The organism is Aliiroseovarius sp. M344 (genome assembly GCF_025140835.1).
Taxonomy (GTDB): domain Bacteria; phylum Pseudomonadota; class Alphaproteobacteria; order Rhodobacterales; family Rhodobacteraceae; genus Aliiroseovarius.
On the sequence record NZ_CP081153.1, the window covers coordinates 1,596,591 to 1,827,276 of the forward strand.

Sequence of the window (230,686 nt, forward strand, 5' to 3'; positions counted from 1 at the left end):
ATTTTGGGCACGTCAGGCGGTGGCATGAACACGCTCGATGAAAACTACCGCACAGTTTACGAGGACGGGAAAAACCGGGTGCATCCGTTCGTGGTGCCGAAACTGATGAACAACGCCGCCGCCAGCCATGTGTCGATGGAATGGAACTTGAAAGGGCCAAGTTTCACTGTGGCGACCGCCTGTTCCAGCTCGAACCACGCGATGGGGCAGGCGATGCAGATGATCCGCACCGGCATGGCGGATGTCATGATCACCGGCGGGTCCGAGGCGATGCTGTGTTTTGGCGGTATTAAGGCGTGGGAAGGGCTGCGGGTCATGTCCAAGGACGCCTGCCGCCCGTTTTCGGCCAATCGAAACGGCATGGTGCAAGGCGAAGGCGCTGCCGTCTTCGTATTCGAAGACTACGACCGTGCCCGAGCCCGGGGCGCAGAAATTCTGGCCGAGGTGGTCGGCTTTTCAATGACCTCTGACGCGGCGGACATCGTGATGCCGTCCAAACAGGGCGCGTCGCGCGCCATCACCGGTGCGATGCGTGATGCACGGCTGAACCCGGAAGATGTGACTTACGTGAATGCACATGGCACCGGGACCGCGGCCAATGACAAGACGGAATGTGCTGCGGTGGCAGATGCGTTCGGGCATCACGCGGATGACTTGATGATTTCGTCCACCAAGTCGATGCATGGCCATTTGATCGGTGGCACCGGCGCGGTCGAGCTTCTGTCCTGCATTATGGCGTTGCGCGACGGGGTGATTGCGCCAACCATAGGATATGAAGAGCCTGACCCAGAATGTGCGCTGGATGTGGTGCCGAATGTCGCGCGAGACGTGAAGGTTGATGCTGTGCTGTCAAATGCCTTTGCCTTCGGCGGGCTGAACGCGGTGCTTGCGCTGCGCGCTGTCTGACCACCGGGACCGACCGGAACGAATAACGCCGCCCCGAAGAGGCGGCGTTAAAAAAGCGTTTCAAATGAAACCTGAGACAGGGATCATTCGAAACGCCGCTCAACATTTCAGCCTATCGCACGTTTCGCCAAAACCGGTGTCGCAGGTTTTTGGCGAAACACTTTAGGTTCTAGATCAATCGGTTACTGCTGTGGTGCAGTCGGAACGATCAGCTCGTCATACGCGCCAGTGAAGCCGCTCAGCGACATGGTCAGGTTGACCTTTTGATCAGGGGCTGCGGCCGGTACGATCGTAACAGTGGCCGCTGCACCGCGTTTGAAGCCATCAACCTCGGCCTTGGTGAAGCCTATATTGGCAACACAACCGGGCTGCGCGCAGAACCGGAACGGGTAACGTTTTCCCTGTGCGCCGTCGACCGAAATGGTCAGCTGCTGGGTCAACAGTGTTTCAAGCGGCACGACAACCGTCGCCCCGGCAACAGCCTGACCACCATCTGGCAACCGTCCCAGCGACACTTCGGCGACCGCATTGCCTTTGTCATCTTTCAGTAGTTGATACATCTGGCACGGATCGTCGCCCTGACCCTCAGGCAGAGTAATACACTTGCGTTCCCAATCGCCGACGACCTTTTCAATATAGGTCTGTCCGGGCTGACGGGCGTCGCTTGCCGGTTCGCCCAAATCGACATTGGGTTGCGCAGGTTCTGCCGCTTCAGTTGCGGGCGCAGCTGCGTCGGGTGCCGCCTCGGTCGTGTCCTGTGCAAACACTGGGGTCGCCAGTGCCAAAAGCGCTGCAAGGGGCAGGGTTTTAATCAGCTCAGCCTTCATTTTCGATCCTCATAATATATCGGGTCTGTTTGAGCGTTGGATAACATGCCCGTGCAGGGCTGTCAGGCCCAAAACCCCTGAAAACCTGTGTGCATTCCGTTGACCAGCGGGGATGGGCAAGAGATTGCCGAATTGTGCGTGGCAATACCGGGCATTCTGGCTGGGTAAAGTGGGCTCGGCAAATTCGTCACGAGGCGCCAAACATCGAAAAGGGCCCGCAAAGCAGACCCTTTTCATTATTTTCTCTCCCTGCCGGACTGACCGGCTTATTGAGGCAGACGCTATGGCACTTGGTCGCAGGGGTCAAGAACTTTTGCGACGCAAAACTGGCCCGATATGTCGGTTTCTGAGGGCGGGAATGATACATTAGGTGAATGATGTAATTTGCTGATCATGTTAATAAAAATGCCTCGCCCGAAGGCGAGGCCAGTCTGACAGGGAGGATGTCAACCCCAAAGGCCATTGACCCCGGGGTGAATCCACTCTGGCACAAGTGGGTTAATTTAGTATTGTTCATCAAAGACGGTTTTTGGCCTTGGGAGGCGCATAGATGGACGGTACGATTTTTATAGGCGGTGGGGGCGAAGATTATGCCACCAAACAAGGGCTCTTGTTGAAATACGCCAACCGCCACGGGTTGGTTGCCGGGGCAACCGGTACCGGGAAAACCGTTACTTTGCAGATCATGGCCGAAAGTTTCGCCGCGCAAGGAGTTCCGGTCTTTATGTCGGATGTCAAAGGCGACCTTTCTGGGCTGGCGAAAGCCGGATCTGAAGGGTTCAAGCTGCACGAGGCCTTTACCAGCCGCGCCCAAAAAATCGGGTTTGATGATTATGCCTATGAGGCCTTTCCGGTCACATTCTGGGACTTGTTTGGTGATCAGGGTCACCCGATCCGCACCACGGTCACCGAAATGGGTCCACTTTTGCTGTCACGCCTGCTGGAGCTGACGGACGCACAGGAAGGGGTGTTAAACATCGCCTTTCGGGTCTCCGATGAACAAGGTCTGCCGCTTCTGGACCTAAAAGATCTGCAAGCCTTGCTGGTTTGGGTCGGCGAGAATGCAAAAGAACTGTCATTGCGCTATGGCAATGTGTCCACAAGTTCTGTTGGGGCAATCCAACGTGCGCTTTTGGTGCTGGAAAACCAGGGTGGCTATAAGCTGTTTGGTGAGCCCGCACTGGATCTGGCCGACATCATCCGCACTGATATTGACGGGCGTGGGCGCATTTCCATCCTGGCGTCTGACAAGCTGATGGGTGCGCCGCGCCTTTATGCAACCTTCCTTCTGTGGCTTTTGTCTGAACTGTTTGAAGAACTGCCCGAAGTCGGCGACCCGGACAAACCCAAACTGGTGTTCTTCTTTGACGAGGCGCATTTGCTGTTTGACGACGCTCCAAAGGCACTGGTCGACAAGGTAGAACAGGTTGCACGGCTGATCCGTTCCAAGGGGGTTGGGGTCTATTTCATTACCCAGAACCCGGCCGATGTGCCTGAAGATATTCTTGGGCAATTGGGCAACCGCATCCAACATGCGCTGCGCGCCTTTACTGGCAAGGACCGCAAAGAACTGAAACAAGCCGCCGAGACCTATCGCGACAATCCGCGGTTCTCGACCGAGGATGCGATCCGCGAAGTTGGCGTGGGCGAAGCTGTGACCTCGTTTCTGGGGGGCAAGGGTGCGCCCGGTGTGGTCGAGCGGACCTTGATCCGCCCGCCAAGCTCGCAGCTTGGGCCGATTGAACCGGGGGAGCGGAAAGCCTTGATTGATGCCTCACCGATAGCCGGGAAATATGAGACGCTGCAGGACCGCGATAGCGCCTATGAAATGCTGACCAAACGGGCCACTGACGCTGCAAAAGAAGCAGAAGAGGCGGAGCGTCGCGAAGCTGAGGCCGAAACACTGACCTTGCGCGAATTCAACTCCGGACGTCGATATACCGGCACCGAAGATGACAAGCCAACGTCACGCCAGCGGTCGCGCAAATCTACCGATGAAGGGTTCAGCGAAGCCGTCGTCAAGGTGGTGATCAAAGAACTCAAGGGCACGACCGGCAGACGCATCGTGCGTGGCATCTTCGGGTCACTGTTCAAGGGACGGTGACACCTGTCGGGCACCACATTTAGCGCAGCGTATAGGTGCGCTCGGTGCCGTCTTCGCTGGTCAGGGTCGCCTGATCGCCGTCGATCTGGACATCCAGACAGCCGCTTGACCGCATGGGTTCGGGCGTTGGTTCGGTCAGGGTGCGGCAATACTGTCCACCTTCGACCGACCACGTGCCGCCAAATTGCATCGCGTCACTGCCACCGGTGATGGTGCCATCTTCTTCCAGTTTGATCGCCAGCCCGGTTTTACCAACGAAAGACTTTCCGGCCAGCGCCTGAAAAAGCGGGTCCTGCGTGTCACCATCGGCCATCGCGGCCGGTGCGGTTGCGGCGAGGGCGCAGATCGCGGCTGTCAGTGTAAAGCGCGAATACGGGCGATGTGTCATGAAAATCTCCGATACCGGTTGGGTTTTTTCAGCTAGCCGTCATCTGGCGATTAAGCACAAGCCCCAAACCCAGCGACATACCCGCGCATTTCGCGCACTACAGGGGACGGATCTTCAGCGCGGCCACCCTGTTGCCATCGCGCTTCAACACTTCGAACCGGAACCCATGGAAGGAAAAGACTTGCCCTTCATTGGGGATCATCTGAGCTTCGTGGATCACCAGACCAGCGATGGTGTTGGCCTCGTCATCTGGCAGGTTCCAGTCGTTGGCGCGGTTGATGTCGCGGATTGTCATGGCCCCCTCGGCAACGTAGCTGCCGTCGGCGTGTCGCTTGATCTCGGGCTCTGCTTGAACGTCAAACTCGTCAGTGATTTCGCCCACGATTTCTTCCAGAATGTCCTCGAGCGTGATCAGACCTTCCAGCGACCCGTACTCATCCACTACAAGCGCAAAATGGGTGTGACGCCGCAAAAACTGCCGCATCTGGTCATCCAGCGTGGTGGTTTCAGGGATGAAATACGGCTTCATCGCCACTTGCAGAACATCAAACTCTTCGATCGGTTTGCCTTCGGATTGCGCCATATACATCGCGCGGCTCAGATCCTTGGCATGAATAACGCCGATGATGTTTTCAGGTTCATCCCGGAAGACGGGCAGGCGGGTGTGGCGCGAGGCAAGGATTTGTTCCAGCACCCCGATTGCCGGGGCCGAGGCGTCGATCATCTCGATCTGACTGCGGTGGAGCATGATTTCCTCAACGGCGCGGTCGCCAAGATCAAGCGCGCCCAGCAGGCGGTCGCGATCCTCTTTTTCAACGGCCCCCTCTGAATGGCCCAGCGCGATCGCGCCCATGATCTCTTCGCGGACGGCCAGAATGTGGCTGTCGGGGTCGGTCTTTACGCCAAACAGGCTGAGCAACCCGCGCGTGATGACGCGCACGGCCGACACGATCGGCGAGAATATCAAGATCACGATGGATATCGGGGCAGACGCCTTCGCAGCGGCATCTTCCGGCATTGTAATGGCATATGTCTTCGGCAGCACCTCAGCGAAAATCAGCACCAACAAGGTCATCACCAGTGTGGCCATCGCCACGCCGCTGTCGCCAAACAAGCGGGTAAACAGCGCCGTCGCAAGCGAGGTCGCAAGGATGTTCACGAGGTTGTTGCCCAATAGAACCGAGCCGATCAGACGTTCGTTGTCCTCGGTGATGTTCAGGGCGCGCTCGGACCCCCGGTCGCCGCGGTCTGCGCGGGATCGCAATTTGCCGCGAGACGCCGCCGTCAAAGCTGTTTCTGATCCCGAAAAGAAGGCGGACAGCACAAGTAGCGCCGCAATAGCTGCGCAGCTGATCCAAAAGCCTGTGTCCATGATGTTCCCGATTGCCTTTCGCTTTTTCAGTTAGTGTTATGTAGGTCAACGCGTATGCTTTCAAGGGACTGCCAACAAAGGGAGGACGCAGATGGGTCATGTGATGGACAAACTGGTGCGGTTTGGTGTCGCTCCGGTGATGGGCGATCAGGCACATGACGCACGCGAGATGATGGCGATGTCCTTGCTTGACTGGGCCACAGTGGCGATTGCCGGTCGGAATGAGCCAGTCGCGCGTATTGTCCGCGAAATGGCCGTGGACGACGGCGGCGATGGGCAGGCCAGCATTGTTGGGCGATCACGTAAGCTGCCGGTGCGCGCGGCGGCTATGGTCAATGGCGTGGCGTCGCATGCGCTGGACTATGACGACACGCATTTCGCCCATATCGGGCACCCCTCAGTTGCTGTGGTGCCGGCTGCCCTGGCCGTTTCCGAGTGGATCCGAGCGCCGGGATCGGAATTGCTGGACGCCGCTTTGGTGGGGGTCGAAGGGTCGATCCGGTTGGGGCGTTGGCTGGGGCGAAACCACTACCAGACGGGGTTTCATCAAACTGCGACCGCCGGGGCGTTTGGCGCAACTTTGGCCGCCGGGCGATTGTTGGCGCTAAGCTCGCATCAGATGGCCCATGCATTGGGGTTGTGCGCAACCCGCGCGTCGGGGCTGAAAAGCCAGTTCGGTACGATGGGCAAGCCCTATCATGCCGGTCTGGCCACCGAAACTGGCGTCGAGGTCGCACGCGCCGCCAAGGCCGGGTTCACCTCGGCCCGTGAAGGGATCGAAGGACCACAAGGCTTTGGACGCACCCATGCAGGTGAGGGTGATATGACTGCGTTTGACGGTTTGGGTCGCCAATGGGACAGCCTGACAATAAGTCACAAGTTTCATGCCTGCTGCCACGGTATCCACGCGATGCTTGAAGCCTTGTCGAAGATTGACTGCGCGGCAGGGGATGTGGCCGAAATTCAACTTTGGACCCATCCTCGCTGGATGAGTGTATGCAACATTCCACATCCCTCAACCGGGCTGGAAGTCAAATTTTCCTATGCGCATTGTGCCGCAATGATCCTCTCAGACGTAGACACGGCCGCGTTGGAGAGTTTTTCGGATCAGGTCGCGCGCGATCCTGCGCTGGTCGCACTGGCGTCGCGGGTGCATGTGGTGGCTGACGACAACATTTCCGAGACCGCCGCCCGGGTGGAGGTCACGAAAAACAACGGTGCCGTGTTGAGCCGCGACCATAATCTGAAGGCACCGGTACGACTTGCGGATCGCCGCCTGAAGCTAGAGGCCAAGTCGCGCGCGCTTTTGGGGGAGCGAGCAGACCAGTTGATCGAGGCTGTCGGCTCATTGCCCGACTTGCCCGCCTTGTGCACACTTCTGCGAACTTCTTGATCTGAAAAAGGCAAAAGGCGAGCATTTCCGCCCGCCTTTTCGATGTCCTTACCTGAGGCTGTGTTACGAGGTCATATCATAGGCGCGTTCGCCATGTGCTGACAGATCCAGCCCGTTGGTTTCCATTTCGGCATCCACGCGCAGTGGCATCACCAGCGCGACCAGCTTGATCAAAACCACGGTGACGAGGGCTGTGAACAGACCGACGATCACAAGCGCACCAATCTGGGCAATCCAGCTGCCCTGACCCAGGACCGCGATCATAAGGGTGCCGAAGATCCCGCCGACACCATGCACGGCGAACACGTCCAGCGTATCGTCGATCTGCAACTTGTTGCGCACGATGTTCACCGCTTCCTGACACAGAATGCCGGCGACAGCGCCGATAAACAGGGCGGCGATGGGACCAACGAAACCCGACGCCGGGGTGATCGACGCCAGCCCCGCAATGGTTCCGGTCACAATGCCGACAAGGCTGGCCTTGCCATATTTGATCCGCTCCCACACAGCCCATGACAGGGACGCTGTTGCCGCCGAGATATGCGTGACCGTGATCGCCATTGCGGCCCCACCATCTGCAGCCAGTTGCGAACCGCCGTTAAAGCCAAACCAGCCGACCCAAAGCATGCCCGCGCCCATGAACACCATCCAGGGGGCGTGCGGCGGTGTTGTGCGGTGTCTGCGCGGGCCAAGGAAAACCGCGACGATCAGCGCGGCAATCGCTGCGGTTTCATGAACCACAATACCGCCTGCAAAATCGCGTGTGCCGGTCTCGCCAAAAATACCGCCATCGGCCATTGCGCCGCCGCCCCAGATCCAGTGGACAACGGGCGCGTAACACAAAAGCATCCACAAGCCCGAGAAGGTCATCACAAAGCCAAACCCGACCCGTTCCACATAAGCGCCAACGATCAGCGCTGGTGTGATGATCGCGAAGGTCATTTGGAACGCAAAGAACAGAACCTCGGGCAGGGTGCCCGACAGGCTATCAGCGGTCACCCCCGACAGGAAAGCCTTGTCCAAGCTGCCAAACCAACCATGCGTCGCGTCCCCGAACGCGATGGTATAGCCGAAGGCCAGCCACAAAACGCTCATCAGACAGGCGATGGCATAGACATGCATGAAAACGCTCAGGACGTTTCTGGCCCGGACAAGCCCGCCGTAAAACAATGCCAATCCCGGCAATGACATGAAAAGCACGAGCGCGGTGGCCACGATGATCCAAGCAGTATCTGCCCCGTTCATATTCCCCTCCTAGGGTGAGTTTGGTGTTGCCGTGTTTTGTGGCGCAGCAAGGATGGGGACGGGATAGCCTTTGCGTGATTTATGGGCAAAAGCGGTGGGAAAACACAAAGCGCCCATAAATTGGGCTAAATAACTGGCGCATGGCTAGGAATCCAGCGCCCGGAAAACCGAAATTCAGCGTGCGCCTAAAGCCAAGGCAGCCTGCGATAAAAGCGTCAAAGCGTGATCGGCAGCGGCATAGCGCACCTTTGCGCGGCCCATTGCGCCGAATTCAATGGTTTCGGTTTGGCACCCCTCGCGCGTTGCCAGTCCAGAGCAAACGCGCCCTTCGGGTTTGTGTTCGGACCCGCCGGGGCCTGCGATACCGGTGATCGACACGGCAAGATCTGCCTGCGACCTAGCCAGGGCACCAACGGCCATTTCGTGCGCAATCTGTTCAGAGACGGCTCCGAATTCGTCCAGTGTGGCTTGGATAATGCCCAACATGTCGCGTTTGGCTGCGTTGGAGTAGGTGATGAAACCCCGGTCAAAAACATCAGAACTGCCCGGCACGTCGGTCAGCCACGCGCCAACCATGCCACCTGTACAGCTTTCGGCGGTGGCTATTTTCAAGCCTTTGGTGCGGCACAGGTCAATAAGGTCAGGCGCGTTCATGGGCTACATCAAAACCGCGTGGGCGGCATAGGCAGCGATGATGACGGTCACCGCGGCGGCCACACCCGCAAAGACATCATCCAGCATAACGCCCGCGGCGTCTCCGCGACGGTCAGCTTTGCCTATGGGGCCAAACTTGGTGATGTCAAAGAAGCGAAACGCCAAAAACCCGATGACCCAACCGGGATAGAGCGCCAGAAAATCCGCGCCCATCATCTTTGCGCCAAACGACACGGGAAACAGCGTGATCCACATGCCCACCACCTCGTCGATTACCACTTCGCCGGGGTCGTGGTTGTCCGATCCTGCGGTATAGGCTTCGGTCGCTTTCAGACCAACATAATAGGCAATAATGGTCGCGCCGGTCAGGGCAATCGGGCCACCGATCGTATGCAGCACCCAAGCCACGGGCAGCGCCGCCAGCGTGCCCCAAGTGCCGGGCGCGGGTTTCAGCAGCCCGGCATAGAAGAAGGTCGCAATCAGCTTGGCAGTCGATTTTTGCATAAGGTCAGTCCCTGATCAAAGTGGCCGAGGCCAGCGACGCTATGCCTTCGGATCGCCCGGTAAAACCAAGTCGCTCGGACGTCGTGGCTTTCACCGACACACGGTCCAGATCCAACCCCATAATTTCCGCCAGCGCTTCTCGCATTGCCAATGCGTGCGGTCCGATTTTCGGGTATTCGCACACCAACGTGACGTCCACATTGGCCAACCGGAAGCCCCGCTTGCCAGCCAAGGCCACCGCATGGCGCAGGAAGATGTCGCTGGCCGCGCCCTTCCATTGTGGGTCCGAGGGCGGAAAATGTTGTCCGATATCCCCTTCGGCCAGCGCGCCATAGATCGCATCGGTCAAGGCGTGCATCCCGACATCGGCATCCGAATGGCCCTTGAGCTTGCGGCTATGCGGGATGCGCACGCCGCATAGGATGACGTGGTCGCCATCCTCAAACGCATGCACGTCAAACCCGTTGCCCATACGAATATCCATCGCCTGTTCCTTCGCTCTGTCACGGATCAACCTTTCGGCGCGGGCGAAATCGTCCGGCCCGGTGATCTTCATATTGGTCTCATCGCCTAACGTGATGGCGACGTCCAGCCCTGCCATGCGAGCCACTTCAACGTCGTCGGCGGCACTGCCTTGAAGCCCTCGATGGGCGGCAAGGATCGGGTCGAAGTGAAAACCTTGCGGGGTCTGCGCGCGATAAAGCCCGGCGCGCGACTGGGTGCCGGTCACTTGCCCGTCCGCGCCATGCCATAGGGCGTCAGTGACGGGCAGGGCGGGCGCGGCACCGGACGAGGTCGCCAATGCATCAATCACGTTGTCGATGACATCGTGGCTGACCAAAGGGCGGGCGACGTCATGGATCAGCACATACTCGGGTGCGCGGGCGGCCAGTGCCTCCAGCCCGGCGCGCACACTGGCATCACGCGTTGCCCCACCATGGACAAGCTCGACCCCCGCGATCTCTGCGGCCTGCGCGTGGTCATCGGGATGTATCACCAACAGACACTGAGTGATGCGCGGATGGCCCTGAAGGGCCGCCACAGTGTGCTGGGCGACTGACGCGCCAGCGACCTCGCGCCACTGTTTGGGCAGGCCTGCCCCTGCGCGCGTGCCGCGACCGGCGGCGACAATGATGGCTGCGATTTCCATGGCTCATGTTTAGGCCGTGCCGAAATGAAGGACAATGGGGACGATTGAGGGCGAAATACCGCACAAAAAATAGGCAAAATGTGAATCCAGACCTCGCTTAATGGGCGGAAAGTTGATATTTCGCAGGGTGGCACGCAGGTTTAGACGTGTTGCACAAGGATTAGGCATGTCAGTCCGCGTCAAAGATATCACCCTCGACCCACCTGTGCTTCTGGCCCCGATGGCCGGGATCACGGACCTTCCGTTTCGCAATCTTGTCAGCAGTTTCGGTGCGGGGCTTGTCGTGTCGGAAATGGTCGCCAGTCAGGAAATGGTGCAGGCCAAGCCGGGGGTGCGCGAACGCGCTGAGCTTGGGTTTGGTCATGCCAACACCGCCGTGCAATTGGCGGCCCGCGATGTCTATTGGGCAGGCGAGGCGGCGCGGATGGTCGAACAGAACGGCGCCAGGATCATCGACATAAATATGGGATGTCCCGCCCGTAAGGTTGTGGGGGGGATGTCTGGATCGGCCCTGATGCGCGATCTGGATCACGCCTCGCGACTGATCGAGGCGATTGTCAGCGCTGTGTCCATCCCGGTGACGCTGAAAACCCGTCTGGGCTGGGATGATGACAGCCTGAATGCAGCCACGCTGGCGCAGATGGCCGAGGCTGCGGGCATCCAGATGATCACCGTTCACGGTCGCACACGGTGTCAGTTTTATAAGGGGTGCGCCAACTGGGCCGCGATCCGCACTGTGAAAGATGCCGTTTCAATCCCCGTCATTGCCAATGGCGATATCGTCGACACCGCAACCGCCCGCCAAGCCATGGCAGACAGCGGCGCGGACGGGGTGATGATTGGGCGCGGCAGTGGCGGGCAACCTTGGCTGTTGGCGCAGGTGGCGCATGAGATTTGGGGCACGCCTGCACCTGCCATCCCACACGGCGCGGCTTTGGCAGGTATGGTGCAAGACCATTATCGCGCCAGCCTTGAGTTCTACGGCCCAGAATTGGGCGCACGCGTTATTCGCAAGCACTTGGGCTGGTATATGGACCTGGTCGGCACAGACGCCGATCTGCGCCGCCGCATCCTGTCCAGCCGCGACACTGCTGAGGTGCACGCCATGCTGCCCGACGCCATTTTGGCAGAACGGAGGGCGGCATGACCGGCGACTCCAATTTATGGTCCGCCTTACCGGTCCCGGCCTTGGAACTGGATGGCAAAGGCTGTGTTGCGCGGTTGAACGGCGCTGGAGAGTCCTTTCTGAATACATCAGAGCGCAGTCTGATAGGACAAGGATTGAAAGCGAAATTTGCGTTGTCGATCGACATTGATGACGCGTTGCTCCGGGTGCAGACCACGCAAGGCCCGCTCTATGTCGATGGCGCGAAACTAACCCTGGCAGGCGGTGAAACGCGCGAGGTTAACCTGCAGATTGCCCCTTTGGTCACGGTGAACGGCGATCAAGGGCATGTTCTGATCCTACTACAACCACGCAATGGGGCAGAACATCTGGGTTGGGTGCAGGGATCACAGGTCGCGGCGCGTCAGGCGATCGGTATGGCCGAGATGCTGGCCCATGAGATCAAGAACCCATTGGCAGGGATCACGGGGGCCGCGCAGCTTCTGTCGATGTCGCTGTCGCCCGAGGATCAGGAAATGACGGACCTGATCGTGGCCGAAAGCCGTCGGGTGGTAGCCCTGCTTGAACAGGTTGAACAATTTGGTGACCTGCGCCCCCCGGCCTGCGCGCCGGTCAATATCCACGATATTCTTGATCGCGCCCGCGCTACGGCACAAATTGGTTTTGCACCGGGTATGGTGATTTCCGAAGCCTATGATCCGTCGTTGCCAGAGGTCTGGGTGGACGGTGATCAGATCCAACAGGTTTTTCTAAATCTTCTTAAGAATGCCGCGCAAGCCTTTGCTGGCCAAGGGAAAATCGAGATCAGAACGTTTTACGAGGCCGGGCTGCGGCTGCACTTGCCCGACGGCGGTCAGGCCAGCTTGCCGTTGCAGGTCGAGGTCATCGACAACGGCCCCGGCTTGCCTGCGGACATTGCGGACCACGTGTTTGATCCCTTCGTTTCTGGCCGCGAGAACGGCACCGGCCTTGGTCTGGCGCTGGTGTCCAAAATTCTCACCGACCACGGAGCATTGATATCCGTCGACAGCCGCCCCGGGCGCACCGTGTTTCGCATTTCTCTGCCGGTCGCCCCGGTGCCCAATCGCAAAGGAAACTGACCATGGATGGAACTGTTCTTGTTGCTGATGACGATCGCACGATCCGGACTGTGCTGACACAGGCGCTGACCCGGGCCGGGTGCCGGGTACATGCCACGGGGTCGATGGTGACCCTGATGCGTTGGGTGGAAGATGGGCGCGGAGATGCCGTGATCTCGGACGTTGTAATGCCCGATGGAAACGGGCTTGAGGCGTTGCCGCGGATTGCAAAACTTCGGCCAAACCTGCCGGTGATCGTTATTTCGGCGCAAAACACCATCATGACCGCCATTCAAGCCGCCGAGGCCGAGGCGTTCGATTACCTGCCCAAACCGTTTGATTTACCTGACTTGATGAAGCGCACCGCGCAAGCGCTGGAACGCAAACGGGTCCGCGTGCCGGATGCCGAAAACCGTGCGGCGCAAATCCCCAATACCGCAACAGATCTACCTTTGGTCGGGCGAACCCCCGCAATGCAAGAGCTTTATCGGCTGGTGGCACGGGTTTTGAATGTCGACCTGCCGGTGTTGATCACTGGCGAAAGCGGTACGGGCAAATCGTTGATTGCGCAGGCCCTGCATGATTTCTCGGACCGGCGCGACGCGCCTTTTACCATTGCGACGCCGGATGACCTGGCACCATCCGATGGGGCCAGCGAAGTGGTGCGCAGGGCGCGCGGCGGCACTATTTTGTTCGATGGGGTCGGCGATCTGGATGCAGATGCCCAAGCCCGGCTGTCGCGGTTGTTGGACAGTTTGGGGCAGGGTGGCCCACGTGTTCTGGCCATATCGCAGGGTGATCTGGCGAAGGCGGCGGCGCAGGGAGATTTCCGCGAAGACCTCTATTACCGCCTTGCTGGCGTCGTGATCCCGGTGCCCAGCCTTCGCGAACGGCTTGAGGATATTCCGGCGTTGTCCGAACATTTCCTTGCCCGCGGTGCGCGTGATGGTCTGTCAGACCGCCATTTCTCGAGCGAGGCGGCCCAGACGTTGCGGGCTTTTCCATGGCCGGGCAATGTGCGCGAACTTGAGAACCTGGTAAACCGCCTGATGGTCACCAGCGCCGAGGAAGAAATTTCCAATGCCGAGGTGGAAATGGCACTTGGCGGTCCGGTCTCAACCTCGTTCGTGGCATCGGATATCACCGATGAACGCTTGTCAGATTCGGTTGGACGACACCTGCAAAGGTTCTTTGATTTGCATGGCGGAACCTTGCCGCCTGCAGGGCTTTATCAGCGCATTTTGCGCGAAGTGGAGCTTCCTTTGATCGAAATTGCGTTGGATGCGACGGGCGGCAATCAAGCTAAATGTGCCGATTTATTGGGAATCAACCGCAATACCTTGCGTAAAAAGATCACCGAGCTCGAAATCGAGGTGACACGCCGCCGCAAATTGATGTAAAAGGGCAACAGAGCGTGGCAATTGGGCACAAGACCCGGGCCACACAGGCGGTCGCCGCGGCAACGCGGCCATGAGTAGTAGGGGCAAGCACAGTGGCGCGACGCGCGGTGCGGAAGTCGAGGCTGGACCAGTATCTGTCCATGCGCCGGTGGCGCCGGTTCAGATCGCTTGGCGCGTTTGGCATGGTCGTTTTGGGACCTGTGCTGGCGATTGTCACCTTCCTAACGCTCGGTCCCTTTGCCCAACGCGCTGATAGCAACACCCTGCGTCTGATCCTTCTGGCGGATGCCATCTATGTCATCATGGTTGCCGGGCTGGTTTTGGCCGGTGTCAGCCGCATGATCGTTGCGCGCCGACAGGAAAGCGCAGGGTCGCGCTTGCACCTGCGCTTGACCGTGGTGTTTGCGGTGATCGCGCTGAGCCCCACGATACTTGTAGCCATTTTTGCGATGCTGACGCTGAATATGGGGCTTGAGGGCTGGTTTTCAGATCGGGTCCGCACAGTTGTTGGCAACTCCCTGTCTGCTGCACAGGCCTATAAACAGGAAAGCCGCGATGGGTTGGTGCAGGACGGCGAAGCCATCGCGCTGTTTTTGGAGCGCGAGCGCCGGTCGCAACTTCTGTTCACAGATGCCGAGCTTGGATCTTTGCTGACACAGGGACAGGCGCGCATCCAGCGCGGCCTGCGCGAAGCCTATGCGATTGATTCCCATGGGGTCATTCGGGTACGTGGCGGTGGCTCGTACCTGTTTGATTATGAACAACCCAGCCAAGACGCCCTCGATCGCGCGCTGGCGGGCGAAACCGTGGTGATCGAGGATTGGCAGAACAACGAATTTCGCGTGCTGATCAAGCTCGACAATTTCTCGGATCACCTGATCCAGCTCACCCGCGACGTGAACGGTGACATCCTTGACCTTGTTGATGAAACACAGGAAGCCGCGCGCGTTTACAACCAGCTTGAATCACAACGTGGCCAGCGTTTGTTCCAGTTTGGCCTGATTTATCTGGGCTTTGCTGTGATCCTGATATTGGCTGCCATTTGGATGGGCATGTCGTTCGCCGAACGTTTGGCGCGCCCTGTCGGGCGTTTGGCAGGGGCCGCACAACGTGTGGGCGCAGGTGATCTGGACGTGCACGTTATCGAAGAAGAGGGCGACGACGAGATCGCAATGTTGGGGCGTTATTTCAACCAGATGACGACGCAACTCAAAGGCCAGCGCGAACGGCTTTTGGAAAACACCGAACAGATTGAACGCCGACGCCGGCTGTTTGACAGCGTCTTGGGGTCTGTGACCGGGGGCGTGATCGGCTTGAATGCTGACGGGCAGGTGACGTTTGTCAATCGCGCCGCCGAAGACGTTTTGGATGTCAGCGACGAAACCGGGCAAGAGCATGAGCTGTCGCTTGTGGTTCCCGAGTTCCAACCGCTTTTGGATGAGGTCGCGAAAGGCGGTCGTGAAACCGCCCAGACCGAGCTGCGTCTGACGCGCGGTGGCAAACAGGAAAACCTGCTGGTGCGCATCGCAACGCGCCGCTCTGATGATGGCGGTTTAGAAGGCTATGTGGTTGCCTTTGATGATGTAACGGACCTTGTGTCCGCCCAGCGCATGGCGGCTTGGGGCGATGTGGCGCGCCGCATCGCGCATGAAATCAAGAACCCGCTGACGCCAATCCAACTGTCTGCTGAACGTATCAAACGCAAGTTCAGCAAGGTCGAAGGCATCGATGTTGAAGCATTGGAGCAATATACTGACGTGATCGTGCGCCAGACCAACGATTTGCGCCGCATCGTCGACGAATTCTCTAAATTTGCCCGGATGCCCGAGCCGGAACGCCGCGCCACCGACATTGTTAAGCTGGTGCGTGATGCCGTCGTGTTGCAACAGGCGGGGCAAGAGGGTGTAACGATCGAAGCGAGTTTGCTGGATGGCCCGATTGATGTCGAGATTGACTCGACCATGATCGGCCAGGCCCTGACCAACTTGATAAAGAACGCGGGTGAAGCCATTGAAACTTTGCACGAAAAGGGCGCTCCTGTCGGGCATTCGCCTGAAATACGGGTGAGCATGCAATCTGTCGCAGGCGGGGTCGAAATCACCATCGCGGATAACGGCATAGGTCTGCCTGAAGATCGCGCGCGGCTGTTCGAGCCTTATGTGACAACTCGTGAAAAGGGCACGGGGCTTGGGTTGCCGATTGTTAAGAAAATTATCGAAGAGCATGGCGGGCGTTTGACCCTTGAGGATGCGCCCGCCTTTAACGAAGAGAGCGCCCATGTCGGCGCTATGGCACGTATTTTTCTGCCCTCGGACGATGGGCAGATTGAGCAGTCAAGATTGGGGGCAATATGAGCGATATTCTGATTGTCGATGATGAACGAGATATCCGCGAGCTAATTTCGGATATTTTGAAAGACGAAGGCTTTTCAACACGGCTTGCGGGAACCTCAGACGAGGCGGTGGCCGAGGTGAAGGCAGAATTGCCTTCGCTGATGATCTTGGACATTTGGCTAAAAGATTCAGCTATGGACGGGATCGACATCCTGAAGATGGTCAAACGCGAGCATCCTGAGGTGCCGGTTGTGATCATTTCGGGCCATGGCAATATCGAAATTGCGGTGGCTGCGATCAAGCAAGGGGCCTATGATTTCATCGAAAAGCCCTTCAACATCGACCAGCTTATGGTGGTGATCGGGCGCGCGATGGAAACAAGCCGTTTGCGCCGAGAGAACACCGAGTTGAAGCGTCGCGACACGCATCCAACCGAAATGATTGGATCAAGTGCGTCATTCAAATCATTGAAATCAAACCTAGATAAGGTCACGAAGTCTAACGGGCGGGTGCTTTTGACAGGTGCTGCCGGTGCCGGCAAGGAAATGGCCGCGCGCTATGTGCATGCGAATTCCGACCGGGCATCGGCGCCGTTTGTGGTTGTGAACTCTGCCTCGATCGATGCGGATCGGATGGAAGAGGTTCTTTTTGGTCGCGAAAGCGTGGAGCGCGGTGTCGAGCCGGGCCTTCTGGAAGAGGCCAATGGTGGCGTGCTGTATTTCGATGAAGTGGCGGAAATGCCCCTTGGCACGCAATCCAAGATCCTGCGTGTCCTCGTTGATCAACGGTTCCAACGGGTCGGTGGTAATGACAAAGTTTCGGTCGATTTGCGTGTTATCTCGTCAACGAACCGCGATTTACAGGCAGAGATCGATGCGGGCCGGTTCCGTGAAGAACTGTATCATCGGCTGAATGTCGTGCCGATTGCTGTGCCCCCGTTGGGCGAACGACGCGAAGACATACCCGAACTGTCACGCTATTTCCTTGAGCTGTTCAATCGCGATCAGGGCCTTCCCTTGCGTGATCTTGCGGAGGATGCAGAGGCGATGCTTCAGACCATGCAATGGCCGGGCAATGTGCGCCAGTTGAAGAACATGATCGAACGGGTGCTCATTCTGGGCGAGGGGACTGGACCGATACAGGCGACGGATCTTCCCGGTCAGGAAAGCGGCCGAGATGACGGTGGCGAACAGGGCGTGATCGTGTCAGGCGCGCTGGCGATGATGCCATTGCGCGAAGCGCGTGAGGCGTTTGAAAGGGAATATCTTCTGACGCAGATCAACCGGTTTGGCGGCAACATTTCCCGCACGGCGAATTTCGTCGGCATGGAACGTTCGGCTTTGCACCGGAAGCTAAAGTCCCTTGGTGTCGTCACCGGGTCGAAAGCTGGGGCACGCGTGGCCTATGTCGCGGGTGACGACGAGGATGCGGAGGCCGAAGCGGAGGCTTAAACCGACGCATCCTGACCTCGGTCAGCAATACAGCGGCGATGGTCGTGACGCTCAGGCATTGACCCCGCGCAGACCATCTGCCAAGGATTTTGACGTGACATCAGGGAGAACCGGATGAAGGTCATCATATGCGGTGCCGGCCAGGTTGGCTGGCAAATCGCACGTCATCTTTCCGGCGAAAGAAATGACGTGACCGTGGTGGACAACAACGCCGAGCTTGTGGCGCGGGCGACGGATACGCTTGATGTTCAAGGGGTCTCGGGGCATGCGTCCTATCCTGACGTTTTGGAGCGCGCAGGCGCGCGCGACGCGGACATGATCATCGCAGCCACCCATTCAGACGAGGTGAACATGGTCACCTGTCAGGTGGCGCATTCTGTGTTTGCCATTCCGCGTAAAATTGCCCGGCTGCGGGCGCAAAGTTATCTGGATGCCATCTATGCCGATCTGTATCGGCGTGATCACTTGCCGATTGATGTGGTGATCAGCCCTGAACGCGAAGTCGCCCAAGCGGTTCTGAAACGGCTGCAAGCGCCATCTGCGTTTGATATCGAAAGCTTCATGGATAGCCGCGTGCAACTTCTGGGGATCCAGATTGCCGACGACTGCCCTGTGGTGAACACCCCCCTGCGGCAACTGACAGATCTGTTTTCGACGCTCAGCGCCGTTGTTGTTGGTATCCGCCGTGACGGCTCGTTATTCGCGCCAGAGCCGAACGACCAACTTTTTAGCGGCGACCAAATCTATGTCTTTACCCGCACCGAAGATGTGAACCGCACACTTGAGGTGTTCGGAAAATCGGTCAAACGGCAAGAACGCGTTGTCATTCTTGGCGGCGGCAATGTCGGGCTTGCGGTCGCGCGCGAGCTGGAAAAGCGGGCCGACAGAGTGCGCGCAAAAGTCGTTGAACTGAATCGCGCCGTCGCCGAACTGGCTGCGGATGCGCTGGAGCGCACCGTTGTTTTGCATGGCGACGGGATGAATATCGAGTTGATGAAAGAAGCGGGTGTGCCGCGCGCTGACGCGATCCTGTCGGTGACGGATGATGACAAGGTCAACCTGCTGGCGTCAGTCAGAGCCAAGGCTGCGGGTTGTGCGATGTCTATTTGTCTGATCAACGATCCCACATTGGTCAACCTGATGGGGCCTTTGAAAATTGACGCCTATATCAATCCGCGCACGCAAACCGTCAGTTCGATCCTGCGCCACATTCGCCACGGCAAGGTGCGCGAGGTCTATTCGCTGGGTGACGCCGAGGCCGAAGTGATCGAAGCGCAGGTTTTGTCGACGTCACCGATTGCTGGTAAGGCCGTGCGAGATATCGATTTTCCCGAAGGCGTGCTGATCGGCGCGATCCTGAAAGGCGATGAAGTGGTTAAGCCAACAGGCTCAACGCGGGTCGATGAGGGTGACGTGGTGGCCCTGTTCTCGATGGCCGCTGACGTGCCCGAGGTTGAACGTCTGCTGCAGGTCACTATCGACTTCTTCTGATCCCGCCGTCCGCACAAGGTCAACGCAATGTTTGCCCAAATTGCCAAATTGCCGCTGCTTGTGATCCTTATGGGGATCAGCTCGCTGGCGATGCTTTTGCCAGCCGGCTATGGCTGGACGACCGGCGAATTTTTTGAAGCGCGGGTGTTCCTTTACGGGTCGTTGCTGTTTGGTTTTCTGACAACGTTTTTGGCCATTGCGATGATTGACCGGCCGCGCTCCACCCGCCACCGCCGCCACTTGTTGGCGCTTTTGGGCCTGTTTGTGCTGATGCCTTTGATGTTGGCAGTGCCTTTCCATCAGGCGGTGCGCACCACGACGTTTCTCAACTCCTATGTTGAAATGGTGTCGGCCCTGACCACCACTGGCGCGACCTTGTTTGAGGATACCGGCCGGATCGCGCGGTCGGTTCATCTGTGGCGGGCTTTGGTTGGCTGGTTGGGCGGCTTGTTCATCTGGGTCGGCGCGATTGCCATTCTTGCCCCGATGTCATTGGGAGGGTTTGAAGTCTATGCCCGGTTTGGCGGCCGCGGAAGCGCCGATTCTCGTGATACCCGTTTGGGGGCGGGCGTCAGTCAGATCACCCATGTCGCTGATTTTTCGGACCGTATCCGAACCTATGGCGTGCGCCTGTTACCGGTCTATGCTGGGCTGACGCTGGCCTTGTGGCTGGGGCTTATCCTTGCAGGTGACAACGCGTACATTGCCTTGTGCCACGCTATGTCGACCATCGCGACCAGTGGGATTTCGCCGGTAGGCGGACCAGCTGGCGGCAATGCAGGTTACGTTGGCGAGATCATGATTGCGGTGTTCTTTTTCTTCGCTATCTCGCGGGTGACGTTTGCCTCTGATATGCAGGGCAGCGAGAGGCGGCGCCGTTTACCGGAAGACCCGGAAATCCGCATGGCGCTGGCGATTGTTATCGTCCTGCCGCTTTTTTTGTTCCTGCGGCACTGGTTGGGCGCATTTGAAGTGGACGAAGAGCAGAACTGGATCGCCGGGCTTGCCTCGCTCTGGGGTAGTTTTTTCACCGTGTTGTCATTTCTGACCACCACCGGATTTGAAAGCACAGCTTGGGCGGTCAGCCGCGACTGGTCGGGCCTTCAGACGCCGGGTCTGATCCTGATGGCCCTTGCGTTGATCGGCGGGGGCGTGGCCACCTCCGCAGGTGGGGCAAAGCTCATGCGGGTCTATGCGCTTTATGTACACGGGTTGCGCGAGATGGATAAACTGGTCCACCCGTCGTCAGTCGGCGGCGCAGGCACCGAGGCGCGCCACATCCGGGGGCGGGGCGCTTACATGGCCTGGGTCTTTTTCATGCTCATGTCGATGTCTGTGGCGCTAGTGACGGCGTTGTTTTCGCTGATGGGGCAAGATTTCGAAAGCGCGATGACGCTGACAATCGCGGCCCTGACAACCACCGGACCTATCGCGCAAATAGCGGCGGCCGAGCCAATTTCCTACAGCGCGCTTTCGGATCCGGCCAAAATGGTTCTGGCAGGCGCAATGATCCTTGGCCGTCTTGAGATGCTGGCCATTATCGCCCTGTTTAGCCCCGAAATTTGGCGCCGCTAGCCGCTATTACACGCAAAGCGCAGGTTGGCGGTGTGATGCAGCATTGCGGCTCTTCCCTATGGCTGAGCGGTCATATCGTTGATGCCATGATGAAAAAGGGGGTGGAAAAGGGCAAATCCCCACGCCATAGTGCCCAACAAGCATTATTCTGTCGGGGAACCGGCAGCACGAGAGAAAAAAGGAAAAAAGCGATGGCTGCCGACAAACAGAACCTGCAGGATGCCTTTCTGAACCATGTTCGAAAATCCAAAGTTCCCGTTACGATCTTTTTGATCAATGGCGTGAAGCTTCAGGGGGTCATTTCCTGGTTCGATAATTTCTGTGTCCTTCTACGCCGTGATGGGCAATCGCAGCTTGTTTACAAGCACGCGATCTCGACTATCATGCCGAGCCAACCGATCAACCTTTATGATGGCGAAGAAAGCTGAACGAGCTCATTGACCGGGAAGAACAGCCCACACGGGCTTGGGTTTTTCACCCCGAACTGACATCTGACCGAAACCGGCGTGATGCCGCGCCAGCGCTTGAGGAAGCCGTATCCCTTGCGTCGGCTTTGCCACATCTGGAAGTGTTGGGGGCAGAGGTCGTGCGCCTGCCGACGCCGCATCCCGGCAAGCTTTTCGGCAAGGGTAAGTTGCAGGAACTTCGCGCCAAGCTGGACGCGGCCGAGGTTGATCTGGTGTTGATCGACGGGGCGGTGAGCCCGGTGCAGCAACGCAACCTTGAGAAGGAATGGAAGGTCAAAATCCTGGATCGCACCGGTTTGATCCTCGAGATTTTCTCGGACCGGGCGCGCACACGCGAAGGCGTGTTGCAGGTTGAAATGGCGGCACTTTCCTATCAGCGCACGCGGCTGGTGCGGGCGTGGACCCACCTTGAGCGTCAGCGCGGCGGGCTTGGATTTGTCGGCGGTCCCGGTGAAACCCAAATCGAAGCGGATCGGCGCGCCATTGACGATCACCTGAACCGGCTTCGCAAACAATTGTCGAAAGTCGTCAAAACCCGCGAGTTGCACCGGGCGGCCCGCGCCAAAGTGCCATATCCGATTGTCGCGCTTGTGGGCTATACCAACGCTGGGAAATCCACCCTGTTCAACCGGATGACCGGCGCGAATGTTCTGGCGAAGGACATGTTGTTCGCCACGCTGGATCCGACGATGCGTCAGATTGAACTGCCTGCCGTGGGCAAACAGCCCGCACAGGGCGGTGGCCGCAAGGTGATCCTGTCGGATACAGTTGGTTTCATTTCGGACCTGCCAACCCAACTTGTGGCGGCCTTCCGTGCGACGCTGGAAGAAGTATTGGCCGCCGACCTTATCTTGCATGTGCGCGACATCAGCCATGAAAGCACCGATGAACAGGCGCACGACGTCGAGTTGATCATGACCCAATTGGGGGTCAGCGAAGAGACTCCGCAGCTGGAGATCTGGAACAAGATCGACTTGCTGGATGAAGAAGCTCAAGACGGACGCCGCCGCGAGGCTGACCGGAATGATAAAGTTCTGGCGATCTCTGCGCTGACGGGCGAGGGGTTTGATGGTCTTGTTCAGGCCATTGATGCCGCTCTTGATGCACCGCGAAAGACTGAAACCCTGACGCTCATGTTTTCGGATGGGCGCAAACGGGCGTGGTTGTTTGACAAAGGCATCGTCGAAGCCGAAGAGCCCGGTGAGGACGGATGGCAGGTCACGGTCACCTGGACCGAACGGCAGGCTGCCGAATACGCCGCCTTTAAATAGGGTAGGGCCGCCGGGGGCGACGCACCCTTGCCTATTTCGGTAAAAGCTGTGTCACCCCAACCGAGGCCGCCCGCGCCAATGCCGGGTCAAGTGACATCGGGGTATATTCACCGCGCCGCCAAAGCTCGCCCAGATCATCGTAATGTCGCGACAGTGGGTGACCAGACTGTCCGGTCGCGATGACGAAAAGCGAACTGTTGGGGTCCGCAAAGTCATAAACGCCGCGAAACCCGGCGCCGTGCACATTTCGATACGGGTTCTGTCCGGTGCCAGCCGTGCGGCCGCGCAACAGCGTATTGTCGCCCCCGGATGTGGATTGACGAATGTTCACAAACCATTTCAGGAATGGAACGTCGCCCATCACAGGGTGTTTGTGTGTGACTTCATGATAGTCACCCCAGCGCAGGCTTTCCTGTTCGCCACCAGCGTTTTCTTGCAGCCACAAAAGGGCGTCATCCAGCGCGACACGGGCAATATCGGTGCAGGTTTCCTCTGGTGCCGACTGAATGACGTCACACCAGACACCGGCGCCTTCTACATCGCGAAAGACGCGCTCGATAAAGATCGGTTCCAGATGAGGAAATTCGGTTGCCAGCGGGCCAAGTTCGTCGCGGATCAGGCGGGTCTGAAGCGCGCGCAGCCATGCTGAATAGATCAGAGGCTCGGGCATATGCTCATTCATCTCGCCGTTCCAGTTGGCCAGAAGCTCCAGCGCGCGCTGACGCGCCCGTTCAGGCGTACCGTCAGGGGCCGCATCGCCAGTGAACCACAGATCAGCCCCAATAAGGGGCAGAAGGGTGCGCGCCGTGACAGATACAGGGTCAAGCTGCGCCTCGATAAAGCTGTCACGCGTGTGCACTTCGCGCGCTTGCATCAGGCGGCTCCAGCGTTGCACACGTTGGCTATCGCCCCATTCATAGCTCATGTGATTGGGAAACGGGCGGTCGACCAGCTTGTTGTTGGTGTTTCCAACGATGCCACCGGTTGGCCGCACAAATTCAGGGTTGGCGCTATAGCTGAACTGCCCCTGCCAGCGGTTCTCGGCAGCCCAGGCGGGGCTGGGAATACGGCCGCGTGTTTGGTGCGCTACATCCCGCTTTGGCATCGAACCGATGACCTTCATCGCAATGCTGTCGCGATCCGCCATGGTCAGAGTCAGGCTTGGTGCCACGTAATCCGCGCCGGCGGCGATCCCCTCCATCACGGTCTTTGACCGCATCAGCCGCACAGCCGCGCTCATCGATCGGTCGTCTTTGGTCAGCAATGTCCAGTTCAGGGACATGGCGTGCCCTTGCGGCGTGATCAGGCCAAGATCAAAAAGATGGCCGGGCAGAATTGGACCGTTGTCAGACCACTGAAGGTTAAACGTCACCGGCGACTCGTCCTTGATCTGGACGATCGATCCGCGTGTGATCAGCGGCTTGAACCCTTCGGGCGTTTTGACTTCGGCCGGATTGTCGGGGTTCAATTTCTCAACATGCAGATCCTGATCGTCAAGATAGGAGGACGTGACGCCCCAACCAAACTCATCGGATCGGCCGACCATCATCGCTGGCATGCCGGGGATCGTGCCGCCGATCACGCCACCTGTGGAAAGCTCCAGTCGCGCCAGATACCAGGTTGAGGGGGCAGTGAACCCTAGGTGAGGGTCATTGGCCAGCAATGTGCCGCCTGCGGCGGATCGTTTCGGGGCTGCGGCCCAAGCGTTGGACGCGCCCGCAAAACCACGGCGCGGTGCAGGCCAGAGATCCGGGCGGGTCTGACTTGCGGGTAGATTGGCAAATTGCGTGTCTGGAACGCCCAAAAGGGCAGCATAATCGGGCAGGGCGGCCACACCGGTTCCGGGTATGTCAGGCAGGATGTCTTTCACCCGATCTTCTGGCAGGGCAAGCGTCACCCGCGCGCGCAACAGCTCATCTTCCAGATGTCCGGCAAGCTGCACGCCCATCAGTTTCAGCACGGCAATACTGTCGGCGGGCTGCCACGGCGAAATGTCGTTGGAGAACATGAAAAACTCGGGCGCGCCCCGGCCCAGTGCCTCGGAATTGACGCGACTCAAATAGGCATTCACGCCCGAGCTATAGGCTTTCAGCGCGGCTTTGGTGTCATCGTCCTGAACCTCGACCGCGGCTTTGGCCAAGGCATAAAGGTCAAGCCTGCGCATTAGCTCGTCGACCTGAAGCGTGCGCCGCCCGAAAACTTCGGATAACCGGCCTTGTACGGTCCGGCGCATGACCATCATTTGCCACAAACGGTCCTGTGCATGGGCATACCCCAGCCCAAAGAAAACGTCGGCATCCGTTTCAGCGAAGATATGAGGGATGTTGGCATTGTTGCGCACGATCTCGACCGGTGCTGAAATACCGGCGGTTTTGCGCGTGACGCTGTAGTCGGGCAGCGATTGCGCCGCCAGATAATAGACAAGAACCATCGCGACCGCGGCAAGCCCCAGCAGGCCCGCCACGATCCGGATCATCCAAAGAACGACCTTGCCCATTAAACTCTATCCACCGTTCATCTCTGTTCTTTTCATGGTCGCCGTTGACCTTGCGTATTGCTGCGGTAACTACTGTGGTTCAAAGGGGAATTCAACGGAAGGGAACTGTCATGGCAAAATGCGCATTTTTAGGGTTGGGAGTCATGGGGTATCCGATGGCGGGCCACCTTGTTGCCAAAGGCCACGAGGTCACAGTTTACAACAGAACCGCCGCAAAAGCCGAAGCCTGGGCCAAGGAGTTTGCAGGCAATTGGGCGAAAACCCCGCGCGAAGCAGCGGATGGGGCTGATTTCGTGATGGCGTGTGTTGGCAATGACGACGATTTGCGGGCGGTGGTGCTGGGTGACGACGGGGCATTGGCTGGCATGGGGGCTGGTGCCATTTTTGTTGATCACACAACAGTATCGGCGGCTGTTACTCGCGAATTGTATGCGGCGGCGTCTGACAAAAGCATATCCTTTGTGGATGGTCCGGTTTCTGGCGGGCAAGCAGGAGCGGAAAATGGGGTTCTGTCGATCATGTGCGGCGGGGACGTAGCGGCGTTTGCGTCCGCCGAACCGATCATGAAGGCCTATGGCCGCACGGTGAAGCGGTTGGGCGACAGCGGAGCGGGTCAGCTGACCAAGATGGTCAACCAGATTTGTATCGCGGGGCTGGTGCAGGGTCTGTCAGAAGGGCTGCATTTCGCAGAAAAGGCCGGGCTTGATATCCGCGAGGTTGTGGACGTGATCCAAGGTGGCGCTGCCGGAAGCTGGCAGATGGTCAATCGGCACGCAACCATGGCGGATGATCACTTTGAACACGGCTTTGCCGTAGATTGGATGCGCAAAGATCTGGGGATTTGCCTGTCCACCGCCAATGAAAACGGGGCGTCGCTGCCCGTTACCGCTCTGATCGACCAATTCTATAAGGATGTGCAGAGCATGGGGGGTGGTCGCTGGGATACATCAAGCCTTATCAAGCGCTTAAGGAAAGACGTATAACAGTCGGAAATCACATAAAAAAGGGCGGCACATGCCGCCCCATTTTTCTTTATCCTGCCTGTCGGCAAGATCAGGGGATGATCCGGGTATATTTCGCCCCTTCGATCGAGGCTCCAGCAATCAACCCGGCTTGACCAAACACAACGGCAACCACCGGCGAAGACGCGGTAATCGTGTCAGCTGACAACCGATCACCTTCGGTTTGGAACGCGTATTTGATGTCGGCCGAGGCGACCCAACCGGCTGCCTGGCGGAAGTCCTGCAGCGACTTATCTGTCATAAAGAACAGAACATGGGCGTATTGTTGTGCACCGATTTGCAATCCGGCGCTGGCCTGTGTCAGCAGATAATAATCGACGGTCGCTTCGTTGATGCGCAGCGCGCCACGCCCGTAAGCCCCACCAAGCCCAAAGCCAGCTTCAGTGACCAGCGGCATAACCAATTGGCCGGTCGACTTCGATGCCAGTTCCCGCGTGCCGGGATAGCGGTTGTAAAGGTAATCCAAGGTGCTGTCGACGCGCGCATCGATACGATCACCATCACGCGACCCGACGCCGTTTGCGCAAGCGGCAAGCGAAACACTTGCACCCCCTGCGGCGATCATGAAACCTCTACGGGAAAGCCTGTTTTTTTGCATAATTTTGCCTCGTTGAAAGCGCCGCCGGCGCGATTGTGTGCTCGTTTGTGGTTCTTGGACCACTTAGCCACAAAATATAGCGCAAGCCGGGGAAGCTGTCACCCATTATGCATTAAAGGCGCGAAAAACGGCCTATAGGCGCACTGGTTTACGTGGTCTGAAGTAGGCGGGCCATCTGGGGTGCAAAATAGGTCAGAATGCCGTCGCAGCCAGCGCGCTTGAACGCCAGCAGGCTTTCAGCCATCACGTTGTCGCCGTCCAGCCAGCCATTTTGCGCTGCGGCCATCAACATCGCGTATTCGCCGGACACCTGATAAGCGAAGGTGGGCACGCCGAACGTGTCTTTCACCCGACGGCAGATATCAAGATACGGCATGCCCGGTTTGACCATGATCATGTCGGCGCCTTCCGCCAGATCGCGTTCGACCAGTCGCATCGCCTCGTCCGAGTTCGCGGGGTCCATCTGATAGGTCTTCTTATCGCCTTTGAGCGCACCGGATGCGCCCACCGCGTCGCGAAATGGTCCATAAAACCCGGACGCATATTTGGCGGTATAGCTCATGATCGTAACATTGCGGTGGCCAGCGGCCTCGAGCGCGCGCCGCATGGCACCGATCCGGCCGTCCATCATGTCGGACGGGCCCAGAATATCCGCCCCCGCCTCAGCCTGTGCCAGCGCCATCTTGACCAGCGCCTCGACCGTTTCGTCGTTCAGAATCTCGCCATTGCGTACAATGCCATCGTGCCCGTTTGAGTTATAGGGGTCGAGCGCGATGTCTGTCATGACGGCAATCTCAGGCACCGCCGCCTTAATCGCCCGAATGGCGCGGTTGGAGAGGTTGTCGGTGTTCCATGCCTCTTCACACGTCTCTGTTTTCAACGCCGGGTCAGTACTTGGAAAGATACAGAGCGCGGGAATGCCCAAATCGGCCGCGTCGCGCGCAGCGGCAACCAGACGGTCAATGGATTTCCGCGTGACGCCGGGCATGGAGGGGATGTCTTCTTCGTGATTGTCGCCATCGACCACAAAAACCGGCCAAATCAGATCGTCCACCGTCAAGGTATTTTCGCGCACCAGATCGCGAAGGGCAGCGCTGGACCGGGTGCGGCGCAAGCGCGTCATCGGAAAAGGGGCAACTGTGCTTGGATGTGGAACGCGGCTCATCTGGCTCTCCTCTGGCTTGGTCGGGCGCGAAGGACGCTGACCACTTTGGCTTGAATCTTCCTGCCATGTGCGTGCGCGCATCACAAGTGCGCAATCTAGGGCGAATTGGTGCAAAAGCGGGGTGGCGTTGCTGCGCCGCCGCGGCTAATCTATCGGTGTTCAAGACAGGCCCGAGCAGGCATATCTTCCGAACGCATTGTCGGACCGCCCAAATACGGCCCCAAAATCAAGGTGAAGTGCACGTGGACTGGTATGCCACCGTTTTCGAAATCATCGACATGCGGTCCTTTTCGAACTTGTGGTACTGGATTGCGCTTGCCGTGTCCTGGTCCACGGTTAGCCACTGGGTGGTCGGTGTGCCGTTTGACCTGATCCAGAAAGCCGCCCGGCTTGAAGGCGAGGCGCAGCATGATCTGGAGGATCTGGTGCGGATCAACTGCAACCGCTTGCTTTACGTCGCAGGCGTGTCCGGGCTTTGGATATTGGGCTTTGCGGCGGCCTTGTTTACTTCGCTGGCCATCCTTGGCTTCTGGTATTGGGTCGAATTCGCGCAGGCGGTCTTTTTGCTGCTTTTTCCAATTGCGCTGGCGGGCCTGATGTCGCTGAACACAGCCGCCGTCATCAAAGAGCGCGCGTTGGCAGGCGAAGATTTGCGAAAACGTTTGCATCGTCACCGCGTTCAGACCCAATTCCTTGGCATGGCTTCGATCTTCATCACCTCACTGTGGGGTATGTATCAGAACCTGTCGCTGGGTGTGCTGCGCTGACGGCGCGCCCTTGACACGAAATCACAGGCCGGTAACTCCCCCTCATGGACAAGCTGCTGCTCTCTGGCGCCCCCGAAGGCTTTGACGCCACGTTGTTGGTGAAGGAACTTGCCCGAGGGCAGGGACCGGTTGTGCATGTTACGCGCGACGACAAACGTTTGGCCGCGATGGAAGCCGCGCTTCAGTTCTTTGCCCCCGAGATTGCAGTGATCCGCTTTCCCGGTTGGGACTGCCTTCCTTTTGATCGCATGTCGCCCAATGCAGCCGTGTCGGCCACCCGTATGGCGACGCTGGCGGGGCTGGCGACAGGGCAGATAGCTGGCAAATATGTGTTGCTGACCACGCTGAACGCGGCCACGCAGCGGGTGCCAGAACGCGCCTTGTTGCAAGAAACCTCCTTCACCGCGCAGGTGTCACACCAGATCGATGTGGATGCGCTTCGGGCGTTTCTGGTGCGAATGGGGTTTTCGCAGGCGCCAACTGTGATGGAGCCGGGCGACTTCGCAATCCGGGGCGGTATCATCGACATATTCGCGCCCGGTCATGATGGACCGGTGCGGCTGGATTTGTTCGGCGACGTTCTGGACGGCATTCGTCGCTTCGATCCCGCCACGCAGCGCACGACGGATACTCTGAAACGCATCGAACTTGCCCCGGTGTCAGAGGTCATTCTGGACGAAGCCGCAATCACGCGGTTTCGGCAGAATTACCGCATCGAGTTTGGTGCCGCGGGGTCGGATGACCCTCTGTACGAGGCGATCTCGGCCGGGCGCAAACATCAGGGGAACGAGCATTGGCTGCCGTTTTTCCACGAACGGCTTGAGACGATATTTGACTATCTGCCGGGTGCGTCGGTGATGCTGGATGATCAGATGACGCCAGCACGGCTCAGCCGTTGGGACGCCATTGTCGACCAGTATGAAACCCGCAAAATTGCGATGACCGCCAAGAACCGGATGGACACCGTTTATAAGCCCTGTCCACCGGGACTTCTCTATCTGGATGATGCGGCGTGGGAGGGCGCGCTGGCCGAGACACGCGTCATCCAACTGGCGGCACTGCCACAGGCCACCGGTGCAGGTGTCGTTGACGGCGGAGGACGCATCGGGCGCAATTTCGCACCTGAGCGGCAGCAGGAAAATATAAACCTTTTCAAAGCACTTACAGATCATGTTGAGGCCGAAGACGATCACACAGTCATCATCGCGTCCTATTCCGAAGGCGCGCGTGAACGGTTGCAGGGCTTGTTGTCGGATGAAGGCCTTGTCGCCACAACGCGCATCGAAAGTTTTCGTGATGTGCCCGACGGTGTCGGTGGCGTCTATCTGACGGTCTGGCCGTTGGAGCACGGGTTCGAAGGCCCGGATCTTACTGTCATTTCGGAACAGGACGTGCTGGGTGATCGCCTGATCCGCGCACCAAAACGCAAACGCCGGGCCGAAAATTTCCTGACCGAGGCGCAGGGCCTGTCCGCTGGCGACCTGATCGTGCATGTCGATCACGGTGTCGGTAAGTTCACCGGGCTTGAAACCGTCACCGCAATGGGTGCGCCGCATGAATGTCTGGCGCTAGAATATGCTGGTGGGGACAGGCTGTTCCTGCCCGTAGAAAACATCGAGCTGTTGTCCAAATTCGGTCAGGACACCGGACTGCTGGACAAATTGGGCGGCGGCGCGTGGCAGGCCAAGAAAGCCAAGCTGAAAGAGCGTATTCGCGAGATTGCCGACAAGCTGATCCGGTTGGCTGCTGAACGCGAGTTGCGCAAAGCGCCCGTGCTGGAAGCCCCGCACCACGCGTGGGAAGAGTTCTCGGCCCGGTTCCCATACCAAGAGACCGAAGATCAGCTGAGCGCAATCGAAGACGTGCTGACCGATCTGTCTTCGGGTCGCCCGATGGATCGTCTGGTCTGCGGCGATGTGGGTTTTGGCAAGACCGAGGTTGCGATGCGTGCGGCATTCGTCGCGGCCTTGTCCGGCCAGCAGGTTGCGGTGATTGCCCCGACAACACTGCTGGCGCGGCAGCATTTCAAAAGCTTCGCCGAGCGGTTTCGCGGCTTCCCGATTCAGGTGGGCCAACTCAGCCGGTTCGTGGGGCAGAGTGAGGCGAAATTGACCCGCGAGGGTATGTCGCGCGGCACCATGGACATCGTGATCGGCACCCATGCTTTGCTGGCCAAGGATGTGCGGTTCAAAAACCTTGGCTTGCTGATTGTTGATGAAGAACAAAGGTTTGGCGTCGGGCACAAAGAACGCCTGAAGGAAATGCGGTCGGACGTACATGTGTTAACGCTGTCCGCCACGCCCATCCCGCGCACGCTTCAAATGTCATTGTCCGGGGTGCGGGATCTGTCGATCATTGGCACACCACCGGTCGACCGGTTGTCGATCCGCACCTATGTCTCGGAGTTTGACAGCGTCACCCTGCGCGAGGCGCTGCTGCGCGAACATTATCGCGGCGGCCAAAGTTTCTTTGTGGTGCCGCGCATCAAGGATCTGCCCGAGGTTGAGGCGTTTTTGACCGACCACGTCCCTGAAGTTTCGTTTGTTGTGGCGCACGGGCAGATGGCTGCGGGCGAGCTAGATCGACGCATGAATGCCTTTTACGATGGCAAATATGATGTGCTGCTGGCGACCACCATTGTGGAAAGTGGCATCGACATTCCGACGGCAAACACGATGGTTATCCACCGGGCCGACATGTTCGGTTTGGCGCAGCTTTACCAGATCCGGGGCCGGGTGGGGCGCTCGAAAACCCGTGCCTATGCCTATCTGACCACCAAGCCGCGTGTCCCCTTGACGCCAACGGCCGAGAAACGGCTGCGGGTGTTGGGGTCGCTGGATGCTTTGGGGGCAGGGTTCACGCTGGCCAGTCAGGATCTGGATATTCGCGGTGCGGGCAATCTGGTGGGCGAAGAACAATCCGGCCAGATGCGTGAAGTGGGTTATGAGCTTTACCAGCAGATGTTGGAAGAAGCGATCGCCAAGATCAAGGCGGGCGAGTTGGAAGGGCTTTCAGATGCGGACAGCACATGGGCACCACAGATCAACTTGGGCGTTCCTGTATTGATCCCGGATACTTACGTGCCTGATCTTGATGTGCGTCTGGGTCTGTATCGCCGCTTGTCTTCACTGGCCACGAAGGTGGAACTGGAAGGCTTTGCGGCAGAGCTGATTGACCGGTTCGGAGCATTGCCGAAAGAGGTGAACACCCTGCTTTTGGTAGTGCGCATCAAAGGCATGTGCAAACGCGCGGGCATTGCCCGGCTGGATGGGGGGCCGAAAGGCGCGACGATCCAGTTCCACAACGACAAGTTTGCCTCGCCTGAGGGGCTGGTCGAGTTTATTCACGCCCAGAACGGTCTGGCCAAAGTGCGCGACAACAAGATTGTCGTGCGGCGCGATTGGCGAAAAACTTCGGACAAGATCAAAGGGGCGTTTGCCATTGCGCAGGATCTTGCGATGAAGGTGAAAGACGCGCAGCCCAAAACCGCTAAGTCACAAGGCACCTCCACCTAGTTCATATTTCCACGGTCCAGTTGCATCAGTGCCCATGCAAGGGCAGAACAGATCGAAACGCCGATCAACAGCGGAAAAGGTGTGTTGTTGAAGGCCAGTCCCACCGGGGCAGCAATCGCGATGGCCGTAACTGTGGGCACGGCGCCTATGACGGCGGCGGCGGTGCCTGCCACATGGCCCAACGGCTGGATGGCCAAAGCGTTCAGATTTCCGAAGCTCAGACCGTTAAGAAAGAAAAGCGTCGTTGCCCAGGCGCAGAACAGCCACAGGGCAACGGCCCCCTCGGGCGCACACAACCACCAGACCAGCAGTGTGAGTGAGGCCAATATGGTTTGGGTGGCAAAGCCCGCCAAGGCCAGTCTGCGCATCCCCAACCGCATCACAAGTTGGGCATTAAGAAAGCCTGAGACCGCTGAGAAAATTGTGACCATCGCGAAGTAATAGGGGAAATTGGTGCCGACCCCCAGTACGTCAACATAGATTTGTTGGGCTGAGCTGATGAAGGCCATCAACTGTCCAAAGGCAAGCGTGATGATAGCCATGTAAATCAGTGTGACCCGCGTCCGCAAAACGACCTTGAACGCAGCAAGGGTTGGGCGCGGGGACAGCGCGCGCCGCCGTTCGGGGGGCAGGGTCTCGGGTTGGCGCACCAAAAACCACATCAGGATCACAACCGCCAAAAGGATATAGGCGGTGAACATTTGCCGCCAGCCAAAGCCCAAGACGATCCATTGTCCGATCATCGGGGCGACAGCGGGCACAAAGACAAAGAACCCGAACGCCATCGAATTCACCCGCGCCATTTGCCGCCCCTCGTACAGGTCACGGGTCATCGCCATGCCGCAAGTGCGCGGTCCGGCGGCCCCAAGGCCTTGCACGAAGCGCCAGAACAAGATGGCCTCAAGCGTCTGTGCCCACAGGGCAGCGAAGGCGGCGGCCATATAGAGCAGCATACCCATCGAGAGCGAAAAGCGGCGGCCCATACTGTCTGACAAAGGACCGAAAATCAGCTGACCAAGGCCTGCACCAATCACGAATGCACTGATCAGAAGTTGAGCGCGATTGATATCATCCGGCACGAGCTGCGCGCCGATTTCCGGCAAAGCCGGCAGGATCGAGTCGATGGAAAACGCGACCATCGAAAACAGAGCGGCTATCAGCAGCACATATTCACGCAAACGCAATGGTGTTTGCGGGGAAAAGTGCCGTGAGATCACGGCGCTGTGGTCTTTGCGTTTTGATCGGCCAATTGTGCGGTCAGATCATCAATCACCTGCATCCAAAGCTCGGTCGGTTGTGCGCCCGGGACCACATGCTGGTTGGCCACCAGGAATGTTGGCACAGACTGGACGCCTTTTTGACGTGCATCCAGATCGCGCGCCTGTATGTCGGCAACGTCCGCGTCCGTCTCCAGCAGGCGGCCGACAACATCGCCATCCATGCCAACTGAGCCCGCGATTTCAACAAGTTGCGTCGTGTTGCCGATGTCGATCCCGTCGATGAAATACGCGCGGAACAAGCGGTCCACGACCGCGTTTTGCTTCATTTCGATCCCGGCCCAGTGGATCAACCGATGGGCATTGAGCGTATTGGGCGTGCGCTTGATGGCCTCAAGATTGATGTCCAGACCGGACGCCTCGGCCTCGGTCGCGACCGGGAGATAGGCTTTGACCGCACCGTCCTGTCCACCAAACTTGGCTTCCAGATAGTCCCGCCGATCCATACCCTCAGCCGGCATATCCGGGTTCAGTTGAAACGGGTGCCATTGCACGGAAAACGGATGTTCCGGACGCGCTTCAAGGGCACGGTCCAATCGGGACTTGCCGATGTAACACCAAGGACAAATCGGGTCAGAGAAGATATCGAGGCGGATCATTTAGGTCTCCCTTGGGTGAAGCTCTATCTGGGATTGCAGGAAATGGGAAGTGATGCAGGTCACAAGTTGAGCGGAGTTTTGTCCTCAAAGCGGGTGCGCAAGACCGCGCGCAACAGCTTGTTGTTCGCGCCTCTGGGCAAGGTGTCGACGGCGACGAACTGGCGCGGACATTTGTAGTGGGCCAGATGGCGATGCGCGTGGGCGGACAGGTCAGCTTCGGGCACGCGATCGCCTTCGGGCGTGTAAAAGCAGGCAATAATCGTGGCTTCCTCATTTACCGCCACCTCGGCGCAGGCGGCTTCGTGAACGCCGGGGTGCTGCGCCATTGCGGCTTCGACCTCGATCGGGGACACGCGATATCCGCCAGCGTTCATGATGTCATCCGACCGCCCTTCAAAGGTAATCGCCCCGTCAGTCGCCATGCTGACAGTGTCGCCTGTTAAGAACCAATCACCCGAAAAGCGGTTCATTGTATCCTGTTCAGCACCAAGATAGCCCAGCATCAGCCCGGGATCGCTGCGATGCACCGCCATGATGCCGGGCGTGTCGCGGGGTGTGATCTGGCCATCTTCGCTCAGCACTGCGATGTGGCGACCCGGCTGCGGATAGCCCAACGTGCCTTTTGGAGCCGGGTGAGCCGGCGCGCCGGAGATGAAGGTCGAACATTCCGACATGCCATAGGCTTCGTGGATCGGAGTTTGTGTTGCCTCAATCCAATGTCTGCGCGTGGCAGCAGGCAGCTTTTCCCCGGCTGACAATCCATGCCGCAGCGTTGGCAAGGCGGGCACGGCAGTGCGCAGCATCTGCCGATAGACGCCGGGGGCCGCGGCAAAGATCGTCGCGCCTTCGCGCGCGAGCAAGAGGCCAAGCTCGGACGGCGGTGTTCCTGCGGCCGGGATCAGCGCGGTTGCCCCCACCGACCATGGGTCCATTAGGCCGGTGCCCAATGTATAGGTCCAGTTAAACGCGCCAGCGTGCATCACACGGTCCTCGCGGCTCAGCCCATACCAACCGTCCCACATCATCTGCCGCGCCCATATGGCACGATGTGCGTGGACCACGGCGCGGGCTTTGCCAGATGTGCCCGAGGTGAACACGATATAGCCGGGGCGTTCAGGATCGCCCATGTGAAACGGCGCAGGCGCGTGGTCGGCCAGTTGATGCAGCGCATCCACATCCATGATCGCGGCATCGCTGTGGGTGGGCAAGGCAATCCCATGATCTGCAATGATCAGTTTAGGTAGGATAAGGTCCGACATTTTGGTGATCTCGGCTTCGGTTAACTGCGACGAGGTCGGCACCGGCACCAACCCCGCGGCGTTGGCCCCCAAAAAGGCCAGAGGAAAGTCCACCGTATTGCCAAGCCGCAGCATCACCGTATCGCCGGGCACCAAGCCCTGAGCCAGCAATCCGCCGGCCAGCCCGCGCACCGCGCGGTCCAACTGGCCAAATGTCCAATGCGTCTCGCCGGAGCCGCCTGGCGTGACCACGGACAAGGCGGTTTTGTCGCCCATATCCCAGGCATGGGTCAGCACATAGCGGGCCATGTTAAACGCTTGTGGAGGGGCGGGCAGCGGGGCAGTGGGGCGAAACTCGGACAGCATGGACGTGATGTGCCAACCTCCGGGTAAACTTGCAAGAGCGTGCAGTTGCATCAGTACGGTTTCAGTGTATTGAAAGGGCATGAAAACGCCCGAACAACCCAGCCTGATCCGCTTGGCCCGTGAAAACGGCGAGGACCTGCCCGATCCCAGCCCGCTGGACCTTGGCGCGCGGGTGCGGGATCTGCGCAAATCGCGCGGCTGGACACTGGAACAGGCTGCAGGGCAGGCGGGGCTGGCCCGATCAACCTTGTCAAAGATCGAAAATGGTCAGATGTCGCCCACCTATGAGGCCCTGAAGAAACTGGCCGTCGGGTTGGAAATTTCGGTGCCGCAATTGTTTACAGCCCCCAAAGCCGCACAGGTATCAGGCCGCATGGCCGTGACCAAAACCGGCGAAGGCGCGGCGCACGCCACCACCACCTATGAACACGAGTTGCTGGCCGGCGCCCTGACCAAGAAAACGATGCTGCCCTATCGCGCACGGGTGCGGGCCCGGTCGTTTGACGAGTTTGACGGCTGGGTGCGCCATGATGGCGAGGAATTTCTCTATGTCCTGACCGGTGCGATCCGCCTGATCACCGAGTTCTATGAACCGGTCGAGATGAAACGCGGCGATAGCGCCTATTACGACGCGTCTATGGGGCATAACGTGGTGTCGACCAGCGCGGAGGATGCGACGATCCTTTGGGTGACTTCGCTGGTGTGATGGCGGGGTATTCAAGCTTGGCTTTTTACGCGCGGTAGGGGACCAAGTTGCTGAAATGCCTGTTCCTGGCAAATACAGAACTTTGGGAAATCAGTTTAACCAAATACCTCAGATCTGCGCCCGACTACGTACTGTCCTGAACGCATCTCGTTGAAAAAATGGCAGCCTATGGCTGCCATAAGTTTCTACAGGGAGTTGGTTCTTATCTTGTATTCGGCACGATCATTGTTGGTATCGACGACCGACGAAGCACTCGTTTTACGACCGTGCCGATAAAGGTATGACCGGTGCCGTGCTCGTGGGTGCTCATCACAATCAACTGGCAGTTAAGCTCTGATGCGCGTTGCAGGATGACTTCGGCTGGTTGCCCGTCAACCAACTCAACCGACCCGACTGCCGCGTAGGCATCTTTCTCATCTGCTGGCAGCGAATTCAGAAACGCCCGCTGGTTATCCTTGAGCATTCGCTTCACAGATTCATGCCGATCACCGATTGCCTTTTTTCGGGAGTCATCGTCTTGCAGAAACATCTGCAGGGTGACAATGGCGTCCTGTGACAAAGGCTCGGTCACGTGCAGAACGTGAATCTTTGCCCCGTATGCGCGCGCAATGGACAGGGCATGGCGCAGCGCGTGGTCAGAGTTCGGTGACATGTCTGTTGCGAACAGAATGTCTTTGACTTCAGGTAGCATTAGGAAATCCTTTCTGTTCCGACGGTCAGTAACCCATCACACGTGGAAGCCACAGCGCGATTTGCGGGAAGAACGCGATGATGAAAATCGCGACCGTGTTGATGAAGGCGAAAGGCAGAGCTGCCACTGATATCCTCTCGATCGAGATATTCGATATGCCCGATGCGATAAACAGGTTCTCTCCGAGAGGAGGGGTTTGGAACCCGATACCCAGCGTACACACCATGACAACACCGAAGTGGATCGGATCGATGCCCATGCTATAGGCCACAGGCAGCATCACCGGCACCAGGATCAGAATGGTAGCCAGCGTCTCCATGAACATGCCCACAAACAGCAGGAAGAAAATCACCAGCGTCCAGATCACGTAGATGTTGTCGGTGATCGACAGCATCCCATCGGCAATAACTGCGGGGATCTGGTTCTCCACCAGCAGACGGCCGAAAACGGTGGCGGTGAACATGATCAGCAAAACACGACCCGTAAGCCAAGTTGTGGTCTCAAGTGCGGTGAACAGTTTCTCCCACGAAAGTTCACGGTAAATGAACGCCCCAACGATCAAAGTGTAGAAGATCGCCACGATAGCTGCTTCCGTCGGTGTGAAGAAACCCGAGTAGATGCCGCCGAGGATCACCACAGGAGCCATAAGCGCCCAGAAACCTCTGTACATCTCGCACCAGATCATCCGCGCCGACCATCCTTCAGAAGAGCCTTTGTAACCTCTCTTCTTGGCCAGGATGTAATTCATGATCAACAAGCTGCCGGCGATCAGGAAGGCGGGCATAAACCCGGCGATAAATAGTTTCGGGATCGACACGGTTTGGAACTGCCCATGCTCAGCAACTGCTTCGGGTGGGGCAGGCATACCTAGTGCCGCAATGCCGAAGATGATCAGCGGAATTGAGGGTGGAATGACAATACCCAATCCGCCCGATGACGCTGTTATCGCTGAAGAATAGCTTTTGCTATAGCCACGGTCGATCATGGCCGGGATCATCAACATCCCGACAGCAGCAGTCGTCGCCGGGCCGGAGCCAGAGATCGCACCAAAGAACAGGCACGCGAAAACTGTGGCTGCCGACATTCCGCCGGTAAACGGGCCGGCAAAACTTTCAGCCACGTTGATAAGCCTTCGCGATAGCCCCGCAGCCTCCATCAAAGCCCCAGCCAGAATAAACGCGGGCAAAGCCATCAATGGGAACGAGCCCACGGAGGTGAAGGCGATTTGTACAAATTTGATCGGATTTTCATCCAGGTAAATAAAGGTGATCAAAGTTGACACACCAAGTGCAACTGTAATCGGAGCGCCGATAAACAGCAGCAGCAGGAAACCCCCAAAGAGGATGAGTACGATTTCGGATCCCATCAGTTCTTCTCCTGCTCTTGAGTTATTGTGTCCATATCGATTTCGACCGGCCCGGTTTCAGCACGGACCTCGTCAAGGTCGATAGCGTCAGGGTCACGCATATCTTCGTTCAGAATGATCTTTCTGTAATTCACCTGAAGGATGCGAATGGTCATAAGCGTGAACGCAATCGGCAACACGATGTAGACCCAGCTCAGGTGGAACCCGAGTGTCTGCGAGGACTGGAATCGGTTCATCTTGTTGAAGATGAAATCGATCGCCAAATAGATGAAGTAAACGTTGAAGAATATCCAAAAGAGATCTGCAAACGCTTCAATGTATCTGATTACGCGTGGCGGCAGAAATTTGAACTGGAAAGTCACGCGGTTATGCGCGTTCATCTTGGCAGCATAGCTGGCCCCGAAGAAGACAAACCAGACGAACATATAAACCGAAAGCTCTTCGACCCATGAGAATGAGAAATTGAAGAGGGTTCGCACGATGACTTGTAAGAACAGAAGGCACACAAATACGGCCAATAAAGTGCGGCATATGTAGCTTTCTATGTTATTGAGTATTCCCCAAAATTTGTTCATTTGCCCCTCGCTGTATTATGTGGAGAGCGCCATAAGGCGCTCTCTGTTGCGTTTGTTAGGGTCGTTTATTCCGAGACTGGATCGCGACCGATCGCAGCCAGAACTGCGTTCAGCTTTTCAATGCCACCGATGCTTTCGTAGAATTTCGGCCAAACGGCTGCAGTTGCCAGGTCGATGAACTCTTGCTCGTTGTTCTCTGGATCCGAGATTTCCATGCCCTGATCGATCAGAATCTGTTTGATCTCGGCTTCTTTCTCACGCAGGAACGTTGCCGACGCTTGGGTCGCGGCTTTGCCCGCTTCCAGAACGATGTTTTGATCTTCTTCTGACAGTTCTTGGAAGACCTGCTCGGAGATGATCAGAGGTTCAATCGAGAAGATGTAACGGATGTTTGTTACGTATTTCTGCACTTCGTAGAACTTCATCGCGTTGATTGTGGTGTAAGGGTTGTCCTGTCCATCCACAACTTTGGTTTGAAGGCCTGCGAATGTTTCTGACCATGCCATCGGTGTCGGGCTGATACCCCAAGACTTGTATGTGTCGATCATGATCTCGTTCTTTGGAACGCGGATCACCAGACCTTGAAGGTCGGCCACCGATTTGACAGGCTTTTTCGAGTTTGTCAGAACACGGAACCCAGTATAGGTCCAGGCAATGATGCGAACGCCCGCGTCATTGATGGTGTTTTCGGTCAGCTCTTGACCGATGGGACCTTGCGTCAGTGTTTCGGCATCTTCCAGGCTGAGGATCACATAGGGCAAGGTGAACACACCAACAGTCGGCGAGAACGGGGTGATGTTGTTGATTGCCAGCAGTGACATGTCGAGCGTACCAATGGCCGCTTCGTTAACTGTGTCTTGCTCGGACCCCAACTGACCGTTGAGGAAAAGCGTGGCTGTGTGCTTGCCGCCCGAAAGCTCTTCAAGCGCTTTGACAAAGCCCAGACCTGTCGCTTCTTGGCTGCTGCCGCCACTGTCGCCAACTGCGACTTTGAAGTTCTTGGCGAATGCCGGAGCAGCAAATGTCAGTGCTGCAACAGAAGCAACTGCCGCCGCTGTAGATAGTGTTTTGAACATTTTCATGACGTGACTCTCCCTTATTGTTTGACAACCTTAGCAGAAATGAACCGACATACGTCAACTGACCGATGAGGGTCCCTGTGCAGGTTATAGATTGCGTATTGCGCGCAGGTAATACAAAGATATTCACCTAAGCGTCGATAAATTGGAAACTTTGCCATGGCCAAGAAGCTTGCGATCAACCGGGTTACAGATGTGGATATCCGCCTGCTTGATATTTTCAAAACCGTCGTGGCATGTGGCGGCTTCACCGCTGCAGAGTTCGAACTGAACATAGGCCGATCGACAATTAGCAAGCATATCTCGGATCTTGAAACCCGCTTTGGTTTGAAGCTGTGTCACCGCGGCCCCGCGGGGTTTTCTGTGACATCGGATGGAGAGCATGTCCTAGGCGCTGCTGAAAATTTGTTCATAGCCATCGATGCGTTTCAGGAAGAATTAGACCAAGCCCACTCTGACCTGACAGGTAAACTGAAAATCGCGTGTCTGGATCACTCTGCAACGAACAGTGCTGCAAAAGTTGCCGATGCCATCCGCATGTTTCGCGATGCGGCGCCGGGCGTTACACTTGATGTCTCGATGGAGCCGCCCAATGTCATCGAAGAGGGCGTTATCAACGGCAAATTCAATATCGGAATTGTACCGCTGCACCGGACATCACCAATGTTGTCGTATTTTGATCTTTATACCGAAGATATGCGTCTCTACTGCGGCCGACACCACCAGTTGTTCGCAGCAGAAGATAACGTGCTGCAGCCAACCGAACTGAGTGACTATTCTTATGTAGGCCTCAGTTTCAATTCACCGAACATGGATGTTCACAAAAAGCTCAAGCTACGAAAATCTGCCTTCGTTCAGAACGAGGAAGCTCTTGCATTACTCATTCTCTCAGGAAGGTATCTTGGTTTCCTACCAACCCACACAGCCGAGCCATTTGTGCGTAAAAACCTTATGCGCGAGGTCAAAAACGACGTGGCGAACTATACGTCGACCATGTCAGCAATCGTCCGAAAGAGCGCCTCGTCAGGCCGCAGGTTGAGCGCTTTTCTGGATTGCCTGATTAAAGCACACCCTAAGGAATCTGATGGGGTGTCAACGGCGTAAGCGTTTTAATTGAATGGACTCGACAGCGTCAAAATGGTCGTGCGCGAGATGCTGCAGCATTCGTCAACATTGTTCCTAACCCGACATCAAACAAGTTAGAACGATCACTCTAACGCCCAATCAGTCGCACTAATTTCAAACTTACCCTGGAAACCAGTGCCGCGTACGGTTGGCGAAGGCGACGAGCGACAGCATCACGGGCACCTCGACCAGTACACCCACCACGGTTGCCAAAGCCGCACCCGAGTTCAGGCCGAAAAGCGAGATCGCGACCGCGACCGCCAGCTCAAAGAAGTTTGACGTGCCGATCATACAGGCAGGGGCCGCAATGTTATGGGGCAATTTCATCGCCCGGGCGGCACCATAGGCGATGGCGAAGATGCCGTAGGTCTGGATCAGCAGGGGGATGGCGATCAGCACGATGGCCAGTGGTTTGGCCAGAATGGTTTGCGCCTGAAAACCGAACAGAAGCACGACAGTGGCCAGCAGGCCGATCACAGACCACGGTTTCAGGCGGGCAAGGAACGCATTCACTTGCGCCTCGCCGGATTGCATCAGGCGGTGGCGCGTCCAGACCCCGGCGGCAAGGGGCAGGACCACGTAAAGCACGACGGACCAAAGCAGCGTTTGCCACGGCACTGTGACATCGCTGATCCCCAGCAGAAACGCGGCAATCGGGGCAAAGGCGAAAATCATGATCACGTCGTTCACGCTGACCTGCACCAGCGTATAGGCAGCGTCGCCCTTGGTCAGTTGGCTCCAGACAAACACCATCGCGGTGCAGGGAGCGACCCCCAACAAGATCATGCCCGCGATATATTCGCTGGCGGTTTCCGGGTCGACAAAATCTGCAAACAGGACGCGAAAGAATAGCCAGCCAAGGGCCGCCATGGTGAAGGGCTTGATCAGCCAGTTGATCACCAGCGTGAGCACAAGCCCTTTGGGTCGCTTGCCGATATCCTTGATCGACGCGAAATCGACCTGCACCATCATCGGATAGATCATGATCCAGATCAGCACCGCGACCACAAGATTGACCTTTGCGATCTCGATCCCTGCGATCAACGCAAACAGGTCGGGCGCGAGGTTGCCCAACACCACGCCCGCCAAAATGCAAAGCGCCACCCAAAGGGAGAGATAGCGTTCAAAAAGTCCCATGCGCTGATCCTCGAATCTGTGTCCCGCGAGGCCTAACCCCGCAATGTAACAGCGAAGTAACGGTCGGTCAGCGCAGGGGCAAGGCTATTCCTCGTACCACCAGATCTCGGGCTGGAAGCCAAGGTAGTCGCCATACATCGGCACGCGTTCTGGGTATTTCAGCTCTTTCACATGCGCGACATGCGACAGGTCCGTATAGCCCAGCGGGATGACATAACGCCCGGCGGTCAACACGCGATCCAGTGCCTTGGTGGCGGCGCGGAATTCGTCTTGCCCCTTGGCATTCAGCATCTTGTCGATCAAGCCATCAATGGCAGCGCTTTTGACGCCCATCCAGTTGCGCGTGCCTTCCTTGTCGGCACTTTCGGCCCCCCAATAGAGCTTTTGCTCGTTGCCGGGGCTGAGCGACAGACCGCGCCAGTAATAGGCCATATCGAAATCAAACGCGTTGGTGCGTTCTTTGTACTGGGCACTGTCAACCGACGTGATGGTAGGCGTGATGCCCATACGCTCGAGCGCAGCGGCGAACATGTCGATTTCCTGCCGATTTTCAGATGACCCGGTGTTTAACAGGATTTCGAAGGTAAACGGATCGCCGGCCTCGTTTTTCATGACGCCATCCTGAACCGTCCAACCGGCGGCCTCCATCAACTCCATTGCAGCGCGAAGGCCCTGTCGGTTGCGCGCCGAGCCATCCGAGACGGGCAGGGCGTAGCCATCCAGCGCACCGTCGGGCAGATCGCTGTATTCCATCAGCATCTCACGCACCAAACCTTCAGCCGGTTTGCCCGGCTCCATGCCAAGCACCGAGTTGTGGAAGTAAGACAGAATGCGCTTTTTTTCGCCCGCATTGATGCTTTGGTTGATGAACTCGAAATTGAAGGCGTGGATCATGGCATCGCGGACGCGAATGTCGCTGAAAGCACCGCGGCGGGTGTTCATCACATAGCCCATGATCCCGGTCGGGCGCTGGTGGGGGATGTCTGACAGCACGATATCGCCGGACTGAACCGCAGGGAAATCGAACTGGGTCGACCATTTCTGCAGATTGGTCTCGCGGTGGGTTGTTGCCTCGCCGGCTTTGAACGCCTCGAAGGTCACATCGCCGTCGCCATAGTAATCAAACCTGATCTCATCCAGATTGGCCTGGCCCCGCATGAAGGGCACATCCTTGCCCCAATAATCCGGGTTGCGGTTCAGGGTCAGATATCGACCGGGTTCAAAATCACCGATCACATAGGGCGACGACCCGATGGGGATCACATCAATGCCGGAAGCTTCGAAATCTTTTCCCTCCCACTGCGCTTTCTTCAAGATAGGCCGCATGCCCAAAATCAAAGGCAACTCGCGGTCTTCGGTGTTGAAGGTGAATTTGACCGATCGCGGACCGGTCTGCTCCATCGTTTCGACCTTGCCCCAGGCGCCCTGATAACGGGGATGCCCAAGAGTGCCGAGCATTTCGTAAGACCACATCACATCTTCGATGGTCAGCGGGCTACCATCCGAGAATTGTGTGCCTTCACGCAGTGTGTATTCGACCCAAGTGCGCGCATCATCTGTGTCGACCGATTCGGCCAGCAGGCCATACAGCGTAAATGGTTCGTCATAACTGCGCCCCATCAGGCTTTCGAACAACATGAACCTGAGCTGCCAAGGCGCGCTGCCCTTGCGGATCACCGGATGCAGCGAATCGTAACTTCCCGCTTCGGCAAACACGATCTTGCCACCCTTGGGCGCGTCTGCGTTCACATGGGGTAAGGACACAAAATCCGGTGGTAGGACAGGGTCGCCATACATAGCTATGCCATGTTTGGGTTCGGCCAAGCCGACCTGCGTGGTCATAAGCGAAAGCGAAACCGCCCCGGCCAGTGTGCGTAACTTGTGGATGACAGATGCTCTCATCAGCGCAATATTCCCTCACGTCCCTGTTTTGATTTAAGGAAACCTTAGACACGTAAAATAGTCTTTTCAAACTTTTAGCTTGGAACACGGCGCTTGACCGCTTATAAAGAGGGCACTGCTCGATAGGTTTCTTGCCTGTATGAAACCTGCCTCAATAACTTAACGCCCGCTTCGTGCGGGCGTTTTTTTTATGGTCGAAAGGCAACTTGCGCCTCTCTTGGTGTTGAGGAGAGAATCGGGGGCAACCGGCTGTCACAAAACCAACCTGAACTCTGCCAAACCCAAAGGTTTTGAAACCGCTGGCGTGTGGATGGCAATGGGCTATGCTGCATCGCAACATCTGTTTTCTGAGGAGAGACCCATAATGGCCATCACGACATCGCTGGACGGAAAAACGGCCGTCATCACCGGATCAAACTCGGGTATTGGCCTTGGGATCGCGCGCGAACTTGCGCGGGCAGGCGCGGATGTGGTGTTAAATTCGTTCACCGATACAGCGGACGATCACGCGTTGGCCGCAGGTATCGCCAAAGAGTTCGGGGTGACCGCACGTTATATTCAGGCGGATATGTCGAAAGCCGATCAATGCCGCGCCCTGATTGAAAAGGCCGGTCGATGCGACATCCTTGTGAACAACGCGGGCATCCAGCACGTCGCCCCGATCGAGGATTTCCCGACCGAGAAATGGGATGCCATCATCGCGATTAACCTGAATTCCGCCTTTCACACCATCGCCGCGGCACTTCCCATGATGCGCAGGGCCGGATGGGGACGCGTGATTAATATCGCTTCGGCGCATGGCCTGACCGCGTCGCCTTACAAGGCCGCATACATCGCAGCCAAGCACGGGATTGTTGGCCTGACCAAGACCATCGGGCTTGAAACCGCCGAAGAACAGATCACCTGCAACGCGATTTGTCCCGGTTATGTTCTGACGCCGCTGGTCGAATCCCAAATCCCCGATCAAATGAAGACGCATGGGATGGGCCGGGACGAGGTGGTGCGCGACGTGATGCTGGCCCGGCAACCGTCTAAAGAGTTCGCGACTGTCGAGCAGATGGGCGGCACCGCGGCCTTCTTGTGTTCGGATGCAGCAGCCCAGATCACCGGCACCACGATCTCGGTCGATGGCGGTTGGACGGCGCTGTAACCCGGAATGGAAAAGCCTAAGCGTATCAACCTGGCCCTTCAGGGCGGCGGGGCACATGGTGCCTTTACCTGGGGCGTGCTGGATCGTCTGCTTGAAGACGAGGGGATCGAGATTGCCGGGATTTCCGGCACATCCGCGGGCGCACTTAACGGCGCGGCCCTTAAGGCCGGTCTGGTGGCAGATGGCAAAGGGCAGGACCGTGATGGCGCGCGCGCCAGTCTGGACGCGCTGTGGCATAGTGTTGCTGGGGTGCATGATCTGCGCCTGACCTCATGGTTTGCGCAGTTTGCGCCGCATAACGAGTTGATCAATCAGGCATTTCAGGCGTCGCCGATGTTTGCTTGGGCTGACATGACCAGCCGCGCCGTCGGCCCTTATGCCTATGGTCCGTTTTATGCCAACCCCCTGCAATCTGTCGTTGAAACCTTCGACTTCGATCAGGTTTGCGCAGATACTGGCCCCCGCCTGTTTGTCTCGGCGACCAACGTTCGCACTGGCAAAATCCGCGTCTTTGACGGGGACGAGATCAATACGGATGCGATCCTTGCGTCGGCCTGTCTTCCGACGGTGTTTCAGGCGATCGAGATGACAGACCCCAAGACAGGCACAGTAGAGGCATTTTGGGATGGGGGTTATTCCGGCAATCCTGCGCTGTTCCCGCTTTTCGATCCGGCACTGCCGGCCGATGTTGTCGTGGTGAATATCAACCCGCTGTTTCGCCCAGACGTCCCGAAATCCGGGCCCGACATTCAGAACCGGATCAATGAAATCAGCTTTAATTCGTCGCTGCTGCGCGAACTTCGGGCGATCAACTTCGTCAAACGGCTGATTTCGTCAGGCCAATTGTCATCGGGGCAGATGCGCGACGTGCTGGTCCATATGATCGCAGATGACGCGCTGATGCGGGATTTGAGCACGGCCACCAAATTGGTGCCTTCTGTTGTGACATTGCAGCGTCTGAAAGCAGCCGGTCGTGCGGCGACAGATGCGTTTCTGAGTGCTCATCGTGATGACCTAAACACGCGTGGCTCGGTCGATCTGGAACAGATGTTCGGCTAACCGATTGAGCCTGACACCACGCCTTTGATCAGACCCGCCGCGATGGCCCACATGGTCAGCCCGATCACCACATCCAGCACCCGCCACGCACCTGGTTTTTGCATGATCGGCGCCAGCAGGCGCGCGCCATATCCAAGTGAGAAGAAAAAAACAAAGCTGGATGTCACAGCCCCTGTGCCAAAGGCAATGCGCTGTGCCCAATCTCCAAAAGAAGTTGAGATTGCGCCAATCAGGCCCAGCGTATCCAGATAGACATGCGGATTGGCCCATGTGAATGCAGCGGCGATGGCAATCACTGCGCCCAAAGACCGGGATTTGCCCGCAATCTCCATCGCGTAATCGCCTTTCAGGGCTGCCAAGAACCGCATTGCGCCATAGACAAGCAGGAAACCAGCCCCCGCCAGCGCCATAATCAGCGGCAGCCGGGGCCACGCCTCGACCAGCGCGCCGAAGCCAAGCACACCAGCGGCGATCAGAAGGGCGTCAGAGGTTGCACAAAACAGGCACAGCCAGAACACATGTTGGCGCAATAATCCCTGTCGCAACACAAAAGCGTTCTGTGCGCCGATGGCAAGGATAAGCGAAAACCCGGTTGCAAACCCGGTGATCGCTGGTGTGACCAGAAGGTTCATTCTATCTTGATTTCAGATATTAAATCAGGAGGTTGCGCAGGGTTCTTCGAGTTCGGATAGACGAGACCAGCCGAGATAACCAGCTTGGCGGCATCCTCGACCGACATATCAAGCGCGATCACCGAATGCCGCGGCACGAACAACAGGAAACCGGATGTCGGGTTCGGTGTGGTCGGCAGAAAGACCGAGATGATGTCTTCGTCCACCGGAATGCGCTTGTCGATTTCACCCTTCGCCTTGGTCGAGATGAAGGCAATCGCCCATATCCCTTTGCGTGGGTATTCGACCAGACACGCCTTGTCGAACTTTGTCTCGGTCGATTGGCTGAAGATGGTTTCAGCAATCTGCTTGATCCCGTTGTAAAGCGACCGCACAACCGGCATCCGGTCAACTAGGCTTTCGCCCCATGCCAGAAACGACCGCCCGATCAGCCCTTTGGCAATCCAGCCGACAAACACGGTGAACATAAGGAAAACGACGACGCCCAGACCACGCACATTGACGCGCACATCTTCGCCAAACAGCATTTTGAACCATTGGCTGTCACCAAAAAACGTGTCGATCAGGCTGTCGGGGTGATACCGGGCAGGCACAAAGGGCAAAACCCAACTGTCGATCCAGCCCACAAAGGTCCAGATCATCCACATGGTCACGGCGATCGGCACAACCACAACAAGTCCCGCAAGGAAGTTGTTGCGCAGCCCAGCAAATGGGCGCCGTTTGCGCCTTGTGTGGTCGTCGTGTTCGGTCATGAAAAGCCGTTCCCCGGTGTTACCCAGCGAAACTTAGGGATTCGTTTGGTAATCGGCAATAGGCTGCGATCTGAAAGCGTTGCTAATCCTGCCGAATTCAAGGGCTTGCAACTCATCCGGGAAGTTTTTGGGGGCCAACGGGCTGGACGGGCGGCGAGGCGCGGCCTATCAAAATGGAAACAGGTCTGGGGGAACCATGCGCGCGACAGCCGAAATTGACGTGGAACAGCTGACCGAGGATACGGCCCGCGCTGAGCTTGCGCGGCTGTCAGAGGTTCTGGCGGCAGCAAATCAGGCCTATCATACGGATGACGCGCCGGTCATCACTGATGCCGCCTATGACGCAGCCAAACGGCGCAATACCGCAATAGAAGCCCGCTTTCCGCACCTAAAACGCAGCGACAGCGCGACCGATCAGGTTGGTGCGCCCGTGTCCGATGGCTTCGGCAAAATCACCCACGACGTACGGATGCTGTCCTTGGGCAACGCTTTTTCAGATGAAGATGTGACCGAGTTCGATGGGCGCATTCGGTCTTTTCTGGGCATTGGGGCAGGTGAGGAGCTGGCTTTTACTGCCGAGCCGAAAATCGACGGGCTTTCCCTGTCGATCCGGTATGAACGGGGCCAATTGGTCCACGCTGCAACCCGTGGCGATGGCGCGGTGGGCGAAAACGTAACGGAAAATGCCCGAACCATTGCCGACATCCCCGACAGGCTTGAAGGCGCACCCGATGTGCTTGACGTGCGCGGCGAGGTCTATATGTCGCACGAGGATTTCGCAGCGCTGAACGAGCGACAGGCCGAACGTGGCGGCAAAACCTTCGCCAACCCGCGCAACGCGGCAGCGGGGTCTCTGCGCCAGTTGGATGCAAAGATCACCGCCGACCGCCCGCTGAGGTTCTTCGCCTATGCGTGGGGGGCGTTGTCCGAGCCTCTGGCCACAACCCAGATGGGCGCTGTGGACCGTCTTGGCGCGCTTGGATTTCAGACAAATCCGCTGACCCAGCGGTTCACCGATCTGACGGCGATGATCGCACATTACCACGCGATTGAAACGCAACGCGCCACGCTGGGCTATGACATTGACGGCGTGGTTTACAAGGTGGATGACCTGTCGTTGCAGGGGCGATTGGGTTTTCGATCCACCACACCCCGCTGGGCAATCGCACATAAATTTCCTGCAGAACGCGCCTGGACCCGGCTTGAAGCGATTGACATTCAGGTGGGTCGTACGGGCGCGCTGAGCCCAGTCGCACGGCTTATTCCGGTGACGGTGGGCGGCGTGGTGGTGTCCAACGCAACTCTGCACAACGAGGATTACATCGCTGGACGGGACAACAAGGGCGAGGTGATCCGGGGTGGCAAGGACATCCGCGTCGGCGATTGGGTCGAGGTCTATCGCGCCGGCGATGTGATCCCCAAGATTTCAGACGTGGATCTGACAAAACGCGAGGCTGGAACCGAGCCATATGATTTCCCGCAAACCTGCCCGGAATGTGGGTCAGATGCACTCCGCGAGGAAGGCGATGCGGTGCGGCGCTGCTCTGGCGGCATCATTTGCCCCGCACAAGCCGTTGAGAAACTAAAACATTTCGTCAGCCGCGGCGCATTTGACATCGAAGGTTTGGGGTCCAAGCAGGTCGAGATGTTCTATCACGACGAGGGTCTGCCGATCCGCGAACCTGCCGATATTTTCACACTCGCCGCTCGGGACAAAAACAGTCTTGCGCGTCTGAAAAACCGGGATGGTTGGGGCGAGAAAAGCGCGGAGAATCTGTTTTCTGCGATTGAAGAACGTCGTGTAATCCCCTTGAACAAATTAATTTTTGCACTTGGCATCCGTCATGTTGGTGAAAGTGCTGCCAACCTGCTGGCCCGCCACTATGGCGATTGGCCGGTCTTTGAAGAAGCAGTCACCGCAGGCCAGCCAGACACGCCCGAATGGGACGAACTTGTGTCGATTGACGGTGTCGGGTCGGTTATGGCCGGATCTCTGGTGGCCGCGTTTTCGCAAGACGCCGAACGCGCCTCGATCGACCGGCTGGTGGCGGAACTGGACGTGCAGGCGGTTGCTGCCCCTAAAACCGACGGCAGCCCGGTTGCAGGAAAAGTCGTTGTGTTCACCGGGTCGCTCGAAAAGATGACCCGCGCCGAGGCCAAAGCCCGCGCCGAGGCCTTGGGGGCCAAGGTCTCGGGGTCGGTGTCCAGCAAGACGGATTTGCTGGTGGCCGGGCCAGGCGCGGGGTCCAAGGCCAAGAAGGCCTCTGATCTGGGGATCGAGACCATCGACGAAGATGGCTGGCTTGAATTGATTGGGGACGCATGAACCATGGCAACCCGGCCCGAAATTCTGTTTCCCTTATTCGCCGAGCTTGAAACGCTGGGCGGCGTCGGAGAGAAGACTGCCAAGGCCTTGGGAACATTGGGAATAGAACTGCCGCGAGATCTGCTTTTCTGGTTGCCGCACGCAGGCATTGACCGCAAGTTTCGCGCCTCGATCACCGAAGTTCTGCCGGGCGACATGGCGACGGTCGAAGTTGACGTCGTGCAGCATCGACCGGGCCGTACCAAAACCGCACCATACCGGATCGAAGTTCGCGACACGCTCACGGCGTTCGAGCTTGTTTTTTTTCACGCAAACGGCCCGTGGCTTAGCAAGAAACTACCAGAAGGCAGTAAACGCGTCATTTCGGGTAAGGTGGAAAGTTTCGACGGGAAATTGCAGATCGTGCATCCTGATTACATCGTTTCGCCCAGTGAAGCGGCAGGTATACCGGATTATGAGCCCGTTTATCGCCTGACCGCCGGCATTACAGGGAAGTTAATTACCAAAGGCGTTGGCGAAGTTCTGACCCGGCTGCCGATCTTGAAAGAATGGATCGATCCAGAGCTTAAGTCGCGCGAACACTGGCCAGACTGGAACAAGGCGCTGATGGCAGCGCACGCGCCGGAAGGTGCAGATGATCTGTCGCCGCAATCGCCCGCACGCAGGCGGCTGGCCTATGACGAATTTTTCGCCCACCAACTGACACTTGCCTTGGCCCGCGCCAAAGTGCGACGTGGCAAAGGCCGGGTCAGCGTCGGCAATGGTGATTTGCAGTCCAAAGTGTTGGCGGCATTGCCGTATAAGCCCACCAATGCGCAGACCCGTGCGGTTGAAGAGATCGCCGCCGATCTTGCGTCGGGCAAACGGATGAACCGGCTCTTGCAGGGGGATGTGGGGTCCGGAAAAACGCTGGTCGCGCTGCTGTCGCTGTTGATTGCGGTCGAAGCGGGCGGGCAGGGTGTGATGATGGCCCCCACAGAAATACTGGCCCGGCAGCACCTTGAAGGCTTGCGCCCCTTGGCCGAAGCCGCCGGCGTCGTGGTTGAGATTCTGACCGGACGCGACAAAGGGTCCGAGCGCCGCGCCAAACTGGACGCGCTGGCCAAGGGCAACATCCACATTCTTGTTGGCACCCATGCCGTGTTTCAGAAAGACGTGGAATTTCATGACCTTCGTCTGGCGATTGTGGATGAGCAACACCGGTTTGGCGTATCGCAACGGATGGAGCTGGGGGCCAAAGGACAAGCGGCGGATGTGTTGGTGATGACGGCGACACCGATCCCGCGCAGTCTGGCGCTTGCGCAATATGGCGATATGGATGTGTCTGTGCTGGACCAGAAACCGCCGGGACGCAAACCGATCAAAACCGTGCTGGTGTCGGCGGGCCGGATCGAGGAAGTGGTGGAGCGGTTGCGCAAAGCGATTGCCGATGGTGCGCAGGCCTATTGGGTCTGTCCGCTGGTCGATGAAAGCGAGGTCATGGACCTGACCGCTGCCGAGGAACGGTTCAAACATCTGCGCGCGTCCTTGGGCGAAGCCGTCGTCGGCATGGTGCATGGACAGATGCCGCCCTCTGAAAAAGACGCAGCGATGGCCGATTTCGTTGCAGGCAAGATCAAATTGCTGGTCGCGACGACGGTGATTGAGGTGGGCGTTGATGTGCCCAATGCCTCGATCATGGTGATCGAACGGGCCGAGCATTTCGGTCTGGCGCAGTTGCATCAGCTGCGCGGTCGTGTGGGCCGCGGGCAGGCGGCGTCGACCTGTCTGTTGATGTATCAATCGCCCCTGACCGAAGGCGGCGAAAAGCGTCTTGCGGTGATGCGGGACACCGAAGATGGGTTCGTGATTTCCGAAGCCGATCTGGAAATGCGCGGCGCCGGGGATGTTCTGGGCACGGCGCAATCCGGTCTGCCGCGGTTCTGGGTCGGAGATCTGGAACATCAAGCCGGTCTGATGGCTGTGGCCCAGAAGGACGCCCGCTTGCTGCTGCAACAAGACCCGGACCTGACCACGGCACGCGGAAACGCGGCACGCGTTCTTTTATGGTTAATGCGGCAAGACGAAGCGATCCGTTTGATTTCAGTGGGTTAGCCATTTCGTTCGCAAAAGTTCACAAATGTTCTTAAAAAGTTCTTTACAATGCGTTCTGATTTATGCGAACAAAATAGCAACAAAGGTGAAAGCGACCATAAAGGCGCCACCAAGACAGAGAGCAGGAGAGTGACCATGTTGAAAGACGTGAAAGCCGTATTGACCCGTTCGTCCGCCACCCTATGGCAAGACGCAATCGGGGGAATGTCTCTGTTGGTTGTGCTGTTTGGCGCGCTTCATCTGCCCGGGGTGATCTGACCCCTAATCCAGTTTCTGCCTGCTCAGGGTCCGGACACTGCATCATGTCCCAACTTCGATGCGTCCAGACGGTTCACTGCCCGTCGCCTGTCCACGTTCCGGTGTTTTGCCTCATTCCTTCACCGGACCCGATTATCCCGAGCCGCAACTTGCCGCCGCCTCCCTGCCAGGAGCGCGGCGGTTTTTTTGTGATCAGGCGTCTTGCGCGGCGTCGATCGCGGCAAGGGTGGCGTCGAATGGCAACAGGATCGACGCGTGCCGGTTCTTGAACTCGCGAGCGGGTTGGATCACCTCATACCCCTCGAAAGGTGCCGACGGGACTGGGCCATGGTCTGCCAGCATCTGATGCAACTGATCGCGGCCGCGTTGCAGTGTTTCACGATCGAGCCCAGTAACAGTATTTCCAAGAATCGCGGCCGACGCCTGGCCAAGTGCGCACGCTTTCACATTCTGAGCAAAATCCGCGATCGCTCCGTCATCAAGGGTCACACCGACCGACACTGTTGATCCACATAGGGGGGACCGGGCTTTGGCTTCGCCATCAGGCTGGTCCAGCTTGCCAAGATGGGGGATAGCAGCGGCAAGGGCGAGTATCTGTTTTGAGTAGAGCTTGATCAGGTCGCTGTCGCTCATGCATCCCACCTTTCGCATCGGAGTTTCCCGGACTACATAGGATGCGCACAAGCAATTGGAAAGGATGGGCCATGAAATTCGACGTTTCGGCTTTGAAATACGATGACAAGGGTCTAATCCCGGCGATTGCGCAGGATGCAGAGACCGGCGAGGTGCTGATGATGGCCTGGATGAATGCCGAGGCTGTGCAGCGCACGCTGGACAGCGGCCGGGTTACCTATTGGTCCCGCTCACGTCAGAGCTTTTGGGTGAAGGGCGAAAGCTCGGGCCATGTGCAGGCGCTTGTTGAGTTTCGCTTCGATTGTGACCGCGATTGCGTGTTGGTTCAGGTCAGGCAAACCGGTCCGGCTTGTCATACCAATCGGCGCAGTTGTTTTTACACGGCGGTGCGGGACGGGTATGAAGCCGAATTGATGGCGCCCATGATCTAATGGACCGCCGGGGGTTTTGCACCCCCGGACCCCCGCAGGATATTTCTGGCCAGAAGAAGCCCGCTCGGTCAAAGCCCAACCAACTTTCGGATATCTTCAGGCGATTTGCCTTCGGCGCGGTAGGTTGAGATGGCGCGGGCATCGTCGCGTTTGGCCAGTCGCTTGCCATCGTCATCCCGGATCAGCCGGTGATGGTGGTAGACTGGCGTTGGGAGGTTGAGCAACGCTTGTAACAGCACCTGCAGGTATGTGATCTGATAAAGATCCTCGCCCCGGATGATATGGGTCATGCTTTGAGCGGCGTCGTCGATGACAGCGGCCAACACGTAGGAAACCGTTTCGATCTCCTTACGGCCCAGAACGGCGTCTCCGATTTCGCGGGTCAAAAATTTTGGATCAACTTCGTGGGTGCCACGATGCGCTGCCCCCGTTTCCGCAAAAGTGAGAAGACCGACCTGGTCTAGAGCTTTCGTCAAATCCAAGCGCAGCGCATCGCCCGGTTTTCGGTCTGACATTGGGCGATGGCGACAGGTTCCGGGATACACATCGGGCGGCGTCACGCCTTCTTGCGGCGCAGAAAGGGCGGCGCGAATGTCGCTGCGCGAGCAGGAACAGGGATAGACCAGTCCACGATCCGCGAGCGACATCAAATGGTTCTGATAGGCGGACAGATGTTCAGACTGGCGGAGCACCCTGGGTTCCCATGTCAGGCCCAGCCAGTGCATATCCTCATAGATCAACGCCTCCCATTCGGGGCGGCAGCGGTCAATGTCCGTGTCTTCAATACGAAGGTGAAACTGACCATCGGCTGCTTTCGCCATATCATAGGCCAACATTGCCGAATAGGCATGGCCCAGATGCAAAGGGCCGGTTGGGCTGGGCGCAAATCGTGTAATAAACTTAGACATTTGCGCGCTGACCATTATGCAAAATTCGCAAGCCAACCGGTCCATTCGAGTTTAGCGCGATCGGTATAGGCCTTGTAGCGATCCTTACGCCCGCGACGCCCTGCTTTCAGCCCATCTACGGGTTGGAACAGGCCGAAATTCACATTCATTGGCTGGAAGGTTTTCGCCTCGGCGCCGCCGGTGATGTGGTGGATCAGAGCCCCCATGGCGGTGTTTTGAGGCGCTGTTGGTACGTCGCGGCCAAGGATTTCTGCCGCAGCGAGACGACCGGCCAGCAACCCCATCGCTGCACTCTCCACATATCCTTCAACGCCAGTGACCTGACCTGCAAACCGCAGGTTGGGGCGCGATTTCAGGCGCATTTGGTCGTCCAGAAGCGTCGGAGAATTCATGAATGTGTTGCGATGGATACCGCCCAGCCGGGCAAATGAGGCATTCTCTAATCCGGGAATTGATTTGAAAACATCGGCTTGTGCGCCGTATCTCATCTTGGTTTGGAAGCCGACAATGTTGAACAGCGTGCCCAGTGCATTGTCGCGACGCAATTGGACTACGGCATAAGGTTTATCTTCAGGCTTATGCGCGTTCGTCAGACCAACGGGTTTCATTGGACCAAAGCGCAGCGTTTCACGGCCGCGTTCCGCCATGACCTCGATCGGAAGGCATCCATCGAAATAAGTGGCCGTTTCACCGTCGTGGAACTCGGTCTTGTCGGCAGCCAGTAGCGCGTCGATGAACGCTTCGTACTGAACTTTGGTCATGGGGCAATTGAGATAAGCCTTTTGCTCTTCCTCGGTCTCGCCTTTGTCATAGCGTGACTGCGCCCAGACCACATCCATGTCGATGCTGTCGGCGTAAACGATGGGGGCGATGGCGTCAAAGAATGCGAGGCGATCGGTGCCGGTCTCACGCGCAATCGCTTCACCAAGGGCGGGTGAGGTCAGGGGCCCGGTGGCAAAGACCCAGGTGCCGTCCGTTGGCAGCTCGGTGACTTCGCCATATTCGACACTGATATTCGGCAGAGCGCGCAGTCTTGCGGTGACGTGTTGGGCGAAGGCCTCGCGGTCCACAGCCAATGCGCCACCGGCGGGCAAACGGTGTTTATCCGCACTCGACATGATCAAGCCGCCGGCCTGTCGCATTTCCCAATGCAGAAGGCCCACCGCGTTTTGCTCGTCATCATCCGAACGAAACGAGTTTGAGCACACCATTTCTGCAAAATCGCCGGATTGGTGGGCGAATGTTTCAACGGCAGGGCGCATTTCATGCAGCACAACGTCAACGCCCATATGCGCCGCTTGCCATGCGGCTTCTGAACCGGCCATGCCGCCGCCAACGATATGTAAAGTCTTGTCAGTCATGGGCCGCAGATAGGGTATCGGGCGCGAAAAGGGAAGGGGCGTCAGGTCGGGTTTTTGTGTTCAATCAGATCCCACGGATTGCCGTGCAAATCCTCGAAAACCGCGACCACTCCATAGGCTTCGTGACGGGGTGCTTCGCGGAAATGAACGCCGTGGGAAAGCATATGCGCGTGCATGTCGGCGAAGTTATCGGTGACCAAGAAATGACCGACACGACCACCGGCCTGATTGCCGATAGCTTGCGCCTGAGCACCTACCGCGCGCGCGATCAGAATGGCCGTTTCAGCGTCTTTATGGGGAGCCATGCGCACCCAACGCTTGTCACTGTCCATGTCTGTGTCTTCGAGCAGAACAAAGCGCAGGACATCGCGAAACCACGTAATGGCGCGGTCGTAGTCATCGGTCAGAAAGGCAACGAGGGCGAGCCTATTTGGCATTCTTACTTTCGAGAGCAGCGGCAATTCGCTCTTGGGCATTTGTCTGTCGGATCGAAAGTTCTATCAGCTCTTGCTGCCCCTTGTGAATCTCATCCGTCTTCGCGACATGCTTTTCCAAATAATTTCGATAAGCATTCTGCTGGTATCTGGTCAGCAAAAACATCGCACCTATTATGGCGCCACCAAACAGAAAAAGGGTCAGCGGTTGGCTCATTCGCTTACCTCGCCGTTATCCTCATCTTCCGAACTTTCCACGATCCGTGCGACCGAGACGACTTCTTCGCCCTTGCCGGTGTTGAACACCTTTACGCCGCCAGCGCTGCGTGACCGGAAGCTGATCCCCTCAACCGGGCAGCGGATCGATTGGCCTTTTGATGTGGCAAGCATGATCTGATCTTCCAGTTCAACCGGGAAGCAAGCCACGATGTCGCCGCCCTTCATGGCACCAACACCCTGACCGCCGCGCCCACTGACACGATAGTCATGGCTGGATGTCAGATTGCCGATCCCTGGCTTGTTGATCGTGACAAGCAGATCGTTGGCCTCGAGCATTTCTTGATAGCGGTCTTCGGGCAGATCGCCAGAAATTTCCTCACCGCTCTCATCGTCCGACGCATCATTGCCCAGTTCAGAACGGAACCGTTTAATAAAGGCGGTGCGTTCGTCCGGGGTGGCTTCGAAATGGCGGATAACCGAAGCCGATACAACCTCGTCCCCGGCATTGACCAGTTTGATCCCCCGCACACCGGTGGATGCGCGCGAGTTGAACACACGGGCGTCGGTGACGGGGAAGCGGATGGCGCGGCCGGATTTGGTGACCAGCATCACATCATCATTCTCGTCGCAGATGCGCGCATTGATCAGGCGAGTACCCTCGTCATCACCCTCGAACTTCATCGCAATTTTACCGTTGCGCATAACATTGGTGAAATCGGACAAGCGGTTGCGGCGCACAGAGCCTTTGGACGTCGCAAAGATGATCTGAAGATCGTCCCAGTCTTTTTCGTCCCGATCAACCGGCAAAATGGCCGCGATCGAAACACCGGTCGGGATTGGCAGAATGTTAACCAGCGGTTTGCCCTTGGCCGTGCGTCCGCCTTGCGGCAGCAGCCAAGTCTTCAACTTGTAGGCCATTCCGTCATCGGTGAAGAACAAAAGCTGGGTGTGCGTATTGGCCACAAACAGCGTGGTAATCGCGTCTTCGTCCTTGGTTTGCATGCCGGAGAGACCTTTGCCGCCACGCTTTTGTGCCCGGAAATCGGCAAGCGGCGTACGCTTGGCCCAGCCGGAGGCGGTGATCGTGACAACCATGTCCTCACGCTCGATCAGGTCTTCATCGTCCATGTCGCCGGACCAGTCGACGATCTCGGTGCGACGCGGCACGGCGAATGCCTCTCTTACTTCACGCAGTTCGTCCGAAATAATCGACATAATCCGTTCGCGTGAACGAAGAATATCCAAGTAATCTCTGATCTTTGCGGCAAGTTCTTGAAGTTCGTCAGTGACTTCCTTCACACCCATGGCCGTCAGGCGTTGCAGGCGGAGTTCTAGGATCGCGCGGGCCTGCGTTTCAGACAGGTTATAGGTGCCATCCTCGTTCATCTTATGGGTCGGATCGTCGATCAATTTGATGTATTCAGCGATGTCATGGGCGGGCCAACGACGTTCCATCAACTTGGCGCGCGCATCCGCCGGATCGGCTGATCCGCGGATGGTGGCGACCACTTCGTCGACATTTGTCACGGCGACGGCCAGACCACACAAAACATGGCTGCGTTCACGGGCTTTGCGCAGTTCATAGGCGGTTCGGCGAGTGACAACCTCTTCGCGGAAGGTGATGAAATACTTCAGAAAATCGCGCAACGTCAGTTGCTCGGGCCGCCCACCGTTCAGGGCCAGCATGTTGCACCCGAACGAGGTTTGCATCGGGGTATAGCGGAACAACTGGTTCAGAACGACCTCGGCGGTGGCATCACGTTTCAGTTCGACGACGACACGGACACCGATCCGGTCGCTTTCATCCTGCACAGCCGAAATACCCTCGATCTTCTTTTCGCGCACAAGATCCGCGATCTTTTCGATCATCGTGGCCTTGTTCACCTGGTAGGGGATCTCGTCCAGCACGATAGCATAGCGGTCTTTACGAATTTCCTCGATCCGCGTTTTGGCGCGCATGATGACGCTGCCACGTCCTTCAAGATAGGCTTTGCGCGCGCCAGACCGGCCCAACATGATCCCCCCGGTGGGAAAATCGGGACCGGGGACGTATTCCATCAGGTCTTCCGAACTGAGGTCAGGGTTTTCAATCAACGCAAGTGTGGCATCCACAACTTCGCCCAGATTATGCGGCGGAATGTTCGTCGCCATCCCCACCGCGATGCCGCCAGCGCCGTTGACCAGCATGTTGGGAAAACGGGCGGGCAGGACGGTCGGTTCAAGGTCTTTGCCGTCATAATTGTCCTGGAAATTGACGGTGTCTTTTTCAATATCTGCCAGCAGGGACGCTGCGGGCTTGTCCATCCGCACTTCGGTGTATCGCATGGCGGCAGCGTTATCGCCGTCCATCGACCCGAAGTTACCCTGACCATCCAGAAGCGGCAGAGACATGGAAAACGGCTGCGCCATACGCACCAGCGCGTCATAGATCGCGCTGTCGCCATGCGGGTGATATTTACCCATCGTGTCGCCAACCGGACGCGCCGACTTGCGATACGGTTTGTCATGTGTGTTGCCCGTGCCATACATGGCATAGAGGATGCGCCGGTGAACCGGTTTCAAGCCATCCCTGAGGTCGGGGATTGCCCGGCTGACGATCACGCTCATCGCATAATCGAGATAGGAGGCTTTCATCTCCTCTTCGATAGAGATTTGAGGGCCATCATAAACGGGCCGTTCAGGCGGCATTTCGCCTTCGTTCTCAGGTACTTCTGGGGTGTCTGTCACGTTGTCCGCCGTTTTGGTGCGTTTCACACTATATCTAGTTCCGAACTCTATATCATTGGCGGGTTGGCAGGGGCAACCAAAAGGACCGGATTTGCCCCCGAAACCGGCGGAAATTCACGGCTTTTCTTCAGCCTTCCCCCCTTGGCAATCCGCGCCAAGTGAACGAATATCGCGCCAAAGCCTATGGGAGAGCCAAATGTCCAAACCCCGCAGCATCTTTGAAGAGGTCGGCGACAAATCCAGCGTGCAGCAAGACGGTCCAAAAACCGGTGCGATTGAGCGCGGATCGGGTGGCGGTGCGGCCCGCGGTGCTGTCCGCGTCTGGCTTTTGCTGTTGTTTGCTTTGGTGGCCGCGATGGTGGTTGTGGGCGGCCTGACCCGTTTGACGGATTCAGGCCTGTCGATCACCGAATGGGCGCCGTTCACCGGGGCGATGCCGCCAATGAACGACGCCGATTGGGCGGTGGAGTTCGAGAAATATCAGCAAATCCCCGAATTTAAGCTGCAAAACAGCGGGATGGACCTTGCCGCCTTCAAATCGATCTATTGGTGGGAATGGGGTCATCGTCAGCTTGGCCGGTTCATCGGGCTGGTCTGGGCCATCGGGTTCTTCGGCTTTTTGGCCGCGCGCAAGATCCCCAACGGCTGGACGGGGCGCTTGCTTCTGTTAGGCGCACTTGGAGGTTTGCAAGGGGCAATCGGCTGGTGGATGGTGTCTTCCGGCCTGTCGGGCGAGCGCGTCGATGTCGCGTCCTATCGCCTTGCGGTTCATCTTGGTCTGGCCTTTGTCATACTGGGCCTGATCGCATGGTATATCCTGTTGCTGGGACGAAAAGAGGCCAGCCTGATGGCCGCGCGCCGCAACCGTGAGGCAAAGCTTTTTGGTATGGGCACCGGCCTGATGCATCTGGCGTTGTTGCAAATCCTTTTGGGCGCGTTGGTTGCCGGCATCGACGCGGGGCGGTCCTTTGTTGACTGGCCGTGGATGGCGGGACAGATTTTCCCGCCCGAGGCCTTTGACCTGTCCCCGGTCTGGCGCAACTTTTTTGAGAATGCGGGCCTTGTGCAATTCATGCACCGGATGACCGGCTATCTGCTGGTTGTGTTCGCGATTGTCGTCTGGCGGGTGTCGCGCCGGTCGGGCAACCAGATGGTGCGTGCGGGGTTCACATTTGCAACCCTGATGGTCATGGGGCAAGCCGTTCTAGGCATCGTCACTGTCCTTCATGCCTCGCCATTGCATGTGGCGATTACCCACCAAGTCGGCGCTATTCTGGTGTGGGTGCTGATCTTGAACGCCCGCTTCTTGGCAGGTTATCCCACCGAACAATCCATCCGAACCTGAGGCTGATAATATGACCGCATTCGACAACCTGATGGTGTTTCAACGTGACACCCAAGCGCTGACTGAAGTTGCAGGGCGCCTTGGTTGGGATCAGGAAACCGTGATGCCAGATGGGGCAGGGCCACAGAGGGCCGAGGAAATGGCGGCCATTGAAAAAGTGCTTCATGCCCGTCGGATCGATCCAAAAGTGGCCGATTGGCTGGATGCCATTGAAACGGATGCGCTTGACGTTGCCGCCGCCGCCCAGATCCGTGAAATACGCCGGGCACAGGAACGTGCTCAGAAAGTGCCCGTGGAGCTTTCTACCGCCATTGCCCGCGCGACGTCGGCTGCGCAACGAAAATGGGCAGACGCCCGCGCCGCGGACGATTTCGTGGCGTTCAGACCGGTGCTGGAAGAAATCGTGGCGCTGCGCCGCGAAGAAGCCGCCGCCCTTGCCGGGGGTGGTGACCTCTATGATGCGCTGCTGGACGATTACGAACCCGGCGCGTCCGGCACTGAAATTCAGGCGATGTTTGACGCGATGCGGCCACGGCTGGTCAGGTTGCGCGATGCGGCACTTGGGGCATCGCACCAACCCGAAAAGGTAATTGGCACCTATCCCGCAAAGAGGCAGATGCGGCTTGCCCGAAAACTTGCACAAAAATTTGGTTATGACCTGAACAATGGCCGGATCGACAAAGCCCTGCATCCCTTCAGCTCTGGTTCCGGTCTGGATGTGCGGATCACCACACGGACCAATCCCGAAGACCCGTTTAACTGCTTTTACTCTACCATCCACGAAGTCGGGCACGCCTGTTATGAGCAAAACGTCGATCGCGATTACCTGCTGACACCAATTGGGCGCGGCGCCTCGATGGGGGTGCACGAAAGTCAGTCGCGTATCTACGAAAACCAGTTCGGCCGCTCGCGCGCCTTTACAGGGTGGCTTTTCGGCCAGATGGAGCAACGGTTCGGTTATGCGCCAGCCAGCAATCCAGACGCCTTTTATGGCACCGTCAATCGGCTGGAAAAGGGCTATATCCGTACCGAAGCGGATGAAGTTCAGTATAATCTGCACGTCATGTTGCGGTTCGATCTGGAGCGCCGCCTGATATCGGGCCATTTGGACGTTGCGGATCTGGAAGAGGCCTGGAATGCCCGGTTTGCTGCGGATTTTGGCTATGACGTTGATCGCGCCTCACATGGGGTGCTGCAAGATGTGCATTGGGCCGTTGGTCTGTTTGGCTATTTCCCGACATATAGCCTTGGGAATGTCTATGCAGGCTGCCTGCACCAGGCTTTGCGTGCTGATTTGCCCAAGCTGGATTCTAAGCTAGCACAAGGCAACGCAACCTATGCGACCGCGTGGCTCAGCGAAAAAGTTCAACGCCACGGCGCGCTTTATGCACCCAAAGAGGTGATCGAGAAAGCAACAGGCCAAACGGTGTCCGTCGAACCGCTGCTTTCGTATATTGAGGCAAAGTTTGGCGAGATTTATCGGTTGTAGGGCGTCAGGTTCGGCGATTTGAAGCGCCATCCAATCTCGGGTCGATGATTTAGCTATCACCGAACGAACCGCCGATTGAATGCGGTGCAGACCGGGCGGTCATGCCGGGAAAATCTTCTGCGAAACGCCCTTCGCGTTTATGCGGTGCGGGCGCGACGCGCTTGCTTCGCAGATATCTTGTGGCCGTTCGACAACCAAGTTTGAGTTTCTTCAGTAATGCCATGGGTCAAAACTGTTCTGGAAAGACCGACATCAGCATCTGGACACCGTATTCACTGTCACAGGCACCTGCCGCGATCATGTCGCCTATGATCTTGCGCCGCTCGACGCCATCAAATTGGTCGGTGTCGTCGACGTTTTCTGTGTCTTTTTGAAAGGTCCAGTTGAGAAACGAAAATGGCGAAAGGGACAGGGTGGTCATCTTTTTAACTCCATCATGTTGTCGGAAATAATTTACGCCGCACGATGGTTCTTCTGGTATCCGTCGCGGCGCTGTGCTGATATGCAAAAATGCAGAACCGGTTCAGGGATTGGGGAGATGTGCGGGTATTCCTCGCGGTGATGCGCGAGGGGTCCACTCTTGCGGCCTCTCGGAATTTGGGGGTCAACCAAACCACCGTGGCGCGACGCATCGACGTTCTTGAACACGACCTCGACGTGACGCTGTTCGTCAGAACCACGCGAGGGGCAGAGCCGACGGACATTGCAACCACCTTGTTGCCCTATGCCGAAGCTCTGGAACAAGCCGCCCATACCTTAGAGGCTGAAGCCGAGGCCGAGAAAGGCAGAGCCAGCGCACCAATCCGTATTACCGCCTTTGAAGACGAGATGTTTGGCAATATCGGGGCCGTGGTCTCCGAATTTGTTGAAAATAATCCCGGTGTCAGCTTTGAATTCGTATTCTCGGAACGAAATCTGGATCTGATGAAAGGCGAGGCGGATGTTGCCTTGCGCATGACACCGGCGATTTCAGACGACAGGCTGATTGCTCGAAAAGTCGGGCAAACGCAGTGGACCTATTATGCCTCGCACGCCTATGCCGCCAGCCATACACTGCCTGCGCAATTCAGCGACGACATGGAAGATCACCGCGTTCATCTTCTGAACCATTTTCAAAGCAAGCGACGCAACCTTGTGCGGTGCACGACATCCAACGACATGATGATGGCGATCCAGACCGGACAGGGAAACGGCCCATTTCCAGTGACGGTTGGGGATGCAAACGCCAACCTTGTCCGCTGTTTCGATCCGCCACCCGGATCGGACCTACCGGTCTGGTTGATCGTTTCTCCGTCTGCCTATCAACGGCCCGAAATCCGCCGCTTCACTGCCTTTGCCGCACCCCGGATTGCACGCAACCTCAAGAACCCAAGCTAGAGTCACTGGAACTGTTCGGCGACCTCGGCATAAAACCCTTCAAAACCGCGTCCATTTGTCATTCTTTCAGCATCCGACATTCTGGTCTCATAGCGCACACTCGACCAACCTGTGCCTTGTGCCATATGCTGTTCACGCAAAGGAGCATGCTATGGCAAAGGTTACCGGCATTGGAGGGGTTTTTATCAAATCCACGGGGAAAGGGTCCGCATTGGCCGAATGGTATCAAACCCACCTCGGGATTACGCTCGAAGATTTCGGTGGCGCGGTTTTGAACTGGCAAGACGACAAGGCCAATGACGGTGGATTGACGGTTTGGACCACGACCGACCACAACAGCGATTGGTTTGCGCCAAGTACCTCCAGTTTCATGATCAATTACCGCGTCGATGATCTGGACGGGCTGCTCACGCAGTTGAGAGACGCTGACATTCAGGTTGTCGCCGGCCCCGAACGCCATGAAAACGGCGCTTTCGCATGGATCATGGACCCGGAAGGCAACAAAATTGAGTTGTGGGAGCCGTGCTTGTGGAATGATGCGCGGGTGAAGCCCGACGACACTTAAGGCTTTTGCGTTTCCTCGGCGTGTTTTTTCAACAGCTGTATCAGCATGTCACGCCCGCGCGCCTCGGCCCGTCGAATACGAACAGCGGTCATGAACGCTTCTTCCAGCGTGGTCGAAGACGCGCCGATGGTCTTCTTGACTTCGTCCACCAGATATTCATTTCCGGTCGCCTCGACGGCTTTCAGAACCTCTTTGGCCAGCCCATCTGAAACTTGTTCAAGAAGATCCATCTGCGCCTCGCTTACCGGGTCGTTTCGGTCAGGCGGCGGCGAACATATTCGTCCACATGCGTGATCATCGTGTCCATATGATCATCTTCAAAGAAGTGACCCGAACGCTCAATCTCGGTATGGGTGACGGTGATGCCCTTTTGCTCATGCAGTTTGTTGACCAGCGCATGGGTATCAGCGGGTGGCGCCACGCGGTCGGCGGTGCCGTTGATGATCAGGCCAGAACTGGGGCAGGGCGCCAGAAAGCTGAAATCATACATGTTGGCGGGCGGACTGACCGAGATGAAGCCGGTGATTTCCGGGCGGCGCATCAGCAGTTGCATCCCGATCCAAGCCCCGAACGAGAAGCCGGCGACCCAGCAATGCTTGGCGTTCTGGTTCATCGACTGCAGGTAATCCAGCGCCGAGGCCGCATCGGACAATTCGCCGACGCCCTGATCATACTCACCCTGGCTACGCCCCACGCCGCGGAAATTGAACCGCAGGACGTTGAAGCCCATGTTATGGAACGCATAATGCAGGTTATAGACGACCTTGTTGTTCATCGTGCCGCCAAACTGCGGGTGCGGATGAAGAATAATGGCGATGGGGGCGTCTTTTTCCTTTTGGGCGTGGTAACGGCCTTCAAGACGGCCCTCTGGGCCGGGGAAAATCACTTCGGGCATTCGGTCTCGGCCTCTTCTTTTCGTCAGGTCCCGCGTCGCTCTGCCGCTTGCAGCTTTCTTGACGCGTCCGGACCCGCACCATAATACGGGGGTGGCGAATTGGCAGGCTTTGGGCCCGCCTGTGCCAGTCCTAAGTGACCTAGTGGTCGTAGTCCAAAAGGTCAATGTTTTTAAGGGGAGGTTACGCCATGAAGCTGTCTACGAAGGGACGTTATGCGATGGTGGCGCTGGCCGATCTTGCGTTGCAGGACAATGACGCCTTGCTGTCGCTGACGGACCTGGCCAAGCGGCAAGATATTTCGCTGCCTTATCTAGAGCAATTGTTCGTCAAACTCCGCCGCGCCGGGCTGGTCGACAGCGTTCGTGGACCTGGGGGTGGCTATAAACTGGCGCGCCCGGCTTCGGAAATACGTGTGTCCGAGGTTCTTGAGGCCGTCGACGAAACAGTTTCGGCGATGCACAAAGGGGCAGGCGCGTCGGGCGCAAGCTCGGGGTCCAAAGCGCAATCGATGACCAACCGTTTGTGGGAAGGGCTGTCGGCACATGTCTATGTGTTCTTGCACCAAACCCGCTTGTCCGACGTGGTCAAGAACGAGCTGACACCTTGCCCGGCGGTGCCAACGCTGTTTTCGGTAGTGGACGAGGAATGAGCAACTTTGTCGGTTTCACTGAGGCCTGTCTTATTAATGAGGCTAGTCCTATTAAGATGACACGAGGCGGAGCAAAGCTGTGACGCGCGTGTATCTGGATTGGAACGCCACAACGCCTTTGCGGGCCGAGGCCAAGGACGCGATGGTTGACGCGATGGATGTGGTTGGAAACCCTTCCTCGGTCCACGCGGAAGGGCGGGCGGCCAAAGGTCTGATAGAACGCGCGCGCAAGGATCTGGCCGTGGCGCTGGGGGCTGAAGGCGCGGATATTATTTTCACATCATCCGCCACCGAAGCGGCGGCCTTGGCCTTGGCGGGCAAAGGGATTTCTTGCGCAGGCATTGAGCATGACGCCGTGCGGTCCTGGTGTGACGAGAGCTTACCAGTTGGCAAAAACGGCGCTGTAGGCGTCACCGATCCGGCCAAGTCGGCGCTTCAACTGGCGAATTCGGAAACTGGCGTCATCCAGAGCCTGCCGGATGGCGTGTTTCTCACCGATGCCACGCAAGCTTTCGGCAAAATCCCCTTTGCGTTCAACTGGTGTGGCGCGCAGATGGCGATCGTGTCGGCCCATAAGCTGGGCGGTCCGAAAGGGATCGGCGCGCTTGTTGTCAAACGTGGCACAGAGATCGAAGCGCGCATCAAGGGTGGCGGGCAAGAAATGGGGCGCCGATCAGGCACGGAAAATGTCGTAGGTATTGCCGGATTTGCCGCCGCAGCCCGCGCGGCGCAGGCGGATCTTGAAGCCGGGGCGGGTGCGCGAGTTGAGAAACTTAGAAAGATTCTAGAAAACACCATTGCGGAATCGTCAAATAAGACTATTTTTGTCGGGAAAGACGCGAACAGGCTTCCCAACACCTCTTGCTTCGTCACTCCGGGCTGGAAGGGCGAGACACAGGTGATGGTGATGGACCTGGCTGGATTTGCGGTTTCCGCAGGCTCGGCTTGTTCATCCGGGAAGGTAAAAACCAGTGCTGCTTTGGTGGCGATGGGCTTTGACCGGGACCAGGCGGGATGCGCATTGCGTGTCTCGCTTGGTGCTGCCACGAGTGAGAATGAGGTGCGTGCCTTCGCAAAGGCATGGGCCAGTGAATACGAGAAATTTCAGGCGCGCGCCTATTAAGGCTTGTGGCTTGGATGAAAGGACAACATGGCCGGTGTGGATGAGCTGAACGTCAAAGAAGGCGTGGAAGAGGAAACCGTCGAGGCGGTGAAATCGCTGGCCGGACAGTACAAGTATGGCTGGGAAACTGACATTGAGATGGAATACGCCCCCAAAGGCGTAAATCCCGATATCGTTCGTCTGATCTCGTCAAAAAATGAAGAACCCGAATGGATGACCGAATGGCGTCTTGAGGCGTTCGCGCGCTGGGAAAAGATGGTGGAGCCCAGCTGGGCCTTGCTGAACTATCCCGAAATCGACTTTCAGGACCAGTATTACTATGCGCGTCCGAAATCGATGGAGACCAAGCCGAAGTCACTTGAAGAAGTAGATCCTAAGCTGTTGGCAACATACGAAAAGCTTGGCATTCCCCTGAAAGAACAAATGATCCTTGCCGGTGTCGAAGGCGCCGAGGATATTCCGGCGGAAGGCCGCAAAGTGGCAGTCGACGCGGTGTTTGACAGCGTATCCGTGGGCACGACATTTCAGGCAGAACTGAAAAAGGCTGGCGTGATTTTCTGCTCGATTTCAGAAGCGATCCGCGAGCATCCGGAATTGGTCAAGAAATACCTCGGCTCGGTGGTTCCGGTGTCGGATAACTATTACGCGACGCTGAACTCGGCCGTGTTTTCGGATGGATCGTTTGTTTACATCCCGCCAAACACACGCTGCCCGATGGAATTGTCGACCTATTTCCGCATCAACGCCGAAAATACCGGCCAGTTTGAACGCACGTTGATCATCGCCGACAAAGGGTCTTACGTCAGCTATCTGGAAGGCTGCACGGCACCAAAGCGCGACACAGCACAGCTTCATGCCGCCGTGGTCGAGATCATCATCGAAGAAGACGCCGAGGTGAAATACTCGACCGTTCAAAACTGGTATCCCGGTGACGAGGACGGCAGGGGTGGTATCTATAACTTCGTGACCAAACGCGCCGATTGTCGGGGCGACCGGTCCAAAGTGATGTGGACGCAGGTGGAAACCGGCTCGGCTGTGACGTGGAAATACCCGTCCTGCATCCTGCGGGGCAATGAAAGCCAGGGCGAGTTTTACTCAATCGCGATCACCAACAACCACCAGCAGGCCGACACCGGCACTAAGATGGTTCATCTGGGCCGCGATACCAAATCTCGGATCGTGTCCAAGGGGATTTCGGCCGGATTGGCGCAGAACACCTATCGTGGTCTGGTGTCGATGCACCCGAAGGCCAAGAATTCACGCAATTATACCCAGTGCGACAGTCTGCTGATTGGCGACAAATGCGGGGCGCACACGGTGCCGTATATTGAGGTGAAGAACAATTCCTCGCGGGTCGAGCACGAGGCGACGACCTCGAAGGTGGATGAGGAACAGATGTTCTATTGTCGCCAGCGGGGCATGGACGAAGAAGCGGCCGTGGCCCTGATCGTTAACGGCTTCGCCAAGGAGGTTCTACAAGCCCTGCCGATGGAATTTGCCATGGAAGCCCAACAACTTGTGGCGATTTCGCTGGAGGGAAGCGTTGGCTAGCCAACGCTCCGATTGATCCGAGGATTGACCATGGAACAGAACAACAAAGGTCAGGCATTTTGGGCCAGCGTTGAATCCGCGCTGCCTTTTGTATTGCCAGCCATCGGTGGCGGGGCGGCTGTGGTTTACATCAACACCCACAAGATGGACCAGTTGAACCCGATGATCTGGATTCCGGTCGGTATCTTTCTGGGCTGGGCCGCATCGCGCGGCGTTATGAAACTGTTGGATCTGTGGCGCTGAGAGCTGCGCGCGGAAATGGAGCGGACGATATGATCATCACCACAACCCCCTCCGTCGAGGGCCATCCGATTGCAAAATACCACGGCATTGTCACCGGCGAGGCCATTCTGGGCGCGAACATCTTTCGCGATATCTTTGCACAGGTGCGCGACATCGTGGGCGGGCGCTCGGGTGCTTATGAAGAAGAACTGGGCAAGGCGCGTCGCACAGCGCTGGCCGAGATGGAAGAACATGCGGTGTCTCTGGGTGCCAATGCGGTCGTGGGCGTGGACCTCGACTATGAAGTGATCAACAATATGCTGATGGTGTCGGCCTCGGGCACGGCTGTCACTGTTTCGTAAGGATGTAAAAATGCTGAATATCAATAACCTACACGTCAAACTTGAAGAAGAAGATAAGCGCATTCTGAAGGGCGTCGACCTTGAAGTGCCCGCCGGGTCTGTACACGCGATCATGGGCCCCAATGGCTCGGGCAAGTCAACGCTGTCCTATGTTCTGTCTGGTCGGGATGGTTACGACGTGACTGAAGGCAGTGCCACGCTGGACGGCAAGGACCTTTTGGACATGGACCCGGAAGACCGCGCCGCCGCGGGTCTTTTTCTGGCCTTCCAGTACCCGGTCGAAATTCCTGGCGTCGGGAACATGACGTTTCTGCGCACCGCCGTGAACGCGCAGCGCAAAGCGCGCGGGGAAGATGAAATGTCAGCCGCAGATTTCCTGAAATTCATCCGCGCCAAGGCCAAAGAGCTCAAAATCGACGCCGACATGCTGAAACGGCCCGTCAATGTGGGCTTTTCGGGCGGTGAGAAGAAACGCAACGAGATCCTGCAAATGGCGATGCTGGAACCCAAGATGTGCATTCTGGACGAAACGGATTCCGGTCTGGATGTGGATGCGATGAAACTGGTGTCGGAAGGTGTGAATGCGCTGCGCGATGCAGGCCGTTCTTTCCTTGTGATCACGCATTATCAACGTCTGCTTGATCATATCAAACCGGATGTCGTTCACATTATGGCCGACGGCCGGATCGTGAAATCCGGCGGGCCGGAACTGGCGTTGGAAGTTGAAAACAACGGGTATGCGGACATTCTGGCCGAGATGGAGGTCGACGCATGAACACCGCCGCCAAGCAAGCGCCTGCGCTGATCAGCGCCGATGCGCGCCCCGTGTCCAGCGCGTGGGCTGCAGATGCCCGCGCGGATGCAGCGACCCGGTTCGCTGATATGGGCTTGCCGACACGTCGCAACGAATACTGGAAATGGACGCGACCAGACAGCCTGATCGCGGCCAAACCTTCCGATGCGGAAGTATTTGATTACGGCGGCGAACCCCCTGTCTTCCACGCAATTGATCGGCTGAAGATCGTTTTTGTCGATGGGGTGTTTGACGCCGCCGCCTCGGACGATCTGTCGGGCGAGGGGCTCGAGATTGAGCGCCTGGCTGATGCCGCAGCCAAAGACATCCATTGGGCCAAGGACATCTATGGTGTGCTCGAAGCGCGCGGGCAGTCGCCCGTCGCCCGCCCACTGGCTGCCTACAATACCGCAATGGCGACGGATGGCGTCGTTATCCGCGTGACCGGCCGTGTAAGCCGCCCAGTCAGCCTGTTCTACCGCCATGAAAGCACCAGCTCAGACGCGATCCTGCATCACGTGATCCGTGTCGAAGAAGGCGCAAAGCTGACCCTTCTTGAGAATGGCGCGGCGGCGGCGCGGTTCTCAAAAGTGGCTGAGGTCGACGTGGCAGATAATGCAGAATTTCATCACGTGCGTGCGCAAGGGCGCGACCATCAACGGCAGGCTATCACCCATTTGTTTGCCCGTCTGGGCGCGCAGTCGGTGTTCAAAAGCTTCACAATGACCGTCAATGGCAAATTGACCCGCAACGAATGTGTGCTGGAACTTCTGGGCGATGATGCCATTGCCCATGTGGCAGGTGCGGCCTTGGGCGACGGCGCGGATGGTGAGTTTCACCACGACGATACGGTTTTTGTAACCCACGATGCCGTGGCCTGCGAAAGCCGTCAGGTTTTCAAAAAAGTGCTGAAAAACGGCGCAAAAGGCGTGTTTCAGGGCAAAATTCTGGTAAAGCAGGGCGCACAGAAGACCGATGGCTATCAGAAGTCGCAATCGTTGTTGCTGGATGATGATGCCAGTTTCCAAGCCAAACCTGAGCTTGAGATTTATGCCGATGACGTGATCTGTTCGCACGGATCGACCTCGGGGGCGATCGATGAAGAGGCGCTGTTCTATTTGCGTTCGCGCGGTGTGCCTGCTCATATCGCAACCGATCTTCTGGTGCTGGCGTTTCTTGCCGACGCCATTGAAGAGATCGAGGATGAGGCGATCGCAGCAGAGATCACCGACCGACTGGATGCGTGGCTTGCCCGCCATCGTGGCTAATCAAGGACGCGCGCAATGTCTGTGATCGACGATGTTATTCGAAGCTACCGTGCCCCGCGCGCGGTGTTTCGACGTCGGCTTGATCTGGGCACCCGCGAAGACAAGGCCTTGGCGGTTCTGATGGGCGGCTGCCTTTTGGTGTTTGCAGCCCAACTGCCACGACTGGCACGTGTCGCACATGAGACCGGCGACGACTTGAACATGTTGATGGGCGCAACCATGTTGGGCTGGATTTTCATCATGCCGCTGGCCTTCTATCTGTTCGGTACGCTCAGCCATATCCTAATGCGCCTGATTGGTGGGCAGGGCACCGCGTTTGGCGCGCGGTTCGCGCTGTTCTGGGCCCTTTTATGCGCCACACCCTTGTGGCTTCTATGGGGGCTGGTTGCCGGCTTTATCGGCGAAGGCGTGCAAATGACATTGACCGGCGCGCTTGCGCTGTTGGCTTTCTTGTTATTCTGGTCCATCAACCTGCGTGAAGCAGAACGCAGGGTGGAGGGATGATACATGCGGTTTGAGCCCGGTTATCTTTTCGGAATGGCCCTACAAACAGTGCCGGAGCCGCGCAAAGTGGCGCGCGACCTGTTTGATCTGAACCTGCCGCGAGAGGTCCTCTGGACAGCATTGATGCTGGTTGTCGTCCTGAATGCCGGTCTTGGTGTGATCGCCGGGATGATGTTCCCGCTAGACCCCAGACAAATGGGCACAGTTCTGGCCAGCCCGGTCCTTCTGGGCATGGTCGAGGCCGCTTTCATGTTCGGTTTATCGTGGGCGATCTATCTGATTGGTCGGATGTTTGGCGGGCAGGGCAGCTTGTCGGACGCCATCATCACCGTCGTGTGGATGGAAGCAATTTTCCTTGCCTTACAAGCGCTGACACTGATCCTTACATTCTTCGCGCCCAGTCTTGCGGCGATCACGATGGTTGCTTCGGTGTTTCTGTTCTTCTGGATATTGAGCCATTTTGTCACCGAAAGCCATGGCTTCAATTCGGCGGGGCTGGTCTTCACGGCGATCCTGGGCTTCATGATCATCGCCGTTTTTGCCCTGTCTTTCATCTTGATCTTGCTTGGCGTTGAGCCCGTGCAAATAACACCCCCTAACTGATCGGAGCTTGCGCCATGTTCGACGTTGAAAAAGTCCGCGCTGATTTTCCGATTCTGTCCCGGCAGGTGAACGGTCAGCCTTTGACCTATCTGGACAATGGGGCATCTGCGCAAAAGCCGCAGGTGGTGATCGACGTCATGACCCGCGGGTATGCCGAGGAATATTCCAACGTCCACCGTGGTCTTCATTACCTGTCGAACCTGTCCACCGAAAGATACGAGGCGGTGCGCAATACGGTGGCCCGTTTCCTGAATGCGGGGTCAGAAAGCGAAATCATTTTCAATTCCGGCACCACAGAAGGGATCAACCTTGTCTCTTATAGTTGGGCCGCTCCGCGGCTGAAGGCGGGCGACGAAATCATCCTGTCCACGATGGAGCATCACGCCAACATCGTGCCGTGGCATTTCCTGCGTGAGCGGCAAGGCGTTGTTCTGAAATGGGTGGATCCCGAGGCAGACGGATCTCTTGATGCGCAGAAAGTGCTCGACGCGATTACCGACCGCACGAAGCTGGTTGCCGTCACCCAGTGCTCAAATGTTTTTGGCACTGTTGTGGACGTAAAAACGATTTGCGCTGGCGCCCGCGCCAAGGGTGTTCCGGTTCTGGTGGATGGGTCGCAGGGTGCCGTCCATATGCCAGTCGACGTTCAGGATATCGGTTGTGATTTCTACGCGATTACCGGTCACAAGCTCTATGGTCCGACGGGGTCCGGCGCGATCTACATTCGCGCGGACCGTCAGGCTGAGATGCAGCCGTTTTTCGGCGGCGGCGATATGATCAACGAGGTGTCAAAGGACAATGTAACCTACGCAGCGCCACCGTTGAAGTTTGAAGCCGGGACACCCGGCATCGTGCAAACCATAGGGTTTGGGGCCGCGCTTGAATACTTGATGGATCTGGGAATGGACAATGTTGCCGCCCATGAAGCCGCGCTCGCCGCCTATGCGTCAGACCGGTTCGCTGGGCTGAATTGGGTGAACATACAAGGGACCGCACCAGGCAAAGCCGCCATCTTCTCGCTGACGATGGAGGGGGCAGCCCACGCCCACGATATCTCGACCATCCTTGATAAAAAGGGGATCGCGGTGCGGGCAGGGCATCATTGCGCAAAGCCATTGATGGAGCATCTGGGTGTTTCCGCCACCGCGCGCGCGTCGTTCGGTCTTTACAACACTAAAGAGGAAGTCGATCGGTTGATCGAAGGGTTGGAACTGTGCCACCGGTTGCTTGCCTAAGCGGCGGCAAGATCAGTTCCGGCTCATCCGTCCGGCTTAATCAGCCCCAGTCCACGTAAGTAGATCCCGATCCCGCTTTCCAGCAATTCCTCGGGCGGGAAGGGGCTTTTTTGTCCCGGACTGCCACGGCCAAACAGCTCAACAACCCCATGGCTCATCGCCCAGATATGCGCGCTGACCATCCGTGAGGGCGGGCGTTTGTTTTCTGGTATGTTCTCGGCGAGTTTTTCAGCAGCTTTTTCCAACACGCCCATCGCGCGCCCGGCCACGCGGGCAAGGTCAGGGGAATGATTGATCGAAATCCCGCTTTCAAACATCGAGATATAATGACCGGGATATTTCCGCGCGAAGGCCAGATAGGCGCGACCCGTCGCCTCGAAACTCGCCAAAGCTGACGGCTGGCCCTTGTCATAGGCAAATTCCATGAGGTCGGCAAATATCTCGTAGCCCTGCCGCGACGCTTCCGCGATCAAGTCCTCGCGGCCTGCAAAATGGCGATAGACCGCAGCAGGGGTCACGCCAGCCTGTTTGGCCGCTTCGGACAAGGTAAAGCCGGTCGGCCCTTTCGCTTCGATCAACTCAAGGGCGGCGTCAACCAAAGCCTGCCGCAGGTTGCCGTGATGATATCCGCGTTTAGCCATCCCAGATCTCTGGACCACCACAAATACTGCCGTCCGGCGCATGCGCAATATTCCCATCTTTCCCGGCATATTCAACGCCTTGCAGGACGGCACGTATGGCCGCAAGACGGGCGCGTTTTTTGTCGTCAGACCGCACAACTGTCCAGGGGGCACGTTTGCGGTGGGTGCGTTCGAACGTTTCGACGATCGCGTTCGAGTAAGCATCCCAGCGCTGTAAGCCTTCAACATCAATCCAGCTTAGCTTCCACTGCTTCAGGGGGTCCTTTTCCCGTGAAAGAAAGCGGCGCAGTTGTTCTGCACGACCGACATTCAGCCAAAGCTTTACAAAATGAATGCCCTCGTCGACCAACATGTCTTCAAATTCGGGCAATTGTCTGAAAAAGGCTTCGCGCTGGTGATCCTCGCAAAAGCCAAAGACCTTTTCGACGACACCGCGATTGTACCAACTGCGGTCAAACAGCACGATTTCCCCAGCCGATGGCAATTCACGCACATAGCGCTGGAAGTACCATTCCCCAGCCTCACGATCAGAGGGCTTGGACAGCGCCACAACCCGCGCCACACGCGGGTTCAGGTTTTCGCGCATCCGCTTGATTGTGCCCCCTTTGCCCGCGGCGTCACGCCCTTCAAACACAACGACAACCCGTTTTCCCGTGGCCTTCACGTCGGCCTGAAGTTTTACCAACTCAAGCTGAAGGGCCTCGATCTCGGCCTCATAGGTGTCCTTGTCCATCGGCGCGTCATAAGGGTACGTTTCGGACAAAATGTCCTTCTTTTTGGCCCCTTTGATCGCCTTTCGTACCGCGTCCGGAGCGGTCTCTTTAAAGAAATTCGAAATCGCACCATCGAACGGCAAAGACATACGCAAACTCCTGATTTCACGCTATTATGAGGCGTTCACCCGCGGTTGGCAATTGCAACGCGACCTTAGTCCGACCGGTTGCGACGGTCCTCGCGACTTTCGCCAATTTTCTCGATGTCAAATGGCGTGGTCAGATACATCTCGTTGATCCAGTTGGCATAAAGCAGGTGGGCATGACTGCGCCAGCGGTTTTCAGGCCGATTGGCGGGATCGTTGCCGGGATAATAGTTGATCGGCACATTGATCGGCACGCCCTTGGCAACGTCGCGGTCATATTCCCCCTTCAACGTGCTGGTATCATATTCGAAATGGTTGAAGATATAGAGCGCGCGATGGGCGGTATCCTCGACAAGGCAGGGGCCGACCTCGTCGGATGCCAGAAGAGTGGTCAGCCCGGAGGTTGCATCAATCTCGTCTTGGCGCATCTCGGTCCAGCGGCTAACGGGAACGACACAAGTATCAGAAAACCCTCGCAAATATGGGGATGCGGGGTCCATGTTCTTTTGCGGATAGCACCCAAAGGCCTTGGCGTCCAAGATGTGTTTTTTCACATGATGGAAATGGTAAATCATGGCCATGCCACCCCAGCACACGCCAAATGTCGAATGCACATTGGTTTGAGTCCAGTCGAAGATCTTGCTGATCTCGTCCCAATAAGTGACGTCTTCGAACGGCATATGCTCAATGGGCGCACCGGTAATGATCAACCCATCGAATTTCTGGTCGCGAACCTCGTCCCAAGGTTGGTAGAACGCGCCGATATGTGCCTGGCTTGTGGTCTTTGATGTATGTTCGGAAGGGCGGATCAGCGTTAATTCGATCTGCAGCGGATGGGCACCGATCAGTCGCGCGAATTGTGTTTCCGTCTCGATCTTTTTGGGCATCAGGTTCAAAAGCGCGATCCGCATCGGACGAATGTCCTGCTTTGCGGCCTGATCTTCGGACATGACCATCACACCTTCTTCCGACAGCACATTCGCAGCGGGCAGGGATGAAGGGATCTTTATCGGCATAGCAGATGTCCTTGGAAATCAGAGTGAATTAGGTAGATGGGGGCAGATCAGGGCGCGTCAATGGCGGCGCCGATCATTCGATCAAAATCCGCGGGGCTTTTGATCGCAGCGACCTCATGCGCACAGAGAGACACACCATAGCGTGCCATGTGCTCATAAAGCGGTTGGCGGTGGGCCAAGGCCTGCGCATAGGTCCAGCGAATGAATTCATCTGGATTAACTTCGTCTTCTTTCACTTTGAATTCGGACAGATAATCGCTCCAAATGCGCGATAGGAATTCGGGTTGGTATGCCATGGGTTTAGGAGCGCGGTCGAAACGCTCAATCAGGCGTTGGGTGTGCGCATCGTCACCCTTGAGCCAAACAAGAAGGCAGTGCCGGCTCAACTCTGCGATCAGCGGGTCGTTTTCGCCCAGGGCCGCGTCGATCCATTCACAAATGGAACCACCACTGTCGCAAATGAAGTGCGGATAGCCATAAATATTTTCGGCACGTTCGATGAACTGCCCCGAATCCATCAGCGCGGATATTTCGGCGGTTTTGAATTGATCCTGTCGTCTGCGGTATTCAGTGATGGGAACACCGCCCTTCGCGGGATCGCCGGGCTTGCCAAGATAAGTCGCAACGGGGGTCAGGTTGTCGAAGCTGATCTTCGACGTGATGCGGATCGAATCTGACAAAAGCAGCTCGCGCAGGAACGGCACCTTCATCGCTTCGGCTTTGAAATTATCCGCGATATGTTCGCCCATATAGCGGGTGCCGATCCGGTAATCGATCGAGTAGTGGAACCAATCGCCCTGTTCACGCAACATGTTCGACAGGTATGTCTTGCCCAAACCCGACATGCCAAAAAAAAGCACCCGCTTATGCGGTGCGTTCAGCCAATCGGAAGCGTTTTGGTACAGCATCTTGTTACCCATCGTTTTTCACCTTGGTAAGGGGCAGGGGCGAGCGGGTCAAATGCTTCGCGGCACGATCAACGACAGTGTGGGAAATGTAAAACGCCCCGCGCGATAAGCACGGGGCGTTTCCTGCAAAACTTGTGGCGAAGCCGCTTAGAAACGCAGGCCCATTTTTACGCCAACAGCCACAGCGCTGCCACCGTCGTAGACAACAGACAGCGGCCCTGAGGTCACCGTTTTGGTGTCAAATTTGGTGTACTGAACGCCTGCAGAGACATCGATATTGCCCTGAGTGTATTTCGCGCCGACCGAAACTGACTTCGATGCGCCGGCTGGTGCAAGGAAGGTGGAACCGGTGTCCGACCCGCCTTCGTAACCGAATGCCAGCGAAACCGACCAGTTTTCGTTCAGACGTCGACCAATACCAAGTTCGTACGAGGTGATGTCTTCGACAAAGTTCACCCAGTTCGCAGCGCCGAATGCCGGACCGGTTGTGTCAAGCGAGATACCGTCCCATTTGGCGTGGCGAACCGAACCAAAGACCAACGTATTCTCGGCAATACCCGTTTGGAAATCCAAGTTGAAGGCTTCCGGCATTTTGACCGATCCTGTCACAGCTTCCACACCAAACGGTGTGGCGCGAATACCCGTCAACGTGTGATCAACCGACGTGAAATAAGTCAGTGCGACGCGCAGGGCGATTTCGGGTCGCTCGTAGGCGACGCCGACAAGGCCACCCCATTCGTTACCGCTGTTGGCGGCCAACGCGCCTAGGCTTGAAATGATGTTGCCTGATACTTTCTGGGCGCGCGCACCGGCATGCACCGAGAAACCATTGCCCATTTCATAACGCAAAATACCGGTCATCGCCGAGCTTGACACCTCAGCCATGCCGGGTGCAAGGGGGGCGTCGATATATTCAATGCTGGCACCGTAGGGACGGTCCCAAATCAGGGCGAGGCTGATGTTGTCATTCAGCTGGGCTTTGTACCCCAATGAAAACATCGAGAAATCGACAGCCGATTGGCTGATTGGGAAAACGCCAAGCGCTGAACCTTCGATATTGGGGCTAACATTGGCGTATGAAAACGACAGATAGTTGCCTTCTTCAAAAAGGATCGAGATGTCCTGATCAGACCTGTCGATCCCCGCCTGCGCGGTGGTTGCTGCAGCGGTTAAAAGCGCAGCTGTTGTGAGTGTAAGTTTGTTCATCGTTCCTCCCGTGAACCACTAACTGTCCGAAATGCATGGTTACATTAAGCCAAGGCTATTTGTCGCACTTGATATTGGTCAATCGTTACCTTGGGTCAGATATCACAGCGCTGTTTATAACCGGTTAAACGATGTGGAAAGGACACGCTTTTGAGTGGAAAAGCTCACGCGAGGGCAACTTAACGCAAAGCGATAATTCATTCTCATATCGGCTTTGACGCTGTCTCTGCGCGGATATTGACCAGGTTCGCCGCGATGATCAGGCCGGCACCCATGACCAAAGCCCAACCAACGGGTTCGTCATAGAACATGGCTCCGATCAGCGCGATCAATGGCAGGCGCGTGAAGTCGATGGGGATCACGACCGAGGCGGGGGCAAGGGAGAGCGCTGTGGTCAGACAGGCATGGGCCAGCAAACCGGCACAGCCGATCAGCACCAGCCATGGCGCCGTTGTCCAGTTGGGCAGTGCAACGTCACCATCATACCCTGCCGTTATCAAACCTAGAACGATCTGAGTCGCGGTGAGCCAGATCAGAATGGCCAGTGTCGTTTCGGTCCGGGTCAGTTTGCGTGTGAACATGGCGGTAAACGCAAAACAGATCGCGGACAGCGCAGCTGCAACAATCCCGCGGGACAGACCCGTTCCCGATCCGGGTTGTGCAATGATCAAGATACCCACAAAGCCCACCACGGCACAGACCGCACGTGTCGCGGTCAGACGTTCGCCCAGCACCATTGGGGCCAACGCCGCGACCCAGAGCGGCGAGGTGAATTCCAAAGCGAAGACCTGCGCAAGTGGGATCACGGTCAGTGCGAAGAACCACAGGTTTTGCCCCGCGAAATGCGCAATGTTGCGCACCAGATGCAGGCGCGCGTTGGCTGTGCGAATGTCACCTTGGCGACCGCGCACCAAAAGAACTGTCAGAACAATCACAAAGCCCACACAAGATCGGTAGAGCATCAGCTCGAACGTATCGAGGTCATGGCTGACCGCACGCCCCGCGATGGCCATTGCAGAGAACGAGGCAATCGCGCCGGTCATCCATATTGCGGCCCGCAGTGTCGGTGTCACGCGGGACCCTCTTCAATGGTGTAATGGCGCGTAATACCATTTGTGACGTCGGCCCAAGGGCTGGACTGCGTGCGGGCTTGGTGAGCGTCAAAAGCCGCTTGGTCGACAAACAGTTCGGCGACGTGAAACCGTCCGGTTACATCTGGATCGGGTGTCACTTGAAACGAAAGGCAGCCCGGCTCTTGTCGGGTCAACGCGATGTGCTCTGCCAAGGCGGAACCGATCGCCTCAAGCCGATCTTCTGGAACGTCGATATAACCTGTCAGGCGGATTTTAGACATAGTGGCACAGTAGCAGAGGTATTTGGATTAGAAAGGAAAATTCCTCAGGCGGGATAGGGCTGGGTGCGACGAATAAAAAGGATGTTTTCATACGGCGTTTCGCGATCAAACCTCAGTTTGCTTGCATCCTTGTCCAAGGCATGAACCGTATAGTGAGCGTGCATCTCATCCAGAACTTGATGAAGCATCTCACGCGTTTTGGGGCTCGCATCAATTCGGTATTCCATCAAGACAGGCGCGGTGTTGCGCGACAGGAAATCACGCCCACTGCGCAAAACATCCAACTCAGCCCCTTCGACATCGATTTTGATCAAGCCGAGTCTGTCTGAATACGGCGCGGTCCTGATGTATTGATCCAGCGTCTTGCACGGCGTCAGCTCATACCGCTGTTCCCCGATCGAGGCGGACCAGTCATCCAGCAGCGAATTGGCGCCACGATTGCCGTCGCTCAGGTGCAACTTCAAAAACCCACCTTTGCCCGGATCAGAACTGAGGGCGATGACATCGACATGGGCCTTCACATTGTTCAGGGTGATGTTTTTCAGAAGCTGCGCGGCCGTCTCTTTGGACGCCTCAATCGCCGCCAGCTCACAGCCAAGTTCGCGGCAGATCGGTATGCTGGCCGTCCCGATATTGGCCCCTATATCCAGAATGACGTCGCTGCTGGTCAGACCGATCTTCTTGGCCATCCTGTAAACGGTCATCTCAAAGGGCTCATGACGCACAAAACTTTGGAAGCCGATGTGATCGTTGACATCGACAAGCAATCGGGTGCCACGCCAGGTCAGGTGCGCAAATTTTGGGCGATGGTGGAACGGTCTGACTTTTCTTATGTAATTCGGGTCAAAAAACCGCGTGGCACATCGAACCACAGGGATGTGACGGCCATTTTGCAGCACGAGAAGAATGGGCACATACCGTAAACGAGATGTGAAGAGGGTGATGATCTTCACGAAAAGAAGTTTCATTGCACTGGATCCCGCGACGGCCATGGTCACCAGGCAGTAGACATCCTTTAGGTGATAATGACAAGCGCGTCACACCTTTAAGTGGTGTCTCGCTATGTCAGTGCAGGTAATGAAGGTGAGCAGACACGCGCGGTGCGGTCACTCCCACTCAATCGTGCCCGGCGGTTTCGAGGTGACATCATAAGTGACGCGATTGATACCCTTGACCTCGTTGATGATCCGCGTCGCTGTTTCACCCAAAAACTCATGACTGAACGGATAGTAGTCAGCTGTCATCCCATCCACGCTGGTCACCGCTCGCAGCGCACAGGCGTAATCATAAGTGCGCCCGTCACCCATCACGCCGACAGTGCGCACGGGCAGAATGGCCACGAAGGCCTGCCAGATCTCGTCATAGAGCCCGTGTTTGCGAATCTGGTCGATATAGACCGCGTCCGCTTCGCGCAGGATATCGAGCTTTGCGCGCGTAATCTCTCCGGGGCAGCGGATGGCAAGACCCGGTCCGGGGAAGGGGTGGCGGCCGATAAAGCTTTGCGGCAGACCAAGTTCACGACCCAAGGCGCGCACTTCGTCTTTGAACAACTCGCGCAGAGGCTCGACCAGCTTTAGCCCCATCTTCTCAGGCAGACCGCCCACATTATGATGCGACTTGATCGTCACCGATGGACCGCCGGAAAAGCTTACGCTTTCGATTACGTCTGGGTAAAGCGTGCCTTGGGCCAAAAATTCGGCACCTTCAATCTGGTCGGCATGTTTTTGAAATACATCAATAAACAGCTTTCCGATGATCTTGCGTTTGGTTTCCGGATCAGACTGGCCATCCAACTCGCCCAGAAACAATTCCTGTTCGTCCGCATGGATCAACTGCATGTTATAATGGTCGCGGAACATGGTCACGACCTCTTCCGCTTCGCCTTTGCGCAGCAAGCCGTGATCCACAAACACGCAGGTCAACTGGTCGCCGATGGCTTCGTGAATCAGCACCGCCGCGACCGAGCTGTCGACGCCGCCAGACAAACCACAGATGACCTTTTTGTCGCCGACTTGTTCGCGAATGACACGAATGGCCTCGTCGCGATAGGCATTCATCGTCCAATCACCTTTGAACCCGGCCAACTTCACGAAGTTTTCGTAAAGCTTTGCGCCTTTTGGCGTGTGGTGAACTTCCGGGTGGAACTGCACCGCATAGAAGTGGCGTGATGGGTCGGCGGTGATCGCGAAGGGCGCGTTGGGCGAGGTTCCGTAAACCTGAAAACCCGGTGCAATTTCAGAGACATGGTCGCCATGGCTCATCCAAACCTGCTCGACGCCGTGTTCAAACCACCCGTCCAGAAGAGCAAGCTTGGTCTCGGGCGTGACATAGGCGCGTCCGAACTCGGCGGTGCCGTGGCCGCTTTCCACTTTACCACCCAGCTGCGTCATCATGGTTTGCTGACCATAGCAGATGCCCAGAATCGGCACGCCATAGTCGAAAATTTCTTGCGGCGCCCGCGGGCTGCCTTCGCGGGTGACGCTGTCAGGACCGCCGGACAGAATGATGGCTTTCGGGGCCATATCGCGCACGAAATCCATCGTGACGTTCTGATAGGGGTGAATTTCGCAATAAACGTTCAGCTCGCGCAGGCGGCGCGCGATAAGCTGCGTCACTTGGCTGCCGAAGTCGATGATAAGAAGGCGGTCGTGGCTCTGATCTGTCATGGCAACCGATTAGGGCAGGGACCGAGGCAAAGCAAGTCCTGCCCGCTGTTCTGTGCCCTCTGCCGGACTTTTTTTCAGCTTTTCGAGCCCGATGTCGCTTTTGCCCCATGAAGGACGCTTGCGAGCGGATTTGGACCCAAGCGCGGGATAACTTCGGTATTAACAGAACTTTGGAGGATTTCCATGACCGAGGCACCAACCCGTCGTGGCCGCGGGGGCGGCGGCGCTGCTCGTCGCGCTGAACGTACCGCCGTTCGCATCGAATGTGCAAAATTCATCACGCGCAACATTCCAAATCTCGAAATCCTCAATGAAGAGGCGATGGAGATCATCGAATACAACGCCGAAACGGTGCTTGAGGAAGTTGGTGTCAACTTCGTCGAAAATCCCGCCGCGCTTGAGCGTTGGAAGGATGCCGGGGCTGATGTCGACGGTGTGCGTGTGCGCATCCCGCGCGGTTTGGCCCGCGAATTGTGCAAAACAGCGCCCAGCAGCTTTACACAACATGCCCGCAATCCCGAACGGAACGTCGAGATTGGCGGGAACAATATGGTGCTCGCGCCTGTTTATGGCCCGCCCTTCGTTCGTGATGGCAAAAACGGTCGTCGCTATGCAACGATGGACGACTTCCGCAAATTCGTGAAGCTCACCTATATGTCCAAATGGCTGCACCATTCAGGCGGAACCATTTGCGAGCCGACTGATGTCGCGGTGAACAAGCGCCATCTGGATATGCTGCTGGCTCATATGACCCTGTCGGACAAGCCCTATATGGGGTCGGTCACGGCGCCGGAACGCGCGCAAGACAGCATTGAGATGTCCAACATCCTGTTCGGCAAAGACTTCGTTCAGCAAAATACCGTCATGACCTCGCTGATCAACATCAACTCGCCCATGCAGTATGATGACGTGATGATGGGCGCGATGGAAGTGTTTGCGGCCAATAACCAAGCCTCGATCATCTCGCCGTTTATTGTTGGCGGAGCGATGGCACCGGTGTCGGTGGCAGGCACGCTGACACAAGTGTTGGCCGAGGTTCTGGCCGGCGTCGCCTATAGTCAGTTGGTCCGCAAAGGTGCCCCCGTCATTGCTGGCACCTTTGTTTCGTCGATCGACATGAACTCTGGCGCGCCCACTTTCGGAACACCCGAAGCCGCGCACATCACCTATGGTGCAGGCCAGTTGTTCCGCCGACTTGGGCTGCCTTACCGGTCGGCCGGGTCGTTCAACGGATCGAAACTGCCCGACGCACAGGCCGCTTATGAAAGTGCCAACAGCCTGAATATGGGCCTGCTGTCTGGTGTAAACTTCATGCTGCACGCAGCAGGTTGGCTGGAAGGTGGTCTGGTCGCAAGCTTTGAGAAGTTCGTGATGGATGCCGACCAGCTTGGCACGTTGCACCATCTGGCCCAGGGCGTCGCGATTGACGAAAATGCCCAGGCCATGGACGCGATTCGCGAAGTTGGACCGGGCGGTCACTATCTTGGCTGCGCGCACACACAGGCAAACTTCAAATCCGCATTCTGGCGGTCGGAATTGCTGGACTACAAACCTTTTGAAACCTGGGAAGAAGAAGGCGCGCGGGACACTGAAGCATTGGCGACGGCGCGCGTGGCCAAGTTGTTGTCAGATTACCAACAGCCCGGCATGGATCCCGGTATCGCGGAAGGCTTGCGCGATTATGTGGAAAGCAAAAAAGCGTCGATGCCGGATGCGTTTGGCTGAGGGCGGCGGATCGCAGTGGCAGTGTAAAAACTGTTCCCTGTCCGTTCGACACGGTTAACAACTGGGTAAGGGGGCTTAACAGCCCCCTTAACTTTTTACGATTGAGACGCCGTTCATTGGACCTCGCGCGGACCTTGGGGCAGCAGACGCATTTCAGACATCAAGGCAATCAGAACCTCGACATGATGCGCGATGGAGTATGAGGCATCGCCGGTTTTCCGCGTATCCTCCAATCGCGCTTCTTCCTGCAATAGGCCGTCAACGGCGTTTTCCGGACTGGGCGTATTGGCCGTTTTCATGAGCTTTTTGAGGTCTCTATCGCGATTATAGTCAACCAATCCGAAACGCGCTGCGCGCACCAAAATACGAGGGCGGCGAAGCATTTTAAAGCAAGTGAAGGCGTCAGTCATGGGGATCCCTTTCAGTGATTCCCCGTGATCATTACGCAACCATAGCGGGTGTTGCGTCGGCCCATTTGCACCGTTCGTGGCCTTTAACAAATCTTACCGCTTTGGCAACAATCCTTACAGCAGGCGATAGGGGTTAACGAACCGCTAACCAATCAAATGATAGGTCTAACCGGCTAAAATTCAACCTGCGGTTGCGCGGTGGGATATCGCGAAACGCACGGAATGCCAATTGGAAGGGGCTTGAATGCAAAACGCGACGCCATCTGGGATCGAACACAACACAGTACTACGCTGGCTGCCAGACGAAGTTCACCTATATCTTAAACATACCGAAAAAGGCGCTTCGATCCGTGCGCTTGCGCGCGATATGGGCGTGCATGCGTCAACCGTGATGCGGCAGGTTCGCAAAACGGAGGCGCGCCGAGACGATCCTTTGGTTGATGCACTGCTAACACGGCTTGGGGAAGGCCTGCGGGGCGGGCAAGCCGACCTCGAAACAACCGAGGCAACACAAGACACCACCGATGATGATCCGGTGTCCCCACATCTGCTCAGGCTCATGCGTGCCATGATTAAGGCGAAAGCGGTGATGGTTGTCAGTCAGGGCGTGGATACCGCCGTCGTTTTGGCCGCACGCGAGGACGGTGACCCCATCGCTTTGGCAAAAGGCCCGACCGAGGTGGTCGAGGTTATGGCGCTAAGAGGCTGGATCGAAGGCACGACGCACGGGCGGGTTTGCCGATATTATATGACCGCGGACGGTCGTGTGGCCCTGAACCGGATGTTGGCGCAGATGGAAAGCCGCGCAACTGGGTCAGCGGACGACCGGAAGGGGTTTTCTGGCATCCAGATGGGTGCAGGCTTTACTGTCTCAGGCAAAACAACCCGGAGATCGAAACGGCCGATCGGTGCCGACAGCCCGGTGCGTGTCCTTGGGCGTGCCAAAGGACGCCAACAACCCTATCTTGCGCCCGAACTTGTCACCGCAGCGGAACGCCTGCACCGTGACTTTGCTTTGGGGCAGTTTGAGCTGTCAGGCACGGCGACATGGGACCGGGTGCAGGCCGTGATCCGGTCGACAGCCCCTTCAGGCAATCCTTCAGATCGAAAAATTGATGCCCGGCAGCGGTTTTCAGTGGCAATTGATGCTTTGGGACCAGAGCTTGCGCAGATAGCCATGGCTGTGTGTTGCCACGAAAGGGGGATGGAACGGATCGAGGCGGATATGTCGATGCCAGCCCGATCTGGAAAGTACATGTTGCGTGTCGCACTTAGCTATCTGGCGCGCCATTACAGCAAAGTGACGGGTGACGATCACGACCTGATCTATTGATGTGCGTCAGGCTGCGGATTGGCCAGAAAGACAGATAGCTCTTCGGGCGTCACAATTCGAAAGTCCAAGCCGGGATAAAGATGTCTTAACTCGCGTTTGATGATGGCGGGGTTCGGCAAGGTTTCTGTGCGGATCAGATAGGTGCCTTGAAAGTCACAGATGTGCAAATGTTGTCCAATTTCAATGCAGTCCATCTGTGAACAGAACAACGCCGACAGGACCGTTCGAATTGATCGCTGTTCAAAATCGTCGCGCGTCATTTTGGTAAAGGTGTCGCAAGGCAAGTGTAAGATGCGGTAGGCGTCCGAGGAAAGAGATTCAACGAATTCTTCGCCTCCCAATGCCAATAGCACTGGATTTTCGACGCGGCGGCTTGTCATCAACCCGGTTCCCGTATCTGAGGATACATATTCCTCATTTTTCCACTCGATAGGTCGGGGACCAATGCGCCCCGCCAATCTGCTTGTCTTCGAAAACACACATATAAGGCGATTACTCGGTTTGCAATTCCCCCTTGGCGCGGATTGTTGCATTTTTGTTGTTTGACGCACCGTTATTATCGGGCCATCTCATGGCGCAACGGAAATGCTGCTCAGGCGGGGACGTGATGTCGCTTAATGAAGTTTTACAGGCCGTGCCTCTGCCGGCTTTGATGATCAGTCCTGATCAACGTGTCACGCACCAGAATGACGCGGCTTTGGATTTTTTTGGTTCAAACCTGGTTGGCCGTCACGTCGCCACCGCCATTCGCCAACCCGCGCTGCTTGAGACTGTCGAAGCGGTGTTGGCCGGCGCTCCGATAACCAGCGTTCGGTATCTGATGTCGAAACTCGGTCGTGAATTGACCTTCGATGTCCATGTTGCACCGGTTCCGTCAGAGACAAGCGTAATTCTGACCTTTCTGGATGTGTCACCGCATGAAGAGGCGGGACAGATGCGGTCGGATTTCGTGGCGAATGTTAGCCATGAATTACGCACGCCATTGACCGCGTTGTCGGGGTTTATCGAAACTCTTCGGGGGCCAGCGCGCGATGATCCCGAGGCTCGAGCCCGGTTCTTGGACATCATGGACGGCGAAGCAAACCGCATGAACCGGCTTGTAAGCGATCTGCTGTCGCTCAGCCGTGTTGAAGACATGGAAAGATTGCGGCCTACGGATGTGATCGAATTGGATCAGGTTATCCAGACCGTCATCACCGCGCTTAGTCCCGCGGCCAAAGATCGCCGAGTCCAGGTCAAGACTGAGTTTACTTCGGATGGCCCGACCACAGTTGCGGGCGACCGGGATCAACTGGCCCAAGTGTTCACCAACCTGATAGAGAACGCGATCAAATATGGGCGTAAGGGCGGGTCAGTTTTGGTGACCCTCCGCCGATTGGACATGGTGTCCGCCTTCAAGGGGCCGGGACTGCAGATCACCGTGCAGGACAACGGCGACGGCATTGATCCAAAACACTTAGGACGATTGACCGAGCGGTTTTACCGCGTGGATGACCACCGGTCGCGTGCTTTGGGCGGCACCGGGCTGGGGCTTGCGATTGTGAAACACATCATTAATCGCCACCGAGGGCGGTTGCGAATAGAAAGCACGCTGGGCGAAGGCAGTTCTTTCTTCGTCACACTGCCTCAGACAACAACGTCTTGACGCCCGCGCCACAGACGAGACCGTCCTTTTTGAAAAGTTTCGGCGTTGGACGCCTGTTTGTCACACTACTTTTACAAAACTTACACAAAAGCTTTGATCAACACGCCTAGGACAGGCGCATGTCGTCCAAGGGGACGATTTAATTCAAACAGGAGAAATCCATGTCCTTTGTGAAACTGACCGCCTCGACGCTCGCGCTTGCTGCAGTGTCTGCCACCGCTGCACACGCCCGCGACCAAGTACAGATCGCTGGTTCGTCGACCGTATTGCCCTATGCCTCAATCGTTGCGGAAGCGTTTGGAGAAAACTTTGACTTTCCGACACCGGTTGTGGAATCGGGTGGGTCGTCGGCCGGTCTGAAGCGGTTCTGCCAGGGTGTTGGCGAAGAACATACTGACATCGCGAATGCCTCGCGGGCGATCCGTGAGAAAGAAGTGAAGGCCTGTGCTGAAAACGGTGTGACAGACATTATCGAAGTCCGCATCGGGTATGACGGCATCGTGTTTGCCTCGCAGATCGACGGTCCTGACTACACGACCTTCACCCAAACAGATATCTTCAATGCGCTGGCTCCTAAAGTCATGGTTGACGGCGCACTGGTTGATAACCCCTACAAACAGTGGGCGGACTTCAACCCCGATCTGCCTGCCGAAGACATTCTGGCGTTCATCCCCGGCACCAAGCACGGTACCCGCGAAGTGTTCGAAGAAAAAGTCGTTGCAGCAGGCTGTGAAGCGACCGGCGCCATGGAAGCCATGATTGCTGGCGGTATGTCGGAAGACGACGCCGAAGACGCCTGCCTGGCAGTTATGTCCGACGGTCGTGCCGTCGACATCGACGGTGACTACACCGAAACTCTGGCGTCGATCGATGCAAACGCAAATGCTATCGGCGTTTTCGGTCTGGCCTTCTATGAAAACAACACCGACAAGCTGAAAGTCGCCACGATGGCAGGTGTCGCGCCGTCGACTGAAACCATCTCGACTGGTGAATACCCGGTGTCGCGCCCGCTGTTCTTCTATGTGAAGAAAGCTCATATCGGCGTGATCCCCGGCCTGAAGGAATATGCCGAGTTCTTCATCTCGGACGAGATCGCAGGCCCCGACGGTCCGCTGGCCGAATACGGTCTGGTTGCTGATCCGGAGCTTGAGGCCACACAGGCAGCAGTTTCGGCCGAAGACGCCATGATGAACTAAGACAATGTTGGCGCGGGGCATGGGTCCCGCGCCAATCTTCTGCCTTTCCCGGATCGGGCCAATGATCTGCACCGCCTCAGCTGCACGGGCTCTGATATGTCTGCTTTCTGGCTTCTCATCACCTTTCTAACGATTGCCGCCGTCGGCTTTGCCCTTGGCAGACACCGAGCCTTGGCCTCGGTTAATGGTGAACGGCGTCGACTTCATTCCTTGCCCAACTACTATGGCTCAAACGTCGCGATGATGGCTTTCGTCCCGGCGGTTTTTGTGCTGGCCGTTTGGGTGGTCGTTCAGCCGCTTGTCATCAATTCATCGGTATCAAAACATATCCCTTCCGGGCTTTATGAAACCGGTGGCGAGCTGAACCTTATCATGAGCGATGTGCGCCGCGTGGCCGATGGATTGGATCTAGCCGTCAAGGACGGAATGCTAAGTGCGGATGAAGCGTCCACGTTCAACAATGAAGCGAAAGACCTACGCGCCTTGCTCGGCAAGGTTGGTGTCGCGCTGGGGTCAGAGGTCCACCCGTCGGTTTTGTCGGCCGCGCAGGTGATGCGGGGGCAGGTTGCGACTGGTAATCTTTACAGGATGATCGTGCTTCTGGTGATCGCAGCAGCGGGGTTCTTTGTTGCCTTCCGTATGACTACGGGCGAACTTCGGGCGCGCAACATCGTTGAACGGGGTATTCGTGGCTTGTTGATCGCTGCAGCCTCTGTTGCGATTCTAACCACCGTTGGGATCGTCCTGTCTCTGATCTTCAACACGCTGGAGTTTTTCCGCCTTTATCCGGCCAAGGACTTCTTCACACTGCTTGAATGGGCGCCCAGCTTCTCGGGTCGCGGCGGCGCATCAAGCCTTGGCCTTTTGCCGCTTCTTTGGGGTACGCTTTACATCTCGCTCGTCGCGCTTCTGGTTGCAGTTCCGATCGGTCTGTTCGCGGCGATCTATCTGTCTGAATATGCGGGGCCGAAAGTGCGCAGCATTGCCAAGCCACTGCTCGAGGTGCTGGCCGGTATTCCCACGATTGTTTACGGTCTGTTTGCGCTTTTAACCATCGGCCCCATGCTTTTGACGGTTTTTGGCGATGAAGGGTTTGGATGGATGCAGGGGCAGCGCTCGGTTATGACGGCTGGTCTTGTGATGGGTATCATGCTGATCCCGTTCGTCAGTTCTTTGTCCGATGACATCATCAATGCGGTGCCACAAGCCATGCGTGACGGCTCGTACGGCCTGGGCGCGACCCAGTCCGAAACCATCCGCCAAGTGGTGTTGCCCGCAGCCCTGCCAGGTATCGTCGGGGCCATTTTGTTGGCCACCAGCCGTGCTCTTGGTGAAACCATGATCGTGGTGATGGGGGCAGGGGCCGCGGCCCGCCTGGACCTGAACCCGTTCGAGGCGATGACCACCGTCACCGCCAAGATCGTCAGCCAGCTGACCGGCGACAGCGATTTTGCCAGCCCCGAGGCGCTGGTGGCCTTCGCGCTTGGCATGACGCTGTTCATCCTAACCCTCGGCTTGAATGTCCTTGCGCTTTACATCGTGCGCAAATACCGGGAGCAATACGAATGACCGACGCATCTTTTTCGGACGGCGCACCAAATGACGCCCCGCGCGCCAAATCGTCGCTTCTGGCTCAAGACACGCGCACCAAGAAGCGCAACGCCGCCGAGGCGCGCTTTCGTGCCTATGGCATCTTGGCTATCGCGGTCGGCCTTGTGTTTCTTGCCGTGTTGGTCAGTTCGATCATCCATAAAGGTGTGGGCGCCTTCCAGCAGACCTTCATTACCTTGAATGTCGAACTTCAGGAGGCGAAACTGGACAAGTCCGGCAAGCGCGACATCGAAACGATCAAGAAGGTCACAACCTTTGGTTACAATCCGTTGATCGAGGCCGCGCTCGCGCAGGCTATTGCCGAAACCGGGATCGAGAACCCGTTCACCAAGGGCAAGGATCTGCGCAAGATGGTCAGTTCGGGCGCTGCTGCGGACATTCGTGACCAGGTCATCGCTAACCCCGATCTGATCGGAGAAACGGTGACCTTCAAATTGCTCGCCTCGTCCCGTGTCGATGGTTATCTGAAAGGTCGCGTGACCCGTGAAAGCCTTGCGCGTGACAAGAACCTGACGCCGGCACACCTTGATATCATTGACGCTTTAAAACAGGCTGATGTGGTGACGAAGACCTTTAACATGGATTTCATCACTGGCGCAGACGCGTCGGAAAGCCGTCCGGAACAGGCCGGGATTGGTGTTTCTATGCTGGGCAGTTTCTATATGATGCTGGTGGTGTTGATCTGTGCTTTGCCGATCGGTGTGGCAGCTTCGATCTATCTTGAGGAATTTGCGCCGCAAAACGGCTTCACCGATCTGATCGAGGTGAATATCTCGAACCTTGCTGCTGTTCCGTCCATCGTGTTCGGCATCCTTGGTCTGGCCGTCTTCATCCAGTTCGCGCACCTGCCCCAATCCGCGCCGCTGGTTGGCGGGCTGGTCCTGACCCTGATGACCTTGCCGACAATCATTATTTCGACACGTGCCTCGTTGAAATCCGTACCCCCATCGATCCGTGAAGCTGCACTTGGGGTGGGGGCTTCGAAAATGCAAACTGTGTTCCACCACGTGCTGCCACTGGCCATGCCGGGCATCCTGACAGGGACGATCATCGGTCTGGCTCAGGCCCTGGGTGAAACCGCGCCGTTGCTGTTGATCGGCATGGTGGGCTATGTGGCGTCGAATTATCCAGGCGGGATCGTCGACGGTTTCATGTCGCCAAACTCTGCCATGCCCGCCCAGATCTACGAATGGGCCAAACGCGCCGATCCCGCTTACTATGAACGGGCGTGGGGTGGCATCATTATCCTGCTTCTCTTCCTGATGAGCATGAATATCATCGCAATCATTCTGCGCCGCCGGTTCGAGCGCCGCTGGTAAGAAAGACGAAACACATGAACGACATGGCGAAGATTGAAAGGACCGTAGCGATGCAGGACATCAAGATCACGGCAAAAGGTGTGCAGGTCTATTATGGTGACACACACGCCATCAAAGATGTCTCGGTCGACATTCAGGACAACACGGTCACCGCATTCATCGGCCCGTCCGGTTGCGGCAAATCCACCTTCCTGCGCTGTCTGAACCGGATGAATGACACCATCGACATCTGCCGTGTCGAAGGGGATATTCGTCTGGACGGTGAAGACATTTATGACAAGCGCGTCGATCCGGTGCAGTTGCGCGCCAAAGTGGGAATGGTGTTTCAGAAGCCCAACCCGTTTCCCAAATCGATTTATGACAATATCGCTTATGGGCCGCGAATTCACGGCTTGGCCAGAAACAAGGCCGACCTAGACGATATCGTCGAAAAATCCCTGCGCCGCGGCGCCATCTGGGACGAGGTGAAAGACCGTCTTCAAGCCCCCGGAACCGGCCTGTCCGGTGGTCAACAGCAGCGCCTATGCATCGCGCGCGCCATTGCAACGGAACCAGAGGTTTTGTTGATGGACGAACCGTGCTCGGCCCTGGATCCGATCGCCACGGCGCAGGTTGAGGAACTGATTGACGAGCTGCGCGAAAACTTTTCGGTTGTGATCGTGACCCATTCGATGCAACAGGCCGCGCGGGTCAGTCAGAAAACCGCGTTTTTCCATCTCGGCGACCTTGTGGAATTTGGTGACACAGACAAGATATTCACCAACCCGGAAGACAAGCGCACCGAAAGCTATATAACCGGCCGGATCGGCTGACGACTGACCGCCCAGAGGGGCAGGGGAGAGACCCATGACGGACCAACATATCGCATCTGCCTTTGACCGTGACCTGGAAGAAATTCAGGCCCATCTGATGAAGATGGGTGGCATGGTTGAAGATGCCATCCGCGACAGTGCAAAATCGCTCAAGCGGCGTGATGAAGAGCTGGCTGAGGCCGTGCGCAAGAGCGACAAAAAAATCGACGCGCTGGACATGCAAATCAACGAAGAATGCGCACGCCTTCTGGCGCTGCGTCAACCGATTGCGTCCGACCTGCGCACGGTTCTGACTGTTATGAAAGTTGCGGGCAATCTTGAACGGATAGGAGACTATTCCAAGAACATGGCCAAGCGGACCTCTGTTTTGGTGCATATGCAACCCATCGACGGTGCATCCGGGGCCATCAAACGCATGGCGGGCGAGGTGCAGCACATGTTGTCCGATGCGCTGGATGCCTATATCCGCCGCGATGTCGCCGTGGCGATGGATGTGCGCCAGCGCGATCTGGAAATTGACCAGATGTATAACGCGCTGTTTCGCGAATTTCTGACCTTCATGATGGAAGACCCGCGCAACATCACGCCCTGCATGCATCTGCATTTCATCGCCAAGAATATCGAGCGCATGGGGGATCACGTGACGTCGATTGCCGAGCAGGTTATTTATCTGGTCACAGGTGAAGTTCCGGACGAGGCGCGGCCAAAAGGCAATGCGCCCAATTACGACACATTGACAGCCGCCGGGATTGAGGATGCGACATGACGGCGGATAAACCCTGCGTTCTTTTGGTCGAGGATGAGCCCGCTCAACGCGAGGTTCTGCGCTATAATCTGGGCGCGGAAGGGTATGACGTAACCATGGCCGAAAATGGTGATGATGCGTTGATCTTGATGGAAGAGGTCATGCCCGACCTTGTGTTGCTGGACTGGATGCTGCCTGGTGTTTCCGGCATCGAGATTTGCCGCCGTTTGAAGACCCGCAAAAAGACCAAAAATATTCCGGTGATCATGCTGTCTGCCAAGTCAGAAGAGGTCGACCGCGTGCGCGGATTGGAAACCGGTGCAGATGACTATGTGGTCAAACCGTTTTCTGTTGGCGAACTGATGGCCCGTATCCGCACCCAATTGCGCCGCACACGCCCCGCCGCTATTGGCCAGCAACTGGAATTTGAAGACATCATGCTGGATGGCGAAAGCCACAGGGTGACGCGGTCGGGGTCCGATGTGAAACTGGGCCCGACAGAATTCCGTCTGCTGGCAACGCTGATGGAAAAACCGGGCCGGGTCTGGAGCCGCGAACAATTGCTGGATCGGGTTTGGGGGCGCGACGTTTACGTCGATACGCGGACCGTCGACGTTCACGTCGGCCGGTTGCGCAAAGCGCTGTGCCGCCAGGGTGGTAGCGACCCACTACGGACGGTACGTGGCACCGGCTACGCGCTGGGGTAGGGCGGTCGGATCGGGCAAGGGATCGTCCTAAACCAGAAGCCAGGTCAAATATCCGATATAGCACATGACCATTATGGCGCCTTCACGACGCCCAACGCGCCAACCAGTTCGCGCAAAAAGGACCAACAGCGCGGTTGCCGCGCACATTATCCAAATATCGAACTGAATAATCTCGGGCGGGATCTGCATCGGCTGCACCAATGTTGTGATGCCAAGAATGCCAAGGATATTGAAAATATTGCTGCCCAGCACATTGCCAAGCGCCACATCACCTTGACCCTTCCGGACGGCAATCACGGATGTCACAAGCTCTGGCATTGACGTTCCGATGGCGACGATGGTCAGGCCAATGACCGCCTCAGATATCCCTGCAACCTGTGCCAACGTGACAGCGCCAGATACAAGGAACTTCGCGCCCAAAATGGTGACTAAAAGGCCGATTGCCGCGATCCCCAGATCGATACCAAGCGCATGACCGCGGACCGCAACAAGATCCGCTTCTGCTTCGTATACCGCACTTTCGGGGCTATCATCCAAACGGCGCTCGGTGATCAGCGTGTATGACAGATATAAGGCGAGCGCTAAGACAAAGGACAAACCCGCAAGCCTGCCAATGTCACCGATGAGCACCGCACCAAGGCATAGGGCGCTTGCCAGAACCATCACCAATCCGTCGCGTTTGAATGCTGCAGGATCAACAGCAATGGGCACAAGAAACGCCGCAATTCCAAGGATTAAAAGGATATTTCCGATGTTGCTGCCGATGATGTTGCCAACAGCTATCCCGGACGAGCCGTTTAGCGCTGCTTCAAGGCTCGTCACCAGTTCTGGTGATGATGTCCCAAAGCCAACGAGGGTCAACCCGATCACCATCGGGGGAAGGCCAAACCTTTGCGCCATAGCGACCGCACCACGAACCAGCATGTCACCACCGACAACCAGCGCCACAAGTCCAAGGAGGACAAATATCAAAGCACTCACGTCTTTTCTTTCTCAATGACAGGATCTGCGTGTTCGCATATATGATCGGGCTGCAGGTATACAACTGCGCCAAAGAATCCACTGGCTTCATTCCGCTTGCAAGCGCGCGCATACGGGTAAGGCTTCATTCGTGTATCAAACTTGGTCATTGGTCTGCTCGGCGCAATGACCTTAGATATTTATCAGCCAATGGGACCAATAGGTCACGCAGGTTCCCGCTCTGGCCTTAAGCGTATAATCAGTATTATGTTAATAGTGAAACTGACGGTATTGTATAGCTACATCAATTTAAGGCCGCAGAGCATTGTCTTTATGCGTTTATTTTTCATGCACGGCTGAACGGTTACTGCAATACTGATGAAATACGTAAGGTTTGCGCGCACTTAAGCCCGATTGATCCTGTTATCCCAAAACATCACCTGACTTTTCCTAAGCCAGTTTTTGGTCGAAAACCTGTTCTTCCTCGACAATTCATGTATTTGCCCTCAGAAAGTACGCTCGGGAGAAGGAAATTAACGATGATCTCATTGCTCGTCATAAATGGACCGAACCTAAATATGTTGGGGATACGCCAACCCGAGGTATATGGCCGCGACACCCTGCCTGGTATTGAAACGCTTTGTCGTGAACATGCGCAAACGCGTAATGTCGGGTGTGAGGTTTTTCAAAGCAACCATGAAGGCGCTTTGATAGATCAGATCCACGCGGCGCGCGGCAGCCATCACGGGATCATTTTGAACGCGGGCGCATACACACACACGTCTATTGCAATCATGGATGCTGTGGCGTCTGCCAGCGTTCCGACGATTGAGGTTCACCTGTCCAACATTCACGCGCGCGAGTCTTTCCGCCACACAAGCTATCTGTCCAAGGTGGCAGTTGGTCAAATTTGCGGGTTTGGCGCACATGGATATGTTCTGGCCATCGACGCACTGATTGCGCATCTCGCAGAGGCTGAGACCGCCTGAATGGATCGCATGCTCGAATACCTGTCTGATATCTGTCACAGCCGGTCTATTCCGGACTTGTGGGACAGGCATTGCCACGCCATGCTGGATTTCGGCTTTGACCGAATTGTCTATGGCTTGAGCCATTTCATGACGCCGAACTCAATCGGGCCGCGCGAAGATACCCTGTTCCTGTATTCTCACCCATCACAATACATGCGGCTTTTGTATGGTGACGACGAACTTTACCGCCATTCACCGATGATTGAATGGGCCGCGGACAATGGTGGCGCGTGCAGTTGGGCTTGGGTGCAAGACAACATTGGCAAGGTCAGCGAAATGGGCCAGCAGGTTTTGGACATAAATCGCAAGATGGACGTGACTGCCGGTTACACGATTTCCTTTCTCGAAACATCAAAACGTGAGCGCGGGCTGATGGCGTTGACGGCCAAGAAAGGCATGTCGCAGGATGATGTTGACGAAATCTGGGCGCGGGACGGGAAAAGGATCGAGACGATGAACCATATCGCGCATCTGAAAATCATGTCCCTGCCCCAACATACTGACCGGGCAAAGCTGTCAGCGCGTCAACGCGAAGTATTGGAATGGGTTGGTAGCGGTAAGACCAATCAGGATATCGCGACGATCATGGGTGTGACGTCAGCCACCGTCGAGAAGCACCTGCGAATCGCTCGGGCCAAACTGGGGGTCGACACCACTGCACAGGCCATTTTGAAGATTTCTTATCTGAATCAGATTCATTCTCCCGTAAGTTGATTGGAGCAAAAAATCTGATCTTATTGGCAGAAATTTTGTATCATTGTCGACCAATTGCGAACAAAAAATCAAGAAATAGTGACTTTACGGTAGGGAAACCCTGCCTTCCATTTGCCATCATTTTAGGGCAATATAATGTTGTTCCGTGAGTGGTGGCTTTGAAGCCGTTGGAACTTGAAGGGGTGGACGTACTGTGATTTCAGACAACGTCTCATTCTTCCGGGAAACCGGGAGCTGGTGTTGATGGATTATTCTTCCCAGAGACACCAGCAACCTACTTTTCTGGAAATCTAAACAGAAGCGCACATGTCCCGTGTGATTTCTTTGCGGCGTCAACCTTCCCGTTGGCGCCGCTTTAATGTCTGGTGACCGGAGGATGCCCGGCACACGTAAAACCAAACGTTTGAAGACAGGATTTTTACGGTTGGTCCCGGCACGAAAAAAGGGCCGGTCTCCCGGCCCTTCACTATTATTCTGCATTTAAACGTGGTTAGCCTTGAACGGCGGCTGCAACTTCGGCTGCGAAGTCCGAGGCTTCCTTTTCGATACCTTCACCGACTTCCATGCGAACGTAACCCACGATTTCGGCACCGGCTTCTTTGGCGGCGGCTTCAACCGTCAGGTCAGGGTTGATCACAAAGTCCTGCCCCAGCAGGGTTACTTCGGCCAGGAATTTCTTCATACGGCCTTTGATCATGTTCTCGATGATGTTCTCGGGCTTGCCGCTTTCGCGGGCTTGCTCGGTCAGGATGGTGCGTTCTTTTTCGACAACCGACGGATCCAGAACCGCTTCGTTCAGCGCCTGCGGATTGGCAGCAGCGATGTGCATTGCAACTTGGCGGCCGAAATCTTCAGAACCACCGTTCATCGCAACAAGAACACCGATTTTGCCCATGCCCTCCGCCGCTGCGTTGTGAACATAGGTCACTACGGTTTCACCTTCGACTGATGCCATGCGACGCAGCGACATGTTCTCGCCGATGGTGGCGATCTTGTTGGTGATCGTGTCGGCAACAGATTTGCCGCCCAGATCTGCTGCGTTCAAACCATCCACATCAGCGACGTTCAAAGCGGCCGACGCAATGGCCGAAACCATGTCTTGGAACTCTTTGTTTTTCGCAACGAAGTCAGTTTCAGAGTTCACTTCAACCGCGACGCCTTTACCACCGGCAACGGCAACGGCCACAAGACCTTCGGCAGCCGTGCGCCCAGCTTTCTTGGCGGCTTTCGCCAGACCTTTGGTGCGCAGCCAATCGACGGCGGCTTCCATGTCGCCAGCGGTTTCAACCAGCGCTTTTTTCGCGTCCATCATGCCAACGCCGGTGGATTCGCGAAGTTCTTTGACGAGTGCAGCAGTGACTGCCATATCTCAGCTCCTTGGTATCTCGGGGATGCTTGCGGCGCGGTGATGCACCGACCCCAGTCTCAATTCAGTGACAAAACGCGAGGCAGGTCACCCTGCCCCGCATAGAGCGCGGTCGTTACTCGGCCGGAGCCGCTTCTTCGGTGACTTCCGCAACGGCTTCTTCAACCGGAGCTTCTTCCATCGCGCCAAGATCAACGCCAGCAGCGCCCAGCTGAGCGGACATGCCGTCCAGAGCCGAACGAGACACGAGGTCACAGTACAGCGCAATTGCGCGGGCCGCGTCGTCGTTGCCCGGAATGATGTAATCCACACCTTCAGGCGGGCAGTTGGTGTCTACCACGGCCACAACCGGGATACCCAGCTTGTTGGCTTCGGCGATCGCCAGCGCTTCTTTTTTCACGTCGATAACGAACAGAAGATCAGGTACGCCACCCATTTCACGGATGCCGCCCAGCGACGCTTGCAATTTCTCTTGCTCACGCTCCATGCCAAGACGCTCTTTCTTGGTCAGGCCTTCGGCGCCATTCGCAAGTTTCTCGTCAAATTCTTTCAGGCGTTGGATCGATTTGGAGACGGTCTGCCAGTTGGTCAGCGTGCCACCCAGCCAACGGTGGTTCATGTAATACTGTGCCGACTTCTCAGCGGCTTCAGCGATTGCACCCGCAGCTTGACGCTTGGTGCCGACGAACAGCACGCGGCCGCCCTTGGCAACGGTTTCGCGCACAGCGTTCAGGGCTGCGTCGAGCATCGGCAGGGTTTGTGTCAGGTCGAGGATGTGGATCCCGTTACGCTCACCATAGATGAACGGGCCCATACGGGGGTTCCAACGTTGGGTCTGGTGACCAAAGTGTACGCCAGCTTCTAGCAATTGACGCAGCGAAAAATCAGGCAGTGCCATGTTCTTTTCCTTTCCGGTTTCTACCTTGACGGGGCCAAACGAGCAGGTCATGTCCTTGAAAAGATGCCGCTTTCACGATCTCTTCCTCTGGTCACTCCCTGGCTCAACCGGCGGACCTTTGGGGATTTCTCCCCCATCGGCCCAACCCCGCCTGTGGATTGATTTGGGGCGTATAGCCGCCTGCCCCTGTGCTGACAAGCCCAAAATATACAGTTTAGCCCATATTTTATGGGCGTTCGGCTTTTGCCACGCCGTTGATGTTGTCGCCGCGCATCCGCTCTTGTGTCGCATCTCAATCCCCGGCAAAGAAAGAACATGACTGACACATATGACATACTTTGCATCGGGTCCGTTCTTTGGGACGTCATCGGGCGCACACAACATCCCATGCGCGTGGGGTCAGATGAACCAGGCCGGATCACGCGCTTGCCCGGCGGTGTTGCCATGAACATTGCGATGACAGTGCAGCGGTTCGATCTGCGACCCGCTCTGTTAACCGCCATTGGGCGCGACGCCGAAGGTGAAGAACTGATGGCAGAATGCGGCGCACGCGGGATGGTCACGAGTTTCGTGCACCGCCCTTCCGGCCTGCCAACGGATGTTTATATGGCGATCGAGGGGCCTCAGGGATTGGTCGCCGCGCTGGCAGATGCGCACTCGCTTGAAGCTGTAGGCGACGCCATCCTGACCCCGTTGGAAGATGGCAGGCTTGGCTCTGCGGAAGCGCCGTTTTCTGGGGTGATTGCGCTAGATGGCAACCTGACATTGCCGCTTCTGGCAGACATCGCCAAGCGGCCCAGCTTCGCTGCAGCAGATTTGCGGGTTGCCCCGGCAAGCCCCGGCAAGGCGCGGCGCCTTTTGCCGTTGATGTCGCATCCCGGCGCGACGCTTTATGTGAACCGGGAAGAAGCTGGATACCTTGCCAACAACAGCTTCGACAACGCGCTGGAGGCTGCCGAAGGGTTGCTTTTGGCAGGGGCAAACCGCGTGCTGGTCACTGATGGCGGAAGCTTTGCCGCCGACGGCAGCAAGGCGGGTGGCATCATTCAGACACCTTGCCCGGCGGTGCGTGTGCGCCGGATTACGGGCGCAGGCGACACGTTCATGGCCGCACATATCGCCGCAGAAATTGCCGGCAAAAGCCCAATCGATGCTTTGGCCGATGCGCAGAAGACAGCCGCGCATTATGTATCGGGAGAAGACGACACATGACCCTGCCCCTTCACTTTTCACCCGAAGTTTCTGATGCGCGCACCCTTGGTCTTCCCATTGTCGCTTTGGAAAGCACGATCATAACCCACGGCATGCCATGGCCACAAAATGTTGAAACCGCGCGCGAGGTCGAACAGGTGATCCGGGATGGCGGCGCGGTTCCTGCGACCATTGCGGTTTTGGCCGGACGCTTGCATATCGGTCTGACCGACGCTGAGCTTGAAACATTGGGTCAGGCGAAAGACGTTGCGAAGCTGTCGCGCGCGGATTTGGCAGTATGTATCGCCTCGGGTGGAACCGGGGCTACTACAGTGGCCGCCACGATGATCGCGGCGCATTTGGCAGGCATCCGCGTTTTCGCCACCGGCGGGATTGGCGGCGTGCACCGCGGGGCAGATAGCAGTTTCGACATCTCCGCAGACCTGCATGAACTGGCCAAAACCCCAGTCACAGTCGTTGGTGCAGGGGCGAAGGCCATACTGGACCTGCCCAAAACGCTCGAAGTTCTTGAAACCTTGGGAGTGCCCGTGATCGCCTATGGTCAGAAAGGCTTTCCTGCCTTCTGGTCGCGCAGCTCAGGGCTTCCTGCGCCTCTGTCGATGAACGATCCGGCTGAGATCGCAAAAGCAATGCAGTTGCGGTCAGAAATGGGTTTGGAGGGCGGCCAGTTTGTCGCCAATCCAATACCTGAGAAGGACGAAATTCCCTCCGCCGTGATCAATCCGGTGATCGAGGCAGCGCTGGCGGCGGCGGCCGAAGATGGGATCGCCGCTAAGGCGGTGACGCCCTATCTGCTTGATCGCATTTATCATGAAACCGACGGGGCATCACTGGTCGCAAATATAGCACTCGTCAAAAACAATGCGCGCCTCGCAGCGCGCATTGCTGGGGAGATGTCCGCCAGTTGATGGAGTGGCAACGGCGGCTCAGACTTACGCTCCCATTGCGATTTTGGCATCCAGCTCGACCGGCTCCGGGTCCCTGAGCACATAGCCCCGGCCCCAGACGGTTTCGATGTGATTGTCACCGCCGGTAGCCGTAGACAATTTCTTGCGCAGTTTGCAGATGAACACATCAATGATTTTCAGCTCGGGCTCATCCATGCCGCCATAGAGATGGTTCAGGAACATCTCTTTCGTCAGCGTCGTACCTTTCCGCAACGACAACAATTCAAGCATCTGATATTCTTTGCCAGTCAGGTGAACTGTGCGGCCATCGACATCCACAGTTTTCGCGTCAAGGTTGACTGCAATTGGCCCGGTTTTGATGACCGATTGCGAATGCCCTTTCGAGCGTCGGATAATCGCATGAATTCGTGCAATCAGTTCTTCCCGATGGAACGGCTTGGTCATGTAATCGTCGGCACCAAACCCAAATCCCTTGATCTTGTTTTCGGTGTCATCGGCCCCAGACAGGATCAGGATCGGCGTTTCGACGCGCGACATCCTAAGCTGGCGCAATACCTCGTGCCCATTCATGTCAGGCAAATTCAGGTCAAGAAGGATCAGATCATAGTCATACAACTTGGCCAGATCGATCCCTTCTTCCCCCAAATCGGTGGCATAGACATTCAAATTAGCATGGGTCAGCATCAGTTCGATGCTGCGTGATGTTGTCGGGTCGTCTTCCACCAAAAGGATACGCATATTTCGGGTTCTCCGCTAAAAATTCCTAACGATTGCAAGCAGCATCTCGTGAAATGGTTAATCACCGGTTACCCCTACAGAACTTTTAGCGAAAACAATCTAGGGTTGTCTATACCTTTGTAAGGCTGTGGCCTTTAAAGCGGCCTCCCCATGGTCGGTCACCGCCCTGAGCCACTCTTCCAGCTCCTCGGATGACAAGGCATAAAGCTCTTGCGCGTCTTTCTCGGAAATCAAACCGGATCGCACGGCACGCACGACCGCAGCTTTGCGGCTGGCAACCCAACGCCGCGTGGTTTTTGGTGGCAAATCCGCGCGTGTCATTATCGACCCGTCCGGCAGGGTCACCGCGCGTGGCCCTTCAACTTTTTTCAAATACATATCCAGCCCTCGCTTTCTGTCTGGTGCGATTTTCGGCCGTTACACTTAAAGAGAGGTGAAGCTGCCCCTTGTTGTTCATTCGAATTTTCATATATTCCGTATCTCTTCTGGAAAGGATTTGGTCATGACCACGACCGTAGCGACCCAAGACGCGCCCGTGTTGAATTCACTGGGCTTTGCGAAAGCACCCGGTGATACCCGCGTGGTGGTCGCGATGTCGGGGGGTGTGGACAGTTCGGTGGTGGCCGCGATGTTGGCCGATGAAGGATATGATGTCATCGGCGTGACATTGCAGCTATATGACCACGGTGCGGCCTTGGCCAAGAAAGGAGCGTGCTGCGCTGGTATCGACATTCATGACGCCCGCCATGTTGCTGAAAGTATGGGGTTTCCACACTACGTCCTCGATTATGAAAACATCTTTCAGGACGCGGTGATCGAGGAATTTGCCGACAGTTATCTGGGTGGTGCAACCCCCGTCCCCTGCATCCGGTGCAATGAGCGGGTGAAATTCAAAGACCTGTTGGAAACCGCACGCGACTTGGGTGCGGATTGCATGGCAACCGGGCATTACATTCAAAGGGCCGATGGCGCCGCCGGGCCAGAGCTTCACAGCGCCGCTGACCCCACCCGCGACCAAAGCTATTTCCTGTTCTCAACCACGCCAGAACAGTTAAATTATCTGCGTTTTCCGCTTGGGCACCTGAAAACCAAGGACGAAACACGCGCTTTGGCTCGCAATTACGGGCTTGAAGTGGCGGACAAACCCGACAGTCAGGACATTTGCTTCGTGCCAGACGGCAATTACGCAGGCGTCATCGAAAAGCTTCGCCCCGGTGCAGCCGAACCCGGCGATATTGTCGACGCCAATGGGCAGGTTCTGGGCCGCCATACGGGCGTAATCAATTATACGATTGGCCAACGCCGTGGGCTTGGCATCGGTGGATTGTCTGATCCGCTTTACGTGGTCAAACTTGATGTGGACAAAAAGCAGGTCGTGGTCGGCCCGAAAGAAATGCTGGCCACCCGAACCGTTCCTGTCCGCGAGATCAATTGGCTGGGGGATGAGCCGTTCATGTCGCGCAAAGAGTGGCATATGGGTGTGCGCATTCGATCGACCCGCCCACCCCGTGAGGCGATCATCCGCCCGATCTCGGACACCGAGGCAGAGGTCGAACTTCTGACCGCAGAAGAAGGCGTTAGTCCCGGTCAGGCCTGTGTTTTCTACGAAACAGACGGTCCGCGTATCTTTGGTGGCGGCTGGATTTGGCGCGGCGCGTAACCCGCTAAGCCGCGTCGATTACCTTCAGCACAGCCAGTGCTGCGCGAAGGCCCGGTGCATCGCCCCCTTTGCCCAACCGCGCCATGGTGGTCTCCATCGCATCAGATTGTGCGGATGGGTCGGCCAGCGTGGCAAGCAGCGCCGGTGCGATCTTGTCGGGGGTGCACTCTGCGCCAAGGAATTCGGGCACCACGCGGGTTTCAGATACAAGGTTCACTAAGGTGACAGTGTCAACTTTCAACAGCCGTCCGATCAGAATGCGGCTGAGCCAGTTCATATCATAGGCAATGACCATCGGCGTCGAGGAGGCCGCGAGCTCTAACGACACCGTGCCCGATGCGGCCAGTGCCACATCCGCCGCCCGAAACGCCGCGCGCTTCAGGTCAGGTTGATCCGCCGGGATCAGGATCGGTTGCACCGGCCACGTCGCAGTCAACTCGCGCACCAACGCGTCCACCCCTTGCGCCACGGGCAGCACAACTTGCATATTCGGATGCTCACGCTTCACCCGGCCCAGCGTTTCACCAAACCGGTCCGCAAGTCGGGTCACCTCGCCTTTGCGCGAACCGGGCAAGGCCAGCACCAATGGACCGTCGCCGATCTGGCGTTGATCGCGAAAGGCTTGCGCTTCCGCCTCGGTCGCGATGGGTTCGGCAACAACGGGATGCCCGACAAAATCGCATCCCATACCGGCGGCTTCCATATAGGGAGGCTCGAATGGCAAAAGCGCCAGCACGTGGTCGATCCATTGCGCCATCTTTGCAGCCCGCTTTGGGCGCCACGCCCAGACCGAGGGCGCGACATAATGCACCGTCGGGATATCGTGGCCGAAGGTCAAACCCTCGACCTCTTCCGTTTTGACGATCTTTGCAACACGCAGACAGAAATCCGGGCTGTCGATGGTGATCAACACATCGGGGTTGGCGTCCACCACGGCTTCAGCCGTTTCGCGAATACGACGTTTCAGGTGGAAATACTTCGGAGCAACCTCGGCAATGCCCATGATTGACAACTCGGACATGGGAAAACGGGATTGCAGCCCTTGCGCCTGCATTTCGGTGCCGCCGATGCCCAGAAATTCCACCTCATCAACCAGGGTCTTTAGCCCGGCCATCAAGGCAGCGCCCAAACGATCTCCCGACGGTTCGCCCGCGATCAAAAAGACCTTCATTTCGGTGCACCGCGCACATCCAGAAACAAGTCATGTTCGCGCACCAATTGCTGAACCTGATCTTGGTCCAAGATTATCACACCGCCCGCAGGAATGACGATACCGCCCAACCCTGCCTTCGCGACAGCCTCGACGGTTGAGGGGCCGATGGTCGGAATGTCCATCCGTTCGTCCTGCCGGGGTTTGGGGCGTTTCACGAAAACCCCGCGCGCACCCTGTTTCAGGTGCTCGGGCGTGTCTGCCACGAACCGAAGCAGCGCATCGGTGCCCTGAATGGTTTCGATCCCAAGGCATTGCCCGCCCGCGACAACCGCGCCCTGCGCCAGGTCTTCGGCGACCAGCGTGTCCAGAATGGACCAAGCCCGGTTGGCATCCGTTTTGTCCTGTGTGCTTGGTGTGCGCCCAATGGTGGTTGCCTCAAGGCTCAGCCCCTGCGCCACATCTGTCGCGGCAACGACCTCAAACCCCTGTTCTTCGAACACTTCGGCCACCAGCCGCAGCAACGCGTCGTCGCCCTTGCCAAGCACGGCTTTGACCCGCGGGAACAAGCCCAACGTGACACGATCCATACGCAGAGGGTTCAACTTTGGTCGGTCAACTTTACCAGCAAAGACCACGCGCCCGATCCCTGCCCTGCGCATTGCCTTGAACAAAACGCCCAACTTTTCATAGCTGGCCTCGACGAGGTCATGATCATCTGGGGCGTCAACCTCGACCCCCTTGATGGTAACGAAAAGCGCGTCCGGATTGCTGGCCGCGATCCGATGCGGCAAGTCCCCGGTTCCGGCAATAATGGCAAGGCGATCTGTCATTGCGGCTCGCTTATTTGGGGGTCAAAAATCCGCGGTCACTGTCGCCGGTCACGAAAGCCACAAGTTCGCGGACATATTCACTGTCGGCCCCATCCCCCAAACCGATGGCGCGATCACGAAACGATCCTTCGCCAGTTTTCAGGGTCTGAAACGCTGCCCGCAATGCCGAAATATCAGCCCGCGCAACACCGCGTCGTTTCAGGCCAACAAGGTTGAGGCCATCCAGCTCTCCGCGCGGGCCTTGCACCAGACCATGCGGCACAACATCTGCGGTTACCATTGATAATGCGCCGATGATGGCACCGCGCCCGATACGGATCCACTGATGCAGCCCCGACAAACCGCCGACGATCACATCGTCTTCGATGACCACATGCCCGGCCACGGCGACATTATTGACGAGGATTACGTTATTCCCGATCTGGGCGTCGTGGGCGACATGGCAGCCGGCCATGAAAAGCCCGTCATCACCGATGCGGGTGACATAACCTCCGCCCGCCGTGCCGGTGTTCATCGTGACATGTTCGCGAATACGGTTCCGTTTGCCGATCACCAGTTTGGTATCTTCGCCGGCAAATTTCAGGTCTTGCGGAATCTCGCCAATCACCGAAAACGGGAATATCACCGTTTGGTCGCCAATCTCGGTATCACCCGTGATGACGACATGCGATTTTACTTCGACCCCGGCACCCAGCCTGACCTGCGCACCAATAGTGCAAAACGGTCCAACCCGGCAATCCGGACCGATTAAAGCTCCGGCTTCAACGATTGCGCTGGAATGGACCTGAGCCGTGGGATCTACACCCGCATGGGCAGCCATCGGTCAGCCTTTCCCGCCGGTCACGTCGATCATCGCCATGAACGTCGCCTCGCAAGCCAGTTCATCGCCGACCATGGCACGGCCGTCAAACTTCCACACCTTCGCGCCTCCGCGAATGGTGGTGACATGCAATTCAAGCACATCGCCCGGAACGACTTTGCGACGGAACTTGGCACTGTCGATGCCCATGAAATACACCACAGCGCCCGACCCAACGAGGCCAAGCGACAGGGACACCATCACCGCCGAGGTCTGCGCCATCGCTTCAATGATTGTCACGCCCGGCATGATCGGCAGGCCAGGAAAGTGGCCCTGAAAATGCGGTTCGTTCATGGTCACCATCTTGATGCCCTTGGCAAACTCGTTGGCGCGAATATCTTCAACCCTGTCCACCAGCAGGAACGGATAACGGTGGGGAATACATTGTTGGATCAGTTGGATATCTGCGGTGCCGGGCACATCTGACATATGTTTACGTCCTTTATAGTCCTACGCCCTCTTTGGAGCTTTCCTGTAACTGACTATCAGTCTGGTTCGGACGAAACAATTGCTATCAGTTATCAGGCAATGCGCTGCCCGGCGCCGGATCGCCCAGCGGCAAAGCTGGCGTTTCAGGGGCGGGTTCCGGGGCTGTCGACGCGTCTCCCTCAGGGGTTGAAGGCGTGCTATCGGGCAGGTTACGCCCATCGCCCAACACTTCGTCAATGCGTTCAACAGCCAACTTGGTAATATCGATGTTCTGGGTGGTCAACAGAATGGCGCGGCGATCCAGAATCACAACGGCGCCCAATTCGCGCACCAGTTGTCCAAGAATTGGGCCGATCCGTTCAAAAAACGCAGCCTGTTCACGTTCCAGCGTGCGCACGAACTCCTGTTCGCGCGCTGTGCCTTCCGATCGTAAGGCTTGCACTTTTGCATCGAAAGCTTTTGCGACTTCGCGAAAAGCTTCCGGCGTCATACTCTCGCGCCGCTCTGTCAGCTCACGCTCTTCCTTGACCAGCGCCTCCTCTACTTTGCGGGTTTCGCTGGCGAGCCGAACACGCTCCGTTTCGACGGTTTCCACGACACGACGACCATATTGAGTGTCCGAAAAAAGGCTTTGACGGTCGATGGTGACGATTTGTGAGACCGCGCCACCCAACTGTTGCGCCGTGGCAGGCACGGCAAAGGACACAAGTGCCAAATAAGCCGCAAGACCGACAGGATGCAGCATCCGAACAGCACGATGCCACAACCCTCGAATTGAGAATTGCAGCATCATTGCTGTTGAGCGATCAGAATTGAGCCGAGATTGTGAACTCGAAGTTGTTTTCTTTGTCATAATCTTCCTTGGCCAACACATGCGAGAAGTTAAAACGCAGCGGGCCGATTGGTGTCGCCCAGAAGATCGAAGCGCCGACAGCCGACCGCAAATGGGCACTGTCGTCAATAGCGCCGCCCAACGTGTTGTCCAGCCCCCACAGGGTACCTGCGTCCAGGAACAGACCACCGGTAATGCCATACTCTTCTGGCAAGCCAATCGGGAACTGAGCCTCAAGCCGCGCCGCCGCAAACCTGTTGCCGCCGAGCGTGTCTTGGTTGATCGCCGTCAGATCACGTGGGCCGATACCATTGGTGGCAAAACCACGCAATTTGGATGGGCCAAGACGGAAGCGGTCCGTGACACGCGAGGTGCCACCGTCCAGACCTTGGATTATCCCACCCTCGACCGTGGCGGTCAAAGTCACCTGATCATTCCAGACCTTGGTCTGCGCCTGTGCCAATGCACTGGCCCGGGCATATTGATAGTCAGCGCCAATGCCGCCGATGTCACCGTCAAACTGCAACAGGAAACCCCGGTTCGGGTCCAAACCGGTGCGCCGTGTATCATAGCTCAGCGTAAACCCAGCACCCCCACCGATTTGACGGCCACGTGCACTTTCATCTTTCAGAACCTGCGAGCTTCCGGCGTCTACACCGGTGATTTCACCCCCATCGCCAAAGACACGCAGGCCAAGCCGCGAATATTCGCTGATCGGGAACGAAATTGACGGCCGCAAAGCGATCGAACGCGTGTTGTAGAAAGACGAGGCAAACGAAGTTTCCTGATAGTAAGCTTCTAGACCCAGCTCCAGATCGCGATCCAGAAAGTTAGGTTCTGCAAATTTGAATGAGAAGCTCGAAGAATCTTCACCGCTTTGATAGCTGAGGCTGATGAACTGGCCGCGCCCCAAGAAATTGCGTTCTTTGAACGCAACGTTCAGGCCAAACCCGTTCTCAAGGCTGTAAACACCCCCAAAGCTCAGTGAACCTGTCGGGGCCTCTTCGACATCAACATCGATGATAACCTGATCTGGTGCCGAGCCTTCGCGGGCCTCAATATTCGAATTGGAGAAATAGCCGAGCGCCCGAACACGTTCCGCCGCCTCGCGAATTTCACGCGGGTTGAAAGGATCGCCTTCCACCACGCGGAATTGGTTGCGAACTACCCGGTCAAGCGTCGTGGCGTTGCCTTCAATGTCGATACGCTCAACAATAATACGAGGGCCGCGCACCAGAACTAGGTCGATATCAAGGGTTCGCGCGCGATCATTGCGCGTCACGCGTGGTTCGACCCGGACAAAATCCTGACCGTTGCGAATGGCCAACCGCTCCATGCGGGCAATCGCGTTTTCCATAAGAGCCGGGCTGTAAACCACGCCAGAGCGCAACTTGTGCACAGCTTGGTATTCATTGGCATCTACACCGTTCACCTCGGATGATGTGGTGATGTTGCCAAACCGGAATTGCTGCCCTTCCTGCACCTTGAACGTGATGAAGAAGGCATCGCGTTCGCGCGAAAACTCGCTGGTGACGCCCGTGGTTTTAAAATCCACATAACCGCGGGACTGATAGAAATCCTGCAATACTTGCTTGTCGAACTCGATCCGTTCGGGCGCATATGTGTCGGCGCGGATCAGGGCCCGCAGAATACCGGCCTGCTTTGTCTCAAGAACGCGCCGCAAACGGCTATCCGAGAACATGCGGTTGCCGACGAATGACAGGCGTTCAACTTCAACATTTTTTCCTTCGACGACCTCAAAGACAAGATCGACACGATTGTTGGAGCGGCGAATGATTTTTGGAGTGACCTGCGCGGCCAACCGGCCTTGCGCCTGATACAGCTCGGTGATCGTCTGAACATCCTGCTCTGCGCGGGCGGGGTTGTAGACTTGGCGCGGCTGAGATTTCAGAAGCGGTGTAAAGACGTCGTCTTTGACTTTCCGGTTGCCTTCCACGGACACCACATTGATCGTCGGGTATTCGCGGACCTTGACCACCAAGGTGTTGCCGCGCGGTAAAATCTGCACGTCTTCAAAAAGCCCAGAGCCGACAAGACGTTGATACCCGTCATTCAGTGCAGCGGCCGAGACCACCTCGCCTTGGGCGATTCCCAAATAGGACAAGATGGTTGCCGCTTCGATCCGTTGCGTGCCTTCAATTTCGATCCTTTGGAACGAGTAAGCCTGCGCAACTGCAACTTGCGGTGCAGAGACCGTAACCCCAGAAATTACTAGAAAAATTGCCAGTCCGCCGCCAGTCAAAAGACCCTTTGCGCCACGTGCTGCTGTCATGAAATGGTTGCTGCTCAACCCCTTATCAAATGTCATCGTATGTTCTTTCCCCAGACATCCCAGTGCCAATGTGGATAAGGGGTTGGGACGGTCTTGTCAAAGCGCGAAACCAGACTTTCGAAGGGGGGCGAAGGGCTGCCAATTCTCCGAGCATCGTTGTTGGCTTGTTGATTGGGTGTTTCACCGCCGCGCCTGATCGTTGGATGCGCCGCCAAGTCACGAAAAACCCGCGCACAGCGGGGCTGTCGCGGGGTAAAAACGTCTGACCCCGAAGGGTCTGCACGCGCTTGCGTTTGCGTTTGCTTACATCACCGAGTGCAGTGCGGCGCTCAAACCAAGCGCGGCCAAAATTGCGCCAGCATACAAAAACCGATCCCAGCTCAGATCCACCAGAACTGCCAGCCCATGTGTTTCGCGGTCCATCCGGTCCATTTGCATGTCTCCAACAACGAGTCACTTCGTGTGACGTGCGAAAAAGTTATTGGACGATTGCGGCGCGACCGTTTCCAAAATAAGGCAAAATTGTGGCGCATCCGCCTGGCCCTGAACCTTATGGACAGAACAGATCGTTTGTCAGGCCGAACACCATCAGTGCCACGACCAGCGACAACCCAATCGCCAGCAGCACGTTAAGCACTTTTTCCGATGGTGGTTTCCCCGTCACCGCTTCATAGGCGAAAAACACCAGGTGCCCGCCGTCCAGAACAGGTATGGGAAACAGGTTGATCAGACCAATGGCGGTCGAAAGCATCGCGATAAAGCTGATAAAGCTGGTCGCCCCAAGCGATGCTGCCTGCCCAGACACCTGGGCGATGCCCAACGGGCCCGACAGATTACAGCTTGAGATCGCACCGGTTATCATGTGCCAAAGCCCCGACAGGCTGGAGTTGATGATATACATCACCCGCTCGCCACCCGAACCAATGCTTTCCCAAAGCCCCGGCGTGCGTGTTGCCGGCTCAAATACCATCCCCGAGGTGATACCGATCAGCCACCGTGTCTCGAACCCACCATCAGCGCTGGGAAGGTCCTGCCGGCGCGGGGTCAAGGTCACCTCCATCGGGGTGCCATCGCGCAGGATGCCAAGCGTCATCGCCGCACCGTCACCGTTCAACACCACTTCGCGCAGCGTATTGAAGGTCGGGACCGGCGTGCCGTCAACCGTGGCGATAAAGTCCCCCACCTTAAGTCCCGCATCAATCGCGGCGGATTTCGGGGTAACCGACCCAACAAGGGCGGGAAACGGATGGGTCGCTGTCACGTCGACAACCTGCCCGTCGCGGCGCACCTGATAGCCAACCTGCGCAGTATCGGGCAGTTTCTCGACTATAGTATAAAACTCGGCCAGCGCTGGCATGTCATATCCGGCAATCGACAGGATCTCGTCGCCCTCGCGCAGCCCCTCCTCCATCCCCGGCACATTCAGGGGTTTGGCGACAGACAAGGGGTCACGTGCGATACCCGTTGCCAATGCCAGCCCGGCAAATATCAATACAGACAGCACAAAATTGAATATTGGTCCGGCTGCTACTGTCGCGGTCCGCGCCCATAGCGGTGCGCCATGCATGGTATGACGGCGTTCTTCGGCGCTCATCACGGCCATCGCGTCCTCATCCGCGCTGCCTGACGCAACATTGGCGTCTCCATGGAATTTGACATAACCGCCAACCGGAAACGCCGCGATCTGCCAACTGGTGCCATGCCTGTCTTTGCGGGCGAACAGCACCGGTCCCATCCCGATTGAGAACACATCCGCTTTGATCCCGGACCACCGCCCCACGATGTAATGACCATATTCATGCACCGCGACAATCACGGTCAGGGCCGCCAGAAATGCCAGTATCGTAAAGGCGAGGTTGCCAAAATCGGGAAGCAGCCCGGTTAGTTCCATGGGGTGTCTCTCCTGCTCGTTTTTTCTTATGCCCGCTCAGGGGCGGGTGTTGATGACGTCTTGCGCGGTGATGCGTCCCATTTGGTCGGCCGCGCACACATTATCAAGGGTCATTGCGCCATGCGCCAAGGACACATCCGCGTCAAGTCGCGTCAGCACCTCTTCCACGATGGCGGCCATATCCATAAAGCCAAGCTGACCGGCGATGAACGCATCCAGTGCGGCTTCTTTTGCGGCATTGAAAATAGCGCCCGAAAGTCCGCCCGCCGCCATCACGTCGCGCGCGAGACGCAGGGCGGGATACCGCACCTCGTCCGGCGCACGAAATTCAAGCGTTGCAATCTTGGCCAGATCCAACCGGTCAACGGGCAACGAACGGCGCTCGGGCCAGTTAAGCGCATAGCCAATGGCGTGACGCATATCGGGCGCGCCCAAATGTGCCATCAGCGCGCCATCGTTGAACCCCACCAATGCGTGCACCAGACTTTGTGGGTGCACGACCACTTCAATCTGATCTGGTTTTAGTTCGAAAAACTCTTTTGTTTCGATGACTTCGAGCGCCTTGTTAAACATAGAGGCGCTGTCGATCGTAATCCGTTGCCCCATATCCCAATTGGGATGTGCGCTGGCCTCGGCCAATGTTGCGCCCGCGAGCGCTTCAAGCGGCCAATCGCGAAACGCACCGCCCGACGCGGTAATGATCACCCGTTCAACCGTCGCAAGGTCTTCGCCCACAAGCCCTTGAAAAACGGCCGAATGCTCGCTGTCTACGGGCAGGATACGTGCATGATGCGCCTGCGCAGTGGCCATAATCAACGGACCCGCGGTCACAAGGCTTTCTTTGTTGGCCAATGCCAGCGTGGCGCGGGCCTCCAACGCGCGCAGTCCGGGCAACAGCCCCGCCGCCCCGACAATCGCGGACATGACCCAATCGGCTGGACGGGTGGCGGCTTCTTCAATTGCAGAGGCTCCACCGGCCGCCGCAATGCCCGTTCCCGCCAGCGCGTCGCGCAAGGCAGGCAGGTTTTCTTCATGGGCCGTGACCGCAACATCCGCCTTCAGACGGATCGCAACTTGTGCCAACCGGGCCACGTTATGCCCGCCAGTCAGCGCGACAACATCATATGCGTCCGGGTCACGGGCAATCAAATCGATGGTCGATTGCCCGATCGACCCCGTCGCCCCAAAAATCGAGACCCGTCGCTGCGATGAAACTGCCATGCGTGCTGTCCTGTTATCCCGCCGAACCAAAAAGCGATGCCGCACCGATCAGCAACATCAACACGGCCGCGGCGCCAATCATGGCATCAAAGCGATCCAGCACACCGCCATGGCCGGGAATAAGGTTCGAGCTGTCCTTCACATTCACCGCCCGCTTGATCGCACTTTCCACAATATCGCCCATTTGCCCGGCAAATGCGATCAATGGTGCAAACAACGCCTCGGCAGGAGTGAAAACACCCTGAGCGGCAGCCAGCAAACCGATCACCAGCGCGCCGACCCAGCCCGCGATCGTTCCGGACCACGTTTTCTTTGGGCTCACACGCGGCCAAAACTTCGGCCCGCCCACGGTGCGCCCAACAAAGTAACCCGCAACATCTGACATGATGATGATCATCAGAAACCAAATCAAAATTGGGCCCGGCCCCATCGCAATGAAACCCAACCCCGCCAGCATGATCAAAGCGCCATACCCGAGGAACAGTACCCGGTGCTTTTTGATCAACGCGGCACCGAGGAGAGGTGGGATTAGCAGCAGCAATGCTTTTGAACTGATCAGACGGGCACCCGGATCAGCCTCATCAAAGCCAAAACCGGCAATGAAAATGACTAGTGTCGCGATCACGCCAAGGAAAACAAAGACGCCGGGTTTGGCAGGTATCAACAGTCGTGCAAGCTCTCCGATACACAGGCCAATCACGACGGCAATCAACGCTAAAAAGATCGGATTTCCCAAAAGCACAGCGATTACCGCCACCGCCGCCATGGCAATGGCGGACAGCACACGGGGTGCAAGATCTGACCAGTTCGAAGAAGGATTACCGCTTTTCATGAAGGGTTTATGGCACTCACGCGCCCTGCCCTCAAGCAGTTGATCACGCAGGGTTGGGGCTTAAATGCGGCGTGGCGTAAATGTCGCGCCGCTGGCTGGGCGCAGGCGGCTTATTCCGCAGCTGTTTCAACCGCGCCAAAACGGCGTTCGCGCCCGGCGAAACGATCCACCACATTGGCAAAGATCTCGGCTGAGAAGTCTGGCCACAGCGTATCGATAAATTCATACTCAGCGTAAGCTGATTGCCACAGCAGAAAGTTTGAAATTCGCGCCTCACCCGAGGTTCGAATCACAAGATCTGGATCAGGTAAAACACAGGTATCCAAATAACTTGTCAGCGTTTGTTCATCGACGCTATCGGCATCAAGGCGGCCGGCTGCCACATCCTGCGCCATTTGGCGTGTCGCGCGCGCTACCTCGTCTCGACCGCCATAATTCAGGGCGATGGTCAGGTGAACCCGATCATTGTCCTCGGTCAAAGTTTCAAGCTCGTGCATCAGGGCGATCAGCTTCTTGTCCAACCGGTCGCGGTCGCCAATGAAACGCACCCGTACGCCCTCGTTGAACAGGGCACGGGCTTCTTTATGGATGTATCGCCGAAACAAGCTCATCAGACCCGCAACTTCGGTCTGGGTCCGCTTCCAGTTCTCGGTGGAAAAGGCGAAAATCGTTAGATATTTCACGCCAAGGTCAGGACAGGCTTCGACAATTTCGCGGACGCGTTTGGCACCGGCATGATGGCCAAAAAGCCGAGGTTTCCCACGACTTGTTGCCCAGCGGCCATTGCCATCCATAATGATGGCAACATGATCTGGCGACTTTTGCACCTTCTCTGCTTTGTCCGCGGCTTTTCTGCCCATCGACATGCCCAATTCTTTTTGAGATTACAAATCGCCCCGTTTAGGGGTCAAACCTGCATGATCTCTTCTTGTTTTACCTCAAGCGCCTTATCGACATTACCAACAAACTTGTCTGTCAGGCCCTGCACTTCATCATGCCAGAATTTGTGATCATCTTCACTCATTCCATCATTTTTTGCCTTTTTCAGCTGTTCCATGCCATCGCGGCGCACGTTTCTGACGGAAACGCGGGCGTGTTCGGCATATTGCGCGGCAACACGGCTCAGCTCGCGGCGGCGTTCTTCGTTCAACTCAGGGATCGGCAGCATAATAATGGTGCCGTTGAGTTGCGGGTTGATGCCCAAGCCGCTTTCACGGATCGCCTTTTCAACCGCGTTCACCATGCCTTTGTCCCAGACATTGATGGTCACCATCCGGGGCTCAGGCACGTTCACCGTGCCGACCTGATTGATCGGGGTGCGCTGCCCATAGGCCTCTACCATGATCGGTTCCAGCATTGACGCAGATGCGCGACCGGTACGCAATGATGCAAATTCGGTCCGCAAAGAAGTGATCGCGCCTTCCATCCGGCGTTCCAGATCACCCATATCCAGTTCAAATTCTTCGTTTGCCATCTTGTGGCTTCCCCTTGTCTTCTTCTCGGTTGTAAAACCGAGCGCCTTTGGCCCGGTATAACGCCACCACCTATATAATGTATAGGTCCGGTTCCCCGGACGGTGCGCCGTGTTTCAGTGTTGGGCGAAATATCGCCCCAAAATTTAGGCCCGCCTAATTTCCAACGCGGGTATAAGTGCCTTTGCCGGACAGAATGCCCTGGAAACCGCCAGGTTCGTCCAATGAAAATACGATAATCGGAAGATTATTGTCACGTGCCAGTGCAATGGCAGAGGCGTCCATGACCCCCAACCTGTTGGCCAGAACGTCATCATAAGACACTTGGTCATAGCGCACAGCTTCCGGGTTCTTCACCGGATCCATATCATAGACTCCGTCGACCTTAGTTCCCTTGAAGATCGCCTCGCAAGCCATTTCATTTGCACGCAAAGTCGCCGCCGTGTCCGTCGTGAAATAGGGGTTCCCGGTGCCCGCAGCAAAGATGCAAACGCGGCCTTTTTCAAGGTGGCGCACCGCGCGACGGCGGATGTAGGGTTCGCAGACCTGATCCATTGGAATGGCAGAGATGACGCGGGTATAGACCCCCAGCCCTTCAAGTGCCGATTGCATGGCGAGCGCGTTCATGACGGTGGCAAGCATCCCCATATAGTCTGCCGTGGTGCGCTCCATCCCTTGGGCCGAGCCCTGCAAGCCCCGGAAAATGTTACCGCCGCCGATCACCATGCAGATCTCGACACCCATGTCGTGCACGGATTTGACCTCTTGCGCGATGCGTTCGACTGTCGGGGGATTAAGGCCAAAGCCCTGATCGCCCATCAGCGCCTCTCCGGAAATCTTCAACATGACACGTTTATAGGTAGGTTGCGGGAGGTCGGTGTCGCTTTGCGCCGTGCCTTCGCCCGTAACCCCTGAGGCCTGATCACTCATCGGTTGCCACTCTCTGGTTGTCGTGATTGTGTTGGCGCGCAAGATGACTGATCAAAGCACATTATTCAATGCGCGATCCCCGATGCGCGACAAAAAAGAAGCAACTTTTCCGCAACGTGCACGAGGAACCAATGGCAAATAGTGGTCAAGACCTTCTGGACATTGCCGGTGGCGTCCCTGCCAAGACGCCGGTTTTGATTGCCGGTCCAACCGCATCGGGCAAATCCGCCTTGGCGCTGGCCATCGCCGAAGCGTCTGGCGGTGTGATCGTGAATGCTGATGCGCTGCAGGTCTTTGAGAACTGGAGTATTCTGACCGCCCGCCCTTCGAAAGCCGAAGAAGCCCGCGCGCCGCACCGCCTTTATGGTCATATTCCGGGTGATCAGGATTATTCCGTCGGCCATTGGCTGCGCGATGTGGCCCCTATTCTGCAAGGCGATCTCCGACCGATCATTGTCGGCGGCACAGGCTTGAACCTATCTGCATTAACCGAAGGGTTGGCGGATATTCCCGCAACGCCTGCCCAAGTGCGCGCAGAGGGCGAGGCGTTACTGGCCGAAGGCGGCCTGCCCGCCCTTCTCGCAGACCTTGACCCCAATACTTTGGACCGGATCGATCAGCAAAACCCAGCCAGGGTGGCGCGGGCCTGGGAAGTGCAGCGCAGCACGGGGCGGGGTCTGGCCAGTTGGCAAGCTGACACCCCGCCGCCGCTTTTGCCACTGCCTGATGCGTGCGCATTTGTGTTGGATCCCGACCGCGACTGGCTGCGCGACCGCATCGCACGCCGCTTTGATCTGATGCTGGACCAAGGGGCGTTGGAGGAAGCGCGGGCCAATCTTGCACATTGGAACCCAAAGGATCCAAGCTCCAAGGCCATCGGCGCGCCAGAGATGATCGCGCATCTCAAAGGCGACCTGACACTGGATGAAGCCCGAGACCGTGCCATCATCGCCTCGCAGCAATATGCAAAACGACAACGGACATGGTTTCGCAAACGTATGCGCAGCTGGCAGGTGATTCCCTTGCCCTGACCACCGAAGCGCTCGGGATACTGGCCGAATGGCGGCATTTCCGCATCAATCCGCCGAGAATCTCACATTTGTCGCCAGAAAACCTGTGAACAAGCTGTGGATAACTCGCCTTCTCAAAAAACCGTGGGACAGGTCAGGTTTTTTAGGCTACCCATAGTCTTTAACTGACTTTTGCCCGTTTTTACGACCTGACTTAGAACAAATGACCAAAACCGCTGCTTTTTCGTCACCCTTTCGCGTTCTGCCGCTTGCCCGTCTTGGCAGCGGCGGTCGCTGGCGTACGGAAGCCATGCGATCCTATGGCGCGCCGGTTTTGTTGTGGTTCACCCGCGGGCAAGGCCGGATCACGGTCAACGGCGTGACCGCTGGCTATGGCCCACATAATTGCGTGTACCTGCCCGCCGGCACAATGCACGGCTTCGAGATGTCCAGCCAGGTAAACGGCACCATCGTCGTCTTCCCGCAAGGATGCGAAGAAGAGCTTGCTCTGCCCGATGATGCCATTCATTTACGTTTGCGCGAAGCCGACAAACAGATGGTTCTGAACGGGCTGGTCGATGATCTGCAACGCGAAATGGAAAAGAATTCTGACACCGCAAACCGCGCGATGATGTGCCATGCGGGTCTGTTGTCGGTGTGGCTGGAGCGTCAACTGGCCAATACAACGGTCGAGCGTTTGGCCATCAATGCGACAGGTCGGTTGGTGAATGCTTTTACCGCTTTGGTCGAACAAGACTTTCATACAGACAAAACTGTGCGCGACTATGCGTCTGAATTGGGTGTGACACCGACACATCTAAGCCGTGTTTGCAACAAGACCTGTGGGCGTCCGGCCTCGGCAATCCTGCAAGACCGCATCCATTACGAAGCGCGCCGCCTGCTGACAGAAACCCATATTCCGATCAAGGACATCGCCGCTTCGCTGGGCTTTGCATCGGCGGCCTATTTTACCCGTGCTTTCCAAAAGCAAACCGGTGTAACCCCCTCTGCTTTTCGCAAAAACGGCTAATCGCAGCTAGAAAATCCCAACCTGCTGGTGAGTAGTGTCGCGATCGCGGCCATTCATGTGGATTGGTATTGTAGTCTTGGTATATTCTTCGTTGTGACCCAAGCCGACGTCCTGCCCCTATCCCATTCACAATAAACTGTTTTTCTGGATCACGGTCGTGCTCCTAATTTTCGTTGCGTTTGCAACGGTTTTCTGTTACTTAACAAGTGAAACTGGAGGATCAATATGAAAATCGAACAGATACACCACGTCGCCTATCGCTGTAAGGACGCCAAAGAAACCGTTGAATGGTATGGTAAAATGCTGAACATGGACTTTGTTCTGGCGATTGCCGAAGACCATGTGCCGTCCACCCATGAACCTGATCCTTACATGCACGTTTTTCTGGACGCCGGAAAAGGCAACGTCTTGGCGTTCTTTGAATTGCCCACCAAGCCTGATATGGGTCGCGACCCGAATACGCCGATCTGGGTCCAGCACATCGCTTTCAAAGTGAAAGATCGGGCAGAACTAATAGAATTCAAAGAGCATCTTGAAAAAGAAGGTGTCGAAGTTCTGGGCGTCACCGACCATTCGATTTTCCACTCGATCTATTTCTTCGACCCCAATGGCCACCGCGTTGAACTGGCCTGCCCGGACCCAGAAGAAGAAGCGATGCTGGCTCGTATGGACGAGGTCAAATGGGACATGCTGAACGAATGGTCGCAAACCAAGCGCGCGCCCAAACATGCAGAATGGCTGCACAAGAAAGAACTGACCGGGGTAGAATAAGACCGACCACCACTCTAATCTGGGCGCACCCCTAACAAGGATGCGTCCAGATGACTTCGGAGCGTTTCGCCCCCCTTCCGCCCCCGCCCTACTACGCCGTGATTTTCACAAATCAGCTGGCTGATCCCGCTCCGGGGTACGAGGCGATGGCAGATAAAATCTTTGACCTTGCCCAAAAACAGCCCGGATATCTGGGGGCAGAAACCACCCGCGACGGCACCGGGTTGGGGATCACCGTGTCCTATTGGGCTGATGAAGCATCCATTAAGGCGTGGAAATCCGTGTCGGACCACATGATCGCACAGAAATACGGGATCGAGCGCTGGTATGCGCGCTATACCCTTCGTGTCGCAAAAGTTGAACGAGCCTATGACGGGCCTGAGGGTCGCGCTGTTTGACGTGTAATCACGCGCCGATCAACCAACCACCTGATCTTGTTTAACTGCCCAGAATGGCGCGCACATAGCCGCGCGTTTCCTTGTAAGGTGGCACACCGGAATACTTCTGCACTGCTTCCGGGCCTGCATTGTAAGCCGCCAAGGCCAAGCGCCAAGACCGGAACCGGTCATATTGCTGGCGCAGATACCGCGCGCCACCTTCCAGATTTTGCGCAGGATCGCGTGGGTTTACACCAAGCTTTCTGGCGGTGAACGGCATAAGCTGCGCCAGACCAATAGCTCCTGCATGGCTAATCGCACGTGGGTTCCAACCGCTTTCCTGTTGCACAAGGCGCAAGAACAGGTCTTGCGGAATGCCGTGGCGCCGCGCTGCAGACTTGGCGAGTTCCAGATACTGCCCTTTGTATTTTCCTCTGAACGAGGGGATGCCATAGGTCGGCTCTGCGTCCTTGTTCGGCGTCAGCCGGGTGCTGGCGGCATATTGCGTCGCGGCCCGGGTATCCAACACGCGCGTTTGCGCGGCGAAATTGGCCCGGCCACCCGAGCTTGAAAAAAGATTGTCCGCAAAAGCAGCGCCACCAATTGGCACAAGGCTTGTTGCAAGGCCTAAAATCCAGCCGAACGTGATCGAAAACATCTTACGCGACATGCCTGTCCCCCGAAAACCCTCGGGCGCAATATACGCAAGTTCGCCTTTTTGGGAAAGAGGGTGCGGTCATTTGAGGCCACGCGTGGATGACTGCCCTGAAAAACAGCGCCTTTGCGGCTGTCTGGTCACCCGGATCTGGCTGGTTTTCCGTGTTCATCTGCCCCGCCACATGGTGTAACCATGGGGTCGAAATACAGAATCGAAAGGACGACGGATGGCGGGTTCGCTCAATAAGGTCATGCTCATCGGCAATCTGGGCGCTGACCCGGAAGTGCGCACATTCCAGAATGGTGGGAAGGTGTGCAACCTGCGCATCGCAACGTCGGAAACCTGGAAAGACAAGCAAACGGGCGAGCGGCGCGAAAAAACCGATTGGCATTCGGTTGCGATTTTCCAAGAAGGTCTGGTGCGCATCTGCGAGCAATATTTGCGCAAAGGGTCCAAGGTTTTCATCGAAGGCAAGCTTCAAACCCGCAAATGGCAGGACCAGTCCGGCCAAGATCGCTATTCGACCGAGGTCGTGCTGCAAGGTTTCGACGGCACGCTGACCATGCTTGACGGGCGCGGCGAAGGCGGCAACCAAGGTGGCGGCGGTAGTCAAAGCGGCTATGGCGGCGGCAACCAAGGTGGCTATGGCGGCGGAGATTCCGGCCCAGCCCCAGCAGGTGGCGGCGGATTTGACGACGAAATCCCGTTCTGATCCCATCGAAACTTTTGGAATTCAGCCGCCCTTTGGGGCGGCTGTTTTCGTTAACGCTCCGCCAAGGCGTCATCCAGCACCGACCGCACAACGGTCATATCTACGTCATCAGCCACGAAAGCGTCACCGATGGCGCGGGCCAGAATGAACCTCAACTTGCCTTGCTCGACCTTCTTGTCCTGCCCCATCAGCGTGATCAACCCATCCGTGTCGGGCAGATCGCCGTCAATATCAGACAGGTCCTTCTTCATCCCCATCGCAGACAGGTGCTGGCGGAAACGCGAAGGGCTTTCCTGACTGATCAACCCCAAACGGGCCGAAGTCTCAAACGCCAGCGCGCACCCAATGGCGACGCCTTCGCCATGGAGCAGCCGGTCGGAATAGCCCGTGGCGGCTTCTAATGCGTGGCCGAATGTATGCCCGAGGTTCAACAGCGCCCGGTCCCCCTGCTCGGTCTCGTCCCGCACCACGATGTCAGCCTTCATCTGGACCGAACGGCGCACGGCCTCTTGGCGCAGGGCCATGTCACCAGCAGCCAGAGCGGGTCCGTTGACCTCCAACCATTCGAAGAACGCCCCGTCGCCCAGACCACCGTATTTGACGACTTCACCATAGCCAGCCAGAAAATCACGCGGCGCGAGCGTGCCCAACACGTCGATATCGGCCAATACCAGTGACGGTTGGTGAAAAGCGCCGATCAGGTTCTTGCCCTGCGGCGCATTAATCCCAGTCTTGCCCCCGACCGAGCTGTCAACCTGCGCCAGAAGCGAGGTTGGTACTTGGACGAACCGAACACCACGGCGCAGTACGGCGGCGGCAAAGCCCACCAAATCGCCAATCACGCCCCCGCCAAAAGCGATGACGACGTCGTTTCGCTCCACCCGTTCTTCCAGCAACCATTCAACAGTGCGCATCAGGTGCGGCCAGCTTTTCGTCGCCTCGCCGGGGGGCAGGATCAAATGGTCTGAGGCAACGCCCGCAGCCAGCAATCCCGCCTGCAATGTCGCCAGATGCAACCCGGCAACCGTGTCTTCGGTCACGATCCAGACTTTAGGACGGTTGAGCAGCGGCGCGATCTCGGCCCCTGCCCGACCCAGAAGCCCGGCTTCAATTCGCACATCATAGGCACGGTCGCCAAGCGGTACATGAACTGTGGTCATCTCAGGTCTCCGTCACGACGTCAGGGCGGGTCAAAAGCACACGCACAACCGCATCAGCCATATCCGCAATCGAGAAATCCCGTTGCGCCTCTACCGACAAGTCCGCCTGTTCATAGAACGGCAAGCGGGCGTTATAGATTTCGGTCAGCGTCGCCTTTGGATCAGGGGTGCGCAGCAGGGGACGTGTATCTTTGTGCCTGACCCGCGCCCATAACAGTTCAAGATCCGCCTTCAACCACACGGCCACACCACGATCAGCGATCATTTTCCGATTGCGTGGCGACAGAAAGGCGCCGCCGCCGGTGGACAGAACGGCACGTTTGGTATCCAGCAATCGACCGATCACTTCTGTTTCGCGGTCGCGAAAGAAGGCCTCACCGTCGCGTGCAAAAATTTCGGCGATCGACATATTGGCAGCGCGCACAATCTCTTCATCGCTGTCGAGAAACGGCACATGAAGCCGGCTGGCCACAGCCTGCCCGACAGCGGTTTTACCCGCACCCATCATGCCCACCATGACGATGGATTTCTTAACCTTGAATGCCAAAGCGGCGTCCACTTGCCCAAAATATGATTTCTTTCCTGAATGGCGTGATCTTACAGGAAATGCCATATATAAAATCAGACAAAACACCACTTGAGGCAGATAATGGGTGGAATGACATGCTGATCCGCTTGATCAAGCTTATATTTTTCTTGGCAATCATTGGCTTGATTGGCCTGACCGGGTTTGCGTTTTTCGGTGACATGTCACCGCGAACCGCGCCGCAAAGCAGTACTGTGACGTTAAATGGTGGCTCGTAAGCCTTGGCACGACCAGAACAGAGGCGCCGCCTGTCTGGGCGGTTTGCTGTTTTGCGTGGTGGTTGGCACAGCGTCTGATGCGCTGGCGCAGGGTGCCGGGCCAATGTCGGCCATCGACTGGCTGTCTGACAGCATCGCATTGCCGCCGCCATCGTCTGAAAGCGCGATCTTGCCGCCTGCGTTGGATGAACCGGCGACAAGCACTGGGGCATCGGTCGCCGAAGTCACAATGACACTGTTAGAGACGCCGGTTTTGGATGCGGTTGGCTTGCTGCCGCATATCGTAACCGGGCTGCCACGCGATCTGTGGGGCATGTCGCGTCCGGATGATCTGGCGCGGCGCATGTCGGCGCTGGAGTTGGAGCTGCAACCCGCGATGCAAAACCTCCTGTTGCGCCTTATGCTGGCCGAACTTGACCCCCCGAAAGGGGCCAGCGCGGGTGAGGATCGTCTGTTTCTGGCGCGCGTTGACCGGTTGCTGTCCCTTGGCGCTTTGGATCAGGCCGAGGCGCTGTTGGCGCGCGCAGGTTCGGTTAACCCACGCGTGTTCCGCAGGGCGTTTGATACCGCGCTACTTCTGGGCAACGAAGACCAGCAATGCACGACTTTGCGCGCCACGCCGGACCTGAGCCCGACCTTCACAGCGCGCGTCTTTTGCTTAGCACGCAGTGGCGATTGGGATGCGGCGGTTTTGACATTAGAGACCGGTCGCGCGCTTGGATATATCAGCGATGAAGACGATGCCCTTCTGGCGCGTTTCCTTGACCCTGAATTGTTCGAAGACGAACCCGAGCTCCAGCGCCCCGATCACCCCTCGCCCCTGACATTTCGTATGTTCGAGGCCATCGGGCTTCATATCGACACCTCCTCCCTGCCTCTGGCCTTCGCGCAATCAGATTTGCGCGCCAATATCGGCTGGAAAGCACGGGCGCAGGCTGGCGAACGTCTGGCCCGCGTCGGTGCCGTCACCGAAAACCAGCTTTTGGGTCTCTACTCCGAACGCAAACCGGCGGCGTCGGGCGGCATCTGGGACCGGATGACGGCAGTAAACGCTGTTGAACGCGCGCTTGGCGCAGCAGATGACGATCAGCTTGCTCGCGCAATAGAAGACCTGTGGCCCCATCTGGAAGAAAGCAGCCTTGAGGTCCCATTTGCGCAAATATTTGGGCCAGACATTGCCGCCCGCAATCTGCCCGGCGCTGCCGGCGACATCGCGTTGCGGTTGGGACTGCTGTCCAACCAGTATGAGGCTGTCGCAGCAACCGCCAACGTAAATTCCGGGGATCGTCTGGCCCCCATTTTGCTTGGTATCGCGCGCGGTCAGACTGAAGATGTGTTGCCCATCGACGACCGCACCCGTGCAGTTCTTGAAGGGTTCTCGGCCACCGAACTGCCCGTCCGGCTGCGCTCGCTTGTCGAACAGGACCGGCTGGGCGAAGCAATCCTGCGCGCCATCGCGCTTTTCACCAGCGGCAGCCTTGGCGATCTGGACGAACTGACAGATGCGATTGCCTTCTTCCGCCAGATCGGACTGGAGCAAGTGGCCCGTCAGGCCGCAATTGAGTTTCTGATCCTGGAGCGGCGGGGATGAACGCCGATCACGCCCGCTGGATATCGACCTTTTTGGAGGCACAAGCGGCCGAACTGGACGCATCAGAGAACACGTTGCTGGCCTATGGTCGTGACCTGAAAGGGTTTGCCGAATTTTCGGCGGACAAAGGCGTTACCTTTGCCGACATATCCCGCGCAGATATCGAAAGCTTCATGATCGATTGCGAAACCATGGGATTGGCACAGTCGACCCGCGCCCGCCGATTGTCCGCGATCAAACAACTGTATCGGTTTGCCTATGAAGAAGGCTGGCGCACGGACAATCCCGCACTGAAGATCAAAGGGCCAGGCCGGTCAAAGTCATTGCCCAAAATCCTAAGCGAAGATCAGGTTGAAGCATTGCTGACAACATCGCGCAACCACGGCCGTAGTGACGCCGACAAGCTGCGCAACACGTGCCTGATGGAACTGCTTTACGCCACTGGGATGCGGGTCAGCGAGTTGGTCACGTTGCCGGTCGCAGCCGCGCGCGGTGATCCTCATATGCTGCTGGTGAAAGGCAAAGGCGGAAAGGAACGGATGGTGCCCCTGTCTGGCCCGGCCCGCGACGCTCTGGTGACCTGGCTTGCTGCCCGCGACGCTGACGAAGACGCCGCACGGGTGAACAAAGGCACCAAGCCGTCGCCCTTTTTGTTTCCATCTGTTGGACAAAGTGGCCATTTGACCCGGCACCGTTTCTACGGGCTGATCAAAGAGATTGCCGTGGCAGCTGGAGTGTCGCCCGCTGCAGTCACCCCCCACCGCCTACGCCATGCCTTCGCAACCCATCTGCTGGCACATGGCGCTGATCTACGTTCGATCCAGACGCTTCTGGGCCACGCCGATATTTCGACCACCGAGATTTACACCCATGTGTTGGAAGAGCGCCTGAAAGACCTTGTGCTGACCCATCATCCACTGGCGGATCGCGACTAACGGCTATGCGTTATTGCGCTATACATTTCGTCTCAGGCAGGCTATTGCCCCCTATCTTGATGCATCCCCACAGGCACCCAACGTAATAAGGCGTTTGGCCTGACGAATACCGACCCGCTGGGTCAGTGCATGGGTATGCCTGCCCGTCGAAACAACAGAATTGATCGCCCGTGAAACAGCTTATCTCTGACGCGCTTGCCGAGCGCGGATATGAAACCTTGACCCAGGTGCAAACCGCCGTCTCCACACCCGAACTTGAGGGTGCGGACCTTTTGGTGTCGGCCCAGACCGGATCCGGAAAGACGGTGGGGTTCGGCCTTGCCATCGCCCCCGTTTTGCTGGGCGACGACGACCAGTTTGGCCCCGCCCAAAGCCCGCTTGGTCTGGTCATTGCCCCCACGCGCGAACTTGCCCTGCAGGTCAAACGAGAGCTGAACTGGCTGTTTGCAAAAACCGGCGCTGTCCTGGCGTCCTGCGTGGGCGGCATGGACATGCGCGACGAACGGCGGGCTTTGGCGCGCGGTGCCCACATCGTTGTCGCCACCCCGGGCCGCCTGCGTGATCACGTCATGCGTGGCTCGATTGACTTGTCTGCGTTGCGCAGCGTGGTTCTGGACGAAGCGGACGAGATGCTGGATCTGGGCTTCCGTGAAGATCTGGAGTTCATTCTGGATGAAACGCCCGCAGACCGCCAAACGCTTCTGTTCTCGGCCACAGTCCCGAAAAGCATCGCTTCGCTTGCCGCGCGCTATCAGAAAAACGCCGAACGCGTGACCACAGTGGCTGAAAAAAGCCAGCACAGCGATATTGAATACCGCGCAATGTCGGTGGCCCCACGCGATGGCGAAAACGCGATCATCAACGTGCTTCGGTATTATGAAGCGCCAAATGCGCTGATCTTCTGCAACACACGCGCGATGGTCAGTCGGTTGGCAACACGTTTGTCGAACCGTGGCTTTTCGGTTGTATCGCTGTCCGGCGAGCTGACACAAAATGAACGCACCAACGCGTTACAATCCATGCGTGACGGACGCGCGCGGATCTGCGTGGCGACAGATGTTGCCGCACGCGGGATCGACCTGCCGAAGCTGGACCTCGTGATCCATGCCGAGTTGCCGAACAACCACGAGACATTGCTGCACCGGTCTGGCCGGACGGGCCGTGCGGGGCGCAAAGGGGTCAGCACCCTGATTGTACCGCCATCGTCACGCAACAAGGCCGAACGTCTTTTGCGGTTCGCCAAGCTGACCGCTGTTTGGGCCCCCGCCCCCTCGGCGGAAGAGGTTCAGGCCGAAGATCAGAAACGCATTCTGGCCGACGAAGTCTGGACCCAAGAGCCCACCGCAAACGAAGCGGCAATGGCCAAAGAGCTGGTCGAGAAATTCACCCCCGCCCAGTTGGCAACAGCATACCTTCAGCTTTATCACACCGCACACACCGCCCCGGAAGAGCTGTCAGCGGCAAACGCCAAGCCCGAAAAGCGCGAACCTTTTGGCGCGAGTGTCTGGTTCACCTTGGCCAAAGGGCGCGATCAAGGCGCCGATCCGCGCCACCTTCTGCCGATGCTGTGCAAAGCCGGCAACATCACACGCGCTGATATTGGCGCGATCCGGTTGCAGGACGACAAGTCGTTTTTTGAGGTGAAAGCCGCGAAAGTCGACGGCTTCCTGCAAGCCATCGGGTCCGGCATGTCGATCGAGAAATTCGCAGTCGAGCGGCTTGAGACAGCCCCCGATCTGGCCAACACCGGCAGACCGGCACAACGTGGAAAACCCCGCAACAGCGACAGGCCGGACAAACGTCCCCGTCATGGCGACGATACACGTGACCGCAAACCCCATCGCAAGGGCACCGCCAAAAGCGCTTCACCCGGCGAGCGCAAGCCAAACCCAAAGCACAAATGGAAAGACGACACGGACAGCGATCGCCCGGTAAAAGCCTATTCCAAACAGAAGGACGACGACCGACAGCCGCGCAAGGGGCCAAAGCCTGCGGGCACCAAGCCGAAGAGCAAACGTGCGGACGACAGCGGACCAAAAGGACCGCCGCCCCCAAAGGGCAAACCATCGAGCAAGAAAAACCGGGCACGTGCCGCGGCCAAGGCCATTGCAAAAGCCAAGGGCGGCGATTCCGCGCCGAAACGCCGTTAGTGCAACATGGGCGAAGGCGCGCGGGTGGAAACGCTCTGCATTGCGCGCCTGACCACCTTGCGCGTAGTCTCGCAACAGACACCCCCGGAAGGAAAGAGCCCCGATGAGCCTTCTTGCGACCATTCTGATCCTGCTGATCGCAGCCCTGCATGCCTATATCCTGTGGTTTGAGATGTTCGCGTGGGAAACGCGGGGTCCAAAGATCTTCCGACAGTTTTCAGCGGACATGTTTCCCAAAACCAAAGTCATGGCGGCCAACCAGGGGCTTTATAACGGGTTTCTCGCGGCGGGCCTGCTATGGTCGCGCCTGATCAGCGATCCGATCTGGGCGCAGAATACCGCGCTGTTCTTTCTGGCCTGTGTGCTGATTGCCGGGGTCTATGGCGCGGCGACAGCCTCGAAACGCATTTTGTACGTACAGGCCCTGCCCGCCGCGATTGCGATACTGGTTGTTCTTCTGAGCTGATCAGGTTTGCAGGCCATAAAGCTGATCTGCGCGTTTTTCAAACGCGGCCACGATGCGATGCATCGCTTCGTTGAATACCAAACCAATCACGCCCTGCAAGATCGCGCTCTTAAATTCGAAATCGACAAAAAACTCGACCTCGCACCCGCTGTCATGCGGATGAAAAATCCAATGTGACTTCAGATATTTAAAGGGTCCATCCAGATATTCCGTGTCGATCCGCCGAGACGCCTCGTCCAGCATCACACGGCTGGCGAAACGTTCGCGAAACACTTTGAAACTGATCACAAGGTCGGCGTCCATCAACTGCCGCCCATCTGGCTGCGGCGTCACCCGCCGCACGCGGGCTGCGGAATTCCAAGGCAAAAACTCGGGGTATCGGCTTACATCCGCCACCAGATCATACATCTGTTCTGCCGAATATGGCAGGACCCGTTTTTCCCCATGTGTCGGCATGACGACGTTTTTCCTTCTCACTTGCCTGCACATGTCCTAGGAATACGACCGGAAATCAAGGGGGAAGACATGGCACAGCGTCCATATGTCATCGACACAATGATCACGGCCAAGCAGATCGCGGCCCGTGTTGAAGAGCTGTCACAGGAAATTCACGACGAGTTCAAAGGCACTGACAAGCTGGTGGTCGTCGGGCTGTTACGCGGATCGTTCGTGTTCATTGCCGATGTCGTGCGCGAGTTGGACCTGCCGGTCGAAGTCGATTTCCTTGAGGCTTCCTCTTACGGAGATTCCACTGAAAGCAGCCGGGAAGTTCGTATTCTCAAAGACTTACGTGGTGAAATTGGTGGGCGAGATGTGCTGGTTGTGGAAGATATTGTCGACACGGGCTTTACCCTGAAACACGTGGTTGGACTTTTGAAAGCCAAAAGTCCGCGCAAGTTGAAGACCATCGCCTTGCTCGACAAGCCGTCGCGTCGCGAGGTGGACATCCGCGCCGACTGGATCGGTTTCGAAATTCCGGACGAGTTTGTTGTGGGTTACGGCATTGATTTCGCACAGCGCGACCGCAACTTGCCCCATATTGGCAAAGTGCGTTTTTTGGACGAGGCATAAGCGATGGACCAAAGATGGCTCTTCCGCGCGGCAAAATGGGCGCGTAACCCGCCCTCAGCCAAACGGGTGAAACTGGTATTTGCGGTGGTCGCGATCTGCCTGGTGCTGGTGGCGATCGAAAAACTGTTCGGCATGCCGGAATGGATGCAGATCGAACGCCTACGCTTCAGACCTTAACCCTTTTCTGATCAAACCCTTGCAAGCTGTTCTTCACGTGCCGTCCTTAGCCGGGCGAAATCATCGCCAGCGTGATAGGACGACCGCGTCAACGGGGTTGATGACACCATCAGGAACCCTTTGCCGTAAGCTGCGGTTTCATAATCCTTGAACTCATCGGGGTGCACGAACCGTTCCACCGCATGGTGTTTCGGCGTGGGCTGCAAGTATTGGCCGATGGTCAGAAAGTCGATGTCGGCGGCACGCATGTCATCCATGACCTGCAAAACGCCCTGACGATCTTCGCCCAACCCGACCATGATGCCCGATTTGGTGAACATCGACGGGTCCATCTCTTTCACCCGCTGTAACAGACGCAGCGAATGGAAATACCGCGCACCCGGACGCACCTGAGGATACAGGCCGGGGACAGTTTCAAGGTTGTGATTGAACACGTCAGGACGCGCCTCAACCACCGTTTCAAGAACGCTTGCATCGCATTTCAGGAAATCCGGCGTCAGGATTTCAATGGTTGTATCGGGCGCTTGATGGCGAATGGCGCGAATGGTCTGGGCAAAATGATCCGCCCCACCGTCCTTCAGGTCGTCCCGGTCGACAGAGGTGATCACGACATGGTTCAGGCCCAGCTTTTTGACCGCATGGGCGACGCGACCCGGTTCGAACGCATCCAGATCGTCCGGACGACCTGTGGCAACGTTACAAAAGGTGCAGCCGCGCGTACAAATCTCGCCCATGATCATCATGGTGGCGTGGCCCTGGCTCCAGCATTCGCCGGCATTGGGGCACGCGGCCTCTTCGCACACGGTTGAAAGGTTGTGCTCGCGCATGATCCTGTGCGTTTCGGCATAGCCCTTCCCGCCGGGCGCTTTCACACGGATCCAGCTGGGTTTCTTCGGCTGGGCATTGTCCGGGCGATGCGCCTTTTCAGGATGGCGGCTTTCCGGGATTTTCAGATCACGCATGGCAATTCCTCCGCGCCAAAATCGGTTCACCGACATATAGCGACATCCAGAAAGCAAGTCACCTTGAAAGCCGAAAGGCTGTTATGAGCCTGACGCATAGGTTGACGTTAGGGTAGCGGCGTGATGCGCCGAATTGCTGCAACTGCAAAAACGCCGTTGAGGCCAAATTGGAATCGTTCTAACACGGTGGCCGATCTGGCCGCACGATTCCCCGTGCGACTGAAAACAAAGGATTTTTTTCATGCAAACAGGCGTGCGCATTCCCAAAATCACCTTCCACACCCGTGTCCGTGACGACAGCATCGAAGGCCCCAACCCGTTCCGTTGGCAGGACATGACATCCGACGATTATTTCAAAGGCAAGCGTGTGGTTTTGTTCTCGCTTCCGGGCGCGTTTACCCCGACCTGCTCGACCTATCAACTGCCCGGGTTTGAGAACGGTGCCGCCGAGTTCCGCGCAGAAGGCATCGACGAGATTTACTGCATGTCGGTCAATGACAGCTTCGTCATGAACGCATGGGCTCGCAACCAAGAGCTGGAAAACGTCAAAGTGATCCCCGATGGATCGGGCGCGTTCACCCGCCTGATGGGTATGCTGGTCGACAAAGACAACCTAGGCTTCGGTGCACGCAGCTGGCGTTATGCCGCTGTCATCAATGATGGCGTCGTTGAAGCGTGGTTCGAAGAGCCGGGCCGTGAAGACAACCACGGCGAAGACCCGTACGGCGAAAGCGCGCCCGAGACCGTTATGGCGTGGCTGAAAGAAGCGGCTGAAAAAGTCGCTTAAGACATTTCCACGCAACCAATAGAAAGGGCCGCTGGTTTTAGCGGCCTTTTTTTCTGATCATATCAACGCTGTCCGTAATTTATGCCTCACACGCCCCAGAGAAGGCGTCGCAAACTTCAGATCTCCCGTGCGATCTGGTCATAGCCGAATTCTACGGTCTCAATAACAAGCTCATTTTTCATGGCGTCGAATGCGCCAAGATTCCATTTGATTGGAAATGCTCTCTTGGCCAACCAGCGTGCAACGAGGGTGCCTTCTGCATCCAGAAGACTGATGGTCAAGTCCTTGGCCTCGATCTGCAGGGCGAGGTTTCCTTCGATACTGGACCGACACCAATTGACCATAGCGCCGTTTTTGCCAGTCTGCGCGCGCTTAAACTTCAGATTCGGTTTTATTGCTTGTTTTGGCAGATGGTGGACAAACCGGTTTTCACCGCCTCCAGGTTGCGATTCCGCCATTTGTCCGCTGTCCAATCCGGACACTTCTTGAAATGCCAATTCGGCAAACTTCGCATCCTCGCTCGCAAACGACACCAAGAAGCTAAATGCGGTGGGGTTGGGTAAGTCTGCCATGGGTATTGAGTTCCCTCGTCGTTCTCTGAGACCCAAAACCGACCTCACTAATGAGGACCCGGCCCGAAAACTGGGTTTGATTATGGGATGCCGCGACGAGGTTGCAAGTATCGTTGCTAACCCGCAGTCACCTTCAACCCGGTCAAAAACCGCGCCGCATTCTGCTGATAATGCACGGCAGATGCATAAAGCCCCTTGATCGTCGCTGCGTCCAGCTCCCGCACCACTTTGCCCGGCGCGCCCAGCACCATCGAGCCGTCGGGGATCACCTTGCCTTCCGTCACCAGCGCCCCCGCCCCGATCAGGCAGTTCTTCCCGATCTTGGCACCGTTTAAGACGGTCGCCCCCATACCTATCAGACTGCCATCGCCCACAGTACAGCCATGCAGCATGGCCTTGTGGCCAACTGTTACGTTTTCGCCAATCGTCAGCGGAAAGCCCAGATCAGTGTGAAGCACGCTGTTCTCCTGAACATTCGTACCCGCTCTTATATCGATCAGCTCGTTGTCACCGCGGATCGTACAGCCAAACCAGACCGACGCCTTCGCCCCAATCCGCACGCGTCCTATGACATTCGCATCTGGTGCAACAAACACATCATCGCCAATGTCAGGGCTTACCCCGTCCAACTCATAGATCATTCCCGGCCCTCTTCAAATTCAGCCTGCAACTTGCGGACATGGTTCAACAATCCCGGTTGCTGATTGCGCCGTTGACGGGTGGCCTCAACGATCGTGATCAGCCGGTTCGCTGTTTCCTCCAGATCATCATTGATCAGAACATAATCGTAGCTGCCCCAATGACTGATTTCGTCCCAGCTTTTCTGCATCCGTTTGGCAATCGTGTCGGCGTCGTCCTGTCCTCGGCCCTCAAGACGCGCACGCAATTCTTTGATGGACGGCGGCAGGATGAAGATCGACAGAGAATGCGACGCGAGCGAGGAATTACGGATCTGCACTTCGCCTTGCCAATCCACGTCAAACAGAACGTCCCGACCGGTTTCAATCGCCTTGCGCACGGGTTCCGACGGTGAGCCATAGAAATTGCCGAAAACATGGGCGTGCTCCAGCATCTCGCCCTGAATGACCATGTCCTTGAACTTGGACTCGTCGACAAAATGGTAATGTTGTCCGTCAACTTCGCCATCACGCGGGGCGCGGGTGGTGGCGGACACCGAGAAACTCAGCGTTGGATCCCAGTCCATGAGCCGCCGCGCCAGCGTCGACTTGCCGGCCCCCGAGGGCGATGACAGGATGATAAGAAGTCCGCGTCGCTGATTGTCCGGGGCGCTCATGTCATTACTCCACGTTCTGAACCTGTTCGCGCATCTGATCGATGACGTGCTTCAGGTCAAGCCCAATGGCAGTCAGTTCTTTGAATTGTGCCTTGGAACACAAGGTGTTGGCCTCGCGATTGAACTCTTGCATCAGGAAATCCAACTTACGACCTACGGGCTGGTCCGAGGTCAGATGTTGTTTCGCAGCCTCGATATGAGCCTTCAACCGGTCGATTTCTTCGCGCACATCGGTTTTCACGGCAATCATGGCAAGTTCTTGCGCAACCCGGTCCGGGTCCGCGCCGTCGGTGTTGTCCATCACCCGCGACAGGGCATTTTGCAGGCCGTTGATCTGAGCATCCTGCCGCGCGTCCGCCAAAGCATCAGCGGCCGTGACCAGCCGCGACAACTCGTCAATCTGTTGTGACAGAATCCCAGCCAACGCGGCACCTTCATGGGCGCGAGAGGATTGGAATTGATCGACCAAAGGCTGCACCTGATCCATCAGAGCCGCCAACAGTGGGGCCGTGTCCTCTTCCGACATCACACGTTGCTCCAACACGCCACGCATGCTTGCAATATCAGTGGGTTGCACCGCTGCGACCCGCAAACCACGGGCTTCAGCTTCTGCAGAAATCGCAGCCAATTGGCCAAGCGCCGTCGCCAGCCCGTCGGGGTTGATGGACATCAGTCCCACGTCTTCGCGCCGGGCGATTTTAAGGCTGACAGTAACATTGCCACGCGCCACCGATGCCTTCAGGGCTTTGCGAAGCGCGTCCTCTAACCCATCCAGCCAGTCCGGCACTCGAATCTTGATGTCTAATCCGCGCGCATTGACCGATCGCAGGTCCCAAGACCAGCTGTATCCGGCTTCTTCTGTCGATGCGCTGGCAAAGCCTGTCATGGAATGTGGCATGTAGAATTAACCATTTGCTAAGTTTTTATGCCAATTTCGTAAGGAATGTGACATATTAAGAAATCACTAAGGAATAACTTACTTATCGTTAACAAACGGTCACAATTTGAACAAGCTCGCTGGTTACATCCTAATTTATTAAAATCGTTTCAAAGTCTGGGACGCGAAAATGAAAATTGAGTATCTAAAAGATGGAAATGTTGTCGCTCTGGCCTCTGCCCGGCGCGACCGGAAATTTCCTGCCATCGCGCAGATTGAAGCCTATTGGCACGGGGTGCGGAACGGTCGATTGATGCCAACCCGCAGCGATGTTGATCCCCGCGGTATCGGCGAAAACCTGGCATTTGCTTTCATACTGGAACGTATCGCTCCGGGCCACGCGCGTATTCGACTGGCTGGCCAGCATGTCAGCGACATCCTATCGATGGAAGTGCGCGGTATGCCAATCAGTGCATTTTTTACACCGCAAGCCCGCAATGAAGTGCAGGAAGCACTGGAGAGCGCATTTGAAATGCCCGCAGAGGTCAGCCTGACCCTGCGCAGTGAGGCTGGTATGTTCCAAAAACATCTGGATGCACAGATGCTTTTGCTTCCGCTGAAAGATACTGAAGGCCGCGTGACACGGATGTTGGGCGCGCTTCAGGTCGACGGCAAATTGGCCCGCGGACCGCAACGGTTTGACGTAAGTCATCTTGAAGTTCGTCCGTTGACCGTCGACCAAACCGCAGCGCAGATCACCCGTGAAGCCGAACGTCGGCAGGAACGGGACATGAAGCGGCCGGGGTACTGGGATATGCGCGGTGCACCTGCCCGCGCGGCTGATGATGCCGATACGCGCGTGACCCGCGTTGATATCCGCCCCTCTTCCGCAACGCAAAACAGAAAGTCCGAAGGGCATATCATGAGCCCGTCTGGCCCAAGCGGCATTCCCGTGCCCGGCATGGCCGAATTGGCGGCAAGCTTTCATGGCACGCCAGAGCCAATGCGCGTCAACTCACCCAACCGACGCAGCGGTCACCTGAGGCTTGTGCCGCAGGATTGAAGTGTACTTGGCGGCAAACCTCACCACACAGGACAGATAACAAAAAACCCCGGCTTCATTGGCCGGGGTTTTCTGTTATCGACTAACGTCTGTGTGATCAGCTGGCTTTGGCTGCCGCTGCATCGTCGCTGCGCATCGAGGAAAGTTCCTCGGCCACCAAAAAGGCCAGTTCCAGCGATTGGCTGGCATTCAGGCGCGGATCGCAGGCTGTATGATAGCGATCAGACAGATCCTCGTCGGTGACAGCCCGCACACCGCCGGTGCATTCGGTCACATCGGCACCGGTCATCTCGAAATGCACACCACCGGGGATCGTGCCTTCCGATTTGTGAACGCCAAAGAACTCCTGAACTTCTTTCAGCACCGCGTCAAATGGACGTGTTTTATAGCCTGTGGCCGACTTGATCGTGTTGCCGTGCATCGGATCACAAGACCAAACAACATTCGCGCCTTCTTCTTTGACTGCCTGAATAAGACGCGGCAGATGTTCGGCAACTTTACCAGCGCCAAAGCGGGCAATCAGGGTCAGACGGCCCGCGTCATTGTTCGGGTTCAGTTTGTTCATCAGAACCTTCAGGTCTTCCGCAGTGGTCGTTGGACCACATTTGAGACCAATCGGGTTCACGACACCTCGACAGAATTCGACATGCGCACCGTCGGGCTGACGGGTACGGTCGCCAATCCAGAGCATATGGCCAGAACCGGCAACGGTTTTACCCGTGGTCGAATCAAGACGGGTCAAAGCCTCTTCGTATTCCAGCAGCAAACCTTCATGCGACGTGTAAAAATCCACCGTTTGCAGCGTGTGTGCCCGGTCACTGTCCACCCCAGCAGCGCGCATGAAGTCAAGCGTGTCCTGAATACGTTCAGCCATTTCGCGGTACTTCTCGGCCTCGTCGGATTCGGTGAACCCAAGGGTCCAGCTGTGCACCTTGTGTACATCGGCCAGACCACCTGTTGAAAATGCGCGCAACAGGTTCAGCGTCGCGGCCGCCTGTGTATAGGCCTGCAACATCTTTTGCGGGTCCGGGATGCGCGAGGCTTCGGTGAAATCAAGCTCATTGATGATGTCGCCGCGGTAGCTGGGCAGCTCTACCCCGCCTACGGTCTCTGTCGGCGCCGAGCGCGGTTTGGCAAATTGACCCGCCATGCGGCCAACTTTGATCACCGGCACTTTCGCACCGAAGGTCAGCACCATCGCCATCTGCAGCATCACTTTGAACGTGTCGCGAATACCGTCAGCCGAAAAATCCGAGAAACTTTCCGCGCAATCGCCACCCTGCAACAAAAAGGCCTCGCCGCGTGAGGCGCGCCCAAGCAGAGTCCTCAGGCGCATCGCTTCTCCGGCAAAGACCAGCGGGGGATACTTTGCAAGCTGTGCCTCGACCTCAGCCAGCTTGGCTGCATCGGTGTAGTCAGGCATCTGCACCCGAGGCTTTTTGCGCCAGGTCGACTTGTCCCAATCCGTCATGTCTTTGCTCCGTCAATCATAATGTCCCGCAGGTGCGGGTTTGGGGCCTTCCTTCTAGCGCGGTCAGCGCTAACGTGCAAATACAGTTATGTGACTGCTCTTTGGCGGGTTACAATCCAAAAGTGTCGGTCCTGAAACTATTGGTAAAACGGATAACCGTTTCGCCCTTGTCGCCGCCACACAAACCTGCTGTGGTCGCCGACAACCACAATGATACACCGCCCGGATGAGGTGACTCGGATGACAGAACAATCAAAAACGACTAACGCAGCGCCTCGCCGCTTCGTTTTTGTTCTGGTCGAAGGGTTTACGCTGCTCAGCTTCGCAGGAGCCGTTGACGCATTACGCATTGCCAACCGGGCGACGGGGCGCCGACTGTATGACTGGACCATAATGGGCGAAGGTGGCCAGACAGCTACCTCCTCTGCCGGACCATCCTTCAAGCTGGACGGCGACTTAGGCGAACTGCGGCGCGACGATACCGTTATTATCTGCTCAGGCGTCGACGTTCAGACCCATTGTTCACAGAAACTGTTGAACTGGCTCAGGCGCGAAGCGCGGCGCGGCGTGCAGGTGGCGGGGCTGTGCACGGCTGCACATGTCATTGCCAAAGCCGGGCTGTTAAATGACAAACGGGCCACCATCCACTGGGAAAATCATGACAGCTTTTCCGAGGCTTTTGACGAGGTGGAACTGACCAAGCGCATTTTCGTTATTGACGGTAACATCATGACGGCTGCGGGTGGAACATCGTCGATCGACCTGATGCTGAAACTCATCGCAGACGATCATGGCGAGGACGTCGCAAACATCGTCGCCGATCAGCAGATATACACTTCAATCAGAACCGACCGCGACACACAGCGCCTGTCTGTACCAACCCGAATTGGCGTGCGCCATCCAAAGCTTAGCGACGTGATCCAGAAGATGGAGGCCAATATCGAAGAACCGATTTCGCCGTCTATCCTTGCCTCTGATGTCGGGATGTCCACACGGCAGCTGGAACGGCTGTTCCGGCGCTATCTGAACAGGTCGCCCAAACGGTATTACATGGAACTGCGTCTGCAAAAAGCGCGCAACCTGCTGATGCAGACCGATATGAGCGTGATCAACGTGGCGCTGGCCTGCGGTTTTTCCAGCCCATCGCATTTTTCAAAATGCTATCGGTCGCATTATGATACCACGCCATATCGCGAGCGTGGCAGCCATGCAGGCAAATCCGAAGTATGATCACGACCGAGCGCTTGCGGTTGAGGCCAGCTGAACCCGGTGATTTGGCAGACCTACACGCAGTGTTCGCGCACCCAGCCGCAATGCGGTATTGGAGCCACGAAACGCACGAGACCATCGCCCAGACGCAAGCAACGCTTGACGGTATGATGGAGTCCTTTGACCAGACCGGTCTTGAGCTGGTGATCCAAAGGGACGGTACTGTCGTTGGCAAAGCCGGGCTGTGGCGGATGGCTGAGATCGGATATATTCTGCACCCCGACCACTGGGGGCAGGGCCTGGCGCGCGAAGCACTGCTTGAGATCATCGCTGCAGCCTGGCGCACCCATCCCGAACTGGCCCAGATCACGGCCGAGATTGATCCTCGCAATCAAGCCTCGATCAGATTGCTCACCCATCTGGGCTTTGCGCTAACCCATTCAGACAGCCGAACCCTACACGTCTATGGCGAATGGTGCGACAGCGACTTCTATGCCTTGCCCCGGCCTGCGCATTCTCGGTGATTTTCCGCGCGCTTTTTGGTGGTTAACGCAGCTTCTCGCTTTTCTTTTCCACAAGGCTTGCCTAGGCTCCGCTGCAGAAATTTCCAATTGGGAGAACAAAAAATGAAAAAACTTCTTATGGCAACTGCGGCCACAGCACTCGTAGGCAGCGCGGCTTATGCAGATAGCATCAAAATTGGCACTATTCTGGGCTATACCGGTCCGATTGAAAGCCTGACACCGCATATGGCGGGTGGTGCCGAGCTGGCGATGGAAGAGGTTTCGGCCTCGGGTTTGTTGCTGGGCGGCATGACCGTGGAAAGCATTCGTGCTGATTCGACCTGTGTAGACAGCGCGGCGGCCACGGCTGCAGCCGAGAAACTGATCACCGGCGACGGCGTCAAAGGCCTGATGGGTCCAGATTGCTCGGGCGTGACGGGTGCGGTTCTGGCCAATGTTGCGCTGCCCAACGGTATCGTCATGATCTCCCCCTCGGCGACCTCTCCGGGCCTGTCGACTGCCGAAGATAACGGCCTGTTCTTCCGCACCGCGCCGTCAGATGCCCGCCAGTCAGACATCATGGCGCAAATCCTGCGTGAAAACGGCACCGAGTCGGTTGCTGTGACCTATACCAACAACGACTATGGCAAAGGCATGGCCGACGCGTTCAAAGCGGCGTTTGAAGCTGCTGGCGGCACCGTGACCATCGTTGCAGCCCACGAAGACGGCAAAGCGGACTACACCGCAGAGGTTGGCGCACTGGCTTCCGCCGGCGGCGACGTGCTGGTTGTTGCGGGTTATGTTGACCAAGGCGGTGCCGGCATCGTGCGCGGCGCTCTGGATACCGGCGCGTTTGACACCTTCCACTTCCCTGACGGCATGATCGGTTCGAACCTCGAAGCCAACTTCGGCAGCGAGATTGACGGATCGTCCGGTCAGGTTCCCGGAACCGACAGCGAAGGCGCTGCAACTTTTGCCGAGATGGTTGGCGACAAGTTCGACGTAACTTCACCCTATACCGGTGAAAGCTATGACGCCGCTGCCCTTCTGATGCTGGCGATGCAGGCTGCTGGTTCGGCTGAACCAAGCGATTATGCCTCGAAAGTCGAGATGGTTGCCAATGCTCCCGGCGAGCAAATCTTCCCGGGTGAGCTGGCCAAAGGTCTGCAAATCCTCGCGGATGGTGGCGACATCGACTATGTCGGCGCGACAGCTGTGGAGTTCGTGAACGGTGGCGAAGCCGCTGGGTCTTACCGCCAGATCAAGATCGAAGACGGCAAGATGATGACGGTTCAATACCGCTGATCAACGCCTGACAAATTGAGGAGCAGCCCGGATTTTTCCGGGCTGTTTCCGTAAGTTATGCAGCCAACTTAAGGTTGCGGGAGGGGGCAAATATGATCGTCATTGAAGACGTTCACAAGCATTTCGGCGGCTTTCATGCTGTGGATGGCGCGACAATGCGGATCGAGGAACGCTCGATCACCGGATTGATCGGCCCCAACGGCGCGGGCAAGACGACCTTGTTCAACGTGATTGCTGGGGTGTTACAGCCGACATCAGGCCGTATCACGATGGCGGGCGAAGACATCACGGGCCTGCCTCCACATGAACTGTTTCACAAAGGTTTGCTTCGCACCTTTCAGATTGCCCATGAGTTTGGGTCGATGACCTGCCGCGAGAACCTGATGATGGTGCCCGGCGGTCAAACGGGCGAGAACCTGTGGGACACGTGGTTTGGGCGCAAACGCATCGCGGATCAAGAACGCGCCCTGCGCGCCAAGGCAGATGAAGTCCTTGAATTCCTGACGATTTCCCACATCGCGGACCTGCGGGCGGGCGAAATCTCGGGCGGTCAGAAAAAGCTTCTGGAGCTTGGTCGCACCATGATGGTTGACGCCAAGATTGTGTTTCTGGACGAGGTTGGCGCCGGTGTGAACCGCACGTTGCTTTATACAATCGCCGACGCCATCAAACGCCTGAACGAAGAGCGCGGCTATACATTTGTCGTGATCGAACACGATATGGATTTCATCGAACGGCTCTGCGATCCCGTGATTTGTATGGCGGAAGGCAAAGTGCTTGCCGAAGGCACGCTGGCCGAGATCAAAGCCAACGAACAGGTGATCGAGGCTTATCTGGGCACCGGCCTGAAAAACAAAGAGATGGTGGGCGCATGAGCCAGAACCCCTATCAGGACGTGCGCGGCAACAAGGATGCCTCGATCGTCAATCCAAAAGGTCAGGGTACATTAATCCCGGCCACCGGCACCGCCCACCAGATGCACACCGGCGATGCGTTTCTGATCGGCGATAGCATGACAGGTGGGTATGGCAAGAGCGGCCCCGACATCCTGCATGACTGTACGATCGCGGTCGGCAAAGGCGAGATCGCAGTGATCGTCGGCCCAAATGGCGCGGGCAAATCGACGGGTATGAAAGCCATGTTCGGAATGCTGAACCTGCGACAGGGCTCGGTCCGGCTGGATGGTGAGGACATCACCGACCTCAGCCCACAAGCGCGGGTCCGCAAGGGTATGGGGTTCGTGCCGCAAAACCAAAACATCTTCACCTCGATGACGGTGCGCGAAAACCTTGAGATGGGCGCGTTTATCCGTGAAGACGATATTTCGGAAACGATGGCGCAAGTCTTTGAATTATTTCCGATCTTGCATGACAAACGCAACCAGGCGGCGGGCGAATTGTCCGGCGGACAGCGGCAACAGGTGGCCGTCGGCCGCGCGCTTATGACCAAACCCAAAGTGTTGATGCTGGACGAACCGACCGCGGGCGTCAGCCCCATCGTGATGGACGAGCTTTTTGACCGGATCATCGAGGTCGCACGCACCGGTATTTCGATCCTGATGGTCGAACAAAATGCCCGCCAAGCGCTTGAAATCGCAGACAAAGGCTATGTGCTGGTGCAGGGGGCCAACGCGCATACCGGCACAGGCAAAGAGCTTCTGGCAGACCCCGAAGTGCGCAAATCGTTTTTGGGGGGCTGAGCATGTATCGTTTCGCAATATCCGCCGCTTTCGCCAGCCTGATCGCCCTGCCCGTCTTCGCACAGGATTGCACGTTTACCACCGAATGTTTTGAGGCCGAGCCGTGCCAAGACACAAGCTTTTCGTTAAGCGCGCAGCTTGGCGAGGCGAAACTGGTCACTGATTTTGGCGACCTTACCGTCGTCGGCGTAAAGTCCGAAGCGCCGCTGACCACAGTATTTGCCACCGGCGAAGGCGCTGAATACCTGCTGTCGCGTACCGCAAACGCCGCGCGCTTCACAGCCCATTCCAACGACGGACCCACGTCGATCACCTATATCGGCACCTGTGAGGGAGAGTTCTGATGGATTTTCTGAACGCCATCGTGGCACTTTCCAATTTCGTCCTGATCCCGGCAATGGCTTATGGCAGCCAATTGGCGCTGGGCGCGCTGGGCGTCACCTTGATTTATGGCATCCTTAGGTTCTCAAACTTCGCACATGGCGACAGCATGGCCTTTGGGGCGATGGTCACGATCCTCATCACATGGTGGTTTCAGTCCATGGGCATATCGATCCAACCCCTGCCCACCGCACTCTTGGCCCTGCCTTTCGGGATTGGCGTGACCGCGTTGATGCTGCTTGCCACCGACCGGTTGGTCTACCGGTTCTATCGCCAGGTCAAAGCCAAACCGATCATTTTTGTCATGGCCTCAATGGGTGTGATGTTCATCATGAACGGCATTGTACGCTTCATTATCGGCCCCGATGATCAACGCTTCGACGATGGCGCACGTTTCATTATCAACGCCCGAGACTTCAAAGAATGGTCAGGTCTGGACGAAGGCCTTGCGTTCAAAACCAGCCAGGGGCTGACCATTGTGACCGCGGTCATCGTTGTGGCCGTCTTGTTCTGGTTCCTCAACAAAACCCGCACCGGAAAATCCATGCGCGCCTTTTCCGACAACGAGGATTTGGCCCTTCTGTCCGGGATCAATCCCGAACGGGTCGTCATGATCACATGGATCATCGTCGCAGGTCTGATCACCATCGCGGGTGTTTTGTATGGGTTGGACAAAAGCTTCAAACCTTTCACCTATTTCCAGCTTCTTCTGCCGATCTTCGCTTCGGCCATTGTTGGTGGATTGGGCAACCCACTTGGTGCAATTGCAGGCGGCTTCGTCATCGCCTTTTCAGAAGTGACCGTCACTTATGCGTGGAAAAAGGTCGCGACCTATGTGCTGCCGGAAAGTCTGGAGCCGTCCGGCCTCGTCCAGCTTTTGTCCACTGACTATAAATTTGCGGTTAGCTTCGTCATTCTGATCGTCGTTTTGCTGTTCAAACCCACGGGTCTTTTCAAGGGGCAATCGGTATGAGCCAGTCCATTCGCACGCCGCTGCTATTCGCGCTGGTCGCGCTTCTGTTCATCCTGCAAGGGTCAACCGATTGGTGGATTTTCGCAGGCAGCTGGAACGCATCGCTGACCATCCTGAACATGGCGCTGATCTCAGCCATCATGGCCCTGGGGGTTAACCTGCAATGGGGCTACGCGGGTCTGTTCAACGTCGGCATCATGGGCTTCGTGGCGCTGGGCGGTCTGGCAACCGTGCTTGTGGCAATGCCCCACACCCCCGGCACATGGAGTGCGGGCGGCCTGAACATCCTTGCCGGGCTTATCCTTGGCGCCGGTACCATCATGCTGGTCGTGTGGCAGAACAAGCGAATGGCCCCGGGCCTTGCGCGCAGTCTGACCATGCTGGCGACCCTGATTTTGGGATTTGTCATCTTTCGCTGGGTCTTTGACGCGGGCGTCATCGGCGTCGAGGCGGTGAACCCGGCGCAAACAGGTTATCTGGGGGGCCTGAACCCCGGTGGGCCAGACAATTACCGCGCCCATGGCTATATGACGTTGTTAGCCTGGCCGGTTGGCGGGCTGCTGGCCGCTGGGGCTGCGTGGATCGTCGGAAAAACGGCGCTTGGCCTTCGGTCTGATTATCTGGCCATTGCCACGCTTGGCATCGCCGAGATCATTCTGGCAGTTCTCAAGAACGAGGATTGGATGGCGCGCGGCGTGAAAAACGTAATCGGCCTGCCCCGCCCGGTGCCATATGAAATCGACCTGCAGCAAAGCGCCGATTTCGTGGCCAAAGCAGATGCCTGGGGTGTGGATACTACCACCGCGTCGACCATCGCTGTGAAGCTGTCCTATTCGGCCCTGTTCACCGTGGTGCTGATCGTGCTGATCATTTTGGCGCAGCTGTCGCTCAATTCGCCTTGGGGCCGCATGATGCGGGCCATTCGCGACAACGAGGTCGCCGCGCAGGCGATGGGCAAGGATGTCACCCGCCGACACCTGCAAATCTTTGTGCTCGGTTCGGCGCTTTGCGGTCTGGCGGGGGCGATGATGACGACGCTCGATGGGCAGCTGACGCCGGGCACCTACCAACCGCTGCGGTATACGTTCCTGATCTGGGTGATGGTGATCGTTGGCGGGTCCGGCAACAATCTGGGCTCGGTACTGGGCGCGTTCCTGATCTGGTTCTTATGGATTCAGGTCGAGCCGATTGGCTATTGGTTCATGTCGCTGGTCACTTCTGGAATGGCGGACGGGTCCGCGCTGAAAACGCACCTGCTGGATTCAGCGGCACACATGCGCCTGTTCTCGATGGGGGTCATCCTGCTTTTGGTCCTGCGCTTTAGCCCAAGGGGCCTCATTCCCGAGAAATAAGGCCAGCCATGCACCCTGCCCCAACCCTTGCTGTGCTTATCATGGCCGCAGGTCGATCACTGCGGATGGGGCAGGACAAGCTCTTGCTGTGTGATCAAAACGGCCAGACTTTGCTAGAAGATCGGATAATAGCCGCAACACACAACGGATACCGGGTTTTCGTGGCTTTGCCACCCGACACGCCGGATAGGTTGCGTATCGTTCAGAATGGACATGCCACACCATTGATCTGCCCGAACGCAGCTCAGGGTCTGGGCCACAGCTTGTCTCAGGCCGTGGCACAACTGCCACCTGGTCTTGATAGTGTCTTGATCATGCTGGCAGATATGCCAGCCCTTTCTGCCAACGATCTGGAACAAGTCTGCGCCGCATTCGATCCCGGGCGCATTGTGCGCGGGGCAACACCGGACCGGGTGCCCGGCCACCCGGTGCTTATCCCAGCGCAATATCTTGATCGGTTAACACGGCTCATCGGCGATAGCGGCGCACAAAACGCCTTAAAAGACTTGCCACTAAAATTGGTGCCCTTGCCGGAAAAGAACGCAATTTGGGATGTGGATACACCCGACGACTGGCAGGCATGGTCGAAAGATCATTAGGCGTCAGCGACGTTCAGACCGCTGATCCTAGCCAAAAAGCACCGCAGCTTCGCGTTCGTCCAAAATCGGGCGGGTCTGAATATAGGATGCGAGCCCTTGACGGCTGGAAAGCTTGGGCAGAAGCGTCATGATTTCCTGCGCAGTATCCGGTTCTACGGCCCTGATCTGGTCCATATCAGGCCACAGGCTTTCAACCCAATCATCACCAGTCTGAACAAGTTCATAGGTATCGAACAGCAAATGAACAAAAGTCGGGTTCACGCTGGGATCCGGTACAAAAAAGCCCGCCTTTACCAGATGTTTTGCAGGACACAGCACTTCGTCCACCCCGAAAAGGAGTGCGATTTTAGGATCCGAAACCAAGACCAAATGCTCGCCTGTCAGCAGCGTGGTGCTTTCGTTTCCATCAGCTGTGTAACGACGCATCGGCAATCCGATGTCGTCTTGAGGGCGCGAAGTTCCAACCCAGCGAAGTGTGGAAAAACCACCGCTAAGAACTTTTACTTGGTCCCCAATCTGCAAGTCGCGGGCCGCAACCGATCCGCGAAGCGTTTCGATACGTGTATTGGCTGACACCCCAGAAGACGTGATGCCATTGCGGGAATGCCGTCCGCGCATTGGATCATGCTGTGGTGAAGTTGTCGAACACCCCGTCCAATGGATCGGAATGGATTCCTGTACTCGGATGTCACGCAAGCTCAACTGAAAAACCCCTAAAAACTAACCGAAACACTCACCCCGGTAATCGTTTTCTAATACAAGTTTGTGCCCAAATTATGAAGGAAAGGTTTGAAAATACGTGCATTTTCTATTTTTCCGAGAATTTGGGCGGGTGTCTGCCATATTGCTGTCGCTTTTTTCCTGGTTTGGAAGACCGATTGGGCATTTGTGGAAGGCGTTACGCATCACTTCGCTTTCGTGATTCTCAGCTCCCCCTTCGCGCCCACAAAACGGAGGTCGCTGGCTCTACAGATCGTTTAGCGCCATCAGCAGGTCATCCAGCAACTCTGTTGTCGGCTCACACCCGACAGACAGGCGCACAAACCCATCCGCAACGTCATCCCCCCACCGCGCACGGCGTTCGGCAGAGCTGTGAACACCGCCGAAGGATGTGGCAGGTCTGAGCAAGCGGCAGGACGAGATAAACCGCTCTGCCGAGTCCTTGTCTGCAAGGGTCAGGCCAAGCAGGAACCCGAAGGCGGACATCTGCTGTTTGGCCAGATTATGTGACGGGTCGCCCGGCAGGCCGGGATACCGGATGGCACTGATGGTCGGATGATCGGCCAACGCCTGCGCCAGCGCCTCTGCGGTCTGGCACATCCTCTCAAACCGCACCTCCAAGGTTTCGAGGCCGCGATGCAGAAGCCATGCCGCATGGGGCGCGGGGATCGCCCCTGACACTTTGCGCCACTCTAAAACTGCCTCACGGATCGCGGGGTCACGCGTTGCCACATGGCCCATCAAAACATCTGAATGCCCACCCGGCGCTTTGGTGTCCGAGGCAACAACGACATCTGCCTCAAGGTCCAGCGGTCGTTGGCCGAACGGTGTCATCGTGGTGTTGTCCACAATCGTCCGCCCGCCCTGCCCGCGCACGGCCTGCGCGATTGCTGAGATATCACACAGATCAAGGCCGGGGTTGGATGGGCTTTCCATGAACACCACGTCAATTTCACCAAACCCACCATCCGCAAAGGCGCGGGTCGGTCTTTCGATGATATTTATGCCAAGCTGCGACAGGAACCGGGCCGACAAAAGTCGGGTGACGTAATAGCCGTCGGATGGGATCAGCAGCGTCTGTCCGGCCTTCAACGTTGCAAACAAGGCCGCCGAGATCGCGGCCATGCCTGAGGGAAAAGCAACACAAGGCGCATCCTCAAGCACCGACAAGCTGTGCTCCAGCGCTTCCCAAGTCGGGTTGTCGACCCGCCCGTATGCCGCCGCACCGTCAGGGTCGCCTGGCAAGTGAAACATTGAACTTGAAACAAGCGGCAAGGCCACCGGATCGCCCTTCGACAGGGCCTGCCCGCGCAGGTGCAACAGATCAGCCGCAATTCTTTGAGCGTGTTTGTCCATACCGTCCAGCCCCCGCGCCACATCGCGCAAAGATGCGCCATATGACGACAGTTCTATCTAAAATCGGAGTGGTGCCCAAGGAGAGACTCGAACTCTCACGCCCGTGAAGGCGGGGGATTTTGAATCCCCTGCGTCTACCATTCCGCCACTTGGGCACTGCGATGGGATTACCCAAGCGCCGGGGCAAGGTCAACGAGGTTTTTGCCCTGCCCGATGTGATTTTTCACGATCTAGAACATGACCCCGACCAGCCACAACGTGATGCCCGGAAAGGCCACCAGAACCACAACGCGGATCAGGTCGGACAACACAAACGGAGCCACCCCGCGATAGGTTGCCGACATCGGAATGTCGCGCGCCATCGAGTTGATGATGAACAGGTTCATGCCAACGGGTGGCGTGATCAACCCGACCTCAACCACGATCAGGGCAAGTATGCCGAACCAGATCCCCGCTTCCTCTGGGGTCAGGCCAAAGTCGAGCACCTCGATGATCGGATAGAAAATTGGAATGGTCAGCAGGATCATCGAAAGGCTGTCCATCACGCAGCCGAAGATCAAATAGGCCACCAGCATGAGCGTCAGCACAACCAGCGGAGAATAGCCCTGCGATGTCACCCATTCGGCCAGCATTTGCGGGGCTTGGGTAAAGGCAAGGAACGAGTTGAAAATCTGGGCGCCCAGCACGATGAAAAAGATCATCGCAGTTGATTGCGCGGTCGACAGGATACTGTCCAGAAAACCCTTCCACGTCAGCCCACCCGTCAGGACACCATAAAGCCCGGTTGCCACAGCCCCCACCGCCGCACCTTCGGTCGGTGTGAACAGCGCTTGCACGCCCGTCTTTGTCCAGTTCCAATCACCAGCAATCCCGCCCATGACGAGGCCGAAAATGACCACCACGGGCCAAATAGACAGAAGTGTTTTGAACCGGTGACTATAGGGCACGCGGTCGGCTGTTGTTGCGCTGTCAGGGTTGATGCGCACCATGATCGCCACGGTCAGCATATAGCCCAAGGCGGCCAGAATACCGGGCACGAGGGCCGCAATAAACATCTTCACGATGTTCTGTTCGGTCAGGATCGCATAGATCACCAGAATAACAGAAGGCGGGATCAGGATGCCCAGAGTGCCGCCTGCCGCCAGAACGCCAGTCGACAGCGCATCGGAATAGCCACGTTTGCGCATCTCGGGCAAGGCCACCTGCCCCATTGTCGAGGCGGTCGCCAGCGATGATCCGCAAACCGCGCCGAAGCCCGCACAGGCCCCGACAGCTGCCATGGCCACGCCGCCCTTGCGATGTCCCAACCAGTCGCTCGCCGCTTCAAACAACGCGCCGGACATACCGGACTTGGTGGCAAACTGCCCCATCAGAAGAAACAGCGGCACGATCGACAGCGAATAGCTGGAAAAGGTATCATAAGACAAAGACTTAAGTTGGCTAAGGGTTACCGACGGATGCCCCATCAGGTACCAGATACCGAAAAATCCTGTCAGCCCCATCGCAAGCCCGATGGGCAGACGCAGGAAGATTGCCAACAGCATCAGCGCAAAGGCGACAATTGCAAGTTCGATCCCGGTCATACCCGTTGCTCCTTACCGTCAAGCACCCAGTTGAAAGACCGCCAGACGGAGTAAGCGGCAACGATCAGGAAAAAGGCAGCACCGATCAGGCAAAGCCCAAACGGGATCCACAACGGAATTTCCAATTCATAGGTGCTTTCGGCAAAGAAGGGTTTCGACCCCATGCCAAATATGCTGCGTACGGCGTCCGAGCCGAAAGGGAATTTCTCGCCAAACCCAAGCCACAACCGCCAGAGGATGATAAAAGCAGCACCTGTCAGGAACAGGTCACCGATCAGGCCAAGGATCGCCTGCGTCCGGTCCGACAGTTTGGAAATGAAAATATCGACTGTCACATGTCCACGTTTCAGCTGACACCATGGCATAAAGGCAAACACCGCCACGGCGCAGCCCATTTCGACGATCTCGTAGTCACCTTTTACGGGGCTCAAACCAAAACCCGAAAACGTCCGGCCGATGATCGAAACAACGGTGGTCAGGGCGATTGCGACCAAAATAGCGCCCCCGGAATAGGCCATCCAGCGACTGGCAAATTCCATGATGCGGCCCACACGGACCTGTGCTGATTTCGCAATAGCCACGATGTTCCCCCAGTTTCTTCAGGCAGCGCCCCGCGTGCAACGTTGACGGTAACATTTTACTGAAACGCGGCGCACAAAAAACTCCGGGCAACATGGTCGCCCGGAGCTGTAACTGTCTTGGATCAGTTGTCAGCGTATTTGGCGATAAGTTCTTTGGCCAATGCAACCATACCTTCACCATCAAGACCCTTAGACGTCATGTCCGCAGCCCAAGCTTCGACCTGCTTGTCCCCGATCGCCCGGATCTCCGCAACCAAGGCTGGGTCCAGTTCGTGAATCTTATTGTCCGTGGCGGCCACAATCTCGCGACCGATCACGTCACCGGTGTCAAAAGACGCACCGGCCCAACCCGAGGTTTCCAGTCCGGAGTTCGCGTCGATCACAGCTTTCAGATCATCGGGCAACTTGGCATAGCTGTCCTTGTTCATCGCCCAGATGAAGAACGTGTTATAGAGCGAACGATCACCGGGAATTTCAGTATGGCTGTCGACAAGCTCGTGCACCTTAAGCGGCGGAACGATTTCCCATGGAATCACCCCACCATCAACAACACCTTTTGACAGGCTTTCAGGGAACGTCGGCAACGGCATGCCAACCGGAGTTGCACCCAGAGTTTCAAACAGAGTGTTTGCCTGACGCGACGGACCGCGCAGCTTCAAACTCTGGAAATCCTCAAGCGCCATAACCGGCTCACCCTTCTTGTGGATGATGCCCGGACCATGAACGTGAGTTGCCAGCAATTTGACGTCGCCCATGCGCTCCATCAGGTATTTTTCCGAAAATTCCCAGGCGGCTTTTGACGATGCTTCAGCATTACGGCCGGTCATAAAGGGCAATTCAAAAGCTTCGGCTTCCGGGAAACGGCCCGGTGTATAGGCTGGCAATGCCCAGCCACAATCGATCACGCCGTCGCGGATCTGGTCATAAAGCGCTTGCGGCGCCCCACCCAGTTGCATGGCTGGATAAAGCTCGACCTTAATCCGACCACCGGAATCTTTCTCAACCTTCTCGGCCCAAGGGGTCATGAAGTAAAGCGGCGTAGACCCTTTCGTTGGTAGGAAATGCTGGCACCGAAGGGTGACTTCCTGCGCGAAGCTGGCACCTGCGGTGATGCCCAAAGCTACGGCGCCCATAAACGCGGTTTTCATGGTAAATTTCATTTCGCTTCCTCCCAGCGCGAATATTGCCTGATCTGACACAAAACAGCTCCTCTGCCCCATGCGTAGACAATTAAAAACAGGGTAGAGCGCCTCACGCAAGTTTTTTCGACCATGCGGTCAGCTTTGTTTTATCCTGTCGCGGAAATATTCGTATCCAAAATTCGTTGCAAGCGCAACAAGCTTAATAACTTAACTAGTTTTCCAATACTTAACCTATCAATTAAAGAATTTTGCCGCTGTTGAAACCTCGTGTCGGTTCAAAATACGAACCGACAACGAGAGAATCAGTTTCGCCGAAACACAACTGCACGGAACAACGCATTACAGGTCGCTGCCCGCCTGACGGTTAAAGCTGTTGGGCCGAGAACGTGTCGCAACTGCGCATGTCCCCGCTTTCATAGCCGCGGACGAACCAGCTTTGTCGTTGTTCTGAGGTTCCGTGAGTAAAAGTATGCGGCATAGGCACGCGACCGGAACTACGTTGCAGTGTGTCGTCACCGATTTGACGGGCCGCATTCATCGCCTCTGCGATGTCGCCGCGTTCCAACGTTCCAAAGCGGGCTTGCACTTCGCGGGCCCAAATACCGGAATAGCAATCCGCCTGAAGCTCGATCCGGACCGAGATCATATTGCTTTCCGCTTCGCTAACCTGAGCCCGGATGGAATTGGCCTGCCCCAATATGCCCAACTCATTCTGGACATGGTGCGCCACTTCATGTGCCACAACATAGGCCGCCGCAAAATCACCCTTTGCGCCAAGTTGGCGCGACAATGTCGTGAAAAAGGCTGTGTCCAGATACACCTTGTTGTCGCCCGGGCAGTAAAACGGTCCCGTCGCGCCGGATGCGCCGCCACAAGGGCTTTGCGTCACGCCTTTGTAAAGAACAAGGGTTGTTGGCGTATAGGTTTCGCCGACCTGGGTGCGGAACACCTCGCTCCACACTTCCTCAGTATCCGCCAGCGTGACCGACACGAACTCACCGGCCTGCTTGTCGGCTTCGGTGATTTCGGCTGTCCCGCCGCCGCCAATGGCGCCGCCCCCTTGCAGGAATGGCGACACATCGACCCCAAGGAAATATCCAATGGCCAAGACGGCCAGCAGGCCAAGCCCGCCCACCTGCGCTGCACCGCCCATGCGCCGACGGTCTTCAATATTCCGGCTTCCACGCCGTCCTTGCCATTTCATCCAAACTGATCCTTTTACACCGCCAACCAATGGTTAGCACAACATTTGCTTCACAACGAGTTTACCTGCACAGCTGCCTGCATCAAGACATGATAACCCGCCTGTCACTTGACGTCATGCACCGAGCATGGTTCGTGAGGGCAAAACAAGAGGCACACAGATGATCAGGCGTCTTTACGATTGGACTATGGGATTGGCGAATACCCGCCACGCGCTTTGGGCGCTGGCCGTTGTGGCCTTTCTGGAAAGCTCCGTGTTCCCGATCCCGCCGGACGTCTTGATGATCCCGATGATTATCGCGCGCCCGTCACGCGCTTTTGTGATCGCAACTGTCGCATTGGTGGCATCGGTCATTGGCGGCGCGTTTGGCTATTTCATCGGCTGGGGGTTGTTTGAAAGCGTGGGCCAGCCCGTGTTGGAGTTCTACGGCAAGACCGGAGAGTTCGGCCATTTCGCCGAGACCTATAACCAATGGGGCGCATGGGCGGTGCTGATCGCGGGCGTCACCCCCTTCCCTTACAAGGTCATAACCATCCTGTCGGGGTCCACGGGGTTGAACTTTGGGGTCTTCATGGTGGCCAGCGTGATCGCGCGTGGTCTCAGGTTCTTCGTGGTCGCCGCCCTGTTGTGGAAGTTTGGCGCGCCCATCCGCGACTTCATCGAACGTCGCCTTGGCCTGATGTTCATCCTGTTTGTCGTCATCCTTGGCGGCGGCTTCTATCTGGTGAAATACCTATGAGATTTCTCGACCGTTTTTCGACCCTACAACTGATCGCCATCGCGGCGGCGTCGTCTGCTTTAATCCTTGCAGGCGCATTTGGCTTTCAGGCGCTGGGCTACGCGCCGTGTAAACTATGCCTGTGGCAACGCTGGCCACATGCAGCGGCCATCGTTATCGGCGGCGCGGCTGTGGCGTCGGGGCAAAAAGCACTGGCGTGGTTCGGCGCTATAGCTGCGGCGACAACCTCAGCGCTGGGCTTTTTCCATTCCGGGGTTGAGCGCAAATTGTGGGATGGACCAAGCTCGTGCAGCGGCGGCAGTGTGGCCGACCTGTCAGTCGACGATCTGTTGTCGCAAATCAACCAAGCGCCGCTGATCCGTTGCGATGAAATCCCGTGGGAAATCATGGGGATCACCATGGCCAACCTGAACGCGGTCGGGTCACTGGCGCTGGCAGTCCTTTGGGTTGTGGCGGCGACCCGAAAAGCCTGATCAGTCCTGTTTGCCGCGCAGAAGCTGGCGCAAAATGCCGTGGAAAATCTGCACATCTGCGCGCGACATTGGCATCCGGCTCCACATATTGCGCAGCGCGGTCTTCATGACGGGCACTTTGGTTGGCGGATAGAAGAATCCCGCCTCATCCAACCGCGCCTCGTAATGCTCCGCCAGCTTCTCGATCTCGATGGCCTGCGCGCGTTCCGATCCCGCCCATTCCATAACGTCATGCGCCACATCGGTGGTCTGGCGGCGCCATTCATAAGCTGTCAGCAAAACGCATTGCGCAAGGTTGAGGGATGCAAAACCCGGGTTCACCGGCACCGAGATGATCGCGTTGGCGCGCGCCACTTCGTCATTCTCAAGCCCGGTCCGTTCCGGGCCAAACAGGATTGCAACCTTCTTTCCGGCCGCTTGTAACGCACGCGCCTCGGCCATCGCGCCTTCCGGGCTCAGGATCGGTTTTGCCAGATCGCGCGACCGAGCTGTCGTGGCATAGACATAGTCACAATCGCCCACGCCTTCGGCCAGAGTATCGTACACACCCGCCGCATCCAGAACCCGACCGGCACCGGACGCCATCGCAACCGCCGATTGGTTCGGCCAGCCATCGCGGGGGGCGATAATGCGCATTCGCTCCAGCCCGAAATTCAGCATCGCCCGCGCCGCCGCGCCGATGTTTTCCCCCATCTGCGGGCGCACCAGCACGATCTCTGGCTGCGGTCCAAGTTTGTCCGATATGTGATCCGCCACGGCCGACCCTTCCTTTTGGTTGCGCGCGTGATACGCTGAGTGCCCAAGCAGAGCAAGCAAGAGGGTTATCATGGCATTTGACGAAGGGCTTTACGAATTGCTGAAAGATGATCTTGCAGACGTTCACGGACTTGCCGAGAAAAAGATGTTTGGCGGCATTGCCTTCATGCTGAATGGAAACATGCTGTGTGGCGTGCACAAGGATGGCGCAATGTATCGTGTCGGCAAAGACAACGAGCCTGCGGCACTGGCGGTGCCCGGCGCAGCTCCGATGGCCTTCACCGGGCGGCGCATGGGAGGTTTCATTGATGCCGGACCAGAGACGATGGCCGACGATGCGGCGCGTGGCGACCTGCTGCGATTGGCGCTGGAGTTTGTGGCCGCCCTGCCCCCGAAATAGCGCGCAAACCCTTGTAAGACTTGCAAAGGCGCAAAAGCCGTCTATGAAGCTGCAAACACCGGATAAAGAGGACCGTGCGTGATGGCCGAGACCGAAATCGAACTCCCCCAGCTCTATCTGGTGACCCCTCCCGAATTTGAACTGTCACAGTTTCCGGCCCAGCTTGCCCGCGTGTTGGATGCCCATGAAACCGCCTGCTTGCGTTTGTCATTGGCCACAACAGACGAAGATCGCATCATGCGCGCCGCAGACGCTTGCCGCGAGGTTGCTCATGCGCGCGACGTCCCGATTGTGATCGCTGAACATGCGTTGATGGTCGAACGCCTTGGGCTGGATGGCGTGCATCTTGGCGACGGTGCACGGCGCGTGCGCAAAACCCGTGATGAACTCGGCGCGGAAGCTATCATTGGTGCCTTTTGCGGTGCTTCGCGCCATGACGGGATGAATGCCGGTGAAGCCGGCGCCGATTATGTGAGTTTTGGGCCGGCAGGCGCGACCGGCCTAGGCGACGGCACTTATGCCGAGGCCGATCTGTTCGACTGGTGGTCGCAAATGATCGAGGTGCCAGTCGTCGCCGAAGGCGCCCTGACCGAAGACACGATCCGCACATTGACGCCGTTCACAGATTTCTTTGCCATCGGGGAAGAGATTTGGCGCAGTGATGATCCTTCGGCGAAGCTGGGTCGTTTGCTGGGCGCGATGACGACCTAACTGGCCTCGACGTTCAGGTCGCCCAAGCCGTCGCGCACCGCGGTTTCGCAATAGGCCGCCAGGTCTTTGCGGCTGGCAAAGTCTGACACTTTAACCGGCCTGTGATAGATCAGCTCGACTCGACCCTGCTTGCGCGCTGCCAAGGTCTGGGCCAAGTGCGGCGCGAAATCCATATCGCCCCACCAGCCGTAAAAACGAGGATCTTCTGTGGTCGGCGCGATATAACGCACGGTTACCGGTTGAACCCACATGAAATCACGCAATTCTTTTGTGAAGAATGCCGCAAAAAGCGTTGACTTAAAAGGTAAAACGCGGCGCGAATCGCTGGATGTGCCTTCCGGGAAGAAAAGCAGCTTATGACCCGCCGTCAGACGCTCGCGAAAGACCTCGATCTGTTGCGCCGCCTCGCGCCGATCACGATTGATGAACACCGTTCCCGTCGCCCGCGCCAACCAGCCGATCCCCGGCCAACGGGCAACCTCGGATTTCGACACAAAATATACCCGTTTTTTTGCGTTGAGCGTAAAAATATCCAACCACCCTGCGTGATTGGCCACCACCGCACCCTTTTCACGCATCGGTTGCCCAATCGCTTTGAACGGGATGCCAAGAATCACAAACGCCATCCGACAGACGAATTGGGTGATATGCGGTGTAACGGGACGTTGGATGCCAAAAAACGGGCGCTCAATCAGCCTGACGACCAACAGCACCACAAGCCCACCAAACACCAACACCGCCAAGGGAAGCCCTCGCGCAACGATCCTAAGCCAATCCGCACCGGACGGGTGAAAGGAATGCGGCTCTGGCTCGCCATGCCACAAGGCCGTCATGCGGGCGCCCGTCCGGTATAGATCGCCTTGTGCTTTGCGCTCATCTGCTTGGTGTCCATAATCAGGCACACATCCGTTGTGTTGAAATCATGATCAACATAAGCCCCTTCGCCCACAAAACCACCCAACCTGAGATAGGCTTTGATCAGCGCCGGCACCGCGCGCATCGCGGCAAGCCGGTCGATCTGATCCTCTTGCATCAGGTTCATGGATTGAAAGTGGTCCGGCTGGGCGCGCACGCGCAACGGGTCCGGCGCCAAATGGCGATGATGAAGCAAAGACAGCGGGCCTTTGAGGGATTCAATATCCGTCCCGTGGAAGGACGCAACGCCAAAGAGCACTTCGATGTCATGGCGCGCCACATACTCTGCCAGCCCATTCCATAAAACCAACATCGCGCCACCGCCGCGATAGTCCGGGTGCAAACAGGAGCGTCCCAGCTCCAAAAGCTTGCGGCCAGAGGTTTTCAGACGGCTCAGGTCATACTCGTCCTCGGAATAGAACCGGTTCAAAGCGCCCGGCGCGTCCGACAAGCGATCGCCCCGCAACAGCCGATAAACGCCAACAGCGGGTGTGCCCAATCGGGCCCGGTCAAACAGGATCAGGTGGTCAAAATATGGATCAAAAGCGTCACGCTCCAGACGCGCATCGTCATCCACCATGTCGCCACGGCCACCAAGCTCTTCCACGAAAACCTCGTACCGCAGGCGCTGTGCCGCGATCAGGTCGGCCTCGTCTTGGGCCAGGCGAAGGACAAAATCGGGCTTGGGCATCGTCTTTAACGTTTTGCTAACCTTGTTGGGGTTCTATGGCGGCCAGGCAGGGTTTGCAACCAGAGCAAACTCCCGTTATGGTTGTTATATGAGTTTATCACTCCCCTTGACCGCTTGCAGGAGGATCAAAGACAGGTATGAGATCAATCCGCTCCGACACGATCACCTGCTTTCCAGCATGTTCGAAATTCACGGTCACCTTGCCGCCAATATTGGACTGCACCTGTCCCAGCCCCCAATCGGGTTGCTGCGGGTGACGCACCAGCATGCCCGGTTCTAGCAACGCTCCTAAACTCATTCCGTCTCCCTTCCCCCCGCAATCAACGCCAAGGCACGCCTCATGACAAAGCAAGACCGCGACCTGACTGCCCTGATCGGATCCCGCATCTGCCACGACCTTATCAGCCCTTTGGGGGCCATCGGCAATGGGGTCGAGCTGTTGCAGCTGTCTGGCTTGCCAGACAGTCCGGAAATGGCACTGATCGCGGAAAGCGTCACCAACGCGAACCTGCGTATCCGGTTTTTTCGGGTGGCGTTTGGCGCGGCGCATGATGGACAGCTGATCGCCGAGGGCGAAATCAGATCAATTCTGGCACCCGGCGTGGATGGTCGGAAGATCGACATTGGTTGGCAACCGGTTGAGGATCAGCCGCGCACCGCCGTCAAACTCGCCTTTCTGCTGCTGCAATGTTTCGAAAGCGCGATGCCCTGGGGCGGACACATTCAGGTCACCCGCGACGAAACCCACTGGCAGATCCGGGGCGAGGCTGAGAAGCTGAAAGTCGACCCCGACCTCTGGGGCCTTTTGTCGGAACCACAACCGGGTATAGATGTGCCACCGGCACAGGTTCATTTCGCGCTCATTGCGCCCGAGCTTGGCAGGCAAGGCCGTGCAGCAGCCGTAACGATCGCAGATCATTCGATCAGCGTCGAATTCTAAACCCGATCAGGCCCGCGTTGTTCCGTCGCCCACGACCAAATACTTGAACGATGTCAGTTGTGCCGCGCCAACCGGGCCGCGCGCGTGCATTTTGCCGGTGGCGATGCCGATCTCGGCCCCCATGCCAAACTCGCCCCCATCCGCAAACTGGGTCGAGGCATTGCGCATCAGGATCGCACTGTCGAGCCGGGTAAAGAACCGCGTCGCTGTGTCATCGTTTTCGGTCAGGATCGCATCGGTATGGGACGAGGAATAGCGGTTGATATGGTCAATCGCCCCATCCACATCCTCGACGACTTTGGCCGCGATGATGCTGTCCAGAAACTCTTTTCCCCAGTCGTCCTCGGTGGCGGCGATGGTGCCGGTCAGCCCCGCGCCCGCATGAACCTCGACACCTGCCGCCATCAGGTCGTTCAGAACCTTTTGGCCTAGTCCGGTGGCATCCTTGTGGATCAGCAGACACTCCGCCGCGCCGCAAATTCCTGTGCGCCGTGTCTTGGCATTCATCACCACCCGGGCTGTTTTGTCTGGGTCGGCGTCCTTGTCGATATAGATATGCACGATGCCTTCCAGATGGGCAAAAACCGGCACCCGCGCCTCGCGCTGAACCAGTCCCACCAAGCCCTTGCCGCCACGCGGCACGATCACGTCGACATAATCCGTCATGGTCAGCATTTCGCTGACCGCCGCCCGATCGCGTGTTGGCACACGTTGGATTGCCGCCTCGGGCAAACCGACCGCGCGCAGGCCATCCTGCAAGCAAGCGTGGATCAGTCCGGCGGAATGAAAACTTTCCGAGCCGCCGCGCAGGATCACTGCGTTACCCGCTTTCAGACACAGCGCGCCCGCATCCGCAGTCACGTTGGGGCGGCTTTCGTAGATAACACCGATGACGCCCAGAGGCGTGCGTACGCGTTTGATATTCAGGCCCGACGGCTGGTTCCAATCCGCAAGCACTTCACCCACCGGATCCGCCTGCCCCGCCACCGCACGCAACCCGTCGCACATGGCTTTGATACGGCTTTCGTCCAACATCAGGCGATCCATCATGGCAGGTGACAACCCCTTGTCGCGCCCAAAAGCCATGTCTTTTTCGTTGGCGGCGATGATCTCTGCCCGCCGCGCCCAACAGGCATCAGCGGCAGCCAGCAAGGCTTTTTCTTTGGCCTCAGATGGTGCGAAGGCAAGGACTTTGGCAGCGTCACGCGCTTGGATGCCGATTTGGGTCATCATGGCCTTGATATCGTCGCTCATCTTCTTGTCTCCGGTCGTTGGGTCGTCGTCTTTGTCGCGCCTACAGCGCCATGTCGTCGCGGTGGATCAAGGCTGCACGGCCCGGATACCCCAATATCGCTTCAATCTCGTCGGATCGTTTGCCCTGAATGGCGCGGGCTTCAGCAGCTGAATACCGGCTAAGCCCCGCGCCAAGATGACTGCCATCGGTGCCATGTATCTCGACCGGGTCGCCACGTTGAAAGCTGCCCCGCACCTCTGCCAGCCCGGCCGGCAGCAGCGACTTTCCTGACTTCAGCGCGGCCACCGCGCCGGCATCGACCACCACCGCGCCGCGGGGTTTCATCGAAGAAATCCAATGCTTGCGCGCCGCTTTCGGATCAGTGCGGGCGGTGAACAAGGTCGCCGCTGCCCCGCCAGCCAGAGCCGTCAATGGCGCCATGCGTGACCCCAGGGTGATAGTCATATCGCACCCTGCCCCAGTGGCCGTTTTCGCGGCCATCACTTTGGTTTTCATACCGCCTTTGGACAATCCGGTGCCCGCGTCGCCCGCCATGGCCTCGATCTCGGGTGTGATGGCGTCGATCACGTCATAGCGCGTGGCCGAAGGGTCGTCTTTCGGGTTGCCGGAATAAAACCCATCCACATCGGACAACAGCACAAGGTGATCCGCGCCTACCGTCACCGCCACCTGAGCGGCCAGCCGGTCGTTGTCGCCAAAGCGGATTTCATCGGTCGCGACGGTATCGTTTTCGTTCACGATAGGCACGACGCCCAATGACAGCAGTGTTTCCAAAGTTGCACGGGTGTTCAGATAACGGCGGCGATCCGCGCTGTCTTCCAGCGTCACAAGCACCTGCGCCGTGGTCGCGCCCAACGGGGCCAAAGCTTCCTCGTATGCCCGCGCCAACCGGATCTGTCCGACGGCAGCCGCGGCTTGCGACTGCTCAAGCGACAGCGTACCCGCTGGCAGGCGCAGCACACCGCGCCCCAACGCGATGGACCCGGACGACACCAGCACCACATCTGCCCCGCGCGCCTTCAGCAACGCCACATCGTCGGCCAGAGACAAGAGCCAATCGGACTTCAACGCCCCGGTTGCGGCATCGACCAGAAGGGCCGAGCCAATCTTGATGACGATGCGGTGGGCGTCGTTCAGGGCCGCCACGTCTCTTCCTCCACTTCGGGTTTCTGGCGAATGCGGTCTTCTGAGATCTCTTTGCGCAGCGCACGCAGAACCTCGGTGGTGCCTTGCTGGGCCACGCCGGACATCAGCATGACGGGACCGGCAACCGCCTCAAGCGCCGTGCGTTTTTCGGCCTGTTCCTCTTCATCCAGCGCGTCGATCTTGTTCAGAACAGTGACCCGCGGCTTGCCGCCCAGAATGTCGCCATAGGCCTCGATCTCGGTGATGATCGTCTGCCAGTCCGCGACAACATCTTCGACTGTTCCATCCACAAGATGCAACAGCACCGAACAGCGCTCGACGTGGCCCAGGAACAGATCGCCCAGTCCCCGCCCCTCGCTGGCGCCTTCGATCAGGCCGGGGATGTCAGCCACGACAAATTCGGCATTGTCCACGCCAACAACGCCCAGATTGGGGTGCAGTGTGGTGAACGGATAATCCGCAATCTTCGGCCGCGCGTTCGAGGTGGCGGCAAGGAAGGTCGATTTGCCCGCATTGGGCAATCCCAGCAAGCCCACATCAGCGATCAGCTTCAGGCGCAGCCAGATGGTGCGTTCAACACCCTCCTGTCCCGGATTGGCGCGGCGCGGCGCGCGGTTGGTCGAACTGGTGAAGTGCAGGTTGCCGAAACCGCCATTCCCACCTTTGGCCAAAATGAACCGTTGGCCCACTTCGGTCATGTCCGCGATGACGGTTTCTTCGTCCTCGTCCAATATCTCGGTCCCGACCGGCACGCGCAAAACGATGTCGTCCCCATCTGGCCCAGTACGTTGTTTACCCATGCCGGGGCGGCCGTTACCTGCAAAGAAGTGCTGCTGATAGCGGAAATCGATCAACGTGTTCAGCCCATCGACCACCTCGACGATGACGTCACCGCCGCGACCACCATCGCCGCCATCAGGGCCACCATATTCGATGAATTTCTCGCGCCGAAACGACACACAGCCCCCGCCGCCGGAACCCGAGCGGATATAGACCTTCGCAAGATCGAGGAATTTCATGGGGCAGTCGCCTTTTCTGGTTTCGATACTGGCGATAGAGGGAAATGGGCCGAGGCTCAAGAGTTGAAGGCGCGAGGGCACGCGATCTTGGTCAGATTCTGCGCGGTCGAGGCAGACGATAGCACCGCATTGGAAACGTGCCACCCCGGGCTTTGCAGGCCCCCATGGCGGGCGCAGTTTCGCTGAACCCAAGTTTTTCCAGCACCCGAACCGAGGCGGGGTTGTCATCATAGGCGCACGCGCCAATCACGCCCCAATCATACCGCGCCCAACAGTGGTCGATCAAAGCGCGCGCCATTTCGGTCGCGTACCCGTTGCCCCAATGTTCAGCTGCGAACATATAGCCAAGCTCTGGCCCATCTTCGTAATGTGATCCAATGCCCATCATCCCGACCATCTTGCTTTGGTGAAACACCGGGCCAACCATACCAAGTTCAGGGTCAAAGGGTTTGCAACGTTCGGTCGTATGCGCAATCTCGGCAGGCCACGGCCAACTTGCGGTCCATTTCACGACCTCATAATCCGACACGATACGATGGTAGTCATCCACATCTGATGGCTGCGCACGCCGCATCATCAACCGGTCAGTGACCAGACGGGTCATCATTGTGCACCCTCCCAATCTGCACGGTTCAAGTCGACCTTAACCAATTTAACATCAATACCTTGCGAGACACAGTAAACACTTTCAATTTTGCCGGTCGTGCGAAATCCAAGCTTGTGCAGCACCGTCTGCGAGGCCGCATTCCCTTCGAAATATCCTGAGCTGATCTGATCGATAGGGTGGTTGCGGAAGGCCCAGTTGATCAGACCACCCGCAGCTTCCGTCATCACCCCACGCCCGTGATGCGGGCGGCCGAGCCAGTAGCCCAGCGTCGGATCCAGCCCGACCACACCCAACACTTGGCCGTCTTCTTCAATGGCAAGTCCACCCAAGACCGACGTGTCTGCAAGATGGGCCAGAAACCCCGTGTAATCGGAAAACCTATAGGGGTGCGGAACGACCGTCAGCCAGCGCGCAACTTCGTAGTCATCGAGCAGTCGCACAACGTCATGACCGTCCGCAGACGTCAGTGGACGGAGCGTAAAACGCTCTGTTTTGATTTCGATTTTACACGACATGCCAATCCCTTACATCATCTTCCTGATGTAAGTCCACGTTGGAACATTGGCATTGCGCGCCACCGAATGGCTTTCCGCATCACCAATATACTCAAAACCGGCATGGGTCAGGACACGAGCCGAGGCGGCGTTGTCTTGAAACACTTCGGCAAAGATGGTGGTGTTTTCTTGCGGGTTGGCCGCGACCAAAGCCTGCACGGCCTCAGACGCGATGCCCGAGTTCCAAAACCCCGGCGCGACCCAATAGCCAAGCTGCGACTGTCCACGGTCCAGACGGCTCAGGCTGATGACGCCCAGAACTTCGCGCCCTTCCGCATGAGCCGCATCCATCACCCAGACATCTTCATCGCGCCCATCCTGCAATGCGCGGTCCACAAAGGCCTCGGCCACGCCAGGCGGCAGCGGATGTGGGATTGAACGCGTGCCAGAGGCAACACGTTCGTCGGCGGTATAGATGGAAAGCATCCCAACATCCGAACGTCGGACGGGGCGAAGAACAAAACGCTCTGCCTCGATAACAGGTTGGCGCGAGATCTCTACATGCTTCATGGCCTTCCCTCCTCTGAAAAGCGCAGGATGCACCGGCAAAGTAAGCCTTTACCCGGACATAGACTAGGAAATGGCACGGAATAAGACGAAAATGTGATTTCCCGGTGAACACCAGATAGGTACTTGAATCGAAAAGAAAAGGGGCCAGCTTTGCAGCCGGCCCCTGGTTAATCACAACCTTGTTAGGTTCGGCTTACTCAGCGGCCTCCGCCACTGGGAGAACCGAAATAAAGGTGCGGCCTTTCAGGCCCTTATGGAATTGGACGTGACCTTCGACGGTCGCGAAGATCGTATGATCCTTGCCCATACCCACATTGGCGCCCGGCCACATTTTGGTCCCGCGCTGACGCACGATAATGTTACCGGGGATCACGACCTGTCCGCCGAATTTCTTGACGCCAAGGCGACGACCGGCTGAGTCGCGGCCGTTACGGGATGAACCGCCTGCTTTTTTATGTGCCATGCTATCTCTCCTTAGCTCAGATTAGGCCAGTGTCTTGGCCTGCTCAACCCACTCGGGCTTAACTTTGACGGCTTCGAAGCTGTCAACGTCAACGGCCGCAAGTTGGGCGAAGGTGGTGATGCCAGCGTCGGCCAGCTTCTTGGCGGCGGCGGGGCCGACACCGGTGATTGCTGTCAGATCGTCTGCAGCCGCGGCCGCGGGGGCTTCAGCCTTAGCAGCTTTCTTCGGCGCAGCTTTTTTCGCAGCGGCTTTCTTGGCCGGAGCAGCGGCAACGCCACCCGGAACCGAACCTGCACCGATTGCAGCTTTCACGCCCGACTTGTCGGCACCCTTTTCCAGGATGTCGGTCACGCGGAGCAGCGTCAGTTGCTGACGGTGACCCTTGGTACGCTTCGAGCTGTGCTTACGGCGACGCTTCACGAAGTGAATGACTTTCTCGCCTTTGATCTGGTCGATGACCTCGGCCTGCACGCCAGCACCGGAAACGGTGGGGGTGCCGACGGTTGCACCAACCATCAGAATCTCATTGAACTGGACTGTTTCGCCCGCATCAGCAGCCAGCTTTTCAACGCGAAGCACGTCTCCAGCCTGGACTTTATACTGCTTGCCGCCGGTTTTCATAACCGCAAACATTTGATCTTCCTTCATATTCCGCGTCCTGTGGCCCCGACATTGCCGGTGTTTGACGAAGGGATGATCCCCTCACTTGCCTCGAACGGCGCGCCCCGATGGGCAAAGTTAAACGCTCCCACACGGGATATTCCCGGTAGGAGTGGCGGCTTATCGGGTGAAATAGCCTGCAAGTCAAGCCAGTTTCCGTGGAAAATCGGACCCTGACCGCGGGTGCAACGCCCCTTGCAGGCTTTGCCCCGACATATTAGGCCAAGACGGGAAATGTCCAGCGCGCGGCCAAGCGCCTGCACCTCGTTATACACACCGCAAGGAGCCTGCGATGCTGCCGCTCAATTCCAACCAGATCCCAGCCATGTTCAACCGCGCGTTGGGTCTGGCCCGCGCTGGAAAGTCCCGTGAGGCTTTGGACCTGTTAAGCCAGCTGTCAAAAATGGCCCCAAAACGCGCCGAAATCCCGTTTCATATGGCGCAAATTCACCTGCAGGCTGGGCGTCCGAAAGATGCAAGCCAACTTCTGGCGCACGCCGCCAAACTTGCACCCTCCGAAGTGAAGGTCTGGCAGGCCTATGCCGCAGCGATTGCGGCTTATGGCGACGACGGTGCACGAAAAGACGCAAAGGCGCAGCTAAAAGCTGCCAAATTGGGCCAGCGAGATCGCAAAGCCATCGCAAAGGCCATGGACGCGACCCTTTCCAGCACTGCGCGTGTTTCAAGCAAAGTATCGGCCGACGAGATCAACGCGCTGGTCGCACGCGTGAATGCAGGCCAGATGGCAGAGGCCGAAGCACAAGCGCGCCAATTGATCGCGACACGCGGCAAAAGCGAGATCTTGTCGACCATTCACGGTGCAGCCCTTGCCAGTCTGGGCCGCACCGATGAGGCCGAGGCCGCATTTCGAACCGCACTCAAGATCGACGCCGACTATGGCGAAGCTGCTGCGCAATTGGGGCAGTTGTTGCTGGCAACCGGGCGCCGCCACGAGGCAAAAGACATCCTTCTGCATGCGCGCCGCCTGATCCCGCACAATCCGATTGTCTTGGGAAATCTGGGCAAACTTTTTCACGAACTGGGCGCACCGCGCGACGCCTTGGACTGTCTGGATCTGCTTTTGAAACAGGATCCCGACAACCGGCTGGCACTTTTGACCCGCGCACAAGCCCATGTCACCCTGGAAAATGCCGCACAGGCCATCGCCGATCTGGATCATCTGGAGCGACTGACGCCGGCGACAGGCGATACGCTCGCGCTTGGGGCGGTCGCGCATAAATTGGCGGGCGACGCCGACAGAGCCCGTGACCTGATCGACACGGCCTTAGCGGCAGAACCAAAAAGTTTGCGCGTCGTGACCATCGCCGCCAATATCTTGCAGCAAGAAGGGGCAATGGACGCCGCCGACACCGTCTTGCGGGCGGCGCTGGCGCGGGGCGTGCGCTCTGGCACGGTTTACCGGATGATCGCACAGGGAAAGAAGCTCGCACCAGATGACCCCTTGATCGATGAGATGGAGGACCTGTGGGCACGCGACGACCTGCCAGAAGATGGCCGCATGGATCTTGGCTACGCGCTTTTGAAAGTGATGGAGGATGCTGGCGAATTTGAGAAAGCCTGGCTGTTCCTGGCGAAAGCAAACCAGATCATGGCCAAACTGCACCCGCATGACAGGTCGAAAACCCAGCGCGACTTCGACCGTCTGGCCGCGTTTCTCAAGGATTTCGATGCGACGCGGATCGGTACGGTCGGGTATCAAAACAACCAAACCATATTCATCACCGGCCTCCCCCGATCGGGCACGACATTGGTGGAACAAATCCTTGCCAGCCATTCGACCGTAACCGGCGGCGACGAGCTGGGCATACTGCACCCGCTGGCTTTTGAGGCGGTGGCGCAGACTGACCGCGCCGGGGGCACGATCGCCGATATGACCCCTGATCAGCTGGAAGCGATTGGGCGCGACTATCAGGCGGCCATCGACATTCGGGTTCCAGGCGCAGAGCGGATCACGGACAAGACGATCTCGACCTATCAGATCGCGCCTTTGGCGTGGCTCGCGCTTCCCAATGCCAAGATCGTCGCCCTGCGCCGCGACCCACGCGACAATCTGTGGTCCATGTTCAAGAACCGGTTTGTCACCGGGTTGCACCTTTATTCCTACACCCAAGCCGATCTTGTCGACACATACCGGCTGTACACCGAATACCTGAGCCTGTGGCGGGACATGGCTCCTGACCGCCTTTATGAAATTGAGTACGAAGCGCTTGTAGCAAACCCGGAACAGGAAGTGCGCAAGCTGCTGGAGTTCTGCGGGCTGGACTGGGAAGATGCCTGCCTTGATTTCCATAAAACCGATCGAGATGTGAAAACCCTGTCGCTGGCGCAGGTGCGCCAGCCACTGTACAATTCCTCGATTGGGAAATGGCGGAGATATGAGCCGCAATTGGCCGAGATGGTTGAAGGTCTGAAAGGACTGGACGGCGTTCCCGACGACTAAGGGCGCGCGCCCTGCCCGGCTATTTCCGCGCCCGACTAAAGGTCTTGCTGCGCCCCAAACTCGCCCACCGCGCGCCCAAGGTCGGCGGACAGCCGGATGTAAACCTTGTCGAGCGCTTCGAACATGGCGTGGTTCAGCGCGTGACCAGCCTCGGTTTCAGAAAACGCGACATAAGCATCCAACACGTCTTGTGATACCGGGTCATAGGCCGTCGTCAGGAAGGCAAACAGCCATTCGGATGTATCGCGCCGGATTTCGACCTCCTGCGACCAGACCTCGAACAGGATTTCTTGTTCTGTCAGCTTCTCGCCATCGACGGGATGCGCATCCGTCAAAGCGCGCAAGAACGCATAGTTCGAGTTGAGCGCGCCCATGACATTGCGTTCAATCAGGTCGTTCACTTCAACAAACTGCAAAATGGAGTCTTCATGTTGCGTCAGGGCGCGTCCGCTTAACCAAGTGCTGCGCGCGCGGTCTTCAACATCACTGTCCAGAAACGCCCGACGCGCGGTGATTTCAAGGTCAACGACGGTCTGCATGTCCTCAGATTTATAAAAGTCGCACAACGCATTCAAATACGAGACATCCAGCGCCTCCTCCATCGCGTGCTCGGCTTCTATCTGCAGGCGGTCGGGGTCATAGATGGCCTGTACGCGCCTTTGCCACGGATCGCCGCCGGGATGGCCCAACAGATCAACGTCAGCGTCCAGCGCCATGCTGGCCCCCTCCTCGCGCATGATATCAAGAAGATCATTCAGACGCAGCAGCGACCATAGTTCATCATAAGCTTGAGCCTCAGATTGCGCTGTCGGTGTCGCATCGTTGCTCGCGGCAGAGGTCGCCGTCGAAAATGGGAGCACGGCCAGCGCCGAGAGCACCGCAACGGCGCAAAGGGTATGCCGCGCCCGGCGTTTCATCACAACTCTTGCTCGGGCTGCAGGTCTGCCAGACGGCTGGCCAGTGTTTCATACCGTTCCGCCATGATCTGATATTGAACCGCATTCAAAATCTCATAGACCTGCCCCATTTTCGGGTCCTGAAGCGCGGCAAGATAATCAATCAGCGCTTCATCTGTCAGATCGCGATACGCATAGGCATTGGCCACAAGGCTGTTTACCTCAATGTTTTTGCGCATCTCGCCTGCTTGTTCCATCAACATCAGGCGCAGGTCTTCCTCGGAAATGTCAAAATCGCTCACGCCCGCCGCGACAGCCCCCATAAGATAGCGGACCTGAATTTCCACGATGGATTTGATCGCCGTTTCGGTTGACCCGATAGCTTTGCCCATTTCGCGAAACAATTCGATCCGAATACTGTTTTGTTCCAGCAACTCGCCGGTCAGCCGTTCGCCTTCGGCATATTTTTTTGTGTCATCAGCCATATGGCTTTCATTTTCGACCTCAACCAATCGTTGACCCAATGCACTGCCATAGAAACCCGCGCCGTGATCCAGCAGGTCATCGGGCATCACCGCTGCAATCATCTCAACCGCCTCAGCGATCATCTCGTCGGGGTTAAACACCTCTTCCGCTAGTTGAACCCACTGGCGGCCAAACATGTCGGGATCTTCCCCGGTCATGGCTGGCCCGGCCATGGCCCCTTGCTGGATCGAAGCGATTGCCACATCAAAGCCCGTGACCTCAAGGAACTCGCGAATGTCTTGTTCTTCCGCGGCCTGCGCCACTGACAGTGTCCCCAGTATCATAAGAACAAAGGCAAAGACTGGTGCCAATATGTTGAGTTTCATTGGATTCACGGCCCTTTCGGCTGGTCGGTTTTGCCGCAGAGTAGCCGCGCGTGCGTCAAGTGCCAAGGTCTGCCCGTTCACGAAACCGCTGGTCGGCGGTGATTTGTACAAAAAATGGCTTGCACATGCAGCGTGGGCGATTTATCCCCCGCAAGACCCCCGCGGAGAGGTGCCGGAGTGGTCGAACGGGGCGGTCTCGAAAACCGTTGTGGGTGCAAGCCTACCCAGGGTTCGAATCCCTGTCTCTCCGCCATTTGCTTTTGTTTTATTGGCAATTATTGGGTTTTGTATTCCAACCAATAATCTACTCACGAAAAATTAGGCCTTCAGTTGTTTGACTGGTCGTCCGCACTGGACCTAAGGCATACAAGATCAGCTGTGGAACATTTGGCTAGCATGAGGCGGGATGGAACCGAGATCACAAGAACTCATTCATTTCCCCTTAATTAGTATTACAACATTTAGGCCCAGATTCGAGCATGATCATCGCAGTTGTTCATTCGAAAGCCAGCACGCTTGCGGCGAGGACTAAAAATCGATGCCGATCATAACGAAGGTCAGGATTGAGCCAAAAACTGCCATCCAGTCATCACGGTAGTCACGGCCCGACTGACTAACATTGGAACTGCTCGCTGCATATTAAGGCTTTGAACGATCTCAAAGCAGAGACATGGCTTTTTCAGCCCACCCTTTCGCGGCTTCCGCTGTGCCCCAAAAGCGGGCGCATAAGGATTGGGGTCAGATACATGGGAAACTGGTAGCAACCCAAAAACAAAAGGAAATCGTCGGTTTGTGTCGCAGACGATGCGACAAGGAAAAGCGCAACATTGCGGTTTCCGGCCGCCAGAGCCATGGGCGCTGCGTTGTGCTTGATTCCTGACCGGCGCAGTCCCGCATATGCTAAAGCCTGTAGGCCAAGGTTGGCAGCCATGGCGACAAAAAGCCATTTAACCAGCGTCCAAGGGGCGCTCGACAAGGCAGGTGCCACAGCGCTCATTAAGCCAACCACGATTACGGCCAGGGCAAGCGACGTCAGCCCGTCAAGCGCTTGAATTTCAAGCTCACGCATTTCGGGCCGAAATATCGCGCGCAGCAGGAAGGCCAATGTGATAATTGCGCAGATCGAAAGCCCAAGGCGCAAAGCGGCGTAAACTGCTTCCGATAGGTCTCCAAGCGCTGGTGAGAACCAAAAGATGGGTATGATTGTAAGCGGCAGGATCAGTGTGCCAAGGATGAGTAACCGAAAGGCTGGCTCGGGCGCTTGGCCAAGCAGTACCGCCATATTTGGATTAGCGGTTAAAGACGGTGCGGCAAGCATGAGTGTCAATGCGATGGCAACGGGACTATGTGCGAGGCCAAAGACTGCAAACAAGGCAATGCAAAGCAACGGCAAAACCAGTTGGTAGACGAGCACAACCCCAAGCGTGTTGCGGGTTCGGCTGAGCCCATCCAGCGCGGAAGGCAGTCCAACACGAAATGCCGTGAGAAAGAGCAAAAGCAGCACCAATTCGCTTAGCCATGGGCGCAGTGCCGAAGCAACGCCGGGCAAGACAAGCCCAGCGACAAGCCCCAATACCAGAACAAAGCGCCCATAGCGCGCAATGAACCCAAGCGTTTGAAGCATCCGCGTTTAGCCACCCGGACCTTGGCGGATATTGTCAGGCAGCCATGTGGCCAGTTCAGGCCAGATCACCAGGATAACCACCATAAGCAGCATAAGGCCCACCATCGGGATCGCTGTCTTGGCGATGTACCCGATATCGTGTCGGGTCATTCCTTGTAGCACGAATAGGTTAAAGCCGATGGGCGGTGTGACCTGTGCGGTTTCGATGACCACCACAAGGAAGATCCCAAACCAGATCACATCAATGCCAGCGGCACGGATCATCGGTTCGACAATCGCCATTGTTAAAACAACGGACGATAGCCCATCCATGAACATCCCAAGTATCAGGTAGAACACGGTCAACACGGCGATAAGCGCTACAGGCGAAAGGTTGTAGCTTTCGATCAGCTCTGCAAGCGCACGCGGCAGGCCCGTGAAGCCCATCGAAAGCGACAAAAAGGCAGCCCCCATCAGGATAAAGGCGATCATGGCCGAGGTTTTCGTTGCCCCCATCAAGCTGTCTTGGAACGTCTTCCAATCGAGAGAACCTTGCATAGCGGAGAGCGCAAGCGCTCCCAGAACGCCAACAGCAGCAGCCTCGGTGGCGGTGGCATAGCCAAGATACATCGAGCCAATGACCACGAATACAAGACCGAAGAGCGGCAGCAGAAAGCGGCTTTCGGCAAGGCGTTGGCCAAAGGGCATCGGGGGTTCTGGCGCGGGTCGCTGCTCGTTGTAAATAAAGTGCCATGCCATGATGTAGAGCATGAAAAGCCCTGCCAAGACGAGGCCGGGAAAGACACCCGCCATGAACAGCTTGGTGATGCTTTCATTGATCGTGACGCCGTAGACGATCAGTGTAAGCGACGGTGGGATCATCAGCCCAAGCGTCGCAGCACCCGCCAATGTGCCGATGATCATATACTCTGGGTAACCGCGTTTACGCAGCTCGGGGATCGACATTTTACCGACCATATTCAGCGTCGCAGCAGAGGAACCGGAAACCGCCGCGAAGATCGTGCAGCCCGCGATATTGGTGTGCAACAAGCCCCCGGGCAAAAAGCGCATCCAGGGTGCAAGGCCGCGGAACATATCTTGGGATAACCGCGTTCGATACAAGATCTCGCCCATCCAGATAAAGAGCGGTAAGGCCGTGAGGGTCCAGCTTGAGGCGCCTGTCCAAATGGTCGTTATCATCGCATCGCCGGCGGGGCGCGTCGTAAACAGCTCCATCCCGACCCAAGCCACGCCCATAAGCGCAAGCCCGATCCAGACGGATCCGCCCAGAAGGGTGAAGAGCACGAACAGAAATATCGCTGTGGCGTATAATTCGCTCATTCCAGAACCTCCCCGTGAATTTGGCTTTCCCGAAGCGCGAGCAGCCGTATGAGGTAATCCCAAATTGCGACGGCTAAAAGCACCGTACCAATCGACATTGGCAATTGTGGCAGCCACACCGGTGTGTATACCCATTCAGAGCCAGTATTGGCCCACATCTCTGCCCATTTGGCGGGAGAGTTGGAGAACATGGACACGAAAGTCAGCAACCATTCCGGGACGAAATCCTGTCCTTGCGTGCGGTCGTTGAGCATCTCGGACATGATGTTGGTTTTGATCGCGTAGCGGGCAAAATAGGTGGCGGTTATGGCCGCGATGAACATCGCCCCAGCATCAAGCCAGAACTTGGTGTGCCGATTGAGATTGAGCAAAACGGACACGCGGATGTGGCCACCTTGCGTCAGCGTATAAGCCAACGCAAAAAAGGATGTCGCAGCCATGGCATAGCCGGCATATTCGGTCGATCCTGGAAACGTGAGGTTGGACCAGCGGGCAATCATCTGTCCGATAATCAAAAGCAGGATTAGCACCATAAAGCATGCGGCCAGTGCGCCGGCAGCCCTGTAGATTTTATCGAGAAACCTCCAGACAGGCGACAAAAACGCAGCTGCTTTTGGCCCCTTCCAGAGACAAAAGAGCGCCAGAAGCGCTGGAAACACAAAGAGCCAGACCCATAAGGGCAGCCCCAAAAATGGTTGCCAATCTCGCATCGAATATCCCCTGAAATGGTGTGGCAGCGGCCTCAGTCTGAACGAGGCCGCTACCTTAAAGCTTAGTTGGCGTTGTATGCATCAAGGATAGCTTGGCCATCCTCGCCCACCTCTGCCAGCCAGTCGGCCGTCATTTTCGCGCCGATGGCCTCAAGTTCCGCAAGGAACTCGGCACCCGCGTCGTCAACTTTCATACCGTTGGCTTCCAGCTGTTCGAAATACCAGTTGGCAAGCTCTGACGACTTGGTCGCGCATGCAGCGCCTGTCTCGTCGGCAGCCTTCTGAACGTTGGCTTGCATGTCCGCGTTAAGCCCTTCCCAGACGCCTTTGTTGACCATCACGTAGTTGCGCGGCAGCCATGCGTTCACTTTGTAATAGTGCGTGAGGGTTTCCCATACTTTGCGGTCATAGCCTGTCGATCCTGACGAGATGAACGATTCTGCGACGCCCGTGGCCAATGCTTGACTAAGCTCCGCGGCCTCGACTTGAACGGGGATCATTCCAAGTTCTTCAGCAAAGGTCGCCGTTGCGGTGTTGTAAGAGCGGAACTTTACCCCTTGAGTGTCTTTCGACGAGTTGACTTCTTTCTTGAAATAGAAGCCTTGCCCCGGCCATGGGCATGTGTAGAGCACGACAAGGTTCTGATCTGATAGCTGCGCATTTACCTTGTCTTTGGCCGCCGCCCAGAGCTTGTCATTCTGTTCATAGGTTGTGGCGATAAATGGCAGGTTGTCCCAACCTAAAAGAGGGGCTTCGTTGGCGTGGGCTGACATGAAGCGCTCGCCAATTGGCGCCTGACCAGTTTGGACCGCGCGTTTGATTTCGCCGCCTTTGAACAGCGAGCCACCGGGGTGAACCGTGATATCAATCTCGCCGTCGGTATATTCGCGCACCTTATCTGCAAATACGACACCCATTTCGGAATGGAAGTTGGTCGCTGCATACGCCATGGGCATGTCCCATTGCTCAGCCATTGCTGCTGTGCCCGCCATCGATAGCGCCACGGTCATGGCAGCGGTGCTTATTGTTTTGCTTAGTGGTTTCATCATTCTCTCCCTGAGATATTGTTGTTGGTCTTGGTTATTTGCCCACCGCAAAGCGCATTGGCTCGAAGGGGCGAATATCGTTATTGGTGTGGTTTCCAGCAATCATATCAGCAACCAGACGACCCGTTTTGGGTCCACCTGTCAGGCCAATATGGTGATGGCCAAACGCTGTGAAAACGCCGGTCTCGCGAAGCTCACCGATAAGGGGCAAGCTATCAGATGGCGCAGGACGATAGCCAAGCCATTCTTCATCGCTTCCGTATGTGAGGTCGGGAAACATCGCTTGCGCTTTTCGGCGCAGAAGCTTCAGTGGGGCTTTTGAAAGCGTCTCGCTTAGCCCCCCAAACTCGACCACACCTGCGCAGCGCACACCTTGGTCCATTGCTGTGGTGACGAACTTCCCGGCAGTCAGCATCATCGGATTGTTGGGCTTGAGGTTCGGGTTTTTGAACATGATGTGATAGCCACGTTCAGCTTCAAGCGGGACGTTCAGGCCCAGTTTCTGCATCAGTGGTTTGGACCAAACTCCCGATGAAACTACCGCCTTGTCACAGTGGATACGACCCACGTTGGTATCCACGGCACTTACTTGACCGCCGGCAAGTTCAAAGTCTTTGACTTCAGCCTGAACAAACTTTCCACCCATCTCTTTAAGCAGTTCGACAAGATCTCCTACGTACGAGCCGGGATTCAGAATGAAGCCATGGTTCTTAAGCACTGCCAAAAGCTTCGTCTTCGGACCTAAGATCGGTTCTGCTTCCTGAACCGCGTTGCCTTCAATGAAACTTGGTTCAAACCCAGCTTCACGGCGCAGTTGCCAAGCGAACGCATCAGCTTCAAAGGCGCTGCGGTCAGGGTATGCAAAACTGTAGTCGCTTTCTTGTACCCATTTCGCGGCTCTGGTGCCCGTCGTCAAAGCCTGATGCTGCTCAAGGCTGTCGCCAACAATCGTCGCCAACCCTTGGCTAATGCGGCGTGTGTCGCTCTCATTTGCATTTGACATATATTTGATCAGCCACGGCACAAGTTTGGGCACATAGCCCCAACGCAGAAAGAGAGGAAAGTTCGGATCGGCCAAATACGCCGGGCTTTTCTTTAGCAACCCCGGACCTGTCACTGGCACGATCGAGCAGCTCGCCAGAATCCCTCCATTTCCGTAAGACGCGCCCATGCCCGGCTGGCCCCTATCAAGAAGCGTGACCTCATACCCCGCGCGGCGCAGCCAAATGGCAGAAGAGGCGCCGACAATCCCAGCGCCGATGACAATAATATGCTCTGAAGGCATCAAGCAGCTTTCTCTCAAGGTTAAAATTCAGTCTGGCAGCCGCGAGGTATCATTTCCAATACTAATTTCTGGCAATCATATAACTACAAGTGATACATACTCGTATGCGACTTCGGTTCCGACAACTTCAGGCGTTCCATGCCATCATCGAGACCGGCACCGTCACAGGTGCTGCCGACTCCTTGGGGATTTCTCAGCCGGGGATATCAAACTTGCTGGCCCAACTAGAGCGTCAAACTGGGTTAACGCTTTTTGAGCGCTTGCACGGCCGGCTTGTTCCGACACCAGAAGCAGAGCTGATGCACCGAGAAATCGACACGGTGGTACGCGGGCTTGACCACGTCACACAGACCGTAGTTGATCTGCAAAACAAACAAGCAGGGCAACTTCAGATCGCCTCGCAGCACTCTATGTCATTCGGTTTCGTACCAAAACTCATCGCTGAGTTTGCAAAAACCAGACCAGACATGAATATTTCGTTCCAGTCGCAGTACAGTTCAAAAATTCAGGAGTGGGTCTTATCGGGTCTTTTCGAGATTGGCATTTGCGAGATGCCGATGCTTTATGACACGCTGCAATACTATCCGCTGCATGTGGAAACGCGCATTGCGTTGCACAAGGACAATCCGCTTCAGCAACACGATCTGCTTACACCGGAACTTCTGAAAAATGAGCCGTTGCTTGTGATGGGACCTGATCATATCACTCAGCGGCGGTTTCGCGAGGCGTTTGAGAAATCCAACGTCCCGATGAAATCACGGGTGCACTCACATTTGTTCAAAAACCTCTTGGCCTTCGTAAAGGAAGGTATGGGGGTTGCGCTGCTTGATCGTTTTGGGTTGGAATTTGACTATGATGACCGCTTTATCTCCCGTCGTTTTGAACCACCTATAATGATGGACATGGCCGTGATCACTTCGGCAACACGCCCGCTTTCACAGCTTGGTAAAGAGTTTCTGGCGCTGCTATTGGCCGAGCTGCAGCCATACAACGTCGACGGCAAACCCATCGAGCGCGCGAAATAGGAGAACATATGGAACCCGCCCCCGTTGGAATCCTGATGCTAGAGACCAAATTTCCGCGCCCTCTTGGCGACATTGGTCACAGACACACGTGGGATTTTCCCGTCCATATGCGCGCGGTTGGTGGGGCCAGTGCGCAAAAAGTTGTTCACGAAGACCCGCGCGCCCTTCTGGACGCCTTTGTTAAAGTCGGACGCGAGTTGGTTGCCGACGGTTGCATGGGGCTGACAACGTCCTGCGGATTTCTATCGCTCATGCAAGATGAGCTGAAAGACACCCTGGGTGTTCCTTTTGCCAGTTCCTCCTTGATGCAGATACCGATGATAGAAGCGATGCTGCCGACCAATCAAGAAGTCGGTATTCTAACCATTTCAAAAGAAAGCTTGAGGACCGAGCATTTGCATGCCGCAGGTGCCCGATGCAACGTACCTATAGAAGGGTTGCCGCGTGACGGTGCCTTTGCGACTGCAATTTTTGACGACTTAACTGACCTAGATTTTGCTGCCTGCCAGTCTGAAATGAATGCAATAGCGCAGAGGCTCGTTTCAAGGCACAAGTCCGTGGGTGCAATCGTGCTCGAATGCACCAACATGGCGCCATATGCTGCCGACATTGCAATGATCACGGGGCGCCCGGTCTATTCGATTGTCAGCTTTCTAAACTGGTTTCAGGCGGGCTTGGCTCCCATGCGTTACTAGATATTTTGCATAAGTATGGAGCGCAGAATTCTAAGCTCGCTGAGACTGAGAAATATTCTCTTTTGCGATCTAAATGGTCTTCCAATTCAATCCAAAACTCGTCTGGCGTGCGGTACTGAAAGGTAGAGCAGTCAAATTTCCCCCGTCGCTGAGCACGGAACTGAGCCGAAGGATCATCAACGCATGACGAATGGGTTTGCCATCGGTGCGCCAGAGGTGTTGATCCATGTGGTTTTGGTGCGGGTATAGTCGTGGATCGCCTCGATGCCGGCCTCGCGCCCGTAGCCCGACTGGTTGTAGCCGCCGAAGGGCGCAATCGGAGAGACCGCGCGATAGGTGTTGATCCAGCAGATACCTGCCTTGAGCCGCGACGAGACGCGGTGCGCGCGCGCTACGTTCTGTGTGAAGACACCCGATCCAAGCCCGAATTGGGACGCATTGGCCAGTGCAATCGCCTCGTCTTCAGTATCAAACGGCAACAGCGACATTACCGGGCCGAACATTTCGGTCGTCAAGGTCGACGTCTCAGGATCGGCACACTCCACCAGCGTTGGCGCCATAAAGTTGCCGGGCCCGTCCACGCGTTTGCCGCCAAAGCGAATACGCGCGCCAGCTGCCGTGGACGCTGCCAGAGTTGCCTCGATCTTTTCAACCTGCGCTTTGGTGCAAAGCGGGCCAATATGCGTGGCGTTGTCCAGCGGGTCGCCGATCACGACCCCGGCCATTTTCTCTTCGATCTTGGCGGCAAGGGCGTCAAGGATCGACCGATGAACAAGGCCGCGCGAGCCAGCGACGCAACTTTGACCCGACGCACCGAAATTGCCCGCAATCAGCCCGTTGGCCGCGCCATCAAGGTCGGCATCCTCAAACACCAGAATGGGGGATTTGCCGCCCAGTTCCAGCGTTGTCACCGCGAAATTTTCGGCCGAGTTGCGCACGACGTGGCGGGCGGTTTCCGGCCCCCCGGTGAAGGCGATCCTGTCGATATCGGGGTGGCGAGTCAGCGGGATCGCGCAGTTTTCTGCGTCCCCCGTGATGACTGAGACAACACCGCGTGGAAAGCCAGCTTCTTCGATCAGCCGCGCAAATTCCAGCATCGGGGCGGGCGCGACTTCAGACGCTTTGATCACGACGCTACAACCCGCAGCCAACGCAGGGCCAAGCTTGGTTGCGGTCAGAAACATCTGCGCATTCCAAGGCACAATTGCCGCGACCACGCCGATCGGCTCGCGGCGGGTAAAGACGTGCATGTCAGGCTTGTCGATGGGCAGCACAGCACCTTCGATCTTGTCGGCCAGCCCTGCGTAATAGCGGTAGTAATCCCCCACATAGGCCGACTGGCTTGTTGTCTCGGCCAAAAGCTTGCCACTGTCCGTGGTCTCGACCTCGCCAATGCGCTGCGCGTCCCGCTCGATCAGCTCGGCCAAACGGTAAAGCAACTTGCCGCGTTGCGTTTGCGTCATGTCACGCCATTCAGGATCATCAAGCACGCGACGTGCGGCCGTGATAGCGCGGTTAACATCTTCGGGTGCAGCACAGGCAAAGGAGGTCCAGTCTTGCCCTGTTGCAGGGTTTTGCGACGCCATGACTTGCCGCGCCGCGCCTTCCACCCATTCACCGTCGATGAAGAGCTGATAATGTGGTTTCTGTTCCATGGTGCCCCTCACTGAAAAGCTGGCATGACGTCATTGACGAAACGTTCAAGCGACGCCCGTTTGCGTTCAAAACTCATCCCGCTGTCGATCCAGAACGAAAACTCATCATACCCCAAATCCTCGTAGCGTTTGATCCGTTCGATAACGTTCTGAGCGGTGCCGATCGTCAAATCGCGGCCCAGGTTTTCCGGCGCCATCAGCGCGTTCGCGGCAAACTCCTCGTCGCTCAGCGGCGCAAGGCGGCCTTGGCTGATCGGACGCTTGTTCTGAAACCATGCACCGAAATTGCAGTAAAAGCGCGAAAGCTCTTGCGTGGCGCGCGTCACATCTGCCTCGTCAGAGCCGACATAAGTATGATGCAATAGCATGATCTTGGGGCGGGGTCCGGCATAGCTTTCGCAGGCGCTGTTGAACCTTTGCATCAGCGTTTCGATCTCGTCCATACCCTGCCAAAGCGGCGTGACCTGTATGTTGAAACCGTTATGCACGCCAAATTCGTGGCTGTTGGGGTCGCGTGCGGCGATCCAGATGGGCGGCCCGCCCTGTTGCACCGGTTTGGGGGCCGTCGTTGTGGCGGGAAAGCTGAAAAATTCACCTTCATGCGCACAGTCCCCTTCCCAAAGTTCGGGAAGAAGCGGCGTTATCTCTCGCATGCGTTGGCCAGCTTCCCATGCGTCCATGCCGGGCATCAGGCGCTCATACTCGTATGTATATGCGCCACGCGCGATCCCAAGCTCGATCCGTCCGCCTGTCAGCAGATCGGCCGCCGCGGCTTCACCTGCCAATTTGATCGGATGCCAAAAAGGCGCGATCACAGTGCCTGTGCCAAGCCGCAGGTTCTTGGTCTGGCCCGCAATATGCACCAGCTCCAGAAACGGATTAGGAGAAATTGTGAAGTCCATCCCGTGATGCTCGCCGGTCCAAACGGCCCGCATCCCCGCCTCGTCAGCGATTTTGCACAGCGCCATGAACTCTTCGTGCAGGGTCTCATGGGTTTGTTCGGGGCTCATACGGTCCATATGCGCGAAGAGCGAAAACTCCATCTCTCAAACTCCTTTTTTCAGGATGTGAACATCGCCGCTCTGCGTGTCCCCCACATAAAGCGCAAAACTCTGCGTGCGGGCCTCGCGGGCATAGCGCGCCATCATCTCGGCGATGGCTGGGGTGGTGAAGGGCAGCGAAGGAAGGTCGCTGACGGGGACCGCATGGACATTTGCCGCTTGAACAGGCACCCGCCCGCTTGCCAGAAAATAGGCGTAATGGGTGCCGCTGCGCCTGTCGTCAAAGACGGAATAAGCTGGCCCGATCTCGGCCTCGATCCCCAGCCCACCCAGCGCATCCCCCAAAGCGTTACGCAGACCAGTTCTGTCCGGTGCCGCAATCTGCGGAGGGCGAAAGCCACCCTCGGTCTTCTCCAGCAGAACCTGATCACCGACCTCAACAATTGCGCCGCAAATTGCTGTTCCACCGGTGCTTTCAAGCGCAGACCTTTCAAGTCCGAGACTGAAATACTGGCCACTGGCATAGCCCAGCCCCTGCCCTTCGGCATGGGTGACCCCCAGAACCTCTCCGATCAGGATAGAATGATCCCCGGCGGGCATCACTTGCCGGGTTGCACAGCTGAACTGGGCCAAGGCCCCGTCAATCAGTGGCAGGCCGTGTTGATCGCGCTGGTGGGCGACCCGCGCGAAGCGATCACCTTTGAAGCTGGCGAAGGTGTTGGACACCTCTTCCTGTCCCTCGGCCAGGATGTTCACCGCAAAGTGGCTGCACGCCGTGAAGGCTGCGTATGACGACAGGAATTTGCCCGGGCAGACCAGAAGAAGCGGCGGGTCGAGCGACACTGAGGAAAAGGAGTTCGCCGTGAAGCCGAAAAGCTGCCCGTCCGTGTCGCAAGTGGTGACAACTGTCACCCCTGTCATGAAACTGCCAAACGCATCGCGAAGCGCGCGCGGATCAAGCCCGGTCATGCCCAAACCTCCTGCGCAAAATCCAAAAGCGCCGCGTTCACAGGGCGCGCGTGCGTCATCGGCATCATATGTGCCGCACCGTCGACGATGATGGCCCGCCCCTTTGGGGCAAGTGCTGCCATGGTGCGCGACATCTCTGGGGTCGAATTGGGCTCCAAAGCACCGGTCATGAAAAGCGCCGGGCAGGCAAGCGCGTCAAGTGCATCCCGGCGCGGGCCGTTGTCATCGGCGAAGGCCGAATACGCCGTCTTGTACGCCTCAGGATCAACTGCGGTAAGCCAGTCGCGGCACGCGTCCCGTTCCGGGGACCCCGCCGCGCCGAACCAGCGTTCCAACGTCTGCGTCGGGTCGGCCAACGTGACGCCGTCAAGGCTGGCGGCACGGGATTTTACAGCCTGCACAGCCTCGGCGTTGCGCTCAAAAATAGCATTGAGGCCCGCCACACCGCGCAGCTTTTGAGGATGCCGGCTGGCCATGTCCAGCGCGATCATCGCCCCCATCGAATGGCCGACGACCAGTGCAGGTTCCTCCAGCCCCGCAGCGATCAGATTGGTGTAATCTGCCACGGAAAACTGCCCGGCGGGCATCGCGCTTTTGCCGTGCCCGGGCAGGTCAACAGCGACCGCGCGATAGGTTGGTGCCAGTGCCTCGATCTGTCGGCGCCACGCCTCGCTTTGAAGCCCGACGCCGTGGATCAACAATACCAGCCGACCGGACCCCTTACTTATGGAAGAAAGAGCGCCGAAGTCAGACCGCGGCAGGGTTGTCCACGTCATGGCCCAGATCCTTCAGGTCTTGATACCGGTCACCAATGCGGTGATGCGGACGGCCTCCGGTTGCGGCCCCCAGAACAACGACAATCTCGTCGTCGCGCGGGGCATCGGGGATCGAAAACTGAATGGTCAGATAATGCGAGCGGCGGCCTGCATCGTTCTTGTCCATCAGCGGCACCATGATCGGGGCGTTCGCAGGGCCGCGGGTGTTGGTAAAGGCCAAATAGGACTTCGCGCCAACCGCTTCCCGGTAATGGTTGCCAAAACGCAGCGTATGAATAAGCCCTGAGGCGTGTTCCACCTCGCCGTTCAGCCCCACGACGGCCGCTTTGCCGTAGGCCTCAATCGCGTCGCCGCTTCCCGCAAGCGCAATCATCCGCTCGGTCATCATTGCGCCCAGCACCGGGCCATAAGCCTGAATCTCGGGCTTCAGGTCTTCCACGAAGCGCCCAGCCCAAGGATTGCGGACAACAGCGGCGACGGCGAACATGCGCCATGGTTCAGCCGCAGGGCGGAAACCCTCGATCAGAACCTCTTCGTCATAAGTCACGATTTTCCGTATTTCAGGCTGCATCATTCTCTCCCATTCGTCGCCGTATGACTGTCTGTCACACGGATCTTTTTGACAAATGAATGAATTATGGCCTTAGGTATTAGAAAGACTAATGGGTAACTTGGCCAATGAGCAAATCGCTACCTCCCCTCACGTGGTTCCGCGCTTTCGAAGCTGCCGCGCGGCATCTGAGTTTTACCGCTGCGGCGGAAGAAATCGGCATGACGCAATCGGCCGTCAGCCAACAGGTGAAAGCGCTGGAAACGCGGTTGCGTGTGGCCCTGTTTACGCGCCACGCACGCGGCCTGTCGCTGACAGATGGCGGGCGTCGTCTGTTGCCTCAGGTGGGTGCGGCATTGGATAAACTGACGGCAGCTACCGAGATCTTCGATTCCGGAACCGTAGAGAATCAACTGACCGTGGCGGCGTCGGTCAGCATCGCCCAATGGGTGATCGCACCGCATCTGAGGGGATTCACCGTGGCCCACCCGACGACACATCTGAGGTTCCTCAGTGCGATCTGGCCCGATGATTTCGTCAGCGCAAGGGCGGATGTCGAAATCCGCTTCGGATCAAAAAAGCAAGTCGGTCGAAACGCCGAACTGCTGACGCCCAATCGTCTGATCGCGTTGAAATCCCCCGCCCTTAAGGGTGAATTCGAAGATCTGCCGCTGATCGAAGCTGTCGGGACATCGGGTGGCTGGCGCGGTTGGGGGAACGCAATCGGCGGGACACCAAAACCCACGCTCTTCGCAGATTCCTACGGTATGGCGCTTCATATGGCGTCACACGGCCATGGGGTTGCGCTGGTCAGTGAGCTGCTCGTGCGCCATGCGATTTCGACGGGCCAACTCGAATACGCCCATCCCGCCTCGGTTGAGGCGCAAGAAGGCTATTACCTGTCGATCAAAGAAGGCAATGAAACGGCTTCACGCTTCCGGTCGTGGCTGCTGGACCACTTGGCGACCTGAAGAACCCGCATATTTTGACCGGTGTCAAAGCGCATCCCACGTAATCATGCCACGTTTCACGTCTTCGGCTTGGACAAAGCAGTTTGTCTGGTCTAATACGTATTCAAATTGTTGTATGTGAATTTGGATGTTCACTTGGGGGATCTTTTACCATGACCGGACGGTTGATTTTCGGATTGCTGCTTGCCCTTGCTCCTGTCTTTGCCTCCGCCGAGGACGATTGGACCGCGCGCAAGCTTGAACTGACGGATTGGAAAGCCGTTTTTGGGCGCATTGAAGCGCGCGACCAGATCCCCGCCCGGTCACGCTTGGGCGGGACATTGGTCGACGTTCAGGTTGTTGAAGGCTCTCGTGTGGCCGCTGGCCAGTTGATTGCGCAAGTCGTCGACGAAAAGCTTGCACTTCAGCTCAGCGCGGTTGACGCCGCGCTACAGTCACTCAATTCCCAGCTCAAGAACGCCATGGCAGAGCTGGCGCGCGGCGAAAACCTTCTTGAACGGGGTGCGACGACCGTACAACGTCTGGACGCCTTGCGCACCGAAGTCGATGTGATCAACGGTCGGATCGGCGCAACTGAAGCCGAGCGGAATGTGCTTGAGCAACGAGAGGCGGAAGGCGCGGTGCTTGCCCCGAATGAAGGCACTGTGCTTTCGGTTCCGGTAACCGCCGGATCGGTCGTGCTGCCCGGAGAGGTGATCGCCGAAATCGGCGGGGGTGGGTTTTTCCTGCGCCTCGCAGTGCCTGAGCGCCACGCGACACGGCTTAAGGAAGGTGATGCAATCCGGATTGAAGGGCCGGATGGCGAACAGGAGGGCAAGCTTGCCAAGATCTATCCGCAGATCGAAAATGGGCGGGTCATCGCGGATGTCGAGGTTGCGGGGCTGGTGACCGACTTTGTCGATGCGCGCGTGCTTGTGCGTCTGCCCGTCGCCACCTCCAAGGCGATCGTCGTCCCATCGAAAGCCGTGTCAACGCGGATGGGGCTCGATTTCGTCACCATTGCCCGAGCCGATGGCACACCCGTTTCCCGCACAGTCGTTCTGGGCGCGACGCACGAGGTGGCCGGGGAAACCGTGATCGAGGTTCTTTCTGGTCTGACCGGTGATGAAAAGCTGGTGGCTGGCCATGAGTGAACCATCGCAAGTGGGGCCGCTTGGCATAGCCGGTCGCCTCACTCAATCCTTCATCCACTCGGCACTAACGCCCCTGATCATTCTTGCAGCCTTGGCGGTCGGGCTGGTTGCGCTCGTCAGTTTGCCGCGCGAGGAAGAGCCACAAATCTCTGTCCCGCTGGTCGATATTCATATTCGCGCGCCGGGCCTTCGCGCCGAGGATGCCGTCAAGCTTGTGACCGAGCCAATGGAATCCATCGTTCAAGGTATCAACGATGTCGATCACGTCTATTCGCAAACCTCGGACGATTACGCGATGGTCACGGCGCGGTTTCTTGTCGGAACATCTGCGGATGCTGCAATCTTGCGGGTCCACGAAAAGGTGCGTGCGAACCTTGACCGCGTTCCGGTCGGAATTGAACCGCCCCTGATCGTTGGGCGGGGCATTGATGATGTGGCCATCGTCGCGCTGACATTGTCACCGAAGGGCACCGATAGCGGGCTGACCTCCAACGACCTGACCCGGATCGCCCGGGAGCTTCAGGTCGAGCTGGCCAAAATCGAAAATGTTGGCCTGACCTATCTGGTCGGAGAGGCACCGGAGGCGATCCGCATCGCACCGGACCCAGAACGGCTGGCGTTATATGGTGTTACGCTTCAACAACTTGCGGGCAAGGTCGAAGGCGCCAACCGCACCTTCTCAACGGGGCTGGTGCGCGATGGTGGCGAACAGATCGCACTGGTCGCCGGGAAAACTCTGGAAGCGCCCGCAGATGTCGCCAATCTGCTTTTGACGACACGCGACAACCGCCCGGTGTATGTACGTGACGTGGCCGACGTGCATTTCGTGTCCGACACATCTGACCGGATCGTGGCCAACGTAACCCGAACCGAGGATGGCGAGATTGTCCGCGTTCCGGCCGTCACACTGGCCGTTGCCAAGCGGGCCGGTGCCAATGCGGTCGTTGTGGCAGAAGAAATCCTGCACCGGACACATATGCTGGAAGATGAGCTTATCCCCGAGACGGTTCAGGTCGATATCACCCGCGATTATGGCGAGACGGCCGACGAAAAGGCCAATGAATTGTTGTTCCACCTTGGCCTTGCGACCGTTTCCATCGTTGCGCTTGTACTGATTTCTATCGGCTGGCGAGAAGCTGTTGTCGTGGCAGTGGTAATCCCGGTCACCATCCTTCTGACGCTGTTTGCCGCTTGGATCATGGGGTACACGTTAAACCGTGTGTCCCTGTTTGCGTTGATCTTTTCCATCGGTATTTTGGTCGATGACGCGATCGTTGTCATCGAGAATATCGCGCGCCATTGGGCGATGCCCGATAAGGACAGCCGAACCAACAAAGCCATCCGCGCGGTGGCCGAAGTCGGCAACCCGACGATCGTCGCCACCCTGACCGTCGTGGCCGCCCTGCTTCCCATGCTGTTCGTGTCAGGGCTAATGGGTCCTTACATGAGCCCGATCCCGGCCAATGCCTCTGCCGCCATGATCTTTTCGTTCTTCGTGGCAGTGATTATCACGCCTTGGCTGATGATGAAAATCTCTGGCCGTGCGCCTGCCCATGATCACGGGGGCGAAGGGCACCATGGCGGCAATCTGGGCCGCGCCTATGCCGCAGTGGCGCGACCGTTGCTCCGCACGAAATCGGGAAGTTTGCTGTTCCTTATCCTGGCCGCTGTGCTATCCTTCGGCTCGCTTGCAGCGCTCTATACCCGCGATGTGACGGTGAAACTCTTGCCCTTCGATAACAAATCCGAGCTTTCAGTCGTCATTGACCTGCCCGAAGGCGCGTCCGTCGAGGCGACCGACGCCGTCGCTCAGGACGTGGCGCGTGCGGTGCTGGCATTGCCCGAGGTGCTGTCGGTTCAGACCCATGCCGGTGACGCGGCGCCCTTCAATTTCAACGGCCTTGTGCGTCACTATTACCTGCGGGCGCGGCCCGAGATGGGCGACGTTCAGATCAATCTTGATCATAAGGCGCATCGGCAGCGGACCAGTCACGACATCGCGCTGGACATCCGCGAGCGGATCGCAAAAATTGATATCCCCCAAGGCACCAGCCTGAAAACGGTCGAACCACCACCCGGACCGCCAGTGATCGCAACCCTGTTGGCAGAAGTCTATGGCCCGGACGGCGATACCCGCCGGGAAGCGGCCACCAAGATCCGTGAAGCCTTTGAAAGCGTGCCCTTCATTGTCGACGTGGATGACAGTTTCGGTGCACAACCAAGACGCCTCAGGGCCACGATCTCGACCAATCAGCTCGAGTTTTTTGGAGTGCAGGAACAGGACGTCTTCACCACGCTTCAAATCCTGAACGCGGGCACCACCGTTGGCTATTCACACCGTGGCGCGGGCCGGTATCCGATACCGATCACTGTAGAACGCGACAAAGCCGACCGGGTGGTGGACGAACGTTTCCTGTCCACGCCGATCCCGGCAAATGTCCTTCCCGGCGCTCGCGGCGTCGTTGAATTGGGCGATGTCGTTCAGATCAGGGAAGAACGCGCGTCGTTCCCGATTTTCCGCCACAATGGCCGCGCCGCCGAAATGGTCATGGCAGAACTTGCCGGCGACTTTGAAGCGCCGCTATACGGCATGCTTGCAGTAGCGGACGCGTTGGATGCGATGGAATGGGAAGACGGCACAAAACCAGTGGTGCGCATGAACGGACAGCCCGAGGACGAAACTGCCGTCACCCTGCTTTGGGACGGCGAATGGGAGGTCACATGGATCACATTCCGCGACATGGGCGCGGCCTTCGCCATCGCGCTGCTTGGCATTTATATCCTGGTTGTCGCGCAATTTGGCTCGTTCAAGCTACCGCTGGTCATCCTGACGCCGATCCCCCTGACCTTCTTGGGAATCGTCTTGGGCCACTGGCTGTTCAAAGCGCCGTTTTCAGCACCGTCGATGATCGGGTTCATTGCCCTTGCGGGGATTATTGTCCGCAACTCGATCCTTCTTGTTGATTTCATCCGGCATTCTGACCCGTCCAAAGACAAGGTCGAAACCTTGATCGAGGCTGGCGCCATCCGCTTCAAGCCGATCCTACTGACTGCGGTGGCCGCGATGATTGGTGCCGCCGTGATCTTGACCGATCCAATCTTTCAGGGGCTCGCGCTCTCGCTGCTTTTTGGCTTGCTGAGTTCGACATTGCTGACGGTTCTGGTCATCCCCGCGATCTATCGGGTGTTCCGCACGTGACGTGACGGCGGGTGCGCTGTCCAACAAGCCATCGGGAAAGTAATTGGCGACTTCGCACCTGCCTTGGGTCACGTCGCTTATAAACTTGAGGTTGTTTGAAACCGTGGAATGCCCTAAATTGGGGACAACGGATGACTTCGATCCAAACCCTATGGAAGACCAGAAAACAAAACCCGACGGTGAAAAAAAGCCTGAGGAAAAATCGTTTTGGAAAACCTTTCCAGGCGTCCTGACAGGCATCGCAGCCGTTGTGACGGCCGTTGCGACATTGCTTGCAGCCGCCGATAAGGCTGGCTTGTTCTCAAGCGACCCCACGCCCCCTTCGGAACAGAAAAGCTCGGATGGCGACGGTGTCACCACAACCGGCGACAACAGCCCGGTCGTTCAAGATACGGGCGGCGATGTGACAATAACGGTCGACGAATGATCAGGGCTATGGTGCCCATATTGGCGCTATGCGCCCTGCCCTATGCAGCCGCTGCTCAGGAAGTGACCACTTACGGCAATTGCAGCCCCGTCATTCAGAACGTCGGCGGCGATGTGACGGTCATTTGTTACAAGGACAAGGATCAGAAGCCGAAATTCCGCGTCGTTTATTATCGGCTGGGCGGGATCGGCCAAAGTTTTCTGATTAATGGCAAACTTTCCCCGGATTGGGAAAAATACCTGGGTGGCCAGCAAGCCATCGTCAACAATGGCATCCACCAGGAAATCCGCAAAATCACGGACAAATACGGCCAGCAGATCGGCGGCAGTCAACTGTTTGGCAAGGTTGGCTTTGAAGGCGGCGATTTTGGTATGAGCCTTGCGGATTATGCCCAGAAGGTTGACGCGGGGATTAAGGTTTTTGAGGGCGACGCGGGGACCTTTCCGGACCTGAACGCCGCCGATGGCTGGAAGGTTTTCGGCCCCGGCCAACTATTTGTACCTGATCTGGACGCCGCAGCCTCGCTTTTCCAGAAGTATCAGATACCTGCGGGCTATCAGGCCTATTGGGGTGGCGCATTTACCGCGGCGAGCTGGGTCGAACCCGGCGCAAAGATGACCGCGCCAACGCTGTGGCGGTCCCTCACCCTTGCTGATCTCGACAGCTACGAGGCGCGATATGATGCCTATCTGGGGCGCGCGCTCGACGTCTCAGACGACGCGCGAAACGCGAGCGAGCTTGCGCAACGGGCCGAGCGCGGCTTGTTTGCCAATGCGGGCGCGGGGTACTACTCCGGCGTCAAAATCCAGCATCATACGCTTGACGCGCTGCGCTATCTCGCCCGCAATGGGTTGCCCGAACATTACGCCTTGGTCACGGGCGAACCCGGCGTGCACTATGGCTGGTCCTTCACCGCCAACACGCGCAGCGCGGACCTGTTGGTGGCCGTGCTGGAAAATGTCGGCGACACGGCAATGGATGTCGGCGCGTTCAGCATTGCGGAAACCAACGAAATGACATTGCGGCAGCATGATGAGACGCAGGCCTTGCTTGCCGCCGCGCGGACCGTCGATAAGCGGCTTTGGCCACCCGGCATATTGGCTCCCGGCGAGAAACTGGTCATCCCGGTTCGCATTGAAATGCCCCTGCTGCCAGAGTTTTTTGATTGGGTTGTTTCGGGCTATCGCGAAAACTACAAAACAGGCGAGGCGATCCGCGAAGAAGCCATCGCTTATGCCAAAAAGCCCATTGTTTTCGTGCATCCTTACGACACCCAAAACGCCCTTTTCGCCCTGACGGCGTCAGAAATGCCCAAAGGCCGCATCCCGAAACTGGTCGAGCGCTTCGAATACGGCCCCGCATGGTCCATCCAAGCGGTCGAGGTGGATGGCACCACCTATGATTTCCGGCAACATGACCCCAACAACTTTATCCTTTTCGCAGGTGGTGGGATTGGCAGTTGCCCCTATATCTATACCCACCGTCAGGACGGCGACATCTGGATCGAAGAAAACCACTTCCTGCTTGGCGCAACATCGCCGGACAAGAAACGCACGGATATGTTGGAGTTGAGCCATTTCGAAGGCCGTTTGGAAATCCGCGAAAAGGAACACGAATTGGCGCATCTGGATCAGATCACCCTGATCCTGCGCGACGAATTAGGCGAAGAAACTGCCTATCCGGCGGTTTCGCCGACAGAACTGGCAAAGACCGATGGACAGAATCTGGTGCTTGGCTACGGCGAACGGGCCGAGGTGCAATTCGACCTGCCCGACGGGGTGTGGGAAGGCAAGACGGCGCTTATTTCGGCGACCGGATACTACGTCCCCCTCTCTGACCCCTCGCTGTTTGCCAGCCGCAAGTGACGCGGCCGCTTGATCAGAACGGCGCTTCCAGATCGCTCAGCCGGACATAGACGGTTTTCAGCTCTGAATAATGTTCAATGGCCGCTTTCGAGTTTTCACGCCCAACGCCCGAGGATTTTGAGCCCCCAAACGGGGCTTCGACCGGGGCGTCGTTATAGGTGTTGATATAGCAGGTCCCAGCCTCGAACCCGGCCACAACACGGTGCGCGCGGGTCAGATCGTTGGTAAACACGCCGGCGGCCAGCCCAAATTCGGTGTCATTGGCGCGGGCCATGACCTCGTCCTCGGTCTCAAAATCCAGTACGGACATGACCGGTCCGAAAATCTCTTCGCGCGCAATGGTCATGTCGTCGGTGACATCCGCGAACACAGTGGGTTTCAGGAAGAACCCCTCGCCTTTGATCCGGTCACCACCATAGACAAGCCGCGCGCCTTCCTCTTTGCCCTTCGCAATATAGTTCAGGACGATGTTCATCTGACCTTCGCTGACCATCGGGCCAAAACTGGTGGCCGGATCAAGCGGATCTCCGATCACAGCGTCATCCAGCCGTTCAGCCAAACGCTTCAAAAACTTCTCTTTGATGCCTTTCTGGACAAACACCCGCGTCCCGTTGGAACAGACCTGCCCCGAGGAATAGAAGTTGCCAAGGATCGCGCCGGACACGGCGTTTTCCACATTTGCATCGTCAAAGACGATCATCGGGGATTTACCCCCCAGTTCCATCGTGACGTGCTTCATTTCGGCCGCCGCCGCCGCATAGACCTTCTTGCCGGTGGGCACCGACCCGGTCAGCGAGACCTTGGCGACGCGCGGATCGGTCACAAGGGCCGCGCCGACCTCGCCATAGCCTTGCACGACGTTGAACACACCGGCAGGTGCACCCGCTTCCATCAGGATTTCCGCCACTTTCAACGCCGACAGCGGCGTCGTCTCGGACGGTTTGAACACCGATGTATTGCCACAGGCCAGCGCTGGCGCGGCTTTCCAGCACGCGATCTGGGTGGGATAATTCCACGCCCCAATGCCGACGCAAACGCCAAGAGCCTCGCGGCGCGTATAGACGAAATCGCCATTGCCCAGCTGGATGTGCTCGCCGGTCAGACTGCCAGCCAGGCCACCGAAATACTCCAGCGCATCGGCACCCGACGTTGCATCTGCCACGCTGGTTTCCTGATACGGCTTCCCGGTGTCGAGCGTTTCCAGCACCGACAGATCATGATTGCGCTCGCGCATGATATCGGCGGCCCGGCGCAGGATGCGGCCCCGCTCGGTGCCGGTCATTGCGGCCCAACTGGCCTGCGCTGACTTGGCTGCCGCAAGGGCCTTATCGACAATCGCCGGGGTCGCTGAATGAAGCTTGGCGATAACCTCGCCTGTGGCCGGAAAGATCACGTCAATTGGGGTGCCTGCGGTGTCTTCGACATAGGCCCCGCCGATGAAATGGCTTGCTTTGGGTTGCGCTTTCATATCAATGCCTCGCTGCGACGCGCGACGCCCCGACTTGGCGGGTGCGAACTGCGCGTGTGAGTGTTCGTTTGGCTAAGTCTTGCAGGTTCGCCGCCGAAGGACCATCCAAAAGGCGACAGGCTGTGGGTGTCAATCGACGCCCTGACCCGCGGTCAATCAGCCCTTGAACCCGGTGGCAACCACGAATTTCTCGGAACTGTCCGACCGGCTGGAGGGCGGCTTCACATTCACGACTTTCTGGAACCGCTGCTTCAGCAGCTTCTGCAGCTCGCCTTCAGCGCCACCCGCCAGCACCTTGGCAACGAATGTGCCACCCTCTTCCAGCACGTCGAAGGCGAAATAAGCCGCCGCCTCGCATAGCGAGATGATCCGCAAATGGTCGGTCTGCTTATGGCCGGAACTGGACGCCGCCATGTCGGACATCACCACGTCCGCTTTGCCGCCCAAAAGCTCTTTCACCTTCACATCTGCATCGTCTTCCATGAAATCGAGCTGATGAAACTCGGCACCGGCCAGCGGTTCAACCTCTTGCAGGTCAATGCCCAGAAACGTGCCAACTTTCTTGCCGCTCTTTTCGCCCAGCGAATTGATCCGCGGCACGGCGACTTGCGCCCAGCCACCCGGCGCACAACCAAGTTCGACAACCCGCGCACCGTTCACCAGAAAGCGATACTTGTCATCCAGATCCATGATCTTGAAGGCAGCCCGACCCCGAAAACCTTCGGCCTTGGCGCGCGCCACGTAAGGGTCGTTCAATTGCCGTTGCAACCACCGGGTCGAGCTGTTGGTCCTGCCGCGGGCGGTTTTGACCTTTACGGTCAAATCCCGTTGGCCGCGGCCCGAGCTTTTTCGCACTCGTCCGCCCTTCTTGCCACCTGTTTCTGTCATCAGAATGGTCCGCCTTCCAAAACCCCGTCCGCCGACATCTGCGAATAGAGTATCCCTTCGCGCAATCCGCGATCTGCCACGCTCAGCCGATCCGTCGGCCAGACGCGCAATAACGCCTGAAGGATCGCAGCGCCAGACATGATCAGCGATTGCCGGTCGCGGCCAATATGGGAATTCATGCGCCGCCCTTGCGGGCCAAGCGCCAGATAGCCCTGGATCACGCGCTCGATCTGATCCGAGGTCATGCGAAGACCATCCACCTTTGTGCGGTCATAACGGCGCAAACCCAGATGGGTTGCCGCCACGGTCGTCACCGTGCCCGAGGTGCCAATGATCTGGAACCCTTCGCGCGGCGGTTCATGGTGGAACGGGCTAAACCCAGCCAATTGTTCTTCGAAATGCACCGACATCAGCGCGTAACGACCAGAATCGTCCTCGACGTCATCAAACATCTCGCGCAGGGTTGCGACGCCCAGTGGCACGGAAATCCAATCGACCACGCTGGCGGCCGGAAACTCGCTGACCCCGCCAACAAATCCACGTCCCATCCGCATGATGGATCGCGGCCGTTCCAGCGGCGGCACTTTGGAAAGATCAATCCAAACCAGTTCGGTCGATCCACCGCCGATATCGACAACCAGCAGCTGCTCGGTCTTGGTAGACACCAACGGCGCACAGGATACAACGGCCAGCCGCGCTTCTTCTTCTGGCTTGATGATCTCAAGATCCAAGCCAGTTTCACGCCGAATATAGGCCATAAAGCTTTTGCCGTTCGACGCCCGTCGACAAGCTTCGGTCGCGACAAGGCGCATCCGTTGCACATCGTGCTTGATCAGCTTTTTGCGACAAATCCGCAGCGCCTGCACGGTGCGTGACATTGACGAACGGCTTAACCGGCCCGAAGCCTCAAGCCCCTTGCCCAGTTGAACCGATTTCGAAAAACTGTCCACAACGTGGAACTGGCTTCCCTTCGGTTGGGCAACCAGCATACGACAGCTGTTTGTGCCGAGATCCAAAGCCGCATACAGGCTGGCCGGATCTACGGTTGACGGCGCGGGGGTATCGACCGCTATTGGGAACGCGCCCGCACCATTGGGACGCTTGGGCGCCATGATACACGCCCTCCATTTCAAGTTGGTTTTAAGATAGGGATACGCGCCCTGTCTGACAATCCCTTCGCTGCAAGTAGGCGACACAATTCGTCGACACACATAATCATCTTGAGAAGTTTTCAGCTTCCACCCCATGGCCTGCAAACCTCCTTTCACGTATCCCTCTATTGCCAATCTTAATCCTGCGCGTCGCTTGTGATGCGCGTGGTGTCGAAAAACGACGTGGAGCACGGACCGCCCGCGCGTAGAAAAAGCGAAGCGGAGGAGGAAGAATCGCATGCCGGACGTGACCATCGTTTACTGGAGGGACATTCCCGCCCAGATCATCGTCGGCAAAGGGCGTCGTGGGTCAAAAGCCCCCCTGCCTGAGCGGTTCGAACAGGCCATTGACCGGGCCGCCATGAAAATCGGCGCTGAAGACAGCGACGCGTATCTGGCGGAATGGCGCAAGGCAGCCCCCTATGCCGTGGACGGAGACCCGCAAGAGATTGCTGTGGCGGAGGCCGCAAAGATCGACGCGGAATATGACAAAGAGCGTCTGATTGCTCTGATTGGCAACGACGGATGGGCTTGAGCCCGTCTCGCATACTGGAGGCCGCAATGGCTCTGTTGAACTTCCGCAAGAAGCCGACCGAAGGTCAGGCAATGCCCGCGTCCCCGGCGCTTCAGGCCTTTCTGAAAGGCTATTCAATCGAGGTGATGCCCCGCACCGCCGAGAAAGTCGAAGATTTCCGCGACCTGCTGCCCGAAGGCACACGCGTTTATATTGCCCATATTGAAGGCACGCCAATCGACGAAATGGTCGCCACAGCCAAGCGTATCAATTCCGAAGGCTTTGAGGTTATGCCGCATTTCCCTGCGCGCATCATCAAAGACGAGGCGACGCTGGCCGATTGGATCGCGCGCTATCAAGGCGAAGCCAATGTAAAGCAGGCGCTGTTGCTGGCCGGCGGCGTGGCCGAGCCACATGGTGCCTTCGACAGCTCGATGCAGCTTTTGGAAACAGGTCTGTTTGACAAGGCCGGGTTCACCCAGCTGAACGTTGCAGGCCACCCGGAAGGCAACAAGGACATCGACCCTGATGGATCTGCGAAGAACGTCATGGAAGCCGTTCTTTGGAAACAGAAATTCTCGGAACGCACTGACGCCAAAATGGCGCTGGCCACACAGTTCGCTTTTGAAGCCAAGCCCATCATCAAATGGGCCGACGGCTTGAAAGAGGCCGGCGTTGATCTGCCGATCCATATCGGTATCGCGGGTCCCGCCAAACTGCAAACGCTGATCAAGTTCGCCATCGCCTGTGGCGTCGGCCCATCGCTGAAAGTGCTGCAAAAGCGCGCAATGGATGTCACCAAGCTGTTGCTGCCCTATGAGCCGATCGATGTCCTGAACGAACTGGCCAACCACAAGGCGGCCAATCCCGACTTCAACATATCTCAGGTGCACTTCTTCCCGCTGGGCGGGATCAAGACCAATGCCAACTGGGCCATCGAAAATGGCGGCGAAAACACCGCCCCAGTCAATCTGACCAAAGGATAAAGAATGACCCGTACTATCGTTGAATCGCAATCGAAAACTTCCATTATCGGTTTTGACCAGCCCTTCTGCGTCATCGGCGAACGGATCAACCCCACGGGTCGTAAAGTCCTGAATGCTGAACTGGAAGCAGGCGATTTCAGCCGGGTACAAAGCGATGCTCTGGCACAGGTTGCAGCTGGGGCCACGGTGCTGGACATCAACTCGGGTGCGGTGTTCTCAAACAAGATGGCCGAAGACCCCCGTTATGCAGACAACAATTTCGTCGAACCGGACCTGATGCGCCAACTGGTCGAAACCGTTCAGGCCGTCACCGATTGCCCTCTGTGCATCGACAGCTCGGTTCCCGGCGCGCTTGAGGCTGGTTTGAAGGCTGCAAATGGTCGCCCCCTGCTGAACTCGGTTACGGGCGAGGAAGAGCGACTGGAACTGGTTCTGCCGTTGGTCAAGAAATACAACGTGCCGGTGGTGGCGATCTCGAACGATGACACGGGGATTTCCGAAGACCCTGACGTGCGCTTTGCGGTTGCCAAGAAAATCGTCGAACGCGCCGCAGATTTTGGCATCCCGGCGCATGATATCGTAGTTGACCCGCTTGTTATGCCTGTGGGCGCGATGGGCACGGCTGGCCTGCAGGTCTTCGCCCTTGTGCGCCGTCTGCGTGAAGAACTTGGAGTGAACACGACCTGTGGCGCGTCCAACATCTCGTTCGGTCTGCCCAACCGCCATGGCATCAACAACGCGTTTTTGCCAATGGCAATGGGCGCGGGCATGACCTCGGCGATCATGAACCCGGTCGCCCTGCCTGTCGGTCCGACAAAACTGGCCGAGAAGCGCGCCGAGGTTGAAGCCAAGGGCATCGTTATCCCCGCCGATATGGATGACGAGACCTTCTGCCAGCTGTTCGGCCTCGGATCGACCCTGTCCAAAGCCGGGAAGGAAATGGAGGCCATCCGCGCCGCCAACTTCCTGACCAACAATGATGATGGTGGCGCTGAATGGATCAAGTTCAACTCGGTCCGTGCAGGGGCTGCCGGTGCGGCCGGTGGTCGTCGCGGCGGGCGTCGCGCCCGGGCCTGACCTCCTGAAAAAACACGACCTCAATCAAACAAAGGGGCCCGCGAACTGCGGGCCCTTTGGCGTCTATGATCTGCTAGATGGCAGTTTGGTAAGTATTGATCTGGCTCAAGGCCCGGCGTGTCCATCGACGCTAACTGACGCTTGCGTAAACAGGAAAGGACTGGCCGATGAGTGCCCCCCTTGAAGATATCACCATCCTCGATCTGACCCATGTCCTGGCAGGTCCCTATTGCTCGATGATCCTGTCAGATCTAGGGGCCAAGGTGATCAAGGTTGAACAACCCGGCACCGGCGACGACACCCGTCATTTCCCACCGTTTCGGGATGGCCACAGCGCCTATTTCGCCACGATCAATCGCAACAAGCAGTCGATTGCCTTGAACCTGAAAGACGACGCCGACCGCGCGATCTTCGAGCGTCTTCTGGCTCAAGTTGATGTTGTCATGGAGAATTTCCGCCCCGGCGTGATGGAGCGGTTGGGCTATGGGTGGGAAACGCTCAGCAAGAGATACCCCCACCTGATCTATGGCGCGGTTTCCGGTTTTGGACACACTGGCCCTGACGCTCAGCTGCCTGCCTATGACATGGTCGCGCAAGCCCGCGGCGGCGTGATGTCGATCACCGGCGAGAAAAACCGCGAACCGGTGCGGGTCGGCGCGTCGGTCGGCGATATCGTCGCGGGCATGTTTCTGGGTCATGGGCTGCTGGCGGCGCTGTATCAACGCCAGAAAACCGGCAAGGGCGAAAAGATCGACGTGGCCATGCTGGACAGCCAGTTGGCCATTCTGGAACACGCGGTCGCGATAACCAGCGAAACCGGCATACCGCCCGGCCCGTCCGGCGCGCGTCACCCCTCGATCGCGCCATTCGAAGCGTTTCACACAGCCGATGGGCTATTGGTCATCGCTTGCGGGAATGACGCCTTGTTCGCGAAGTTCTGCGAGGTGATCGGCAAACCGAAATGGGCGACGTGGACCGAGTTTGCAAACAATCTGTCGCGCTGTGAAAACGTCATGCTGCTGCGGCGCAAGATCGAAACCAAGACATTGGCGCAGCCGCGCGCCCATTGGATCGAGCTGTTCACGGCCGCCGGCATTCCCTGCGCCGCCATACAGAACGTGGCCGAAGCGATGCAGGACCCGCAAATCCTTGCCCGCAACATGGTCGTCGACCTGCCCGCGCCCGACGGACAAAAGCCCTTCAAAGCGGCAGGCAATCCAATAAAAATGTCCGGTCTACCCGATATGCCCACGAATGGCCCGGCGCCGCTGCTGGATGGGGACCGGGCGGACATTCTGTCCTGGCTGGACCAACAAGAGCAGCGATAACATGAGGTGATCACCCAATCGGTCCGGTAAGGTCCGATTATTACGTCGGTTTTCCGCCAACCCCGCGAAAAAGGACGTTTCTTGCCCGAACATGACGCAGGCAGGCATTGCACCTGCTGGTGCCTTCCGTAGATTGTTCAAAAATCATCAGGGAAGACGCGCGCATGTCACAAGATCCGTTGGTCGTATTCACCCCATCTGGCAAACGGGGGCGCTTTGCTGTCGGCACGCCCATTCTGACCGCAGCACGGCAATTGGGTGTTGACCTGGACAGTGTCTGCGGGGGGCGTGGCATTTGCTCGAAATGTCAGATCACCCCAAGCTTTGGTGAGTTCCCAAAACACGGCGTAACGGTGACCGAAGACGCGCTTTCGGTCTGGAACTCGGTCGAACAACGCTATGATGACATACGCGGTCTGCCAAAGGGGCGCAGGCTTGGCTGTCAGGCAACCGTGCAAGGCGATGTTGTCATCGACGTGCCCCCCGAAAGCCAGGTCCACAAACAAGTGGTGCGCAAACGGGCCGAGGCGCGCGACATCACACTCGACCCACTGGTGAAGCTGTTTTACGTCGCGGTCGAAGAGCCCGACATGCACGAACCTTCAGGCGATCTGGAACGGTTGGTCAATGCCCTGAAAGAACAATGGGAGCTTGAGGACGTAAAAGCCGACCTTCACATCCTGCAGACGCTGCAACCCATTCTGCGCAAGGGCGAATGGTCGGTGACCGTGGCCGTGCATCTGGGTGATGACGAAAACCCACCGCGCATCATGCATCTGTGGCCCGGCTATTTCGAAGGTGCAGTTTACGGCATGGCGATTGATCTTGGGTCGACCACCATTGCCGCGCATCTCTGCGATCTGTCGACCGGCGAGGTTGTCGCCTCGTCCGGGCTGATGAACCCGCAAATCCGGTTTGGTGAAGACCTGATGAGCCGCGTCAGCTATTCGATGATGAACCCTTCGGGCGCACAGGAAATGACCGATGCGGTCCGTGAGGGGCTGAATGCCTTGTTCACCCAGATCGCATCAGAAGCCGAGATTGACAAATCTCTGATCATGGATGTGGTCGTAGTGTGCAACCCGGTGATGCACCATCTGCTGCTTGGCATTGATCCGTTCGAGCTGGGCCAGGCACCCTTTGCGCTGGCCACGTCAAACGCGCTTCGGCTGCGGGCTGACGATCTTGACTTGTCGGTGCATCACTCGGCCCGGGTTTATCTTCTGCCCTGCATCGCGGGCCATGTCGGGGCGGACGCTGCGGCGGTTGCCCTGTCCGAAGCGCCCGACAAATCCGAAGATCTCGTGCTGGTCGTCGATGTTGGCACCAATGCGGAAATTCTGCTAGGCGACAAGACGGGCGTGTTAGCCTGCTCTTCACCCACCGGCCCGGCTTTCGAAGGCGCGCAGATTAGCGCCGGACAGCGTGCCGCCCCCGGCGCGATCGAGCGGGTCGAGATTGACCCGGTCACCAAAGAACCCCGCTTTAAAGTGATCGGTTCGGACCTGTGGTCCACCGACGATGGGTTTGATGCCGCCATTGCCACAACCGGCGTTACCGGCATTTGCGGATCGGGCATCATCGAGGTGATTGCCGAAATGCGCATGGCTGGGCTTGTCGATGCTGGCGGTTTGATCGGCTCGCCCGAGCAGACCGGGACAGACCGGTGTTTTGCAGATGGGCGCACCTTTTCCTATCGCCTGTGGGACGGTGACGAAGATCAGGGGCCGATTGCAGTCACAAATGGCGACATCCGCGCGATCCAGATGGCAAAGGCGGCGCTGTATTCCGGCGCGCGCCTGTTGATGGACAAACGCAACGTCGATCACGTTGACCGTGTGGTTCTGGCGGGCGCGTTTGGGGCACATATTTCAGCCAAGCACGCGATGGTGCTGGGGATGATCCCGGATTGCCCGTTGGAAAAGGTAACGTCTGCTGGCAACGCCGCTGGAACGGGCGCGCGCATCGCCCTTCTGAACCGCGCCGCGCGGGCCGAAATCGAAGAAACCGTGCGCAACATCCTGAAAATCGAGACTGCGGTCGAGCCACGCTTTCAAGAGCATTTCGTCAATGCTTCTGCGATGCCGAATTCGGTCGAACCCTTCACCCTCCTGCGCAGCATCGTGGCGCTTCCCGAGCCCAGCTTCAACACTGGCGGTGGCGACGGCGAAGACGGTGGGCGACGCCGCAGACGGCGGCGTGGGTGATGCTAAACGCCTGCGCTGGCCAACCACTTGACGCTTCATCGAGGGTGACATAACCAAAGCGCATTGCGGGTGTAGCTCAATGGTAGAGCAGCAGCTTCCCAAGCTGACGACGAGGGTTCGATTCCCTTCACCCGCTCCAGTTTCCAGATTTGCCGGATGCCGACCCCAGCGCAGCTGGCGCAACGCCAAGGTGCCCTGATGTCCGATCCGTTTGCCCATATTCCACTGGTCACCCCGTTGAATGCCACACAGCTGCAAAGTCTCGGCGTGCCGGACGGCTGGGCCTATGGGATGGCCGACCGGGTTCGGTTTCACGAGTTGGATGCGCTGAACCATGTCAACAACGTCGCCTATTTCCGATGGTTTGAGTCGGTCCGCATCCCCTATTTCGCCCATGTCCATGTGACCAACTATGAAGACAGTGATCCGCAGGTCGTGCTGGCCAGTAATTATGCGCGCTATTTCAAGCCGTTACATCTGGGCGACAATTACGTGATCGCCACCCGTACAAAGAGCTTTCGCAACAGCTCGTTCGTGTTGGAATACGGCACATACATGAATGGCGCGTTGATGTGCGCCGCAGATTGCCTGGTTGTGACGTTGGAACAGGACGGCGTGACCAAGCGACCCTTGCGCGCCGAAACAGTTGAGGCGTTCCTGTCAGAAGGCGCTGAAGGCCCGGCCTGATCCCTAGCCCAACAGGGCCTTGCGCAGCATGTTCAGCGCAACCAGCGTTAAAAACACCGCAAAAACCCGTTTCAACGGTTTGGGGTCCATTGCATGGGCCAGTTTCACGCCGTAGGGCGTCGTGATCATGGTCATGGCAACAACCAAGGCGAAGGCAGGCAGATTGACAGCGCCAATCGTGTAAGGCGGGCGCGCAGCCTCTGCGATGGGCAGAAGCAGAAACCCCAGAACTGAGGGCACCGCGATCAACACGCCAAAGCCAGCAGCCGTCGCCACCGCGTTGTGGATCGGGCGACCGTGCAGCGTCATCAACGGCACGCCGAAACTGCCGCCGCCGATCCCCATGAGCACCGACAGAAACCCGAGCGCCGGAGACAGGATCGCACGCCGCACCCCGGCGGGCATCGCCTCTGCCAATCGCCAATTGGCACGGCCCAGTCCCAAATAGGCGCCAATCACCAAGCCCAGCACACCAAATATCGCTTGAAGCACGGTTGACCGCAGGCCCGATGCGACAAGCACACCGATGATCGCGCCGACGGCAATGCCCGGCGCCCAGGCTTTAAGAATACCCCACTCGACCGCGCCCTTGCGGTTATGGGCCAAGACCGAGCGGATCGAAGTCACGATGATCGTTGCAAGCGATGTGGCCAGACAGATTTGCATCAATTGGTCAGACCCATAGCCAAGCGCGGTGAACGCATAGAAAAAGGCGGGCACCAACACGATGCCTCCGCCGACACCCAGAAGGCCCGCCAGCACACCCGCAAACGCGCCGATCACCAGCAAAAGTGCGGCCATCGGCAGAAGAAGTGAAAGCTCGGGCATAAGGGACCTCAGTGCGCGGGAACGTGTTCGGGCACATGTGACAGCGCCTCGGCCACCAGTGCAACCCCTGCGCCGTCCCGTGACGCGCCTTCTGACAGAATGCGACGCCATTTGCGCGCACCGGGACGGCCAGTGAATGTCCCCAGCATGTGGCGTGTGATCGAATGGAGGCGCACGCCCTTGGCCAGTTGGGCTTCGATATAAGGATACATCGCTTCAACAACGTCATGCGCCGTGCGCGACGGGTCGGTCGCGCCGAAAATCGCCTGATCCGCCCCCAAAAGTACGCGCGCCGGGTCGTGATAGGCCGCCCGCCCAATCATCACGCCGTCCATCGTGGTCAGGTGGCTCCGCGCCTCGTCAAGGGACGTGATGCCACCGTTTATTGACAGATGAAGCTGTGGAAACGCGGCTTTCATACGGTGGACCAGCGGGTAATCCAAAGGGGGAATGTCCCGGTTCTCTTTCGGGCTGAGCCCCTGTAGCCACGCCTTTCTGGCATGAATGGTAAACCGCGACACACCCGCAGCTGCGACAGTCTCAAGGAAGTAAGGCAGCACGTCATCCGGGCTTTGGTCGTCGACGCCAATGCGGCATTTCACCGTGACTTCAATATCTTGCGCGGCATCTTTCATGGCCGACATACACGCCGCTACCAGCGGCGCATCCCGCATCAACACGGCCCCGAACGTGCCCGATTGCACCCGGTCGGACGGACAACCGACATTCAGGTTCACCTCGTCATACCCGCGCGCGACACAGATTTTGGTCGCCTCAGCCAGTTCTTTCGGGTCTGAGCCGCCCAGTTGAACGGCAATCGGGTGTTCTTCTGTGTTGAAGTCCAGAAGATGCATGGCCCCGCCCCGCACCAGCGCTGGCGCTGTCACCATCTCAGTATAAAGCAGAGCCTGACGCGTCATCAGACGGTGGAAAAACCGGCAATGGCGGTCGGACCAATCCATCATCGGCGCCACACTCAAACGCGCAGCCCGCTGAACATCGGAAAACCCTGATTTTTCTTGGTTTTTTCGATCGACCATTTTTCACGTTTTCCTCGTTTCGGCCCCGTTCAGCCCCGTTTTTGGATGCGGTGCTACAGGATGTAGCACCGAAACCGCCGTGTAGCACTTTTTCGAGGCCGGTTTCCACCTCCTCACTGTTCTTGGGCAATCAGACAACGGCCCGACCGTCGATTTGGCCCAGTTCCCCCCGATCGCCTCCGATTTAGGACTCAAACTTACACAAACCTGCTTCTGAAAAAAACAATCGAACCGATGTCCCGGCCATGAAAAACCCGCGACTGAAAGGAACTCTCATGGGAACTGTTACCGAGCGCTTTAAGAAAAACGGCAAGCCAAGCTATACAGCGCAATTACGCAAGAAAAAAAAAGGCAAGGTCATCCTCAATTTGGTGGAGACATTCCCGTCCCAAAGAGCCGCCGAAAACTGGCTCAAGAACCAGGAAAGAGCACTCAAAAAGCCCGGAGCGCTCGATCGAGCGGTCAATGCAAAGAGACGAAAGGATGTGTCGGCATGTGTCCAAGACTACATCGACTCCTCTCCTGACGGTTTCGGATCGTCAAAATCCCAAATGCTCAGCTATTTTCAGCGTCTTCCTTTCGGTGAAGCTGAAATGGAAACTTTGGCAGCAGAAGATTTTGTTCGCCTCGCGACGGACCTCCTGAATGGTGTTCAGGCGCGACCTACCGATCCCGAGCTGGACACCCCTGAACACTACAGCTTCAAACCCCGAAAGCCGCAAACTGTGAATGGTTACCTGGTAACTCTCGGGGCTGTTATCAGGTTTGGAGGGCCAATTGCCGGTGTTGAAATGCCCTTGGCTGAATATGAACAAGCAATGCGCACCTTAAGGCACCAGAAAATCGTGACAAAATCGGCAAAAAGGGACCGTCGCCCCTCGCTCACAGAGCTCAACAAACTGATGGATCACTTCGCGAAACGATATCAGGAAAACCCTCGTTGCGTGCCAATGCATAAGATTGTTCCTGCGGCGATCTTTAAGGTGCACCGCCGTGGTTCGATCCTGTCCCAGCTGTGGGATGATTACGACGGCGAGTATGGTGAACTCACAGTGCGCAATCTGAAGCACCCCCGAAAAACAGAAGGTAACGACAAGGTTCTTACTATCAGACAAGAAGCAATGGCGATCATCGATTCCATGCCCCGCATCGATGAGCGCATTTTCCCTTACCATGAGGATACAATCACTCGGCTATTTACCGAAGCCTGCAAACTACTCGGAATCGAAAACCTAAGGTTTCATGACCTGCGCCACGAAGGGATTTCTCGGCTATTCGAGATCGGACTGAAAATACATGAAGTTGCTGAAGTATCCGGGCATGAAGATTGGGGCAGCATCAAGAGATACACTCATATCAAAGAGCGCGGGGATAAATATGAAGGCTGGAAATGGTGGCCAATTGTAACTTCCCCGTTGCCCATGAAATAGGCTCATGAGCAGGCTATCTTTTTACGATAGCCTGCTGTTTCACATCATAAGCGAACTTGTGAAGTTCGCCATTGAGCAAAAGTTTGGCAGCTTGGCTCACATGCTCTGGGAGCACATAGAACCACTCTTTTGGGTGCACCTTCTTACCGAACCGGTCCAGAATGAAGAGTTCTGACGGTCTGGCTCTTTCAAAGAACTTATGAAGAAGGTGCTCCACTTTTTCGCGTGGGAGGTTTTCCAGATCAAAGGTGGCAACGACCTCCACTGGGGCCAAGAGAAACGTAGGATCATTCCGCGCATCTGCAACGCGCCTTCGAACGTCTTGGCTGGTGACCCCAATTTTGTGTAGGATTTTGCTTTGATTCTTGATTGCGGGATCCTCAGACAAAGACCGGGCGACGTAGATCGTGCCCGAAACACCCACACGGTCGGCTTCCCATTCTGCATCCAGCGGCCCGAGGCCAACTTTTTCGATAAACCTTGAGGCTTTGTCATCGTTCAACGACTTGCGGAAAGAGGACATGAGTGGGTCGCTTTCCGTGCCATTTGAGAAAATGACACGTAAGCGATGATCTCGAGATCCACCGCGTGCTGTCATCTCCGATTTCTCTGCGATCATCGCCAGCAAACCATTACGAATGAAGAAATCGCCTTCAACTGGCTCAATCACTGCCCATTTCTTCACGGGTCTCGCCTTTCGCTCACCCGATTCCAAAGCAACCTGAACCTCTTCGAACTTACCGGCATATCTGTCGAAATCTGTGCACGGAACGAATTCCGCGCGATGATCGGGCAAGTGGCGCTCGGCAGACGGCGTTACATGGCGAAGCGTCACCGCATCTTCATCCAAATCCAACGCATCATCATCAAAAATGTCATCAAGACTGTCTGGAATTTGCCCTTCGTGAGGGTCTTCCCGCCAATTAGATTGCGGAACATCCTTCGCCACAAGCAATCCCAAGTGATCAGAGGCCAACATCTCATCCGTTGGGTTCTGCTTTAGCTTCTCCCAAATTGTGCCGAGACGCATTTCCTCATGGTCAGCGGCGTCTGGGTTGGGCAAATGGCCTGTTTTCTCAAAGAAATTGTTCACCTCGCCCACTACGGCCAAACCCCGATCAGTATTCTGCGCACAAGCCGCGCGGGGCTTTACCTCAAGCAATCCAAATTCATCCGACTCAGAAAAGATGTCATCAAGCGTGGGGCGTGGCATTACAGCGTTCCCTCACGCATGCGTTTGGCCTTCTGGGCTTTTAGCCATGATAGCGCTTCAGCCATTCGTTTTTCGAGTGCATCAGGCGAGTTGGGGTTGGGCTCACGCCCCTCGGATACCCGAAACGCTTTTATGCGTGGCCAAAGCGTTCGCGCCTCGTCCTCGGACATATCCACGCGCATGGCGACCATAGCGGACTGCACATGAGCCAGAAGCTTTGAGTCCAGCGACTTAGAGGCAACTTCAAACCGCTCCTGAAACGCGTTCACGCTGTCAATCAGCTCCACATCGATATCGCGCACATTGATGAACTTCTTGACCATTTGAAGAAGGGTATTTGGCGCGCTGGCAAGCTCATCCTCCTCGCTGTCCGCGGACGTCTCCGACTTACCTTCAAAAGCAGCCCCGGCCTCAGCCATGCCTTTTTGCTGTTCATCTTGGGCCAAGGTTAGAATGTTCATATGCGCCGCCAGATGCTGACGAACGCTCTCGGCCTCTTCGTCCTCAAGCGTCTCGTATCGTTTCTCGATGATGTCAGTCAAAATCATCTGGGTTGCCACTTCAGGCGCTGTCTCAGGTGACAAAACGCGCTTGTCCATCGCCTGACAGGCCGCAGCCATCAGGTCATGCATATCTTGTTCACAAATGTCCTTGGAACGTTCTGTGGGCGGCTCTACGAGCCCCTTGATGCCGATCATGACATTCCCCTGCCCGTCCACGGCCACAGGCTCCCGAATGTCACCGTCTTCGCGCCGGTAGAACTTGAAGTTAGGTGCCAGCACCTGCTCCATCAGCAGCGATCCTGAAATCGCCTTGAGCATGTCATTCACTGCATCTGTGACCACGCCGGTTTCAACACCCGGCTCTGCCACAAGGTTGGTGAAGATCGCACGTGGCTTGCCTGGGGCGTCGCGGGTGGCGCGGCCAATGATCTGAACGATCTCTGTCAGGGATGAACGATAACCGATGGTCAGCGCATGTTCGCACCAAACCCAGTCAAACCCCTCTTTGGCCATCCCGAGCGCGATGATGATATCGACTTTGGCACGGTCTGCCTCATCATCCCGTTTGCCGTCAGGCCCTTTTACCTCACGCGACAGCGCCGATTTGACGATATCCCGCCCCGGCCCATCATCGACCAGATCTGCTATTTTGAGCAGCCGTCCATCAGCCGTCTCAACTAGATCGAAGCCCGTCGACTCTTCGCGCCCTTTATGGGTGCCGATCAGATCCATGATCTTGCCGACTTCGTTGAACTTGTCGTCAAATGCCTCCGATGATCCACGATGCGGGATATGGATGATCGTCTTTTGAGAAACATCCAGAACGTCCGCCAAGCCGTTGACGTAATTACCTTTATAGAACTGATAGTTCACACCTAACGCCTTGAGGTGCTCATAGCCCTCCAGCTGCTCATAATAGCTGTAGGTGATCGTGGTGAACTTGGCCTCATCCTCAGGCCTCAGCACAGGGTCAGCGTCGCCACGGAAATAGCTGCCGGTCATCGCCATCAAATGACACTTCTCGCGCGTTACCAGGGCGCGCAGGATCACGCCCAAACGGTTGTTGTCAGACGCGGACACATGGTGGAATTCATCAATCGCGATGAAGCAGTCATCAAACGCCTCTGGCCCCTGCGCCTCGACCACTTTTTCATAGGCAAAGCGGAACGTCGCATGGGTGCAGACCAGAACTTCGGCATCCGAACCCATGAACTCCACAAAGGCCTTCACCTTTTGGTCTGACGCATCATCGCCCGTCAGACAGAGGTTCCATTTGTCTTCGACCTCCCAATCGGCCTCAAACCCATAGCTGGTCAGATCCGTAGAACGGAACGACCCGCCGATTGAGGTTTCGGGCACGCAAACGATCACCTTCTCGCGCGCTTGGTGGCGCAGCTTGTCCAGCGCGATGAACATCAGCGCCCGGCTTTTCCCCGCTGCAGGTGGAGCCTTTAGCAGCAGAAATTGCGCCGCCCGCGCCGCATAAGCCCGCGCCTGCATTTCGCGCATGCCCATGGGGTTGGTCGCTGATTTCTTGTGACCGTATTGGACGTTCAACATCTGAGCCATCTATTTGCCCTTCTTGCCGCGCTTGGATTTCGCAGCATCTTTTTCAATCTTTTTAATCTTGGCAGCGTAGAGCTTGAATAAATGCTCCAGCCGTTCTGTATCGTTGCGAAACGGCCGCCCGATATACATGGTTTCCAGCAGCTCATCATTCTCCCGATGCACCGCGCGCAGATCGTCAGGCATTTTGTCGGGGTCATACAGCTCGGCAATGGTGGCCGGGTAATGGCTGTAACGCGTCTTGAGGATCTTGCGGGCCGAGGCATTGAGCGCCTCAAGCTGATCGTCCGAGAATTTCGGCACCGGGAAAGTGTTCCAGCCAAGCGTGTTGGAGTAGCGGAAATCAGTCTTCAACTTGCCACAGACGGTCGCGATCCAGATGAGGTGAACACGGGAAGCAATTAGAGAAATGCACCAATCTGGGGCGTCGTAAAGGACCATGTTCAAGTTCGAAGCGATGACTCCCTCGCCTACACGCTCGACAGGCAGGTAATAGCGGCGCTCCGAAGTGGCGCTGGGGACAAGGATCGAGTGGTTTTTCGCCGAATAGTGCTCACGAAATTGGTGAGGCCTTTCGGCAAGTGCTTTGCCAGCAGCATCTTTCATTTCCAAACGCGCTTGGCGGGTTTCGTCAATGCGATCTCTTACCTTTGGAAGCGACAGAGCGTCCTGAAGATCATCGTCATCAATCCACAGACAGAATCGCTCGATGCCTTTGGTGACCTCCTGGGCTCCCATGAAGCGTCGGATAAATCTCTCTGCCTTTGGCTCATCTTTCAGAAGCTCGTTCTTCTGTTCAGGATTGAACAACAGCTTTCCGGCGTCATACGGCATGTTCCCGAAAGCCATATGAGGCAGGTCATACAAGCTTTTACCAACGCCCCGAACCCACACGTCAGGGTAGTTTACAAGGTAAGCGTTGATATGTGGAACTACTCCCTCGTAATCGGCTTCAAACAGACGCTTGGAAGCATTCGACTTGTTGCGCATCCCTACAATGGCACAGATCACTGCAGCATTTTTTGCTGCACTGTTCCTCCATTTAAAGGACCTGTGTGCGAAGGATATCTCGAGATCATCTGATAGAACTGTGGGCCATAGCATCGGCACAGAGGCGCCTTGGCAGAGCGAATTAGTAGACACCAAAGCTGCCGCAGACTTTCTGCCACGAATGTAGTTTCCTGCCTTGAATGTCCACCCTGCGACAAAGTCCAATGCCTTATATGTCTTCAGGTTTCCATAGAAGACGTAGTCACGATCAGCCTTCTGTTCTTTGGTTTGCTTTGCTTTCCCCAAAAACGGCGGATTGCCCGCAATAAACACCTCTTCCCCCTCACTGGGTGGCGGGCAGACCTCTTCCCAGTCCACTCTTAGGGCGTTGTCACAAACGATATGAGCGCTTTCACGTAGCGGCAGACTGGCGGGGCCTTGGCCGAACACCTCGCGGAACACCGCGTTGGCCTGATACTCGGCGATAAACAGCGCCAGCTTGGCGGTCTCGGCGGCGAAATCCGTGATCTCGATCCCGTGGAAATGGGCGATTTGAATGGCTGAAAACATCTCTTTCGTGCCCTCGCCTGTCAGCTCCTCCAACCGTTCCAAAATCCGCATCTCGCGTTCGCGAAGCTGGCGGTAGGACACGACCAGAAAGTTGCCAGACCCACAGGCCGGATCAAACACCCGGATCCCTTCAAGCCGTGTCAGCACACGTTTCAGCGCGGCGGGTTTATCCCATGCTTTCTCGATATCCGTGTCCAGATCATCCAGAAACAGCGGCCCGATCACCTTCATAATGTTAGGCACCGAGGTATAGTGCATCCCCAGTTCAGAGCGCTGTTTCGGGTCGGCGACCGACTGGATCATCGAGCCAAAGATGTCAGGGTTGATTTCACGCCAGTCCAGATCGCAGGCATCGCGCAGATAGCGATAGGATGGCACATCAAACTTGGGCGCATCAATCGCCCCGGCAAAGAGGCCCCCATTGACGTATTCCAGATCCCCTGCCCAGCCCGGCAGATCGCTACGCTGGCTTTTGGGGCGGTTCATCGCGGTGAACGCGGCGATGATCACCTCGCGCGCTTCCTCGCCCTTGTTGCCCGAGTGGCTGAACAGGATTTGGCTGAACTGATTGTCAGGGAAGATACCGACATCCTCGGCAAACATGCAGAAAATCAGCCGCATCATCAGCTGGTTCATCTCGTGACGACGTTCATCACTTGCCCAGTCAGGATTGGCTTTGGCCAGCGCGTCATAGAGCCGGGCCAGTTTGCCGGTCGCTTTGACATCGACGGGGTTTTCCTGCACCGCGTCATAACGCTCCTTGCCCGCAGCCGGCAGGAAGAACCCAAAGTTGTCGCCGATCTCATCAAAGCGGCAATGCAGGGCCTCCCCGCTCACCCGCTGTTGGGCAGCAACCATATCGCCATCCGTGGCGATCAGGACAGCGGGTTTGGCGGTGGTGGTTTTCTTAGAGTTCCGAAGGGCCTCAAGCGTGACATCAACCATGCCGTCCAGTGCTGGTGCATAGTGGAACTTCTTGTTGACTAGAACGCCGCTGGGCTGATCCGACTTGTTGGTCGTTCCGTTTCGCAGCTTGGCGATGGCGGCTTGGGCCACGTCGGTTGCCTCGGCAAAGGCAAATGGGAATTCCAGTGGGTCGAATGGCTCAGACGCGATCTTCTCAAGGGCTTCAAAAATCTCGGTCGGGTTCATTAAAGGATCCTGTGAATTTTAAAAACAATGAGCGCCAAACAAAACCCTCTAAAAGATTTGTATTGGCAGCTTGCTGGCCATGCAACCTATTGATGTGCTCTGCGCCCCTGTTTTTCCAACAAATTCGGGCATCTACGCATCGAAAACGCCCCGCCGAACAAGCACGCCCAAAGGCAACAGGCAAACTTTTTTCAACCGCAACATCTTGACGAGCGCGCCGAAAATTCCATCTAAGGCGTTAGCCTTCTTAACTCCCTTAAGAGTTTAGTGAATCCAGAGCGTTCGTCATGACGTTCTGGCATTCACCTAAACTCGAAGGGAGTAGTTACATCCCTTGAGAGCAAGGGGTGTAACCCAAGGGCGTCGATTTCCTTCCTCAAAATCGGAGCCCATCATGATGGCACTTGTGCCGGACGCGCAGCGTTCGATCACCGTTGGTGACGTTGTCACCTTTCAATTTCCTTACAAAAAAAGTGCAACCTTGAAGAACAGACCTTGCTTTGTTCTGCATGAAGATCACGAAACAGATGAAGTCGTGATTGCCTACGGGACAAGCAGCTTTGATCCCAGAGACGTTAATACCCATGAAATGACGGCTTCCTGCCCAGAGATGCTTTCTGAATTCAACCTAAAAAAGCCAACTCGTTTCATCTTCAAACGCAGGATCCGCGTTCGGAAAGACGATCCGCGGTTCTGCATCAAGCCATGCGCCGGAACGTCTCGGATTGGTGGGCTCCCCGCCTATGCCTCTCCGTTTATTAGCAAGTGCTACAAAGAGCTTCCGTTTCGCGAAAAAAGTGAGGAGCGTCTGGGGATTCACCCAGCCAAGCCGAAAGCCCCAACGAGCATCCTGAAAACCTGTCGGCTATTTGGAGGCCGAAGAGGTAGACCGAAGGCAGTTCAAGCGGCCTAAGAGTGTCACTCCTCTTCCTCATATTAAAAAGCAGCACCCGCCAGAATTTGTGGGCGTTGCCTCACTTCGTTTCCAGGAAATATACTGACATGACAGAAACAAGAGCAATTCGTCACCGCAATCTCATAGCCACAGGTGTCTATCTGGCTGCTTCCATGCGGGTAAGCGCCCAGAAACGAGGCATCCCACGACTTGAAGATTTCCTTTTCGGCTTAGTTACTGGCGCGGAAATGATTGCCAGCACACTTGAGGGGCCTGCTAATTTAGCTGACACCTTCATGTGTGAGCAAGTCCACCTTCAAGGTATTCTCTCGTCTCGCTCGTTTCATAAGGTTCGCAGCGAGATTGGAGAACATCAAATTAGTGAAGCCATCGGTGACACCGAAACGCAACGCAACGACGTTGCTGCTTCGGTTTTCCTCATCGTTCCCGAAGTCGCAAACGACATCGGCGCTGAACTCGATGAAATCCTGCGAATTCTGGTGATTGCCATCATGGCCACCGCTACCATTCACTTTTCAAGTTTCGGCATGGAAACGGCTCAAGAAATGACTCTGGACCTTCTGCTCGAGGAAAGAAAAAAACATAAAGGAACTCCAGCGCACAATGTATGACGAACAATGCAACTTATACCAAATGCGACCCAACCTTCCTATATGTTGAAAACTTCGCCACATCGACCGCAACATCTATTGAAACACAACTGCGACGCTCTTATCTTAGGTGGGCTTTCCCAGACTGGTCTGCGGGCTCCTTGTGAGCGCCGTGACGATCGGAACGGGCGGGTCGGCGAACGGTGCTGAACCGTGGGTCGTCCTACAGGGTGCCGAGGCCGTATCGCATATGAATGGCGGCCAAGGTCCTGGTGAGCAAACGGCAAGCCTTGCCTCTCACATGGCCATAGCCTTTCATTTCGAGATCGAGATGAAACTTCGGGTGGTCAGTAGGGTTTCTTTTGGGCTTCGCCGGGATCCTGCGCGCGATTTTCGCTTGCAATCCGCCCGAAAAAGGTAAGCTACCTAATGAAGGAGGACTGCGCGATGAAGATTGACGCAACCAAAAACACGCCCGCGTTCTACGCTGGCGTCTGAGCGCCACGGCCACATGTCGTGGTGCGTTCATCCTGACCACTCTGGTCTGCGGGCTCCTTGTGAGCGCCGTGACGATCGGAACGGGCGGGTCGGCGAACGGTGCTGAACCGTGGGTCGTCCTACAGGGTGCCGAGGCCGTATCGCATATGAATGGCGGCCAAGGTCCTGGTGAGCAAACGGCAGTTCGAGAGGTAAGGCGTGGCATTCCGAAGCCGCCTACCAGAGAGAGAGTTTTATGGGGCGTCTATTTGAAGAAGCCACCAAGCAGCGTGCGCTTTTCAAAGCTTGGCAAAAAATCAAATCAAATGGTCGGCGTTCATCGGCCGATGAGACCCGCGAAGCGATAGAAGAGTTCGACAGGAATTCCCTGCGCAACATCAGGCAGATTCAAAAACAACTACGGTCTGGGAAGTTTAATTTCGATCTCCAGCAAGGCGTGACAATCAAGAAGTCGAGCGGTGGCAAGAGGGGCATCGTCATGGCTTCAGTCCGCAATCGTATTGTCGAAAGGGCATTGCTCGATACCCTTCAAAGCAAGTCAGATTTTGTGAAATCTGTGAATACGCTGCCAACAAGCGTTGGGGGAGTTCCTAATCGCAGCGTTCCACATGGTCTGCAGCTGATTGACCGTGCCTTTGACGAAAGCAAAATCCACTTCGTGCGATCGGATATTTCTGGCTTCTTTGACGGAATTCCCAGAAAAAAGGTATTGGACGCCATCTCAAACGATGTATCTGATCCAGAATTTCTTACGCTCCTGGATCAGGCATCAACTGTTGTCTTGGGCAACGAAACCAAGCTTGGCGAAGATCGAAAAATCTTTCCAACCGACAGTGAAGGCGTTGCACAAGGTTCGCCTCTCTCTCCACTGTTTGGAAATATCCTGCTCTATGAGTTCGACAAACTACTCAACGGGCGAGGAGTGATATGCGTTCGCTTCATTGATGACTTTGTCGTCATGTCGGACTCGGAAAAGAGATGCCGCGGTGCATTCAAGTCAGCGCGGAAGTTTCTAAAGAACAACGGCCTCGAGTGCCATGATCCCTATTCGGGAAATTCTTCACCCGACAAAGCTCAATTCGGCAACGCCCATGGTGGTGGTTTCTCCTTTTTGGGGTTCGACTGTGCCCCAGGGCTTTTTCAGCCGAACAAGAAAGCCCGTCGTAGCCTCATTGAAAAGATAGACAGCCGGATCAAAGCAGGAAAAGCAGCGATCGGGCACGTTCGCAAAACGCAGAACAGCTTCTCTGCTAGAAGCAGATATGTGCAAACACTAACAGTTATTGACAGTGTCGTCCGTGGTTGGGGGGAAGCCTTTGCCTATGGCAATGCTCGGCAGACCATACGTGACTTAGACAAAAAAATAGATGATCAACTGGCCGAATTTCGATCTTGGTATGCTTTGCAAAGCAAACACATGAACCAACGTGATCGACGCCGGACTGGCGGCGTCGGCCTTCTTGAAGACATCAAGCCAAAGCTCCTTCACGAAGCACCATTCACTCTCGACCCGCCCAGGAGTTTTCGGAAATCGAATTCGACAATCCTAATTTCGACCGATGGTTCTACAGGAGGCAAGGCAAACAAAGAAACAGGGCTATCCCCTGTCGGTGCTTGGGCTTTCGTATTCCATGAAACCGGAGCGGAGAAATCAGGCTCAGAATTTGGCACGACGAACAATCGAATGGAACTTCGAGCTGTCATCGAGGCCATAAAGTGTATTCCTGATGGTAGTTCGGCAGTCATACGGAGTGACAGCAAATACGTGTGCAATGCAGTCAGAAATTGCCACGTGATTTCCAGCAACCACGACCTTTGGCAGGACTACAAGGAGGCGAGCAAAGGGCTCAAATTTCGACTTGAATGGGTAAAAGGTCATGCCGGCGATCCATTCAACGAAGCGGTCGATAAACTCGCACGTAAAACAGCAGAAGCGGCCCGTAAATCAAATTCTGCCGTATAGGAGTTCGAAAAGACATCCGGCATCATGGCTACCAACGCCTATTCTCGTGCGGTCGTTTTCATTGATACACCATCTTTCTCGTCATCTTCCGCAGGCAGTCCAAGAAACCTGCGGTCAGCCTCGCGAGTAATGTGAACGGCCACTTTTTCCATAGAGCTCAGCTTCTGTGGTTCCTCGAGTTCTTCGAAATAGGCCAGCACAGCAGCTCCATATATAATCTTCCTTCGGGTATCATCTCTGCGCTTGAGCTTCTGCGCTTGAGACTGAAGACTCCTTAGCCGCTTTCGCGCGTGTTCAATTTTTAATTCCATGTCATTCATTTCGTTCTCCCTATTGATGCTGGTCGAACAGGAAATATTGCCTGTGGTCAGAGTTCGCTCCGACAGAAAATAGCAAGTTCCACTTGGCCGCTGGTCGAGCAGCCCTCGCACTCCTTGAAAAGGTGATGCGCGCAGTTACGCAAACTGAAGTTTGCCTGCGCGCCTGGCCGGCGGGGCTGAGGAGCGGAAGTCGGGTTCGGGCCCGACATCCCATTCATGATACATCCTGCAAGCCGCCTCGAAGTTGTCATTCATTCCCGCGCCGATGGCCGAAGCGCGGTCAAATCTGCCGCTTACACTGCGCGCGCGTCCTACCGTGACGAGCGGCTGGGGAAGAGATTCCGCTCGAGCAAGACCGGTGGGCTATTGTCTCACGAGCTCATCAATTGGACCGGCAACGCCGCATCGCTCTGGAACCTCGCCGAAGTGGCCGAGACTCGTGGCAATGCCCGGGTCATCAGGGAACTACGTCCTTCGCTGCCGGCTGAGCTACCGCTTGCCGATCAGGTCAGACTTGTTCGAGGATTTGGCCTCTGGCTTCGTGATGAATACGGCGTTGCGGTCCAGGCTGACGTCCATGCGCCGAGGTTTCTGGATCGGAAGATGGAAGCGTTTCACAAGGCCGGCAAATTCGCCACGGATCAGCCAGATTATCCCGCATCGCTTTTCGACCCAGTGCTAACCAACCTTAATTTCCACGCCCACATTCTGGTGACGACGCGCGAGGTGTGTCCGCAGACCGGCACCTTCGGAGCAAAGACCAGGATACTGGATGACAGGAAAACGGGGCCGAAAGAAATCCTGAGGATCAGGCAGGAGTGGGAAAAACGCACCAACGCAGCGCTAAAGCGCATCGGGTCATCCGCACGTGTCGATCTGCGCTCCTACGAGACCATGGCGAAAGCGGGAGACGCTCCGGAGGGATTGGTTGCCCAGGACCATCTGGGTCCACGCCGGGCTGAACGATCACGGCGCCTTGAAGAAAAAGGCGTAGATACCAGCAGCGCTGGAAAGCGACGTGCCGAGACGAGGACGCATAACGAATCTGTCTGGGCGTCTTGGCTCAGTCTGAGGGCGCTGGAGCGTGAGAAAGGCCGTTTGACCGCAGAAGTGCTCGCACTGGAGTGGGAAGCGGCCCGCAAGGACAAAGCCGATGCTGAAAAGCACCGGCTTCGAAAGGTTCAATCTGTGGATGAGGCTAAGACCGCGCTGTCAGAGGCAACGCAATTCGACAGCCTCAAGACGGGGTCTGCCCTTGCGTCGGCTCTGGTGTGGGCTTTGAGCGAAGAGGTCGACCCGCCTTGCGAGGCGCCAGAGTTCTCTTCACCGGTCGATTTGGAGACCTATGAGCCGCCCCCTGGGCGCCCTTTGCCCGAGCCGGTTTTGTCGCCGCAGATTTGTCGAGTTCGCCGTCGAGGCCCTCGCTCTCGCTGATCTCGGCCGCCGCAGACAGATCATCGAGGCATTGCGTCAGATCAGTGATCTGCGTGTTCAGCTTCTTGACCGTGTTCGCATGCTCGGACTCGAGCATGGCAAAATCACGCTCGCGCAGTGCCAGATGTCGGATGTTCTGGTCAGTGAGCCGTGAAATCTCGCCGCGCAGCATCGACACCATGCTTTGCTCCAGTGCCGATACGGCGGTTTGGATCAGCGCCTGGGTGCTGTCTGGCAGCGGAAATTCGGCAAGTTGTTCTTCTTCGCGGCTTGCCATGTGCTCCTCCCACAGGTCGCGAACCCGCGAGAATTTGCCCTTGCTGCCAAGCGCTTTGAACAGATCGGTGGCCGAGATCTCCCGGCCAAGCTGCGCCGTCAGACTGGTGCCTTTTGCGATGATATCTCCGTCAGAATGAATGGGTGTGCGCATCGTTGTTACTCCTTGTTTTGCGATTGCAGGAGAGACGTGGGTTCAATGGCAAAAGCCAAAAAACAAACTTCCGAAGTTTTTTGCGCGCCAAAAGAAAAGGTTGGAATGTCACTTTGTTGGTAAGTTGGTTGGCAAGTCCGAAGGTCGGAAGTTTGTAGGAAAGTAAGTCGGTAAGTTTTTCAGGTTGGTAAGTCCAGGCGACTTGTATCGACGCATGACGCGGCATCCTTTTGCACCGCGACTAGGGCCAATATTCAAATCATCCAGTTTTTTCGTGATGGTGGTCCGGGAACCATTTCCCTGGGATGAAACACACCAGTCCCTGCGAATTCGCCCCGACCGCCCAGATTTTCGATCTAACTGCCGAGGAGTATTTCCACCTTTTGCATCCGGAAGGGTCACGCGGGAAGGCCGCCGTTCTTTGCAAGCTTGGGCCTGACGATGTGGAAACCCATACCTATGAGGCAGCGCCCTTGATCGCGCAAATGCCGCACTTCGTCGACCGGATCAGTTTCCTGACACTGAACCGCTTTTGGTATGGGCGGAAGCTGAAGTCGCTGGCATCGCTTAACGCGCTTTATGTCGATCTCGACTATTTCCATGCGCCACAATGGCGTGGAAAGCCGCCCGCCGAAGTTCAGAGTGCATTCACCGCCCATCTGCTGATCTCGGGAATGCCGCAGCCGTCGGTGTTCCTACAGACGGGGCGCGGGCTTGCTGCGATCTGGCTGATCGAGCCGATCCCGGTCTCGGCGCTCCCGCGCTGGCAGGGCGCAATGGGCGCGCTGATCGACGTCGCGGCCGCGTTCGGGGCAGACAAGGCGTGCAAGGATGCGGCTCGCGTCTTCCGCATTCCGGGCACACTCAACGAAAAGTCGCAAAAGGAGGTTCGAGTCAGCGGCGGCACCGCAGAACGCCACCGTTTCGACGATCTGGCGGATCAGATCTACAGGGCCGCCGGCAGGCCCACCCGCGCCGAATTGCAGGAGCGAAGGACGCGCAAATCGAAGAAACGCCGCGCAAACGCCGCGATGCCACGGGGGCTGACACAGACGGAGCGGTTCAGGTTAATCCGCGATGATCTGGCGGCATTTCGTGATGCGCACGGCGGTTTGATCCCGACGGGTCTGCGGAACACCTGGCTGCACTTCCATGCGACCTGCCTCACCCATTTGCCCGAGGTCATGGATCTGGAAGCAGAGATCTTGAGGGCCGCGCAGGGCGCGACACCGGGGCTGGAGCGGATCGAAGTGAATGCAATTGTCAGGCAGGCCATCCAGAAGGCAAAGCTTTTCACCAACGCGTCTTTGTGGGCTGACGGCCGCTATCACTATAAGGGCGCAACGATGGCCGAGCGTCTGGGCATCACGTCGGACCTCGCGCGCAACCTCGGCCTCAAGCAGGTGATCCCCGAAGAGGAAAGACGGCGCCGTAAGGCGGAGGCTGAAAGGCAGCGCCGCGCAGCAAATGGCGCCAAGTCCCGGGACGCCTATCTGGAGGCGAATAGCGCCTCGCGCAAGAAGCCCTGGGCCGCACTCGGGATCGGTCGGACCAAGTATTACGAGCTGAAACGCGTAGGAATGCTGCCCGAACCTCTGGCGGCGTGATCGCGGACAGGTCCGTGCCCGCTTCAGGGGCAAAGCCCGCCCGCCCGGCTCCAGCCTGGGGGCAGAAATGTCTCCAACAGCGGTGAACAGCCACCCGCAGCCTCACCGGCCCACCTCCGGACAAGCCCGCAGCCACAGCACCGCCATAGACCTGTCCGCCGGAGAGCAAAGCCATGCGCGAAGAAGGGATGAAAACCGCCGAGACGCTTGCCGTTTCGATCACGCCCCTCTTGGTGAGGGCGCGACCGGAAACGCAAGCCCCTCGGGAACCGAATAAAGTTGGTTCCATTGTGTGAGTGAAGTGATCCCGGGTCGGAGGTGAGTGGCCGGCTCGGGAAACGCTGCCCCCCTGTCTGGCATCATTTCCGCCGCCAGAACGCACCCGCTGGCAGCAACTCCCACTGCCCGCGTCTTGAGAGGCCACATGACGCGGTCTCACCTCCGGAGGACTTTTTATGGACGAAAAGACGGAACGCGAACTCCACGATCGGACGCTCAATACAATCACCCACGGTCGCCTGCTGGCACAAGAATGGCACACAGCGGGTTTGGTTCCGCGGGGCAGCACAAAACAGCTGACGTTAGATCTGCTACAAAAGCTGACCGACCGCTGCGGACTGCAGGACATCGATGATGATCGCATCGAACTGCTCGGTGAACAGATCCGCCGGTTTACCAACGAATATCGTGAGGGCCTCGGTGATCGTGCAATGGCTACAGATATCGAGACGGAGCACATCTACGATACTAAAGTCATCGACCTGATCAATCTCGCGTGGCGTTGGCGGCAATTCCGCGCGGCTCAGCGTGCGCTCGAAGACAAGGTCGCGGCGATACGGCAAACTGATAGACTGCTGGCAGGCATATGACCCCTGCCCCCAAGTTTTGAGATCACCTCGTTTTATGGGTTCTCGAACTTTAAAAATATTTCTTCCGCGTTTTTGCAAATGAGCCATTTTCTCAAAACTGTCGCCACAAGGTGCCAGTTTTCGCAACAACAATAACCGTGTTCCGCGCGGTCGCATTCGAGGAAAACTAAATGAACACAGCAATCATGATGATGGCCATGTATAACGCCCGCCCGATTATCCCTTCCGAAGCGGTTGCCGCCGACTGGTTTAGCCTATCTGTCGGTAAATTCCATGAAAAGATCCGCAAAGGGGATATTCCTCTCCCGCTGGTAACCATGGAAGACAGCCAGAAGTGCGCAAAGGGTGTTCACCTGACTGACCTTGCGGATTACATCGACACGCGCCGTGCTGCCGCCGAGAAAGATATGAAGTTGATTGGGGGCTAAGACGCACATGACCACACTGATGTTGCTGTTGGCTCGCCATGATGGGCAGGAAGAGATCCCGTTTCGGATTGTAGCCAGAGATTACTTTGGCCTTGAACCGGAGGCGCTTGATCGAAAAATAAAGAAGGGGACGATTCCACTCGACCTCCCAGCCACGCGGTTGAAAACAATTCGATCTTGCGGAGTTCCCCTGACTTGCCTTGCGCGTTATATCCAGCGTCGACGCGATGATGCAAAGGTCACACTTGAGGAATATGTCACCGACACTGCACTTCGGAACACCGCTCATTGATAGATCTCTACCCAAAGAGATCGGCTGGGGCTGATCGCTCATCTCTGTTCGCGGAAAGCGGGGGCATCAACGCCCCCGCTCCTGATAGTCTACTTACCTTTGCCGCCACCGGCTTGACCATTCGACCGTCCACCACCAGATGGATTTCCTGTCGTGCTTGGCCATCCGCCACCGTTTCCTTGACCTTTACCCATTGTTACTCTCCTTGATTAGATTGTTTCGTGTAGTGATTATTTGCCCTGCAGTGTTCAGCATGCTTAGGCACCGGCTAACTTTGTGTCCGGATATGCGTCCTCTGGCTCACTCGCTCCGTCAATTTCATAGACAAGCCTGAACCCGATCCGCCAATCCTTGTATGCACCCGTAGACTTTGGTGACATCCGATCCCGTGTCGCGGAAACTCTATCTCCCCACTTTGGCGAAACACTGGCACCGCCATTTGCAACGGGGTCTTGCCCATCCATAAGATGAAGAGGCACCATATTCATCGCCCCAAAATGACGAGAGTTAATCACTGCACCCTCTGGCAACAGCCATTCCCCAAAGTCGATGGCTCTAAGAAAGCTGATGCCGTCTTTTGTTTTTTCCCAAGGCAAGTCTGCTTCGGCGCAATTGTAACCTGTGCCAAAAAATCCATGAATCAAACTGCGCGCACCTTTTTCAACAATTCGATCTGCATCCCTGTAGTGGGTATCCATCGAACCCACATTAAGTGCTGAGCGAAATTCGTGACATATTTCAAGCCACTCCTCTTCGGTAGGAAGTCGAACCGGCAGTTTTCTCTTTTTGCTAACGGAAGCCGCGTAGGCGCAAGCGTCATACCAAGTGACAGATGCCGGCGCTGTGGCCACATCCCCCTCCACGTTGCATTGCTCCCAATCATCTTGATCCGGTGCCGTAGGGCGATACGCTGCATAGAGTTCATTTTCGATCGTCATAAACTCGCGGAACCGAGAAATCGAAATCGGATCTGACACCGCCAGATACCTGTCGCCAACCCTCACTTTTTTGAATCCTTCGGCCAATGGCGCCTTCTTGAATGGCGCCGAATAGCGGCTATTGTTTTGCAGATAGGCGCGCAGAATCTCGTCTTCTCCTGGATAGTTTCTTGTGCACCCGCCCAGTTCATAAAATGCAGATTCGGCGGCGTGCTGGTCCTGCTCCCTCCAACCATCGTATTCGAAGTAAAGCCAACGCTTGAAATGGTAACTGTCATCCGACTTTGGAACATCAGCATTTTTCAGAAAAGGGCTGTGGATGTTGTGATTGAAGCTTTTCGGTCTAAATCGTGGAAAAACAAAATCAAATCCACCCTGCCCGTCTCGTAAAAATACGAGTTTCTCGTTGAAAGGAATGAGGTCGACCCACCCTTGCTCCAAATTGGAAATGAGTGCTGAAAGAATTCTGCCTCCACCTAGACTCTCCTCCTGCTCCGAGACGACGTCCTCTGATGCCATTGAGCTTGGAAAATACAATTGGGATACAAACTCGTTCGAGTTAGGATCAGCTTCGTCTCGAAACGACAACAGTTGATCACCGAGCAAATTGTTGAGTTCCATACACTTTGAAAAAGCGAGGCTGTGGCCACCACTTCGAATGACCCATTGGTTAGGCGGATCTTGCCGAACACGGTCAATTTCGTCCTCGTGACAGAGTGTTGCGCGGGTGTAAGGGTTCACAACTTTGAAGCCCGACATTCCCATGGCCACTCCAAGCAGGTCGGCCCACTCGACCCCTGCTCCCGTAAAAATGCGCGATGGACGCTCATGTGCTGATTGAAACCAACGGTCTGAAATCTGTTTCAACCCAATGCGAATGGGTCGATCTAAAATCTCGGGTTCAAAAAGGCCTGGGTTGACGAGGCTATGACGCGCCATGAACTCTTCGATGTCTCGTTCATAGTTTTTCTTGTAGCCCGCAAACCCACCTTTGAAGCCCAATTCTTTGCAAATGCAGTTCAGCGTGCTGTTGTATTTGATGTCCTCCCGATCGCGCCCCAAACGGCGGGCTGATCCGCGGATGTGGTCGGGTTTGATACCTGTCAGTTCCGCGATATGGAATTCAACGAACGGAAGGTATTTGGATGAAAGGTTGGATGATGACTTGGTCATAGATGCTTCTCCACTGTTCGGTGGAATAGCAGAACGTTATGGGCGCAGCATTCGCTGAGATCTCTTTGTCACCTGCACCGAACTTCGCAGATGCCACCGGCCGATCAAGCCGTCCCAATCCAATTATGTTGGCAAGTCTTCAATGTCAACCTATGCGGGCGCAAAAACCATCCAGCACTTGAAGTCCGCCAATTGCCTATGCAAACTCCAAGCGAACGCGTGCTACAACTTCTCTACAGGGTGTCATGAACATAGCGATGCTACAACCAATGCTACAAATTTCGATGACACCCCCTAAACCCCAACAAAACAAGGCATTTCAGATTGCATCGCCCCGTCCATCAGAGTCCTGATATGTCAGGGATACATCTCCTCGAACAATATGGTGTCGTTTCGGTCAACCGCAAAATCGATTGATTAGAGCAGTTCGTCACGTCATGGTGGAAACACACAGCATTTAAGTTAATTCATCCATTGGTGTTCATATGCGCCTTGAACTTCTGATTGACGGCACCTCCGTGCTTCGACGGATGGCAAAGAGCGGCATGGGTGATCCGCTTCCTTTGGTAAACGGCGAGACTGCAAATGCCGCACTTCGGGATTGGTCTGAGCGTTACAGCCGTGCTGTTCAGTTTCGCACTGACGAAGCTTTACTCGAGATTGGCCGAGAGATGTTCGCTTGGCTTGATCAGGGCGGCGTGTTGGCGGACTGGATGCTTACCGATCCGCGTGAGCTTGTCATTCAGACATCTTCGCAAGATTCTGCAGACCTGACCGATGCGCTTCTGGCAGCACCTTGGGAGTTGCTGGCCGATCAGAATGGCTTTCTGGCATTGGACATGCGCCTTTTTTCAGTTGTCCGACAAGCACATGGCGCTGTTGAGCCTCAGATGCCGGACCATAAAGACATCGCTCTGCTCTTCATGGCGGCCTCACCGCGCGGCCAGAATTCACTCGACCACGAGGGCGAGGAAGCCATGATATTGCAAGCCACCCGCCCAAAGCTCGGGCAGGCTGCGCCAGTGCACCTTCAAGTCGAAGAAAGCGGTTCTTTGGAATTCCTCGCTGAAGCCGCGCGACTCGAGGGTCCCTTCGAAGCGCTGCATCTCAGCTGCCATGGCAACATCCTATCGCAGGAGAACGCTTCACCTCAGCCGGTGATTTTCCTTGAGACCGATGAAGGTGAAGCAGATCCGGTCACGGTCGACCGCCTAAAGACCAAACTCGGCCAGATGCCACCACTGCTATTTCTCTCGGCTTGTCGCACGGCCGAGCGCGGCGAAGGTCGTGGGCGTCCCCTCCCCGAGGGATTTCGCCGTGATGTAATCAGCGACAGCACAGTCAGGCGGGACACAGATTCACCCGATAGCGAGGCGAGTCCTGACCTTGCCGATCCCTTCGCCCGACAGATCTCAGGGTTCACGGCAAATGTCTTGGGCTGGGACGGCTCAGTCTATGACAGCGAAGCCGCCCTCTTTGCCGAGACCTTCTATCAGGAGGTTTCGAAAGGTGACACAGCCCCCATAGCTGCCGCGAAGGCCCGTCGCACGTTACTGCGTGAACGATCTCCAGAAAATGCAATGATCGGCGCCCACTGGCACCTTGCGCGGGTTTATCTCGGGCCAGGTGGAGGCGGTCCGATTTGCGATCCTCGTGCTGCAGCCGCGCGACCTGCCCGCCCAGATACAGAGCAGGCTTTTCTTGGCGGGGACCGGCGAGTTCCGGTCGCAAGCCGGGACAGGTTTGTTGGCCGTCGGCGCGAGATCCAGCGCATCATTGCCGCCTTCCGGAGCGGCACGAAGGGCGTGGTGATCCATGGCATGGGCAACCTCGGCAAGTCGAGCCTGGCTGCACGTGTTGCCAGCAGAACGACGGGTTATCGGGTGGCAGTCGTCTATGGCATCTGCACGGCCCGCACGATTTTTGAGGCGTTGCGCAAGGTGCTCAACGAGATCGCCGACGATCTCGAGGACTATTCCGAAGCCCGAACAATCCGCGAAGAACTCGTGCTCTGGGAAGAAGAGATTGCCCAAAACCCAACCGTGATCAGCGACATCTTTCGTCGCCTGCTGCGCGGACACCTGAACACCCATCCGGTCCTGCTTGTGCTCGACGATTTCGAACAGTCACTGCTGCCACCCTCTACGGATACCGCTGAGATCACTCCGCGTCCGGACTGCCGAGACGCAGTTCTGTCTTTACTCCAAGCGGTATCAGAAGCGCAGAGTGCGTCGAGGCTCCTAGTCACCTCACGGTTCGACTTCGTGGCCAAAGACGCCGGTGCATGCAGACTCGACGAGATCTTGCTGCGCGTTCCTCTGGTGCCGATGGAGGGACGGGAACGCGCAAAGCAGGTCCGCGCCAAGGCGACGGCAGAAGACAAAGTCGAACTTCTGTCGCATCGCGCGGCACTGATCAATGAAGCGCTCGAGGTCTCGGCCGGCAGCCCCGGCTTGCAGGACGTGCTAACTGGCACGATCCTGAACGACGAAGAAGCCGCGGCACAGCGGGCCATCGAGCAAATACGGAACTTCCAGCAAAGCGGTGAGACGCCACCACCAGGAACCGATCTCGGGGATTTCTTCGCCCGCATGACATTCGAAGTTTACGCCGACGCGCTCACTGGAACGCAGCGACGCGCACTTGGCGCCGCTGCGATCTTTTCCGAAGATGTGCCGATCCCACGACCTGCCCTGCTGACCGCGATTGGCACAAGCGGCATTGCGGAGCCCGAGGCGGCACTCGATCGGTTGCTGGCGCTCGGTCTTGTTGATGATTGGGGAGCGATATCCCCTTGGACGGATACACTAGACCTACCGCATCACGCGGTTAATCCACTTGCGCGTTCGCTGGAGGAGACACTAACCGAGGGAGATGTGTCCCAGATCAGCACCCCAGTGTTGGCGGACCTAAGCGCGGCTTGGAGAGATGACGAGGGAGATTTCCCACTGGACCCGCGCGGGCTCGAGGCAGCGCGCCTGGGTCTCGAAGCTTCCGATCCGGACCCGGAGATCTTGGAGGCTGCAGCGGCGGCGGCGTTAAAATTCCTCCTCGACATTCGAGAAGACGCTGCCGCTGCGCTAACGCTTGGTATGGCCGCACTGGAACGTCTGGAGCAAATGGGCCACATCCCCGGACCAATATTGCCCGGCAAATTGGTAGTTGCGGCAAACAGACTTGGCGAAGTTGAAATCGAGGAGAAACTCATCGAGGACACACTACAGCGCGGTGACCTCGCTCCGCTGGACCGGGGTCAATTCCTTGCTATGCGTGGCGCACGGGAGGATACCCGAGGCAGCACTATTCAAGCCATGAACACCTACGAAGAAGCCGTCGGTCTGCTGAGAAAAATCGGCGCTGATCATTCGGTCGCTGTCACCCGCGAGAAGTTTGCCGATATCCTGCAGAATCTGGGCAACCTCGACATGGCCCGCCGCATCTACGAGAAGGAAGCACTTCCGGTATTTGAAGCTCTCAGCGACAGGCGTCAAATAGCCATCACCCGCAGAAAGATTGCCTATATCGTGCAGAAACAGGGCGACCTCGACGAGGCCCGCCGCATCTACGAGCGGGAAGCACTTCCGGTCTTTGAGGCCCTCGGCGACAGGCATGAAATCGCCACCACATACGAACAGATCGCTTTTGTCCTGCGGCAACAGGGCGACCTCGACGAGGCCCGCCGCATCTACGAGCGGGAAGCACTTCCGGTCTTTGAGGCCCTCGGCGACAGGCACCTTATCGCCCGCACGCGTGGACACATCGCCGATATCCTGTGCGCGCAGGGCGAATTCACTGAGGCTCGTCGCATCTACGAGCAAGAAACACTTCCGGTCTTTGAGGCCCTCGGCATCAGACTCGAATCTGCCAACACACACGTAAAGATCGCCGATATCCTGCTGGAACAGGGCGACCTCGACGGGGCACGCCGCATCTTCGAGAAGGAAGCACTTCCGGTCTTTGAGGCCCTCGACGAAAGTCAAAAAATTGCCATCACACACGGAAACATCGCCTATATCATGCATGAACAGGGCGACCTCGACGAGGCCCGCCGCATCTACGAGAAAGAAGCACTTCCGATTTTCGAGGCCATAGGCAACAGCCTCAACGTCGCCCACACACACGGACATATCGCCTATATCCTGTGGCAACAGGGCGACCTCGGCGAGGCCCGCAGAATCTACGAGCAGGAGGTGCTCCCGGTCTTTAATGACCTCGACGACAGGCGCGCCATAGTCGTTACCCACGGACAGATCGCCGATATCCTACAGGAACAGGGCGACCTCGACGGGGCCCGCAGAATCTACGAGCAGGAGGTGCTCCCGGTCTTTAATGACCTCGACGACAGGCGCGCCATAGTCGTTACCCACGGACAGATCGCCGATATCCTACAGGAACAGGGCGACCTCGACGGGGCGCTGGACCTGCATCTATCCCGCCTTCCGGACGCAGAACACATGCAGGACATCTCCATAATCGCGGCTATCCATTACAATTGCGCCCATATCAGGTTGCTACGAGGCGATCTCAAACGTGGCGAATTGCCCGTAATAACAAACGAATTGAGAAGATCCTTTGCCATCACCCAAGAACTCAGCAACTCAGACGGAGTGGGACAGGTTGGCGCCCTGCTGGCTCAAGTGTTGGCCTTTGATGACCTTACCGTCGAAGCTCTGGAGGTATTGGACCAGGCTGAACAGGCATACGATTCGCTCGGCAGCCGGTCCGGAATAGATCATTGCCAAACTGTAAGGGACATGATCACTGAGAAGGATGACCAAACATGAAGATTCAGCTGACCGGTGCCGACCTTGCATCTGCGCGTTCACAGATCGAACGCATGTTTGCTAGCCTGGGGGCCGTTCCATTAGAAGAACAAGTCTCACCGAATGCTCAAAGCCAGCGGATTGATCCCTTTACCGTTGCGGTCGGACTAAGCAGCATCATCCTGACGTTGCCATCGACGATCGACGCAATCACGAACCTCATGGACCGTGCAAAGCGTGACACGGCCAAAACTGAAGTTGATGAGCTGAAGCGTGTTCTGGTGGAAGTCAAGGTAGGATGCATTTTGACTACCGATACCGGCCGCACCCTCATTCTCCCAAAAGCTGCCACAGACGATGTCGTTGACGCAATCCTCGAAGAGCTCATCTCAAAACACACCGACTAATCTGACTATGTTGCTACATCCCGTGCTACAATTCGCAGTGATACGCTCAAACCCCAACAAAACAAGGCATTTCAGATTGCATCGCCCCGTCCATCAGAGTCCTGATATGTCAGGGATACATCTCCTCGAACAATATGGTGTCGTTTCGGTCAACCGCAAAATCGATTGATTAGAGCAGTTCGTCACGTCATGGTGGAAACACACAGCATTTAAGTTAATTCATCCATTGGTGTTCATATGCGCCTTGAACTTCTGATTGACGGCACCTCCGTGCTTCGACGGATGGCAAAGAGCGGCATGGGTGATCCGCTTCCTTTGGTAAACGGCGAGACTGCAAATGCCGCACTTCGGGATTGGTCTGAGCGTTACAGCCGTGCTGTTCAGTTTCGCACTGACGAAGCTTTACTCGAGATTGGCCGAGAGATGTTCGCTTGGCTTGATCAGGGCGGCGTGTTGGCGGACTGGATGCTTACCGATCCGCGTGAGCTTGTCATTCAGACATCTTCGCAAGATTCTGCAGACCTGACCGATGCGCTTCTGGCAGCACCTTGGGAGTTGCTGGCCGATCAGAATGGCTTTCTGGCATTGGACATGCGCCTTTTTTCAGTTGTCCGACAAGCACATGGCGCTGTTGAGCCTCAGATGCCGGACCATAAAGACATCGCTCTGCTCTTCATGGCGGCCTCACCGCGCGGCCAGAATTCACTCGACCACGAGGGCGAGGAAGCCATGATATTGCAAGCCACCCGCCCAAAGCTCGGGCAGGCTGCGCCAGTGCACCTTCAAGTCGAAGAAAGCGGTTCTTTGGAATTCCTCGCTGAAGCCGCGCGACTCGAGGGTCCCTTCGAAGCGCTGCATCTCAGCTGCCATGGCAACATCCTATCGCAGGAGAACGCTTCACCTCAGCCGGTGATTTTCCTTGAGACCGATGAAGGTGAAGCAGATCCGGTCACGGTCGACCGCCTAAAGACCAAACTCGGCCAGATGCCACCACTGCTATTTCTCTCGGCTTGTCGCACGGCCGAGCGCGGCGAAGGTCGTGGGCGTCCCCTCCCCGAGGGATTTCGCCGTGATGTAATCAGCGACAGCACAGTCAGGCGGGACACAGATTCACCCGATAGCGAGGCGAGTCCTGACCTTGCCGATCCCTTCGCCCGACAGATCTCAGGGTTCACGGCAAATGTCTTGGGCTGGGACGGCTCAGTCTATGACAGCGAAGCCGCCCTCTTTGCCGAGACCTTCTATCAGGAGGTTTCGAAAGGTGACACAGCCCCCATAGCTGCCGCGAAGGCCCGTCGCACGTTACTGCGTGAACGATCTCCAGAAAATGCAATGATCGGCGCCCACTGGCACCTTGCGCGGGTTTATCTCGGGCCAGGTGGAGGCGGTCCGATTTGCGATCCTCGTGCTGCAGCCGCGCGACCTGCCCGCCCAGATACAGAGCAGGCTTTTCTTGGCGGGGACCGGCGAGTTCCGGTCGCAAGCCGGGACAGGTTTGTTGGCCGTCGGCGCGAGATCCAGCGCATCATTGCCGCCTTCCGGAGCGGCACGAAGGGCGTGGTGATCCATGGCATGGGCAACCTCGGCAAGTCGAGCCTGGCTGCACGTGTTGCCAGCAGAACGACGGGTTATCGGGTGGCAGTCGTCTATGGCATCTGCACGGCCCGCACGATTTTTGAGGCGTTGCGCAAGGTGCTCAACGAGATCGCCGACGATCTCGAGGACTATTCCGAAGCCCGAACAATCCGCGAAGAACTCGTGCTCTGGGAAGAAGAGATTGCCCAAAACCCAACCGTGATCAGCGACATCTTTCGTCGCCTGCTGCGCGGACACCTGAACACCCATCCGGTCCTGCTTGTGCTCGACGATTTCGAACAGTCACTGCTGCCACCCTCTACGGATACCGCTGAGATCACTCCGCGTCCGGACTGCCGAGACGCAGTTCTGTCTTTACTCCAAGCGGTATCAGAAGCGCAGAGTGCGTCGAGGCTCCTAGTCACCTCACGGTTCGACTTCGTGGCCAAAGACGCCGGTGCATGCAGACTCGACGAGATCTTGCTGCGCGTTCCTCTGGTGCCGATGGAGGGACGGGAACGCGCAAAGCAGGTCCGCGCCAAGGCGACGGCAGAAGACAAAGTCGAACTTCTGTCGCATCGCGCGGCACTGATCAATGAAGCGCTCGAGGTCTCGGCCGGCAGCCCCGGCTTGCAGGACGTGCTAACTGGCACGATCCTGAACGACGAAGAAGCCGCGGCACAGCGGGCCATCGAGCAAATACGGAACTTCCAGCAAAGCGGTGAGACGCCACCACCAGGAACCGATCTCGGGGATTTCTTCGCCCGCATGACATTCGAAGTTTACGCCGACGCGCTCACTGGAACGCAGCGACGCGCACTTGGCGCCGCTGCGATCTTTTCCGAAGATGTGCCGATCCCACGACCTGCCCTGCTGACCGCGATTGGCACAAGCGGCATTGCGGAGCCCGAGGCGGCACTCGATCGGTTGCTGGCGCTCGGTCTTGTTGATGATTGGGGAGCGATATCCCCTTGGACGGATACACTAGACCTACCGCATCACGCGGTTAATCCACTTGCGCGTTCGCTGGAGGAGACACTAACCGAGGGAGATGTGTCCCAGATCAGCACCCCAGTGTTGGCGGACCTAAGCGCGGCTTGGAGAGATGACGAGGGAGATTTCCCACTGGACCCGCGCGGGCTCGAGGCAGCGCGCCTGGGTCTCGAAGCTTCCGATCCGGACCCGGAGATCTTGGAGGCTGCAGCGGCGGCGGCCATGGCATTTCTTTTCAATATTCGAGAAGATGCCGGCGCCGCGCTTAAACTTGGTATGGCCGCACTGGAACGTCTGGAGCAAATGGGCCACATCCCCGGACCAATATTGCCCGGCAAATTGGTAGTTGCGGCACACGCACTTGGCGAGGTCGAGATCGAGGAGAGAATCATCGAGGCAACACTGCGGCGGGATGATCTCACCCCGTTCGACCGGGGTCAATTCCTGGCGCTGCGCGGCAATCGGCAGAATATCCAAGGCAACATTGGTCAGGCGATAAGCAGCTACGAAGAAGCCATTGGTCTACTGCAAGAAAGCGGCGACAAACGCGATGTCGCCATTGTCCGCGGAGATTTAGCCTATATCTTAGCGATGCGGGGCGACAGTGACGAAGCCCTACGTATCCTCGAGGAAGAAGAACTCCCGGCATTCGAAGCCCTCGGCGACACGCGCTCCATCGCTATCACCCAGGGAAAGATCGCCGATATCTTACGGACACGGGGCGAGTTCGACGAGGCTCGCCGCATCTGCGAGCAGGAAACACTCCCGCTTTACGAGGCCCTCGGTGACCGCTATTTCGTCGCCAGAACCTGCGGGCGGATCGCCCTTATCCTGCAGGGACAAGGCAACTTCGATGAGGCCCGCCGTATCCGCGAGGAGGAAGAACTCCCGATTTTGGAGGCCCTCGGCGAAAAGCGCCAAATCGCCAAGACCCACGGGCAGATCGCCAGTATCCTGCAGGATCAAGGCGAGTTCGCTGAGGCCCGCCGCATCCACGAGCAGGAAGAACTCCCGATTTACGAGGCCCTTGGCGACAGGCGCGCCATCGCCATCGCCCGCGGAAGGATCGCTGATATCTTGTGGCAACAGGGCGACCTCGCCGAAGCCCGCCGCATCTTCGAGCAGGAACAACTTCCGATTTTGGAGGCCCTTGGCGACAAGCGCGAATTCGTCATCGCCCAAGGAAAGATCGCCGATATCCTGCAGGAACAGGGCGACCTCGACGGGGCGCTGGATCTACATCTGTCCCGCCTTCCGGAAGCAGAACACATGCAAGACAGTCACATGATCGCGTATATCCGTTACCACTGCGCCAAGATTAGGTTGCTGCGTGACGATCTCGAACCTGGTGACTTGCAGGTGATCGTAGACGAATTGACCGATTCGTTTATCATCAGCCACAAACTCGACGACCAACTTTTTACGGGAATTAGTGGGGAATTACTGGCCCAGGTATTGGCCCTGGGCGGCCAAACAGTCGATGCTTTGGGGGTATTGGACCTGGCTGAACAGGCATACGATGAGTTCGGCGACCAGTCCGATATTTATCATTGCCAAGCTCTAAGGGCAGAAATCTTAAAAACTGCTGAGAGGGATGACCAAACATGAAGATTCAGCTGACCGGTGCCGACATTGCATCTGCGCGTTCACAGACTGAACACATGTTTGCAAGCCTGGGGGCCGTTCCATTAGAAGAACAAGTCTCACCGAATGCTCAAAGCCAGCGGATTGATCCCTTTACCGTTGCGGTCGGACTAAGCAGCATCATCCTGACGTTGCCATCGACGATCGACGCAATCACGAACTTCATGGACCGTGCAAAGCGTGACAAGGCCAAAACTGAAGTCGATGCGCTGAAGCGTGTTCTGGTGGAAGTCAAGGTAGGATGCATTTTGACTACCGATACCGGCCGCACCCTCATTCTCCCAAAAGCTGCCACAGACGATGTCGTTGACGCAATCCTCGAAGAGCTCATCTCAAAACACACCGACTGATTGGAACCTGGTGCTACAAACAGTGCTACTCAAACCAACCACAACGCTTATGCCCTGTAAAACAAGGGGATTTAGAATGCGTGGCCCCCATCCATCATGGGGGCGACCGACAAGCGGGCTGCTTTGCGTATTTCAGTGTGCGTCAACATCGCGCGCTTCATAAGCCAACAATGCGACAGACGCTAGCGGCTTGACCCCCTGTGCCTGCATCAATGCTGGGATATTACCGCGGTGCCATTCGGATCGCGCCGTCCAGCCGGATCACTTCGCCGTTTAGCATGCTGTTTTCAACGATGTGGCGCACCATGGCAGCATATTCCGCGGGGTCGCCCAAACGTGACGGGAACGGAACCTGTGCGCCGAGGCTGTCTTGCACCTCTTGCGGGAGGCCTGCGACCATCGGCGTTTTGAAAATGCCCGGTGCGATGGTCATAACACGGATGCCGTCACGCATCAGGTCGCGCGCCATGGGCAGGGTCATGCCCACCACGCCCCCTTTTGACGCGGCATAGGCCAGTTGCCCGATTTGGCCGTCAAACGCAGCGATTGAGGCGGTGTTGATGATCACCCCGCGTTCACCGTCTGCCGTGACTGGGTCCATTGATGCCATGCCTGCCGCCGCCTGGCTGGCACAGTTAAACGTTCCGATCAGGTTCACGCTGATGGTCTTGGCGAAAATCGCAGGATCGTGCGGTTCGCCCTTCGACTGGGTTTTTGATGCGGGCGCAATGCCCGCGCAATTCACCATCACACGTTCTTGCCCAAGTGCTGTGCGCAATGCCTTGAACCCTTCAGCAACCGATGCGGGGTCAGAGACATCCACCTTGGCAAACGCGCCACCGATTTTTGCGGCCATCGCTTGGCCTGCGTCTTCGTTCAGGTCAAATATGCCCACTTTTGCGCCCGCATTGGCCAACGCTTCGGCCACAGCGCCGCCAAGTCCGGACGCCCCGCCAGTGACGGTGACAACGGTGTTTTCAGTGATCTGCATGGGGGACCCTCCGTGAACTGATTGTCAGGCCCTAGCAAGAATTGCACAAGCGTTCAATAAATCCCGGCGCGCGCCCCAAAGTTACGCAGCGTCGCCCTGCCCGTTACAGACGGGAACCGCCCCATCCACTGGCCCAAGTGCCTGCATGGCCGCAAATTGGGTCAGGTAGACGCAGCCCGACAGTTTTGACACGAAATCGGTCCGCATCAGGCGATCCATCACCGGGCCTTTGACCTCGGACAAGCTCAGAGTGATCCCGGCATCATCCAACTGGCGGTTCAGTTCTTCCAGCGTTTCCAGCGCGGACAGGTCAATCTCATTCACGGCCGAGCACATCAGCACGACATGTTTGAGCCCCCCTTTTGCAACGCGGGCCAGCAGATAATCCTCAATGAACCGCGCATTGGCGAAATAGAGGTTCTCATCCAGCCGCAGCGTTACAAGTTCCGGATGGGTCAACACCGCATGGCGGTTGATGTTGCGGAAATGCTGGGTGCCGGGGATCAACCCAACCTCGGCAATATGGGGCCGCGAGGTTTTGTACAGATACAGTACGATCGACAGCACAACGCCCGCTGACACACCGATTTCGACCCCGAAGCTGAGCGTCAGCAGAATGGTCGCCAGAACGGCGGTGAAATCAGCGCGGTGATAGGCCCAGGTGGCTTTCAGGATGTGGAAATCAACAAGGCTCAGCACGGCCACGATGATGGTGGCCGCCAACGTGGCCGTCGGCAGGAAGAACAGCAGTGGCGTTAAAAACAACGCCGCTGCGGCAATGCCGATGGCAGTAAAGGCGCCGGCTGCCGGTGTTTCTGCGCCAGCGTCAAAATTGACGACAGACCGCGCAAAGCCCCCGGTGACCGGATAGCCACCCGACATGGCCGCTGCGATGTTCGACGCACCCAGCCCGACAAGTTCCTGATCCGGCACGATGCGCTGACGCTTCTTGGCTGCCAGCGTTTGCGCGACAGAGATACTTTCGACAAACCCGATGATGGAAATCAGTAAGGCTGAGCCAAACAGGCTGGTCCAAAGGTCCGCATCGAAGCTGGGAAAAGTCAGCGGCGGCAGGCCTTGCGGCACATCGCCAACGATAGCGACACCTTTGGATTGCAGATCAAATCCCCAGCTGAGCAGTGTCGTGACCGCAACAGCCCCCACCGGTCCGGCTTTCGCCAGAACTTCCGCCAGGCGCGGGCCAAGGCCGAAGGAAAGCAGCAAGGGTTTCAATCCCTTACGCACCCAGAACAGAAACGCGACAGTGGCGACGCCGATGGCGAGGGTGATCAGATTTGTCTGCGACACATGCGCAAACAGCGATCCGAGCAGATCAAAAAGGGAATGCCCATGCGCGTCGATCCCAAGGATGTGTTTCAGCTGACTTGTGGCGATCAGAAGCCCGGACGCCGTGATAAAACCTGCAATCACCGGGTGGCTCAGGAAATTTGCCAGGAACCCTAGACGGAACATGCCCATGACCAGAAGGATCAGCCCCGACAGAAATGCCAGCGTGATCGCCGCCGCTGCGTATTCCGCCGGATTGTCCAAGCCAAGATTGCCCACAGCCGCCGCAGTCATCAAACTGACCACCGCAACCGGCCCCACAGCCAAGGCACGCGAGGTGCCGAAGATCGCATAGGCGACCAAAGGCAGGATCGAGGCGTAAAGCCCCATCTCGGCGGGCAGGCCCGCCAGCAGCGCATAGGCCAGCGATTGCGGGATCAACATGATCGTCACAATCACCGCCGCCACCAGATCCGAGGTCAGCGCCGTGTTGTCATAGCGCGATCCCCAGTCGAGAATTGGCAAATAGCGTCTAAGGGCAGCGCCGGACGCCACCGATCTTAGCTCGGGTTTCATGAGAGGTTTCCTAAATTATTCCAGAGGGTTGCCCCATCTAGTTTAAGCGTTGGCCTGCGCGGTCATCCAAAGGATTTCGCAGCGTGTGCCCGATCGACAATAGGCGAAAACGGGTCCGGGCGCGGAATCGACCACATGTCGAAATTCGTCCATCACTGCAAAGGCGTCTTCGCGGTTTGACATCGGCAAGAACGACGTGGTCAACCCAGCTGCCTGCGCCGCCGCGCTGATCTCGGCCCAGTTAGGCTGACCGGGTTCTTCCCCATCAGGGCGGTTGCACATCACCACAGTGAAGCCCGCCGCCTTAATCGCCGGAATATCATCCACGGTAATCTGTGGCGAGACCGTCACCCGGTCATCCAGTTTTCTCATTTGCATCAGTCTGCCTTTCCAAGCATCAATTCAAAGCGTGTTCACGGGCACTTTGAGGAACGTTTTACCGTCTTTGTCCGCAGGCGGCATGTCGCCCGCGCGCATATTAACCTGCAGCGA

The 230,686-nt window shown here is 57.1% G+C and carries 220 protein-coding genes, 3 tRNA genes and 1 pseudogene (2 of these 224 only partly in view); 109 read left to right on the plus strand and 115 right to left on the minus strand.

Translation table 11 applies throughout. From position 1 onward, the window contains the following. On the plus strand, positions 1–906 hold the 3' portion of the coding sequence (locus tag K3556_RS07790) for a beta-ketoacyl-[acyl-carrier-protein] synthase family protein (RefSeq protein ID WP_260519146.1). Its footprint begins 303 nt before the window's first position; 906 of the gene's 1,209 nt are visible here — the last part of the coding sequence; the start codon falls outside the window, past its left edge; its stop codon occupies positions 904–906. 182 nt (positions 907–1,088) lie between these two features. Here K3556_RS07790 and K3556_RS07795 read toward each other — a convergent pair whose 3' ends face one another. Then, positions 1,089–1,733, minus strand: a complete 645-nt coding sequence (locus K3556_RS07795; protein WP_260519147.1) for an invasion associated locus B family protein — start codon at positions 1,731–1,733, stop codon at positions 1,089–1,091. 550 nt (positions 1,734–2,283) lie between these two features. Here K3556_RS07795 and K3556_RS07800 point away from each other — a divergent pair. Further along, complete coding sequence (locus tag K3556_RS07800; RefSeq protein ID WP_260519148.1) at positions 2,284–3,837, plus strand: DUF853 domain-containing protein; 1,554 nt, start codon at positions 2,284–2,286, stop codon at positions 3,835–3,837. A 19-nt stretch (positions 3,838–3,856) separates the two neighbouring features. Here the strand turns inward: K3556_RS07800 and K3556_RS07805 are convergent, their stop codons facing one another. Both K3556_RS07805 and K3556_RS07810 read right to left on the minus strand, forming a co-directional pair. Beyond that, the gene (locus K3556_RS07805; protein ID WP_260519149.1) at positions 3,857–4,225 is read right to left on the minus strand and encodes a hypothetical protein; all 369 of its coding nucleotides are present in this window, start codon (positions 4,223–4,225) and stop codon (positions 3,857–3,859) included. A gap of 97 nt (positions 4,226–4,322) precedes the next feature. Then, the gene (locus K3556_RS07810) at positions 4,323–5,597 is read right to left on the minus strand and encodes an HlyC/CorC family transporter (protein WP_260519150.1); all 1,275 of its coding nucleotides are present in this window, start codon (positions 5,595–5,597) and stop codon (positions 4,323–4,325) included. A 91-nt stretch (positions 5,598–5,688) separates the two neighbouring features. Here K3556_RS07810 and K3556_RS07815 point away from each other — a divergent pair, with 91 nt between their 5' ends. Continuing rightward, entirely contained in the window at positions 5,689–6,990 is a 1,302-nt protein-coding gene (locus K3556_RS07815; protein WP_260519151.1) for an MmgE/PrpD family protein, read from the plus strand. Between the two features lie 63 nt (positions 6,991–7,053). Here K3556_RS07815 and K3556_RS07820 read toward each other — a convergent pair whose 3' ends face one another. The 4 genes from K3556_RS07820 to K3556_RS07835 all read right to left on the minus strand — a co-directional run bounded on the left by K3556_RS07820 (position 7,054) and on the right by K3556_RS07835 (position 10,543). After that, a complete protein-coding gene (locus tag K3556_RS07820; protein ID WP_260519152.1) occupies positions 7,054–8,235 on the minus strand; it encodes an ammonium transporter in 1,182 nt (393 codons plus the stop codon). A 174-nt stretch (positions 8,236–8,409) separates the two neighbouring features. After that, positions 8,410–8,889, minus strand: coding sequence for a CinA family protein (locus tag K3556_RS07825; protein WP_260519153.1), 480 nt, complete (start codon positions 8,887–8,889; stop codon positions 8,410–8,412). 3 nt (positions 8,890–8,892) lie between these two features. Beyond that, positions 8,893–9,393 (minus strand): phosphatidylglycerophosphatase A, encoded by a 501-nt coding sequence (locus K3556_RS07830; protein ID WP_260516250.1) that lies wholly within the window; start codon positions 9,391–9,393, stop codon positions 8,893–8,895. A 4-nt stretch (positions 9,394–9,397) separates the two neighbouring features. Beyond that, positions 9,398–10,543: a bifunctional 2-C-methyl-D-erythritol 4-phosphate cytidylyltransferase/2-C-methyl-D-erythritol 2,4-cyclodiphosphate synthase gene (locus K3556_RS07835; RefSeq protein WP_260516251.1), complete on the minus strand. Its 1,146-nt coding sequence runs from the start codon at positions 10,541–10,543 to the stop codon at positions 9,398–9,400. A 166-nt stretch (positions 10,544–10,709) separates the two neighbouring features. On the opposite strand from K3556_RS07835, the gene dusB reads away from it, so the two are divergent. From dusB to hflX, 9 genes are all read left to right on the plus strand, one after another. Further along, positions 10,710–11,690, plus strand: coding sequence for a tRNA dihydrouridine synthase DusB (gene dusB, locus K3556_RS07840; protein WP_260516252.1), 981 nt, complete (start codon positions 10,710–10,712; stop codon positions 11,688–11,690). After that, positions 11,687–12,769: a two-component system sensor histidine kinase NtrB gene (locus K3556_RS07845; protein ID WP_260516253.1), complete on the plus strand. Its 1,083-nt coding sequence runs from the start codon at positions 11,687–11,689 to the stop codon at positions 12,767–12,769. The genes dusB and K3556_RS07845 overlap by 4 nt, the downstream gene beginning before the upstream one ends. A 2-nt stretch (positions 12,770–12,771) precedes the next feature. Then, positions 12,772–14,148: a sigma-54 dependent transcriptional regulator gene (locus K3556_RS07850; protein WP_260516254.1), complete on the plus strand. Its 1,377-nt coding sequence runs from the start codon at positions 12,772–12,774 to the stop codon at positions 14,146–14,148. 140 nt (positions 14,149–14,288) lie between these two features. Next, positions 14,289–16,502, plus strand: a complete 2,214-nt coding sequence (locus K3556_RS07855) for a sensor histidine kinase NtrY-like (protein WP_260519199.1) — start codon at positions 14,289–14,291, stop codon at positions 16,500–16,502. After that, on the plus strand, positions 16,499–17,932 hold the full coding sequence (locus K3556_RS07860) for a sigma-54-dependent transcriptional regulator (RefSeq protein ID WP_260516255.1): 1,434 nt from the start codon (positions 16,499–16,501) through the stop codon (positions 17,930–17,932). The genes K3556_RS07855 and K3556_RS07860 overlap by 4 nt, the downstream gene beginning before the upstream one ends. 114 nt (positions 17,933–18,046) lie before the next feature. After that, entirely contained in the window at positions 18,047–19,423 is a 1,377-nt protein-coding gene (gene trkA / locus K3556_RS07865) for a Trk system potassium transporter TrkA (RefSeq protein WP_260516256.1), read from the plus strand. Positions 19,424–19,450: 27 nt separating this feature from the next. After that, the gene (locus tag K3556_RS07870) at positions 19,451–20,998 is read left to right on the plus strand and encodes a TrkH family potassium uptake protein (RefSeq protein WP_260516257.1); all 1,548 of its coding nucleotides are present in this window, start codon (positions 19,451–19,453) and stop codon (positions 20,996–20,998) included. A gap of 191 nt (positions 20,999–21,189) precedes the next feature. Beyond that, positions 21,190–21,426 carry an RNA chaperone Hfq gene (hfq, locus tag K3556_RS07875; RefSeq protein WP_260519200.1) on the plus strand — a complete coding sequence of 79 codons (237 nt, stop codon included), beginning with the start codon at positions 21,190–21,192 and terminating at the stop codon, positions 21,424–21,426. An 8-nt stretch (positions 21,427–21,434) separates the two neighbouring features. Further along, complete coding sequence (hflX, locus tag K3556_RS07880) at positions 21,435–22,736, plus strand: GTPase HflX (protein WP_260519201.1); 1,302 nt, start codon at positions 21,435–21,437, stop codon at positions 22,734–22,736. 31 nt (positions 22,737–22,767) lie between these two features. Here hflX and K3556_RS07885 read toward each other — a convergent pair whose 3' ends face one another. Next, entirely contained in the window at positions 22,768–25,233 is a 2,466-nt protein-coding gene (locus K3556_RS07885) for a penicillin acylase family protein (RefSeq protein WP_260516258.1), read from the minus strand. A 110-nt stretch (positions 25,234–25,343) separates the two neighbouring features. Here K3556_RS07885 and K3556_RS07890 point away from each other — a divergent pair, with 110 nt between their 5' ends. Continuing rightward, positions 25,344–26,216 carry an NAD(P)-dependent oxidoreductase gene (locus tag K3556_RS07890; protein WP_260516259.1) on the plus strand — a complete coding sequence of 291 codons (873 nt, stop codon included), beginning with the start codon at positions 25,344–25,346 and terminating at the stop codon, positions 26,214–26,216. A gap of 70 nt (positions 26,217–26,286) precedes the next feature. Here K3556_RS07890 and K3556_RS07895 read toward each other — a convergent pair whose 3' ends face one another. Further along, positions 26,287–26,820, minus strand: a complete 534-nt coding sequence (locus tag K3556_RS07895) for a YSC84-related protein (RefSeq protein ID WP_260516260.1) — start codon at positions 26,818–26,820, stop codon at positions 26,287–26,289. A 181-nt stretch (positions 26,821–27,001) separates the two neighbouring features. After that, positions 27,002–28,018: a porphobilinogen synthase gene (gene hemB / locus K3556_RS07900; protein WP_260516261.1), complete on the minus strand. Its 1,017-nt coding sequence runs from the start codon at positions 28,016–28,018 to the stop codon at positions 27,002–27,004. Positions 28,019–28,260: 242 nt separating this feature from the next. Between hemB and K3556_RS07905 the strand changes: the two genes are divergently transcribed. After that, positions 28,261–28,785, plus strand: a complete 525-nt coding sequence (locus K3556_RS07905) for a component of SufBCD complex (protein ID WP_260516262.1) — start codon at positions 28,261–28,263, stop codon at positions 28,783–28,785. 44 nt (positions 28,786–28,829) lie between these two features. After that, positions 28,830–32,300, plus strand: coding sequence for a transcription-repair coupling factor (gene mfd / locus K3556_RS07910; RefSeq protein WP_260516263.1), 3,471 nt, complete (start codon positions 28,830–28,832; stop codon positions 32,298–32,300). Here mfd and K3556_RS07915 read toward each other — a convergent pair. Genes K3556_RS07915 through K3556_RS07925 form a run of 3 tightly spaced genes read right to left on the minus strand, consistent with a single transcriptional unit; the run spans position 32,297 to position 35,780 of the window. Continuing rightward, positions 32,297–33,466 carry a multidrug effflux MFS transporter gene (locus tag K3556_RS07915; RefSeq protein WP_260516264.1) on the minus strand — a complete coding sequence of 390 codons (1,170 nt, stop codon included), beginning with the start codon at positions 33,464–33,466 and terminating at the stop codon, positions 32,297–32,299. The two genes, mfd and K3556_RS07915, sit on opposite strands and share 4 nt — an antisense overlap. Before the next feature lie 47 nt (positions 33,467–33,513). Further along, positions 33,514–34,176 (minus strand): DsbA family oxidoreductase, encoded by a 663-nt coding sequence (locus K3556_RS07920; protein ID WP_260516265.1) that lies wholly within the window; start codon positions 34,174–34,176, stop codon positions 33,514–33,516. A 59-nt stretch (positions 34,177–34,235) separates the two neighbouring features. Beyond that, positions 34,236–35,780, minus strand: a complete 1,545-nt coding sequence (locus K3556_RS07925) for a class I adenylate-forming enzyme family protein (protein WP_260519202.1) — start codon at positions 35,778–35,780, stop codon at positions 34,236–34,238. Positions 35,781–35,859: 79 nt separating this feature from the next. Between K3556_RS07925 and K3556_RS07930 the strand changes: the two genes are divergently transcribed. Beyond that, entirely contained in the window at positions 35,860–36,486 is a 627-nt protein-coding gene (locus K3556_RS07930) for a helix-turn-helix domain-containing protein (protein WP_260516266.1), read from the plus strand. 202 nt (positions 36,487–36,688) lie between these two features. On the opposite strand, the gene K3556_RS07935 is transcribed toward K3556_RS07930, so the two are convergent. From K3556_RS07935 to K3556_RS07950, 4 genes are all read right to left on the minus strand, one after another. Further along, positions 36,689–37,177 carry a universal stress protein gene (locus tag K3556_RS07935; protein WP_260516267.1) on the minus strand — a complete coding sequence of 163 codons (489 nt, stop codon included), beginning with the start codon at positions 37,175–37,177 and terminating at the stop codon, positions 36,689–36,691. A 25-nt stretch (positions 37,178–37,202) separates the two neighbouring features. Then, positions 37,203–38,543: a TRAP transporter large permease gene (locus tag K3556_RS07940; RefSeq protein ID WP_260516268.1), complete on the minus strand. Its 1,341-nt coding sequence runs from the start codon at positions 38,541–38,543 to the stop codon at positions 37,203–37,205. After that, the gene (locus K3556_RS07945; protein WP_260516269.1) at positions 38,543–39,118 is read right to left on the minus strand and encodes a TRAP transporter small permease; all 576 of its coding nucleotides are present in this window, start codon (positions 39,116–39,118) and stop codon (positions 38,543–38,545) included. The genes K3556_RS07940 and K3556_RS07945 overlap by 1 nt, the downstream gene beginning before the upstream one ends. 65 nt (positions 39,119–39,183) lie before the next feature. Further along, positions 39,184–40,200, minus strand: coding sequence for a TRAP transporter substrate-binding protein (locus K3556_RS07950; RefSeq protein WP_260516270.1), 1,017 nt, complete (start codon positions 40,198–40,200; stop codon positions 39,184–39,186). A 156-nt stretch (positions 40,201–40,356) separates the two neighbouring features. Between K3556_RS07950 and K3556_RS07955 the strand changes: the two genes are divergently transcribed. Further along, a complete protein-coding gene (locus tag K3556_RS07955) occupies positions 40,357–41,301 on the plus strand; it encodes a LysR family transcriptional regulator (RefSeq protein WP_260516271.1) in 945 nt (314 codons plus the stop codon). Positions 41,302–41,442: 141 nt separating this feature from the next. Here the strand turns inward: K3556_RS07955 and arsB are convergent, their stop codons facing one another. Both arsB and K3556_RS07965 read right to left on the minus strand, forming a co-directional pair. Then, a complete protein-coding gene (gene arsB, locus K3556_RS07960; protein ID WP_260516272.1) occupies positions 41,443–42,459 on the minus strand; it encodes an ACR3 family arsenite efflux transporter in 1,017 nt (338 codons plus the stop codon). 84 nt (positions 42,460–42,543) lie between these two features. After that, positions 42,544–44,361 carry an extracellular solute-binding protein gene (locus K3556_RS07965; RefSeq protein ID WP_260516273.1) on the minus strand — a complete coding sequence of 606 codons (1,818 nt, stop codon included), beginning with the start codon at positions 44,359–44,361 and terminating at the stop codon, positions 42,544–42,546. A 364-nt stretch (positions 44,362–44,725) separates the two neighbouring features. On the opposite strand from K3556_RS07965, the gene K3556_RS07970 reads away from it, so the two are divergent. Further along, a complete protein-coding gene (locus tag K3556_RS07970) occupies positions 44,726–45,511 on the plus strand; it encodes a 3-hydroxybutyrate dehydrogenase (protein ID WP_260516274.1) in 786 nt (261 codons plus the stop codon). Positions 45,512–45,517: 6 nt separating this feature from the next. Beyond that, entirely contained in the window at positions 45,518–46,570 is a 1,053-nt protein-coding gene (locus tag K3556_RS07975) for a patatin-like phospholipase family protein (protein ID WP_260516275.1), read from the plus strand. Here K3556_RS07975 and K3556_RS07980 read toward each other — a convergent pair. Then, positions 46,567–47,202 carry a LysE/ArgO family amino acid transporter gene (locus tag K3556_RS07980; RefSeq protein WP_260516276.1) on the minus strand — a complete coding sequence of 212 codons (636 nt, stop codon included), beginning with the start codon at positions 47,200–47,202 and terminating at the stop codon, positions 46,567–46,569. The two genes, K3556_RS07975 and K3556_RS07980, sit on opposite strands and share 4 nt — an antisense overlap. Next, positions 47,199–47,954, minus strand: a complete 756-nt coding sequence (locus tag K3556_RS07985; RefSeq protein ID WP_260516277.1) for a DUF502 domain-containing protein — start codon at positions 47,952–47,954, stop codon at positions 47,199–47,201. Before K3556_RS07985 ends, K3556_RS07980 begins: the two co-directional genes overlap by 4 nt. Positions 47,955–48,150: 196 nt before the next feature. Here K3556_RS07985 and ligA point away from each other — a divergent pair, with 196 nt between their 5' ends. The 3 genes from ligA (at position 48,151) to K3556_RS08000 (ending at position 52,632) form a co-directional block, all read left to right on the plus strand. After that, positions 48,151–50,280, plus strand: coding sequence for an NAD-dependent DNA ligase LigA (ligA, locus tag K3556_RS07990; protein WP_260516278.1), 2,130 nt, complete (start codon positions 48,151–48,153; stop codon positions 50,278–50,280). Positions 50,281–50,283: 3 nt separating this feature from the next. After that, complete coding sequence (gene recG / locus K3556_RS07995; RefSeq protein WP_260516279.1) at positions 50,284–52,374, plus strand: ATP-dependent DNA helicase RecG; 2,091 nt, start codon at positions 50,284–50,286, stop codon at positions 52,372–52,374. Positions 52,375–52,509: 135 nt separating this feature from the next. Continuing rightward, a complete protein-coding gene (locus tag K3556_RS08000; RefSeq protein ID WP_260516280.1) occupies positions 52,510–52,632 on the plus strand; it encodes a hypothetical protein in 123 nt (40 codons plus the stop codon). A gap of 192 nt (positions 52,633–52,824) precedes the next feature. Here K3556_RS08000 and K3556_RS08005 read toward each other — a convergent pair whose 3' ends face one another. After that, positions 52,825–53,265, minus strand: coding sequence for an iron-sulfur cluster assembly scaffold protein (locus K3556_RS08005; RefSeq protein ID WP_260516281.1), 441 nt, complete (start codon positions 53,263–53,265; stop codon positions 52,825–52,827). Positions 53,266–53,336: 71 nt separating this feature from the next. On the opposite strand from K3556_RS08005, the gene hisI reads away from it, so the two are divergent. Next, positions 53,337–53,696 (plus strand): phosphoribosyl-AMP cyclohydrolase, encoded by a 360-nt coding sequence (hisI, locus tag K3556_RS08010; protein WP_260516282.1) that lies wholly within the window; start codon positions 53,337–53,339, stop codon positions 53,694–53,696. A 68-nt stretch (positions 53,697–53,764) separates the two neighbouring features. Here the strand turns inward: hisI and gluQRS are convergent, their stop codons facing one another. From gluQRS to gyrA, 5 genes are read right to left on the minus strand one after another with little or no spacing between them, the layout of a single operon-like run. Next, positions 53,765–54,604, minus strand: coding sequence for a tRNA glutamyl-Q(34) synthetase GluQRS (gene gluQRS, locus K3556_RS08015; protein WP_260516283.1), 840 nt, complete (start codon positions 54,602–54,604; stop codon positions 53,765–53,767). Between the two features lie 14 nt (positions 54,605–54,618). Continuing rightward, on the minus strand, positions 54,619–55,965 hold the full coding sequence (trmFO, locus tag K3556_RS08020) for a methylenetetrahydrofolate--tRNA-(uracil(54)-C(5))-methyltransferase (FADH(2)-oxidizing) TrmFO (RefSeq protein WP_260516284.1): 1,347 nt from the start codon (positions 55,963–55,965) through the stop codon (positions 54,619–54,621). A gap of 41 nt (positions 55,966–56,006) precedes the next feature. Beyond that, positions 56,007–56,402: a VOC family protein gene (locus K3556_RS08025; RefSeq protein WP_260516285.1), complete on the minus strand. Its 396-nt coding sequence runs from the start codon at positions 56,400–56,402 to the stop codon at positions 56,007–56,009. Next, entirely contained in the window at positions 56,392–56,616 is a 225-nt protein-coding gene (locus tag K3556_RS08030; RefSeq protein ID WP_260516286.1) for a hypothetical protein, read from the minus strand. Before K3556_RS08030 ends, K3556_RS08025 begins: the two co-directional genes overlap by 11 nt. Then, the gene (gyrA, locus tag K3556_RS08035; RefSeq protein WP_260516287.1) at positions 56,613–59,345 is read right to left on the minus strand and encodes a DNA gyrase subunit A; all 2,733 of its coding nucleotides are present in this window, start codon (positions 59,343–59,345) and stop codon (positions 56,613–56,615) included. Before gyrA ends, K3556_RS08030 begins: the two co-directional genes overlap by 4 nt. 196 nt (positions 59,346–59,541) lie before the next feature. Between gyrA and ctaA the strand changes: the two genes are divergently transcribed. Together ctaA and K3556_RS08045 are read left to right on the plus strand one after the other, a co-directional pair. Next, positions 59,542–60,690: a heme A synthase gene (ctaA, locus tag K3556_RS08040; protein ID WP_260516288.1), complete on the plus strand. Its 1,149-nt coding sequence runs from the start codon at positions 59,542–59,544 to the stop codon at positions 60,688–60,690. 10 nt (positions 60,691–60,700) lie between these two features. Next, entirely contained in the window at positions 60,701–62,179 is a 1,479-nt protein-coding gene (locus tag K3556_RS08045) for a carboxypeptidase M32 (protein ID WP_260516289.1), read from the plus strand. 226 nt (positions 62,180–62,405) lie between these two features. On the opposite strand, the gene K3556_RS08050 is transcribed toward K3556_RS08045, so the two are convergent. Next, a complete protein-coding gene (locus K3556_RS08050; RefSeq protein ID WP_260516290.1) occupies positions 62,406–62,600 on the minus strand; it encodes a hypothetical protein in 195 nt (64 codons plus the stop codon). 119 nt (positions 62,601–62,719) lie between these two features. Between K3556_RS08050 and K3556_RS08055 the strand changes: the two genes are divergently transcribed. Further along, a complete protein-coding gene (locus tag K3556_RS08055) occupies positions 62,720–63,556 on the plus strand; it encodes a LysR family transcriptional regulator (RefSeq protein ID WP_260516291.1) in 837 nt (278 codons plus the stop codon). A 151-nt stretch (positions 63,557–63,707) separates the two neighbouring features. Continuing rightward, positions 63,708–64,121, plus strand: a complete 414-nt coding sequence (locus tag K3556_RS08060) for a VOC family protein (RefSeq protein WP_260516292.1) — start codon at positions 63,708–63,710, stop codon at positions 64,119–64,121. On the opposite strand, the gene K3556_RS08065 is transcribed toward K3556_RS08060, so the two are convergent. Both K3556_RS08065 and K3556_RS08070 read right to left on the minus strand, forming a co-directional pair. Next, the gene (locus tag K3556_RS08065; protein ID WP_260516293.1) at positions 64,118–64,351 is read right to left on the minus strand and encodes a hypothetical protein; all 234 of its coding nucleotides are present in this window, start codon (positions 64,349–64,351) and stop codon (positions 64,118–64,120) included. The two genes, K3556_RS08060 and K3556_RS08065, sit on opposite strands and share 4 nt — an antisense overlap. Positions 64,352–64,362: 11 nt before the next feature. Further along, entirely contained in the window at positions 64,363–65,016 is a 654-nt protein-coding gene (locus K3556_RS08070; protein ID WP_260516294.1) for an alpha/beta hydrolase, read from the minus strand. A gap of 188 nt (positions 65,017–65,204) precedes the next feature. Here K3556_RS08070 and K3556_RS08075 point away from each other — a divergent pair, with 188 nt between their 5' ends. From K3556_RS08075 to K3556_RS08120, 10 genes are all read left to right on the plus strand, one after another. Beyond that, complete coding sequence (locus K3556_RS08075; protein WP_260516295.1) at positions 65,205–65,666, plus strand: Rrf2 family transcriptional regulator; 462 nt, start codon at positions 65,205–65,207, stop codon at positions 65,664–65,666. Between the two features lie 79 nt (positions 65,667–65,745). Next, positions 65,746–66,789: a cysteine desulfurase family protein gene (locus K3556_RS08080; protein ID WP_260516296.1), complete on the plus strand. Its 1,044-nt coding sequence runs from the start codon at positions 65,746–65,748 to the stop codon at positions 66,787–66,789. 27 nt (positions 66,790–66,816) lie between these two features. Next, positions 66,817–68,340 carry a Fe-S cluster assembly protein SufB gene (gene sufB / locus K3556_RS08085; protein WP_260516297.1) on the plus strand — a complete coding sequence of 508 codons (1,524 nt, stop codon included), beginning with the start codon at positions 66,817–66,819 and terminating at the stop codon, positions 68,338–68,340. Between the two features lie 30 nt (positions 68,341–68,370). Then, a complete protein-coding gene (locus tag K3556_RS08090; protein ID WP_260516298.1) occupies positions 68,371–68,583 on the plus strand; it encodes a hypothetical protein in 213 nt (70 codons plus the stop codon). A gap of 29 nt (positions 68,584–68,612) precedes the next feature. Continuing rightward, a complete protein-coding gene (locus K3556_RS08095) occupies positions 68,613–68,924 on the plus strand; it encodes a heavy metal-binding domain-containing protein (protein ID WP_260516299.1) in 312 nt (103 codons plus the stop codon). Between the two features lie 10 nt (positions 68,925–68,934). Beyond that, positions 68,935–69,699 (plus strand): Fe-S cluster assembly ATPase SufC, encoded by a 765-nt coding sequence (sufC, locus tag K3556_RS08100; RefSeq protein ID WP_260516300.1) that lies wholly within the window; start codon positions 68,935–68,937, stop codon positions 69,697–69,699. Continuing rightward, entirely contained in the window at positions 69,696–70,985 is a 1,290-nt protein-coding gene (gene sufD, locus K3556_RS08105; RefSeq protein WP_260516301.1) for a Fe-S cluster assembly protein SufD, read from the plus strand. Before sufC ends, sufD begins: the two co-directional genes overlap by 4 nt. 15 nt (positions 70,986–71,000) lie before the next feature. Further along, positions 71,001–71,489, plus strand: coding sequence for a YIP1 family protein (locus K3556_RS08110; protein ID WP_260516302.1), 489 nt, complete (start codon positions 71,001–71,003; stop codon positions 71,487–71,489). Positions 71,490–71,492: 3 nt separating this feature from the next. Then, on the plus strand, positions 71,493–72,092 hold the full coding sequence (locus K3556_RS08115) for a Yip1 family protein (protein WP_260516303.1): 600 nt from the start codon (positions 71,493–71,495) through the stop codon (positions 72,090–72,092). 14 nt (positions 72,093–72,106) lie between these two features. Beyond that, positions 72,107–73,327 carry a cysteine desulfurase gene (locus K3556_RS08120; protein ID WP_260516304.1) on the plus strand — a complete coding sequence of 407 codons (1,221 nt, stop codon included), beginning with the start codon at positions 72,107–72,109 and terminating at the stop codon, positions 73,325–73,327. Between the two features lie 23 nt (positions 73,328–73,350). On the opposite strand, the gene K3556_RS08125 is transcribed toward K3556_RS08120, so the two are convergent. From K3556_RS08125 to K3556_RS08160, 8 genes are all read right to left on the minus strand, one after another. Further along, positions 73,351–73,968 (minus strand): TetR/AcrR family transcriptional regulator, encoded by a 618-nt coding sequence (locus K3556_RS08125; protein ID WP_260516305.1) that lies wholly within the window; start codon positions 73,966–73,968, stop codon positions 73,351–73,353. After that, a complete protein-coding gene (ppk2, locus tag K3556_RS08130; protein WP_260516306.1) occupies positions 73,961–74,830 on the minus strand; it encodes a polyphosphate kinase 2 in 870 nt (289 codons plus the stop codon). The genes K3556_RS08125 and ppk2 overlap by 8 nt, the downstream gene beginning before the upstream one ends. Positions 74,831–74,895: 65 nt before the next feature. Beyond that, on the minus strand, positions 74,896–75,843 hold the full coding sequence (gene metA, locus K3556_RS08135) for a homoserine O-succinyltransferase (protein ID WP_260516307.1): 948 nt from the start codon (positions 75,841–75,843) through the stop codon (positions 74,896–74,898). Between the two features lie 47 nt (positions 75,844–75,890). Then, the gene (locus tag K3556_RS08140) at positions 75,891–76,751 is read right to left on the minus strand and encodes an ATPase (RefSeq protein WP_260519203.1); all 861 of its coding nucleotides are present in this window, start codon (positions 76,749–76,751) and stop codon (positions 75,891–75,893) included. Between the two features lie 147 nt (positions 76,752–76,898). Next, entirely contained in the window at positions 76,899–77,957 is a 1,059-nt protein-coding gene (locus K3556_RS08145) for a hypothetical protein (RefSeq protein WP_260516308.1), read from the minus strand. 203 nt (positions 77,958–78,160) lie between these two features. Continuing rightward, on the minus strand, positions 78,161–79,030 hold the full coding sequence (locus K3556_RS08150; RefSeq protein WP_260516309.1) for a DMT family transporter: 870 nt from the start codon (positions 79,028–79,030) through the stop codon (positions 78,161–78,163). After that, positions 79,027–79,311 (minus strand): putative quinol monooxygenase, encoded by a 285-nt coding sequence (locus K3556_RS08155; RefSeq protein ID WP_260516310.1) that lies wholly within the window; start codon positions 79,309–79,311, stop codon positions 79,027–79,029. The genes K3556_RS08150 and K3556_RS08155 overlap by 4 nt, the downstream gene beginning before the upstream one ends. Before the next feature lie 44 nt (positions 79,312–79,355). Then, a complete protein-coding gene (locus K3556_RS08160) occupies positions 79,356–80,000 on the minus strand; it encodes an FkbM family methyltransferase (RefSeq protein ID WP_260516311.1) in 645 nt (214 codons plus the stop codon). 27 nt (positions 80,001–80,027) lie between these two features. Between K3556_RS08160 and K3556_RS08165 the strand changes: the two genes are divergently transcribed. Further along, entirely contained in the window at positions 80,028–80,234 is a 207-nt protein-coding gene (locus tag K3556_RS08165) for a hypothetical protein (RefSeq protein ID WP_260516312.1), read from the plus strand. Between the two features lie 183 nt (positions 80,235–80,417). Here the strand turns inward: K3556_RS08165 and guaA are convergent, their stop codons facing one another. Continuing rightward, positions 80,418–81,977 carry a glutamine-hydrolyzing GMP synthase gene (guaA, locus tag K3556_RS08170; RefSeq protein WP_260516313.1) on the minus strand — a complete coding sequence of 520 codons (1,560 nt, stop codon included), beginning with the start codon at positions 81,975–81,977 and terminating at the stop codon, positions 80,418–80,420. A 183-nt stretch (positions 81,978–82,160) separates the two neighbouring features. Between guaA and K3556_RS08175 the strand changes: the two genes are divergently transcribed. Then, positions 82,161–83,702 (plus strand): trimethylamine methyltransferase family protein, encoded by a 1,542-nt coding sequence (locus K3556_RS08175; protein ID WP_260516314.1) that lies wholly within the window; start codon positions 82,161–82,163, stop codon positions 83,700–83,702. A gap of 113 nt (positions 83,703–83,815) precedes the next feature. Here K3556_RS08175 and K3556_RS08180 read toward each other — a convergent pair whose 3' ends face one another. Continuing rightward, the gene (locus tag K3556_RS08180; RefSeq protein WP_312847250.1) at positions 83,816–84,112 is read right to left on the minus strand and encodes a DUF6477 family protein; all 297 of its coding nucleotides are present in this window, start codon (positions 84,110–84,112) and stop codon (positions 83,816–83,818) included. A gap of 244 nt (positions 84,113–84,356) precedes the next feature. Here K3556_RS08180 and K3556_RS08185 point away from each other — a divergent pair, with 244 nt between their 5' ends. After that, on the plus strand, positions 84,357–85,445 hold the full coding sequence (locus K3556_RS08185; RefSeq protein ID WP_260516315.1) for a helix-turn-helix domain-containing protein: 1,089 nt from the start codon (positions 84,357–84,359) through the stop codon (positions 85,443–85,445). Here the strand turns inward: K3556_RS08185 and K3556_RS08190 are convergent. After that, entirely contained in the window at positions 85,439–85,903 is a 465-nt protein-coding gene (locus K3556_RS08190) for a hypothetical protein (protein WP_260516316.1), read from the minus strand. The genes K3556_RS08185 and K3556_RS08190 overlap by 7 nt on opposite strands. Positions 85,904–86,052: 149 nt before the next feature. On the opposite strand from K3556_RS08190, the gene K3556_RS08195 reads away from it, so the two are divergent. The 7 genes from K3556_RS08195 (at position 86,053) to phoB (ending at position 93,480) form a co-directional block, all read left to right on the plus strand. Continuing rightward, the gene (locus K3556_RS08195; protein WP_260516317.1) at positions 86,053–87,090 is read left to right on the plus strand and encodes an ATP-binding protein; all 1,038 of its coding nucleotides are present in this window, start codon (positions 86,053–86,055) and stop codon (positions 87,088–87,090) included. A gap of 161 nt (positions 87,091–87,251) precedes the next feature. Further along, the gene (locus K3556_RS08200) at positions 87,252–88,286 is read left to right on the plus strand and encodes a substrate-binding domain-containing protein (protein WP_260516318.1); all 1,035 of its coding nucleotides are present in this window, start codon (positions 87,252–87,254) and stop codon (positions 88,284–88,286) included. A gap of 96 nt (positions 88,287–88,382) precedes the next feature. Continuing rightward, a complete protein-coding gene (gene pstC, locus K3556_RS08205; RefSeq protein ID WP_260516319.1) occupies positions 88,383–89,855 on the plus strand; it encodes a phosphate ABC transporter permease subunit PstC in 1,473 nt (490 codons plus the stop codon). Further along, entirely contained in the window at positions 89,852–91,216 is a 1,365-nt protein-coding gene (pstA, locus tag K3556_RS08210) for a phosphate ABC transporter permease PstA (protein ID WP_260516320.1), read from the plus strand. Before pstC ends, pstA begins: the two co-directional genes overlap by 4 nt. A 14-nt stretch (positions 91,217–91,230) precedes the next feature. Continuing rightward, positions 91,231–92,028 carry a phosphate ABC transporter ATP-binding protein PstB gene (gene pstB / locus K3556_RS08215; protein ID WP_260516321.1) on the plus strand — a complete coding sequence of 266 codons (798 nt, stop codon included), beginning with the start codon at positions 91,231–91,233 and terminating at the stop codon, positions 92,026–92,028. Positions 92,029–92,062: 34 nt separating this feature from the next. Then, on the plus strand, positions 92,063–92,794 hold the full coding sequence (gene phoU, locus K3556_RS08220) for a phosphate signaling complex protein PhoU (protein ID WP_260516322.1): 732 nt from the start codon (positions 92,063–92,065) through the stop codon (positions 92,792–92,794). Further along, complete coding sequence (gene phoB, locus K3556_RS08225; RefSeq protein ID WP_260516323.1) at positions 92,791–93,480, plus strand: phosphate regulon transcriptional regulator PhoB; 690 nt, start codon at positions 92,791–92,793, stop codon at positions 93,478–93,480. The genes phoU and phoB overlap by 4 nt, the downstream gene beginning before the upstream one ends. 27 nt (positions 93,481–93,507) lie before the next feature. On the opposite strand, the gene K3556_RS08230 is transcribed toward phoB, so the two are convergent. Further along, on the minus strand, positions 93,508–94,461 hold the full coding sequence (locus K3556_RS08230; RefSeq protein WP_260516324.1) for a calcium/sodium antiporter: 954 nt from the start codon (positions 94,459–94,461) through the stop codon (positions 93,508–93,510). 518 nt (positions 94,462–94,979) lie between these two features. On the opposite strand from K3556_RS08230, the gene aroQ reads away from it, so the two are divergent. Beyond that, positions 94,980–95,429: a type II 3-dehydroquinate dehydratase gene (aroQ, locus tag K3556_RS08235; RefSeq protein ID WP_260516325.1), complete on the plus strand. Its 450-nt coding sequence runs from the start codon at positions 94,980–94,982 to the stop codon at positions 95,427–95,429. Continuing rightward, a complete protein-coding gene (locus K3556_RS08240) occupies positions 95,430–96,185 on the plus strand; it encodes a LuxR family transcriptional regulator (protein WP_260516326.1) in 756 nt (251 codons plus the stop codon). Between the two features lie 490 nt (positions 96,186–96,675). Here the strand turns inward: K3556_RS08240 and tsf are convergent, their stop codons facing one another. Both tsf and rpsB read right to left on the minus strand, forming a co-directional pair. Beyond that, positions 96,676–97,551, minus strand: a complete 876-nt coding sequence (gene tsf / locus K3556_RS08245) for a translation elongation factor Ts (protein ID WP_260516327.1) — start codon at positions 97,549–97,551, stop codon at positions 96,676–96,678. Between the two features lie 115 nt (positions 97,552–97,666). After that, positions 97,667–98,449, minus strand: a complete 783-nt coding sequence (gene rpsB, locus K3556_RS08250; RefSeq protein WP_260516328.1) for a 30S ribosomal protein S2 — start codon at positions 98,447–98,449, stop codon at positions 97,667–97,669. A 315-nt stretch (positions 98,450–98,764) separates the two neighbouring features. On the opposite strand from rpsB, the gene K3556_RS08255 reads away from it, so the two are divergent. Next, positions 98,765–99,661 (plus strand): PfkB family carbohydrate kinase, encoded by an 897-nt coding sequence (locus K3556_RS08255; RefSeq protein WP_260516329.1) that lies wholly within the window; start codon positions 98,765–98,767, stop codon positions 99,659–99,661. Continuing rightward, a complete protein-coding gene (locus tag K3556_RS08260; RefSeq protein WP_260516330.1) occupies positions 99,658–100,569 on the plus strand; it encodes a pseudouridine-5'-phosphate glycosidase in 912 nt (303 codons plus the stop codon). Before K3556_RS08255 ends, K3556_RS08260 begins: the two co-directional genes overlap by 4 nt. Before the next feature lie 24 nt (positions 100,570–100,593). On the opposite strand, the gene ctrA is transcribed toward K3556_RS08260, so the two are convergent. Then, entirely contained in the window at positions 100,594–101,307 is a 714-nt protein-coding gene (gene ctrA / locus K3556_RS08265) for a response regulator transcription factor CtrA (protein WP_260516331.1), read from the minus strand. 99 nt (positions 101,308–101,406) lie between these two features. Continuing rightward, positions 101,407–101,685 carry a DUF1153 domain-containing protein gene (locus tag K3556_RS08270; RefSeq protein WP_260516332.1) on the minus strand — a complete coding sequence of 93 codons (279 nt, stop codon included), beginning with the start codon at positions 101,683–101,685 and terminating at the stop codon, positions 101,407–101,409. 124 nt (positions 101,686–101,809) lie between these two features. On the opposite strand from K3556_RS08270, the gene mnmA reads away from it, so the two are divergent. Further along, a complete protein-coding gene (gene mnmA, locus K3556_RS08275) occupies positions 101,810–102,967 on the plus strand; it encodes a tRNA 2-thiouridine(34) synthase MnmA (RefSeq protein ID WP_260516333.1) in 1,158 nt (385 codons plus the stop codon). A 4-nt stretch (positions 102,968–102,971) separates the two neighbouring features. Here the strand turns inward: mnmA and lpxB are convergent, their stop codons facing one another. From lpxB to pyrH, 13 genes are all read right to left on the minus strand, one after another. Further along, a complete protein-coding gene (gene lpxB, locus K3556_RS08280) occupies positions 102,972–104,138 on the minus strand; it encodes a lipid-A-disaccharide synthase (RefSeq protein WP_260516334.1) in 1,167 nt (388 codons plus the stop codon). Further along, positions 104,135–104,950 (minus strand): LpxI family protein, encoded by an 816-nt coding sequence (locus K3556_RS08285; RefSeq protein WP_260516335.1) that lies wholly within the window; start codon positions 104,948–104,950, stop codon positions 104,135–104,137. Before K3556_RS08285 ends, lpxB begins: the two co-directional genes overlap by 4 nt. A 10-nt stretch (positions 104,951–104,960) precedes the next feature. Further along, positions 104,961–105,770, minus strand: coding sequence for an acyl-ACP--UDP-N-acetylglucosamine O-acyltransferase (lpxA, locus tag K3556_RS08290; RefSeq protein WP_260516336.1), 810 nt, complete (start codon positions 105,768–105,770; stop codon positions 104,961–104,963). A 3-nt stretch (positions 105,771–105,773) separates the two neighbouring features. Further along, a complete protein-coding gene (gene fabZ / locus K3556_RS08295; protein ID WP_260516337.1) occupies positions 105,774–106,238 on the minus strand; it encodes a 3-hydroxyacyl-ACP dehydratase FabZ in 465 nt (154 codons plus the stop codon). 85 nt (positions 106,239–106,323) lie between these two features. Next, a complete protein-coding gene (locus K3556_RS08300; RefSeq protein WP_260516338.1) occupies positions 106,324–106,983 on the minus strand; it encodes an OmpH family outer membrane protein in 660 nt (219 codons plus the stop codon). 61 nt (positions 106,984–107,044) lie between these two features. Further along, the gene (gene bamA, locus K3556_RS08305) at positions 107,045–109,363 is read right to left on the minus strand and encodes an outer membrane protein assembly factor BamA (protein ID WP_260516339.1); all 2,319 of its coding nucleotides are present in this window, start codon (positions 109,361–109,363) and stop codon (positions 107,045–107,047) included. A 303-nt stretch (positions 109,364–109,666) separates the two neighbouring features. Then, positions 109,667–109,795, minus strand: a complete 129-nt coding sequence (locus K3556_RS08310) for a hypothetical protein (protein ID WP_260516340.1) — start codon at positions 109,793–109,795, stop codon at positions 109,667–109,669. 118 nt (positions 109,796–109,913) lie between these two features. Next, positions 109,914–111,254 (minus strand): RIP metalloprotease RseP, encoded by a 1,341-nt coding sequence (gene rseP, locus K3556_RS08315; RefSeq protein WP_260516341.1) that lies wholly within the window; start codon positions 111,252–111,254, stop codon positions 109,914–109,916. Between the two features lie 36 nt (positions 111,255–111,290). Next, positions 111,291–112,475 (minus strand): 1-deoxy-D-xylulose-5-phosphate reductoisomerase, encoded by a 1,185-nt coding sequence (gene dxr, locus K3556_RS08320; protein ID WP_260516342.1) that lies wholly within the window; start codon positions 112,473–112,475, stop codon positions 111,291–111,293. 13 nt (positions 112,476–112,488) lie between these two features. Further along, on the minus strand, positions 112,489–113,307 hold the full coding sequence (locus K3556_RS08325) for a phosphatidate cytidylyltransferase (RefSeq protein WP_260516343.1): 819 nt from the start codon (positions 113,305–113,307) through the stop codon (positions 112,489–112,491). A 110-nt stretch (positions 113,308–113,417) separates the two neighbouring features. Further along, positions 113,418–114,167 carry an isoprenyl transferase gene (locus K3556_RS08330; RefSeq protein ID WP_260519205.1) on the minus strand — a complete coding sequence of 250 codons (750 nt, stop codon included), beginning with the start codon at positions 114,165–114,167 and terminating at the stop codon, positions 113,418–113,420. A 47-nt stretch (positions 114,168–114,214) separates the two neighbouring features. Continuing rightward, positions 114,215–114,781 (minus strand): ribosome recycling factor, encoded by a 567-nt coding sequence (gene frr / locus K3556_RS08335; protein WP_260516344.1) that lies wholly within the window; start codon positions 114,779–114,781, stop codon positions 114,215–114,217. Between the two features lie 154 nt (positions 114,782–114,935). Continuing rightward, on the minus strand, positions 114,936–115,709 hold the full coding sequence (gene pyrH / locus K3556_RS08340; RefSeq protein WP_409557743.1) for a UMP kinase: 774 nt from the start codon (positions 115,707–115,709) through the stop codon (positions 114,936–114,938). Between the two features lie 131 nt (positions 115,710–115,840). Between pyrH and miaA the strand changes: the two genes are divergently transcribed. The 4 genes from miaA (at position 115,841) to K3556_RS08360 (ending at position 118,918) form a co-directional block, all read left to right on the plus strand. Next, positions 115,841–116,740, plus strand: coding sequence for a tRNA (adenosine(37)-N6)-dimethylallyltransferase MiaA (gene miaA / locus K3556_RS08345; RefSeq protein ID WP_260516345.1), 900 nt, complete (start codon positions 115,841–115,843; stop codon positions 116,738–116,740). Between the two features lie 202 nt (positions 116,741–116,942). Further along, entirely contained in the window at positions 116,943–117,749 is an 807-nt protein-coding gene (locus K3556_RS08350) for an AraC family transcriptional regulator (RefSeq protein ID WP_260516346.1), read from the plus strand. 225 nt (positions 117,750–117,974) lie between these two features. After that, positions 117,975–118,520 (plus strand): VOC family protein, encoded by a 546-nt coding sequence (locus K3556_RS08355; RefSeq protein WP_260516347.1) that lies wholly within the window; start codon positions 117,975–117,977, stop codon positions 118,518–118,520. Between the two features lie 50 nt (positions 118,521–118,570). Next, positions 118,571–118,918: an antibiotic biosynthesis monooxygenase gene (locus K3556_RS08360; protein WP_260516348.1), complete on the plus strand. Its 348-nt coding sequence runs from the start codon at positions 118,571–118,573 to the stop codon at positions 118,916–118,918. Positions 118,919–118,958: 40 nt separating this feature from the next. Here K3556_RS08360 and K3556_RS08365 read toward each other — a convergent pair whose 3' ends face one another. Next, the gene (locus K3556_RS08365) at positions 118,959–119,567 is read right to left on the minus strand and encodes a lytic transglycosylase domain-containing protein (protein WP_260516349.1); all 609 of its coding nucleotides are present in this window, start codon (positions 119,565–119,567) and stop codon (positions 118,959–118,961) included. A 214-nt stretch (positions 119,568–119,781) separates the two neighbouring features. Between K3556_RS08365 and ssb the strand changes: the two genes are divergently transcribed. After that, entirely contained in the window at positions 119,782–120,267 is a 486-nt protein-coding gene (ssb, locus tag K3556_RS08370) for a single-stranded DNA-binding protein (RefSeq protein WP_260516350.1), read from the plus strand. A gap of 50 nt (positions 120,268–120,317) precedes the next feature. Here the strand turns inward: ssb and aroB are convergent, their stop codons facing one another. Then, entirely contained in the window at positions 120,318–121,427 is a 1,110-nt protein-coding gene (gene aroB, locus K3556_RS08375) for a 3-dehydroquinate synthase (protein WP_260516351.1), read from the minus strand. Between the two features lies 1 nt (position 121,428). After that, a complete protein-coding gene (locus K3556_RS08380) occupies positions 121,429–121,944 on the minus strand; it encodes a shikimate kinase (protein WP_409557774.1) in 516 nt (171 codons plus the stop codon). A 53-nt stretch (positions 121,945–121,997) separates the two neighbouring features. Here K3556_RS08380 and K3556_RS08385 point away from each other — a divergent pair, with 53 nt between their 5' ends. From K3556_RS08385 to K3556_RS08405, 5 genes are all read left to right on the plus strand, one after another. Then, complete coding sequence (locus K3556_RS08385; RefSeq protein WP_260516353.1) at positions 121,998–122,231, plus strand: hypothetical protein; 234 nt, start codon at positions 121,998–122,000, stop codon at positions 122,229–122,231. Next, positions 122,218–123,822, plus strand: a complete 1,605-nt coding sequence (locus K3556_RS08390) for a hypothetical protein (protein ID WP_260516354.1) — start codon at positions 122,218–122,220, stop codon at positions 123,820–123,822. Before K3556_RS08385 ends, K3556_RS08390 begins: the two co-directional genes overlap by 14 nt. Beyond that, positions 123,819–124,757, plus strand: a complete 939-nt coding sequence (locus K3556_RS08395; RefSeq protein ID WP_260516355.1) for a site-specific tyrosine recombinase XerD — start codon at positions 123,819–123,821, stop codon at positions 124,755–124,757. Before K3556_RS08390 ends, K3556_RS08395 begins: the two co-directional genes overlap by 4 nt. A 170-nt stretch (positions 124,758–124,927) precedes the next feature. Further along, positions 124,928–126,907 (plus strand): DEAD/DEAH box helicase, encoded by a 1,980-nt coding sequence (locus tag K3556_RS08400; protein ID WP_260516356.1) that lies wholly within the window; start codon positions 124,928–124,930, stop codon positions 126,905–126,907. A gap of 103 nt (positions 126,908–127,010) precedes the next feature. Beyond that, entirely contained in the window at positions 127,011–127,373 is a 363-nt protein-coding gene (locus K3556_RS08405) for a DUF1304 domain-containing protein (protein WP_260516357.1), read from the plus strand. Here K3556_RS08405 and K3556_RS08410 read toward each other — a convergent pair whose 3' ends face one another. Beyond that, a complete protein-coding gene (locus K3556_RS08410) occupies positions 127,374–127,829 on the minus strand; it encodes a type II toxin-antitoxin system RatA family toxin (protein WP_260516358.1) in 456 nt (151 codons plus the stop codon). Positions 127,830–127,898: 69 nt separating this feature from the next. Here K3556_RS08410 and hpt point away from each other — a divergent pair, with 69 nt between their 5' ends. Together hpt and K3556_RS08420 are read left to right on the plus strand one after the other, a co-directional pair. Next, positions 127,899–128,444, plus strand: coding sequence for a hypoxanthine phosphoribosyltransferase (gene hpt / locus K3556_RS08415; protein ID WP_260516359.1), 546 nt, complete (start codon positions 127,899–127,901; stop codon positions 128,442–128,444). A gap of 3 nt (positions 128,445–128,447) precedes the next feature. Further along, a complete protein-coding gene (locus K3556_RS08420; protein WP_260516360.1) occupies positions 128,448–128,621 on the plus strand; it encodes a hypothetical protein in 174 nt (57 codons plus the stop codon). An 11-nt stretch (positions 128,622–128,632) separates the two neighbouring features. On the opposite strand, the gene lipA is transcribed toward K3556_RS08420, so the two are convergent. Continuing rightward, entirely contained in the window at positions 128,633–129,583 is a 951-nt protein-coding gene (lipA, locus tag K3556_RS08425) for a lipoyl synthase (RefSeq protein ID WP_260516361.1), read from the minus strand. A gap of 241 nt (positions 129,584–129,824) precedes the next feature. Here lipA and K3556_RS08430 point away from each other — a divergent pair, with 241 nt between their 5' ends. Continuing rightward, positions 129,825–130,370, plus strand: coding sequence for a peroxiredoxin (locus tag K3556_RS08430; protein WP_260516362.1), 546 nt, complete (start codon positions 129,825–129,827; stop codon positions 130,368–130,370). A 116-nt stretch (positions 130,371–130,486) separates the two neighbouring features. Here K3556_RS08430 and K3556_RS08435 read toward each other — a convergent pair whose 3' ends face one another. From K3556_RS08435 to K3556_RS08450, 4 genes are all read right to left on the minus strand, one after another. Continuing rightward, entirely contained in the window at positions 130,487–130,942 is a 456-nt protein-coding gene (locus K3556_RS08435) for a phage tail protein (protein WP_260516363.1), read from the minus strand. A gap of 116 nt (positions 130,943–131,058) precedes the next feature. Then, positions 131,059–131,583 carry a gamma carbonic anhydrase family protein gene (locus K3556_RS08440; protein WP_260516364.1) on the minus strand — a complete coding sequence of 175 codons (525 nt, stop codon included), beginning with the start codon at positions 131,581–131,583 and terminating at the stop codon, positions 131,059–131,061. After that, positions 131,580–132,236: a guanylate kinase gene (gmk, locus tag K3556_RS08445; protein ID WP_260516365.1), complete on the minus strand. Its 657-nt coding sequence runs from the start codon at positions 132,234–132,236 to the stop codon at positions 131,580–131,582. Before gmk ends, K3556_RS08440 begins: the two co-directional genes overlap by 4 nt. A 4-nt stretch (positions 132,237–132,240) precedes the next feature. Next, positions 132,241–133,134, minus strand: a complete 894-nt coding sequence (locus K3556_RS08450; protein WP_260516366.1) for a YicC/YloC family endoribonuclease — start codon at positions 133,132–133,134, stop codon at positions 132,241–132,243. 169 nt (positions 133,135–133,303) lie between these two features. On the opposite strand from K3556_RS08450, the gene K3556_RS08455 reads away from it, so the two are divergent. Beyond that, on the plus strand, positions 133,304–134,176 hold the full coding sequence (locus tag K3556_RS08455; RefSeq protein ID WP_260516367.1) for a PAS domain-containing protein: 873 nt from the start codon (positions 133,304–133,306) through the stop codon (positions 134,174–134,176). Between the two features lie 97 nt (positions 134,177–134,273). On the opposite strand, the gene K3556_RS08460 is transcribed toward K3556_RS08455, so the two are convergent. Next, entirely contained in the window at positions 134,274–135,647 is a 1,374-nt protein-coding gene (locus K3556_RS08460; RefSeq protein ID WP_260516368.1) for a class II 3-deoxy-7-phosphoheptulonate synthase, read from the minus strand. 240 nt (positions 135,648–135,887) lie between these two features. On the opposite strand from K3556_RS08460, the gene K3556_RS08465 reads away from it, so the two are divergent. The 9 genes from K3556_RS08465 to K3556_RS08505 all read left to right on the plus strand — a co-directional run bounded on the left by K3556_RS08465 (position 135,888) and on the right by K3556_RS08505 (position 143,668). Continuing rightward, on the plus strand, positions 135,888–136,877 hold the full coding sequence (locus K3556_RS08465) for a GlxA family transcriptional regulator (protein ID WP_260516369.1): 990 nt from the start codon (positions 135,888–135,890) through the stop codon (positions 136,875–136,877). Beyond that, positions 136,874–137,380, plus strand: coding sequence for a GNAT family N-acetyltransferase (locus K3556_RS08470; RefSeq protein ID WP_260516370.1), 507 nt, complete (start codon positions 136,874–136,876; stop codon positions 137,378–137,380). Before K3556_RS08465 ends, K3556_RS08470 begins: the two co-directional genes overlap by 4 nt. 102 nt (positions 137,381–137,482) lie before the next feature. Next, positions 137,483–138,664, plus strand: coding sequence for an ABC transporter substrate-binding protein (locus tag K3556_RS08475; RefSeq protein ID WP_260516371.1), 1,182 nt, complete (start codon positions 137,483–137,485; stop codon positions 138,662–138,664). A 92-nt stretch (positions 138,665–138,756) separates the two neighbouring features. Then, on the plus strand, positions 138,757–139,539 hold the full coding sequence (locus K3556_RS08480) for an ABC transporter ATP-binding protein (RefSeq protein ID WP_260516372.1): 783 nt from the start codon (positions 138,757–138,759) through the stop codon (positions 139,537–139,539). Next, positions 139,536–140,363 carry an ABC transporter ATP-binding protein gene (locus K3556_RS08485; protein WP_260516373.1) on the plus strand — a complete coding sequence of 276 codons (828 nt, stop codon included), beginning with the start codon at positions 139,536–139,538 and terminating at the stop codon, positions 140,361–140,363. The genes K3556_RS08480 and K3556_RS08485 overlap by 4 nt, the downstream gene beginning before the upstream one ends. A 2-nt stretch (positions 140,364–140,365) precedes the next feature. Beyond that, positions 140,366–140,707, plus strand: a complete 342-nt coding sequence (locus tag K3556_RS08490) for a hypothetical protein (protein WP_260516374.1) — start codon at positions 140,366–140,368, stop codon at positions 140,705–140,707. Continuing rightward, positions 140,707–141,717 carry a branched-chain amino acid ABC transporter permease gene (locus K3556_RS08495; RefSeq protein WP_260516375.1) on the plus strand — a complete coding sequence of 337 codons (1,011 nt, stop codon included), beginning with the start codon at positions 140,707–140,709 and terminating at the stop codon, positions 141,715–141,717. Before K3556_RS08490 ends, K3556_RS08495 begins: the two co-directional genes overlap by 1 nt. Beyond that, a complete protein-coding gene (locus tag K3556_RS08500; RefSeq protein ID WP_260516376.1) occupies positions 141,714–143,069 on the plus strand; it encodes a branched-chain amino acid ABC transporter permease in 1,356 nt (451 codons plus the stop codon). The genes K3556_RS08495 and K3556_RS08500 overlap by 4 nt, the downstream gene beginning before the upstream one ends. 8 nt (positions 143,070–143,077) lie before the next feature. Then, entirely contained in the window at positions 143,078–143,668 is a 591-nt protein-coding gene (locus tag K3556_RS08505) for an NTP transferase domain-containing protein (protein WP_260516377.1), read from the plus strand. 27 nt (positions 143,669–143,695) lie between these two features. Here K3556_RS08505 and K3556_RS08510 read toward each other — a convergent pair whose 3' ends face one another. The 7 genes from K3556_RS08510 to K3556_RS08540 form a co-directional block, all read right to left on the minus strand. Then, positions 143,696–144,370, minus strand: a complete 675-nt coding sequence (locus tag K3556_RS08510) for a Hint domain-containing protein (RefSeq protein WP_260516378.1) — start codon at positions 144,368–144,370, stop codon at positions 143,696–143,698. A 264-nt stretch (positions 144,371–144,634) separates the two neighbouring features. Beyond that, on the minus strand, positions 144,635–145,744 hold the full coding sequence (locus tag K3556_RS08515; RefSeq protein ID WP_260516379.1) for a cystathionine gamma-lyase: 1,110 nt from the start codon (positions 145,742–145,744) through the stop codon (positions 144,635–144,637). 69 nt (positions 145,745–145,813) lie between these two features. Beyond that, positions 145,814–145,899, minus strand: a tRNA-Leu gene (locus tag K3556_RS08520). 75 nt (positions 145,900–145,974) lie between these two features. Further along, positions 145,975–147,327, minus strand: coding sequence for a TRAP transporter large permease (locus K3556_RS08525; protein WP_260516380.1), 1,353 nt, complete (start codon positions 147,325–147,327; stop codon positions 145,975–145,977). Further along, on the minus strand, positions 147,324–147,866 hold the full coding sequence (locus K3556_RS08530) for a TRAP transporter small permease (protein WP_260516381.1): 543 nt from the start codon (positions 147,864–147,866) through the stop codon (positions 147,324–147,326). Before K3556_RS08530 ends, K3556_RS08525 begins: the two co-directional genes overlap by 4 nt. Positions 147,867–148,030: 164 nt before the next feature. Next, positions 148,031–149,068, minus strand: coding sequence for a TRAP transporter substrate-binding protein (locus tag K3556_RS08535; protein WP_260516382.1), 1,038 nt, complete (start codon positions 149,066–149,068; stop codon positions 148,031–148,033). 346 nt (positions 149,069–149,414) lie between these two features. Further along, on the minus strand, positions 149,415–150,254 hold the full coding sequence (locus tag K3556_RS08540) for a neutral zinc metallopeptidase (RefSeq protein ID WP_260516383.1): 840 nt from the start codon (positions 150,252–150,254) through the stop codon (positions 149,415–149,417). A gap of 160 nt (positions 150,255–150,414) precedes the next feature. Between K3556_RS08540 and K3556_RS08545 the strand changes: the two genes are divergently transcribed. Continuing rightward, positions 150,415–150,993: a YqaA family protein gene (locus K3556_RS08545; protein WP_260516384.1), complete on the plus strand. Its 579-nt coding sequence runs from the start codon at positions 150,415–150,417 to the stop codon at positions 150,991–150,993. Then, positions 150,990–151,466 (plus strand): disulfide bond formation protein B, encoded by a 477-nt coding sequence (locus K3556_RS08550; protein WP_260516385.1) that lies wholly within the window; start codon positions 150,990–150,992, stop codon positions 151,464–151,466. Before K3556_RS08545 ends, K3556_RS08550 begins: the two co-directional genes overlap by 4 nt. On the opposite strand, the gene K3556_RS08555 is transcribed toward K3556_RS08550, so the two are convergent. Further along, entirely contained in the window at positions 151,467–152,159 is a 693-nt protein-coding gene (locus K3556_RS08555; protein WP_260519207.1) for an RNA methyltransferase, read from the minus strand. It lies immediately after the preceding gene. A gap of 133 nt (positions 152,160–152,292) precedes the next feature. Here K3556_RS08555 and K3556_RS08560 point away from each other — a divergent pair, with 133 nt between their 5' ends. Both K3556_RS08560 and K3556_RS08565 read left to right on the plus strand, forming a co-directional pair. After that, positions 152,293–152,622 carry a TfoX/Sxy family protein gene (locus K3556_RS08560; protein ID WP_260516386.1) on the plus strand — a complete coding sequence of 110 codons (330 nt, stop codon included), beginning with the start codon at positions 152,293–152,295 and terminating at the stop codon, positions 152,620–152,622. Between the two features lie 81 nt (positions 152,623–152,703). Beyond that, positions 152,704–153,333, plus strand: a complete 630-nt coding sequence (locus K3556_RS08565) for a thiamine phosphate synthase (RefSeq protein ID WP_260516387.1) — start codon at positions 152,704–152,706, stop codon at positions 153,331–153,333. On the opposite strand, the gene K3556_RS08570 is transcribed toward K3556_RS08565, so the two are convergent. The 3 genes from K3556_RS08570 to K3556_RS08580 form a co-directional block, all read right to left on the minus strand. Further along, positions 153,330–154,166, minus strand: coding sequence for a lysophospholipid acyltransferase family protein (locus K3556_RS08570; RefSeq protein ID WP_260516388.1), 837 nt, complete (start codon positions 154,164–154,166; stop codon positions 153,330–153,332). The two genes, K3556_RS08565 and K3556_RS08570, sit on opposite strands and share 4 nt — an antisense overlap. Further along, positions 154,163–154,939 (minus strand): GNAT family N-acetyltransferase, encoded by a 777-nt coding sequence (locus K3556_RS08575; protein WP_260516389.1) that lies wholly within the window; start codon positions 154,937–154,939, stop codon positions 154,163–154,165. The genes K3556_RS08570 and K3556_RS08575 overlap by 4 nt, the downstream gene beginning before the upstream one ends. A gap of 97 nt (positions 154,940–155,036) precedes the next feature. Further along, positions 155,037–155,237 (minus strand): DUF3553 domain-containing protein, encoded by a 201-nt coding sequence (locus tag K3556_RS08580; RefSeq protein WP_260516390.1) that lies wholly within the window; start codon positions 155,235–155,237, stop codon positions 155,037–155,039. Positions 155,238–155,279: 42 nt separating this feature from the next. On the opposite strand from K3556_RS08580, the gene K3556_RS08585 reads away from it, so the two are divergent. Next, entirely contained in the window at positions 155,280–155,879 is a 600-nt protein-coding gene (locus K3556_RS08585) for a histidine phosphotransferase family protein (RefSeq protein ID WP_260516391.1), read from the plus strand. 6 nt (positions 155,880–155,885) lie between these two features. Here K3556_RS08585 and K3556_RS08590 read toward each other — a convergent pair whose 3' ends face one another. The 8 genes from K3556_RS08590 to K3556_RS08625 all read right to left on the minus strand — a co-directional run bounded on the left by K3556_RS08590 (position 155,886) and on the right by K3556_RS08625 (position 162,066). Continuing rightward, positions 155,886–157,133 carry a glutamate-5-semialdehyde dehydrogenase gene (locus K3556_RS08590; protein WP_260516392.1) on the minus strand — a complete coding sequence of 416 codons (1,248 nt, stop codon included), beginning with the start codon at positions 157,131–157,133 and terminating at the stop codon, positions 155,886–155,888. Between the two features lie 40 nt (positions 157,134–157,173). Continuing rightward, on the minus strand, positions 157,174–158,280 hold the full coding sequence (gene proB, locus K3556_RS08595; RefSeq protein ID WP_260516393.1) for a glutamate 5-kinase: 1,107 nt from the start codon (positions 158,278–158,280) through the stop codon (positions 157,174–157,176). Continuing rightward, entirely contained in the window at positions 158,268–159,299 is a 1,032-nt protein-coding gene (obgE, locus tag K3556_RS08600) for a GTPase ObgE (RefSeq protein ID WP_260516394.1), read from the minus strand. The genes proB and obgE overlap by 13 nt, the downstream gene beginning before the upstream one ends. Positions 159,300–159,390: 91 nt before the next feature. After that, on the minus strand, positions 159,391–159,906 hold the full coding sequence (locus K3556_RS08605) for a GNAT family N-acetyltransferase (RefSeq protein ID WP_260516395.1): 516 nt from the start codon (positions 159,904–159,906) through the stop codon (positions 159,391–159,393). After that, on the minus strand, positions 159,903–160,421 hold the full coding sequence (locus tag K3556_RS08610) for a GNAT family N-acetyltransferase (RefSeq protein ID WP_260516396.1): 519 nt from the start codon (positions 160,419–160,421) through the stop codon (positions 159,903–159,905). The genes K3556_RS08605 and K3556_RS08610 overlap by 4 nt, the downstream gene beginning before the upstream one ends. Before the next feature lie 9 nt (positions 160,422–160,430). After that, a complete protein-coding gene (locus tag K3556_RS08615) occupies positions 160,431–160,970 on the minus strand; it encodes a GNAT family N-acetyltransferase (protein ID WP_260516397.1) in 540 nt (179 codons plus the stop codon). Positions 160,971–161,163: 193 nt separating this feature from the next. Continuing rightward, positions 161,164–161,433 carry a 50S ribosomal protein L27 gene (gene rpmA / locus K3556_RS08620; protein ID WP_260516398.1) on the minus strand — a complete coding sequence of 90 codons (270 nt, stop codon included), beginning with the start codon at positions 161,431–161,433 and terminating at the stop codon, positions 161,164–161,166. Positions 161,434–161,454: 21 nt separating this feature from the next. Further along, a complete protein-coding gene (locus tag K3556_RS08625; protein WP_260519208.1) occupies positions 161,455–162,066 on the minus strand; it encodes a 50S ribosomal protein L21 in 612 nt (203 codons plus the stop codon). A 319-nt stretch (positions 162,067–162,385) separates the two neighbouring features. Between K3556_RS08625 and K3556_RS08630 the strand changes: the two genes are divergently transcribed. Beyond that, positions 162,386–164,554 (plus strand): tetratricopeptide repeat-containing sulfotransferase family protein, encoded by a 2,169-nt coding sequence (locus tag K3556_RS08630; RefSeq protein WP_260516399.1) that lies wholly within the window; start codon positions 162,386–162,388, stop codon positions 164,552–164,554. 35 nt (positions 164,555–164,589) lie between these two features. Here K3556_RS08630 and K3556_RS08635 read toward each other — a convergent pair whose 3' ends face one another. Both K3556_RS08635 and K3556_RS08640 read right to left on the minus strand, forming a co-directional pair. Beyond that, entirely contained in the window at positions 164,590–165,471 is an 882-nt protein-coding gene (locus K3556_RS08635; protein WP_260516400.1) for a hypothetical protein, read from the minus strand. Further along, a complete protein-coding gene (locus K3556_RS08640; protein WP_260516401.1) occupies positions 165,471–166,301 on the minus strand; it encodes a hypothetical protein in 831 nt (276 codons plus the stop codon). Before K3556_RS08640 ends, K3556_RS08635 begins: the two co-directional genes overlap by 1 nt. Positions 166,302–166,464: 163 nt before the next feature. Here K3556_RS08640 and K3556_RS08645 point away from each other — a divergent pair. Then, positions 166,465–166,554, plus strand: a tRNA-Ser gene (locus K3556_RS08645). A 426-nt stretch (positions 166,555–166,980) separates the two neighbouring features. On the opposite strand, the gene K3556_RS08650 is transcribed toward K3556_RS08645, so the two are convergent. From K3556_RS08650 to K3556_RS08670, 5 genes are all read right to left on the minus strand, one after another. After that, positions 166,981–167,925 (minus strand): hypothetical protein, encoded by a 945-nt coding sequence (locus tag K3556_RS08650; protein WP_260516402.1) that lies wholly within the window; start codon positions 167,923–167,925, stop codon positions 166,981–166,983. A 6-nt stretch (positions 167,926–167,931) separates the two neighbouring features. Beyond that, a complete protein-coding gene (locus tag K3556_RS08655; protein ID WP_260516403.1) occupies positions 167,932–169,245 on the minus strand; it encodes a TRAP transporter large permease in 1,314 nt (437 codons plus the stop codon). After that, positions 169,242–169,955: a TRAP transporter small permease gene (locus tag K3556_RS08660; RefSeq protein ID WP_260516404.1), complete on the minus strand. Its 714-nt coding sequence runs from the start codon at positions 169,953–169,955 to the stop codon at positions 169,242–169,244. Before K3556_RS08660 ends, K3556_RS08655 begins: the two co-directional genes overlap by 4 nt. Before the next feature lie 62 nt (positions 169,956–170,017). Next, complete coding sequence (locus K3556_RS08665) at positions 170,018–170,965, minus strand: TRAP transporter substrate-binding protein (RefSeq protein ID WP_409557775.1); 948 nt, start codon at positions 170,963–170,965, stop codon at positions 170,018–170,020. A gap of 70 nt (positions 170,966–171,035) precedes the next feature. Further along, positions 171,036–172,286 (minus strand): NAD(P)/FAD-dependent oxidoreductase, encoded by a 1,251-nt coding sequence (locus K3556_RS08670; RefSeq protein WP_260516406.1) that lies wholly within the window; start codon positions 172,284–172,286, stop codon positions 171,036–171,038. A gap of 104 nt (positions 172,287–172,390) precedes the next feature. Between K3556_RS08670 and K3556_RS08675 the strand changes: the two genes are divergently transcribed. Next, positions 172,391–173,311, plus strand: a complete 921-nt coding sequence (locus tag K3556_RS08675; RefSeq protein WP_260516407.1) for a LysR family transcriptional regulator — start codon at positions 172,391–172,393, stop codon at positions 173,309–173,311. Between the two features lie 35 nt (positions 173,312–173,346). After that, entirely contained in the window at positions 173,347–174,006 is a 660-nt protein-coding gene (locus K3556_RS08680) for an aspartate/glutamate racemase family protein (protein WP_260516408.1), read from the plus strand. Between the two features lie 176 nt (positions 174,007–174,182). On the opposite strand, the gene K3556_RS08685 is transcribed toward K3556_RS08680, so the two are convergent. From K3556_RS08685 to K3556_RS08705, 5 genes are read right to left on the minus strand one after another with little or no spacing between them, the layout of a single operon-like run. Then, positions 174,183–175,661, minus strand: a complete 1,479-nt coding sequence (locus tag K3556_RS08685; protein WP_260516409.1) for an aldehyde dehydrogenase — start codon at positions 175,659–175,661, stop codon at positions 174,183–174,185. A gap of 8 nt (positions 175,662–175,669) precedes the next feature. Then, complete coding sequence (locus tag K3556_RS08690; protein WP_260516410.1) at positions 175,670–176,704, minus strand: LLM class flavin-dependent oxidoreductase; 1,035 nt, start codon at positions 176,702–176,704, stop codon at positions 175,670–175,672. Between the two features lie 3 nt (positions 176,705–176,707). Further along, positions 176,708–177,631 (minus strand): flavin reductase family protein, encoded by a 924-nt coding sequence (locus K3556_RS08695; RefSeq protein ID WP_260516411.1) that lies wholly within the window; start codon positions 177,629–177,631, stop codon positions 176,708–176,710. Then, positions 177,628–178,407 carry an alpha/beta fold hydrolase gene (locus tag K3556_RS08700; RefSeq protein ID WP_260516412.1) on the minus strand — a complete coding sequence of 260 codons (780 nt, stop codon included), beginning with the start codon at positions 178,405–178,407 and terminating at the stop codon, positions 177,628–177,630. The genes K3556_RS08695 and K3556_RS08700 overlap by 4 nt, the downstream gene beginning before the upstream one ends. Then, positions 178,379–178,978, minus strand: coding sequence for an amino acid synthesis family protein (locus tag K3556_RS08705; RefSeq protein ID WP_260516413.1), 600 nt, complete (start codon positions 178,976–178,978; stop codon positions 178,379–178,381). Before K3556_RS08705 ends, K3556_RS08700 begins: the two co-directional genes overlap by 29 nt. Before the next feature lie 107 nt (positions 178,979–179,085). Between K3556_RS08705 and K3556_RS08710 the strand changes: the two genes are divergently transcribed. The 5 genes from K3556_RS08710 to K3556_RS08730 all read left to right on the plus strand — a co-directional run bounded on the left by K3556_RS08710 (position 179,086) and on the right by K3556_RS08730 (position 186,552). Beyond that, positions 179,086–179,928: a LysR family transcriptional regulator gene (locus K3556_RS08710; protein WP_260516414.1), complete on the plus strand. Its 843-nt coding sequence runs from the start codon at positions 179,086–179,088 to the stop codon at positions 179,926–179,928. A 152-nt stretch (positions 179,929–180,080) separates the two neighbouring features. Next, positions 180,081–181,061, plus strand: coding sequence for an efflux RND transporter periplasmic adaptor subunit (locus K3556_RS08715; RefSeq protein WP_260516415.1), 981 nt, complete (start codon positions 180,081–180,083; stop codon positions 181,059–181,061). Then, positions 181,054–184,260 carry an efflux RND transporter permease subunit gene (locus K3556_RS08720; RefSeq protein WP_260516416.1) on the plus strand — a complete coding sequence of 1,069 codons (3,207 nt, stop codon included), beginning with the start codon at positions 181,054–181,056 and terminating at the stop codon, positions 184,258–184,260. Before K3556_RS08715 ends, K3556_RS08720 begins: the two co-directional genes overlap by 8 nt. 151 nt (positions 184,261–184,411) lie before the next feature. After that, the gene (locus K3556_RS08725) at positions 184,412–184,687 is read left to right on the plus strand and encodes a hypothetical protein (RefSeq protein ID WP_260516417.1); all 276 of its coding nucleotides are present in this window, start codon (positions 184,412–184,414) and stop codon (positions 184,685–184,687) included. A gap of 8 nt (positions 184,688–184,695) precedes the next feature. Further along, on the plus strand, positions 184,696–186,552 hold the full coding sequence (locus K3556_RS08730) for a hypothetical protein (RefSeq protein WP_260516418.1): 1,857 nt from the start codon (positions 184,696–184,698) through the stop codon (positions 186,550–186,552). Between the two features lie 13 nt (positions 186,553–186,565). On the opposite strand, the gene betB is transcribed toward K3556_RS08730, so the two are convergent. The 3 genes from betB to K3556_RS08745 all read right to left on the minus strand — a co-directional run bounded on the left by betB (position 186,566) and on the right by K3556_RS08745 (position 190,020). Further along, entirely contained in the window at positions 186,566–188,020 is a 1,455-nt protein-coding gene (gene betB, locus K3556_RS08735; protein WP_260516419.1) for a betaine-aldehyde dehydrogenase, read from the minus strand. Positions 188,021–188,176: 156 nt separating this feature from the next. Then, positions 188,177–188,908 (minus strand): RlmE family RNA methyltransferase, encoded by a 732-nt coding sequence (locus K3556_RS08740; RefSeq protein WP_260516420.1) that lies wholly within the window; start codon positions 188,906–188,908, stop codon positions 188,177–188,179. Further along, on the minus strand, positions 188,908–190,020 hold the full coding sequence (locus tag K3556_RS08745) for a Ppx/GppA phosphatase family protein (protein ID WP_260516421.1): 1,113 nt from the start codon (positions 190,018–190,020) through the stop codon (positions 188,908–188,910). Before K3556_RS08745 ends, K3556_RS08740 begins: the two co-directional genes overlap by 1 nt. 277 nt (positions 190,021–190,297) lie before the next feature. Between K3556_RS08745 and K3556_RS08750 the strand changes: the two genes are divergently transcribed. From K3556_RS08750 to K3556_RS08780, 7 genes are all read left to right on the plus strand, one after another. Next, on the plus strand, positions 190,298–190,594 hold the full coding sequence (locus tag K3556_RS08750) for a virulence factor (RefSeq protein WP_260516422.1): 297 nt from the start codon (positions 190,298–190,300) through the stop codon (positions 190,592–190,594). A gap of 26 nt (positions 190,595–190,620) precedes the next feature. After that, on the plus strand, positions 190,621–191,559 hold the full coding sequence (locus tag K3556_RS08755) for a methylenetetrahydrofolate reductase (RefSeq protein WP_260516423.1): 939 nt from the start codon (positions 190,621–190,623) through the stop codon (positions 191,557–191,559). Positions 191,560–191,562: 3 nt separating this feature from the next. Then, positions 191,563–192,636 (plus strand): methyltetrahydrofolate cobalamin methyltransferase, encoded by a 1,074-nt coding sequence (locus K3556_RS08760; RefSeq protein ID WP_260516424.1) that lies wholly within the window; start codon positions 191,563–191,565, stop codon positions 192,634–192,636. A 167-nt stretch (positions 192,637–192,803) separates the two neighbouring features. Beyond that, positions 192,804–193,964: a CaiB/BaiF CoA transferase family protein gene (locus K3556_RS08765; protein ID WP_260516425.1), complete on the plus strand. Its 1,161-nt coding sequence runs from the start codon at positions 192,804–192,806 to the stop codon at positions 193,962–193,964. Between the two features lie 164 nt (positions 193,965–194,128). Further along, complete coding sequence (locus K3556_RS08770; RefSeq protein WP_260516426.1) at positions 194,129–196,171, plus strand: ASKHA domain-containing protein; 2,043 nt, start codon at positions 194,129–194,131, stop codon at positions 196,169–196,171. 65 nt (positions 196,172–196,236) lie between these two features. Next, positions 196,237–196,310 (plus strand) — tRNA-Gly (locus tag K3556_RS08775). A gap of 17 nt (positions 196,311–196,327) precedes the next feature. Beyond that, the gene (locus K3556_RS08780) at positions 196,328–196,858 is read left to right on the plus strand and encodes an acyl-CoA thioesterase (RefSeq protein WP_260516427.1); all 531 of its coding nucleotides are present in this window, start codon (positions 196,328–196,330) and stop codon (positions 196,856–196,858) included. Between the two features lie 3 nt (positions 196,859–196,861). Here the strand turns inward: K3556_RS08780 and K3556_RS08785 are convergent, their stop codons facing one another. Together K3556_RS08785 and dusA are read right to left on the minus strand one after the other, a co-directional pair. Then, entirely contained in the window at positions 196,862–197,686 is an 825-nt protein-coding gene (locus tag K3556_RS08785) for a sulfite exporter TauE/SafE family protein (RefSeq protein WP_260516428.1), read from the minus strand. A gap of 8 nt (positions 197,687–197,694) precedes the next feature. Next, positions 197,695–198,726, minus strand: coding sequence for a tRNA dihydrouridine(20/20a) synthase DusA (gene dusA, locus K3556_RS08790; RefSeq protein ID WP_260516429.1), 1,032 nt, complete (start codon positions 198,724–198,726; stop codon positions 197,695–197,697). A gap of 275 nt (positions 198,727–199,001) precedes the next feature. On the opposite strand from dusA, the gene K3556_RS08795 reads away from it, so the two are divergent. Then, complete coding sequence (locus K3556_RS08795; RefSeq protein ID WP_260516430.1) at positions 199,002–200,156, plus strand: site-specific integrase; 1,155 nt, start codon at positions 199,002–199,004, stop codon at positions 200,154–200,156. Positions 200,157–200,169: 13 nt separating this feature from the next. On the opposite strand, the gene K3556_RS08800 is transcribed toward K3556_RS08795, so the two are convergent. From K3556_RS08800 to K3556_RS08810, 3 genes are read right to left on the minus strand one after another with little or no spacing between them, the layout of a single operon-like run. Then, a complete protein-coding gene (locus K3556_RS08800) occupies positions 200,170–201,369 on the minus strand; it encodes a GIY-YIG nuclease family protein (RefSeq protein WP_260516431.1) in 1,200 nt (399 codons plus the stop codon). Further along, positions 201,369–203,441, minus strand: coding sequence for a DEAD/DEAH box helicase (locus K3556_RS08805; RefSeq protein ID WP_260516432.1), 2,073 nt, complete (start codon positions 203,439–203,441; stop codon positions 201,369–201,371). Before K3556_RS08805 ends, K3556_RS08800 begins: the two co-directional genes overlap by 1 nt. Next, positions 203,442–206,150 carry a class I SAM-dependent DNA methyltransferase gene (locus tag K3556_RS08810; RefSeq protein WP_260516433.1) on the minus strand — a complete coding sequence of 903 codons (2,709 nt, stop codon included), beginning with the start codon at positions 206,148–206,150 and terminating at the stop codon, positions 203,442–203,444. Positions 206,151–206,544: 394 nt separating this feature from the next. Here K3556_RS08810 and K3556_RS08815 point away from each other — a divergent pair, with 394 nt between their 5' ends. From K3556_RS08815 to K3556_RS08825, 3 genes are all read left to right on the plus strand, one after another. Continuing rightward, positions 206,545–207,063, plus strand: coding sequence for a hypothetical protein (locus tag K3556_RS08815; protein ID WP_260516434.1), 519 nt, complete (start codon positions 206,545–206,547; stop codon positions 207,061–207,063). 89 nt (positions 207,064–207,152) lie between these two features. Continuing rightward, the gene (locus K3556_RS08820; protein WP_260516435.1) at positions 207,153–207,677 is read left to right on the plus strand and encodes a hypothetical protein; all 525 of its coding nucleotides are present in this window, start codon (positions 207,153–207,155) and stop codon (positions 207,675–207,677) included. Between the two features lie 712 nt (positions 207,678–208,389). Then, complete coding sequence (locus K3556_RS08825; protein WP_260516436.1) at positions 208,390–210,117, plus strand: RNase H family protein; 1,728 nt, start codon at positions 208,390–208,392, stop codon at positions 210,115–210,117. 38 nt (positions 210,118–210,155) lie between these two features. On the opposite strand, the gene K3556_RS08830 is transcribed toward K3556_RS08825, so the two are convergent. Further along, entirely contained in the window at positions 210,156–210,437 is a 282-nt protein-coding gene (locus K3556_RS08830) for a hypothetical protein (protein WP_260516437.1), read from the minus strand. Positions 210,438–210,653: 216 nt separating this feature from the next. Here K3556_RS08830 and K3556_RS08835 point away from each other — a divergent pair. Next, positions 210,654–211,328: pseudogene (locus tag K3556_RS08835) on the plus strand (MobA/MobL family protein); the annotation flags it as partial. 346 nt (positions 211,329–211,674) lie between these two features. Here K3556_RS08835 and K3556_RS08840 read toward each other — a convergent pair. After that, positions 211,675–212,301, minus strand: coding sequence for a hypothetical protein (locus tag K3556_RS08840; protein ID WP_260519285.1), 627 nt, complete (start codon positions 212,299–212,301; stop codon positions 211,675–211,677). A 443-nt stretch (positions 212,302–212,744) separates the two neighbouring features. Between K3556_RS08840 and K3556_RS08845 the strand changes: the two genes are divergently transcribed. The 4 genes from K3556_RS08845 to K3556_RS08860 all read left to right on the plus strand — a co-directional run bounded on the left by K3556_RS08845 (position 212,745) and on the right by K3556_RS08860 (position 215,497). Next, positions 212,745–213,908: a RepB family DNA primase gene (locus K3556_RS08845; protein WP_260516438.1), complete on the plus strand. Its 1,164-nt coding sequence runs from the start codon at positions 212,745–212,747 to the stop codon at positions 213,906–213,908. Between the two features lie 455 nt (positions 213,909–214,363). Beyond that, entirely contained in the window at positions 214,364–214,777 is a 414-nt protein-coding gene (locus tag K3556_RS08850) for a hypothetical protein (protein ID WP_260516439.1), read from the plus strand. Between the two features lie 170 nt (positions 214,778–214,947). Then, positions 214,948–215,205 (plus strand): pyocin activator PrtN family protein, encoded by a 258-nt coding sequence (locus K3556_RS08855; protein WP_260516440.1) that lies wholly within the window; start codon positions 214,948–214,950, stop codon positions 215,203–215,205. 7 nt (positions 215,206–215,212) lie between these two features. Then, positions 215,213–215,497, plus strand: a complete 285-nt coding sequence (locus K3556_RS08860; protein ID WP_260516441.1) for a pyocin activator PrtN family protein — start codon at positions 215,213–215,215, stop codon at positions 215,495–215,497. Between the two features lie 257 nt (positions 215,498–215,754). On the opposite strand, the gene K3556_RS08865 is transcribed toward K3556_RS08860, so the two are convergent. Next, positions 215,755–217,608, minus strand: coding sequence for a formylglycine-generating enzyme family protein (locus K3556_RS08865; protein WP_260516442.1), 1,854 nt, complete (start codon positions 217,606–217,608; stop codon positions 215,755–215,757). 485 nt (positions 217,609–218,093) lie between these two features. On the opposite strand from K3556_RS08865, the gene K3556_RS08870 reads away from it, so the two are divergent. The 4 genes from K3556_RS08870 (at position 218,094) to K3556_RS08885 (ending at position 227,340) form a co-directional block, all read left to right on the plus strand. Continuing rightward, on the plus strand, positions 218,094–222,392 hold the full coding sequence (locus K3556_RS08870) for a tetratricopeptide repeat protein (protein WP_260516443.1): 4,299 nt from the start codon (positions 218,094–218,096) through the stop codon (positions 222,390–222,392). Further along, positions 222,389–222,778 (plus strand): hypothetical protein, encoded by a 390-nt coding sequence (locus K3556_RS08875; protein ID WP_260516444.1) that lies wholly within the window; start codon positions 222,389–222,391, stop codon positions 222,776–222,778. The genes K3556_RS08870 and K3556_RS08875 overlap by 4 nt, the downstream gene beginning before the upstream one ends. A 423-nt stretch (positions 222,779–223,201) precedes the next feature. Further along, the gene (locus K3556_RS08880) at positions 223,202–226,954 is read left to right on the plus strand and encodes a tetratricopeptide repeat protein (protein ID WP_260516445.1); all 3,753 of its coding nucleotides are present in this window, start codon (positions 223,202–223,204) and stop codon (positions 226,952–226,954) included. Then, the gene (locus K3556_RS08885; protein ID WP_260516446.1) at positions 226,951–227,340 is read left to right on the plus strand and encodes a hypothetical protein; all 390 of its coding nucleotides are present in this window, start codon (positions 226,951–226,953) and stop codon (positions 227,338–227,340) included. The genes K3556_RS08880 and K3556_RS08885 overlap by 4 nt, the downstream gene beginning before the upstream one ends. Before the next feature lie 223 nt (positions 227,341–227,563). On the opposite strand, the gene K3556_RS08890 is transcribed toward K3556_RS08885, so the two are convergent. From K3556_RS08890 to K3556_RS08905, 4 genes are all read right to left on the minus strand, one after another. Further along, positions 227,564–228,331, minus strand: a complete 768-nt coding sequence (locus K3556_RS08890; RefSeq protein WP_260516447.1) for an SDR family NAD(P)-dependent oxidoreductase — start codon at positions 228,329–228,331, stop codon at positions 227,564–227,566. 81 nt (positions 228,332–228,412) lie between these two features. Next, the gene (locus tag K3556_RS08895; RefSeq protein ID WP_260516448.1) at positions 228,413–230,194 is read right to left on the minus strand and encodes a SulP family inorganic anion transporter; all 1,782 of its coding nucleotides are present in this window, start codon (positions 230,192–230,194) and stop codon (positions 228,413–228,415) included. 42 nt (positions 230,195–230,236) lie between these two features. Further along, on the minus strand, positions 230,237–230,566 hold the full coding sequence (locus K3556_RS08900) for a TIGR01244 family sulfur transferase (RefSeq protein WP_260516449.1): 330 nt from the start codon (positions 230,564–230,566) through the stop codon (positions 230,237–230,239). A gap of 30 nt (positions 230,567–230,596) precedes the next feature. Further along, positions 230,597–230,686 carry the end of an MBL fold metallo-hydrolase gene (locus K3556_RS08905; RefSeq protein ID WP_260516450.1) on the minus strand. It continues 798 nt past the right edge of the window, so the window shows 90 of its 888 coding nt (coding positions 799–888); its start codon lies beyond the right edge, outside the window — the gene reads right to left on this strand; its stop codon occupies positions 230,597–230,599.

Coding starts and splice junctions, on each gene's coding strand:
- K3556_RS08075 (WP_260516295.1), top strand. CDS start 65,205: ATGAAGCTGTCTACGAAGGGACGTTATGCGATGGTGGCGCTGGCCGAT.
- K3556_RS08765 (WP_260516425.1), top strand. CDS start 192,804: ATGAGTGCCCCCCTTGAAGATATCACCATCCTCGATCTGACCCATGTC.
- dusB (WP_260516252.1), top strand. CDS start 10,710: ATGTCAGTCCGCGTCAAAGATATCACCCTCGACCCACCTGTGCTTCTG.
- K3556_RS08695 (WP_260516411.1), bottom strand. CDS start 177,631: ATGACCGGGCTTGATCCGCGCGCGCTTCGCGATGCGTTTGGCAGTTTC.
- K3556_RS08045 (WP_260516289.1), top strand. CDS start 60,701: ATGACCGCATTCGACAACCTGATGGTGTTTCAACGTGACACCCAAGCG.
- K3556_RS08795 (WP_260516430.1), top strand. CDS start 199,002: ATGGGAACTGTTACCGAGCGCTTTAAGAAAAACGGCAAGCCAAGCTAT.
- K3556_RS08025 (WP_260516285.1), bottom strand. CDS start 56,402: ATGCCAAATAGGCTCGCCCTCGTTGCCTTTCTGACCGATGACTACGAC.
- K3556_RS07835 (WP_260516251.1), bottom strand. CDS start 10,543: ATGGAAATCGCAGCCATCATTGTCGCCGCCGGTCGCGGCACGCGCGCA.
- K3556_RS08720 (WP_260516416.1), top strand. CDS start 181,054: ATGAGTGAACCATCGCAAGTGGGGCCGCTTGGCATAGCCGGTCGCCTC.
- K3556_RS07940 (WP_260516268.1), bottom strand. CDS start 38,543: ATGGGATCCGAAATCGTACTCATCCTCTTTGGGGGTTTCCTGCTGCTG.
- K3556_RS07885 (WP_260516258.1), bottom strand. CDS start 25,233: ATGGGCAAGGTCGTTCTTTGGATGATCCGGATCGTGGCGGGCCTGCTG.
- K3556_RS07970 (WP_260516274.1), top strand. CDS start 44,726: ATGGCCATCACGACATCGCTGGACGGAAAAACGGCCGTCATCACCGGA.
- K3556_RS07920 (WP_260516265.1), bottom strand. CDS start 34,176: ATGATCCGCCTCGATATCTTCTCTGACCCGATTTGTCCTTGGTGTTAC.
- phoB (WP_260516323.1), top strand. CDS start 92,791: ATGACGGCGGATAAACCCTGCGTTCTTTTGGTCGAGGATGAGCCCGCT.
- K3556_RS08550 (WP_260516385.1), top strand. CDS start 150,990: ATGAGATTTCTCGACCGTTTTTCGACCCTACAACTGATCGCCATCGCG.
- K3556_RS08175 (WP_260516314.1), top strand. CDS start 82,161: ATGACCGAGGCACCAACCCGTCGTGGCCGCGGGGGCGGCGGCGCTGCT.
- K3556_RS08360 (WP_260516348.1), top strand. CDS start 118,571: ATGACTTCGGAGCGTTTCGCCCCCCTTCCGCCCCCGCCCTACTACGCC.
- fabZ (WP_260516337.1), bottom strand. CDS start 106,238: ATGTCAGATGTGCCCGGCACCGCAGATATCCAACTGATCCAACAATGT.
- K3556_RS08865 (WP_260516442.1), bottom strand. CDS start 217,608: ATGACCAAGTCATCATCCAACCTTTCATCCAAATACCTTCCGTTCGTT.
- metA (WP_260516307.1), bottom strand. CDS start 75,843: ATGCCGATAAAGATCCCTTCATCCCTGCCCGCTGCGAATGTGCTGTCG.
- K3556_RS08745 (WP_260516421.1), bottom strand. CDS start 190,020: ATGGCGCCCAAGCGTCCCAATGGTGCGGGCGCGTTCCCAATAGCGGTC.
- K3556_RS07815 (WP_260519151.1), top strand. CDS start 5,689: ATGGGTCATGTGATGGACAAACTGGTGCGGTTTGGTGTCGCTCCGGTG.
- K3556_RS08005 (WP_260516281.1), bottom strand. CDS start 53,265: ATGAGCGACAGCGACCTGATCAAGCTCTACTCAAAACAGATACTCGCC.
- hisI (WP_260516282.1), top strand. CDS start 53,337: ATGAAATTCGACGTTTCGGCTTTGAAATACGATGACAAGGGTCTAATC.
- K3556_RS08555 (WP_260519207.1), bottom strand. CDS start 152,159: ATGGGGGAAAACATCGGCGCGGCGGCGCGGGCGATGCTGAATTTCGGG.
- bamA (WP_260516339.1), bottom strand. CDS start 109,363: ATGACAGCAGCACGTGGCGCAAAGGGTCTTTTGACTGGCGGCGGACTG.
- K3556_RS08755 (WP_260516423.1), top strand. CDS start 190,621: ATGGCTCTGTTGAACTTCCGCAAGAAGCCGACCGAAGGTCAGGCAATG.
- K3556_RS08385 (WP_260516353.1), top strand. CDS start 121,998: ATGATTTCTTTCCTGAATGGCGTGATCTTACAGGAAATGCCATATATA.
- trmFO (WP_260516284.1), bottom strand. CDS start 55,965: ATGACTGACAAGACTTTACATATCGTTGGCGGCGGCATGGCCGGTTCA.
- K3556_RS08825 (WP_260516436.1), top strand. CDS start 208,390: ATGGGGCGTCTATTTGAAGAAGCCACCAAGCAGCGTGCGCTTTTCAAA.
- K3556_RS08815 (WP_260516434.1), top strand. CDS start 206,545: ATGATGGCACTTGTGCCGGACGCGCAGCGTTCGATCACCGTTGGTGAC.
- K3556_RS08830 (WP_260516437.1), bottom strand. CDS start 210,437: ATGAATGACATGGAATTAAAAATTGAACACGCGCGAAAGCGGCTAAGG.
- K3556_RS08780 (WP_260516427.1), top strand. CDS start 196,328: ATGCCGACCCCAGCGCAGCTGGCGCAACGCCAAGGTGCCCTGATGTCC.
- K3556_RS08185 (WP_260516315.1), top strand. CDS start 84,357: ATGCAAAACGCGACGCCATCTGGGATCGAACACAACACAGTACTACGC.
- K3556_RS08685 (WP_260516409.1), bottom strand. CDS start 175,661: ATGGAACAGAAACCACATTATCAGCTCTTCATCGACGGTGAATGGGTG.
- K3556_RS08435 (WP_260516363.1), bottom strand. CDS start 130,942: ATGGCAGACTTACCCAACCCCACCGCATTTAGCTTCTTGGTGTCGTTT.
- K3556_RS08750 (WP_260516422.1), top strand. CDS start 190,298: ATGCCGGACGTGACCATCGTTTACTGGAGGGACATTCCCGCCCAGATC.
- ssb (WP_260516350.1), top strand. CDS start 119,782: ATGGCGGGTTCGCTCAATAAGGTCATGCTCATCGGCAATCTGGGCGCT.
- miaA (WP_260516345.1), top strand. CDS start 115,841: ATGGCAAATAGTGGTCAAGACCTTCTGGACATTGCCGGTGGCGTCCCT.
- K3556_RS08490 (WP_260516374.1), top strand. CDS start 140,366: ATGTATCGTTTCGCAATATCCGCCGCTTTCGCCAGCCTGATCGCCCTG.
- K3556_RS08350 (WP_260516346.1), top strand. CDS start 116,943: ATGACCAAAACCGCTGCTTTTTCGTCACCCTTTCGCGTTCTGCCGCTT.
- obgE (WP_260516394.1), bottom strand. CDS start 159,299: ATGAAATTCCTCGATCTTGCGAAGGTCTATATCCGCTCGGGTTCCGGC.
- sufC (WP_260516300.1), top strand. CDS start 68,935: ATGCTGAATATCAATAACCTACACGTCAAACTTGAAGAAGAAGATAAG.
- mfd (WP_260516263.1), top strand. CDS start 28,830: ATGGACAAGCTGCTGCTCTCTGGCGCCCCCGAAGGCTTTGACGCCACG.
- K3556_RS08475 (WP_260516371.1), top strand. CDS start 137,483: ATGAAAAAACTTCTTATGGCAACTGCGGCCACAGCACTCGTAGGCAGC.
- K3556_RS08665 (WP_409557775.1), bottom strand. CDS start 170,965: ATGACCGTGGCGCTATCGATGGCGGGCACAGCAGCAATGGCTGAGCAA.
- K3556_RS07945 (WP_260516269.1), bottom strand. CDS start 39,118: ATGAACAAATTTTGGGGAATACTCAATAACATAGAAAGCTACATATGC.
- K3556_RS08390 (WP_260516354.1), top strand. CDS start 122,218: ATGGTGGCTCGTAAGCCTTGGCACGACCAGAACAGAGGCGCCGCCTGT.
- ctrA (WP_260516331.1), bottom strand. CDS start 101,307: ATGCGTATCCTTTTGGTGGAAGACGACCCGACAACATCACGCAGCATC.
- K3556_RS08585 (WP_260516391.1), top strand. CDS start 155,280: ATGACAAAGCAAGACCGCGACCTGACTGCCCTGATCGGATCCCGCATC.
- K3556_RS07955 (WP_260516271.1), top strand. CDS start 40,357: ATGGCCAAGAAGCTTGCGATCAACCGGGTTACAGATGTGGATATCCGC.
- hpt (WP_260516359.1), top strand. CDS start 127,899: ATGGCACAGCGTCCATATGTCATCGACACAATGATCACGGCCAAGCAG.
- K3556_RS07870 (WP_260516257.1), top strand. CDS start 19,451: ATGTTTGCCCAAATTGCCAAATTGCCGCTGCTTGTGATCCTTATGGGG.
- K3556_RS08705 (WP_260516413.1), bottom strand. CDS start 178,978: ATGCAGCCTGAAATACGGAAAATCGTGACTTATGACGAAGAGGTTCTG.
- K3556_RS08480 (WP_260516372.1), top strand. CDS start 138,757: ATGATCGTCATTGAAGACGTTCACAAGCATTTCGGCGGCTTTCATGCT.
- K3556_RS08670 (WP_260516406.1), bottom strand. CDS start 172,286: ATGCCTTCAGAGCATATTATTGTCATCGGCGCTGGGATTGTCGGCGCC.
- K3556_RS08200 (WP_260516318.1), top strand. CDS start 87,252: ATGTCCTTTGTGAAACTGACCGCCTCGACGCTCGCGCTTGCTGCAGTG.
- K3556_RS07855 (WP_260519199.1), top strand. CDS start 14,289: ATGCGCCGGTGGCGCCGGTTCAGATCGCTTGGCGCGTTTGGCATGGTC.
- K3556_RS08120 (WP_260516304.1), top strand. CDS start 72,107: ATGTTCGACGTTGAAAAAGTCCGCGCTGATTTTCCGATTCTGTCCCGG.
- K3556_RS08725 (WP_260516417.1), top strand. CDS start 184,412: ATGGAAGACCAGAAAACAAAACCCGACGGTGAAAAAAAGCCTGAGGAA.
- K3556_RS08090 (WP_260516298.1), top strand. CDS start 68,371: ATGGAACAGAACAACAAAGGTCAGGCATTTTGGGCCAGCGTTGAATCC.
- aroB (WP_260516351.1), bottom strand. CDS start 121,427: ATGACCACAGTTCATGTACCGCTTGGCGACCGTGCCTATGATGTGCGA.
- dusA (WP_260516429.1), bottom strand. CDS start 198,726: ATGGTCGATCGAAAAAACCAAGAAAAATCAGGGTTTTCCGATGTTCAG.
- K3556_RS08700 (WP_260516412.1), bottom strand. CDS start 178,407: ATGACGTGGACAACCCTGCCGCGGTCTGACTTCGGCGCTCTTTCTTCC.
- K3556_RS08770 (WP_260516426.1), top strand. CDS start 194,129: ATGTCACAAGATCCGTTGGTCGTATTCACCCCATCTGGCAAACGGGGG.
- K3556_RS08430 (WP_260516362.1), top strand. CDS start 129,825: ATGCAAACAGGCGTGCGCATTCCCAAAATCACCTTCCACACCCGTGTC.
- K3556_RS08850 (WP_260516439.1), top strand. CDS start 214,364: ATGGACGAAAAGACGGAACGCGAACTCCACGATCGGACGCTCAATACA.
- K3556_RS08355 (WP_260516347.1), top strand. CDS start 117,975: ATGAAAATCGAACAGATACACCACGTCGCCTATCGCTGTAAGGACGCC.
- K3556_RS08635 (WP_260516400.1), bottom strand. CDS start 165,471: ATGAAACGCCGGGCGCGGCATACCCTTTGCGCCGTTGCGGTGCTCTCG.
- K3556_RS08810 (WP_260516433.1), bottom strand. CDS start 206,150: ATGAACCCGACCGAGATTTTTGAAGCCCTTGAGAAGATCGCGTCTGAG.
- K3556_RS07895 (WP_260516260.1), bottom strand. CDS start 26,820: ATGATCGCCGCAGGGGGTGCAAGTGTTTCGCTTGCCGCTTGCGCAAAC.
- K3556_RS07935 (WP_260516267.1), bottom strand. CDS start 37,177: ATGCTACCTGAAGTCAAAGACATTCTGTTCGCAACAGACATGTCACCG.
- K3556_RS08870 (WP_260516443.1), top strand. CDS start 218,094: ATGCGCCTTGAACTTCTGATTGACGGCACCTCCGTGCTTCGACGGATG.
- K3556_RS08805 (WP_260516432.1), bottom strand. CDS start 203,441: ATGGCTCAGATGTTGAACGTCCAATACGGTCACAAGAAATCAGCGACC.
- K3556_RS08525 (WP_260516380.1), bottom strand. CDS start 147,327: ATGACCGGGATCGAACTTGCAATTGTCGCCTTTGCGCTGATGCTGTTG.
- ligA (WP_260516278.1), top strand. CDS start 48,151: ATGCGCGCGACAGCCGAAATTGACGTGGAACAGCTGACCGAGGATACG.
- K3556_RS07975 (WP_260516275.1), top strand. CDS start 45,518: ATGGAAAAGCCTAAGCGTATCAACCTGGCCCTTCAGGGCGGCGGGGCA.
- K3556_RS08310 (WP_260516340.1), bottom strand. CDS start 109,795: ATGGACCGGATGGACCGCGAAACACATGGGCTGGCAGTTCTGGTGGAT.
- K3556_RS07830 (WP_260516250.1), bottom strand. CDS start 9,393: ATGCAAAAATCGACTGCCAAGCTGATTGCGACCTTCTTCTATGCCGGG.
- K3556_RS08820 (WP_260516435.1), top strand. CDS start 207,153: ATGACAGAAACAAGAGCAATTCGTCACCGCAATCTCATAGCCACAGGT.
- K3556_RS08785 (WP_260516428.1), bottom strand. CDS start 197,686: ATGCCCGAGCTTTCACTTCTTCTGCCGATGGCCGCACTTTTGCTGGTG.
- K3556_RS08485 (WP_260516373.1), top strand. CDS start 139,536: ATGAGCCAGAACCCCTATCAGGACGTGCGCGGCAACAAGGATGCCTCG.
- K3556_RS08900 (WP_260516449.1), bottom strand. CDS start 230,566: ATGAGAAAACTGGATGACCGGGTGACGGTCTCGCCACAGATTACCGTG.
- K3556_RS08160 (WP_260516311.1), bottom strand. CDS start 80,000: ATGGCCAAGAAGATCGGTCTGACCAGCAGCGACGTCATTCTGGATATA.
- K3556_RS08125 (WP_260516305.1), bottom strand. CDS start 73,968: ATGGCTAAACGCGGATATCATCACGGCAACCTGCGGCAGGCTTTGGTT.
- K3556_RS07980 (WP_260516276.1), bottom strand. CDS start 47,202: ATGAACCTTCTGGTCACACCAGCGATCACCGGGTTTGCAACCGGGTTT.
- K3556_RS07820 (WP_260519152.1), bottom strand. CDS start 8,235: ATGAACGGGGCAGATACTGCTTGGATCATCGTGGCCACCGCGCTCGTG.
- K3556_RS08690 (WP_260516410.1), bottom strand. CDS start 176,704: ATGGAGTTTTCGCTCTTCGCGCATATGGACCGTATGAGCCCCGAACAA.
- rpmA (WP_260516398.1), bottom strand. CDS start 161,433: ATGGCACATAAAAAAGCAGGCGGTTCATCCCGTAACGGCCGCGACTCA.
- K3556_RS08440 (WP_260516364.1), bottom strand. CDS start 131,583: ATGATCTATGAGTTGGACGGGGTAAGCCCTGACATTGGCGATGATGTG.
- K3556_RS08640 (WP_260516401.1), bottom strand. CDS start 166,301: ATGAAACTCAACATATTGGCACCAGTCTTTGCCTTTGTTCTTATGATA.
- lpxA (WP_260516336.1), bottom strand. CDS start 105,770: ATGGCTGCCCATGCGGGTGTAGATCCCACGGCTCAGGTCCATTCCAGC.
- rseP (WP_260516341.1), bottom strand. CDS start 111,254: ATGGAACTAACCGGGCTGCTTCCCGATTTTGGCAACCTCGCCTTTACG.
- K3556_RS07890 (WP_260516259.1), top strand. CDS start 25,344: ATGGCAAAATGCGCATTTTTAGGGTTGGGAGTCATGGGGTATCCGATG.
- rpsB (WP_260516328.1), bottom strand. CDS start 98,449: ATGGCACTGCCTGATTTTTCGCTGCGTCAATTGCTAGAAGCTGGCGTA.
- K3556_RS08840 (WP_260519285.1), bottom strand. CDS start 212,301: ATGCGCACACCCATTCATTCTGACGGAGATATCATCGCAAAAGGCACC.
- K3556_RS08330 (WP_260519205.1), bottom strand. CDS start 114,167: ATGGGCAGAAAAGCCGCGGACAAAGCAGAGAAGGTGCAAAAGTCGCCA.
- K3556_RS08255 (WP_260516329.1), top strand. CDS start 98,765: ATGACTGACACATATGACATACTTTGCATCGGGTCCGTTCTTTGGGAC.
- K3556_RS08165 (WP_260516312.1), top strand. CDS start 80,028: ATGACGCACAAAACTTTGGAAGCCGATGTGATCGTTGACATCGACAAG.
- K3556_RS08660 (WP_260516404.1), bottom strand. CDS start 169,955: ATGCGAGATTGGCAACCATTTTTGGGGCTGCCCTTATGGGTCTGGCTC.
- K3556_RS08530 (WP_260516381.1), bottom strand. CDS start 147,866: ATGGAATTTGCCAGTCGCTGGATGGCCTATTCCGGGGGCGCTATTTTG.
- K3556_RS08260 (WP_260516330.1), top strand. CDS start 99,658: ATGACCCTGCCCCTTCACTTTTCACCCGAAGTTTCTGATGCGCGCACC.
- K3556_RS08590 (WP_260516392.1), bottom strand. CDS start 157,133: ATGAGCGACGATATCAAGGCCATGATGACCCAAATCGGCATCCAAGCG.
- K3556_RS08715 (WP_260516415.1), top strand. CDS start 180,081: ATGACCGGACGGTTGATTTTCGGATTGCTGCTTGCCCTTGCTCCTGTC.
- K3556_RS08270 (WP_260516332.1), bottom strand. CDS start 101,685: ATGTATTTGAAAAAAGTTGAAGGGCCACGCGCGGTGACCCTGCCGGAC.
- K3556_RS07950 (WP_260516270.1), bottom strand. CDS start 40,200: ATGAAAATGTTCAAAACACTATCTACAGCGGCGGCAGTTGCTTCTGTT.
- K3556_RS08155 (WP_260516310.1), bottom strand. CDS start 79,311: ATGTCTAAAATCCGCCTGACAGGTTATATCGACGTTCCAGAAGATCGG.
- K3556_RS08240 (WP_260516326.1), top strand. CDS start 95,430: ATGGATCGCATGCTCGAATACCTGTCTGATATCTGTCACAGCCGGTCT.
- ctaA (WP_260516288.1), top strand. CDS start 59,542: ATGTCCAAACCCCGCAGCATCTTTGAAGAGGTCGGCGACAAATCCAGC.
- K3556_RS08395 (WP_260516355.1), top strand. CDS start 123,819: ATGAACGCCGATCACGCCCGCTGGATATCGACCTTTTTGGAGGCACAA.
- betB (WP_260516419.1), bottom strand. CDS start 188,020: ATGAAAGCGCAACCCAAAGCAAGCCATTTCATCGGCGGGGCCTATGTC.
- K3556_RS08460 (WP_260516368.1), bottom strand. CDS start 135,647: ATGACGGATTGGGACAAGTCGACCTGGCGCAAAAAGCCTCGGGTGCAG.
- K3556_RS08880 (WP_260516445.1), top strand. CDS start 223,202: ATGTTCGCTTGGCTTGATCAGGGCGGCGTGTTGGCGGACTGGATGCTT.
- K3556_RS08180 (WP_312847250.1), bottom strand. CDS start 84,112: ATGACTGACGCCTTCACTTGCTTTAAAATGCTTCGCCGCCCTCGTATT.
- K3556_RS08575 (WP_260516389.1), bottom strand. CDS start 154,939: ATGCCCAAGCCCGATTTTGTCCTTCGCCTGGCCCAAGACGAGGCCGAC.
- K3556_RS07845 (WP_260516253.1), top strand. CDS start 11,687: ATGACCGGCGACTCCAATTTATGGTCCGCCTTACCGGTCCCGGCCTTG.
- K3556_RS08860 (WP_260516441.1), top strand. CDS start 215,213: ATGACCACACTGATGTTGCTGTTGGCTCGCCATGATGGGCAGGAAGAG.
- K3556_RS08655 (WP_260516403.1), bottom strand. CDS start 169,245: ATGAGCGAATTATACGCCACAGCGATATTTCTGTTCGTGCTCTTCACC.
- K3556_RS08095 (WP_260516299.1), top strand. CDS start 68,613: ATGATCATCACCACAACCCCCTCCGTCGAGGGCCATCCGATTGCAAAA.
- K3556_RS07965 (WP_260516273.1), bottom strand. CDS start 44,361: ATGAGAGCATCTGTCATCCACAAGTTACGCACACTGGCCGGGGCGGTT.
- K3556_RS07985 (WP_260516277.1), bottom strand. CDS start 47,954: ATGACCGAACACGACGACCACACAAGGCGCAAACGGCGCCCATTTGCT.
- K3556_RS08110 (WP_260516302.1), top strand. CDS start 71,001: ATGTCTGTGATCGACGATGTTATTCGAAGCTACCGTGCCCCGCGCGCG.
- K3556_RS08325 (WP_260516343.1), bottom strand. CDS start 113,307: ATGAAAAGCGGTAATCCTTCTTCGAACTGGTCAGATCTTGCACCCCGT.
- K3556_RS08875 (WP_260516444.1), top strand. CDS start 222,389: ATGAAGATTCAGCTGACCGGTGCCGACCTTGCATCTGCGCGTTCACAG.
- K3556_RS08730 (WP_260516418.1), top strand. CDS start 184,696: ATGGTGCCCATATTGGCGCTATGCGCCCTGCCCTATGCAGCCGCTGCT.
- K3556_RS08740 (WP_260516420.1), bottom strand. CDS start 188,908: ATGACAGAAACAGGTGGCAAGAAGGGCGGACGAGTGCGAAAAAGCTCG.
- K3556_RS08515 (WP_260516379.1), bottom strand. CDS start 145,744: ATGGACAAACACGCTCAAAGAATTGCGGCTGATCTGTTGCACCTGCGC.
- tsf (WP_260516327.1), bottom strand. CDS start 97,551: ATGGCAGTCACTGCTGCACTCGTCAAAGAACTTCGCGAATCCACCGGC.
- K3556_RS07810 (WP_260519150.1), bottom strand. CDS start 5,597: ATGGACACAGGCTTTTGGATCAGCTGCGCAGCTATTGCGGCGCTACTT.
- pstC (WP_260516319.1), top strand. CDS start 88,383: ATGTCTGCTTTCTGGCTTCTCATCACCTTTCTAACGATTGCCGCCGTC.
- K3556_RS08610 (WP_260516396.1), bottom strand. CDS start 160,421: ATGTCGTGTAAAATCGAAATCAAAACAGAGCGTTTTACGCTCCGTCCA.
- frr (WP_260516344.1), bottom strand. CDS start 114,781: ATGGCAAACGAAGAATTTGAACTGGATATGGGTGATCTGGAACGCCGG.
- K3556_RS08065 (WP_260516293.1), bottom strand. CDS start 64,351: ATGGATCTTCTTGAACAAGTTTCAGATGGGCTGGCCAAAGAGGTTCTG.
- K3556_RS08060 (WP_260516292.1), top strand. CDS start 63,708: ATGGCAAAGGTTACCGGCATTGGAGGGGTTTTTATCAAATCCACGGGG.
- K3556_RS08710 (WP_260516414.1), top strand. CDS start 179,086: ATGAGCAAATCGCTACCTCCCCTCACGTGGTTCCGCGCTTTCGAAGCT.
- aroQ (WP_260516325.1), top strand. CDS start 94,980: ATGATCTCATTGCTCGTCATAAATGGACCGAACCTAAATATGTTGGGG.
- K3556_RS07925 (WP_260519202.1), bottom strand. CDS start 35,780: ATGCTGTCCGAGTTTCGCCCCACTGCCCCGCTGCCCGCCCCTCCACAA.
- K3556_RS08570 (WP_260516388.1), bottom strand. CDS start 154,166: ATGACGGCCTTGTGGCATGGCGAGCCAGAGCCGCATTCCTTTCACCCG.
- K3556_RS08410 (WP_260516358.1), bottom strand. CDS start 127,829: ATGCCGACACATGGGGAAAAACGGGTCCTGCCATATTCGGCAGAACAG.
- sufB (WP_260516297.1), top strand. CDS start 66,817: ATGGCCGGTGTGGATGAGCTGAACGTCAAAGAAGGCGTGGAAGAGGAA.
- K3556_RS08405 (WP_260516357.1), top strand. CDS start 127,011: ATGAGCCTTCTTGCGACCATTCTGATCCTGCTGATCGCAGCCCTGCAT.
- K3556_RS08895 (WP_260516448.1), bottom strand. CDS start 230,194: ATGAAACCCGAGCTAAGATCGGTGGCGTCCGGCGCTGCCCTTAGACGC.
- K3556_RS08630 (WP_260516399.1), top strand. CDS start 162,386: ATGCTGCCGCTCAATTCCAACCAGATCCCAGCCATGTTCAACCGCGCG.
- hfq (WP_260519200.1), top strand. CDS start 21,190: ATGGCTGCCGACAAACAGAACCTGCAGGATGCCTTTCTGAACCATGTT.
- K3556_RS07825 (WP_260519153.1), bottom strand. CDS start 8,889: ATGAACGCGCCTGACCTTATTGACCTGTGCCGCACCAAAGGCTTGAAA.
- K3556_RS08465 (WP_260516369.1), top strand. CDS start 135,888: ATGACAGAACAATCAAAAACGACTAACGCAGCGCCTCGCCGCTTCGTT.
- K3556_RS08890 (WP_260516447.1), bottom strand. CDS start 228,331: ATGCAGATCACTGAAAACACCGTTGTCACCGTCACTGGCGGGGCGTCC.
- K3556_RS08500 (WP_260516376.1), top strand. CDS start 141,714: ATGAGCCAGTCCATTCGCACGCCGCTGCTATTCGCGCTGGTCGCGCTT.
- pstB (WP_260516321.1), top strand. CDS start 91,231: ATGAACGACATGGCGAAGATTGAAAGGACCGTAGCGATGCAGGACATC.
- K3556_RS08455 (WP_260516367.1), top strand. CDS start 133,304: ATGAAAATTGAGTATCTAAAAGATGGAAATGTTGTCGCTCTGGCCTCT.
- K3556_RS08680 (WP_260516408.1), top strand. CDS start 173,347: ATGCTAGAGACCAAATTTCCGCGCCCTCTTGGCGACATTGGTCACAGA.
- hemB (WP_260516261.1), bottom strand. CDS start 28,018: ATGAGCCGCGTTCCACATCCAAGCACAGTTGCCCCTTTTCCGATGACG.
- K3556_RS08605 (WP_260516395.1), bottom strand. CDS start 159,906: ATGATGACCCGTCTGGTCACTGACCGGTTGATGATGCGGCGTGCGCAG.
- K3556_RS08675 (WP_260516407.1), top strand. CDS start 172,391: ATGCGACTTCGGTTCCGACAACTTCAGGCGTTCCATGCCATCATCGAG.
- K3556_RS08470 (WP_260516370.1), top strand. CDS start 136,874: ATGATCACGACCGAGCGCTTGCGGTTGAGGCCAGCTGAACCCGGTGAT.
- K3556_RS07805 (WP_260519149.1), bottom strand. CDS start 4,225: ATGACACATCGCCCGTATTCGCGCTTTACACTGACAGCCGCGATCTGC.
- K3556_RS08420 (WP_260516360.1), top strand. CDS start 128,448: ATGGACCAAAGATGGCTCTTCCGCGCGGCAAAATGGGCGCGTAACCCG.
- K3556_RS08070 (WP_260516294.1), bottom strand. CDS start 65,016: ATGCCCGAAGTGATTTTCCCCGGCCCAGAGGGCCGTCTTGAAGGCCGT.
- pstA (WP_260516320.1), top strand. CDS start 89,852: ATGACCGACGCATCTTTTTCGGACGGCGCACCAAATGACGCCCCGCGC.
- dxr (WP_260516342.1), bottom strand. CDS start 112,475: ATGGCAGTTTCATCGCAGCGACGGGTCTCGATTTTTGGGGCGACGGGG.
- K3556_RS08535 (WP_260516382.1), bottom strand. CDS start 149,068: ATGAAATTTACCATGAAAACCGCGTTTATGGGCGCCGTAGCTTTGGGC.
- lpxB (WP_260516334.1), bottom strand. CDS start 104,138: ATGAAGGTCTTTTTGATCGCGGGCGAACCGTCGGGAGATCGTTTGGGC.
- K3556_RS08625 (WP_260519208.1), bottom strand. CDS start 162,066: ATGTTTGCGGTTATGAAAACCGGCGGCAAGCAGTATAAAGTCCAGGCT.
- K3556_RS08140 (WP_260519203.1), bottom strand. CDS start 76,751: ATGCTGTACCAAAACGCTTCCGATTGGCTGAACGCACCGCATAAGCGG.
- K3556_RS08505 (WP_260516377.1), top strand. CDS start 143,078: ATGCACCCTGCCCCAACCCTTGCTGTGCTTATCATGGCCGCAGGTCGA.
- gmk (WP_260516365.1), bottom strand. CDS start 132,236: ATGAGCGCCCCGGACAATCAGCGACGCGGACTTCTTATCATCCTGTCA.
- K3556_RS08300 (WP_260516338.1), bottom strand. CDS start 106,983: ATGCTGCATCCTGTCGGTCTTGCGGCTTATTTGGCACTTGTGTCCTTT.
- lipA (WP_260516361.1), bottom strand. CDS start 129,583: ATGCGTGATCTGAAAATCCCGGAAAGCCGCCATCCTGAAAAGGCGCAT.
- K3556_RS08285 (WP_260516335.1), bottom strand. CDS start 104,950: ATGACAGATCGCCTTGCCATTATTGCCGGAACCGGGGACTTGCCGCAT.
- K3556_RS07850 (WP_260516254.1), top strand. CDS start 12,772: ATGGATGGAACTGTTCTTGTTGCTGATGACGATCGCACGATCCGGACT.
- K3556_RS08195 (WP_260516317.1), top strand. CDS start 86,053: ATGTCGCTTAATGAAGTTTTACAGGCCGTGCCTCTGCCGGCTTTGATG.
- K3556_RS08115 (WP_260516303.1), top strand. CDS start 71,493: ATGCGGTTTGAGCCCGGTTATCTTTTCGGAATGGCCCTACAAACAGTG.
- sufD (WP_260516301.1), top strand. CDS start 69,696: ATGAACACCGCCGCCAAGCAAGCGCCTGCGCTGATCAGCGCCGATGCG.
- K3556_RS08650 (WP_260516402.1), bottom strand. CDS start 167,925: ATGCTTCAAACGCTTGGGTTCATTGCGCGCTATGGGCGCTTTGTTCTG.
- K3556_RS08495 (WP_260516375.1), top strand. CDS start 140,707: ATGGATTTTCTGAACGCCATCGTGGCACTTTCCAATTTCGTCCTGATC.
- K3556_RS08615 (WP_260516397.1), bottom strand. CDS start 160,970: ATGAAGCATGTAGAGATCTCGCGCCAACCTGTTATCGAGGCAGAGCGT.
- K3556_RS08365 (WP_260516349.1), bottom strand. CDS start 119,567: ATGTCGCGTAAGATGTTTTCGATCACGTTCGGCTGGATTTTAGGCCTT.
- gluQRS (WP_260516283.1), bottom strand. CDS start 54,604: ATGTCTAAGTTTATTACACGATTTGCGCCCAGCCCAACCGGCCCTTTG.
- K3556_RS08580 (WP_260516390.1), bottom strand. CDS start 155,237: ATGAGTTTAGGAGCGTTGCTAGAACCGGGCATGCTGGTGCGTCACCCG.
- mnmA (WP_260516333.1), top strand. CDS start 101,810: ATGACCACGACCGTAGCGACCCAAGACGCGCCCGTGTTGAATTCACTG.
- phoU (WP_260516322.1), top strand. CDS start 92,063: ATGACGGACCAACATATCGCATCTGCCTTTGACCGTGACCTGGAAGAA.
- K3556_RS08450 (WP_260516366.1), bottom strand. CDS start 133,134: ATGCCACATTCCATGACAGGCTTTGCCAGCGCATCGACAGAAGAAGCC.
- K3556_RS08565 (WP_260516387.1), top strand. CDS start 152,704: ATGGCCGAGACCGAAATCGAACTCCCCCAGCTCTATCTGGTGACCCCT.
- K3556_RS07860 (WP_260516255.1), top strand. CDS start 16,499: ATGAGCGATATTCTGATTGTCGATGATGAACGAGATATCCGCGAGCTA.
- K3556_RS07795 (WP_260519147.1), bottom strand. CDS start 1,733: ATGAAGGCTGAGCTGATTAAAACCCTGCCCCTTGCAGCGCTTTTGGCA.
- K3556_RS08560 (WP_260516386.1), top strand. CDS start 152,293: ATGGCATTTGACGAAGGGCTTTACGAATTGCTGAAAGATGATCTTGCA.
- K3556_RS08000 (WP_260516280.1), top strand. CDS start 52,510: ATGTTGAAAGACGTGAAAGCCGTATTGACCCGTTCGTCCGCCACCCTA.
- K3556_RS08030 (WP_260516286.1), bottom strand. CDS start 56,616: ATGAGCCAACCGCTGACCCTTTTTCTGTTTGGTGGCGCCATAATAGGT.
- guaA (WP_260516313.1), bottom strand. CDS start 81,977: ATGACAGATCAGAGCCACGACCGCCTTCTTATCATCGACTTCGGCAGC.
- ppk2 (WP_260516306.1), bottom strand. CDS start 74,830: ATGTCTTTGCCGTTCGATGGTGCGATTTCGAATTTCTTTAAAGAGACC.
- K3556_RS07800 (WP_260519148.1), top strand. CDS start 2,284: ATGGACGGTACGATTTTTATAGGCGGTGGGGGCGAAGATTATGCCACC.
- arsB (WP_260516272.1), bottom strand. CDS start 42,459: ATGGGACTTTTTGAACGCTATCTCTCCCTTTGGGTGGCGCTTTGCATT.
- K3556_RS08760 (WP_260516424.1), top strand. CDS start 191,563: ATGACCCGTACTATCGTTGAATCGCAATCGAAAACTTCCATTATCGGT.
- K3556_RS08050 (WP_260516290.1), bottom strand. CDS start 62,600: ATGACCACCCTGTCCCTTTCGCCATTTTCGTTTCTCAACTGGACCTTT.
- K3556_RS08380 (WP_409557774.1), bottom strand. CDS start 121,944: ATGGTGGGCATGATGGGTGCGGGTAAAACCGCTGTCGGGCAGGCTGTG.
- K3556_RS08540 (WP_260516383.1), bottom strand. CDS start 150,254: ATGAAATGGCAAGGACGGCGTGGAAGCCGGAATATTGAAGACCGTCGG.
- recG (WP_260516279.1), top strand. CDS start 50,284: ATGGCAACCCGGCCCGAAATTCTGTTTCCCTTATTCGCCGAGCTTGAA.
- K3556_RS08855 (WP_260516440.1), top strand. CDS start 214,948: ATGAACACAGCAATCATGATGATGGCCATGTATAACGCCCGCCCGATT.
- K3556_RS08885 (WP_260516446.1), top strand. CDS start 226,951: ATGAAGATTCAGCTGACCGGTGCCGACATTGCATCTGCGCGTTCACAG.
- K3556_RS08145 (WP_260516308.1), bottom strand. CDS start 77,957: ATGAACAAACTTACACTCACAACAGCTGCGCTTTTAACCGCTGCAGCA.
- trkA (WP_260516256.1), top strand. CDS start 18,047: ATGAAGGTCATCATATGCGGTGCCGGCCAGGTTGGCTGGCAAATCGCA.
- K3556_RS08800 (WP_260516431.1), bottom strand. CDS start 201,369: ATGCCACGCCCCACGCTTGATGACATCTTTTCTGAGTCGGATGAATTT.
- K3556_RS07930 (WP_260516266.1), top strand. CDS start 35,860: ATGAAAACGCCCGAACAACCCAGCCTGATCCGCTTGGCCCGTGAAAAC.
- pyrH (WP_409557743.1), bottom strand. CDS start 115,709: ATGAGTGATCAGGCCTCAGGGGTTACGGGCGAAGGCACGGCGCAAAGC.
- K3556_RS08545 (WP_260516384.1), top strand. CDS start 150,415: ATGATCAGGCGTCTTTACGATTGGACTATGGGATTGGCGAATACCCGC.